Here is a 230686-nt window from a genome sequence, read left to right on the forward strand (position 1 = left end):
GTCTCCACCAAACCGGTGCCAAACAGGGCCTGCCAGACGCGGTTCACATAAGCGCGCGCAGTGGTGGGCGATTTTTTGTCCGCCAGCCATTTGGCGAAGGTGAGTCGTGAGCCGTCGGCGTCCTTCGGCAGCGGATTGTTCAGGAAGGCGGGTACACCGGCGGTCACCTGGTTGTCCGGCTTGAGGAAATCGCCGCGCTTGAGCACGGAGGTCATGCGCGGCTCCGCGCGGCGGTCCAGCACGAGGGTGGTGGTGCCTTCAGGGTGCTGCTTCCAGACGGATTCGATCTCGTCATTGACGGGCTTCCAATCAGCCACGGTGGTACGGAAGGCGGAGAACTCGGATTTTTTGCCATAGAGCGGATCCGCCTCCGCATTGGGCGCATCGGTGACGCTGATGCGGTAGCGGCCGAGGTTCATGGTCTGCAGGTCGTCGCTGTTCCAGCCGCCGTGTTTCATGCTGAGGGTCACGGTGAGTGCGCTGTCGGCCTTGAGTTCGACGGGTTTTTCCAAAACAAAGACGGCATTGCGCGGCACATTGCGGCGTCCGGGTCCGGCATTGATGCCCCAGGCGGTGGAGGCCTTGCCATCGATTGCGTAAGCGATGGGGCCGGTGACGCGCTTGTCCTTGTCCACTTCCTTGTCGCGTGCGAAGGGGGCGAGCGGGGTGTCCTCCGCTTCGCCGAAATCGGCGGTGGCTTTGACGAATTTGAGCTTGGTGGGCTTGCCGTCGATGTTCATTTCGGCGCTGAATTCCGTGAGCGCCGCCGTGCCTTTCTGCGAACGACCGGGGCCGTAGGCGGGCAGGTTGGGGTCGTTCATGAGTTCGAGACGGAAGGCGGCAATGGTGCGGGGTGCAACGGCTGCGGCATCGTGAAAACCTTTCACCTCGAATTTCACATCGCTCTTGGTCGGGGCGTAGCCTTGGGCGAGGATGCTGCCATCGGGCTGGCGCAGGGCTTTTTCGCCGCCGGAGGGATCGTCTTCAAACTGCAGGGTATGCCACTGCGGCTGCGCGGCTTTGACGGAAGCCACCCATGCCTGCATGCGCTGCTGCCAGTCGGGGGTGTCGTGCTTGAGCTTGGCTTCGAGTTCGGCAGTGCGGGCAAGGATTTGCGTCCGCTGCATCTGCTCGGGAGCCGTGTAAACGACGCGCCAGGGTTCGTTGTCGTTGTTCAGGAAGGCAAACATGCGGTAGTACTCCTCCTGGGAAATGGGGTCGTACTTGTGATTGTGGCACTGCGTGCAGCCGATCGTGAGGCCGAGGATGCTTTTGCCGATGGTCTCCATGTGGTCAAACATGGCCTCCATGCGGAACTGCTCGGGATCCACGCCGCCTTCTTCGTTGATCATGGTGTTGCGCAGAAATCCGGTGGCGACGATTTGGTCCTGCGTGGCCTTGGGCAGCTGGTCTCCGGCGAGCTGCTGAATGATGAACTGATCGTAAGGCAGGTCGCGGTTGTAAGCGCTAATGACCCAGTCGCGGTAGAACCAGATGAAGCGCATGGGGTCTTTCTCGTAGCCGTTGCTGTCGGCGTAATGTGCGGCATCGAGCCAGTGGCGCGCCCAGCGCTCGCCGTAGTGCTGGCTGGCGAGGAGGTTGGAGACGAGATGCTGGATGCTCGCCGCGGGATCGTGTTTGTATGCCGTGGTGAAAGCGGCGATCTCCTCAGGCCGAGGCGGCAGACCGGTGAGGTCGAGGTGGAGACGGCGCAGCAGGGTTTCAGGAGACGCGGCTGCCGAGGGCTGCAGGCCTTCTTTTGCCAGGCGCTCGCGGATGAAGGCATCGATGGGATGCTTGGCTGTCGTGGGGACAGGGGGACGCACGGGTGGCTTGAAGGCCCAGTGGTCGGTTTTCTTCTCGATGTTTGCACTGGCGCTGTCCGGCCAGACGGCACCGGCATTGATCCATTCCTTGAGGCTGGCGATTTCTTCGGTGCTGAGGGGATCGCCTTTGCGCGGCATGCGCATTTTGGGATTGGTGCCGAGCACGGCGTGCATGAGGCGGCTGTCATCGGCTTTGCCGGGGAGAATGGCGATGCCGAAGTCGCCGCCTTTGAGGGCGCTGGGTTTGTGGTCCAGGCGGAAGGCGGCCTCCTGCTTGTGCGGGCCGTGGCACTTGTAGCAGTGCTGGCTGAAGATGGGCTGGATGTCGTGAACGAAATCGACCGCTGCCAGGGCAGGCGGGGAGAGCAGAAGCAGGAGAAGGGCGGGGTAGCGTTTCACTAGGTCAAAGAATACGCCGGCGGCGCATGCGAAATCAGCGCCCGGTGCATGGAGAATGCTGTCAGCCGCAAGTCGATACGGCCGCTACTGGCTGCTGCCAGCGGTCGCGGTCACCGGAGCAGCAGAGGGGGCCGCAGGGGCTGTCGCGGCGGGAGTCGGCTCTGCCGTGGCGATGGGTTTGGCAGGGCTGGCCGTTTTGGCGGCGCCCGCCGTAGCAGCGGCAGCGGGTTGCTCAGAGACAGGGGGCCTGAGGGAATACCAGGCGAAAAATCCGATGACGATGACTGCGACCAGATTGAGCGCGACGGCCACGACCACACGGCTGTTGAAAGGTTTCTTTGGAGCCTGAGCAGGTGCGGATGCGTGAACGGCTTTGGCCACGGGGACGGCTGCAGATGAGACGGCCACGGCTACGGCGACTGGGACCGCCGCCACTGCAGGTCTGCCCAAACGGGCGGTGGACTGCGGAGCGGCCGGCCGCGGAGGAGTCTGCGGGCCTGGGACCACGGCGGCCACGAAAGGGGCTGTGTGCACGCCTGGAGGAGGGGCAGCCACGACTGGTGTGGCCTGCACGGTGGGAGGAACCACTGCAGCCACCAGCGGGGTGGTCTGTGCTCCGGGTGCCATCACTGGCGCCTGCTGGGGCATGTAGGCGTAGCCGGTGTGCATGCTGAGCATCAGCATGTCCAGCGCCTGGGCGACGACCTGCGGTCGCATGTGGGGCACGGGATTGAGCAGCCAGGCCAGCCAGTCGCGCAGGGGTGGATCGATGTCCGGCCGCATGTGGTGGAGCATCATACCGGCACTGAAGGAGTGCCAGTCGCGCATGATTTCCTCCACCTCAGTGGCCTGGGTGGGGGTGCTGTTGGTGGCGAGGCAGAACAAGCTGCCGCCGGCGGTGAAGAGATCGCTCTGCGTGGTGGGCAGGCCGCCTGCGTGTAGTTCCGGTGCGCGGAACCAGAGGGTCTCGTCCGGGTGGCTCTGGCGCGCCAGCGAGAGGCCCCAGTCCTGCACCTGAAGAAACAGGCCGCCGCCGGGTTGATCGGCGATGATGAGATTGCTCGGCTTGGGATCGCCATGGGGCTGGCGCAGGTGCTCGCCCACCAGCAGGGCATGCATCAGCTGCATGGCCAGGGCGCGGAGATCCGCAGGCGTGAGGCTGCGCTGCGCTGCGAGGGTGCGGGCGTTTGTGCCCGGCATGAATTCAGACACGATGGCAAACTCCTCCTCCGTGGGAAGCAGGGTGATGAGTCCCGCGATCTGAGGATGCCGCATCTGCATGAGCGCGGGGGCCAGCTGCTGGAGACGCTGCCGATCCAGCGGATGGGCGGTCTCGTGATCTGGAAGCAGGGCTTTGATGAGCACCTTGCGGCCGGTCATCGTTTCCACTCCGCGATACACTTTGGCAGAGGGCCCGGCGGCGATGATCTTTTCGGGCTGAAAGTGGTCGGGGTTCATTTTTAGCGACGATTTGTACGAGCATGGCAAAGATGGGGGGTGTAACGCAAGACAAGATTGGCGTACTTGCACGGAGCCGCATCTGCCCCACAGTCGCGCCATGATGAAACTCGGACTGATCGGCTGTGGAAAAATGGGCGGCGCGCTGCTGCGTGGGGTGGAGCAGGCACTGGGCAAGGCAAGCCTGAACGTGGCGCTGAGCGACGTGATGCCCGAGGCGGTGAACTCGCTGCGCAAATGCCTGAGCTGCAAATCCACCACCGGGACTCCGGCGGAGGTGGCGGCGGCATCCGACGTGATCATCCTCGCGGTGAAGCCGGCGGACATGAAGGCGCTGTGCGAGGCGCTGGCGCAGGTGAAAGGCTCGCGGCTTTACCTGAGCATCGCTGCGGGCATTTCGCTGGCGAATTTGGAAAACTGGCTGGGCGGGAAGCAGCGGGTGATCCGCAGCATGCCGAACACCCCCGCGCTGGTGGGCAAGGGGGCCGCGGCTTTTTCTCGCGGCCGCACTGCGACTGCCAAGGACGCCGCGCTGGCTGCGAAGATTCTCGGGGCCGTGGGCACGGGGGATGAAGTGGCGGAAAAACTTCTGGATGCCGTCACCGGACTCTCCGGCAGCGGACCGGCGTATGTCTATACGGTGATCGAGGCGCTGGCCGATGGCGGCGTGCTCATGGGCCTGCCCCGCGCTGCGGCGCTGCGTCTGGCTGCGCAAACGGTGGCGGGAGCGGCGGAGATGGTGCTGAGCACGGGCAAACACCCTGCGCCTCTACGCGATGAAGTCACAAGCCCCGGCGGCACGACCATCGCCGGATTGGAAAAGCTGGAGCAGCATGGGCTGCGCAACGCGATGATCCAGGCCGTGCGCGCCGCGACAGAGAAAAGCAAGGCACTGGGGGCGTGAGAAAAGTACGATGGGCGCTAAGGCCCGGCGATCAGCGGCACGGTAAGCTCCAACGTTTGCTCCAATCCCTGGCGGCGGCGCTGGGGGTGGGTGCGCCAGACAAGAGTAGCTATTGCAGCTCAAACTTCCTACGTCTGGTCGTCCGGGCGGAAGAGTGGCTGCCTGATTAGTTGCTCGTTGATTTAGGGTTTCAGCCACTCGTTGCCGGACTGCTCCACCTGTGCGCCATCGCGTATGACGATGTCCTGGGTTTGGTGGTGGATGCGGCAGCGGGTGACTCGGTGGGATTTTCCTTCGAGGAAGAAACCGGCCGCTGTGTTGTGATGCACCTCACAATTCGTGTAGGTGGTGACGCTGTCATTGACATCGGCCACACCACCGGCGGAGGAGCCGTTCCAGGCGATCTCGGAATCGAAGACGTCCATCTGCACGGTTTCGTGGGCGCTGATGCCTTCATCGCCATTGGAGAAGGCTTTCACGTTTTCGAGACGGATGCCGATGCGAGGGCCGTGGATGTTGAAGCCGTCATTGGCGGCGTGCAGGGCAGTGATGTTTTTGATGGTGATGTAGGAGCAGGCGATGTTGACACAGCTGGCGAGGCCTGCAGGTGGCAGAAAGATTTTGGCGGAGCCGGGGGACTTGCCCTCAGGCCAGCGGAAGTAGAAGGAGCCGTCGGCTTTGAAACCCATCTGGCCGGGTTTGAGTGAATCAGGGGCGGTGTAGAGGACTTTGCCTTTCTCGCTACTTTTTTGCTCGGCGGCGCGGTCGCGAGTGATGCGGATGGGGACTTCCTCGATGAAAAGGGCGGCGCGCTGCACGTCTTCCACGGGCGGATGTTTTTCAAAAGGGCCGCGGGAGATCCAGACATCGCCCTGCTTTTCCCAATCGTGGGAGGTGATGTCGATGCCGAGATCGATGATCATGCCTTTGCCGTCGAAGACGGCGGGCTTGTCAGGAGTGCCGCCGTCTTTGAGGGTGAGGGGTGTGTGGCGGATTTCCTGGGAGTAGGCAGTGAAAACGAGAGAGAGGAAGAGGGCGAGCCGATGCATGGGCGGGTGATGTTTAGGCTTTCCAGAGGTCTTCGCCGTAGCTCCAGCCTTCACGCACGGGTTCTTTGATCCAGGAATCGAATTCGGGCGCGCCTTTGACCTTCATGTTGGCGGCATCCCACTCGATGGTTTTGCCGGAGCGGATAGCCATGACGCCGGTGCTGACGAGTTCGGTGAGCGGGCAGGCGTAGTCGAAGTGGGAACCTGCATGCGGGATCGTGCCGCGGATGGCGGCGAAGAGCTCGCCGATGGGCTCGCCGGCGACGGAGCGAGGCAGAGGCTTGCGGCGGAGGATGTCGATGATGGGTGTCATGCGCTCGCGGGGCCAGAGCTGCGGGCTCTGCACGCGCATGCCTTCGGAGAATAGGGTCTCCTTGCTGCCCTTCATGATCATGCCGTTGTCGGGCAGGCCTTTTTCCATGCCGGGAAGTTTCTCGGGGAGAAGGCCGCCTTCATACCAATGGATCTGCACTGGCGGCATTTCGCCACGAGCGGCGAAGTGGAAGATGATGTGGGACTTGGGCGCGGTGTAGCCTTTGAAGTCGCCGGGCTGCTGCTCGACGACTTCGACTTTCTCTGGCATGCCGAGTTGAAGGGTCCAGAAGGGGGCATCGAGGCAGTGGCAGCCGATATCGCCGAGCCCGCCGCAGCCGTAGTTCCACCAGCCGCGCCAGAACTGCGGCATGTATTGGGAGTTGTATTCAGCATCAGCCACAGGCCCCTGCCAGAGCTTCCAGTCCACGTCTTTGGGCACAGGCTCGCCTGCGGGGACTTGGGTGGGGAATTTCGAGAGGAAACCGACTTTGCTGATGGGGCGGTCGGTCCAGCAGTGGACTTCGCGCACCTCGCCGAGGACACCGGCTTCGAACCATTCCTTCACAAGGCGGATGCCTTCCCAGCAGTGGCCCTGATTTCCCATGACGGTTTGCACGCCGTATTTTTTGGCGGCTTTTTGCAGAGTGCGCACCTGCCAGATGTTATGCGCGAGAGGCTTCTGAACGAAGACGTGTTTCTTCGCCTCCATGGCAGCCATGGCCGCGGCGAAGTGGGTGTGATCCGGAGTGGAGATGAGGACGGCGTCGATCTCGCCGCCTTTTTTGTCCAGCATTTCGCGGAAGTCGGTGAACTTGGGGACAGAAGGGTGTTTTTTGGCCTGCTCAAAGGCGCTGCGGCCGCCGAGGTCGCGCCAGTCCACATCGCAGAAGGCGACGATTTCCTCATCGCGGGAGGCCTGCACCGCGCCACCGCCCATATTGCCGATGCCGACGCAAGCGACGCGGATTTTTTGCTTGGCGTCAGCCGCGCGGAGGATGTTGGGTCCGGCGAGGGCGCTGAGGGCGGCGGTCTTGAGAAAGTGGCGGCGGGGGAGGCTTGTCATGACGGAAGACAGGAACGGTGAAAGAGAGGCTGCCTTGCCACGATCCTGGGGATTTTCCGCAAGCTCACAGGCTCGGCCTCGTTGTATGCGCCTCTTTGCATGAAAACCAGTCTTTTGGCCCTTGTCCTCACTCTCTCCAGCGCCACAGCGGCCGATCTGAAACCGCTAATGGCGCAGCCTGATCAGGTGGTGCTGCAGGATGATTTTTCCAAAGCGGGGCCGCTGGAGAAAACGCGCTGGGGGCCGCGGCAGGGAACGCAGTGGGTCATCGCGGACGGGGTGCTGCTGGGCAAGCCATCCTCGGCGGAATACCGGGCGAAAAGGAAGGACCATTTTGGCTATGAGCCGCGAATTTCCTCGCCAGCCACCCCGGCGCAGTGCATCGCGCAGTTTTCAGTGCGGTTCAGCGGTGGGAGCGAGACGCCCATCGCGCCGTTCATCGAGCTGGGGCACCACATCTGCCGGCTGCACCTGACGAAAAACGGCGTGGAGATGCTGGCGGATCATGAATCCGTGAAGGTGGCGGAGGCCAGAGAATTTAAGTTTGAACCCGGCAAGTGGTACCACGTGATGGCGGAACTGAAGGGCGAGGAAGCAGTGGTGCAGTTTGCCGACGGGCCGACGCTGTATGCAAAACATGCGATCTTCGCGAAGCCGGTGGAAAGCGGTGGCAACGGGCTGGGCATCGCCGGGCCGAAGGATGGCAGCGTGGAGCTGGACAATGTGACACTGTGGAGTGTCAAAGCCGAGGAACAGGTGTCGTGGGCGGCAAAACGTGTTACTTTGCCGAAGCTGGAGCCGGTGCCGTTTGCGAAGACCAAGGGCAAGGCGAAGGCGGAATGATCTCTCTCATGAAGTGTCCATTGATATGCCTTGCCGCCATCTCCACGATTCTGGGCGGGCGGTGCTTTGCCGAACTGCCACAGGGGGCTTCTGCGTTTCTCGACCAGCACTGCGCGGAGTGCCATGACGCGGACGTGAAGAAGGGCGGGCTGGATCTGGGGGCGCTGAAGTTTGACCTGGCGAATGCGGATGCGTTTCAGGGGTGGCAGAAGGTGTTTGAACGGGTGCGGGATGGCGAGATGCCGCCGAAGAAAAAGCCGCAGCCTGCGAAGGCGGAGGCTGAGAAGTTTCTGAGTGCGCTGAAGCCGGAGCTGCTGAAGGCGGACGCGGCGGACATAGCTGCGAACGGGCGGGTGCGCAGCCGCAGGCTGACGCGGACGGAGTATGAAAACACTTTGCACGATCTGCTGGGGATCGACATGCCGCTGCAGGTGCTGCTGCCGGAGGACCGGGCGTCGTATGGATTTGAAACGGTTGCGGCGGGGCAGCAGCTTTCGCAGCATCTGCTGGCGCGTTATTTGGATGCAGCAGACATCGCGCTGACGGATGCGTTTCAAAGGGTGCTGAAAGGGGACGAAACCTTTCAAAAGCACTACACGCCGGAGATGCTGGCGAAGGAGCGCAGGGGGAATTATCGGGGACCGGACCTGCGGGATGGCAAGAGCATTTCGTGGCCGATGACGCTGCAGTTTTTTGGCCGGACGCCGACGTACGTGCCGGATGACGGGTGGTATCGCATCACGCTGCATGGGGTGCAGGCCATCAATCCCGGTGAGGATGGCACGGTGTGGGGCACGCTGCGCTCGGGCGAGTGTGAGTCGAACGCGCCGATGCTGTACATGATCGGGCTGGTGGAGGCCACAAGTGCGCCGCGTGATCTGGTGTATGAGGCGTGGATCCAAAAGGGCCACCGGCTGGAGCTGAAGCCGAATGATGCCACGCTCAAACATCCGCCCACGGGTGCGAAGGGAGGCAATGTATCCTTCAAAGGGCGCGATCTGGCGAAGGAGGGCTACGAGGGCATCGCACACACGGGCATCGACATGGAGCGCATTTATCCGAATGCGGACCATGCGACGGTGCAGAAGGATTTGTTTGGTGATGAGGATGTAAAGAAGCTGAACGCGGCCACAGTGGACAAGCTGATCACCCGCTTTGCTAGGCGTGCCTTCCGACGGCCGGTGACGGAGGAGCAGACGGCGGCGTATCGGGAGATCGCGCACAAGGCTTTGGCAGATGGAGATGCGCCGACAGAAGCGCTGCGCATCGCGTATCGCGCCATTTTGTGCTCGCCGCGATTTTTGACGTTTGTGGAGACGCCGGGGAAGCTGGATGATTTTGCCATCGCCTCGCGGCTGAGCTACGCGCTTTATGCCTCGATGCCCGACTACAAGCTCATGGAAGCTGCCAAAGAAGGGAAGCTGCATGACCCGCAGGTGCTGGGGCAGCAGGTGGACCGTATGCTGGCGAATGCGAAGGCGCGGCGCTTTGTTGAAAGTTTTACGGACCAGTGGCTGAAGCTGAAGGAGATCGACTTCACCACGCCGGACACGCGGCAGTTTCCCACGTTTGATTCGGTGGTGCAGGAGTCGATGCTGCAGGAGACGCGGACATATTTTGCGGACCTGATCAAGCGGGATCTGAGCGTGACGAATCTGGTGGAGTCAGACTTCGCGTTTCTCAATGGGAGGCTGGCGCGGCACTACCGCACGGAGGCATCTGTTAAAGTGGGTGAAGGATTGCAAAAGGTGAAGCTGGGCGCGAAGGACATTCGCGGCGGGCTCGTCACGCAGGGGGCGATTCTCAAAGTGACGGCGGATGGCACGAGCACCTCGCCGGTGGTGCGGGGGCTGTTCATCAATGAGCGCATTCTGGGCAACCGCATTCCACCGCCGCCGCCGGGAGTGCCCGCCATCGAGCCGGACATTCGCGGAGCGACTTCGATACGTGATCAGCTGGCCAAACACCGCAGCAACGAGAGCTGCGCGAGCTGCCATCAAACAATTGATCCGCCAGGGTTTGCGCTGGAGAATTTCGATCCCGTGGGCGTGTGGCGCACGGGCTACGGCAAGAACAACAAGGGCGCCCAGGTGGATGCGTCCGGCACGACGCCTGAAGGCGGGACGTTCATGGACATTCATTCCTGGCAACGACTTTACGCTGGGAACCCTGATCAGCTCGCGCGTGGATTTGCCACGCATTTTCTGACTTACGCCACCGGTGCGCCGCTGCGCTTCAGCAACGATGAGGCGCTGGAGAAGGTGGTTTCAACGACAACGCAAAACGGGCATGGAATGCGCTCCTTGATTCGCGCTGCTGTCTTGAGTGATATTTTCCTGAGCAAGTAACTGATTCCCTCTTTCGAATATGAAAAACGTCCATTTCAATTTTGGTGCCCATGTTTCACGCCGTGCCGTTCTGCGTGGCGCGGGCGTGGCACTGGGACTTCCCATGCTGGAGGCGATGACGCCGGCGTTTGCGGCGGTGAAGGAAACGAAGCAGGCGAAACGCTTTGTGGGGGTGAGCATGGCCCTGGGGCTGCACAATCCGAATCTGGTGCCGGAGGGCGCGGGGCGTGGGTACAAGGCTTCGCGGTATTTGCAGAGCATCCAGGATCTGCGGGAGGACTTCACGGTAGTGTCGGGTTCGTCACATCCGGGTGTTACGGGCGGGCACACGGCGGAGGGGAGCATTTATTCGGCGTGTCCGAATGCGCGCGGGGCGACCTCGCGCAACACGATCTCGCTGGATCAGCTGATGGCCAAGCAGCTGGGGCATGAGACGCGGTTTCCCTCGCTGGTGCTGAACACGAACAGCCAGACGAGCCCGTCCTACACGGAGAACGGCTCGATGATTCCGGCGGAGAACAGTGCGATGCGGCTGTTCACGCGGTTGTTTGTGAATGATTCGCCGGCTGAGCAGGAGAGGCAGGCGGAGCTGATCCGCAGCGGGCGCAGTGTGATGGATGTGGTGGGCGCAGAGGCGAAGACTTTGCAGCGTGAGCTGGGCGCGGGAGACCGCGAAAAGCTGGATGCGTGGTTTACCAGCGTGCGCGATCTGGAGAAGCGGCTGGCCGCTAATGAAGCGTGGACGCACAAGCCGAAACCAAAGGTGAAACTGCTGCCGCCAACGAAGATCCCGCGGGACAACGAGGTAGCGGTGGATGGCATCTTCTTGGACATCATCCACATGGCGCTGGCCACAGACAGCACGCGGTTTGTCACGCTGCACATCACGGGCAACAACGTGCAAGGAATTGAAGGCGTGGATGAGAGCTATCACAATCTCAGCCACCACGGCATGGACGAGGAAAAGCTGGCGCAGCTGGCCATTGTGGAGCAAGGCGTGATCAATCAATGGGGAGGCTTTCTGCGGAAGCTGAAGGCGGACAAGCTGCTGAATGACACGATGGTGCTGCTCACTTCGAACCTCGGAAACGCCTCCGCGCATGACAACAAGAACATGCCTGTGCTGTTTGCGGGCGGTGGATTTAAGCACGGGCAGCACCTGGCGTTTGACCAGAAGAACAATTATCCGCTGCCGAACCTGTACTTGAGCGCGCTGCATCGCCTAGGGCTGCAGGATGAACGATTTGCCACGGGCGAGGCGGAGATGGATGGGCTGGCAACGGTTTGAACAGCATGAAGAAAATTGCACTCTTTGCTTTCATTGCGTCTGTGGGGCTGCAGGCGGGGGAGGTCATGCCGGGGCCGTTTGGGATCGGGAGCTGCCATGTGAACAATCGTTCTGCGCGTGACAATGAGCGGTGGATGCCGCAGATGGAAAAGATCGGACTGAAGTACAACCGCTCGGCGCATACGGGCTGGGGTGAGGTGGAGCCTGAGGAAGGGAAGTGGCACTGGCAGACGCTGGATGAGCAGCTTGCGTATTTTTCAGCGCATCATTTTGAAACGGGAGGAATGCTGATTGGCAACCCGAAGTGGAACTCGCTGGATGCGCGGGGGAATCTGCCAGTGAACCATCTGGCCGGGTGGTCTTCTTATGTGAAGGCGGTGGTGGGGCATGCGAAAGACAGGATCAAGCTCTGGGAGGTGTGGAATGAGCCGCCGAACTTCACGGGGCGTGAACAAACGCCGGCGGATTACGCGAAGATCGTGATGGCGGCGTATGATGCGGCGAAGGCGGCCGATCCGGAATGCCGGGTGGGATTGGCTGCGAAGTCGGCGCACATCAACTACCTGGAGCAGGTGATCAAGGCGGGGGCGAAGGATCATTTCGACTACATCACGCTGCATCCGTATGAAGTGCTGGATGGCATCGTGGACAACGCGGGCACGGAGGCGGTGTACATGAACATCGTGCCCGCTTTGCGTAAAATGCTGACGGTGCAGAATCCCGCAAAGGCGCTGGTGCCGGTGATCTTTACGGAGCTGGGGTGCGATGTAAAAAAGGGTGCGGACGCGCAGGCGCATGCGCTGATCAAGGCCTACACGATGGGCATCGCGCAGGGTGTTTCTTGCATTCACTGGTTTGAAGGACGAGATGGCGACAGCGGGCCGCTGGGGCTGCTGGATGGCAAAGGAGAGGCGCGGCCGGCTTATACAGCGATGGCGCAGATGATTGAGCACCTGGGGCAGCGACCGGATTATCTGGGATGGGTGCTCTTAAATGGGAAGCACTACGGATTTGTGTTTCAGGGGCCGAAGGGCGCGGTGCTTGTCACGTGGGCGTATCGTGGGATGGCGGAGAAGGTGAGCTTGGGGGAGAAGGTCGCGATGGTGGATGCGGTGTCCGGGGCGAGGACCGAGGGGGAGAGTTGCGTGCTATCGTCGGCGCCTGTTTTTGTTCTCAATGTTCCGCCGGTGATGCTCGAGCAGGCGAAACGCAATCAAGGCAAGGCATTGCCGTGGGGCGGGGATTTCAGCCACGCGAAAACGGTTTCGATCACGATGGGGGACCATGCGGAGGAGAAGGGACTGCACTCGCGCTCTGGCGATGCGGTGGCGGCGGCTGTGCTGGGATATGGCGGCTCCGCACGCGCGGGCAATGTGCCGGGGGGAAATCTGTTTCTGGTGGATCCGGGCTTCCTTTCGTATGAAGCGGTGCCCATTGAGATCAGCGTGGTGGTGCGGCGCAATCCGGCGAATGACAATGCGGGGTTCAAACTGGTGTATGAATCCACAAATGGCTTCAAGACGGCGGGCGGTTGGTACACGGTGCCGGACAACAAGGAGTGGCACACGGTGCGCTGGAAGATCAAGGATCCGCAGTTTGTGAACTACTGGGGCTACAATTTTTCGCTCGTGTCTGACGGGAATGTTTTCAACAAGTATTACATCCAGAGCGTGACGGTGACGAAGCTCGACGAGTGAAGAGCGCCGGGAGCGGCGTTTAATGGAGGCAGTACCAATCCGCACATGAAGCACTTCGGGTTCCTCGTTCTTTCTCTCTTCTCCTCAGCCGCCGTTGCCGCGGCGCCTGAATTCCAGCCTTTTCTGGAGCAGCACTGCATGGATTGTCATGATGGTGAGGTGAAAAAGGGAGGGCTCGATCTGTCCAGCCTGCCGACTGATGGCAAGGACGCCGCTGCGCTGAAAAAATGGGTGCGGGTGTTTGATCGCGTGGCGGCAGGCGAGATGCCGCCGCCGAAGAAAAAGCAGCAGCCTTCTGCCGATGCGGTGCAGGATTTCATGGCGTCGCTGGGGGCGGATCTGAGCACCAAATACAATGCGCGGAAAGGCACGGTGCTGCGCCGGCTGAACCGCAACGAGTACCAGAACACGATCAATGATCTGCTGGGGGTGAGTGTGAATGTGACCGATGCCCTGCCGGAGGACGGACGCGCGCAGGGTTTTGACAACATCGGCGAAGCGCTCTCGATTTCCGGCATTCAGATGCTGCGATACATGGAGGCGGCGGAGCTGGCGCTGAATGCAGCCTTCTCGCTGGAAACGCGGCCGGAGAAAAAGACGCAAAGCGCGACGCTGGAGAGCGACCGGAACAAGGAGAACCTGGGCAAGCAGTGGCTGAAGCGGGATGACGGAGCGATCGTGGTCTTCAATGACGGTGGATACCCCAGCACGGTGATCCCGAATCTACGGTCGAAAGCCGCAGGGATGTACAAGGTGCGTGTGACCGGCTATGGCTACCAGATCGAGGAGCCGGTGGTGTTTGCGCTGCTTACGGGCAGTTTCAATTTCCGCAATGCGGACACGCGAACGCGCAGTTTTCATGAACTTCCTGTGGGCAAAGCAGGGACGGTCGAGATCACGCTGCACATGCCGCAGAACCATGGCATTTGGATCAGTGCCCAGGGACTGAACGGGCCCGATGGGCATTCGGCGGTCAAGGATGGTCCGGACAAATACCCGGGTGAGGGAATGGCGCTGCAATCCGTGGAGCTCGAAGGTCCCTTCATCACGGAGTGGCCGCCGCGTGCGCAGACCCTGCTGCTGGGAGATGCGAAGCTGAAGGAACTGCCGCCCGAAAAACCCTGGATGAAGGGCAAGTACAACTACAAGCCGACCTACACTGCCGAATGCGCGGATCCCGTGGCGACTTCGCGGAAAACGCTGCCTTCATTTTTGGCCGCCGCATTCCGGCGTCCGGTGAGCGCTGCTGAAGCGGAACCGTATTTCAAACTGTTCGATGCGGAATGGAGCGAAAGCCACGATTACCTCATCGCCATCCGCACCGCGGCCATCGGTGCACTGTGCTCGCCTGATTTTTTGTATCTGAAGGAGCCGGACGGCAAGCTCAATGACGCGCAGCTGGCCACGCGCCTGGGCTACTTTCTCACGCGCAGCGCACCAGATGCGGAACTGCTGGCTGCGCATGTGAGCCAGCCCGAAGTGATGCGCGCACAGACGGAGCGCCTGCTGAAAAGTGACAGGCTGGAGCGCTTCATTGCGGACTTCACGGATGGCTGGCTGAACCTGCGTGAAATCGAGTTTACCACGCCGGACAAGCAGCTTTATCCGGAATACGACAGCCTGCTGCTGGACTCCATGCTGCGTGAAACGCGCGGCTTCATCGCGGAGCTGGTGAGGAGCAATCTGAGTGTGTCCAATCTGATCCAGAGTGATTTTGCGATGCTGAACTCCCGTCTTGCCCGGCATTATGGCATCGCCGGTGTAAGCGGACTTGAGATGAGGAAGGTCAAGATTCCTGATGGCAGCCATCGCGGCGGTGTTTTGACGCAGGCGAGTGTGCTGAAAGTCTCGGCGAACGGAACGAACACATCGCCGGTGGTGCGGGGGATTTTTGTGATGGACCGCCTGCTGGGCATGGAGCCGCCCCCGCCGCCACCGGGGGTGCCTGGAGTGGAGCCCGACATCCGTGGAGCAACGACGCTGCGCGAGCTGCTCGACAAGCATCGCAACATGGAGAGCTGCAACGGCTGCCATCGGGTGATCGATCCGCCGGGCTTCGCGCTGGAGAGCTATGACGTGATCGGCGGCTGGCGTGACCGCTTCCGCAGCATCGACAAAGGAGAGCAGGTGAATCTGAAGGTGGATGGCCGCCGTGTGCGCTATCGCCTGGGACCGCCGGTGGACGCTGCAGGAGAACTCAGCACCGGGGCAAAATTTGCCGGCATGGAGGAGTTCCAAAAAATACTGCTTTCCGACCAGGACCGAGTGGCGCGCTGCATCGCGGAGAAAATTCTGACCTTTGCCACCGGCCGTGCCATGGGGTTCGCCGACCGCGGCGAGATCGACAAGATCGTCACACAATCGAAGGCACGCGGGCACGGAATGCGGGATCTGATTTTAGCCGTGGTGCAGAGCGGGATTTTCAGGAGCAAGTAATGGTGCTTCTATGGCGCCATAAGTCATGTCACAGTCGAACACACCTCAAGGCGAACAGGGAAAACGCAGGCCGTTCCTAGTCGAAAATGTCTATGAAAAGGAGACGACAGAGTCTTTCATCGAAAGGCATTTCCGTGACCGCACCCTGCACCGCTGCCGATGCGTGGCCGAGTTCGACGTGGATGTCATCGCGGAACAGTACGGTGCTGACCTCGCACGAAGCGGGCAGGAGCTGGAGCCGGATCCGGTGGGCAAAGAAATTCGAGCCTACTGGACCATGATGCTGTTCCGAAGGTCGGAAAGGTCGTTCTGGCTTTTCATGATCAAGTCCAACAGCTCCTATGGCGCTAAAGAGCGCGAAAAGGAGTACACACTGACGGTCACAGCCGACTCGCCCAGGAGCGCCGCAGAGGATGCCATGATGCTGCGGAAGCACTTCACTGCGAGTGATGACGCCCCCGGATTTTTCCTGGTGACAGATGTGAGAAGGCCGAAACGCATTCCGCTGAAGCCGGAGTATGCGCTTTCAGATGAAATGCTGAATCTGCACTACGGTGCGGACTTTGCGGAGTGGTGTGCCCGTTTCGGCCGCGGCCTGGGGCAGAGCGGTCTTTCCATTCTGCGGGGCAAGCCCGGTACGGGCAAAACTTCGTTTCTGCGCCATCTGATCTATTCTCTGACAGAGACGCACCGGTTCTACTACCTGCCGGTGGACTCCTTTGGGCTGCTGCGGACGAACATCTCCGACTTCCTCGCGAACGAAAGGAGACGGTTCAAAGACGCGGTGCTGGTTCTGGTGCTCGAAGATGCGGAACAGCTGCTGCTGGACCGGCATGACCTGCGTGACGGGCTGGCCTCCAGTCTTTTGAATTTCACCGATGGATTTATCGGAGACATCGTGCAGGCGCACCTCATCTGCACCATCAACAGCGAGGTGAAGGATCTGGATGCAGCAGTGCTCCGGCCCGGCAGGCAGAGATTTTTCCGTGAATTTGATCTGCTGGACTGGGAGCGGGCGGCCATGCTGGCGGAGAAACTCGGAGTGCGGCTCTCCGAGGAGCGTCCGTACTCGCTGGCGGAACTGTACCATTTCAAGGATGTGCAAAATACTGAACGGATGATGCGCCACGAGCGCACAATCGGCTTTTCGGTGGAATGAAGCCTTAGTGTTTGACCGGTGAAGGATTGCGCGTCAAAAGTCGGGCTCTCCCTGGCGTTTTAGAAGCGCCGCAACCCCCTACAACTTCGCACATTCATGGAAACAACTCTCGTCTCTGTCGGCTCCAACGTTCCCGATTTCGAAATGGAAACTTATGAGCCGTCGCATGGTGACTTCGGCAAGGTTTCACTGGCCGACATCAAGAAGGCCGGCAAATGGACCGTCCTGGTGTTTTACCCGGCCGACTTCACCTTCGTCTGCCCGACCGAACTGGCGGATCTGGCGGATCAGCAGGAAAAGCTGGCCAGCCTCGGTGCGCATGTGGTGGCGGTGTCCACGGACACGAAGTTTGCCCACATGGTGTGGCGCAACACCGAAGGCCTGATGAAGAACGTGAAGTACACGCTCGCTGCGGACACCACTGGCGCTGTGAGCCGCCTCTTCGGCGTGTATGACAGCGGCACCGGCCTGGCGCTGCGCGGCACCTTCATCATCAATCCTGAAGGAAAGCTGGTGACTTCTGAAGTGAACTTCTACAACGTGGGCCGTGACGCGGGCGAACTCGTCCGCAAAATGGAAGCGAACGTCCACCTGATGGCGAACCCGAGCGAGGCCTGCCCGGCCAAGTGGACACCCGGCGCGAAGACGCTGAAGCCCGGCAAGGACATCGTGGGCAATGTGGAGTCGGCGCTGAAGTAATCTTCGGTCGAAGCGATGATTTGAGCAGCCTTGCAGATGAGAGTCTGCAGGGCTGTTTTCATTTCAATTCCACATTTCCCAGTCTCGCTTTCCTTCGAGATACATCAGCCACATGGAGGCGGCGGTGATGAGGTGGGCGTAGCCTCCGCTGTCTGAGAACACGTCTTTGGCCACTCCGGGAAGGGCGCTCTGGCAGCCGATGCCGGTGGGAATGTAGCCGTGTTCTTTGAAGATGTTCTGCCAGGTCCGCAGACCGCAGCCGAGCTCGCGCTCCAGCCAGGCCTTCACATCGGCATGGGGGCAGGGTTTGCCGGTGATCTTTTCGACTTCGGCTTTCACTTGATCCAAGGTGGTGGCGAAGTCACCTCCCTGGCTCAGCGACTGCAGCGCCCAGCCGCAGAGGGCCATGTTTTGCGGCCCCATGCGTGACCCGATGGGCAGCGGTTTGCCATGCGGGCCTTTGCCCTGGGAGGCGTAGTGCTCGGGCTTGCCGTCGATGAAATTGAGCGTGGTGAGATCGAAGCGATTGATGCCGGGAGGCACGGGGGCGTCATCGCGGTACATCTGCCAGAGGATGGGATTTGAGAAGGCATCGAAGGCAAGCTTCAGCGCGAGGGGACGGGTGAGCTTGCCGTGCTTTGCAATGCCGGCGTAGTAGAGGTACATGTCATCATCCGCGAATGCAGGCGTGCTGTTTTTCTGACCGGGTTTGAAATCGCGCACCGCCCGGGTGAAGTGGTTTTCGGTGCAGAGTTTGGATTCCTTTTCCCATGAGGGAACGCGCTTCATCAGTTCGGCGTCGGCATTCGTGATGGCACAGGCTGCGACGACATCGGGGATGCTGCCGGCGCCATGGCGCACGCGGCATTCCTGAAGATTCTTTGCGGCGAGCGCACATTCAGCGGCGAGCTTTTGTTCGGCGGGATCTTTGGAGGTGTGCAGCATCACCCATGACTGCTGGAGGAGGATGGCGAGATCCTGGGCGAGGTGGTTTGAACTGCCGTGCGACCAGCCGCTGAGGCGAAACTCCGGATTGGGCTTTCCTGAGAGCGTGTTCGTGCAGGGGTACCATGGGCGCTCGGATTTGGCGCGCAGCATGTCCAGACTGACTGAGGAGCCGTCGTCCCACCAGTAGGGGACGAAGCCGTTTTCGCGGCCTTGCAGCAGCCATTCCTTGCTGGTCTTCCAGACGTCTTTCATGTCCTCTTTGACATCGACTATGTCGGAGGAAAAAAGCTCAGCGCTGTGGTTGAGCATTTTCAAATAGAAGGGCAGCAGCCACTGAAGCAGCACTTCCTTGTAATGTGCGTCTCCCGTGGCGCGGTGGGCGTTCACCATCGCGTTCCCAAACCACGCGCCGTCGTGCATGGTGTCCAGGGCCTCGCCCTCGACGAACTGGTCCGGCTGGCCGCGCTTGGCCCACCAGAGGTATTCATACATCATGCCGCGCTGAGGCGAGTCATCGCGCTTCATGTGGTGCTGAACGGCGAAATCGCAGAGTTCGCGGGCAAAGGCGCGCGTTTCCTCGGCTGTGAAGGGTTTCATGTCATCCGCGAGTGAAACGGCGGGAATGAACAGCAGGAAAAGCAGGGCGCGGAGGAGCATAGTGAAGCACATACGTGAGCCGGACGGATGCTTTGCATACAGAAGTCCTCACTTGGGCGCGTTGAGTGAGGCATGAAATACGCCGTCTTTCTCGCCGCCCTCTTTTCTGCCGCCGTCTGGATTCACGCGGACATCATCAGCGGCGGCTTCGACATGGCAGCCATTCGCGACACCAGCACGCTGGAAACGAAGGTCATCATGGAGTGGCAGACCCACCCCAAGGATGCTGCGATCCGGCAGAAGCTGGTGGAGATCACGGTGTGCGAGTGGTGGCCGGGAATGAAGGTGCGGCTGCCGGTGACCATGCTGGCGCCCGCGAGCGGAGTCTGCACGAATGTGATCATTGAGAACGCGGGGCTGCAACTGAAGCCGGCGGCCGCCTCCGGTGCGAAGCTGCGCCTGCTCAAGGAAAACGGCGTGGGTCTGGTGTTCATCGGAATGGTGCCGATCGATGCCATGGAGCCGGTGGGGCAACTGCATCTGATGATGGAGGAGCATTTCATCCAGACGAAGAGCACGCGCTACACGCCCGCGTGGATCTGGGGCATCAGCGACATGCGGGCACTGACGGCGGCGATGGCCGAGAAGGATGTGTTTCAGCCGAAGAAGGTGCTGGCCACGGGCGGCTCGAAGCGCGGCGTGGCCACGGCGGCGGCAGGCATCGCGGATGACCGCATCACGGCCATCATGCCCGTTGTTGCGCCAGTGATTGAGAGTCCGGGTGGAACGTATGTGGAAGGGATGCTGCCCGCGGAGATCACGAAGATGAACGAGGAGTTTATTGCGGCCATGACCGATCCAATCGGCAGGGAGAAGCTGCTGGTGCGGCAGAAGGCACGCTCGGACGAACGCATCACGGTGAAGATGGCGCGTGATGGTGGTTGGAGTGAGGCTGAGATGAAAACCGCGTGCAATGCGGCCTGGGAAGCCTGCTGCACGACAAACCATCTGGATGTGCTGAAGAAGCGCGGCACGGAGATCTTTTACAACCAAGGCTCCAATGACAACGTCAGTCCGGGGCTCGTTGAACTCGGACGGCGCTTCCCGCAGCTTCCTGTGTACATTGTGCCTGGCGGGCAGCATGGGGGAGCGAAGGAGGCGGGCTTTGTGAAGTCCGTGGGCGGATTGCCAGAGGTGGATGAAAACCTCCGGGCTTTTGCGCTGCATCACTTCTTTGGTGCACGCCACATGGTGGCACCGCCGCAGGTGAACGCGCAGTGGGACAAGGCAGCGCGCAAGCTCAGGGTGAAAGTTGTTTTCCCAGACCATAGCGAGCCGCAGGAAAACAGCGTGTGGTGGTCGGTGAACCGGCATCCGGATTACTCGATCGCCATGGAGTTTGATGCGTGGACCTCAGCACCTTTGGTCAAGAGCGGGGGCCATACATTCAGTGGTGAAGTCTCACTTGAGGGAGAGGTGAAGACGTTGGATGTGATCACCGTCCATGCGCAGGAGGAGAATGGCTCCACTCTTACTGTCTCGAGTCCGGAGATTCGTCTGGAGTAGGCTCAGCGAATGCGTCCCTGCGCCGGCTTGGGGCCGGAGACGCCGCCGAGCTGGTTGCGGAATTCATAGACGTCGCTGCGGTAGAGAGTCTCTTCATACCACAGTGGAGTGCCGCCTTCGAGAAAGCCGGTGGCGATGACGAGCAGGCAGGCGGTGTTTGGGGCGATGCCAAGGGCGGTCGCCTGAGGCTTTGACGCATTCACGGCACGGATGGACTCGTCAGCTCCGGAGATGGTGAGGCGGCATTTCGTGGTCCAGCAGGCATAAAGAGAGCCTTTGGCATCTGTCTTGGTCATGCCAGTGCAGAACCGTGCCACCACATGGCGGCGCTCATAGATGACGGGCTGTCCGTCCGCGAGGCGCACGCGCTCCAGGTAAAGCAAAGGTTCGCCAAGAGGCACCTTCAGAGATTGGGCAACAGCAGCGGGTGCGGGCATCTTTTGAAAGGTGAGGACCTGGGTGGCCGGTGTCTTGCCGGCGGCCTTCGCTTTTTCCGTGAAGCTCACGAGGTGTTGCAGATCGTAGTCCAGCACGCTTTCGCGTACGAAGGTGCCTGAGCCCTGGCGAAACTCGAGGAGGCCGGTGGAAACGAGGCTGCTGAGTGCTTTGTTGGCGGTGGGGCGGCTGGTTTCGAATCGTTCTGCAACCTCGCGCTCGGTCAGGAATTTGGCCCCGGGCGCGAACTGGCGACCGCGGAGGAGCTTCCGCAGCTTTTCGATCAGTTGTTCGTGAATGGAGGCCACGGAGGCGACATTGGGGCGAAATCGGGCTTTGACAAGTGGCTAAGCCAATTTAGAAATTGGCTTAGCCAATTCTGCCCAACTATGAAATACAGCTATTCCGACCTTGCCAAGATGATCGACCACAGCCTTCTGCATCCCACGATGACGGACGCGGACCTGGAGGCGGGATGCAAACTGGCGGCGAAGTACGAGGTGGCTTCCGTATGCATCAAACCCTATGCGGTGAAGCAGGCGGTGGAGTGGCTGAAGGGTTCCGGTGTGCTGGTAGGCTGCGTGATCGGTTTTCCCCACGGGAACAGCACCACGGAGTCGAAGCGCTATGAGACGGAGCTGGCCTGCAAGGACGGCGCGAACGAGATCGACATGGTGGTCAATCTTGGCAAGGCTCTGAGCGCCGACTGGAGCTATGTGGAAGCCGATGTGAAGGCGGTCTGTGACGAGGCGCACAGGCACGGCGCGAAGGTTAAGGTGATCTTTGAAAACGACTATCTGACCGGCGGCGGCGCGGGCCTGAGCAGCGATGATTTCAAGCGCAAGCTCTGCGAGATCTGCGAGCGCGCAGGCGCCGACTGGGTGAAGACGAGCACCGGCTACGGCTTTGTGAAGCAGGCCGATGGCAGCTACAATTATAAAGGGGCCACTGAGCACGATCTGGCGCTGATGCGTGCAAGCTGCAGCCCGAAGGTGCAGGTGAAAGCGGCGGGTGGTGTGCGTGATCTGGACGGACTCATCAAGGTGCGCGACCTCGGCGGAAGCCGTTGCGGCGCCACGGCCACCGCGGCGATGATGGACGACTACCGCAAGCGCGAGGCTGCGGGAACGCTGGACGCGGCGGGCGGGAAGATCGGTGCGGGCGGATATTGAATCGGACGAAAAATAATTGTTTACAGGTGTAAGCGTTTTTGCTTACACTTGTAAACATGAACAAAAAACGAGTTCAAAATGCCGCGCCTCCGGCACCCGAGGCTGTCGCCATCACCGAAGCGGAATGGGACATCATGGAGCTGCTGTGGGAGAAGTCCCCGCGGACCTCCCAGGAAATCGTCGCCTTGCTGGAGGAAGGCAGGGGATGGAAGCGGGCCACGGTGGTGACGCTGCTGGCCAGGTTGACCGCCAAGGGTGCTCTGGCAACCGAGCCGCAGGGGAACCGCTTCCTTTACACGCCCGCCGTGGAGCGGTCAGCGTGTGTCGCGGAGGAGACGCGCAGTTTCCTGGACCGGATATTTGGCGGCGCATTGCAGCCGCTGGTCGCGCATGTGGCGGAGCATCATTCGCTGACGAAGAAGGACATCGCCGAACTCAAGGCGCTGCTGGATCAGATCAAACCCAACGAATAAAACTTTATGAACTCGTTGACCCAACCCATCGAGCCCTGGCTGCAATCATTGATGCTGTTAACCTGGAAGGGCACGCTTCTGACGCTGGTCGTCGGGCTTGTTCTGCTGCTGATTCGCCGCCACCTCTCAGCCGCATGGCGGCATGGTCTTTGGCTGCTGGTGCTGCTGAGATTCACTGTGCCGGACCTTGGTCATTTTTCCTTTTCTTTAAATGGGCCGGCGGATGTTCCTGCCGTGATTGAACCAGCAGCCGCGACGGCTCCGGTGGAAATGGCGATGGTGGAGGTGCCTGCTGAGGTGCCCGCAGTCAGCCAGGCGGAGACGCCGGTGGAAATGACCAGCGCCACCCGTCCTACGGTGCAGCAGCAGGCGCCGGTGGCAGCCGCTCCCGCGTGGTCGCTGCGGCAAATGCTGGGTCTGCTATGGCTGGGTGGTGCAGCCGCTGTTTTCGGAGTCATGGCCGGGTTGCATGTGCGGCTGCAGCGGGGGATTCGCAAAGATGCCAGCGAGGCATTCAGCGAAGTCAGCGGTCTGCTGGATGAGGCCTGTCGTCTGGCGGGTGTGCGTCATGCGCCGAGGCTGATGGTCACGGATGCGGTACGAGCGCCTTCACTTTTTGGAGTGCTGCGTCCGGTGATTTTGCTGCCGAGGCAAGTAGCGGCGGGAAGAGATGCGGCCGCCCTCAAGCTGATCCTGCTGCATGAGCTTGCGCATCTTAAAAGGCACGACCTGTGGGCGCAGATTCTGGCGTCGATCGTGATCGCACTGCATTGGTTCAACCCTATGGTGTGGATCGCGGCACGGCGGCTGCGCGCCGAGGCGGAGATGGCGGCGGATGCGCATGCGCTGAGCTGCACGAATGCCACGGAGGCGCATCGATTTGGAGAGGTGCTGCTGGGCTTTACGCGCTATGCGACCACGGGATGGATGACGTGGCTGACCTCCGCCACGCTGCTGGGCATCTCTGAAAACAAGCGCGACCTGCGCCTGCGGATCGAGGGGCTGATGGACATCGCACGAGGCCGGCGCACGCGCTGGGTGATGGGCCTCGGCGCATTCGTGGTGCTGGCGGTCATCGGCCTGACCAGTTCGCCTGCGGAAGAGGCGAAGAAGGTGGTGGCGAAAGCTGCGGATGAATCGGCGACGACGGTCGTGACGGGCATCGTGGTGGATGAAGAAGGCAAGGCGGTGAAGGATGCGAAAGTGCGGCTGTCCATCAACATGGTCAGCAGAGGGGACAGCAAGGAACAGACCACGGGTGAGGATGGGAAGTTCCGCTTTGAAGAGGTGTCCAAATCGGCTTCGCTGAATCTACGCGCTGAGCATGCAGCCTTTGGTGAATCGAGCCGTGAAGTCTTTCAGGGGGTCAGTGAAGGCCGGGAGAGACGCCTTGTGCTGCCAAAAATATTGTGGATCGTGGGCAAAATAACGGACAAGCGTGATGGCAGGCCCATCAAGGATGCGCGTGTGTTTGCCGGTGTGGAAAACAAGTTCAACATCGTCAGCAGGTTTGAGTGGAAGCAGCCTTTTGCACACACCAATGAAGCGGGGGAGTACCGTTTGGCGGTGAAGGTGCGCGATCAGAAGGGTCTCATCGTGCGTGCGTGGGCGCCTGACATGGCCTCCCAGTCCAAGGTCATCGATCTCACGGCACGTGAGACGAGCTTTGACGCAGCGTTGGAGCCCGTGGTGCGCATTCCTGGCAAGGTGGTGAATTTTGAAGGCGAGGCTGTCAAAGAGGCCATGGTATGGGTGGTGGAGGATGCAGTGTGGATGAACGAGAGCACCAGGCCGATCACGCCAGAGCTGATGCGATCAAGCGATCGGGTGAAGATGACGGCCGGCAATTTTTTCATCAGCCTGGCCTATTCCGAAGGCGACGGCGCCATCAGCCTTCCTGATGTGGATCCTCTTCTTAAAGACAAGCTGTGGGTGGTGGCCATGCATCCCAAGGCGGGTTTTGCACGGATGCAGGCACGAGATCTGAAACCCGGGGTGGTTTTTAAACTCGAGCGCTGGGCAACTCTCAGCGGGCGCATCATCCGCAATGACGGCAGCCCACTGGCGGAAGCGACCGTGCGCATCCACGCCCAGGGAAGTCCGGATCTGGTGTCCAGCCCTGACGTGCTCAAAGTCAGGCACAGTGTCAAGATCACCACGGACAAGAATGGCGGATACAAGATCGACCGCCTGCTGCCGGGAGGGAACTTCAGCGGTGTCACGGTCAGCGGAGCCGGGATCAAGACTGAATATCTTCCGACTACATTGGTAACCTTGGGATCTGGTCCGCAGGCCAGCCAGCAACTGACTCTGGGCACCAGCATGATCGCAAGAATGGAGGGCGGGGTGCGCGCTGTCCAAGGGCGGATCGTGCTGCCGGAGGGCCAAGCCTACCGCAGTGACGACCACTACATTCATCTTTCGATTTCACGCGATGGGGCCACCATTCCCAGCATTCCACGTCCGGACCAGGAAGGGCGCTTCATCACTGAGATGCTGCCGACTGGGGATTATGAACTCAGTGTTACCATCAGCCCCAAGGACGCCCGCATGGGCCTGCCGAGAGATGCTGGAAGGTGGATGCGCTTTCAAGTGGCGGCCGGGGATCCATCCACTACTTTGCGGCTGAAAGACATCGTTCTGGACAATGAAGATCTCACGCCCAAACCGCGGGCGGAGATCGCACCGCGCTCTTCGCAGCCCGCCGTCTTCATTGAAGGTCCCAATGGCCTGGCTGAGGTCACCACGACGGATGGAGACAAGAAACCGTTGCCGGGAGTGAAGATCGAAGTGCTGGATTTTGTGGATCACGCCCACCTCGCCATGGGCATGGACAAGGCAATCGTCACAACCGTGACGGCAACCAGTGATGAAAATGGCAAAGCCAAGCTGACCTTTCCCCGCGTGCCTGTGCCTGGGCGCAGGGCAGCCGGGGTGCAGATCATCTGCACTGCGAAGGATGGAGCGAAGTCCCGCATGACCGAGCTGATGGATGGCAGAAAAACCGAGATCCGAATCTTTCCTGAGACGGCGGTCGACATCACGATCGCGGATCCGATTGTCAGGTGGTCAGCGAGCAGCAGCATTGGAATGATCGCGGAGAACCAGCCTCTGCAGAGTGGCAGGGTGAAGACGCGGCTCGCCTTGGATTATGCCCCGCGCTTTCTCCTGCAAGGCAAGACTGCCGAGGGCAAGGTGCTCTTCTCCAAAGCCATCGGTGTGGAGAATGAGCGGCACCAGGAGATCCAAACGGCGGTGACACTCACACCGGGAGTCGAGATCGAAGGGAGGATCGAAGGACTGCCGGGCGATTACGATGGCAGCGGCGGTGTGATCGCGAGAGTCTATGTGAGATCCGAGGGCGAGATGAACAAAATCGAGAAGGGTTATCCGCCGAGCGTCCCGTGGACGGTGTGGTCTCCGGTGGGGCGTGACGGCCGCTTTCACTTCACGTCCATGCCGCGTGGCATGGTGAACCTGACCGGTCTAGGCAAAGGCTGGACCACCCGCGGCCCGCTGAGCGTGGAAAGTTCGACACTCGTGAATCTCTCAGGGGCAAACAGCAAAGAGGTCGTTACCATGCAGACCAAGCCATGTGCGCCGAGAACGGCGCACATCCTTCTTCCCGATGGCAGTCCGGCTGCCGGAGCCGCGGTGCAGTATGAATGGCCCGGGATCAACCTGATGGCCTATGGCCGGATGACCATGCCCGCGGAAGATGCCGAGAAGTATGCGCAGTTTAAAAAGCAGCCGTGGACGGCCACGCAGATCGTGGCCGATGATCAAGGCGTGGTCACCCTGGAGAACCGGGTGACAGGCAAGACCTTCTGCCGGGTGTATTGGACCGATCCGAAAACTCAGCAGGCCCACTCTGGCACCGGTTATTACACTCTTGAAGACCTGACGGCGAAAACGCCGGTGGAGATCAAGGTGGAGGAAAAGTAGAGAACTGGCTTTTTGTTGGCTGATTCTGCTCGTGGCGTGTCTAATGGTCAGAAAATGCCTCCTGCGGGCGTTTTCAATCCACCGCAATGACACGCCACGCCATCCTTCTTCTCCTTGGTCTGCCTGCAGCCGGATTCGCCGTCGATTTCAATCGCGACGTGCGTCCGGTGCTGGCGCAGCACTGCTTCAAATGCCACGGGATGGACGAGCAGGGGCGCAAAGGCAAGCTGCGGCTGGATCTGCGTGACTCGGCCATTGGCAAAGGGAAGTCTGGAGAACTGGCGATCGTGCCAGGGAAGCCGGATGCGAGCGAGGTGATCAAGCGTGTGTTTTCGGCGGATGAGGATGAGGTGATGCCGCCACCGCATACCAAGGCCGTGTTGACGGAGAGTGCGAAAAACATTTTGAAGCAGTGGATTGCAGAAGGTGCGCCCTATGAAGCGCACTGGGCCTATGTGCCGCCGAAACAGGAGGCGCTGCCGGTGGCAGGTGTGCACCCCATTGATGCTTTCATTCGGGACAGGCTGAAGAAGGAAGGACTGAAGCCTTCGGCGGAGGCGGGCCGCCACACGCTGGTGCGGCGCGTTTATCTGGATCTCACGGGGCTGCCACCGACACCGGCAGAGGCAGATGCGTTTGTGAATGACAAGGCTGCGGATGCTTACGAAAAGCTCGTGGACTCCCTGCTCGCGTCCAAAACATACGGAGAGCGCTGGGCGCGGCGCTGGCTGGACCTGGCGCGTTATGCGGACACGAACGGATTTGAAAAAGACCGGCCGCGCTCGATCTGGCCCTATCGTGACTGGGTGGTGAAGGCGCTGAATGAGGACATGCCGTTTGATCAGTTCAGCATCAAACAGATTGCAGGAGACATGCTGCCGCATGCCACACCGGATGATCTCATCGCCACAGGATTTCATCGCAATACGATGCTGAATGAGGAGGGCGGCATTGATCCAAATGAGTACCGCTTTTATGCCATGGTGGATCGCGTCGGCGTGACGGGTACGACTTGGATGGGGCTGACCATGAACTGCTGCCAGTGCCACACGCACAAGTATGACCCCATTCTGCACACGGACTATTACCGAACCATGGCGCTGCTGAACAACGCCAGCGAGCCGACCTACTTCATCCCAACGGCGGAGATCGAGGCACAGCAAAAAGCCCATGCCGAGAAGATAGCCAAACTGGAAGCGGAACTGCCTGCGAAGTTTCCCGGCGGGACGGCCGCCATGGAGAGCCGCTTTGCAGGATGGATGGAAGGGGAGGCGCACCGGGCCTCTAAATGGCAGGTCATTCGCCCGGTGAAGATGGAGACGACCATGCCGCACCTGGAGCAGCAACCGGATGGGTTCATACTCGGCAGCGGCGATATCTCGAAGAGCGATGTGTATGATCTGAGTTTCAAGGCGCCGATTCAAGGCGTGCGCGCCCTGCGCATTGAAGTCACCTCGCACCCCAGCCTGCCGAACAACGGCCCCGGACTCACAAACTACGAAGGTCCGCTCGGCGGCTTTTTCCTGAGCGAACTGCAGGCCTTTCAAAACGGGCAGCGCATGAAAATCGCCGGGGCGGAGGACACCAATGAGGATGAGGACGACCGCATCAATGATGCGGCTGCCGCCAAGCCGAATCCCAAGGCCAAGGCGAAAGCTGCCGCGAAAAAGAAAAACAATGCGGGCGCCACGCTCGATGGCGAAATGTCCAGCGGCTGGCAGGTGCTGGGTGGCTATGGTGTGCAGCACGCTGCAGTGTTTCATTTTGAACAGCCGGTGGATTTGACGAACGGGTTTGACCTGAAGCTGCTGTTTGAAAAGCACTTTGCCTGTCCGCTCGGCCACTTCCGGGTGTCCGTGACGACCAGCGATCACGCTGAGGCCACGGGACTGCCGCCCGAAATTGAGGAGGCGCTGGCCAGTGGAGACAAATCGAAGCGCGATGCCATGCTGCTCTGCTTCCTCGAAACGGCTGACGAGATGGAGAAGGCCGCCAAGCCGCTGCTCATCGCTCGCAAGACTCCGCCGCGCGGCCAGCCCACGCTTGTGATGGAGGAGCGGCCCGCGAACAATCCACGCGTGACGCATCGCTACCACCGTGGCGAGTTCCTGCAGCCGAAGGAGGAGGTCACACCCGGTGTACCGGCTTTTCTGCCGGCGCTGCCAAAGGATGCACCTGCGAACCGCTATACTTTTGCGAAATGGCTGTTTGCGCCGGAGAATCCGCTCACCGCACGTGTGACGGTGAACCGCCAGTGGCAGGCGTTCTTTGGGCGTGGCATCGTGAAGTCGCTGGAGGATTTTGGCTATCAGAGCGACCCGCCGTCCCATCCTGAACTGCTGGACTGGCTGGCGGTGGAGTTTGTGAAGCAGGGATGGTCGATGAAGAAGCTGCACCGGCTGATCGTAACTAGCGCCACTTACAAGCAGAGCAGCCGCATCACGCCTGAGCATGCGCAGAAGGATCCTGAGAATGTGCTGCTGGCACGCGGCGCGCGTTTTCGTCTGGATGCCGAGGTCATCCGGGATTCCGCGCTGAAGGCTGCGGGTGTGCTGTCGCTCAAGATGGGTGGTCCGGGCGTGTATCCGCCGCAGCCTGCCAGCGTCACCTCCGAAGGCACGTATGGCAAAGTGGAGTGGACGGTGAGCACGGGGGAGGATCACTTCCGCCGAAGCCTTTACACCTTCACCAAACGCACCGCGCCGTTTGCCATGGCGACGACGTTTGACGCGCCCACGGGGGAATCGTGCCTCGCGAAACGCGAAGTTTCAAACAGCCCGCTGCAGGCACTGACGCTGCTGAATGACCAGATGTTCATCGAAGCGGCGCAGGCCATGGCAAAACAGGTCATTGCGGAAAATCAGGGCGATGACGAGCGGCTGCAAAACATCTTCCGCCGTGTGGCCACGCGGCCGGCCGCGCCGGACGAACTGGCCATGCTGAAAGCTTTTCTGCAAAAGCAGCGCGAAAGGAAAGTCACGGATGAAGCTCTCTGGGCTGACGTGAGCCGTGCTGCACTGAACCTCGACGAAGCCATCACGCATCCATGAACACCTCCCACATCACCCGCCGTCACTTCTTTCAGGACTGTGCTGTCGGCACGGGCAAGATTGCGCTGGCATCTCTGCTGGCGGAGTCAGCCTATGGTGCGACGCAGAGTCCGAATGTAGCGGCTCCGACGCATTTTGCACCGAAGGCCAAGGCGGTCATTCATATGTTCATGGCGGGCGCTCCTTCGCAGCTGGAGATGTTCGACAACAAACCCATGCTGACGAAGTACGAAGGCAAGCCGCTGCCGCCTTCGATCATCGGCGGGCAGCGTTATGCCTTCATCCGGCCGGATGCCGCCGTGCTGGGGCCGCGCTTCAAGTTTGCGAAGCATGGGCAGTGCGGTGCGGAGCTTTCCGAGGTGCTGCCGCATCTGGCCACGGTGGTGGACGACATCGCCATTGTGAAGTCCTGCCGCACGACGCAGTTCAACCATGCGCCGGCGCAGATTTACATGAACACCGGTTTCTCCCAGCCCGGGCGGCCGAGCATGGGCTCGTGGATCACTTATGGCCTGGGGGCGGATACGCGCGATCTGCCGAGCTTTGTGGTGATGAGCACGGGCAGCGGCATCAGCGGCGGTGCGGCCTGCTGGAGCAGCGGCTTCCTGCCGAGCGTGTATTCCGGCACTCGCTTTCGCAACACGGGCGATCCCATCCTGAATGTGAGCACGCCGCAGGGCATAGAGGCGGGGACGCAGCGCGACACGATCGAGCTCATCAACGCGATGAATCAGCGCCGCCTCAAGCTGGATGGCGACGGCGAGACGGCCACACGCATCGCCAATTATGAAATGGCGTATCGCCTGCAAAGTTCCGCGCCGGAACTGATGGACCTCAGCAAGGAGGATGAAGCCACGCTGAAAATGTACGGCTGCGATCCCAAGGTGCCGTCTTTTGCCCGTGCCTGCCTGCTGGCGCGGCGCATGGTGGAGCGCGGCGTGCGCTTCATCAATGTCTATAACGAGGGCTGGGACGCGCACAGCAATGTGGAGGGCAACGTGCGCAACAACTGCAAGGCCACGGACCAGGCCAGCGCCGCGCTGGTGAAAGACCTGAAGCAGCGTGGTCTGCTGGATGACACGCTCGTCGTGTGGGGTGGTGAGTTTGGTCGCACGCCAATGGTGGAGGCCAGCGTGTCGCTCGGCCGCAGCCTGGGGCGGGATCATCATCCGCAGGCGTTTACCATGTGGATGGCTGGCGGCGGCATCAAGGGCGGTGTCACTCTCGGGGCGACGGATGAGATGGGCTTCAACATTGTCGAAGACGAAGTGCACGTGGCCGATTTGCAGGCGACGATTCTGCACTGCCTGGGCATCGACCATGAGCGGCTGACTTTCAGCAAAGCAGGGCTCGATTTCAAACTGACTGGCGTGGAGCCTTGCCATGTGATCAAGCAGATACTGGCATGATCCCCGCCACCATTGTTCAAGGCCATCGCGTGGCTTCTGGGTTGAATGGCAATCCGAAGTTTCCAGGTGGCACTTTGAGAATGCAGCTGCCGTTCTTTAAAGAACTGGGGCTGGATTTGAGCGCGTTTTATCCGGGCACGCTGAATGTGAGCATCGCGCCGCTGAGTTACCGGGTGGTCCAGCCGCGGCATACGTATCGGGCATTGAAGTGGCATCCGGTGGATCCGGCGGAGGATTTTTCGTTCTTCGATGTCACGGTGCATCGGGAGAGTGCCGAACCGGTCAGTGGATGGATCTACTTTCCGCATCCCGACACGAAGCCGGTGCACTTTCAAAAGCCAGATGTGCTGGAACTGCTGCTGCCATGGACGACGGGGCTGGAGTACGGTACGAAAATCAGGCTGGAAGTCCCGGCAGAGCAGATGAGGTTCGAGCCATGAAGGTCCTGTTTTTCTCCCTGATATTTCTCACTGCCACAGCATTCGCTGACACCCAGGCGGACATCGAATATGCCAAAGTGGGCGAGCTTTCGCTCAAGCTGGATCTGCACCGGCCACCGGGGGATAACCCGCCTTTGCTCGTGTATGTGCACGGTGGCGGGTGGCGGGCAGGATCGAAGGAGGATGTGCCCATTGTGGATCTCTATGAGAAGGGTTACGCCATCGCGAGCGTGAACTACCGGCTGTCCACGCAGGCGCCGTTTCCGGCTCAGGGGCATGACATCAAAGCGGCGATTCGTTTTTTGCGGGCCAATGCAGGCCGGCTTCATGTCAATGCAGGCAAACTTGGCATTCTGGGTTCATCCGCCGGCGGGCATCTGGCGGCGCTGGTGGGAGTGAGCAATGGCAACACGCAGCTCGAGGGCAAGGTGGGCGAGCATCCTGATCAAAGCAGCGATGTACAGGTGATTGTGAGTTATTACGGGGCTTCGAACCTGGAGACGATTCTCGCCCAGAGTACGCCGAAGGGCCTGGAGTTTCGCATTCCGGCGCTAAAGCTGCTGCTGGGAGATACTCCGGACAAGAAGGTGGAACTGGCGCGGCTGGCGAGTCCGGTCGCCCATCTGGACAAGAAAGACCCGCCACTGCTGCTTATTCATGGCGATGCGGATCCGCAGATGCCGCCGCAGCAATCCCAGGAACTTGCCAAGGCCTATGAGACGCTGGGACTGCCAGTGACGCTGATCATCATGCCCGGAAGCAGGCACGGTGGCGCGGAGTTTTATGATGAGGAACGCACGGCCATCGTTGCCAAGTTTCTCGACAAGGTGCTGCGTTGAGCCAGAATGAAGGTTCATGCCTAAACCACTCATCGCCATCACCATGGGCGACCCCGCGGGGGTCGGTCCCGAAATCTGTCTGCAACTGCTCGCCAATGAGGAAGTGCGGGAGGTCGCCACGCCGGTGGTGTTTGGCGATGCGCGGCTGCTTGCACGCTGTGCGCGGCAGACCGGACTTCCTGCGCCAAACCGTATCATCAGTGAGATTGGCTGGGCTGAGAAGTGTGGGGGCATCGAAGAGCCTGCTGTGCTGGATGTTTACGGATTTGATGCGGAGGATTTCACGCCGGGCACCGTGAGTGCCAAAACCGGGGCGGCCGGTTATCGCTACGTGGAAAAGAGCATCGAAGCAGCGCTGGCGGGGCAGGTGGCCGCAGTGGCCACGGCTCCGCTGAACAAGGAGGCGCTGCATGCCGCAGGCATTACTTATCCCGGCCACACGGAGATGTTTGCGGAGAAGATGCAGGCGGAGCGCAGCTGCATGACTTTCTTTTCTGAGGAAATGATCTGCAGCCTGGTGACCGTGCACATTGGCTACCAGGATGTGGTGCCCGCTTTGACGACGCAGCGCATCCTGGACGTCATCGAGCTGACCGCGGAGTCGGTGCAGCTGGTGCGAGGGAAAAAGCCTCGCATCGCGGTTTGCGGGCTCAATCCACACGCAGGGGAGCACGGGTTGTTTGGCCGGGGCGAGGAGGAAACGATCATTGTGCCTGCCATCCAGGCGGCGCGTGCGAAAGGGCACACCGTCGAGGGACCGCTGCCGCCGGATACCGCCTTCATCGCCCCGAAACGCCGTGCGGTGGACGCGTATATCTGTCTGTATCATGACCAGGCGCTCATCCCGCTCAAGGCTCTGGCCTTTGACACGGCGGTGAACACCACGCTCGGGCTGCCAGTGCCGCGCACCAGCGTCGATCACGGCACGGCGTGCGACATTGCCTGGCAGGGCAAGGCCAATGGGCGCAGCCTCGTGGAGGCGGTGCTGCTGGCGGCGAAGATGGCAAAGTAGCCGTGTTCCCGTGGACCACGGCTGGGCTTTAAAGGGGCGCAGGGCAGGTCGCGAAAGCGGTTACTTTTTGCGATCTGCCACCCAGCGGGGTACGCAGCCTTGATGGGCCTGAGTGACCGTGGCTGCGAAATCCGCAAGGTAGCCAAAAGGATGGCTGACGGGAAAGATCGTGCGCGGGCGGGCATCGAGATCGGCATTCACGTGGATGGTCCCGGCCAGGAGGTCGAACTCGATCTCATCCCCATCTTCCACGACGGAAATCGGGCCGCCCACGGCGGCCTCGGGGCTGCAATGCACACCCACGGCTCCGCCCGAGACACCGGACACACGGGTGTCTGAAAGCAGCGCGACCTTGCCATAAAGCTCCGGTACCGCGAGCGCTGCGCTGGCCACGTGCATCTCCGGCATGCCCAGCGCTACGGGGCCACAGCCGCGAATAACAACAATGTGGCCGGGGCGGATTCGGCCTGCCGCAGCGGCATCAGAGACGCCTTTGGAATCGTGGAAGCAGATCGCTGTGCCACGGAATTTAGGCTCGTCCAGCGAGGATACTTTGAAGACCACACCGTCGGGTGCGAGGTTACCAAAGCAGATCTGGATATCGGCGAACTCTTTGAACGGAGCAGTGATGGGCGCGATGAGCTCGTTTGGGAAGGGGACTTCCGCGGCGTTGGAGAGGTTTTCCGCCAGTGTCTGGCCGGTGACGGTGATGCAGGAGCCATCCAGCAGGCCGGTTTTCATGATGTGCTTCAGCAGCATGGTGGTGCCACCGAGGCGATGCAGATCCACCATGGTGCCACGACCACGCGGAGCAAAATTGCACAGCACTGGCGTGCGCCGTGCGATGGCCTGCACGTCACGGAGGTCGAAATCGACACCGGCCTCGCGTGCGACGGCAAGAATATGCAGCACGCCATTGGTAGAGCCGCCGATGGCGCAGATGGCGGTCATGGCATTGGTGATGGATGCCTTGGTGATGATGTCACGCGGGCGCAGGTTCATCTCCAGCAGGCGGCGCACGGCCTTGCCCACGCGCAGGCATTCCTCGCGCTTGCCCGCTTCGATGGCGGGCATGGAGGAAGTGTCCGGCAGGCTGAGACCCATGGCTTCGAGGGCGATGCCCCAGGTATTGAAGGAAGCGGCGATGCCGCAGCCACCCGCGCCGGGACATGCGGTACGGATGATCTGCTCGGACTCCTCATAGCTCATCGTCCCCTGCTTTTCTTTGGCTGCAGCGTCGTACACATCGAGGATGGAAGTGGAGTGCCCCTTATGGCACCCAGGCATGATGCTGCCACCGTTGACGATGAGGCCGGGGTAGTTCGTGCGTGCCAGCGCCATGGCAAAGGCGGGGCCGTTTTTGTCGCAATGATGCAGGCCGATCAGCGCATCGTAACTATGCGATGTGCAGATCATTTCCGCGCCATTGGCCATGAGGTTGCGCGAGCAAAGAGAGGCCGCTCCGCCAATGTTGCCCTGCGTGATGTTGTCGCTCACAGGCGAGACTCCGAAGGGAAAGCCGATGAGACCCGCGTCCTTGCAGCCCTGGGCGATGAGCTGGGCCAGCTCGTGCGCGTGGACGTTGCAGATGTTGCCATCGAGCAGGGGGGTGCCGATGCCGATTTGCGCCTTGTCGAAATCTTCCTCCTTAAAACCCAAGCCCCAAAAAAAGGCGGTGACGCCGCGCTGCCAGCCGTGGGTGAGGTTGTTCGAGTTCCAGTTGAGCGGGTGTTCAGTCATGCGGCGCAGATGCTATGCAGGAAGACGCTCCGCGCCAAAACAAAAGCTCCCGGCCAGTTGAACGGTCTGGCCGGGAGCTAGGACTAATCAGATGTGTTTTTGTGAGGCTTGAAGCCCCGCAAATTAGAAGGCGAAGCTCAGCTTCGTTCCCCAGTAGAACTCGTTCTGAGTCGTGTTGAGGGCGGCACGCAGCTTGTCGCTGTGGTTCAGGGCGACGTAGCTCGTCCAGGTGACGGACTTGGTCAGCTTGACTGGCACGGCGATGGTGTAGAGCTGGTGGGTGAAACCAGACTTCGGAGCGTTCTGCAGGCTTTGGCCGTAGTTGCCCACCAGGCCGGTGCCGGCGGAGCCGTTACCGGTGTAGTAGTCAATGCCATAGCCGGTGGCGACGGAAGGAACGATGCTCAGCCAATCATTGACGGCGAAGGTATAATCAGCACCGAGGGAGATGTACTGACCATTGATTCGGAAGTCATAGTAGTAGCCTGCATAGATGTTGAAGGACTTGATCGGCACGGTAATGGTCCAGCCAAGCTCACCCGCGCCTTTCAGCGCGAATTCCGGGTCGAAACCCGCGTTGGGAAGGCCGTTCATGCTGCCACCGTAGTTATCTGGATAGAAGTAGTATTGGTACTGCATTCCCAGTTTGGCCCAACCAGCGTTGTAGGTCAGGTTGGTGATGGCATCCACTTCAGAATATTGGAAGCCAGAGGCGCTTTTGGTGCCAGGACCACCGGCCGGATTCGGATAGGGAGTGCCGGCGGTGTTGATGTAGGCGCCGCCGATGCCCCAGGTCAGGGCTCCGACACCGTCTTCACCCGAGCCACCGATGATCGGCACGGCAAGGTTGAAAGCGGACCACATGATGTTGTCAGCGAACCAAAGACCGCGGAAATAGTAGCGGCTGTCAAAACCAGCGTCGAAGGTGGCTCCGATCGAGTCGAAGAGAGCGCCCGGTTCGGCGGGAGGCGGGACGGGGTTTTTGGCGGCCGGGCCTTTGGCGGCCGGCGTGTCAGCGGAGGCGTTCAGCGCTGCACAGGCAGCAAGAACGGTCACCGACTTGGCAATGAATGATGTCATGCTTTTGGGCTTCATGTGTTGGGTCGAGTTTAGTTATTGTTGGTGTTGAGGCGCTGTACTGGCCGGGATGGCAGTGCAGCTGGCGACACTCGAATAAGCAAGAGGCGTGCCAAGTTAAGCGCTTGGCAAAAATCGTTAAAATTCCATCAAAAACACTGATGCTTAGAATGGCGGCGCCTAGGGTCGGCATCTTCAGGTAGGCCCTCAAGCTAACATGACTCGGCATTTTGCCGAGATGCCGACCTGGAGACCAAAGTTCTCCAAGCCGATGAAGGGGGCGAAAAATTCGGTCGCATGGAACGTGCCTTTTAAACACGAAATGCCGGAACCCGTGAGAGTTCTGAATTGATATGCGAAATCCCAAGGCGGCGAGATACTCACCAGCAAAAGCTGGGGGACTTCTCTGCAGAGTGCGCGCAGGTCCCGTGGGTTGATCCAGACCGCTGCTCCTTGGGGCAACTGGGTTCGCTGGCGGCCAGTGACCAATTGTACATAGCTATGAGTGCCTGCACCTCTTGGGGCAGCGATAACCGCTGGCCCTCATGGGTGGTTCAGTACCATGATCTGAAACTTGGTTTAACGAAGTGCATCCTCGATGAAACGGTGTCGCCGGTGCGAGCGCCAGAGCTTTTGCAGGGCGGCCGGATCGGCGTGGCGCTACCGGTAAAATAAAAAACCTCCCGGTTTGCACCGGGAGGTTTTGAAAACCTTGGAGGGTTGAATCAATCGTTCAGAGAACGATCAGATTAGAAGCGGACGCTGAGGGTCACGCCGTAGTAGGCCACGCTGTGGAAAGCGGTGGCTGGGCCGCCACCGACGCCAGGAGCGTAAGGCAGCGTGGAGGAGCGGGCCAGGTTCTGGAAGGGACCCATGGGCAGGTTGAAGGCCACGTAGGGGGTAAGGGTCGCACGGCTGTTAAGCTTGATGGGGAAATCAAGACCAACGTTCAGTGCGGTCCAACCCGTGACACCACCACGAGCTGCGCTGTTGCTACCGAAGAGGCCAGCGCCACCGATGAGGTTGCGGGAACCTTGGGTGAAGCCAGCATTGTAGTGCAGGCCATAGCCAAGACCAGCATGTGGGACGATGCTGATGGCATCGGTCACAGCGATGGTGGACTTCGCATTGAGGTCGAAGTACCAGCCGCCATTGAACAAGTCATAGTTGGCGCTGGAGGACACGTTGATGGGGCCCAGGTTGGTGTTGACGCCCAGAGTGAGTTGCTGGATGTCATTCATTCCGTAACCGCCTGTTCCAGGGATGACGAGCTGATTGAGGCCAGCACCATTGGCGAGGGAGCCCATGTTGTGGATGAAGCTGTAGCCGAAGCTGACGCTGGCAGGACCGAAGTCATGCGAGACGGCGGCACCGAGCTGGAGGCGCTGGAAGGAACTGGTGGTCTTGACGGCACCACCGGTGGGTCCGAGGATGGAAGGGGAGAAGCTGTCCTGGTCGCCTGCAAGGGAACCGTAGTCCACGTTCCAGAGAAGGGAGGTGCTGCCTGCACCGTCTTCACCGGCACCGCCGACGAGGAGGAGAGCGCCATTGAGGCCGGCACGGACCCAATGCTGGCCGTAGTTGATGCCACGCCACACGTAGTTGGAATCATAGCCCAGGGAGGCGGTGATGCCAAGGTCATCGTTCGCCGGAGGGGGAGCGATCGGGTTCTTAACAGGGGCGGATGGACCGGCCACAACGGGAGTGGCGGCCAGAGCCAAGAACCCCAGAGTCTTCAGCAATGCGTTCAATTTCATAGTCTGATTAGTTTGGTATTAGGTTGGTTGGTTTGAGGTCGGACACTCGCATGAGTTGGCACAAAACTTGCGTTATGCACCAAAGTACGTGAGCCGTTCAGAACGGAAGCTAGCAGGTGCTGTAACTACTGGAAAGTATTTTCTTTATCTGCGAAGCTTTTTTCGCGCTTTTTTCGTGCATTTTTGACCCTTTTTTGAACGAAACCCCGAGTTCCCTCAAAAAGAGGTCTGAAAATCGATAATACTTGCTGGTTGAAGGGGGGTATAAGCACGGCTATTTAGCCTGATGATTCGCTTGCTGACATTATTGGCGCTGGTTGTCGGATCATGCTCGGCGGGAGCCGCAGATGCGGTTTCCAGAATCACTTTGAAAGTGCGCGCACACCTGGTTAAGTCAGAAAGGAACCCCAGGTTGCAAACAACGCTTACGGAAAAGGAAGTGCGGGCGCTTTTTGTGGAGGTAAACGCAATCTGGGCTCAGGCAGGGATTTATTTTGAAGTGGAAGGTGTGGACACGCTGCAAGCGAATGAAATACCTGCAAAGAGGTGGTATATCAAAGACCGCAACTGGATCAGGACAGCCATTCCGACCCATCAATTCAGCCCCACGGCCATCGATGTGTGCTTCGTGAACGACATGGGGCCCAATGGCTTCTTTTACGGCGAACCCGTCGTTGTCTGTGAGAATCCGGAGTATCAAAAAGTCACGGGTGGCACGATGAATATTGTGGCCCGGGTCACGGCCCATGAGCTGGGGCATGTCTTGTTTCTGCAGCATCGCCAGGAACGGACGAATCTGATGGCCTCGGGAAAAAACGGCTTCACCTTGAACCGTCAGGAGGTCCAGGATGCGCGAAAACGCGCGCTGGAGATTTTAGGGCAGGCACCCAGCCCCTGACGCTAAAGGAGATCCCGCAGCGCAACTCCCAAGGCCTCGATCTGGGCGGCAGAGTGCCATGCGCTGAGGGTGATGCGCAGTCTGGCGCTGCCCCGCGCCACCGTGGGGTAACGAATGCATGGAATGAGGAACCCTGATTCCCGCAGGCAGGCGCTGACCTCCATGGCCCGTGAGGCCTCTCCCAAAATCACGGGCAGAATGGCGGCGGGGACAGGTGTGGAGGCTATGCCGGATTCAGACAACAGCTGCTGCATTTGCTGCGCACGTAGGTGTACCTGCCGTCGCAGCGCCGTCCCGTGCTCACTGCGAATCACCTCCAAAATGATCCCAAGCGCGTGCGCCAGATGCGCGGGCGGAGCAGTGGTATAAATAAAACTGCGTGCGCGCTGAATGAGAAGATCCACGACCTTTCGTGACGCCGCGAGATAGCCACCGCTCAGGCCGAATGCCTTGCTCAGCGTGCCCATGTGCAGATCCACCTGCTGGGAAACGCCCATTTCAGCGGCGAGTCCGCGGCCCTGCGGTCCCAGCACACCCACGGCATGGGCTTCGTCCACCATCAGCCATGCGCCATGGCGGGCTTTCAGCTCCACAATTTCGCGCAGCGGTGCTGCGTCTCCATCCATGCTGAAAATCGACTCGGTCACCACCAGCACGCGTCCCTGGGCCGTTTGCAGCAGGCGTTCGAGCTTTTCGAGATGATTGTGGGGAAAGACACGGAGGGTGGCCCCGCTCAGCCGCGCGGCATCCACCAGGCTGGCATGGCAGAGTTTGTCGAGGATGATGGTATCTCCTGCACCCACGAGCGCGGGGATGGTGCCCAGCGCCACGGCAAAGCCGCTGCTGAAGGTCAGCGCCGCTTCCGTGCCCTTAAATTCTGCCAGGGCCTCTTCAAGCGTGGCGTGAGCGCGATGCGTGCCGCAGACCAGCCGTGAAGCGCCCGAACCACCGCCGTATTTGGCGATCCCTTCGGCAAGCGCGCGCTGCAATTCGGGGGAATGGGCCAGTCCGAGGTAGTCGTTGGAGGAAAAATTGATCCATTCACGGCCGCCGGTACGCACCGTGACTCCAGCCACTTCGTCCAGCGGGCGCAGCTCCCGCCACAAGCCCTGGGCGCGCAGGTCTTCGAGCTGCGGCGTGAGGTTCCATGGATCGGCGGTTTTCTGCATGCGCTACTCCTTGAGGCGGCGTTCCACCACTTCATCCTTGGCCACGCCGAGCGCCATCGCCTTCTCGTAGTGCCTTCGCGCCAGTTCGATGGAGGGCGGCCGGCGTTCCAGCATCATCAGCGCGAGATTGAAATGGGCGATGCCGTAATCCGGCTTCAGCTCGATGGCGCGATGCAGCTCCGACTCTGCGGCGTCCGCCCAGCCGAGGCCCTTGGCGGCGATGGCCAGGTAATTGTGCGCACGTGCATCCTCCGGGTCTTCATGGATCGCTCGAGCAAAGCAGGAAACCGCCCTGTAGGAGTCGCCCTGTTTTTGCAGCAGCAGGCCCAGGGCGGTCCACGTCTGCGCCAGCTGGGGGTTGATCTGGGTGGACTTTTCAAAACATTCGATGGCGCGCTTCACATCTCCCGCCTGCTGCTCCACGGCACCCAGATTGGCCCAGATGAGCGCATTGCCGTCGTCGAAATCCAGCATCTCTTCGTAGGCTTTACGGGCGGCGGGCCAGTCTTGTTTGCCGAAGGCTGCAGCGGCGCGCTCTCCCAGCACCTTGGTATAGGGCGGCAGCATGCCGGTCTTGTCCATTTTGGCAGGATTCAGAGGCGCAAGCTCCTGCGCATGACCCACCGCGGTCAGCAGCAGGAGCAGCACAGAGATTTTTAGGGGGGCCAGAGACATCATGCTGGGACTATGCGCTGAAACTGCCTCAGGAAAACATCTTGCGTATCTGTCATGAAGGGGAATGTTCGCCCGAACAGCCATTTCTTCTCATGTTCACCGACACCGATTCCCGGCTCACGGCCCGCCAGCAGGAACTCCTGGAGTACCTGCGCAGCTACCAGCGCACCAACGGCGTCATGCCTTCCACGCGTGACATCCAGCGTCATTTTGGTTTCTCCAGCCAGACGGCTGCCATGAGCCACCTGCGTGCGCTGGAAAAAAAGGGCGTGATCCAGCGCCATGCGCACAAGGCGCGTGCGGTGGTGTTTCCAGCAGATCTCGACCGTGCGGAGATCGTGGACATTCCGGTCTTTGGCCAGATCCCCGCAGGCATGGCCGCTGCGGACATGGTGCAGCATGCGGACCGCTGCATTTCGGTGGACGTGAACACACTGGGCATCCCGCGCACGGCCAAAAGCTTTGCGCTGAAGGTTCGCGGTGAATCCATGATCGGTGCGCTCATTGGTGATGGCGACATCGTCATTCTCGAAATCCGGGAGCCGCGCCCGCGGGACATCGTGGCCGCGCTCATCGATGGCGAGAGCACCTTGAAGCGTTACCTCATCAAAGATTCCCAGCCCTTTCTGCAGGCTGAGAATCCTGAGTTTCCAGATCTGCTGCCGGCGCGTGAGCTGCTTATCCAGGGCGTGATGATCGGGCTGATCCGCCACGTGCGTCAGGGCTGAGGTGCTCAGGCCAGGTAGCGGTCGCGCAGGTGCTTGATGTGCCATTTGGCATCCGTGGGTTTGCCGGTGGCCTGAGTGATGATTTCCTGTGGCAGCAGCGAGGCGCCCTTGCTGTGAACGTTGGTGCGCAGCCACTGCAGAAGCGGTGCGTAGTCGCATCTCTCCAAGGCGGTGGCGATCTTGCGCTGCTTTTTCGCTGCGGCGAAGAGCTGGGCGGCGTTCAGATTCCCGAGCGTGTAAGTGGCGAAGTACCCCAGGCCGCCCATGCTCCAATGGATGTCCTGCAGGCAGCCGCGGCGATCGTCCGGCGGCGTCATGCCAAAGAGTTCGCGGTATTCCTCATTCCACACTTTGGGGACATCGTGCACGGTGAGCTCGCCCTTCACGAGGCGGCGCTCAATGCCGAAGCGCAGGAGGATGTGCAGATCGTAGGTGGCCTCGTCCGCCTCCACACGGATGAAGCTGAATTCGCTGCGCAGCATTTCCTTCATGAAGGCATCCAGCTTCACCTTGCGCAGGTGCGGGAAGAGCTCCTGCGCACGCGGGAACCACCGCTCCCAGAAGATGCGGCTGCGGCCCACGTGGTTTTCCCACAGGCGGCTTTGGGACTCATGGATGCCCAGTGAAGCCGCGCTGCCGCTCGGCAGGCCGAAGTCCAGGCCGGGCAGGCCCTGCTCATACAAGCCGTGGCCTGCCTCGTGCATCACCCCGAAGAGGGAGGACAGAAAATCGGATTCGTCATAGCGCGTCGTCAGCCGCACATCGCCCGGGCCGAGCGTGGTGCAAAACGGATGCGCCGTGGTGTCGATGCGGCCTGCTTCGAAATCAAAGCCCAGGCTTTCCGCGATCTCGCGGTTCAGGATCTGCTGCTTCTCGATGGGGTAGCGGCCTTTGAGCGCGCCGGGTTTCACCTTGGCCGATCTGGCGGTTGCCTCGCGGGCGATCTCGGCGAGCTGCGGCCGCAGCTTTTCAAACAGCGCCGCCACTTCACGGGTCTTTGCGCCCCGTTCATAGAGGTCCAGCAGCGCATCATAGGGTTCGTCTTCGTAGCCAAACAGATCCGCCTTTTTGCGGGCGATGCCGACCACCTTTTCCAGATGAGGAGCAAACATCACGAAGTCTGATTTTTCCCGCGCCTCCACCCAGGCCCCTTTGGCGAGCGTGCAGACGGCGCTCTCCTCCTCCACAAGTTTCTGCGGCAGCTTGGTGGCGCGGTTGATGTCGCGGCGCAGACCTCGCACGTTCGCGGCCAGCGTAGGGTTTTCCGGCATTTCGCTCTCGGCCTGCTCCAGCAGCTTCAGCGTTTTCTTGGAGGTCAGCAGCGCATGCGCCTTGCCCGTGAGATAGGAGAGCTGCCGTGCACGATGCTCCAGCGCATGCGTGGGCATGTATGTCTCCTGGTCCCAGCCCAGCACGGCTTCGGTAGAAGTGAGCAGGGCGATTTCAGAAACAACTTCGCAGAGAGAGGGATAGGCGGTGGGCATGCGGGAAGCCGTGGCGAGCACCAATCAAGGCGCAAGCCTGAGATTCGGCTAAGGGGCGACTTCCAAGCCTTCCGCCTTTGCCAGTTCGCGCTGATGCCGGTCAAACGTCAGGAAGCCGGAAGACTTCAAAATGACTGCTGCGGCCACGTGCAGAACGTCCAGCGCCCGGCAGACACATCCTGTGGAGGCATGCATGCTGATTCGATGGCTCTGAGGAAACCATTGGTGATGTGGAACGTCTTTGCGCTGAAGATAGCCTTCAAGGACAGCCCGATGAATGCCAGAAAGTGCTGTCTGCATCTTGTCATTCGTCAGCCTCCCATCAGCGGTCGCCGCCCTCAATGCGGTTTCAGCTTCCAGCAGTGTCAGCCGCGAAATCAAAATGGGGAATGCAGCGCATTGTCTTAGCCATCGCTTTGCCTTTGAGCTGTTCGCATCTTCGCCAAAGGCTGAAACGATAAAGCTCGCATCTGAATACCAGGTCACAAGCGACGGAGAACCAGAACAGGGTTTTCGGGCAATTGATTTTGCGGCGGCAGCTTACGGTCAAGCAGCCACGACAGTCCGCTGGCGTCGAGCTTGCGCTTGGCCGCGGCTTTTTTGCGCGGCTCGCGAACCGAAGCGGTTTTTTTGGCCGATGTTTTCATCTGGTTCATTTTAGATCAGAATGTCCAAACTTCAAGCCCCCACCGGATGCCATGTCGTCTTGAACTCGATCAGCGCACGGATTGGCTCCACGCCCTGCATCGTGTCCGGAAACCAGTCGATGGGTTCCTCGGCCTTGAGCAAATGCACACGCTTCACGCTTTCCGCCGCACCGAGTTTCAGGGTCTTGCGTTCTTCGGCGTTCACCGCGCCGCTCAGCCCGCGGACGTGTTCGTGGGTGGCAAAGGTGGGGAGCATCTCGCTGCGCTGGCCGGTGAGGAGATTGACCACGCCGCCGGGGAGATCGCAGGTGGCCAGCATCTCGCCGAGAAGGATGCTGGGATACGGCTGCGTGTTGCTGGCCAGTGCGATGACGCAGTTTCCGCTGGTGATGGCGGGCAGGATCAGGGAGATCAGCGCGAGCAGCGGTGAATCATCAGGCGCGATGATGCCGATGATGCCCATGGGTTCAGTCAAAGTGAAATTGAAATGCGCTGAAGCCACCGGGTTCACACTGCCGAGCACTTGCTCATACTTGTCCGTCCAGCCTGCATAATGCACCACACGCTCGATGCTGGCGGCGACTTCGCGGGTGGCCTGGGCTTTTGAAGCGCCGCCCAGCATCACGGCTTCGGCCAGTTCGGCATTGCGTGCCTCCATCATCTCCGCGAGGCGGTACAAAATCTGCCCGCGATTGAAAGCGGAGCGCTTGGCCCAGCCGGGTCCGGCTTTGGCGGCAGCTTCCACGGCATTGCGCAGGTCTTTGCGCGTGCATTGGGGGACGTTGGCAAAGAAAGCGCCGGAGGCATCGTGCAGTGCTGTCACGCGTCCGCTCTCGCCGCGGATGAAAGCACCGCCGACGTAGCACTTGGGAGTCTTGGTGATGTGAATTCTCATTGGACGTTGCAGTAATCCAGCAGCCCCTGCTTCCCGCCTTCACGGCCAAAGCCGCTCTCCTTGTAACCGCCAAAGGGGCTGGTGGGGTCAAACTTGTTGTAGGTGTTGGCCCACACGACGCCCGCTTTGAGCTGGGTGCTGAGCTTGAGGATGCGGCTGCCTTTGTCGGTCCACACGCCGGCGCTGAGGCCGTAGGGCGTATTGTTGGCTTTTTCGACGGCTTCCTCGGGCGTGCGGAAAGTGAGGATGCTCAGCACGGGGCCGAAGATTTCTTCGCGCGCGATTCGCTGGCTCATACTCACGTTCGTGAAGATGGTGGGACGAAAGTAGAAGCCTTTCGTGGGGAGCTTGCAGCCGTTGTCGTGCATCTCAGCACCTTCGGTCACACCGCTTTGCACGAGGTCGGTGATCTTCATGAGCTGCTCGCGGCTGTTGATCGCACCGAGGTCGGTGTTCTTGTCCATGGGATCTCCCACACGCAGCACGGCGATGCGGCGCTTGAGTTTGGCGAGCACCGTGTCAGCGATGCTTTCCTGCACCAGCAGGCGCGATCCTGCGCAGCACACGTGCCCTTGATTGAAAAAGATCCCGTTCACGATGCCTTCCACGGCCTGATCCAGTGGCGCGTCGTCGAAGACGATGTTCGCGGCCTTGCCGCCGAGTTCGAGCGTGAGCTTTTTGTCCGTGCCTGCAAGGCTGCGCAGGATGCTCTTGCCCACCTCGGTGCTGCCGGTGAAGGCCACCTTCGTGGTCAGCGGATGATTGATCACCGCCGCACCCGTTTCTGCCGCGCCACTGACGATGTTCACCACCCCGTTCGGGAGTCCGGCCTCCTGGCAGATCTCGCCAAATTTGAGCGCGGTGATGCTGGTGGTCTCGGCCGGTTTCAGCACCACGCAATTTCCTGCTGCGAGCGCCGGGGCGATTTTCCACGCGAGCATGAGCAGAGGGAAATTCCACGGAATAACCTGCCCCGCCACGCCATGCGGCGCGATCTGCCTGCCGGGCGCGAGATGCTCCAGCTTGTCCGCCCAACCCGCATGATAAAAGAAATGCGCCGCCGCCATCGGCACATCGAAATCGCGCGATTCCTTGATCGGCTTGCCACCGTCGAGCGTCTCTGCGATAGCAAACTCCCGCGCGTGATCCTGCAGCAGTCGTGCGATGCGATACAGGTATTTGCCGCGTTCCTTGCCCGGCATCTTGCTCCAGACATTCGTGAACGCCTTTTGCGCAGCTATGCACGCCGAGTTCACATCCGCAGCATCCGCCAACGCGATGTCGGCGATCTTGGTTTCATGCGCCGGATTGATCGTGGCGAAATACTTCCCGGCACGAGGCGCAACGAATTTCCCATTGATGAACAAGTCGTAGCGCTTCTTCAGCTTCGGGTCCGCAGTTTCGGGCGCGGGATCATATTCCCACAGATCGCCAAAGACGAGTTCACGCGCGGGGTTGGTTGTGGAAGATGTCTTGGGCATGAAGATTTAATATCCTTCCGTGGCTTCGCTGAAATTCCATGGTGCTTGGTAAACGCCGGTGCGTTCTTTTTCGAGCTGGCGCACCAGATCGTTCAGCAACGCGGAGGCACCAAAGCGGTAGCGGCGGTTGGTGAGCCATTCGTCGCCTAGGGTTTCTTTAACGGCGATGAGGAAATGAAGGGCCTGCTTGGCGGTGCGAATGCCGCCGGCGGGCTTCATGGCGATGGGGATTCCGGTGGCGAGAAAGTGATCGCGGATAGCCTCCAGCATCACTTGGTTGTTCCCCAGCGTGGCATTGGAGGAAGTCTTGCCGGTGCTGGTCTTGATGAAGTCGCCGGGGCGGATCACGCGCATGGCCAGGAAGCTGGCGGCGCGGATGTTGTCATAGGTTTCGAGTTCGCTGACTTCGAGGATGACCTTGAGCGTGGCCTGGCCGCAAGCCTCCACCACGGCTGCGATCTCGTCCTGCATGCGTCCAAATTCTCCGCTGAGAAAAGCACCACGGTTGATCACCATGTCGATCTCATCGGCACCGTCGTTCACAGCGCTGCGGGCTTCGGCAAGGCGTGTTTTCAGCGGTGCCTGTCCGCTCGGGAAGGCGGTGGCCACGGAGGCGATTTTCACCGCTGTGCCGCCGACGTGCTTCTTCGCGTGCTTCACCATGGAGGGGTAAACGCACACCGCGGCAGTCGGCGGAATGTCGCCCACGTCATGCGGGCGCAGCGCTTTCTGGCAGAGTGATGCAACTTTCCCAGGTGTGTCTTTGCCTTCCAGCGTGGTGAGGTCCACCATCGAAACGGCGAGACGGAGGCCGAAGACCTTTGATTTTTTCTTGAGGCTGCGGGTGGTGAACTTGGCCACGCGCTCCTCGATCCCGACGGAATCGACAGTGCCGATCTCATCGAAGAGACGGCGGAGGCTGGTGGGCATTTGGACAGCGGGCATGCAGGCGATTTAGTTCGGAGACGGCCCGCACTGTCAAGACACCAATATTGTGCGTGGCAAAAAAGGACCGCAGCGCGTAATGATAAGCACCATGAGCAACATGATTCCGCAAGTTTATGACACGCCGATTTTTCGCATGGCCTGCCAGCAGTTCGATCTGGTGGCTGACTTCTTGGAAATACCCGAAAGCTCCCGTGACCGCCTGAAGATGCCCAAACGTGCTGTGACTGTGGCCATGCCCGTGCGACGGGACGATGGCAGCACCACGGTATTCATGGGCTACCGCGTGCAGCACCATCTCACGCTCGGGCCCACCAAGGGCGGCGTGCGCTTTCACCCGGATGTGACGCTCGGAGAAGTGGGTGCGCTGGCCATGTGGATGAGCTGGAAGTGCGCCCTGACCGGCCTGCCCTACGGCGGCGCCAAAGGCGGCGTCACCTGCGATCCGCGCTCGCTTTCCACCAATGAACTGGAGCGCGTGACGCGCCGCTACACGCAGGAGCTCATCCCCTTCATCGGCCCGCAGATCGACATTCCCGCGCCGGACATGGGCACCAATGAGCAGACCATGGCCTGGATGATGGACACCTATTCGCTGCAGACCGGTCACTGCGTCCCCGCAGTGGTGACGGGCAAGCCGGTGAGCCTGGGCGGCTCTCTCGGGCGCAAGGAATCCACCGGCCGCGGAGTCGCCTATCTGATTTCCCGCGCCATGGACACCCAGGGCATCAATGCCCAGGGCGCCACGGCCGTGGTGCAGGGCTACGGCAATGTGGGTGGTGTGGCTGCGGCCTCGCTCTCCCGCATGGGGCTGAAGGTTATAGCGGTTAGCGATGCGTTCGGCGGCTTGTACAATGCGAACGGCATTGATCTGGCGAAGCTCGACGAGCACGTGGCCAAAACGCGCAGCATTGTCGGCTTCGACGGTGCGGATGCCATCACCAATGAGCAACTGCTGACGACTCCCTGCGATGTGCTGGTTCCAGCCGCCATGGAACGCCAAATCACCGGGGACAATGCCGCGAAAATACAGTGCCGCATTCTCGCGGAGGGTGCCAACGGCCCGACCACGCCCGAGGCAGATGCCATCATCGCCCAACGTCCCGAAATCTTCGTGATCCCGGACATCCTCTGCAACGCCGGCGGCGTGATCGTCTCCTACTTCGAGTGGGTGCAGGATCTGCAAAGCTTCTTCTGGGATGAAGGCGAAGTGATGAGCAAGCTCTACCGCATTCTCGAGACGGCATTCGTCCAGGCGCTGAACTTCAGCAAGAAACGCGGTGTCAGCATGCGCTTCGCCGCGCTCAGCCTCGGCATCCAGCGCGTGCATGAAGCGAAGCAGATGCGGGGGCTGTTTCCGTGATGAGGGCTCGCTTCTTTTTCTTCCGGAATTAAATTCATCGGAAAGGGGAGGAAGAGCATGAGGAGGGCGAGAGCGGTTTTTCGGATTCTACCATGCAGACCGGGCGAATAGTCATGTCCGGAGGCGGAAGTGGATCTCGTCGGAGAGGCGGATGGCGGGTTCGGGCTCGGAACTGAAGAGGGGCCACTCCTCAATAGACAGCACGTCCAGAAAAGCGGAAACGGTGTGGCTCTCTAGTGCGGGCAGGCAGAAGTCATGCCCGTCAAATGCGGACGGATCGGAAAACAACCGCTTCAAATGTACGAGGTCAGCTGCAGAGTCGTGTCCGTTGGTGCATAAAATCAGCTCCCAGCGTGCGAGAGTGGGCGAGAGGCAGTCGGGCAGGAATGCGCGCGGGGCCTGGAAGTGATAGAGGCGCAGCAGCTCGGCGGTGGATGCGGGAGCAATGTCGTCCAGATAGGGCGCTCCGTCGCAGGCCGTGCGAAATGTCTTCCAGTCCGCTTGAGAAAAGGAAAGCGCGCCCTGACTGGCCATCCAGCCCGGGGGCGCATGCTCTATGAGAGCCCAGTCGCTTTGACTCATGGCAGTAAAGTCGGGCAGGATGAGGACGTGGGAGTCTGTGCGTCGCAGCGCCACGCGTCCACCAGGGACGCAGCCGGGGCAGAGGCAGGCTTCACACAGCTCCCATTGCACCGGCAGGTCCGCCCAGTCGATGGCATCCACGGCATTGCAGACCACGACGCCATCACACAGCACTTGCCGCACTTTGCGCAGTCCCTGGTCCGAGGCGCTCAGATCGAGCGTCGTGCTTCGTGATTCAATCCTGGCTGGGGTCCACATGATAGCGGGCATTTTCCGGTGTGGAGTGACGCGATCAATGGCAAACATCCGTTAGGTTTGTGTTTGCAGTATCGAGGGTGGGGTGTGGTCTTGCGCGTGCTCTTTCTCCATAGTCGGAAAGGGAGGAAACGCGGGGCGTTTGATCGAGAACGAGGCGAATTCAAACTCACTGCATGATCTCTGTCGGGCACTCCGGCAGGGAGGCGAGAAAGGCGCGGCCGTAGGGCTTGGTGAGGATGCGGTTGTCAAGAATGGCGCAGATGCCTTTGTCCGTCGCGGTGCGGATGAGGCGGCCCACGCCCTGGCGCAGTTTGAGAATGGCCTCGGGCACGCTGTATTCGGTGAAGGGATTGAGACCCTGTGCTTCGAGGTGCTCGATGCGCGACGCCGTCAGCGGATGATCGGGCACCGCAAACGGCAGGCGGGTGATGATGACATTGCTCAGCGCTTCGCCGGGCACATCCACACCGGTCCAGAAGCTGTCCGTTCCGCAGAGGACGCTGTGGGTGTCGTTTTTGAATTCTCACAGTGCTCTTCGAGCTTGTCCGCCAGCGAGGTCATCTGGCTGTAGCTGGTGAAGAGGATGAAGGCGCGGCCGATGCTCAGATCGATGAAATGGGTGATCCAGTGCTCCAGCTTGTCAAGGTAGCCCGGCTCGCTCGGCTGCGGCATCTTCTTCAGCAGATAGAGCTTCATCTGCCTTTTGAAATCAAAGGGACTTTCGATGCACGCGGCACGCGCGTCTTCCGCACCCACGCGGTTGCGGAAGTAGTTCAGCTGTTCGTCGGCGCCGATGCCCAGCGTGGCGCTGGTGAAAACGCAGGCCTTGTGACTGGCGAAAAAGATCTGCCTTAAACGCGGCGCCACATCCACAGGCGCGGTGTGAAAAGAGACGATGCGGTTGTCCGTGTTGGTGCGCTCCACCCAGTGCACGTGATCTTCGTTCTCCTGGTCGAGGAAAGCCTTGATGCCAACGCGGATGTTGGTGAGCCGTTTGGAGAGATCCAGCAGTTCCAGCTTGGTGCCCTCCCGGTCCACGGCATCTCCCGCTTTCTGCGCGCGCAGAGCGAGTCGTTGCAGCGGCAGGCTCAGCGTGTCTTCGATCAGCCCCGCTTCACGCACGCGGAATTCGCGCCCCAGCGCGTTGAATTTGCACGCGGCTTCCGCATCGCGGAAGAAGTTCTCCACGTGGTCCAAAGTCTGCAGAACTTCACGCACGCCATCCTTGTCACCCACGAGCTGGAAAAAGCCTTTGCGGCTCCTCGGATTGTGCAGGCGGCCCAGTTCAAACTTGATGTTCGATTCGCTGATATGCAGCCCAAAGGCTTTCGCGGCCACATTTTCAATGGTGTGCGCCTCGTCGAGAATGACGAAGTCGCGTGGAAAGAGGAAGTTGCAGTCCTCGGCGGTGGTTTCATCCGCGGAGGCCAGCAGCGTGAAGAAGAGAGTGTGGTTCAGCACCACCACATCCGCCTGTTCCATGCGGCGGCGCACGTCCTGGTACCAGCAGCGGCTGCCGGGCGGGCAGCGGCGCGGTGTGCAGGCATGCGGCTCGCTGCACACCAGAGACCACACGCGCGCGCTGGGCGTGAAGTCCAGATCGCTCAAAGTGCCGTCTTCCGTTTCAGCCACCCAGTCGAGCAGCATTTTCAGTTCACCCGCTTCAGACGAAGAGAACAGATCGGCCGATTCATTGAGCGCACGCTTGAGGCGGGTGGGGCAGATGTAGTTGCTCCGGCCTTTGAGAATCTCGGCATGAAAGTCGCCCACCAGTTGTTTGACGATGGGGATGTCTTTTGAGATCAGCTGCTCCTGCAGGTTGATCGTGTGCGTGCAAATGATGGCCTTGCGCTTCTGCTCCAGAGCAAACGTGACGGCGGGAACGAGGTAGGCAAGCGACTTGCCGACTCCCGTCGCGGCCTCGCACACAAAGGCGTGGTTGCCGTCCAGCGCCGCACCCACCAGCTCCGCCATGCGCTGCTGCTGCGGGCGGTATTCAAACTGTGGAGACGACGCCATCTTTCCCTCATGCGAGAAGGCATGGTGCATGCGCGGCGCCAGCGGCGGCCGCGAAATGCGGCCTGTCATTCCTTCTTCGTGATCTTCAGCAAAGTGAAACATGCGGGAGGAGAGGATAGCAGAGAGCGCAACCCATAGGGCAACGGGGTTTTTCAAAAACCGTTCATTTTCCCCGCTCAAACCACACGACGCGCAGGCCGTGCTTTTCGGCAAGTCTGCGCCCTTCTCCCGGACCCAGCACCAGCAGCGCCGTGGCAATGCCGTCCGCCTGAGCGGCGCTGGAGTGCACCACGCTGACGGAAGCTAGGCGATGCTCGATGGGATGCCCTGTGCGCGGATCCAGGATGTGGGCATATTCCCTTCCAGCTGCGGTGAAGCTCTGGCGATACACCCCACTGGTGGCGATGGCCTGGTCTTTGAGCAGCAGCGTCTGAGCTGCCTCCCCCGGCGGCGCGGAGGGTGTCTGCACTCCCACACGCCACTCACCCCGCGCCAGCACCTCGCCGCCGATCTCCAGCAGAAAGCGGTTCACGCCCTGGGCTTCCAGATGTTTCGCCAGCCGGTCCAAAGCCCAGCCTTCCGTGACCGCGCTGACGTTGATCCGCAGTGCAGGAATGTCTTTGCGCAGGGCAGGGGGATCATGGCGCGTGTGCAGGTGCTGCCAGCCGCACTGCGCCCGGGCCTGCGCGATCTCGGCATCGTTTGGAGGCGTGTCGCGTCGGCCTGCGGCGCCGAAGCCCCACAGGTCGATCAGCGGAGCGAGCGTGATGTCGAGCGCATGATCGGTGTCTGCACCGATGCGTTGCGCCAAATCCACGACCTCCACGACTTCAGCAGGCACATCAAACCAGTCCGTGCTGCCGGAGGCATTGAAGCGTGAAATGGCGGAATCTGCCCGCCAGTGGCTCAGCATGGCCTCCCAGGTGTCGAGGCGCTGCTGCAGTTCGTCCGGTCGAATCATAGGCACTTCCGCATCTGCCCGCAGACTCCAGGTCGTGCCCATGGTGCGCCCCCCGAGCGTGGCGGGCTCATCGTCACGAGAGCAGCTGCTCAGTAGCAGAAGCAAAAGGGCAAAACGCATGGGTGAGAGAAAGTGCAGAGGCCTGGCGTTTCAGCCAGCACGATGAATCCCTCCCTGCTCTCCCGCCGCCGCGCCATCCAGACCCTGTTTTGCTCCTCTGCAGCTCTCGCTTTGAACCTGCGACCGGACCACGCAGCGGCCGAAGTCGCCAAAGAGGCGCTGCACCTGCTCATGATCGGTGACTTTGGCACCGGCGGCGCGGACCAGGCCAGGGTCGCGGCAGCCATGCAGAAGTTCGTCAAAGACAACGGCATGAAACCGGAGTGTCTGCTGCTGCTCGGAGATAATTTCTACGGCGGCGTCAAAGAAGGATTCAAGGTGGACTCCCCGCGTTGGCAGAAGGACATCGAGTCGATGTATCCGGCGAGTGTTTTCCCCGGACCCATGTGGTCGGTGCTGGGAAATCATGACTACCATGACAACGCCGGCGGCGAGAAAGTGCAGCTGGCCTACGCGGCCCAGCCCGGGGTGCGCTGGAAGATGCCCTCCAAGTGGTACCGCTTTGATCTTGGACCCGTGGGCACACCCATGGCGACGTTCATCTGCCTGGACACGAATTTCCCCGCCATCTCCGGCGGCGTGGACAAGAAAACCAAGAAGCCGCGGAGCTCCCTGACGGAAGCGGAAGAAAAAGAACAGCTGGCATGGCTGGAGGCGGAGCTGGCAAAGCCACGTGCTCCTTTCACCATCGTGGTCGGTCATCACCCGCTGTATTCGAACGGCGATCATGGCGATACCAGGCAGCTCATCGCGCAGTGGGAGCCGCTGTTTCAGAAGCACCAGGTTCACGCCTATCTCTGCGGTCATGATCACGATCTGCAGCATCTGGAAATGAAGGGCCTCTTCACCTCCCACCTGCTGTCAGGCGGAGGTGGCGCGAAAACGCGCAAGCTGGACGGCAAGCATGAAGTTCCGTTTGGCAAAGACGTCCACGGCTTCACCCATCTGCAGATCACCGCGGACGCTCTCACCTTCACCCATCACTCGGCGGAGGGCGGGGCATTGCACACTTTTAAAAAGCTGCCGGACGGCAGTTTCAAAGTCGGCTGATCATTTGTAGCCGGTCGCCATCGAGACGGGCACTTCCTTGCGCTTGCCCTGGTCCGTCTGATGGATGGCGATCATGTACATCCCCGTTTTCTTCGGTTTGTAGAAGAGCACAAAGCCCCAGCCGTCCAGCACCGGAAGGATTTCTCCCGCCGGCTTGCCTTCGAGGTCCAGCACCGCGCCGGTGATGTGCACGCCGGATCCCTTCGGCACCGCCACGCAGAAGCAGTATTCGTTGCCTTTGTATAGCTGCATGCGCGTGGCCTTGCCGAGCTTAGCTTCGAGGGTTTTCGTCACCACCTCCGCCCGGATGTTGTAGCCTTCCGCCTCCTGGTCATAGGCCAGGGCGCTGGCGGCTTTTTCAGCATCCTCCTGCTCGCCGGCATGCAGCCGGACCAAGGGGTTCAGCAGCAGCAGCAGGGTGCAGAGGGCGGTGCAAACGTAAGGGATGGGGAGGACGGGTTTGCGCATGACACGGTAGGCGGATAAATTCACTCTCACACGCGAACATAGCCGTTGCATCAGGAAAATCCCAAGTTTCTGTTCGGCTGTTCGTGCCTGATCAAGGTTTTACGAACATTCACCCCCTTTTATCCACAGCATTCATGGCCTCTGTAGTTTTTTACATGGAGGACGGCACTACGCTCGTTCACAAAATCGAAAGTGACGTCACCACCATCGGGAGACATCCTGATAGCAATGTAGTGCTCACGTGTCCTTCCTCCTCCGGCAGACACGCCATCATCAAAGAAACGGAAAAAGGCGTCTTCGTCCAGGACCTCGGCTCCAGCAATGGCACCCGCGTCAATGGCGCGGAAATCGAGGAGGCGCTGCTCAAAGACGGCGACCGCGTCGGTTTCGGGGATGTGCAGGCGGTCTTTTATGCCGGAGATGCCCCCGCCGTGCTAGAGGAGAAGCCCATGGCCGGCCCCCGTTTCGCCAAGCCTCTTCCTGCCCCCGCGCCCAACGTCAATGACGAGCCACCTTTGCCAGGTGTCAAAGCCAGGAGCGGACTGAGCCCGGTGCGCCGTGCCTACGGCAAGCCCGCCGCCGGCAGCTATCCGGACACCACGGAGAGCGGCTGCATGACCGGCATCATCGTCACGGGCCTGTTCGTTTTCGCCTTCGTCGCCGGCCTGGCCCTGCGCCACTCGAAGGAAATGGACGGAAACATCTTCTCTGACACGATCGACAAGCTTTTTGGCAGCATGCCGAAGATCAAGATCGAGCGGAAGGAAGACCAGTAAACTTTCTCCGCTCTGGCCGCCGTCACAGCGCTCTCTTGTAGCCATCGCAGCGGTTGTGCCAGCCGGCCAGCCAGCGCTGCTCCTTGCGCTCCGGCGGGGCATTGGCCACCCGGCGGCTCAGCACACGCTTCGCAGCTTCGGCAAAGGCTCCCGGCATCTGCCACACGGTTTTTTCCCTCGGCATGTCTTCCAGCACTTGGAGAAGTCCCCAGCCCTGGCCTTGGTGGCGTTCCTTTGAACTGGTGCCTTCCCCTTTGAAGTTCACGTAGTCGATCAGGCAGAAACAGCCTTCGGGCGTCTGTTTCAGCCCCTCAAAGGACCATTGCACATTGGTAGGATTCCGCGACTGCGCCAGCATCTTCGGCAGCGCCGCCTCCATCCGCGCTATGATGAACTCCGTCTGCTGCCGCACCGTGCGGCCCAGCAGGGCCCGCAGCTCCTGCTGCCGCTCGCCATTTTTGTCCGCCTCAAAGGCGGCCTTCGTTGGCCAGGGGCAGGCCCCCCGAGCCCATGCGGGAGTGGCGATTCCACGCGCATTCAGGAAGGCCAGCAGCGGTGGGAAGCTTTCCGCAAACGGACCGCTGCGTCCCTGTGGATACCAAATGAAGTGTCCGATGCCTAAGGAAGCAAAATCCTCGCCGCTGTTCCAGCTCGTCAGTCCGGCCACGGTGCCACCGCACTCATTTTGCCAGATCCGCCTGCCCACCCGGTCCATTTGGGCGGGGGAAAGCTGGGTTTGGGCTCCACTTACGGGCACCGGACCAGCCGCACAGCCGTTCAAACCGCTCAAAATCAGCGCTTGGAAACCGAAAAATTTGATGAATCGCAAGATCTTCATATTTTAGAAATCTTAAATGATGCTGTCCTATCGCAGTGGTTTTTGTAACAATAGGTTCTTTTCCCATCTTCCCCATCGACGGATTTCATTAAGTTTGATTCACTGATTTTCCACCCTTATTCTCCCGACCCTTCAGTCCTTTTTGCGCGTCCGGCATGCCATATCTGGCCTTCAACCTTAATGATGGAAATGAGTTCGTCTTCGACATCCTCGAAGAGCGTCTGTCCATCGGGCGTGAGGCCAGCAATGATATTGTCATCGACAATACCTTTATCTCCAGCTTCCACGCAGAGTTCCTCCGCCAGTCGGACGGCGGCTATGAGATCGTCGATCTGAAGTCGTCCAACGGCACCTTCGTCAATGGCAAGCGCGTCGAGCGCGCCCGGGTCAAAGGCGGGGACCGCATCATGTTCGGCCAGCTGGAAAGCCGCTTCCGCGAGCGTGCGCCCAAGGGACTCGCGGCAGACGGCGGGTCCAAGTCCGTGTCCGCTCCCAAGGGGCAGCCCAGCCGTGAGGATGGCAAAAAAGGCGACACCGAGAGCATTCCTGCCCGCGACAAGGCGGAACTGCAGAAGTCCAGTCCTGAAACCGGCAAGATCGAAGTGACCAAGCCTGTCGTGCAGCGCTCTTCTGGCGATGTGCCGCGGCAGCCGGGCGGAACCACCCCGCCTGTTTCACTCATTCCAAAGCCAACCGCTGTTCCGACAACCGCGCCTCCTTCTTCCGCCAAACCACCGGCGGAGCAGCGGAACGACACCGCAAAGCTTCGCCAGCAGCAGGAGGAGATCCGCTCTTTGGACGGCACCCTCGAGGCCCGCCGCAAGGAACTCAGCCAGACCCAGTCCGAGATCACCGGATTCAAAAGCGAACTCGAAAAACTCCGCGGCCAGGTGCAAAACGCCCGTGCCGAAGTGGAGAACGCAAGGGCGGATGCTGCCAAGCTCGAGGCCAAACGCCGCGATCTGAGCAATCTCGAGAGCAGGCTCGAAACCACCCGCACCCTTGCCGCCAAGGCCGAGGCAGACCTGGCAACAGCGCAGAAGGGGCTGACGACCCTCCACTCAGAGGCCGAGCAGCAGCGCAAAACGCGCGAGGCGGCGATCGCCAAACTCACGGCTGAAGAGTCCGCAGCGCGGGAGAAAGTGGCGGCGATCAATCAGCTCCTGGCCACGGCTCAAAAATCAGAAGAGGAGCTGAAAGCGCAGCGCAGCGCCGAATTGCAGAGCCTGGAGGGCGATATCACCGCCAGGCGCACCACGCTGGATCTCATCGGCGCCTCCCTTGCAAATTCGCATGCGGAGGTCGCGGCAAAGGAGACCGCCGCAGCCAAAGCGGCGGCGGAACTCGCAGCCGCACACGAGAAACTCGGCCCGCTGCAGAGCCAGCTCGCCACCGCTGAGGCAAGGCTCAAGGAAATCACGAAGCAGCTGGGTGAGGCCGAGAAATCCGAATCCGATCTCAAATCCAAGCGCGGCGGGGAACTCAAGGCGCTTGATGCCCAGCTTGCTTCCAAAACGGCCGAGCTGTCCCAATCCCAGGCGGCGCTGGCCCAGGTGCAGGCGGATCTCGCCGCCCGCCAGGCCTCTTTGACCCAGACCTCGGAGCAGACCAAGGCACACGAGGCGGCTCTGGCCAGACTGATGGCCGACGAGGCGGCAGCGGCCCAAAAGCTTGCCTCCCTGCAGCAGCAGTCCGCCACTGCGGATGCCGAGGTGAAACGCCTCACGGCATTGCACGCCGACGCGCAAAAATCCGAGGCCGACCAGCGCGCCAAACGCAGCGCCGATCTGCAAGATCTTGATGGCCAGCTCGAAGCCCGCCGCAGCGATCTGGGCAAGGCACAGAGTGCGCTGACGCAGACTCAGGCTGAGCTGAGCAAGGTTCAGGGGGATCTGGCCAGCAGTGGCGATACCCTGCAAAAGACTCTCGCACAGGTGTCCACGCGCGAAGCCGCCATGGCAAAGCTCAGCGCGGACGAAACCGCCACCACCCAAAAACTGGCCGACCTCCAGCAGCAGGTCACCAGTGCCGAAGCCGTGGTCCAGCGCCTCGTCACCCTGCAGGAGGACGCACATAAGTCCGAAGCCGAACAGCGCACCAAGCGCAGTGCGGAATTGCAGAAACTCGACCTGCAATTCCAGGCGCAGAGCGCAGAGCTCACCCAAACTCAGGCAGAGCTGTCCAAGGTCCAGGCGGAGCTCGCCAAAGCGCGCACGGATTTTTCCGCCCAGCAGGAGGCGCTCAAGCAGACTGCGGAGAACGCCAGGGAACGCGAAGCCGCTGTCGCCAAACTCACCGCCGACGAATCCGCCACCTCGCAGAAACTGGCCGGATTGCAAAAGCAGATCGCCGATGCCGATGCGGAGGTGAAGCGCCTCTCCGCTTTGCAGGCGGACGCACAAAGGTCCGAGGCCGAGCAGCGTGCGAAACGCGGCACGGAGCTGCAGGATCTCGACAAGCAGCTCGACGCCCGCCGCGCCGATCTGGGCAAAGTTCAGGGAGACCTGGCCAAAGCGCAGACCGATTTCGCGGCGCAGGACGAATCCCTCAAAAAGACCATCGAGGAAGTCAAGGCACGCACCGCTTCCCTTGCCAAGCTCAGCACGGACGAGGCAGCCACCGCGCAGAAACTGGCCGGTTTGCAAAAGCAGGTCAGCGATGCCGATGCGGAAGTGAAACGCCTCGCCGCAGCACAGGCGGATGCGCAGAAAGCAGAGGCCGAGCAGCGCGCCAAACGCAGCACGGAAGTTCAGGAGCTCGACAAACAGCTCGATGCACGCCGCGCGGATCTGGCAAAGCTCGACTCCCAGCGCGAGACGAAGCAGAACGAGATCGAGGCCGCCAACGCCTCTCTGGCAAAAGCCCAGGAGCAGGTGCAGCACGCGCAGTCGCAGATCGCTCAGCTAAGCGGTGAGGAAAAGGCCATGATGGCGCGCGTGGAGGAACTGCGCGGCAATGAGGAACGCCTCAATGCGGTGACCCTGAAGCTGGGGCAGATGGAAGATCAGCGCGGCATGCTTGACGCTGCCATTGCAGCCCTGCTCGGACGGCAGCAGTCGCACGAAACAGATGCCGGAGCCGCCGAACAGCGCATGAAAGCGGTGCGTGCCCAGCTAGCCGAACTGGAGCAGCAGCATCTCACTGCCGAGGAAAAAATCGCCGCGCTGAACACCCTGAAGTCGGATGCGGAGGCGGCCTTTGCCCAGCAGGAGAAGGAGGCGCTGGCCCGGCTGGCGGACATTGACCGCCAGGCTCAGGCTACACGGAAGCTCGATGAAGAGGAGCGGCTGGATGCCGAGAAGCGTCACGCTCTTCTGGAAGCGCAGATCGCAGCCAGCGGCACTCGTCTGGCCGAAGTGCAGGCGCAGGTCAAGGAGCTGGATGACAAGGCGGCGGATCTCACCAACAAGCTGGATGATCTGGCCTCCACGGACTCCAGGCTCAATGATGCCACGGAGGCGCTCAAAGCCGTCGAATCTCACAAGGCCGAAGTGGCCGCCGCCGTTGCCGCTTTGGTAAAAGACCGTGACGAGCGCACCCGCGAGCTGCTCGCCGCCACCGAACATGGCCGTGCGCAAACCCTGCTCACCCAGACTCTGACTCAGCGCCGCGAGACTCTGGAAAAAGAGGTGCAGCTCATCGAGGAGCAGAAAACCAGTCTCTCGCTGGAGATGGGCAGGCTGCGCGAGCAGGTGCGCACCACCGAGGCCGAGCTCAAGGATCGCGAGTCCAAAGTCACCGCTGCAGAGCAACGCACCAAAAACCTCGAAGACCTCGCCGGCACCGCGGATCAGCAGTTCAAGACGCTGCAGGCGGAGCACAAAAAAGTCGCCGAGCAGCTCGCGCAGGCCAAGACTGACCTGGAGCAGGCAGTTGCCTCGGCCACCGAAAAGAAAAAGGAGGCCGCCTCCGCTGCCGCCAGCGCCGAGAAGAGCACCCAGCAGCAGCTCACGCTGGTGGAAAAAATCAGCGGGCTGGAGGCCGTCATCGCCACTCTTACCGCCACCCACGCCAGCACCCAGCAGAAGCTCTCTGCCGCGGAGTCGGATCATCAAAATCTGCAGGACCGCCTGGCTGGCAGGCAGAAGGAAATCGCCGCTGCCGAAGCCCGAGTGGCAGAGCTTACGCAGCAGACGGCTGGTCTCGACGACCGGGTGAAGGAACTGGCTGCGGTGAACAAGCAGAGCGCGGAGCTCAACGGCTCCATCGCCCTGGCCACCCAGGAGCGTGACAAGCTGCTGGCCGAAACACAGCGCCTGACCAGGGAACGCGCCGAGCTGGAAGCCGTGCTGCCGGACCTTCGCGGCAATGTCACCCAGACCCGCGCTGAAGCGGACAATTTGAAGGCGGAGCTCGCGGCCCTCACCAAGGAGCGTGACGCCGCAGCCGCTGTGCTGAAAGATTCCATCTCACAGCGCAAGGAGGCCGACTCCGCCGTCGAGGCCCTCCGTCTTGAATCGGTCAATCTCGACAAGATTCTGAACGACAAGCGCGCCACTCTCGAGGCCGAGACGAAGGCGAAACTCGCGGAGGCAAACGCCGCCGAGACGCGTCTCAAAGGGGTGCAGGACCGCATCGCCGCCGCAGAAAAGCGCCTCGCCGAGCTGGCGGATGTGGAGGCACGCATCGCCGCCGCCACCAAGACCCTCAGAGAGACCGAAACGCAGCGCCAGGCTGAAGACAAAGCGCTGGCGGAACTGCTGCGCAATCAGGACAGGCTGAAGAAGGAGGTGGCCGCTCTCGAAGCTTCGCTGAAGAATGAGAATGCCAAGCTCGCGGAGCTGACCAAGACCGTGAAGGCAGCCGAAGCACGGGCGGCCGAGGCTGAAAAACGCACGGACAAAGCCGTGGCCGCTCAGCAGCTCGCGGAGCAGAAACGGATCGAAGCCGATGCCGCCGCCGAAAAGTCGAGAACCGAGGACAAGAACCTGCGCAAACAGATTCCCGTGCTCACCACCGAGCTTGCTGGTATCCAGGCCATGCTGGTCAGTGTGACGAAGGAGCGCGAGGAGGCTTCCCAGTTCGTCACGCGCCTCAACGTCACCACGGACGGCCAGAACAAGAAGCTGGCGGAACTGCAGCAGCAGATCACCCAGCTGGAAGAGGCGCACAAAGTGCGCGAAGAGCGCGTGATGAGAGCGCAGGCGGATGTGGACAAAGAGACCCTGCGTCTGAAAGCGGCGCAGGATCAGGCGCGTGCAGCGGAGGCGCAGCTTCTCGAACTAGAGAAAAGCGTCAAAGAATCCAAGGCGAAATCGGACGCCGCCAGAAAAGACTCCGCCGCGATCGAAGGCGAATTGCGGGAGCGTCTTGACCGCGTGCAAAACCTCAAGGCCGACGAGGAGCGCCTGCTCAAGGTGGTCGAGGCCCAGAAGCAGGCGCTGGCAGACGTGGAAATGTCCCACAAGGAGCTCCACACCAAAATTGAGGCGAAAAAGACTGAGCTGGGGGATTACATCAATGTCGGCGGCAAGATTCTCGGCCTCGGCCAGGCGCTGGCCGGACTGGAATCACGCCAGACGGAGATCAACAAATCTCTGCGCAAAGCCTCCGAGGAGGATCTCGCCATCCAGGTCAAGCTCAATGCCGCCCAGGAATCCCTGAACCGCGAGTCCGCGCGTGCCGAGCAGGCGCGCAAAGATCGCGAAGCCGCGGACGCCGAGTTCAAAAAATTCAGCGCCGATGTCCAGAAGCAGGCCGCCGCCCTGCAAAACTACGAGCTGGAGCAGAAGAAGCGTATCGCAGAGCTGGAAAAACGCATCGCCGACCTCGGCACCACGCAGCAGCGCGCCCTGGGCCAGATTGATGAGACCAAGGCCGAGCTGGTCCGTCTCGAAGGCATGAAGCGGGAGTTCGCCCAGGCTGAGGCGCAGATCAAGCAGTGGCAGGACATTGAAAAACGCCTGCGCGGCCAGCTCGTCGAACTGGAGGAAAAACACGAGGTCATGCGCCGCGGCCTCACCACGGAAGAGAGCACGGTCGTCATGTTTGCGAACGACATCGTCAAGCGCATCGACCTCATCGACGCCCTCGTCGCCCGCTACACCGGGTCCAATGGCGGGGACGTACCCCAGCAGCTCGCCACGCTGCGTGCTTCATTTGAGGACATCTTGCTTCAGCACGGTGTCAGCGAATTTGACGTCGCTCCCGGCACCGAGGTCGATATCGACCTGCGCAAACGCATCACTGTCGTGGATTCGCTTCCCGGCAAGGCAAAGCCCCGCGTCACGGAAAGCTGCCGCTCTGGTTTTATCTTCTCGCGTGGCGAGGGACACGAGATTATCCTGCGCAAAGTGGAGGTCCGGACCTCCAGCCAGTAACATTGCTTCCGGAATCCTTTTTATACACATCGTTATGGCTGAATACGTTGGAATCGACCTTGGCACCACCCTCTCCGGGCTGGCCTACCTGAAACCTGATGGCAATCCTGAAATCGTGCCCAATGCCGATGGCGAGCGCCTGACCCATTCCGTCGTGTTCTTCGATTCCCATGAAGATGTGAAGCTCGTGGGCAGCGCCGCACGTGATGGTGGGGAGCCAGACCGCACCATCTTCCAGATCAAGCGCTACATGGACGATCCGGAGCATCTCGTCGAGATCGACGGCAAGAAATGGACCCCGGCGGAAATCTCCGCGCTCATCCTCTCCAAGCTCAAGCGCGACTGCTCCAAAATCTGCGGAGACATCAACGAAGTCGTCATCACCGTCCCTGCCAACTTCAATGAACTGGCGCGCAAGAGCACCATCGCCGCCGCTGAAATGGCTGGCATGAAGGTGAAGCGTCTGGTGAACGAGCCCACCGCCGCTGCTGTTTACTATGCCCACTCGCAGGGGGTGAAGGGCCGCATCCTCGTCTTTGACCTCGGTGGTGGCACATTGGACACCACCATCCTCGAGGTGGAGGGAGACAACATCAAAATCCTCACCTCCGAAGGCGCCCGCCACCTCGGCGGCAGCAACTTTGACGACATCCTGCTCGAGGCCTACGCCGAGCAGTACACCAAGCAGACCGGCGCGGCGCTCTACAGTGATGAGCGCCACCGCCGCCGCGTGCTGCAGGCCACGGAGGATGCCAAGAAGATGCTCTCCAAGCTCCAGCGTGTGAACGACACGGTGGCAAACGACCAGAACAGCGGCATCGCCCGCATCGACCTGAGCCGCGACCATTTCGAAAAGATGATCCGCGGCATGCTCACCCGCACGGTCTTCCTGGTGGAGCAGGCGCTGGATTCCGCCAAGCTTAAAACCTCGGACATCGACCACGTCGTGCTCGTGGGCGGCTCCACCCGCATCCCCAAGGTGAAGTCCATGCTGGAAAAAATGTTCGGCAAGGTGCCCAAGTCCTGCGGCAACGTGGACGAGTGTGTGGCCCTTGGCGCCGCCCTGTTTGCCAAAAAATCTTCCCGCATCCAGGAAGTCTGCAATGCCAGCTACGGCACCCTGGCCATGGTGTACAATGCGAAGACGAAGGAGGAAAAGCTGATGAACTCCATCGTCATTCCCAAGAACACCCCCATCCCCTGCTCGCGCACCCAGGTCTATCAGACTTCCGAGGACAACGAGCGCGTCATCGAAGTGGATATCACCCAGGGCGAGGACGAGGACGCCAAGTTCGTGGACGTCATCGGCCGCCTCACTCTGGACGTGCCGCCAAACCGTCCCAAAGGCTGCGAAGTCGCCGTGACCTTCAGCTACGACGAGAATCAGCGCGTGCGCGCGCTCGTGGTGGACAAGCAGTCCGGTCGCAGCAAGGAAGTCGCCGTGACCTACAAGGGCGCCGGCGTGCTTTCCGACGAGGAGCTCAAGCGCCGCAGTGCCCACCTCCGTGCCATGCGCATCGAATAATCAGCCATTCATTGAAGGAGCCAGCCTATGTTCAAGATCCTCAAATCTCTCTCCAAGTCGCTCAGCGGTGCCAAGGCCGCCGAAGCCCCCAAACCCGCGGCCAAATCGGCCAAAGAAGGAACGCTGCTGGAAAAGGTCCAGAAGAGCGCTCCTGCTGCAGCCAGGGCCGAGGCGCCCAAGAGCCCTGAAGAGCTCTGCGGCATCACCCCCAAGATGCCCAAAGAAGAGATCAAGGCTCAGCTTAAACTTCTCTTCCGCCGCTACAATCGCAGCGCCTCCAGCCTGGACGCCAAACTGCGCGGCGAAGCTGAGCAGATGCTCGATGCCATCGTACAGATGCGCGAAAAGCACTTCGGCGAAATTTGAGCGACCATCGCGTGGTAAGGCTTTGGCCGGAATCCGGTTCCTAAGCTCTGCGCAGCCTGCGCACGCACAATGCGCAGCCCCCGAGCAGCAAAAACATCGCCCGCCCGGGCTCCGGTGCCGCTGCCACAGGGATGCTGATGGCCGCACCCGAATCATCATAGGACCAGTCTTCGATCACACCGCCGGCTGTGTCGTTCGTGAAGATCACCCGCATCCAGCCATAGTAAGGGCCGCTGCTTGCATCCGTGCTGAAGCGAAAGCCCAGATACCCTTCCTGTCCCACGGCGAACTGACCCACGCCCGCTCCAAGATGCGAGTTCGGATCTCCCGAGCCGCCAAAGCCGGAGGAATAAAACAACCCGCCGCTGATGAGATCCCCCGCGCTAAAGTTCACCACAGGATCGGTGTTTCCCGTCCCGGTTCGCGCTGGTTGAAATGAGGCGCTGTTGGCGATGCCCGCTCCGCCAAAGAAGGGGTTGATGTCCCAGCCTGTGATGGTGGAGGTGCTCGTGGCGGCGTTGTCGATGTTGATATACACGCCGTCAAACGTCGTGGGAATGGCGATGTTTTGCAGGCCGCTGTAGATCACAGCAGCGTGCGCGGAGTGACCCAGAACGAACGAGAAAAAGACCAGGGAGAGGAGACGTTTCATATGGCAGGAGATCAGTTCGCGGTAACCGCGACTCGGAAGAAGCGGGCCTTCTGGCCGTTGACGAAGAATGGATATTTCACCGTGACGACCTGGTAGGTCCCGTCATCCGCGGTGATTGTGGGTGTCACAGTGCTGGACTGCCAGGTGGTCAGATCAGAGCTGAACTGCACCGTGTAGGTCAGTCCCGCGGTGGACTGGTCCTTTAACCGGCAGAAAGCCGCGCGGAAATCCACCCCATTGGCCGTGTTGGTGATCGAGACATCCGGCTGCCCGCGCTTCGCGATCACGCCATTGACCACTTCGAGCTTGCCATTGTCGCTCGCACCCGGATTCGTGCCAAAGGCAAATTCCACGAGGTTGCTTACACCATCGCCATCACTGTCGGTTGTGGCATCACCAGCGCTGTTGCGGTTAAGCCCGTGGGCGATCTCAAACTCATCCGTCAAACCATCGCCGTCACTGTCTGCGGCGCCCTGTTTAATGAGGGTGAAGGTGTCATTGGCCACACCCGTTTCGCGCAGAAAGGTCGCGTTCAGCGTGTTGCCGTTCACATCCAGCACCAGGGAGCCGAGATTGTTCAGGCTGATGAAGTGCGCGGGATGGTTCAGCGATCCTCCGCTGGTCTGGCCCGCTGATCCTGTCACGCTGTACACCGCGCCAAAGTGGTCGCGCGGACCTGTCAGCGGCTTCACGTAGGCGCCGTTGCCCGTGGTGCGGCCATCACCTGAATTCTTCTTCATCGCGGGCGTCAGCGTGGTGGAAAGTCCGTAGTGACCATCGAGCAAATACGAGCGCTCATAGCAGTGACTGTGACCGCTAAGCACCAGATCCACGCCGCCTGCTTCGAGGATCGGCAGGATGTTTGAGCGCATTTGCACCAGCTCCGTCTCAGTGTCGGAATTGTGCGAGCCCTTGGTGTAGGGCGGATGGTGGAAGAAGCAGATGATCCAGGTGCGCGTGGTGCTGGCCAGATCGTTGGTCAGCCATGTGGCCATCGCTCCCGTGGCGGAGCGGCTGGCCGTCATCGAGTCCAGATTGATGAAGTGGATGTTGCCGTAGTCGAAGGAGTTGTAGTGCTCCGTGCCCGAAGACACGCCGCCGCATTCGCCATTCTTCGGCAGCGTGTACACTGAGAAGTAGGGATAGGTGTCCACGAAAGAGGTCGCCTGATTCGTCTCGTGATTGCCCAGGCAGGACCAGAACGGCACGCGCTTCATGAGGCTGCCGTAGATGTCGAAGACCTTGGACTGGAACTCGCTGTCCAGCCCCGAGTTGTACGCGTTGTCGCCGAGTTCGAGCACCAAGTTCGGATCTCGTGCACCAGTCCACGTGTAGAAGGCGTCCCTCACACTCGTCTGGCTGGCGGTGCCGGTGCCCGCGTCACCCAGCACCCAGATGCGCGTGTTCGGTGTGCTGCCCGCCACCGGTGGCGTGGTAAAAGTGTGCGCCGCATCTCCGCCGGCCAGTGTGTCAAACGCGGACCCTACGCTGTAGAAGTACGTCGTGTTGGGAGTGAGGCCGGTGAGCGTGACTTCATGATCCGTCACAGAGGCCGCTTCATCCGCCGTGCTGGTCAGCGCAGCGGCCGTCGCTCCATATTTCACCCGCCCCGCGATGCTCTGGCTGCTGCGCCAGCGAATGGTCATCGTCGTCGGTCCCGCCTGCTGCAGATACGCCGCACGCGTAAGCGTGCCTGAGCCGGGCGCGGCGTTCACAACGATGCTCACAGCGCTCGAGATCGTGATGTTTCCATCGTTGTCCGTGGCGCGTGCGGTGAGGCTGTAGCTTCCGGAAACCACGCTGCTCCACGCATAGGTGAAGGGGGAAGATGTGGATTCTCCCAGCTTGGTCGCGCCGTTGTAAAACTCCACCTTCGTGATCGTGCCGTCGCTGTCACTCGCATTCGCGGCGATGTTGACCGTGGCCGGTGCCGTGAAGCTGTCAGTCGCGAGCGGCGTTGTGAGTGCTACCGTTGGTGCATTGCCAATCTGTGCTCCGACCGCTGACAGCGTCACGTTGTCCAGGCCGATGATCTGGTCCGGAGAGGTGGCCACCGCATTGTCATCCACCCAGCGCAGCAGCAGTGCCGCGCCCGGCGCCCAGCCGCTGCTCAAAGTGAAATCCGTTGGCGCTACGGTCGTGACGCCCACAGAGTTTGGCACCTGCACACCGGTCCCGCTCAGAGTGGGATTCAATGCTGAAATGTTGCTCCACGTGGTGCCGCCGTCGAGGCTGTAGAAAAGCCAGTAGCCCGGCAGTTCGTTCGCCGTGGATGCAGCAGTGTAGCGCCGCATGTCATAGCCGATGCGCAGTGCCGTCACGGTCGTGGCCCCCGTATTCGTCACCTGCCACTGGATGGCCACTCCGGCCACGGACGTGGGCGAGGTGCATAGCACGCGGTCCGTGCTGCTCGCGCCCTGGGCGTTGTAGCCGTTGTTGTTGGCGGCGCTGGGGGCGTTGTTTGCTGTGAGCGCCCCGGATGCGGCCACCATGGCGGCAACACTGTTGGTCCCGTTGCCCGGGATCGGAATGGAGTCCGTCCAGGTGGCGTTCGTGGTGCCGCTGTTGGCATTTTTCATCGACCATCCGCTGGGCGCTGTCGTTCCGCTGGTGCCCATGGAGTCAAAGTTTTCCGAAAATGTCAGCGGCGCATTCTGCACGGTGATGTTCACCGCCGCGGAAGTCGTCACCGCATTGTCATTGTCCGTGGCCTTTGCAGTGAGCGTGTACGCTCCCTCTGTCACGCTGCTCCACACAAAGCTGAAAGGCGCGGTCGTGTCTTCGCCGAGTTTCGTCGCTCCATTGAAAAACTCCACCTTGCTCACGGTTCCGTCCGTGTCCGTGCTGTCCGCCGTAATGGTGATGTTGCCCGCGTAGGCCACGCCACCCGCCGGCGAGGTGATGCTCACGGAAGGGGCCACATTGTCGAGGTTTGTCACGCTCACATTGAGCGCGGCTGAAAGGGTGAACGCACCGCCGTCGTCAATCGCCTTGGCCGTCAGTGTGTAGCTGCCCGTGGAGACGCCGTTCCACTGAAACGCGTAGGGAAAGGTGCTGGCTTCGCCCACCTTTGTGCCGTTGGCGTAATATTCCACCTTGGCCACCGTGCCGTCACTGTCGCTGGCGTCCGCCGTCATGTAGATCGACGCCGGTGCATCAAAGATCTCGCCGGGATCGGGCTCGGTTAGAGCCACGGTTGGCGGATTATTGTTCACAGAAATTGCGATCAGCGCGGAGAGCGTGCTGCTGCCTGCATCGTCTGTCGCCACCGCGCTCAGCGTATGGTTCCCGGATGTGGCTCCCGTCCACGCAAAGGTGAAAGGCGCGCTCGTGTCTGTGCCGATCTTCGTGCTGCCGTCAAAAAACTCCACCTTCGTCACCGTGCCGTCTGCATCCGCGGCATTGGCGGCAATGTTGATCGTCGTGTTCAAACCCACGCCCGAACCATCGCTCGGCGATGTGATGGCCACGGTGGGCGCCGCGTTCGCCGCCGTGCTGAATCGACCCGTCGCGCTGCTCACGGTGTTGATGGTGTCCGTAACACTGGCATACCACTCGTAGCTCCCGCCCGCTTCCAGTCCCGTCCAGTTCAGCGCGGCGCTCGTGCCGCCCGCCGCCACATTCGCAGAGCCCAGCGGGATCCAGTCCGTCACGGCGCTCTGCATGTTGTAGGGCAGCGTGTAGGCCGCCGTCCAGGAGGGCACGCTGTCGCTGGCATTCACCGCCCGGTCCAGCACCGGCGAGTAGCTTTCTACAGTGATCTGGTTGTTTGCAGGCGAGAACGTGTAGATGCGCAGGAATCCACGTCCGCCGTCCACGATGTCCTGGTAATCCTGCAGGATGCTGTAAACAGTGCGCCCTTGATACACGTCGCTGCGCCGGCCCTCCCCATTCACATGGCCGCACAGCATCAGGAACAGGTTGGGATTGTCCTTCAGATTGTCATAGATCGCCTGGCCCTGCGTGCTGAAGGTCGCCGGATTGCCCGTGTTGACAATCCAGTGGCTCATCACGATCGCCCGGCGGTTGGGGTAGGCTTTCAGCAGTGCATCCGCCCAGTCCAGCATGGCCTGGTAGCCGCTCACCGCGCCCGCGTTGTACTCCAGATGCAGAATGATGAAATCAAGTCCGCTCGCGCTGAAAAGTTCATAGTTGCTGTTGTTGTTCGTGCCAAAGTTGCCGCCGTAATAGTTCCGGCCCGCCCACCGGCTGGTGCCAAAGTACTGGTTGAAGAAGGTCGTCGTTCCCGTGCCGCCGCCCGTGCCAAAATCGTGGTTCCCCGGCGCGCCTCCCCAGGGGATGCCATAGGGCCGCAGTGTCGTGGTCAGGTTCTCGATCTTCTTCATCGCTCCGTCGGCGTTGACCCACTCCTGTTCCTTCGTGTCTCCATTCTGCACGATGTCTCCCATGTGGCTGACGAAGGCGATGTTGCGCGTGGCTCGATTGTCCACCATCCACTGCGTCTGCGCATTGTACAGGCCGATCACCGCACCCGAGCTGCCGCCGGAGGCATTGTGCCCCGCGTTCTCCGAATAAAACTGCGTGTCCGGAACGGCGATCAGGCTGAAATCCGCGCCAGCAGTCGCAGGCGTCGTTTTGCGGCCATAGAAAGTCACCGCCATCGCATCGCCCTCTGGGTCGCTCAGAGAGACATTCAGCGTCGTGCTGCTGCCTATTCCCGTCGCATTGTTGGCCGGCGAAGCGAGTGTAATCGTCGGTGCCTGATTGGAATTCGGTGAAACAGTGATCACCACCGTCGCTGAAGCAGTCGTTCCACCTTGGTTGTCGATCACCTTGGCTCCCACGGTGTAGCTGCCAGCAGCCACTCCAGTCCAGTCAAACGCATACGGCGCCGTGGTCGCCTCTCCGACCTTCGTCGTCCCATTGTAGTACTCCACCTTCGCCACCGTGCCGTCGGAGTCAGCAGCCGTCGCGGCAAAGTGCACCGTCGCCGGTGCCATGCCCGAGTATGCAGCCGTCGGTGCATCAAGCGTGATCGTCGGCAGCGTGTTCGGCGTAAAGGAGGCGCCATCCACCCAGATCGGACCGTTCGTCATTGTCCCGGCCGGACTGCCTGTGCCCACACTGTTCGCCACAGTCGTTCCCGTTCCCTCGTTCAAACCGTAGCGGCCGATCAATCCCGTCGCGCTGGCGATTTCAGAATCCTTCGCACCCGCGATCTCGCTCGCGCTGCGCGCATAATTCCACACTCGCACTTCATCGATGCGTCCTGCAAACGCGCCCTCCGCCACTCCTGTCGAAGTAAACGCGGCCCCGATGCCGAAATGCTGGATGGAATCATAGCGCGGCAGTGCGCCTGCCGCCGCAGCGGCGGTGCCGCAGGCCACGCCGTCCAGATACATTGTCCACGTGGCTGTGTTGCCATCATACGTCACCGCCGCATGGTGCCAGACATTGTTGGCGATCGGTGTGTTCGTCCCCGTGATGGGATAGTTTTGTCCGCTGGTGATTCCCGTGGCAGGATACGCTTCAAAGTCCGCCACCAGCAGCCCGCTGGTGCTGATGCCAAAGAAGTAATTGCAGTCCACATTGCTGTTCTCCGCCTCCCCGCGTCCCTTGCCAAACAGTGGCACACCCGACACGCCTCCGTTTCCCGAGCTTGAGGTGATGCCGGTGCCTTCCTTGCGGAACCAGCACTCCAGCGTGAATCCGTTCGATGGCGGCCCGCCCGCATTCAGCTCCGGCGCCACGCCCATTGTCACGTAGTCGTTCACCCCGTCAAACAGCAGCCCGGTGCGGGTCGCATCGGTCAGCACGCTCACAGAGACCGTGCTGCTGGTCGTCACGGCGTTGCCATCATCTGTGGCGCGCGCCGCATAGCTGTGCACCCCGGCGGTCACCGAGGAATCCGTAAAGGTGTAAGGAGACGTCGCATCCGTACCCACCACGCTGCCATCGCGCAGAAACTCCACCTGCGTCACGTTCCCGTCACTGTCACTCGCCGTTGCCGCCAGAGAGACACCCGCGCTCACCGTAGCCGCAGTGCCATTGGCCGGTGCCGTGAGCGCCACGGTCGGGGCTGCGTTTGCATTGAAGGGGGCGCCATCCACCCACATCGGACTGTTGGTCAGCGCTCCCAGAGGAGCGCCCGCGGTGCCCACGCTGTTATTGGCCGAAGTGCCGCTGCCTTCGTTCAGTCCGTAGCGTGCCAGCAGTCCCGTGGTGGCGGTGGTGATCTCGGCGCTTTTGCTGGCGGAGATCTGCGCCCCGGTGCGTGCCACATTCCACACCCGCACTTCGTCGATGACGCCCTGGAATGCACCGGACGACACGCCGCTGGAGTTCAGCGCCGTGCCGATGGCAAAATGCTGAATGCTGTCATTCCGTGGCGCTGCGCCCGTGGCGTTGGTGAAGGACGCGTCGAGCACGCCGTTGAGGTAGATCTTCCAGGTCCATGTGCTCGTGTCATACGTCACCGCCGCGTGGTACCACGTGTTGTTTTGGATGACCGTGGTGCCGGTGATCGGGTAGTTCTGACCCGCGGTGATTCCGCTTACGCCCGCCTGCGCCTCAAAATCCGCGCACAGTTTGTTCGTAGCGGAGTCGATGCCAAAGAAGTAGTTGCAGTCCACATTGCTGCCGTCTGCTTCCGAGCGCCCTTTGGTGATGAGCGGGATCGCTGCGGTCACGCCACCGGTGCCCGTGGAAGTCGTGGTGCCCGTGCCGGTGCGTTTGAACCAGCACTCCAGCGTCAGGTTGCTCGCACCCAGCGTTGCTGTTGCGGCGCCCATGGTCACGTAACGGGTGTCGTTGAATGCCAGGGCCTGGTTTCCTGCGGTCGTCACCGGCAGCGAGATCGTCACGTTGTCCAATCCCATCACCTGGTCCGGCGAGGTCTGCTGCGAATTGTCATCCACCCAGCGCAGGAGCAGGGTGCCGTTGGTGGCCCAGGCCGTGCCGAGCGTGACGGTGGACGGCGCCATCACGCTGACACCGGTCGTGTTCGGAACCGTAGTGATCGTGGGATTCGTCGCGGAGACGTTGGCCCACGTCGTTCCATTGTCCAGACTGTAGAAGAGCCAGTAGCCCGGCAGTTCATTGGCCGTGGCGGGCGCGGTGAATCTCCGCGTGTCATAGCTGATCTGAAAGGCGCTGATGGCAGCCCCGCTCGTATTCGTCAGCGAAAGCTGCAGCGCCACGCCCTGACCCGTTGTGGGAGACGTGCCCAGGCATCGGTCGCTGGTCGCGGTGGTGGTCGCGTAGTTGAAGCCGTTCGTATTGCTCGTGCCGGTGTATGCCGTGGCGGCTGTCAGAGCGGTGGTCTGTGTGCCACCCGCCACACCACTGGCCGGGATGCTGCTCGTCCAGGTGGTGCTGGCGCCGCCAAACGCACCATACACCGACCATCCGGATGGCGGCGCAGTGCCAGCGGTGCCCATGGTGTCAAAATTCTCCTGGAAGACGCCGTTGAAATTCGCCGCCCTCACGCTGGTCACGCAGGCGAGGGTGGTCAGAAAGAGGGCAAACAGTTGCGGGGATTTCATGGGATAGTGGTCACGGTCTGAGGATCGGAGGGGGCGGGCGCAGCCAGCGCCTTTTGCGCCTCTTCGAGAATGAGGCTCATCGAGTGGGAGCCGCGCTCCAGATTGGGCAGCGCGAGGATGCGGTCGCGCAGTGCGGCCCAGGCTTCGCGTGCCTCCCCCTTGCGCCCTGCCTGCGTCAGCAGCGCGGCACGCCTCGCCATCCACGGTTCGGGTCGCGGTGCCTGCTGCTGCATGGCATCGATCCTTTTCAGAGCTTCATCAAAACGCCCCGTCGCAATTTCCATCTCCATCGCCTTCAGCACCAGTGCGGGCACATTCCCCCGTCTTGCGATGCCCAGCTGCAGCACCTCCACCGCCTCGGCGTGCAGCTTCTGCGTGGCCAGTGCTTGCGCCACCTCCTGGTACAAGTCCGGCTCCGGATCGGCCGTGCGCCTCAGCGCAGCGCGGTAGGCTTTCAGCGACTCCTCGGCTCTCTCCATTTTCGCCAGCACTCGCGCATGCGCCGTCAATGCCACGCCATGCTCCGCATGTGTCTGCAGGTAGTCTGCCAGCAGCGCCTCCGCCTGGGTGTGCATGCCTCCTTGCGTCAGGGCTTGCGCACGCAGCAGATCCAGCTCGCTCGTGTCACTTCCCAGCCGCTCCGCATGCTCGATGTCGATCAGCGCCGCCTTCCAGTCCTCATGCTCCAGGTACATGCGCGTGCGCCGCACATAGAGCGTGGAATCTTCCGGCCGATCCTTCAGCTCGATCGCCAGTTCTTCCATCATTTCATGGAACGAACCATGACCTGATGCAAACTGCGTTGCGCCCAGCAGCACCGTCGCGAGGGCGGCTCTTATTCGTGTAAACATGGGCGCCACTCATGGCCATCTCGGCGGGCTTTGCCGCTGCTTGCTGGTCACAAAATTGGCAGTGAGTTTTTCGTCACAAACGCATGTGGCCGAATCGTCACATGGCGTCTACTTGTCTCCTCTCATGAAGCACGTCGCATGAAATTGGACCGACTCATTGCCAGTTATCAGTCTCAGGGCAGGCAGTCCGCACACCTTGCCATCGCGGCCAGGCGTGTGCGCGTGAATGGCGCGATCGTGACCGATGGCCACCATCCTGTGGATCGTTTCACTCGCGTGGAGATTGATGATGCAGTGGTCCAGCGTCCGGAGCGTTCTCTCTACATCATGCTGCACAAGCCCGTCGGCATCCTCAGCGCCACCAAGGACGACACCCATCCCACCGTGATCGATTTGATTGACGACCCCGAGAAGCACACCCTGCACATCGCCGGCCGTCTCGATCGCAGCACCTCCGGCCTCGTCCTGCTCACCAATGATGGCCGCTGGTCCAAAAGCCTCATGACTGCGGAGGAAAAGGTGCCCAAGGTTTATCTCGTCGAAACCCAGGACCCCATCGCTCCGGATGCCGTCGAGGCCTTCGCCCGTGGCTTTTATTTCCACACTGAGGACATCACCACACTTCCCGCTGAACTTGTCCTTCTCGGCGAACGCCGTGCCCGTCTCACGCTGCACGAAGGCCGCTATCATCAGGTGAAGCGCATGTTTCACCGCGTGGGAAATCGAGTGGTCAGCCTTCACCGCGAGAGCATCGGCGGCTTCACCCTCCCGGATGACCTGCCACCAGGCGCATGGCGTGAACTTCGAATATGATGGACGCTGCCAAAAAAATTCAAGAACCTCCCCGGTTTTCACAAAATCCAGCTTTCGCGTCCGTCCTTCACCCCTTACTCTCCATACCTTGTGATCACCCCACGCATGTACTTTAGCATTTGGTTTGGCATCATGTTGACGGCCCAGTCCGGCTGCTCAACACCCAAGGCTGCAAAGCCGGACAAGATCGACGTCTCCGAAGCGCGCAAGGCGACTCCCTTCGTCGAAAAGGAGAACCCGCTGGTCAAGCGCCTCAACAATCCCTCCTCCATGCCCGTCGTGCCGCCTGCAGGTGCGCGCATCTCCTACTCCTCCGCCAAGATCAGCCAGAAGACCCTGGCCATGACCTTTGACGACGGCCCGCACCCCAGCCTGACTCCCAAGCTGCTGGACATCCTCAAGGAGCGGAACATCAAGTGCACCTTCTTCCTCATCGGCCAGCAGGTGAAGATGTACCCGAACATCGTCCGCCGCATCATTGAGGAAGGCCACGAAATCGGCAATCACACCTGGACCCATTGCAGCCTCACCAGCCGTTCCGATGATCAGATCCGCAGCGAGCTGAAAAAATCCGAAGACGCTGTCTTCGAAGTCGCCGGTGTGCGCCCGCATCTCGTCCGCCCTCCCTATGGTGCCATCAATTCCCGCATCAAAGACCTCATGTTCTCCGAGTTCGGCTACTCCACCATCATGTGGTCGGTCGATCCCCAGGACTGGCGCCGCCCCGGTGTCGCTGCTGTGACCAGCCGACTCGTCAATGGTGCTCATCCCGGTGCCATCATGCTCTCGCATGACATCCATCCCCCTACCATCACCGCCATGCCCGGGATGTTCGATCAGCTCCTGGCCAAGGGGTATCAGTTCGTCACCGTCAGCCAGCTCCTCAACATGGAAAAAGCCTCCATGCCCGTCGGCGTCATCGTCCGCCCCGCCGAAAAAATCGGCGACACCGACCCCAAGCCTCTGCCGGAGAAAAAGCCGAAAGCTTGAGCACGTGATACGGGCTGCCAGCCCGTAAATTGGAAAGTGTTTTCCAGCGGCGGCGCACAGCCAGCCATCACGTCTTGAAAAAAAGAAAGCGCCCCGGGCGGAGCCGGGACGCTTTCAAACCCACATGTGCCGTCCGAATACAAAGGGCTCACGTATCCCATGAGACCAGGTGGGAACCCGCATGATGAAGCTCTGTCTTCCAGTAAAGGCATGACATGTCACTTCAGTGCGCAGCCCCCGCAGTTGATGAATCGGGCCGGGCCACAAAGCTCGAAAACGAACACCGCAGGAAATTTTTCAAAGAGCAGGCCTTGATCTCAAAGATCACAGCCAAGTAAATGAAAGTATCCCTTAATGGCCTGCGGATCAAGGACCGTGTAGCCCCATCAAAAGTAGTCCTGAGCTTTAGCTCGTTCTGGAAAGCGGCCGTTCCTTCCGCTGGCCTGGCGCCCTCCAGCTCACACTCCATCGGCATCGTGCATCAGCTTCTGCTCGTCGTTGAGTGTTCAATGTTCGCGATTCTCTCCGTTATCTAGCCCATGCTCCGCCCTGTCCTCTTCTTTGTCCTGCTCTGCACCTCCGCCCATGCCGCCGCCATCCAGCGCATCTGGCTGACCTTTCAGCGTGAAAAACCGACGCACATCACCGTGAACTGGGAAACCGAGCGTCCCTCGAAGTCCACCATTGCGTTCGGCACCAGCCCTCGTTTTAAAACCAGCATCGATGAAGACGAAGCGGTCACGCTTCATCACATGGAAATCCCGCTTCCGCAAAGCGAAGACCTGTTTCTTTACTATCAGGTGGGCTCTGGAACGGAGACGTCTGAAGTTCACCATCTGAAAGCCATGCCCACCAAAGAACTTCGCGTCGCCGTCGTCGGCGACTGGGGCTTCGCTCAGCCCGACCTCTCCGCCCTGATCAAAGACGACCCGCATGTCCTCATGACCGCAGGCGACAACGTCGCCAGCCTCCACCAGCAGGGCAGGGAAGGCACCAAAGCCTTCAGCGCCCTGATCGACTCCCAGCCAGAACTCTTCAGCAGCACCCCTTTCATGCCGGTGCTTGGCAATCATGATCGCGAAATCCGTTCGCGTGGTCCCAAGCCACCTCCGGAGGCCGTTTACGACGTGGACGCCACCGCCTACCGCGAATTCTTCGCGCTGCCTGGCACTGAATGGAACTGGGCTCTTTCCTTTCCCGACTTCAACGCCCGTTTCATCGCCCTCGATCTCGAACACATTCAGGACATGGGCACCACCTGGCAGACCGGTCATCCCTTCGATGCGGCCTCCGCCCAGCTCGCCTGGTACCGCCAGCAAATGGAGGCGCCGTACTCCGGTCACACCATCACCATTCAAAACGAACGCAACGCCACCATGCGCAGCCAGCTGAAAGGCGAGTGGGGCCGCCTGTTTCAGCAAGGCTCCGCCGTCATCACCGGATTCGGCTATTTCGCCGAGCGCGCCATGGTGGACGGCTTCCCCTATTACAACACCGCCCTCAAGGGCAACGGCGACAAGTACCCCGACCCCAATTCCTCTTTCTTCGCCAGCGAGCACAGCTACATCCTCCTCACCTTCAAACCGAAGTCGCCCATGAAGATCGAAATCAAGAGCCTCGCAGGCCAGGTCCTCGACACGCAGAACGTACAGTACTCATCTCGCTCCGCGAGATGAGTCCAGCGCCCACGCAAACCCCAACACGAACGAGCCGCCAAAATTTTCCTCCTCCTCTTCCTCATACTCCTCCTCCCTGAATTCAGTGCTCCCGCGCAACATCCTCCTTGGCCTCACGTTTCCCAGCGCCACCACCACCATGAAACTCCTCGCCTTCCTCTCCCTTGCGGCTCTCTGCACCGCCGCAGACATCCCCGCCGAACCCATCGCACAAAAAGGCGAACTCATCCTGGACGACAACTTCGAGCGCAAAGGCCTCGGCGAGTGGAAGTCCCTCATCCCCACCTTCGCCATCGAAGGCGGCGAGCTCAAAGGCTGGCAGACCCGCGCCGATCACGGTGCCGTCGGTCGTGTCTATAAACCCATGAAGGACGTTGTCGTAGAGTTCCGCTTCCAACTCGTCGGCTCCACCGGCTTCAACGCCGTTTTCGACGATCAAAAGTTCAAAGGCTCCCATGCCGGCCACATCTGCCGCGTCGCCTTTGCCCCCACGCAAATCCGCATCGGCGATGACAAAGAAGGCGTCATGCGCAACGACATCTACGAAATGCGCAAAGACCCCGCGCACAAAAAGGACGCCGACAAACTCCTCGAAGGCCGCGGCTCCTCCGCCACCGTCCCCAAGCTCGAGCAGCAAAAATGGTATCAGGTCACCATCGAACTCAAAGGCGACGCGCTCCGCGTCAGCATGGACGGCAAACCCATCACCTACCTCAAATCCCCCGGCATCGCCCACGAAACCAAGAGCAGCTTCCACTTCACCGTCAATGGCCCCGGGGCCCTCTTCGACGACGTCAAAATCTGGCACGCGAAGTAAGGGGAAAGTACGATGGACACTCCTGTCCGTCGATCAGCGCTCACGGCAGAGCCCCTCATTATCGAGAACCCCAAGATGCCGCCACAACAAGGGCATGGCTCTCCCAACGCTCCCGCCTGCGTTGAATCGTGAGAAAGAGTGCCCGCCGCACTCAGTCGTGGTAACATAACACCCTCAATTCCCCCTTCAGCCCCATGAACGCCTCCTCCACCGGCGTTCTCCTCCCACACCCAACCATGAAACACGCCGCACTCCTGCTCCTTTCCCTGCTCGCTCTGCAAGCCGCCGCCCAGGACAAAGCCCTGCTCGATCTCGCGCTCGAACCGCCTGTCATCAACACCGAGCCCGGCCCGGAATACGACGCCGAGAAGCGCCCCGGCAACATGATCATCGGCATCGACCGCACCCCCAAAGGCCGCCTCTGGGCCGCATGGGTCGGCAATGGCGACTCGCCCAACGGCTTCTTCATGCTCGCCACCAGCGACGACGACGGTAAATCATGGTCAAAGCCCCGCCTCGTCATCGATCCCCTGGACGGCGAACTCAATGGCGTGAAGTACGAACGCCGCGCCCTCGTCGGCAATCTCTGGACCGATCCCCTCGGCCGCCTCTGGTGCTTCTTCGATCAAAGCCTCGGTTACTTCGACGGCCGCTGCGGCGACTGGTTCATCCGCTGCGATGATCCCGATGCAGCCGAGCCCCAATGGACCGCCCCCACACGCTTCGCCGACGGCTGCACCCTCAACAAACCCACCGTCCTCAGCAATGGCGACTGGCTTCTCCCCGTCTCCCTCTGGACCCGCGACCGCATGCACGGTCCCGGCGTGGACAAAGAAGCGCACAAAGACCTCGACGTCATCCGCATGGCCAACGTCTTCGCCTCCACCGATCAGGGCAAAACCTGGACCCGCCGCGGCGGCGTCGCCTTCCCCCGCACCGACTTCGACGAGCACATGATCGTCGAGCGCAAAGACGGCACCCTCTGGATGCTCGCCCGCACCAAGGACGGCATCAGCGAAAGCACCTCCGCCGACAAAGGCGCCACCTGGACTGAGCCACAGCCTTCCGCCATCCAAAACCCCAGCGCCCGCTTCTTCATCCGGCGCCTCGCCTCCGGCAAACTCCTCCTCGTCAAAAACGGCCCCATCAACGTGCGCCTCCCACGCCGCTCCAACCTGAAAGCCTTCCTCTCCGACGACGACGGCAAGACCTGGGGCAAAGGCTACCTCATCGACGACCGCGCCGAAGTCTCCTACCCCGATGGCTTTCAGGCCCCGAACGGCGACATTCACATTCTTTATGACTGGAACCGCCACACCGACGCCGAAATCCTCCACGTCAAATTCACCGAGGAAGACATGCAGAAGCAGGCCGAAATCGGCAAGCTCACCATGGACCCCGAAGAGATCAAACGCCGCTCCAAAGTCGGCAAAACGGTGGTCAACAAAGCCCTCGCCCCCAAGCTTCCCAAGTCCATCACCCCAGACCCCAAATGGACCGCGCAGGCCATCGAAGACGCCAAACAAGATTTCAAAAGCATCCCCTACGATGGTGTGACCCCCAATAAAATGGTATGTGATACCACCCTGCGCGAGCTGCCCGACGGCTCCTGGATCCTCTTCATCCTCGCCGGCGGCGATACCGAACCCAGCCCCCTCAACTACACCGGCGTCACCCGCAGCCACGACATGGGCAAGACCTGGACTCCTCTGGAGCGCTTCGACGTGGGCTTCCCCCGCGAAGGCAAAACCATCGGCCAGGGCCCCACAGAGCTCATGATCCTCGGCCAGCGCAGCACCCTCTTCTTTTCCACCCACTCCAAGCACTGGGCCAACGACTGGCGCTCCTGGTTCCTCACCAGTGATGACTCCTTCAAGACCTGGAGCAAGCCGGAAGAAATCCCCGGCCGCCTCAAAGAGCGCACCTTCATCCGCAAGCACATCGTCTGCAAAGACGGCCGCATCATGATCCCCTTCCAGCACTACATCGGCCCCGACGATCAGCAGGATCGCGCCCCCCTTGACCGCGATTTCACCAACCCACGCAACGGCGTCCTCATCAGCAGCGACGGCGGCAAAACCTGGACTGAGCACGGCAACATCCGCCTCACCCCCAACAGCCGCTACTTCGGCTGGGCCGAAAACGATCTCTTCGAGCACCCGGACGGCCGCATCACCATGGTCATCCGTGGCGATGGCCTCGGCGGCATGCTCTACAAAGCCGAAAGCAAAGACGGCGGCCTCACCTGGCCCGAATTCGCCAGCACCACGCCGATCCCCAATCCCGGCAGCAAAACCACCCTCTACAATCTCGGCGGAGATCGCGTCGCCATCCTGCACAATCCCAACAGCAAACACCGCAGCCCCATGGCCCTGTGGATCAGCTTTGACGGCATGAAGACCTGGCCCTACCAGCGCGTCCTCCAGCAGGAGTCCGTCGATGGCCCCAAAGGCCGCATGAACTACCCCGACGGCTTCGTCAGCAAAGACGGCCAGTGGCTCCATTTCGCCTTCGACGACAACCGCCACCGCGCCGTGCATTACAGCGCCAAGCTGCCGCCAAAGTAGCCCTGTTACTGCGGAACAGGGTAGTTTGATTGCGAAAATGCGATGCGCTGCGAGTTGAGTCTCGGGCCAAACGTTCTATCGCATTATCCATGAAAATCCTCCCATGCGTCGCCGTCCTTGTCGTTTGGGCACTGGGCTTCCCCTTGGAGGCAAAGGGGGCTGAAATCCGAATCAAACCCGGTGCATCAGACCAGCCCATCTCAAACGCCATCGCAGCCTCGAATGCAGGTGACACACTCGTGCTTGCGCCAGGTGTTTATCACGAGCGCCTTCGCCTCGAAAAGCAGCTCACTCTGCGCGGCGAACCCGGCGCCATCATCGACGGCACCATACCGCTCAAAGCCGAATGGTCACCCGCCGAAGGCATGGAAAAGGTCTTCACCACCCCATCCAAAAGCCGCCCCGAAGGCCTCCTCATCGACGGCAAATTCATCGCCGAAATCCGCTTTGATCGCGCACAAAAAAGCGGCGAATGGAACTGGCAGACCCTCCTCGCCAAAGGTCCGCCCCTAGGCGGCTTCAAACACATCCGCGCTCTCTGGATGTATCACTCCAAAGAAAAGAAGATCTATCTCCGCCTCGAAGACGGCGCAGCCCCGGACAAAGCCACACTCAGCGCAGTCATGTCCGGAGAACCTCTCATCGAAATCACTGCCACTGGCGCTGTGGTGGACGGCCTGACCCTCCGCGGCGGGATCGAAGCCATCACGCTCGCGGAAGGCGCAAAAGACTGCATCATCCGCTACTGCAAAATCACCTCCTATGAAGGCTCCGGCGTTCTGCTCCGAGGCGGCGCTTCATCCTGCACCGTGGAAGACTGCGACATCACCCGCGGTGCCTTCGAAGACTGGCGCGCCACCACCGAAAACCGCCGTGAAAACTACGAGATCTGGCGCATCCACAAAGACGTCGGCAAATACGATCGCGTCGGCATTGAGCTCATCCGCGCAGGCACCAGCAACCGCATCCTCCGCAATCACCTCGACCGCACCTTCGACGGCATCTGCCTCGGCGACTCCAGCACCGAATCCCTCGACAAGCCCCTCATCGATCCCAATCACGGCCGCGGCACCGAGATCGCCGGAAACATCATCGAAAACACCCGCGACTCCGGCATCGAACTCGGCGTCGGCTGCATCGATGTCAACGTCCACCACAACACCCTCTGCCACACCCACGGCGGCCTCCGCTTCAAGCTCCCCCGCATCGGTCCCGTCTTCATTCATCACAATCACCTCATCGACGGCACCCCGTTCAACATCTGGTTCAGCATGGACTCCTCTCCTGCAGAAGGCTACATCTACCACAACACCATCACCGGCGGCTCGGACGCAGCATTCGTGTACTCCTCCTTCAATGCCACACGCGACTTCGCCACCCCCAAGTGGCACCTCCTCAACAACCTCATCCTGCAGGTAAAAGACGGCTTCTTCGACCAGCGCAAAGGCACCCCGCCCCGCGACTTCACCGAATCCCACAACATCACCTCCGACGACCCCCACGCCGCCATCGGTGCCGGCCTCGATCTCTCCACCTACCTCAAAGGCAACCCCCTCCCCGGCTGCGAACCCGGCTACTTCAAAGCCAAAGCCCCCGATGCCGGAGCCGGCTCCGTAAAGTAGCCATCTCGCTCCGTCGAGATGAGCTACAACGCTCCGCGAGCCATATCAGCTACTTGCGCCACAGCACTCTCGCAATGCCAGCAGTGATGCGGGCACTCCTGCCCGCAACCGAATCACCCAGTGCCCCCACCTTCGTCCTCGTCCTCCTACTCGAACTCGTCCTCGATTTTACCACTCCGCCTCTCGAAAAAACGCCGCGACTCTATAGCACCACCATCTTCCTCCTCCCTCATTCTGAACGACCAGGAAAAAGAGGAGAATGTAGCGCGGTATTCCGATACCGCGACAGCACCGAATCGGCATACGAACTCCGATTTACATCCAGCCACGTTCCCCCTTCGAGCAAAGCGCCCCCCTCACTTCATCACCATCGGCTGCCCCGTGCACTCCAGCACGCTGTGCCACAGCTCCTGCGTCGGATCCACCTTGCGCCGCCCATGAATCACAAGCTCCAGCGGCAGATGCACAAAAGACCCATGCCACCGTCCCACCAGCATGTTCGTCTTCCCCGCCATCGCCGCATGCACCGCATTCTGCGCCAGGCGCGAGCAGTACACATTGTCCTGCGCATTCGCCGGCACACTCCGCACGATGTAGCTCGGATCAATGTACTTCAGGTTCACCTCCGTCTTCCGCCCCTTGAAAAACGCATTGATGCGATCCTTCAAAAACGGGCCAATGTCCCCATACCTCTTGTTCCCGCTCGCATCCGTTTCATCGCCGGTTTGCATCAGGTGCTGTCCCGCGCCCTCCGCCACCACGATCACCGCGCTGCCACGTTTCATCAGCCGCTGCCGCAAAAACTCCAGCAGTCCCGCCTCGCCATCCAGTTCAAAGTGCACCTCCGGAATCAGTACAAAATCCACGTTGCTGCCCGCCAGCGCCGCGTAGCACGCGATGAAGCCCGAATCACGCCCCATCAGCTTCACCAGCCCCACGCCGTTCACCGCGCCCGTGGCCTCCACATACGCGCACTTCACGGCCTGTACCGCCGCATCAAACGCCGTCTCAAATCCAAAGCTCTTGTCCAGATAGCGGATGTCATTGTCGATCGTCTTCGGAATACCCACCACCGCCTTCTTCAATCCCCGCCGCTCGATCTCCTTCGTGATCTCCGCCGCGCCCCGCAGCGTCCCATCCCCGCCGATCACAAAGAGAATGTCCACCTTCATGTCCTCCAGCGTGTCCACCATTTCACCAATGTCCTGCTTCCCGCGCGAGCTTCCCAGCATCGTCCCGCCAAAGTGATGCCCCTGGTCCACGGAGGAAGGTTTTAGCAGAAGCGGCGTATGCCCAAAGCGCTGTACCAGCCCCTCATATCCATATCGAAATCCATACACCCGCGCCACGCCATACTGGTGATGGCAGCGATGCACGATGCCACGAATAATGTCATTCAGCCCCGGGCACAGTCCCCCACAAGTCACAATCCCCACCGTCGTCTTGGGAGGGTCAAAATAAATCATCTCGCGCGGCCCCGCCTCCTCATAGCTCGGTGTCGAGACATCGCGTCCGTCTTCCAGCAGATGGCTGTGGTAGAGAATGCGGTCCGCCGCATCCGTTTTAAAAGGAGCCTCCACTCCGCCAATACGATGCAGCGGCGAGTGGATCAGGCAGGGGCCGAGCGTCGGAATGCTCGTGTCAAAAGGGGCAGGGGTCATGGCTGGGTGGATGTCCTGTAGAGCAGGACAAGTGCCATTCTCCCGCTCCTCACGGCAACAAACGCCCCTCCGCCACGTTCCTCATGGCTCCCAATAATGAGAATCCTCCCCGCCCTGCTCCTTCTGGCGTTTGCCGTTCCGCCGTCGCTGCCCGCTGCCGATCAGCGTCCAAACATCGTCGTCCTCTTCGTCGATGACCTCGGCTACGCCGATATCGGCCCCTTTGGCGCCACCAAGCAGAAGACACCCAATCTCGACCGCATGGCCCGCGAAGGCATGAAGCTCACCAGCTTCTACGCCGCCCCGGTCTGCAGCGTCTCACGCGCTCAGCTTATGACCGGCTGCTACGGCGCGCGCGTCTCCGTGCCCGGCGTCTATGGACCTGGAAACAAAAACGGCCTGCACCCCCAGGAGCGCACCATCGCCGAATATCTCAAAGACCAGGGCTACGCCACGCAGATCATCGGCAAATGGCACCTCGGCGACCAGCCCGAGTTTCTTCCCACCAAGCAGGGCTTCGACCACTACCTCGGCATCCCCTATTCCAACGACATGCAAAAGATCGCCAAAGAGAGCGGTAAACAAGTCGTGCCCCTCGTGCGCGATGACAAAGTCCTCGAACTCCTCACCGAAGAAGATCAGTCCCGCATCGAAGAGCGCTACACCGAGGAAGCCCTCAGCTTCATCCGCGCCAACAAAGAAAAGCCCTTCTTCCTCTACTTCCCCCACACCGCCGTTCACACCCCCATCCATCCTGGAAAAGCCTTTGCCGGCAAATCCCAAAACGGCCGCTTCGGCGACTGGGTCGAAGAAGTCGATTGGAGCGTCGGCCGCGTCCTCGATACCCTGCGTGAACTCAAGCTCGATCAAAACACCCTCGTCGTCTTCACCAGCGACAACGGCCCCTGGCTCGTCAAAGGCGCAGACGGCGGCAGCGCCCTCCCTCTGCGTGGTGGAAAAGGCAGCACCTGGGAGGGCGGCATGCGCGAGCCCTCCCTCGCCTGGTGGCCCGGCAAAATCGTCCCCGGCACCGTGTGCGATGCCGTCGCTGGCACCATCGATCTCCTGCCCACCTGCGTAAAACTCGCCGGCGGCACCGTGCCCTCCGAACCCACCATCGACGGTCGCGACATCTCCCCGCTCCTCTTCGGCAAAACCAAGGAGTCCCAGCGCGAAGCCCACTACTACTTCAGCAGCTACAACCTCCAGGCCGTCCGCCAGGGCCCATGGAAGCTCGCCCTCACTCCCCAGTCCGAATCTCTAGGCAAAGGGGTGGCCACGGACACCAAATCAGGACCCCGCCTCTACAATCTCGACGACGAGATCGGCGAGCAAACCAATCTTGCCGACAAGCATCCCGACATCGTCGCCAAGCTTCAGGCCCTCGCCGCAAAAATGAGCACCGAAATCGGCGGCAGCACACCCACCTCCCGTCGCCCGCCCGGTGAAGTCGAAAATCCGCAACTCCTCTATCCCTCCAACGAAGCCCCCCGCGACAAAAAGAAAACTGCGCCCAAGGAGCGGCACTTGCCAAGTGCCGACCTTTCCACACTCAAACCCGGCGACACCCTCACCTCAGACGCGGCCCCTCAGATCGCCAATCGCTCCTTCACCATTACCTGTACCGTCGAAACCACCCAGCCCGATGCCGTCCTCATCGCCCATGGCGGCGCTTCCGCCGGTTACGCCCTGCATCTCCGCAGCGGCCACGTCGTTTTCACCATCCGCTACGGCGGCGGCGAATCCTTCACCGAGGTCCAGTCTCCCGCTCCCATCACCGGCAGCACCCGCATCGTCGCCAGCCTCTCGCAAGACCGCACCCTGACCCTCACCATCAACGATCAGCCCGCCACTACCGCCAAAGCCCCCGGCCTCATCAGCCGTCAGCCACAAGAAGACTTCTGCATCGGTCACGACAACGCAAGGCCGGTGGCCACCTACAAATCCAAAGCAAAATTCGAAGGAACCATTACCGGCCTTAAAATCGCCACGCCATGAGTAGCACGGCACTCCGGCCGTAGGTTGGACGTGTTTGGCGTCGAGCGCCCCCTGACGCTCCACAGCATCCCCGCCAAACCGTCCGACTGCGAGCGCGTTCATACGCCTCAACGTTTGCCATCCCCATCTGCGTCCCTTCAGTCTTTTTGGTCACGTCCCCACTTCGCTCACAACCCATTTGCAAAACCCCGTGTCCCTCGCCTGCTTCCAGCCATGACCACCGCCTTTCCCGACCCCCTGCGTCTGCAACTTCAGCAAACGGGCGTCATTGCCGTTTTGATGATCGACCGCGTCGAGGATGCCGCTCCTCTCGCCCGCGCTCTTCTCGCAGGCGGTGTGAACACCATCGAGCTCACCCTCCGCACCTTCGCCGCTCTCCAATGTCTCCGCCGCATCCGCGATGAGGTCCCGGAGATGACCATCGGCGTCGGCACCATCCTCACCCCGCAGCAGGTAAACGACGCCAAGGACAATGGCGCCAGCTTCGGCGTCGCTCCCGGCATGAACCCCCGCGTCGTCGCCGAGGCCATGCGCATCGGCCTCCCGTTCGCCCCCGGTGTTTGTACCCCCACGGACATCGAGCTCGCCGTCGAGGCCGGCTGCCGTGTGCTCAAATTCTTCCCCTCGGAGCACTCCGGCGGCCTCGCTTACCTGCGTGCTATCTCCGCTCCGTTTGCGCATCTGGGCGTCGAGTTCATCCCGCTCGGCGGAGTCGGTGCAGGCAATGCCGCCCACTACCTGCGCGAGCCCTCCGTCCTCGCCCTCGGCGGCTCATGGCTTGCGCCAAAGGAGATCATTGCCAAGGGTGGCTGGGACCTTATCACTGCACTCGCGCGCGAGGCCACGGACATCGTCAAACAGGTCCGCCCATGAGCCGCGTCGTTACCTTCGGCGAGATCATGCTGCGCCTCGCCACGCCCGGCTTCGCACGTTTTCAGCAGGCCATCCCCGGCAGCCTCCAGGCCACCTTCGCCGGAGCCGAGGCCAGCATCGCCGCATCGCTCGCCTATCTCGGTATCGATGCCGCCTTCCTCACCTCCCTACCAGATCATACCATCGCCGATGCCTGCATCGCCGATCTCCGCAGCCTCGGCGTTGAGACAAAGCACATCCTCCGCACTCAGTCAGGCCGCCTCGGTACCTACTTCCTCGAGCACGGCGCCAACCAGCGCGGCGGCAATGTCATCTACGATCGCGAAGGCTCATCCATCGCCATCACCCCTGCGTCCGCTTACGACTGGGACGCCACCTTCACCGGCTGCGAATATTTCGTCATCTCCGGCATCACCCCCGCCATCTCCCGCAATGCCGCCGAGGTCGCCCTCGCCGCAGTAGAGGAAGCTGCGATGCGTAAGATCCCCGTCGTGTGCGATATGAACTACCGCACCAAGCTCTGGCACTGGGACCCGCCTCTCCCCGCCCGCGATCTCGCCACCCGCACCATGAGATCGCTCCTGCCTTTCGTCACCATCTTCGTCGGCGGCATCAGCGACGCCACCGCCATGCTCGGCATCGATTACAACGGCGACCTCCACGCGCTTGCGAAACAAATCACCGCCCAGTTCCCCAATCTCACCCACGCCGCCTTCACCCTCCGCGATGGCAGCACCTCCGCCGCTCAATCCTTCAGCGGCGCCCTCTTCGAAGCCGCCACCGACACCCTCCACACCGCCCCGCGCTACACCATCACCCAGCTCATCGACCGCCTCGGCGCAGGCGATGCCTTCACCGCAGGCCTGGTCTTCTCCTTCCTCCAAAACTCCCCGCCACCCACCGCCATCTCCTTCGCCACCGCCGCCGGCTGCCTCGCCCATTCCATCGAAGGCGACTACAACTACAGCACCCGCGCCGAAATCGAATCCCTCATGCAAGGCGACGCCGCCGGTCGCGTCAGCCGCTAATTTTTCATTTCATCCTTTTATGTCCAATCCCGTCACCATCACCACCCCCGACCGCTGGTCCCTCACCTCCTGGTTCTCCGCATTCGGCGCCCCTGACTACACCGACTTCAAAGCCGCTCTGGTCACAGACGTCGAAGCCCTCAAAACCCAGGCCGCCGCCCTCACCATCAGCACAGTCGAAATCGCCAAGGTCATCAATTCCCTTGAATCCCTTAGCGACCGCCTCGGCCACCTCTCTGCCTACCTCGGCTGCCTTTCCGCAGACGATGCCAATGACGAAGCCGTCAAAGCCGACGAAGCCTGGATCTCCACCCTCGATGCCGAAAGCACCAAGCTCATGGCCTCGCTGCGTTCCGCTCTCGCCGCCTTGACCGAAGACTCCTTCGATGTCCTCCTCGCCGACCCCTCTTTGAAAAACGCCGAGCATGCCGTCAAGCGCATGCGCCACGAAGGCCAGCACCAGATGAAGTCCGAGATGGAAGCACTGGCTGCTGATCTCAACGTCAACGGCCTCCACGCCTGGGGCCGCCTCTACGACACCCTCACCGGCAAGATGGAGTTCGAAATGACCTTCCCCGATGGGCACAAAGAAATCGTCCCCATGTCCCGCCGCCGCGCCCTCATGTCAGAGCCCGACCGCAAGCTGCGCGAAGCCTCCTTCATCGACGGCCAGAAACCCTTCAACGACCACGCCGTCACCCTCGCCGCCGGCCTGAACGGCATCGCCGGCACCCGCCTCAGCCTCTACGGCCGCCGCGGCCTCCCCCACTTCCTCGACTCACCGCTCTTCGATGGCGCCATGAGCCGCCAGTCCCTCGACGCGATGCTGGAAGCCATCCACACCCACATCGATCTCCCTCGTCGCGCCCTGCGCAAAGCCGCCAATCTCCAGGGTACCTCCGCCCTTCACTACTTCGACCTCGAAGCCCCGCAGATCGCCGCTCCCGATGAAAAAGAACTCACCTGGGACGAAGCCTGCGCCACCGTCGATCAAGCCTTCAGCTCCGCTTACCCAAAACTCGGTGACTACTTCCGCGAGATGCTTGCGCAACGGTGGATCGAAGCCCAGCCCCGCGCCGGCAAACGCCCCGGCGCCTTCTGCACCGGCTCCCAGCTCAAGCACGAAGAGCGCGTTTACATGACCTTCCACCGCACCGTGCACGACATGGTCACCCTCGCGCATGAAGTCGGCCACGCCTGGCACTCCTGCGTCCTGCGCCCCGCGCGCTCCTTCGCCGCCAGCTACCCCATGACCCTCGCCGAGACCGCCTCAAACTTCGGCGAAATGATCCTCCTCAACGGCCTCATGAGCGACCCTGCCATCACCGAAGCCACCAAGGCCTACCTCCTCGATCAGGAGATGCTGCGCGCCCACGCCTACCTCATCAATATCCCCATGCGCTACGAGTTCGAAAAAGCCTTCTACACCGAGCGCGCCAACGGCGAAGTCAGCGTCAGCCGCCTCAGCGAGCTCATGTGCGAAGCCCAGCGCAAGCTCTACGGCGATACCCTCCTCGAAGACGGCTTCGATCCCATGTTCTGGGCCTCTAAGATGCACTTCTTCATCAGCGGCATCTCCTTCTACAACTTCCCCTACGTCTTCGGCTATCTCCTCAGCCAGGCCCTCTTCGCCCGCTTCAAAGCCGAAGGCCCCTCCTTCCTCCCACGTTACGAAGCCTTCCTCTCCATGACCGGCAGCGCCACCTGCGAAGAAGTCGTCAAACAAACCCTCGGCGAAGACATCACCCAGCCCGAATTCTGGGCCACCGCCCTCAAAGCCATCGAGCCCACCCTCAAGGCCTACGAGGCAGTAGCCGTGAAGTAATACCACGATTGATTAGAGTATAACAAATCGCTTCGTTTCCGAGCAATCCAAGGCAGTGAATGCGGCTCTCCCTCTCCCCGCCCCTGAAAAACGATAACAACAAATTTTCTCTTCGGGGAACCGGAACGAAACGGAGATAGACTGCCGCAGGCAGCCCTAAGGGCGAACGCAGTGAGTCAAAGGGTTGGGGTGAGGGCCGCCCATCCGCTCCGCTGTATCTCCTCAGCGGTCCAATTACCCCAGGCCATTAGTGTTTCATTAGTGTGCGATTAGTGGTTAAAAATCTCAGTTCGCCTCTCGCAAATTCTGAAGTTTTTCTACCCCTAATCTTTCTACCTTTCCCCTCCGCACGATATCCCCGCAAGACCCGCGCCCCGCCCACGTTTCCGCCGCCACCATGCGCTCCCTCTTCGCCCTCCTGCTGCTCCTCGCCGCTACGGCCTCCGCCTCCGCCGCGGACAAGCCGAACGTCCTCTTCATCGCCATCGACGACCTCAACCACTGGGTCGGCTACCTCGGCCGCAACAAGCAGTCCATCACTCCCAACATCGACAAGCTCGCCGCACGCGGCGTGCGCTTCACGCACAGCTACTGCGCCGCCCCAGTCTGCAATCCCTCCCGCGCCGCCCTCATGAGCGGCATGCGCCCCGGCAACACCGGCGTCTATGACAACAATGAGGACTGGCGCCCCGTCATCCCCGAGGAAAAAACCCTCACGCACGCCTTCCGTCAGGGCGGCTACTTCGTCTGCGGCGCAGGCAAAATTTATCACGAAAGCTACAAGCGCCGCGAAGACTGGGACGACTACCTGGAAAACGAAGGCGGCATGCCCAAAGTTCCCGCAGGCCAGAGCGACGGCGTCGGCGGCATCAAGTTCGCACCCCTCGACTGCAAAGATGAAGACCTCAACGACTGGCGCATCGTCAACTACTGCATCGATCAGCTTGGCAAGCCCCAGGACAAACCCTTCTTCCTCGCCTGCGGCATCCACAAGCCCCACATGCCTTGGAACGTCCCCAAGAAGTACTACGACATGCATCCCCTCGACAAAATCGAGCTGCCTCCATACAAAAAAGACGACCTCGCCGACGTGCCACCTGCCGGCATCAAAATGGCCAAGCCCGACGGCGACCACGCCGAAATGATCAAGACCGGCCGTTGGAAAGAAGCCATCCAGGGCTACCTCGCCGCCGCCAGTTACACAGACATGCTCATCGGCCGCTTGATGGAGGCCTATGACAAAAGCCCGCACAAGGCCAACACCGCCATCGTCTTCTGGGGCGATCACGGCTGGCACCTCGGCGAAAAAGACCACTGGCGCAAATTCGCCCTCTGGGAAGAAGCCACCCGCGCGCCCCTCATCTGGGTCGTCCCCGGCCTCACCAAGTCCGACAGCATCTGCGAGCGCACCGTCGACTTCACCTCCGTCTTCCCCACCCTCACCGACATCTGCGGCCTGCCCGCCCCCGCACATCTCGAAGGCAAAAGCATCAAGCCTCTCCTCGCCGACGCCACCTCCGCCTGGGACACCCCCGCCATCACCACCTTCGGCCGCAACAACCACGCCGTCCGCACCGAAGGCTGGCGCTACATCCACTACGCCAATGGCGATGAAGAACTCTACAACGAGTCCACCGACCCCTACGAATGGACCAACCTCGCCAAAGATCCCCAATACGCCGCCACCAAAGCCGACCTCGCCAGACACCTCCCCACCATCAACAACCCGGAAGCCGGCAAAGAAACAACCGCTGCCAAAAAAGAGAAAAAGCAGCTCAAAAAAGCCAGGGGCAAAGATAAGGAGTAATACCACGATCCATTGAAAAAGGACATGCGGGCGCAGCCCAGGTGGGGCGGGCTGTACCCCGCCCGTCTGTGTGAGAGTTCAGCGAAAGTTCACAGGCATCCGAGTGACCTCAAAGTTTGGTTCCGATACAAATCTGGTTTCCGCATGCATATCGACGACGCGCTAGGCGGAGGTACGAGAGAGGACTCTCGTTCCTGTATCGCATAGGCGAGCACCCCCAGCAAAAGGTAGGGCGGGCTGTCCCCAGCCCGCCGCCGCCGAAGGCCACACCAGTCGAACAAAAAAGCAGCCTCTGACCGGCAATCAGTTTCTCCAGTCGCGACAGCGTCTTGGAACCGAAGCGAAGCGGAGATAGACAGCCGGAGGCTGCCCGAAGGGTGAGCGAAGCGAATCAATGCGGTCGCGCAGATGCAAGGCGCAAGCCTTGCATCGCAGCTAACGCTTTCGTGGGGAATTGATCCTCATCGTCCCATCCTGCCCTTCGGCTCCTGGCCTGAGAAGCTTACGACTGTCCAACGCCACCGCCTCACAGCGCATCCATATCACCCAGCGCGGAGTGCGCCGCAGAGCTGGTAGGGAACCGCTGCGTCGGGTCCGTGTTTATGGGTCTATAATTCCGCAGGCACTCAAAAAGGTGCGCCGTCCTCAAAGCATGGAACAACGGGAGCTGTGTGCTGCTGCCACAAAGGTTTCGTTTCAAATACGAATGCTCTCACCATCCCGCCACCACCCGCCGCTCTCGTCTCCTCTGGGACTTGCCATAAAACCGCAAGCCTCTGCGCGTCCCCATCTTATTCCATAGCTGATACCAGCTACTGGTATTCCTTTCCCTCCACCGCTTAAAAATTCAACACTCCCCAAACACTTTCCCCACACTTCCGCTGGAAATCCGCCAAGCCACCGCTACTCTCCCCTTATGATTCTGTCTCCCTTCGCTTGATCCTCGTGATCGTTTGAAGCCCCGGCCACGACGCTTGGGAAAACAAACCGTCGCATCCGCACTCGTCGCGTTCCCCGCCATCTAGGGGCGTGCCTGCGCGGGTCGATCAAGCCAGACCCCATCCCTTTTCAGAATCATGAACTTGCATCATGGGCGCGCCGCCGCGCGCCCGCAGGCCCCGGTCATGCCGGCGGTCCTTTCTGGCCGCGCCTGGACCGCGCGCCTTCTTCGTAACAACTGCTTCCGCCAGCACTGCCATGCCGCCGCCCGCAGCCGGCGTGTCATCGGCGTGCCGCACTGGCACGCTCTCGGCACACGCCTGCTCGCCGTGCTGGAGACCCGCAGCCGTGTCTTGTTTGACCTGCATCCCAAGGAACTCGGCGTCGTGCCCGCCATTGTCCGCCTCGCCGCCTATGCCCCGTCCTGGGTTCGTCATCCGGAAGACTGGCAGCCAGATCCTTCACAGCACGCTCGCGCTCAGTGGGCTTCCTTCCTGCGTCACCTGCTGGCCCTGTATCCGGTGCCGGAGTTTCTCGACTCCGCGTGGCACGTCTTCGGCCAGCCCGAGCATTTTGACCGCGACTGCTGGATCGCAGTGGCCCAGGGCCGTTCCTTGAAGGACGTGCATGGCTTTCCCAGTAGCATGAAAAGCCGTGTGCTCCATGCCGCACTCAATGGCGGCGACGGTGAGGCAGCCAGCCTGGCCTCCGCCGTCTGGCGCGCCGAACTGGATTCCGCACGCGCCCAGCCCGCGCTGCGGCACGTCGTGCTCACGCACCGCCTGTTTCAAACCCTCGCCTGGCATGCTTTGGGTTCGCGGCTCGTGGAAAAATTCGCCGCCGCTCCGGCCGATGCCCCGGTGGCCGCTCATTTCCCCTTGGTGGTGGACGCTTTGCACACCATCGACGCACATCAGGGACGTGCGCACGCCGAGCAACTGCTGCGCCTGCCGATCTTCGCGCTCATGCGCCACGCGGTGAAGTTTGTCACCGGACTCATGCGGGTAGGAGGGCATGACCTCACCGAGGAGCAGGTGCGCGCTGCCGCCGGTAGCGCGGAGCTTCTCCGTCTCGCAGCCAGGCGCTGGCGGCCCATGCTGGGTGGCATTCCCTTTGAAAGCCGCAGCGGATGGGTGGACGGCCATCCCACCTGGCGTGTGGAGGAGCTGTGTACCACCGAGGCCCTCAAAGCCGAGGCCCGGGCCATGCGCCACTGCGTGTCCGGCTACACCGGCCGCTGCCACAGCGGCAAGTCCGCCATCTTCAGCGTCCGTTTCCTGAAGCGGGAAAAAGCCATGGTGAATGCGCTCTCATTGGCCACCATCGAGGTGGCGCAGGCCACGCGCTCAATCATTCAGATCAAGGCCCCACGCAATACCTCACCGGGACACCACGTCATGCGAATCATCAACGAATGGGCCTCCTCCAATCACCTGGAGCCTTTGAAATGATTTCATTGCTAGGGTGGCGATGAATAAATCAACAGCGCAGCTCTGAAGCAAAGCAGAAGCTGGCCAAATCAAAATGAAAAATCGCGAGCCTTCATTCGGAAGGATTTCTCTGCGGTCTTCTAATCTCTCGCGTTGTTATGTCAGTGTTCCCTGGGACCCCATCGCCTGCAAACGAGCCTCTCTCCCCACCCCCGTCCCAGAATCCCAATAGAACACCCGCCCTCTGCTCGTTGGTGTCGCATTCTCATGAAATCTCCGGCCCGCACACTCCTGTGTCTCACCCTGTTTGCCGTCGCTGCCTCCCTGCATGCAGCCACGCCCTCCCAGCAGATCGACACCCTCCTCGCCAAAGACTGGCAGCAGCACAAGCTCACCGCCAATCCTCCCGCCACCGACGAAACCCTCGTACGCCGCCTCTACCTCGACATCATCGGCCGCATTCCCACGCTTCAAGAAACCCAGTCCTTCCTAACCCGCACCGACAAAGACAAGCGCGCCAGGCTCATCGACCAGCTCCTCGCCAGCGAAGGCTACAATCAGCGCATGTTCCACTTCTGGGCCGACCTCCTCCGCGTGCAGACCCGCTCAAACGGTGGGCAAGGGGACATGACCTCCAAGCCCTACCTCGAGCACATCAAGCAGCGCATCCGCGAAAACATGCCCTATGACGCCTTCGTCAAGGAGCTCCTCACCGCCCAGGGCAAAGTCTGGAACAACCCCGCCATCGGCTACTACATGCGCGATATCGGCATGCCACTGGACAATCTCGCCAACACCACCCGCGTCTTCCTCGGCACCCGCATCGAATGCGCCCAATGCCACAATCACCCCTTCGACAAATGGACGCAAATGCAGTTCTACCAGATGGCCGCCTTCACGTATCCGCTGGAGACCAACTTCACCGGCATCTCCCAGCAAAAGGGCGCCATTGACCTCATGGTGCAGGCCAGAAAAAAGCCGGAGATGGAAGCAGCCACGCGCAACATGGGCCGCGTCTTTGAAAACCTCGGCGACTTCGTCCGCTACAGCAAAGTCCAGGCCCTCCCCACCCGCCTCCTCAAGCTCCCGCACGATTACCAATACAACGACGCCAAGCCCAAGGACGTCATCTCTCCGGTCACCATGCTCGGCAAATCCGTGAAGTGCGAACCCGCTGGCGAGACCACCAAAGCCTTCGCCGAATGGATGACCTCTCCCGAAAACCCACGCTTCACCCTCGTCATTGCCAACCGACTCTGGAAAAAAGTCTTCGGCGCCGGCCTTATCGAACCCGTCGATGAAATCCTCGACAGCACCGTCCCCTCCAATCCCGCGCTCATGAAGCACCTCGAGCAGCTCATGCGCGACTGCCACTACGACGTGAAAGCCTTCCAGCGCGCTCTCTTCAACACCCAGGCCTACCAAAATGAAGCCACCCGCACCGAACTCTATGCCGGCGAAGTCTGCCACTTCACCGGACCGCTCCTCCGCCGCATGAGCGCCGAGCAGATCTACGACTCTTTCGTCACCCTCATCCAGCCCACACCCGATCTCCCACGCCGCCAGGGCATCGACAGCGAGATGGCGCAGAAGATCGTCTATCGCGGCAAGCTCAGCGATGCCCTCGATCTCCTCACCTCCCAGGAAATCTTCGACGGTGCCGCCAAAGCCTCCGAAGGCTACGAGCGCATCGCCGCCCGCTCCAAAGTTCTGCGCGATCAATACACCGCCGCCCAAAAGGCCAAGGACAAGCCCCTCATCGAAAAGCTCAATCTCGAAATCCGCTCCCTCGAGTTCGTCGCCCGCACCGGCATCCACGACTACGTCGTCGTCCCCGCCGTCGCCCGCCTCTACACGCAGAAGACCGGCAAGCCCGCCCCTCCACCCATTCCCGTCAAACAGCCCACCCTCGAAGAACTCAAAAAAGCCGGCCAAAACCGTGCCTACATCGACGTCCCCGGCTACGACATCGACCAGGCCATTCCCCACGAAGAAAAAGCCGCCGAACAAGCCCGCGAATCCCTCTACCGCACCGAGATCAAACGCCTCCACATCACCGACGCAGACGCATACCTCACATCCCGCCGTGCACAGGCCAGAGACTGGCCCCGCGCCGCCGATCTTGAATCTCCGGCTCCTCGCGGCCACTACCTCCGCGAATTCGGCCAGAGCGACCGCGACCTCATCGACAACGCCAACTCAGACGCCAGCATGCCCCAGGCTCTCGTCCTCATGAACAGCGAGCTGTTTGAAAGCATCCTCAAACCTCACACCCAGCTCCGCCTCAATCTCGCCGCCGCCAAATACCCCGACGACCAGCTCACCACCGTTTACCAGACCCTCCTCTCCCGCGCCCCCACCCCCGCCGAAAAAGCCGCCTGGACCCAGGCCTCCCAATCCGGCCTCAACATCGAAGACCTCATCTTCGCCCTCATCAACACCCAGCAGTTCATCTTCGTAAAGTAGTCCTCTCGCTCCGCGAGAGGTACACACCGCTCACGCAGCACGCCCACCTTCCGCTCGCTCCCATCGCAAAGGTAGGGAGGCTTGTCCCAAGCCTCCGCCGAACGTCCCAGCGCCCACTTCCAGTCCAGGCCCTGCCCTTTGAGCCACCAACTCCACAGTTCTAACTCATCCACTAATTTCGGTCGAGCACGCGTCTCCGAACCCGCAGCTCTTCTGTTCTGAGTACGTAGTTCGGGCTTTAGCCCGCTCCGGAAGCCCGCGCATCACCCCAAATTTAAAGCCCATCCAGCGCAAGTATTGTAGTCCCGGCTTCAGCCGGAATCTGGAAGCATCCTTCACGCAAGCAGCTCCAACACAAACTCTCTCTCAGGTGCTCGGCCGTGCCAATCTCCGGCCATTCCCTTGCTCCTTCGTTCCCCTGCCAAAAACCAGCGCACCAAATCACACCAGCCTCCTCTCTGATCCCGTTTCCGTTTATTCCGTGTGTTCCGTAGGCAATCAAATCTGGAATCTCAACGACCTCCAACTCTCCGGCTCATTCCCTCGCCAAAAACCAGCCTTCCTCATGCACCTCCGCCCCTTTCTCCTATCCATCCTCCTCTCCCTCACCACTACCCTCCTCCACGCCGCCCTCCCCCCAGACGCCACCACCTTCCTCGACGAAGCCGGCAACGCCAACGACGACTACGTCCGCCAGTCCGCCCTCGAAAAACTCGCCGCGCTCCCATCGCTAGACGACACCCAGCGCAAAGAAGCCACCTCCCTCGCCGACTTCGCCAAACGCTGGAACGGCTCCTCCCTCAAATTCTACGGCGCAGCCATGCGCGGAAAGCCCTACCGCGCCCTCGGCGCCTACGACTTCGGCGTCGCCACCGACTCCCCGCTCAAACCCCTCTGTGACTTTTATCGCGGCCGCATGCTCGCATGGAACCTCATCGAAAACAGCAACGTCCGCACCAACCCCAAGGACGCCAAATGGTTCAAAGACGAAGCCGTCGCCTCCTTCCAGCGCACCGCTGCCGCCTTCCCCAAAAACGAAGCCGCCCGCATGTATCTCGGCGAAGCCCTCCCCTGGGGCACCATCCCCGAAAAAATCCCCACCGCCCCCGAGTGGGCCACTCTTCAACGCGAGCAACTCGAACGCATGGCCGCCATTATCCGCTGGTGGATCACCAATCGTCAGCGTGAAGACGGCCAGTTCGGCGGCGGCTGGGGCGACGACTGCGAAATGTGGCGCTGGTGGGCCTCCGTCCTCCTCGGCTTTGATGATCCCCAGATCACCGCCGCTCAGCTCAAATTCTCCCGCTCCGCCGTCACCCGCCCTCATCTCAAAGGCGGCTTCAACACCGAGATTCTCGATGTCGAACACGCCGCCGAAGACACCACCGACAATCTCGTCCCCCTCATGGTCCTTCAACCCGACAACGAAAAATGGACCCAGTGGGGTCTACGTCTCGGCACCTTCATGCAGGACATCTGGACCGGAAAAAACGAACGCGGCCACACCCAGTTCAAGAGCTTCTACTTCAGCGCCACAGCCGCCGCATCCCAGCCGCAGCGCGCTCTCGATGTCATCGCCAACGTCGGCGCTCTCCATCCCGCTCTGCTCGCATGGCAGAAAACCGGCGATGAAAAACTCGGCACCCAAATCTGCACCTGGCTCGACACCTGGGTGGACGCCACCGCCCGCGCCGAAAACGGCAAGCCCGCCGGCATCCTCCCCGCCTCCATCCTCTGGCCCGAGGGCGCTGCCGCAGGCGCTGAGAAAAACTGGTGGGAACCCGTCAAACCAGGCGGCTACATGCACAGCTACTACGTCTGGCCCAGCGTCATCACCGAAATGACAGACGCCCTCATGCTCGCTCACGTCATGACCGGCAAAAACTCCTACCTCGCCCCTCTGCGCTCCATGGCTTCGATCCGCCTCAAGTATCTAAAAAGCCCTCCCCAGTCCGATCCAAAACCCGGCACCGAATCGTGGTGTGGCGCACAGCTCGCCCCACGCCACAACGCCAACAGCAACACCGGCGGATTGGTAAAGACCCTCGCCCGCTTCAAAGCCCTCACCGGCACCACCGAGTTCGATGAACTTCTCTCCCTCGAAGGTTCCGAATTCGTCATCCGCACCGATGAATCGGGCCGCCATGAACTCGAAGCCGCCCTGCGCGAAAGCCTCGGCGCTCTCCGCGTCAATTTCCCCGGCTTCACCAGCGAAGTCCGCTCCACCGACCGCGTCATGCGCTTCGTCCAGTTCCTCGCCCAGGACTACGCCTTCGATGAATACAAAGGCGTCATGCAGCCCAAGCACGAACTCCTCTACCGCATGGTCACCGGCGACAAAAACGCCCCGCGCTTCCCTCAGATGGCAGTCCGCTGGCTCACCCCGCCCAAAGACATCGCCGCCCTCGTCACCGACGCCAGCACCACCACCTTCACCGCCGAGCTCTTCCACTTCGGCAAAGACTCCCGCGACATGACCGCCGAACTCCGCCAGCTCAAACCCGGCTCCTACCAAGCCTCCCTCACCATTGATGGCAATGCCGCGAACCTTCCAGGCAACAGGTTGAACATCAAGCGCGGCCATTTCCCACATCTCCCCTTCACCTTGCCTGCACAAAAACTCAGCGTGCTAAAGATAGCGCTGATCGAATAGCCCGGGAACCATCTTCTGATAGCTCCGCCTTCATTCATCCGTGATACTCGCCCCCATGAAGCCCGCTCCCGTTTCCCGCCGCCACTTCCTCCACGCCGCACTCGCCGGCGGCGCTGCCAGTCAGACCCCTCTCATCGCCGCTGACACCCCCGTCACCAAAGCTGGCCTCTTCTCCGAACCCGCCCACGACATCCCTCTCGCCAACGACGCCGACGTCATCGTCTGCGGCGCAGGCCCCGCCGGCGTCACCGCAGCCATCACCGCCGCACGCGCCGGTGCCAAAGTCCGCCTCTTCGAATGGCGTGGCTGCCTCGGCGGCATCTGGACCGCAGGCCTCCTCGGCTACTTCCTCGACTTCAACAAACCCGGCTTCGCCAAAGAACTTCGCGACAAGCTCGATGCCCGCGGCGCACGCGCCAACTCCACCAGCACCAGCCGCTTCTGCTACGACCCCGAAGCCCTCAAACTCCTCCTCGAAGAACTCTGCGTCGAAGCAGGCGTAAAGTTCCAATACCACACCAAAGTCTGCGCCGCCTTCCGCGAAGGCAAACGCCTCACCACCATCGTCACCGAATCCAAATCCGGCCGCCAGGCATGGAAAGCCCCAGTCTTCATCGACACCACGGGCGATGGCGATCTCGGTTTCCAATCCGGCTGCGCCTTCGAAATCGGCGAAGCCGCCGACTGCCCCTGCCAGCCTCTTTCCCTCAATGCCCTCCTCGTCGTCAAAGACGTCGAGCAACTCCGCGAATTCGTCCGCTTCGGCCAGCCCAAGCCCGGCGAAAACACCGACGGCGAAAAGAAAAAACGCATCAAAGACGCCATCGTCAAAACCGGGCACTTCCCCTCCTACGCCGGCGCCACCCTCTGGCACGTCAGCGGCAATCTCGTCTTCGCTATGATGAACCAGGAGTTTGGCATCAAGCCTTGGGACGCCGCCGAGATCACCGCCGCCACCGTGCGCGCCCGCGCCGAGATGAACCTCATGGTCAATGGCCTCCGCAGCCTCGGCGGTCCCTGGGAAGGCATCCAGATCGTCGCCACCGCAGAGCAGATCGGCATTCGCGATGGCCGCCGCATCCTCGGCCGCTACGCCGTCAACAAGGACGACGTCATCAAAGGCGCGCGCCATGATGACGCCGTCGTCCGCGCCACCTTCGGCGTGGACATCCACGCCACCACCGCCGAGCACAATCAAAACGGCGGCGCCACCCACGCCACCGGCATCAAGGTCAAACCTTACGACATCCCCCTCCGCGCCCTTATCGCCAAAGACGTCGATGGCCTCATGATGGCCGGCCGTTGCATCAGCGGCGACTTCATCGCTCACGCCAGCTACCGCGTCACCGGCAACGCCGTCGGCATGGGCGAAGGCGCTGGCGTCATCGCCGCCCTCGCCGCCACCACCCACCGCCTCCCCCACGAAGTCCCCTGGTCCGAAGGCGAAGCCAAACTCAAGTCCATCGGCCACCGCGTGTAGGGAAGTACGATGGACACTCTTGTCCGTCGATCAGCGCTCACGCACTTCCCCCCGGGCTCCCGAGCAACCCACGCCTCCACCACCGCGTGAAAGCACATCCCCCTGGGAGCGCGGCACTCCGATGCCGCTCTGGGAAGCGCCGCGACCATCCGTCACGTCGAATTCCTCTCACACTACCTCCCGAGCCGCCGCTCTTCCGTGGACTCATGATCCGCCGCGCGACCGCAGCAAAGTAGCTTTGTTCCTGTGGAACAAGGATCGCTCCGCCTCGCCCCACGCTCTTATGCATGGAGCACCAGTCCTACTTTCATCGCCCCACCGCCCTCACACTCGGCCCGTCCACCCACTTCGGCGGAATCATGATCTGCCTCGGCACCACCGGCACCCCATGCTCATGCTGGGAAAGCTGCGTCACGATCAAATCCACCGCCGCCGCCGCCAGGTGATCCCGCTGCTGATAAATCCCCGCATACTCCGCCATCCTTGGCGTCCAGTCATGCACCACAAAGCCGATATCCTGCGGCACCCTTAGCCCCAGCCTCCGCAGCCATCCCGGCACATGCGTGTCAAAGGTGATCAGCGCATCCGGCTCATGCTCGCGCATCCATTTCGCAAAGGCCTCAAACCCCTTGCTGATGTCGTTGCTCGGAAACAGCAGCAGCGGCACACGATCCCCCTCCGGCAGACTCTGCTGCCAGTGAAACAGCCCCCCGCTGTATCCAAACTGTGACCGGTTCACGATCCACTTCGTCACCGCCACCCCGATCCTTTTATAACCCCGCGCGCTAAGCTCATCCGCCGCCATGTGAATCCCCAGCGTCATGTTCCCCGCGCACATGTGCAGCGCCGGGCTGCTCATCGCATTCCCAAACGTCACCGCCGCAAACGGCGAGAAATCCATCCGGCTGCACGGCAGCTGCATGCTCTGCGGCGACACGATCACGCCCTCAATCCCCCGCGCATGCAGGATCTTCTGCAGCCTCTTCGGCGTCAGCCCGTCCTTCCCCAGCCAGAACTCCTCCACAGCATACCCGTGCCCATGCGCACGACTCCGGATGTCATCAATTGGCACATACTGGTAGGAAGGCCCCAGCAGCCCGTCCTGCGGCACATGCTCACGTATCACCGCGATCACCGCCCTTACCCTCTGCTGCTTCTTCCCCCTCACCACCTGCATCATCCGCGCCAGATGCGGATCCGGCTGATAGTTCAGCCTCTTCGCCTCCTTCAGCACCAGCTCCCTCTTCTCCGCCGAAACCTTCGGCACCCCCCTCAGCACCCGCGACACCGTCATCAGCGAAACCCCCGTCGCACGGGCGATGTCCTTCAAAGTTGGCGCACTGGTCATGGGCATGATGTTAACATAACCCACGACCTGCCGCGCCTGCACGCATTTCTTAGCATGAATGGCTGCGCCTACATCTCCTCCAGCGTCCTCGTCAGCAGCCTCCAAAACTTCTGCACCGACGTCACACTCGCGCACTCCTTCTCGGAATGCGCCTCATGAATGTTCGGCCCAAACGAGATCATATCCAGTCCCGGATACGCCATCGAGATCACCCCGCACTCCAGCCCCGCATGGCACGCCCCCACCTGCACCTCATGCCCAAACAGCTCACTGTAGATCCCCTTCATCTTCTCCAAGATCGGTGACTCCGCGCTCGGACTCCACCCCGGATAGGGATCCCCCGACCTCAGCTCCGCACCGATAAGTTCAAACGGCGCACGAAACGCCCGCGCCACATCCATCTTGCTCGATTCCACTGAGCTCCGCTGCAGACTTCCCCACTCCGCCTTGCCTCCACCCAGCGCAATAGTGGAAAAATTCGAAGACGCCTCCACCAGCCCCGGCACCACCGGGCTCATGCGATACACCCCGTTCACCGCCGCCTGCATCGCCAGCACCAGCGCCCTCTGCTGCTCCTTACCCATGATCCCCACCTCACCCGCATCCACCTCCACACGCGTGGACACAAGGCCCATCCCCGGCTCGATCAGCCGAAACTCCTCACGAATCCCCGCCGCTTCCCGCTCAAAGCATTCCGCAAACCTGACGTCATCCAGCACCACCACCTGCGCTACACAATGCGCCGGTATCGCATTCCGCGCGCTCCCTCCCCGCATTGTCGAAAGCGCCACCACCTCTTCTCCACACGCGTTCAGCAGCCGCGCCATCAGCTTGATCGCATTCGCCCGCCCCTCATGAATCTGCAGCCCTGAGTGCCCGCCACGCAGCCCTGAAATTTGAATCGCCACCACCGCCGTCGCCGCTTCATACGCCACTTCGGTATAGTCAAAAGTTCCCACCGTATCGATGCCACCCGCGCAGCCAATCGTAAACGTGTCATCCTCTTCCGAGTCCAGGTTCAGCATCGTCTTCCCCGTCAGCAGTCCCGGTTGCAGCCCCAGCGCCCCACCCATGCCCTGCTCCTCATCCAGCGTGAAGAGCGCCTCGATCGGCGGGTGCGAAAGATCCTTCGCAGCCAGCACTGCCAAAATCGCGGCCACCCCCAGCCCGTTGTCCGCACCCAGCGTCGTCCCCCGCGCCCGCACCCAGTCCCCATCCACCCACATCTCAATGCCCTGCTTGTCGAAATCAAACTTCAGCCCGTCCGCCGCCTTGTGCACCATGTCCAGATGCGCCTGCATGATCACTGGCTGACGCCGCTGCCTGTCCGCCGATGCCGCCTTGCGCACGATCACATTCCCCGCGCTGTCCAGCTGCGCTTCCAGCCCATGACGTGCCGCAAATCCCAGTACAAACCCCACCACCCTCTCCTCCCTCTTCGACGGTCGCGGCACCGCATTCAGATCAGCAAAGCAGTTCCAGAGAGCACTAGGTTCGAGGGCGCGAATGGCGGATGAAGACATAAAGGTAGAGTGAGGCTTGGGCGGTTGCCGACAAATGCAAGCGAGTATGACAGCATAGCATTGTCCCAAACGCATTTCTTACTTCTTCAGGCCCGGTTAATCGGCCCTTGCAGCCGCGATGCTCCAAGGCTGGTAGAGAACCGCTGCTCCGGGTCCCTGATTTCGGGTCTATATCGTCGCAGGCACCCAAAAAGGTGCGCCGTCCATGGGGCCTCAGCCAGCATCCAGCGCCGGAATGGGGAAACTGCAGACACCTTAAACTCGGCGCCATGTTAACATAACACCCCACCACCTCATTCCGCCCTAAAATCCACCACGCCCTACGCGTTGCTCTCCCCGATGACTCCCCGCCAGCTCTGCCTTCTCATCCCACTCACCCTCACCTTCGCGTGCACCATTAGCGCCCCCGCCGCAGAGCCCCTCGGCCAGCGCCACCAGACCTGGCAGGGCATCCCCGGTCTTGAACGCACCGCTAAAGGCCGCGTCTTTTCATCCTGGTTCACCGGCGGACCCAAGGAGCCCTCCCCGGAAAACACCGTCCTACTCTGCTACAGCGACGATCAGGCCAAAACCTTCACGCCTCCCCAAATCATGGCGGAGCCCAAAAGTGGCACCCGCTGCTTTGACCCCACTCTGTGGATCGATCCCAAAGGCCGCCTCTGGTACCTCTTCAATCGCGGCAACAAAGACACCGCCGTGCATGACGTCCACGCTCGCATCTGCGAGGCCCCCGATGCCACCCCGCCCGTCTTCGGCCCCGAGTTCCGCGTCGGTTATTCAGGCCCCTACGCCTTCCGCATGAACAAGCCCACCGTGCTTTCCACCGGCGAATGTATCATGCCCGTCACCCACGCCACCGAGCCCATCCACTCCTGGTTCGCCGGCCCCAAACAACTTCAAGGCGTCGGCATCTCCACAGATGAAGGAAAATCCTGGAAACTCCACGGCGCACTCAAAGCCCCCGAATGGGCGCTCGAGTGCATGATCACCGAGCTCAAAGACGGCCGCCTCTGGCTCCTCACCCGCACCGGCGGCGGCTTCCTCTGGGAAAGCCATTCATCGGACAAAGGCCGCACTTGGACCGAGGCGAAAGCCAGCACCATTCCCAATCCCGGCTCCCGCTTCTTCATCCGCCGCCTCTCCTCCGGCCATCTCCTCCTCGTCAATCATCACGGCTTCACCGGCAAAACCCGCAGCCACCTCACCGCGCAAATTTCCACCGATGACGGCCACACCTGGAACGAAGGACTCCTTCTCGATGAACGCAGCGGCGTCTCCTACCCAGATGGCGTTCAGGATCGCGACGGCCTCATCTGGATCACCTACGATCACGATCGCCAGGGCGCCGGCGAAATCCTCCTCGCCAAGTTCCGTGAAGAAGACGTCATCGCAGGAAAAAACACCTCCGGCGCGGTCAGCATGCAGCAGACCATCAGCAAGCTCGACGCACCTCAAATCGTGCCCGCCAAATGGGACCCCGCCCTCGCCGGAGACATCGTCATGCAGCGCCTCATCAACACTTCCGCGCCTCGCGTCAAAGGCACGCACGATGCGGAGTTCCTCTGTGTCGGAGACCGCGCCTATGTCGTGACCGAATCGAACGATCTCCGCGCCGGAGAAAGCTCCGCATGGCCTTTCATCTACGTCTCCATGTCCATCGTAAATCTGAAGACACTGGAAGTGGAAAAGATCCTCGACTTCGCCCGCAGCGAGCAGGTCTTTGAAAATGAAACGTTGCCCTTCGGCCAGTGCTTCGTGCCCCGCATCATTCAAAAAGACGCCAAAACCCTGCGCTGTTATTTCACCAGCCAGGACCCCGGAAAGCGCCAGGCGCAGATGTGGTACATCGACTTCGATCTGCCACGCGCTGAATTCCAGAACCGCATCTTCCGCGCCAAGCTCAAAACCGCCGCCGGCACCTTCGACATGCAGCCTCAGTACTTTCATGCCGATGCCGCAGCCCAGGGCTTCCGTCGTCCCGCGCATGACGCGGGTCTCTTTATCTTCGATTCCTTCAAACAGTTCGATGGCAAAACCTACGTCGCCCTGAACAATTTCCAGGTCGGCCAGAACGCCCTCGCACTCCTCCACGATGACCTCGTCACCTTTGAAGTGCTCGGTCATTACAATGAGCCGCAATCCCAGCAGCTCAGCGAATCCGCCGTGAACCGCCTGCCCGACGGCACCTGGATGGCCATCTGCCGCAATGACAAAGGCAACTACCACTTCACCACCAGCCAGGACGGCCGCACTTGGACCGTGGGCAGGGAACTGCCCTTCGTGTCCAACGGCTCCAACTCCAAGCCGACCTTCGACAAGTTCGGCAGCGTCTATTACCTCGGCTGGCAGGACGCGACCCAGATCGACGGCAAGCGCCGCACCATGTTCAATCTCGATGTCTCTCGCGATGGCCAAACCTGGGAGCGCAAATACCGCTTTGAGACTCCCCACTCGTTTCAATACCCTACCTTCCATGAACACCAGGGCGCGATCTGGCTCTCTGTGACGCAGGGCCCGTTGAAAGATCGCATCATGTTCGGCAAGCTCGAAGACCTCGACCAGTTCGAATCGCAGGCGGGCAAAAAGCGCATCGTCTGGCCCGCACCACCACCGGACGAGGGCGCCGTGATGAAGCCAGGAGTGAAGCTCTTCACCGACCGCACCTACATCATCGAAGAAGTTCCCGCCCCAGTGCGCGATCTCCCCTTCCTCCGCACCAGCATCGAGAACATCGATGTCGAAGCCACCAAACCCGGCACCCTCTACGCCCTCACCCCGACCACGCGCCCCAAAGCTGCCAGCCAGGAGGAAGCACTCAAAGCCGCCGGATTCATCAAAGTCGATCTCCCCGAAACACAGCTCTTCCCCGGCGAGATCAACCGCATGAGCCTCTACCGCAAAGACGCCACCGCAGGCGAGCAGTTCCACTTCAAAAAGCTCGTCCTTCTCATCAGCGGCACCTGTGCCCTGCGCGCCCTCCATCCATGACCCTCTTCACCTGAATCACTCCACGACCCATTGACAACAGGCTTCCATCTCCCGCTTCTCCCACATCGCGCCGCCCCAGCCTCGAAGTCCAACGGCCTTCCGTATCATAGCGAAGGGTTGCCGAGCCTTGGCGAGGCTACCCTGGTACACATCAGGCCCCTCCTCCGGGGAGCAAACCCAAAGCCTTCTTAACACGCCGCCCTCACCAGCAGCGTTCTTCCCTTCACTCCGCCCGTCTCGGTCTTGGCCCCGTCGCTTCAGCGCACCCTGATACTCCTTCAAAGAATCCCGTTTCCGCTCCATCCCGCATGACCCGCTTCTTCAACTGGTTCAATAATCTCTACCCCGTCTGGCTCGTCACCCTCGCCACCATCGCCTTCTTTTGGCCTCAGACCATGCTGTGGTTCGGCAAAAATTGGATCTTCTGGTCCCTCGCCGCCTCCATGCTCGGCATGGGGCTCACGCTCAGCCTGGAGGATTTCAAGGCCATTGGCCGCATGCCCGGCAGTGTGGCGCTGGGCTTCGTCGCGCAATACACTATCATGCCTTTGTCAGGCTGGTTGGTCGCCGAAGCACTGCAGCTCGATCCCGGCCTCGCCGTCGGCATCATCCTCGTGGCCAGCTGCCCCGGCGGAATGGCCTCAAACATGATCAGCTACCTAGCCCGGGCCAATGTGGCGCTCTCCGTCCTCCTCACTCTCGCCTCCACCCTGCTGGCCTTCTTCTTCACCCCTATGTGGACCAGCACCCTCGCGGGAAAATACGTGCCCGTTGACGCCTGGGGCCTCTGCCTCTCCGCTCTGCAGCTCACCGTCGCGCCCGTGGTGCTCGGCGTGCTCATCCGCTGGAAGCTCCCCCGCACTGCCGATCAAATAGGCGCCTGCGGCCCTACCATCGCGGTTCTCGCTTTCACCTGTGTTAGCGGCGGCATCGTTGCTGCCAGCGCGGATGCCATCGCCACCCATTTTGGTCGTCTGGCACTCGCTGCCTTCGCCCTTCACGTGCTTGGCTTTGGCGTTGGCTACGCCTTGTCAAAGCTGCTGCGTTATTCGGAATCCATTGCCCGCACGGTGAGCATCGAGGTTGGCATGCAAAATGGCGGCATGGCAGCTTCTCTGGCTCGTGAACACTTTTCCGCCATGCCGCTCGCCGCTGCCGCGGGTGTCTTCAGCGGCGTCATGCAAAACATCATCGGCGGCCTCCTTGCCTCATGGTGGAAACGCCGCACGCCCCAGTCCTGATCATGAGCCGCCAAGACATCTACTACTGGAAGTGCGACCGCCCCGCGGCCTTCCACGGCACACAGACCCGCGGCGCGGCCGATGCACAAATCGAGCAGCAGCTCCGCGAAGTTCTCCAGCGCCACTTCGTCACCCAGGTCGTTGAACTGAGCACTGGCATAGGGCAGGGAAATCACCTCACCTGGAATGCCCGCGTGGCAGGTCACCCCATGTTTATCCGCGTCGAAAACGGCCCTGAAAAAGACGGCCACCTCGCCATTGAATCAGCCCTGCTCTCCCGTGTTCGCGAGTCCGGCGTCGTCACCCCCCGCGTCTATGCCTGCGATGCCACCCGCACCCGCGTCCCCTTCGCCTGGCAGGCCATGGAGCGCATCTCCTCTCCAGATCTCAACCACTGGTTCAAACAAGGCCGTCTCGACATCCCCCGTATCGCTTTCTCCATCGGCGCAGCCGTCGCCCAGTGGCAGCACATCACCTTGCCAGGCTTCGGGGTCTTGGGCGAATCCATGCGCGGCTACCACCCCGCCTACGCCGACTACTTCCACCTCCGCCTTGACCAGCACCTCTCCTTCCTAGTCTCCCACCACTTCCTCACTCCATCCCAAAGCGCCGAAATCCTCGTCGAAATCGAAAACCACCGCGCCCTTCTCGATCTCGACACCGGCTGCTTCGTCCACAAAGACCTCGCCCTCTGGAACATCCTCGGCAGCGAAAACGAAATCGCCGCCTTCATCGACTTCGACGACGCCATCTCCGGCGATCCCATGGACGACCTCTCCCTCCTCGCCTGCTTCCATGACGATGCCTTCCTTCGCCGCGCCTTCGAAGGCTATCAAAGCCTCCGCCCCCTTCCAGCAAATCACCTCCGCCGCTTCTGGCTCCACCTCCTGCGCAACATGATCGTCAAGTCCGTCATCCGCGTCGGTGCCGGTTACTTCGACCGCGACGACGGCTTCTTCCTCATCTCCTCCGGCACCTCCGGAAAATCTCTCCGCGACTTCACCCTCAAAAAGCTCTTCCACGCTCTCCACTGCCTCAGAGCCGAAGCCCCCCTGTAGCGCGGTATTCCGATACCGCGACCGCTCCGCCTCGAAACAAACTCCGAATTACAAAAGAGCATCAATCCACTCCGCTCGGTGCAGATGAAACTCTCCCATACGCAGCCCCCTCGGATTCTTCTCAATATACTCGCGCGTCCGTCTGAGTTCATCCAAATCACGAATCACCCGGTCAAACGACTCTGGCTGCCAGACACGCCCGGCCCGTGTCATCAGTCTCTCACGCAGATCCTCCCTCTGCATCAAACGGGCCGCAGTAAATCGTTTCACCGAATACAACCATTCTTCCAAAGGCACCTCTTCAAAAGGCTGCGCAATGACATGGACATGATTGGGCATGACGACAAAATCACCCACCCACAGCCGCTGGCCGTGAAAAAAACGCAGCGCCTCCGCCACCAGCGCATGAGCATCCGGCTCCCTTAGCGCGCAGCAGCCATGGCATTCATCCAGCTCCACAAAAAACTGTCGTGCCATCTCACGCTGGAAAGTGGCCCGCTCTCCACAATCAAGCCCCGCAATCGCCTGCCGAAAACGCTCCGGCTCGTCGCGCTGCCAGCGAATGTTGACGCCTCTCTCAAACAGCCACTGCGCCTCGTCCTGCTTCCATCGCAAGATGACTTCAGCCGGAAGCGAATCAGCCAGACGAAAGGTCACAAAATAAGAAGCTCCCGCCAGCCGCCAGTGCGGCAGATTGCGCTCATATCCAGGCACCATCCAAAAATCCTCCTTCTCCTCAAAAGCAGTAAACACCGGCCTTTCCGGAATCTTCAAAGGCTGCGATAGCGGCTTCTTCGGCATGCCGCCAATGTAGCGCGGTATTCCAATACCGCGATACCCTCTTCCCGTCAGCACCTCTCGAACCACGGTGCCCTCTCCCAACACCCCATCGCTCTCTGGTCTCATCCGCTCTCACGCTCAAAATCCCAATTCCGCGACCGCCTTTTCTCGCTATATCCATCACGAGCTATCCCCACCTCACCCCATGAAAAAACACATCGGCGCCTTCATCTCCATCGGCTCCCCCGCCGTCACCGAACTCGCCGCTGAATGCGGCTTCGACTGGGTCCTCATCGACCTCGAGCACGGCTGCGAATCCGAAGCCGCCCTGCCCAATCAACTGCGCGCCCTACGGGGCAGTCCCACCCTCGCCATCGTCCGTGTCAGTGCGCCCCACCCGGATCTCATCGCCCGCGTGCTCGACTGGGGCGCCCACGGCATCATGGTGCCGCACGTCAATACCGCCGCTGAGGCCCGCCACTGCGTCGATGCCGCCACCTATCCACCGCACGGTCATCGCGGCGTCTCCCGCACCGTCCGCGCCTACGGCTATGGCATGCGCCTCCCTGAAGGCGAGATGCCCAAGCCCATCATCCTTGCCCAGATCGAAACCGCCGAAGCCGTTGAAAACGCTGCCGATATCGCCGCGGTCGAAGGCATCACCGCCCTCTTCATCGGCCCCGCCGATCTTTCCTTCGATCTCAAAGCCCGGAACTCCCCTCGCCCATACGACGACTGCGTGAACAGCATCGTAGCAGCCGCCAGAGACCACAACAAAGGCTGCGGCATCCTCGTCCGCCACGCCGACGACAAAGAAAAACTCAAAGCCCTCGGCTTCACCTGGCTCGCCATGGACTCCGATCTCTCGCTCGTCCGCGAAGGCTTCAAACGAAATCTCGAAGCTGCCCGCGCCTGGTGATCATCTCCAGCCACGATTCCTTGAAAATGGACCTGCGTCTTCACTAGAGAAGAACTCTCCGCGCGGCAGCTCCGGCAGGAGTGGGATCATCCTGATCCCACACACTCTCGCCTGTCCCACCGTTCCCAAACTGGAAAATGCACTCCCCCTCAAACACTGGGCAACTCGTGAAAAATGAAGAATCAAAAATCCTGACTCAGAGCTCTGGGAAATTTTTCCACCCCTAATCTTTCTACCTTTTCTCTGGAGCGCTAAAACGAAAAGCCCCGCTTAGCCAAGTGCCCTTCATAATCCTCACAGACTCCTCGTCCTTTCGGTCCTTTGTGTCTTTTCCGTCTTTTTGATCGGCCTTCTTTCCTATCATCCCCGTCTCCCCCCTTCGCACAAAACTTCGCGGATTGACAATCCTTCCCAAATCCTGCCATCCTGCCGTCACGATATCATGATCATCTACGGCACCGCTCTTCTCGCCACCTGCCATCTGCTCGGCATCATCCTTGGCGATCTCCTCGGTCGCGCGCTCGGCATGACCACCAATGTCGGTGGCGTCGGCATTGCCATGCTCCTCCTCATTGGCATGCGCATGTATCTGCACAAGCGCGGCATGCTCTGTCCCACCTCCGAGAGCGGCGTGCATTACTGGGGCGCGATTTACATCCCAGTCGTCGTGGCCATGGCGATGAACCAAAACGTTGTCGCCGCCCTGCGCGGCGGACCCGTGGCGCTGATCGCCGCCGTGGGCAGTGTCGTCATCTGTGGGTTGTTCGTCTCATTCATCAATCGCATGGAACCCGAAGAACCCTCACCGGAACCGGAGGCGTCAGCCGAATAGTCTCCTATGTGGCCGATCCTTGAAAAAGCCGCCAAAGAAAACGGGCTTGTGCTGGCATTCGCCGTCGTGGGCCTCGTCATGCTCGTCTCAGGTGTCATCTCGCGAAAACTCACCTTTGGCCGCGTGCAGGGCTCGGCCATCGCCATTCTCATCGGCCTCGCGCTCGCCTATGTCGGCGGAAAAATGTCTGGTGGCACCAAAGGTCTCGCAGACATCGCCTTCTTCAGCGGCATCGGCTTGATGGGCGGCAACATGCTGCGGGACTTCGCCATCGTCGCCACCGCCTTCGAAGTCCACGCCGAGGAGGCCCGCCGCGCAGGCTGGATCGGTGCCATCGCGCTGCTGCTCGGCACCGTGCTGCCCTTCATCGTCGGTGTCTGCGTGGCGCGTGCCTTCGGCTATTCAGATGCCGTCAGCATGACCACCATTGGCGCTGGCGCGGTCACCTACATCGTCGGTCCCGTCACGGGTGGTGCCATCGGTGCCAGCTCTGATGTCATGGCGCTCAGCATTGCCACTGGAGTCATCAAAGCCATCCTCGTCATGATCTCCACGCCCGTAGCCGCAAAGTTTCTGCGCCTCAAGACTCCTCGGTCCGCCATGGTCTTCGGCGGCCTCGCGGGCACCGTCAGCGGCGTCTCCGCCGGACTCGCCGCCACGGATCGCAGACTCGTCCCTTACGGCGCATTGGTCGCCACCTTCCACACCGGCCTTGGCTGTCTAATGGGACCCTCCGTGTTGTTCTTCGCGGTGAAGATGTTCGCCGATCACTGACCCTTTCCAATTCATGCCCGACCTCCCTCTAATCGCTCGCGCCCGCTCCCACAGCGCTTCCATCGCATACCGCACAGCGTCACAGTCCTTCACGTATCAGGATCTCATCAACCGCTCGGCATCCCTTGCCACGGCATTGCTCGCAGACACCGATGACTTGAACGAAGCCCGCGTCGCGCTGCTCGTGCCTGCAGGCTTCGAATACTCCGCCTCCCAGTGGGCGATCTGGCGCGCCGGTGGCATCAAGGTGCCAATCTGCCTTTCCGCCACGGAGCCGGAGTGGGAATACGCTCTCACAGACTCAGGCGCCAGCATCGTGCTCGCAGATAAGTCCATGGCTGCCAAGATCGCGCCGCTTTGCTCCAGACTCGGCGTCCGCTTGCTCGACATCGATTCCATCACCTCCGCACCATCGAAGACCCTGCCCGACATCTCTCCAGACCGTCGTGCCATGATCCTCTACACCAGCGGCACCACCAGCAAGCCAAAGGGCGTGGTCACCACGCACGCAAACATTCAGGCCCAAATTGAGAGCCTCATAGAAGCCTGGGAGTGGAGCGCATCAGATCGCATCCCCCTCTTTCTGCCGATGCATCACATCCACGGCATCATCAATGTCACCTCCTGCGCCTTGTGGATCGGTGCGCTCATCGAGCCCTTCCCACGCTTTGATTTGAGCGCCATCCTCGACCGCGTCCTCAGCGATGCCTTCACACTCTTCATGGCCGTTCCCACGATCTACGTGAAGCTCATCCAGGCACTCGAATCCGCCGATGAAAAAGATCGCGCCGCCATCGTCGCAGGTTTCGCGCGGCTGCGCTTGATGGTCTCCGGCAGCGCCGCACTCCCCGCCAGCGTGCATGAGCAGTGGACCGCGCTCACTGGCCAGAAACTTCTTGAACGCTACGGCATGACCGAGATCGGCATGGCCATCTCAAATCCCTATCACGGCGAGCGCCGCCCCGGCGCTGTGGGCAAAGCGCTGCCCGGCGTCGAAATACGCCTCAAGGCCGAATCTGGTGCCATCATCACCGGCGAAGACGAACCCGGCGAGATCCAGGTGCGCGGCCCCGGTGTCTTTCGCGTGTACTGGAACCGCCCCGAGGCCAGCGCTGAGTCCTTTGATGAAAGCTGGTTCCGCACCGGAGACATGGCCGTGCTGGAGCGCGGCTACTACCGCATCATGGGCCGCCTCAGCGTGGACATCATCAAGAGCGGCGGTTACAAGCTCAGCGCCCTCGAGATCGAAGCCGCGCTCTTGGAGCATCCCCTCATCGCCGAGTGCGCCGTCATCGGCCTTCCCGATGACGTTTGGGGAGAGGCCGTCACCGCCGTGCTCGTCCTCAAAGAAACCGCCACCCTCGACCTCCCCACCTTGCGCGACTGGTGCAAAGGCCGCCTCTCAGTCTATAAAGTCCCGCAGCGCCTGCTCGTCGTCAGCGAACTGCCCCGCAATGCCATGGGCAAGGTCACCAAGCCAGCCGTGCGCGCCTTGTTTTAAATCAGGGCGAAATTTCCCCTGTAAACCCGCTTTTTCCGCCTACTCTCACGGCCCCCATGAACGCATCCCCCCAAATCAAATCCAAGATCGTCGAACTCTGCGAAACCCTCGTGGCCGACGCTGAAGTACAAGGTGCCCGCGAAAAGGCCGAGTCCTTCCTCGCCAACGAATCCGCCGTCTCCCTCTACCGTGAAATGGCCACACTCGGCCGCGCCCTTCACCAGAAGCAGCACCACGGCGAAGAACCCACCGCCGATGAAGTCAGCCGCTTCACCGACCTCCAGGACAAGTGCGACGAGAACACCTCCATCGCCAGCTTCCTCGAAGCCCAGGACATTCTCCGCGGCATCGCTGAGGTGGTCACCAGCTTCGTCGGTAAAAGCCTCGAAAGCGGCAAAGTTCCCTCCGAAGCCGAAGTCTTCTCCAAAGGCTGTGGCGAAGGCTGCGGCTGCCACTGAGGAAACGTTGAATAAATCAACACCGCAGAAAAATGAAAAATCACAGAACCTCGATTCAGAAGGTATTCTCTGCGGTCTTCTAATCTCTTGCGTTGTTAAATCAGTGCCTCCCCAATCCTTATGAAAGCGTTTGCCCTGATCGCCTCGCTCCTGTTTTGCGTCTCGTCCTTCGCGGGCGAGGCCAAAACGGTCAAGCTCCTCACCATCGGCAACAGCTTCTCCGCCAATGCCACCCACTACCTTGGCGATCTCGCCAAAGCCGGCGGCCACACGCTCATCCATCAGCCCCTCGTCATCGGCGGCGCTTCATTCCAGGTCCACGCCGAAAAAGCCCAGAAGCACGAAGCTGACCCCAAAGACAAAGCTGGCCTCTATACCAGCGGCCGCGGCCTGAAGGAAAATCTCGAACTGCAAAAGTGGGACTACGTCACCATCCAGCAGGCCAGCATCAAAAGCCACGACTTCGCCACCTACCAGCCCTACGCCGCCTGGCTCCGTGACTACGTCACCAAACACGCCCCTCAGGCCAAACTACTCATCCACGAAACCTGGGAGTACCGCAAAGACGACCCCCGCTTCACCAAGCCCGGCGATCTCAAATCTCAGGACGAAATGTACAACGGCCTCCGCGCCGCCTACGACAAACTCGCCGCCGAATTCAGCGCCCGCATCATTCCGACCGGCGATGCCTTCCATATCGCCGACACCGACCCCAATTGGGCCTACCGAACCGACACAACTTTCAACCCAAAAATTGCAAAGCAGCCAGAATTGCCGAATCAGACACACAGTTTGCATGTCGGCTGGCGCTGGAACAAGCCCAAAACCGGCACCGGCCCCCTCACTCTCGGCATGGACGGCCACCATGCGAACATGCTCGGCGAATACCTCGGCGCCTGCGTCTGGTATGAAGTGCTCTTCGGCGACAGCCCCGTCGGCAACACCTTCATCCCCAAAGGCCTCGATCCCAAAGACGCCGCCTTCCTGCAGGAGACCGCCCATCGCGCAGTGATCGAACGGACAAAATAGTGTCCAAAACATGGCGTCAGTTTCCTTGTGATTGCCATGTCACGCCTCGTCCTGCTTCTCTTTGCGCTTAGTTTCTCCGTTCATGCCGCCACGGAGGCGGACGTCATTGTCTATGGTGCCACCCCCGGCGGATTCTGCGCCGCCATCGCCGCGGCACGTGAAGGCGCCTCAGTGATCCTCTTGGAACCCACCGCCCACGTCGGCGGCGTCAACACCGGCGGCCTCTGCTTCAGCGATTCCAATCAAACCGTCCGCAGCACCGTTCTCGGCCTCTTCGAAGAATGGCACGCCCGAGTCGAAAAAGACTACCAGATGCGCTCCGTTGCGCTTCCTTACCACGTCAGCGAGAAAGACCACAAGCCCTGGACCTACGAGCCCCACGTGGCCGCCAAGATCACCCAGCAGATGCTGGACGAAGCCGGAGTGAAAGTGCTGACCAAGCGCGTGTTGCAAACAGTGGCAAAACAAGGCACGCAGATCACTCAAGTAACCACAAGCGACGGCGATTTCTCAGCCAGGGTCTTCGTGGACGGCACCTACGAGGGAGATCTCATGGCCGCCGCCGGAGTCAGCTGGACCATCGGCCGCGAAGCACGCAAGGAATTCAGCGAGCCACTCGCCGGAAAGCAGTACCCGAAAGCCAAGCTGCCCATCTCCGGCCTTGATGCCTCCGGCAAACCCCTCCCCCTCATCACCACCACGGATGCCGGCGCAGATGAGGCAGGCGACAAAAACGTCATGGTGTACAGCTTCCGCCTCTGCGTGACAAAAGATGCAGCAAATCGCGTCCCGTTTCCACTGCCTGCAAACTACGACCCCGCGCGCTTTGAGGTCCTTCGACGCTACTATGAGCAGGAGAAGAACCCCCATCTGCTGTGGGATCTCTATCCGCTTCCAGGCAACAAGTTCGACGCCAACAACGGCATCGGCAAACAGTTCTCCATGGGCCTCGTCGGCGCCTGCAATGGCTGGAGTGAGGCAGGTGAGAGCACGCGAGCGCAAATCTGGGAAGCTCACAAACAATACACCCTGGAACTGCACCACTTCCTCAGCACCGATCCCGCCGTGCCGGAGGATTTGCGCAAACAGATGGCAGAACTCGGCCTCTGCCGCGACGAATTTGCCGACTACGGCCACTGGTCCCCACAGCTCTACGTCCGCGAAGGCCGCCGCATGATCGGCGAGTACGTCATTTCACAAAAGGACATCATGGATTCGCCGGCCAAGGAAGATCCCATCATTGTATCCTCATTCCCAATTGATTCCCACGACTGCCAGCGCGTAGGGACACAGGAAATGGTCGTCGATGAGGGAACCATCATGCCCGTTCGCATGGCGGGAAGGCGCCACGGGTATCCTTATCACATCCCTTACCGCGCCATTCTTCCAAAAGCTGCAGAATGCAGCAATCTTCTGGTACCCGTTGCACTTTCCTGCACGCATGTGGGCATCTCTTCCATTCGCGTGGAGCCCACCTGGATGATCCTCGGCCAGAGCGCGGGCATTGCCGCCTCTTTGAGTGCAAAGAAAAGCATTTCCGTGCAAAAGCTGCCCTATTCTGCGCTTAGAGAGCGCCTGCTGGCACAGAAGCAGGTGCTCGATCTTCCAGTTCTTCCTCCCGAACCCAAGGGCGTGATGAACGTAGATCCGAAAACTCTGCCCGGCATCGTGCTTGATGACACCCAGGCCGAACTCAAAGGACACTGGAGCCACTCCTCCGGCTTCAAGCCGCACATAGGCACCGGCTATCTTCATGACGACAAACGCGCCGACGGTCTGTCCGTCGCCATCTTCCGCTGCAAGGTGCCGAAAACAGGCCGCTATGAGCTGCGCATGGCCTATTCACCGCATGCCACACGAGCAACAAAGGTGCCGGTGACGGTGGAATGCGCAGGCCGCACAACGGACGTCACTGTTGATCAAACACAGCCCCTGCCTGCGGGTGAGGCGTTCCGCAAGATCGGCACCACCCAGCTCGATGCCGGGGCTGAGATTATCCTTACCATCCGCAATTCTGGCACCGACGGATTTGTGATTCTGGATGCGCTGCAGCTCATCGAAGCCCATTGATCCGACCATGATGAAGTCTTTTTTCCTCGCGTTGCTCATTTTTACCACCCACCTCAAAGCCGCGGATGTCGTGGTCTATGGCGGTGTGCCTTGTGGCATCGCTGCCTCCATCTCCGCGGCTCGCGAAGGCGCGAAGGTGGTTCTCATCGAGCCGACCAAGCATGTGGGCGGCCTGAGCACTAGTGGCATCAACACCGCCGAGAGCGAGCACATGCTGAAATGGACCATCGGCGGTTTTGCCGATGAGTTTTACCGACGTCTAGGCTCACACTATCAGATCAAAGGACCTGAGTACTTCTTTGAGTCCAGTGTCGCTGAAAAGATCTACCTCGAAATGCTGCGCGAAGCAGGAGTGGAAGTGCATTTCGGAGCATCGGTGGACAAAGTGGCAAAAACCGGCGCACGCATCACCGGCATCACACTCACTGATGGCACCCAACTTACGGCCAGGGTATTCATCGATGCCGGCTACGAAGGGGACCTCATGGCACGCGCAGGCATCAAATACGCCGTGGGCCGGGAGTCGAAGGCCGAATTTGGCGAGGAAGCCGCCGGCATTCGCTTTGACAAGACACCCCGCAAAGCCCGCACCGTGGATGAAAACGGCAGACTGCTGCCCGGCATCAGCGCATGGGCCAGGGACTTGCGTGAGGGAGATGCCCACCGAGCACCGATGAACTACAACTTCCGCCTCACCGTGGCGAAAGATCCAGCGCTTCAAGTGCCCATCCCAGCGCCCAAGCACTACGATGAGAAACGCTATACACTTCTGGCCGGCTGGCTGCGAGATCAGACGCAGCAGGGAAAGCCGGTGAAACTCAAGGACATCGTTGACCCGTATCGGCGTCGGAATGGCAAATTTGAGCTGAACAACAAACAGTCCGCCATCTACTCGCTCGGGCATTTCGGCGGCCAGTTTGACTGGCCGGATGCCAGCTATGCAGAACGCGCCCGCATCTACCAGGACCACATGGAATACACGCTGGGCCTGCTGCACTTCCTGGCCACCGATGAGTCAGTGCCCGCCACGGTGCAAAACGAGATGAAGTCGATGGGGCTGCACAAGGACGAGTTCGCCGACAACGGCCATCTTCCCTACCAGCTTTATGTGCGCGAGGCCCGGCGTATGCGCGGCGAATACGTCGTGAAGCAGCAGGACGTGCAGGAGGACCGCCGCAAGACGGACAGCATCGGCATGAGCAGCCATTTCATTGACAGCCACCATGTGCAGCGCGTGGCCTTGAATGAGGACGAATTTGTCAACGAAGGACGCATCTGGCGAATGGGATATGCGTATCAGATCCCTTATCGCGCACTCACGCCGAAGGCTGCCGAGTGCGAAAATCTCCTCGTCCCCGGTGCTGCCAGCTTCACGCACGTAGCCTTCTGCACCCTTCGGTTGGAGAGCGTGTGGATGATCACCGGCCACGCTGCTGGCGTCGCTGCCGCCATGGCCGTGAAGGAAGATGTGACGGTGCAGAAAGTGCCAGTGTCGCCGTTGCAGGAAAAACTGCGCACGCAGAAGCAGGTGGTCGATTTCATCCCAGGCCTTCCGGAGAAGTGCGAACACCTCAATGGTCCTCCCGAATTTTAATATCCATGCATACCCGCCGTCATTTCATCGCCTCCATCACCGCCGCGTTGGGCGGTTCCGTTTTTGCCGCCGATGGCAAACCGAAGACCCTTTTGCTGCAATCCGGCTGGGACACGGTGAACATTGGCGACATCGGGCACACTCCGGGCACCTTGAGGGTCATCGAGGAGCATCTGCCGGAGGTGAAGGTGGTGCTGTGGGCCATGAAGCTGGATGAACGCGTCACTGCGATGATCAAAACGCGCTTCCCCAAGGTGGATATCCTGCAGGGCAGCCTCACCGGCAAAAGCGAAAAGGACCTGGCATTGCAACAGGCGATTACGAACTGCGATCTGTTCATCCGCAACTCAGGCATGGGTCAGGACATCAGCTTCATGCAGTTTTGTCAGAAAGCGGGCAAGCCATACGGACTCTTTGGCCAGTCGTACTTTCCCAGCATGATTGAAGGCAAAGGTGCGGAAGAGCGCATTGCGCTGCTGAATGCTGCTTCGTTCATCTACACACGTGAGACAAAGACGCTCAGCATTCTTAAAAACGGTGGAATAAAGCCGCCGGTGCTCGAATTCGGACCCGACGGCTGCTTCGGAATTGATGTACGCGATGATGCACGCGGACTGGCGACCATGAAGAAACTCGGACTGGAGGAGCGAAAGTTCATCACCATCCAATTGCGCACCAATACCGCCAAACTCCCCGGTGTTGATGACACTCGTACGCCGAAGCTCAATCCGCTGCATCCCACTCCGGAGCAGATCGCGGATGACGAACGTCGTGCGGCCAAGTATCGCGAACTCGTGACGATGTGGGTGAAAATGACAGGCCACAAAGTGCTGATAGCGCCAGAGACGATCAAGGAGATGGGCCACAACAAGCGTCTCATCCATGATCCGCTGCCGCCGGACATTCAGAAGCATGTGGTGAATCTGGAATACTTTTGGAACTCTGATGAAGCTGCCTCCGTCTTTGCGCGGGCGCATACCATCGTCTGTCACGAGCCGCATTCACCCATCATCGCCCTGGCCAATGGCACGCCGATCATCCACACATACTCCGAGTTTCACTCGCCGAAGTGCTGGATGTTCAAGGACATCGGCCTCGGTGAGTGGCTGCTGGAGATGGACGAGACACCGGTGGAGAAAATGGCGGAGACCTTGTTCGCCATTGATGCCGACTACCCTGCGGCGCAGGCCAAGGTGAAGAAGGCCATGGCGTATGTGCATGAATGCTTTGGCAAATCGATGCAGCATGTGAAAGGCGTCCTCGGCAAAGCCTGATGAATTGGCGGCAAAAAAGGAGGATGGTCCCCGTTTCTACACGCCATGTCTTCCATTTCCCGCCGTCAACTTCTCCGCACTGCTGCTGCCATGCCAGCGGCGGCGCTGGCGTCTCGCGGACAAGCTGCTGAATCCAAGGCCGCCAAACCAGCGGCACCGAAAAAGCCCTCTCCACCGCTGATGCTGCCACCGGTTCAGCCAGGGCCTGCCTACCTGATGGCTGGGCCGATGCTTGGACACGTGGGTCCGGACCGTGCCCACATTTGGGTTCGGGGCACGGCCGCGGTTCCTTGGAAGATTCTTCTCACGGCATCCGGAGCGCAGACGCGGGAAATCGACGGCGGTTCCTTGAAAGTGGAGGCAGGTTTGAGCAGCATCGCGGTCGTCGAAGGGTTGAAGCCAGGGACGCACTACACCTATCAAATCGTGCTGGATGGACGCGAGCAACTGCCGCTGCCATTGCCCTCCTTCACCACGGCACCGGAGATCGGGAGTGCGTGCAGGCAGCGCATTGTTTTTGGCTCCTGTGTGGGCAGGACCACCGCCGCAGCCGCACCTACCTGGGCGGAACTGGCAGAGCGCCGCGCCGGTAGCATTGACGAGGGTGCCTTCGATGTCCTGCTGATGCTGGGGGACAACCACTACGGCGACACCACTGAAATCGAAAAGCTGCGCGTGTGCTACACCGCGCACCGACTCGGCGCCGGGTGGCGAGCGCTCTCCTCCCACACTCCCATTTATGCCATCTGGGATGACCACGACTACGGCCCAAACAATTCCGACGGCACCGAGCCGGGCAAGGCGGACTCCTTAAAGACGTTTCAAGAGTTTTGGGCCAATCCGGCTTGCGGCGAGGCGGACAATCCCGGCTGCTACTTCACCTTCACCCGGGGGGACGTGCAGTTTTTCATGATTGACGGTCGTTACCACCGCAGTCCTAACAAGTCAGAGGATACGCCTCAGAAAACCATGCTGGGAGCGAAACAGCTCGCGTGGCTGAAGCGCGAGCTGCTGGCCAGCAAGGCAAAGGTCAAGCTGCTGGCCAATGGGAGCGAGTGGGAATCGTATGGCAGTGAAGATTCCTGGACTCAGTTCAAGCAGGAGCGCGATCCGTTTCTGCGCTGGATCGACGAGCAGAAGATCGAGGGCGTGATCTTTCTCAGCGGCGACCGACATTTTTCCTCCGGATACCACATCAACGGCCGCTTTCTGGAACTGAGCGCCGGTCCGCTGGGCAGCGTCAATTCGAAGCTGAAGGCGAACAAAGAGCGCTTCACAGGCTTTGATGACGGCCGCCTCTGGGGTGTCCTGGACATCGACACCACGGAGTCTCCACCACGCGTGGCATATGAGTTCTGGCAGGTTGGCCACTCCATGCGCGAACGCCGGGAAATCTCCTGGGCGCAGCTGCATGGCCGTGAAACAATCGAACGCACACCAGGTTATGAAATTTGAAGCCGTGCATGCATGCTGTCTTTTACTGGCGCTTCTCCCGAATGTTGCCTGTGCGGACATGACGCTGGTGAGCGAAGGCGCGCCACGGGCCATCATCGTTATCGCGGACAAGCCCACACGCGTGGCGCGTTATGCGGCGGAGGAACTTGTGCGCCACGTGGAAAAGGCCAGCGGTGCAAAGCTGGAGATTCAAGCCGAAAGCACGGTGAATGCCGGGACCAGGCCGCGCATTTTTATCGGCGACAGCGCAGCGGTGCGCAAAGAGGGGATCAATGTGGAAAAACTTGGCCCGGAAACATTTGTGCTGCGCGTGACGGATGAGGCGGTGTTCATTGCCGGCCAGGATGGCGGTGGCGAGCCTCTGGAGGCAGCCACCATGGGGGGCACGCTGTGGGGCGTGTATGAATGGCTGGACCGCGACCTGGGAGTGCGCTGGCTGTGGCCGGGAGAACTCGGCACCCATGTGCCGAAAACGAAGACCGTGGCTGCCAAAACGTGCGATGAAACCACCGCGCCACGTCTGTTTCAGCGCAGGCTGCGCGCTGGTCTCGGCTTTGAGAGCGAGCATCCGGCGCTGGGCTTCACCAAGGAGGCGGCGAAGCAGTTCAGCGAAGAGCAGAGCATTTACCTGCGGCGGCACCGCATGGGAAGAAGCTTTCCCGTGAGCTACGGTCATGCCTTCACCGACTGGTGGGAAAAGGATGGCGCAGAACATCCTGAATGGTTCCAGCTTTTGGAGAGCGGAAAACGCGGGCCGAACAAGAAAGGCGGCCGTTTCTCCATGTGCGTTTCCAATCCAGACCTGCAGCGAGAGATTGTTGCGCGCTGGACAGCGAAGCGTCCTGCTGATGCCACGACTCCCGGATTCATCAATGCCTGTGAGAATGACATCCTGGGTCTTTGCACCTGTGAGAAATGCCGCGCACTGGATGGCACCGCGCCGGCGGATTATCTGAAGTTTTACCCGCCCACTTCCAAGATGACCGGCTCAAGGTTTGTTTCGGACCGTTATGCGCGCTTCTGGCTTGGCATCCAGCAGCAGGCACCGGCAGGAGTCTCGGTCATTGGGTATGCGTACTTCAATTACTTCCAGGCGCCGACCACTGGCATCAAGCTCAATGAAAATATCCTCATTGGCTATTGCCCGTCCGCAGGCTGGTTTCCGCGTTCCGCTGAGGAGCATGCGTGGATGAAGCAGCAGTGGGCGGACTGGCGTGCCACAAGTGCACGGCTTTTCATGCGCACCAATCATCTGCTGGATGGCTACTGCATGCCTTTCATCTTCGCGCATCAGTTTGCCGATGAGTTCCATCATGCCGTGGAGAAGGGCATGGTGGCCACGGACTACGATTCCCTCACTGGCCACTGGGCCACACAGGGACCCAATCTTTACACGGCGGCCCGCTTGCATGTGCGTCCTGAAGCCTCTGCCGAGGCGGTGCTTGCCGAATATTACGCAGCTTTTGGCGGCGCAGCGAAGGCAGTGGAAAACTACTTCGCCTATTGGGAGAATTACACCATGGGCAGCCGCGAGAAGATCGGCCAGACAATGGAGTCGTTGCAGGCCTCGCGCTGGCGGAGCTGGGCCAAGGCGGCGCATGTGCTGTATCCGCCGGAGTGCTTCGCACCTGCGGCAAAGATTTTGGATGAAGCGGCACGAACTGCAGGGAACGATGCCGAAGCAGCTGCGCGCGTGAAATTTCTCCAGCTCGGGATGGAACACGCCAGGCTCTGCGCTCGCGTCTCCTCTCAGCTCTCGCTTGCCACTTCCACCGCGACTAAAGATGAAATCAAAAAAGCCGTGGATGAACTGATCACATTTCGTCGTGCCCATGAACGCTCTGGTATCGGCAACTTCAATCATCTCGCGTGGGTGGAGGATCTCAGCTGGAAACTGTCCGAAGAAACCAAGCAGACACCCGATCTATACCCATGAGTCCTTTTGCAACGCGCCGCGCCTTTTTGCAGCATCATGCCCTAGTCCTCGCTGGATTCGGCGCTGGAAAGCTGCTGGCGGCAGACACGGATGCCAAACCGCTGCTGCGTGCGGGCTTGATGACAGACCTGCATTATGCGGACAAGGTACCCACGAAAACGCGCTTCTACCGTGAAGCCCTGGCAAAGCTGGATGAGGCGGTGGAAGTCATGAACCGCGAGAAGCCGGCGCTGGTAGTCGAGCTGGGAGATTTCATCGATCAGGCGGATTCCGTGGATCGCGAGATCGAGTGGCTGAAAACCATGGAGTCTCATTTTGCCAAGCTCACCATGCCAAGGCATTACGTGCTGGGAAATCACTGCGTCGGCACGCTGACGAAGCAGGAGTTTGCTGCTCACACAAAGGCGCCCGGAGGCCATGCCTCGTTCGAAGAGAATGGCGTCACGTTTTTGATCCTCGACGCCTGCTTTCGTGAGGATGGCACGCCCTATGAGCGAAAGAATTTTAACTGGCAGGACGCCAATCTGCCCAAGGGGGAGCTGGCGTGGCTGGAAACAGCGCTAAGCAAAGCAGGCGGACCGGTGATTGTCTTCGCGCATCAGCGGCTGGACATGGACAAGGCACATGCCGTGCGCAACGCCGCCGAGGTACGCGCGCTGCTGGAGAAGTCCGGCAAGGTGCTCGCCGTTTTCCAGGGGCACTCCCACAAAAATGACTATCAGCAGATTTCCGGCATTCATTACACCACTCTCGTCGCCATGGTGGAAGGCACGGGATTGGAAAACAATGGCTATTCCTTGTTGGATGTGATGTCTGACGGCTCGCTGCGCCTGAACGGTTTTCGCAGGCAGACCAACCGCACTTTGAACCACGCATGAAACTTCTTCTTATTTCTCTGGCACTTGGAAGCTACACACTGGCGGTGGAGCCCGGCTTTGAATCTCTGTTTGATGGCAAAACGCTCGATGGCTGGAAGCACGGCGGCAACTGGGAGGTCGTGAATGGAGAGATCGCCCGTGTGAAAAAGGGCGGCCCGCTGACCTATGAGAAAGCGAAAGTGCCGGATGATTTCGAGCTGCGGTTCGACTGGAAAGTCGCCAAAGGCTGCAACAGCGGTGTGTACTACCGACCGGGCCAGTATGAGTACCAGCTGCTGGACAATGCCAACAGCTCCTATGGAGAGAATCCGCGTTCAAGCGCGGCGGCGCTGTACTTCTGCATGGCTCCGACCAAGGACGTGGTGAAGCCCTTTGAGCAGTGGAACGAGGCGCGCGTTGTCTGCAAAGGCAGTGTCATTCAGCACTGGCTGAACGGCGAAAAAGTGGTGGATTTTGACTACGCAGACCCGCGTTGGAAAGATGCCGTGAAACTCGTGAGCTACCGCGGCACCGACCTGACCAAACGCGGCGCAAACCTCTGGCTGCAGGATCATGGAGCGGCCGTATGGTTCAAAAACTTGCGCTGGCGTGCCATCCCCGCGGATGAGCCGCTGGTGAGTGAAAACCTCACGCCCATGCCTGTCTCTGAGGCTGCTCTCATCAAGGAGCAGGCGCGCATCCAGGAACTGCTGAACGCCAAACCCAAGGCAGTGAAGAAAGCGGTCTGGAAGCATGAAGAAATGAAGCGTTTCAAGGTCGCAGAAGCGCATCAGGGCGTTGCGGTGGATGACGCGCATTTTTATGCCATCACCAACGCGGCCCTTGGCAAATACCGCAAGGACACTGGAGAGCGCACCGGCGGCTGGAAGGAGGCCAAGGGCGGACGGCTCAAGCATCTGAACGCGGGAGTCGTGCTCGATGGGAAGCTTTACTGCGCCCATTCCAATTTTCCCGAGATTCCCGAAAGGAGTTCGGTGGAGGTATGGGATCCGCAATCGATGCAGCATCTGGAGTCCATCGATGTGACGACCGACGCTGGATCATTGACGTGGGTGGACCGACGAGAGGGAGTGTGGTACGCCTGCTTTGCCCAGTATGCGAAGACGGGCGATCCAGCGATGACGCGGGTGGTGACGTTTGACGCACAGTGGAAGAAGATCGCGGCGCTGAAATTTCCAGCCGAGGCAGTGGCAAAGTTTGGCAAGAACAGCAGCTCCGGTGGCAGCTTTGGGCCTGACGGGCATCTGTTTATCACCGGGCATGACGCGCAGGAATTGTATGTGCTGGATCTGCCAGCCAAAGGCACCGTGCTTGGCTGGCAGACAGCGATCCCGATCAGCGCTCATGGCCAGGCTTTTGCGTGGGACCGTGGTGAGCCGGGCGTGCTGTATTCCATCGACCGCAAAACTTCCGAGGTGATTGTGTCGCGGGTGAAGTGAGGCCAGCGCCTTCAGTCCTGTGGCTTAGCCCCCGGGAACCACTCTGTGTGCTGATCTCCCTGGCGGCCCAGGTAGGTGACCCTCTGGCCCCGCAGGAAAGCGAAGTAACCCTGCACTCCGGCCTGCATGGCGCGAATGGTGAAATCCCGGTAGTGCTGGTTCTTTTGCTGGCTGTCGAGGATGTTTGCCCGGAGCGCTGCCGCGTCAAAGTCTGCCGCAACTGGAGGAAGGTTTTCATAGGGAATCGCAGTGCAGACGACGGCCCCGGCGCTGCCGTAGAACGACTTCCGCAGTGCGATGTAGTCGACGTGATAGAACTCGACACCTGCTTCAATGAGCATGCCGACGATTTGCGGAAACGGCGTGCCTCCGGTGAGTGTGGCGCTGGCTGCGGTGGCGATGAGTTCGGCATTCATCAGAGCCATCTAGGACGCTCTCAGCTCTGCTGCAACAAAACCTTTGTGCCCGGCTCCCACGTGAGACCCCAGTCGCGCATTGACTTTAAAATGGGACGCAATGCCTCGCCTTTCTGGGTGAGTTCGTAGGCCATGCGTTTGCCGCCATCGGCGGCGGGAATCTGCCTTACGATGCCGGATTCGAGCAGGCGCTCCAGGCGGTCGCTGAGGATGTTGGTGGGGATGCCCTCTGGGGATGCGGAGAAATCTTTGAAGCGGCTTCGGCCGAGCATGAGATCGCGGATGACAAGCAACGTCCAGCGATCGCCAAACAAGTCGAGTGCACAAGCGACGGGGCAGGGGGAGCGGCGTGCAGGAGAAGTGCTGCGCGTGTGTTTGGAAGCTTGGGCTTTAGGCATGAAGAACCATCGTTTGCAATACTTGCATTTCAAAAGTAAAATACTTGCAAAGAGCAAGTGATTGGCGAAGCATGTGCCGCATGAGCACTCCTGCTGAACCTCAACTCGCTCCGCCTGGTGCCGGGCTTCCCCTTTTTGAACTCTGGGCTGCACGGATGTTGTTTGCGCTGAAACGACGGCGTGGCTCCCGTGAAACCTTTGTGCGCAAATTTGTGCAGGAACGCGCGCAAATCCAAACCTTGGTGAATGCCTGTCCAGAGGAGCTACGTGGAGAGCGTGTGCTCATCCGGCGCCTGCGCGGACTGGAGGACAGCAGCCGCCACTGGTCTGTGTGGATGACGCTGGACCATCTGCGCATCACCAACACCGCCGTCGTCCGGGTGATTCATGCACTCACGCACGGCCGCGTGCCACCTGGCGTGGCGAGCACAGCGGCGGTCAAACCGGACCCCAGCGTGACGGCGGCCGTGGAGGCGGATTACGAGCAATCATGCGATGCGGTGCTAAATACGATCACCGAAGCGTCTGAATTGAAAACGAGTATGCGGTTTGCACATCCGTGGTTTGGGCCTCTGGATGCAATGGGCTGGGCGGCGATGGCAGGCACGCACCTGGGGCTGCATCGTGCGCAGATTCAAAGCATCGTGGGGGGAATGAGCAGCACCTGATTGACAAATCCCTGCCACCGGCGAGGCATTCCGCATGCCTGCCAAACCCGACCCCGCCACACTGCCCTGCAGTCCTCTCGATGAAACCGCTGGTCTGAAATACTTCCCGCGCATGCTTGGCAAGATCCGCCTGCATGCCGCAGGAAAGCTGTGGGAGGAACTGCATGCGAACCTGGGCAAGGGCAGCGACGGCGCCTGCACCGGATTTCTGCACGTGAACTATGATGACCTGAAGGCCCGAGTGCTGGAAGGCGGCACGGACGAGGATATCCTGCACTGGTGCCAGGTGCATGGCCGTCCTCTCAATGACACCGACAAACTCGTCTGGAACTATTACACGATGAAGCTGGGCATCAATGACCACATCACGGCCATCCTGGCAAAACGGAAGGCTGAAAGCGGACTCGGTGATCGAGACGACATCCAGACCATCACGCATTACATCGATGTGGATGAAGGAAGGCTGCCTTGAATGAGTGAAGAGACTTCACCGCCGACGCATTCATTCTGGCAAAGCGTGCGGCAGTCCCTGCGTGGCGAGGAGCATGACTTCACGGCCCTGCCGCTGAACCGTGCTGTGATCCTGCTCGCGGTGCCGATGGTGCTGGAGATGGTCATGGAGTCTCTGTTTGCCGTGGCGGACGTGTACTGGGTGTCACGGCTGGGCAAGGATGCCGTGGCTGTTGTAGGACTCACGGAATCCGTCATGACGCTCATCTACGCGGTGGCCATGGGGATCTCGATCGCTGCGACGGCGATCGTCTCGCGGCGCATCGGGGAGAAGGAGCCGGAGCTCGCGGCGCAGGCTGCGGGGCAGATCGTGCTTCTTGGGGTGCTGGTCTCGGCGGGCATCGGGGTGGTGCTGGGCTGGTTTGCGCCGGACATTCTGAGGCTGATGGGAGCGGACGAGACCATCGTGACGCTCGGCACCGGTTTCACCCGCACGATGCTGGGCGGGAATGCCACGGTTTTCCTCATCTTTCTCATCAATGCCATCTTTCGTGGTGCCGGAGATGCGGTCATCGCCATGCGGACGCTGTGGCTGGCGAATGCACTGAACATTGTACTGGGACCCTGCTTCATCTTTGGCTGGTGGGTTTTTCCGGAGATGGGCGTGACAGGTGCGGCGGTGGCGACGAACATCGGCCGCGGTGTCGGCGTGCTGTATCAGCTCTGGCATCTCGCGGGGCATCACAGCCGCGTGAAAGTCCGCTGGGGGCATTTCAAGCCGGTGCGGGAAGTGCTCGGCGCGGTGCTGGGGAAGTCTGGCAGCGGCATTGTGCAGCTTCTCATCAGCACCACGAGCTGGGTGGGGCTCTTCAAGATCCTGGCACACTTTGGCAGCGCTGCGCTGGCGGGCTACACGATTGCCATCCGCATTGTGATCTTTGCGCTGATGCCCGCATGGGGGCTGGCTAGCGCGGGTGCCACGCTTGTGGGGCAGAATCTCGGGGCGCAGAAGCCGGAGCGGGCGGAGCAGGCGGTCAAAATTGCCGTGAAGTTCGATGTCATTGCCCTTTGCCTGATCGGCCTTGTCTTCGTGCTGCTGGCGCATCCCCTGATCTGCCTCTTCACGCAGGAGCCTGAGGTAGTGGCTTTTGGCACGCAGGCCTTGTGGATTCTGAGTCTGGCTTTTCCACTTTATGCGGCGGGCATGTGCTTTGAGTCTGCCTTCAACGGTTCTGGAGACACCTGGACACCTGTATGGCTGAATTTTTTCTGCCTGTGGCTGGGGCAGATTCCCATCGCGTGGGTGCTGGCGAAATCGCTGGGCTTTGGCCCGGTGGGGATTTTCATTGCCGTGCCGGCAGCGAATTCACTGCTGGCCATCGCGAGCTGGCTGCTCTTCAAACGGGGCCGGTGGAAAACCCAGAAGGTTTGAGAGCGGGATCAGGGCTGCTGTGCTTCAGCGTTGGAGAGACTGAAGAGGCGGCTTTGCTTCAACGAGACCACGATTTTGACGGGACGATCTGTCACCGCGGAGGCGTGCTCTTTCCAACGGGCAGGCCAGCGCGTCGCGTCCGTCTTCAGAGCTTCGCTGTCTTCCAAAGTGTAACCCGCAATGGGACTGCCGTCGGCTTCCAGCAGTGCCACACGGACTTCGCCGCCAGTGGCGTTGGCGTTGATCAGCAGGCTGCCTGAACCGAGGCGCAGAGGCTTCGTCTCCACGTGTCCGCGCTCTCCGGAATCCAGTGAAGCAAAGCCGTGCAGCCGCCATTCGGCGCGGCCGATGGAGATGCGCTTGGGCGGAACTGGGGCGCCGTGGCTGGTGGTGAGCGCAGTGTAATAGACCCAGGTCTCATCTCCGGCATGAACGCAGGTGCTTGAGACTCCGAGAATGGTTCCCGCATCAAAACCACCCGGCTGACCACGGCTGATGACGCTGAGTCTCGGATGGGTGCGCTGCCAGGTGCTGCCATCGGCGCTGGTGATGAGCTGCACTTCAACGATGCCATCCGTTGCGCTCTGGCCCGGTGTCACTTCCGAGGGTTTGCGATTCTTGCCGAGCACATGAAACATGGTGGGCAGGCCGATGAAGCCGGCTGCGTGCGGGAAGACGGACATGTTGTTGACCTCGGTGTGTTCATCGGGGTTCGTGGTCCATGAATTGTCCTCCGCATCGGGCAGAAAGACCAGCTTTGGCTCGCTCCATGTTTTGAAATCAGGACTGCGTGAGAGGCTGACCGTGCGGCCGAGCTTCTCGTGAGGCTGGCGGTTGAAGGCGAGGTAGTCTCCCGAGATCGGGTCGCGGGAGAGGCTGATGTTGTCCGAGGACTTCAGAATCGCCTGCTTGGGATAGCTCTGCCACTTCAGGCCGTCGGCGGAGATGGCGGCATAGTATTTGCCCATCAGCGAGCCAAGCATCTTGTAGCGGCGCGCGGGATCGGGATCGCGCGCATCGACGTAAACGCTTGGGCTGTGGAGGTCGTAGACGATGTTGTTGGCGGTGGAGCCTTGGAAGCTGTGCAGGCCGAGCTCGGGCTTGTCCCAGTGAAGGCCGTCCTGAGACGTTGCGTAGAGCACCATGTCTCCCTTGCCTTTGCGAAAGCCGGGCACCGAGGGCTTCACACCGGAGGCGTCCACGTCCGGGTGGCCCAGGTACCACATGCAGAAGCGCTTTGCGGCCGGGTCAAAATGAACCGAGCCATAGACATACACGCGGCTGCCTTCCCATGGGCGCTCCGCCACCAATACGGGTGCGCTGCGAGTGCGCGCAGGATGAATGGTGCGCAACACTCCGGAGCTTGCGGAGACGCCGCTGTCATCCGCAAAAAGCAGCGGTAGCTCGCGCAATTCCAAGTTTTGTTCCGCAGCAGGCGCATGACCGAAGGACATCGCGAAAATCGTCGCGATGACTTTGCTCAAAAGATGACAGGCCATGGCTGCATTCGATTTCATCAGCAGCAGCTTAGGAGATGCGCGGCTCTTCTCCAGGATTGTTTGCTTCCTGGTGGAAAACGACCGGGAGGCGGCTAAAAGTCCGGGCCCTATGAAATGTGCCTTGTTCCTTCTGTGCGGTTTGATCACTGCCTCCGCAGCCGATTTGAAAACGACCGGAGCCGGCATCGAAATCTCCGCCGGCAGCCTTGGGAGTTTCGTGCTGAGCTATCCTGAACTGGCGCCGGCGCATAAGCAGATCGAGGTGAAGGCTGCGGGTGCCAATGCCACGGTGCGTTATGAAGGCGGGGCGGAATGCGGGATTTCCATCAGCAAGGATGAGATCGATCTTACCTTCAAGGGCATGCCCACGGATGTGAAATCGTGGAAGATGTCCGTGCTTGTTGACATCGGATTCGCCAAAGGAGGAACCTGGAAGATCGCGGAAAAGGAGGGGGCGTTCCCGGCAGAGAAGTCGAATCCTCCGCAGTTCGCCAGCCTCAACAGCACCAGCTTTTTGATCAAAAACGCCCAGGGGCAGAGCCTGAGTTTCACCACTCCAGACCACGCCTTTCAGCAGCTCACCGACAACCGCGAGTGGAACTGGGCCATCTACAACTGGTTCTTCATGGTGCCGTTCAACCCGGACAACCCGAGCGCGAAAATCCGCGTCACATCGGATCTGGCTTCTGTCGCCAAATTGATCGACGCTTTTGGCCAGAGCATCAAAGACACATTTCCGAACAAGCTCAAGAGCCTGGAAGACCTGAAGGCTGACGTGGAGGCGGACAAGAGCTACTACGCCAGCATTGAGGAGCCGAAGCTCGACCGTTTCGGAGGATCTCCGGGAAGTGGTGAGGCGCTGGGATTGAAGAAAACCGGGTTCTTCCACGTGGAGCAGAAGCAGGACAAATCGTGGCTGGTGGATCCTGATGGCAACGCCTTCTTCCACCTTGGCATCTGCGGTTTCGCGCCGAGCGATGACTACACCTACGTCACGGGACGCGAGGGCATCTTTGAGTGGCTGCCGAAGGCGGAGGGAGAATATGCCAGCGCGTTCCGGCCCGGAGATGGGAATGCGAATTTCTCCTTCTATCTCGCGAATGTGATCCGCAAATTCGGTGCACCCTACAACTATGAAACGCATGCCACGCGCATGATTGAGCGCACGCGCAAGTGGGGGTTCAACTCCATCGGTGCCTTCAGCCCCACGCCGGAGAAGGCGCATGTGAAGGCTGATTTCCCGTATGTGACGAGCCTGCCGATCAACGCCTGGGAAGGTGTGCCGCGCATCCCAGGCGCGCATGAAGTGTGGGATCCGTATGATGCAGCCACCTCGCAGAAAATCGCCGAAAACCTCGCGCGTGAACTGCCGGCGCGGGCGAACGACCCGCTTCTCATCGGGTACTTCATCGTGAACGAGCCGCGCTACGACGAACTGCCGCGTGTCATTCCCTCCCTCACAGGCGGCCAGGCGTGCAAGCTGCGCCTGGTGGCCGCACTGAAGGAAAAGTATCAAACCATCGATGCGTACAACACGGCGTGGCAGGCAAAGGCGGCTGGCTTTGATGAACTGGCCAGTGCCGGGCTCGCGGTGACCACGGAGGCTGCAAAGGCAGATGTGAAAGCGTTCGTGGGGGATTTCATGGAAACTTATTTCGCGCAGATCGAAAAGCTCTTCCGTCAGCACGACGCCAACCACATGCTGATCGGCAGCCGCCTGCAGCCGGTGACGATCAACGACGAGCAGCTCTGCAGCATCATGGGCAGGCATCTGGACGTGGTGTCCTACAACTACTACACCTTCGGTGTGGACACGGCGGCGCTGAAACGCTTCCATGAATGGACGGGGAACAAGCCGATGATGCTGAGCGAATTTTTCTGGGCTTCACCGAAGGACAGCGGACTCATTGGAGGACGTGAGGTGAGCAGCCAGCAGGAGCGTGGTCTGGCGTATCGCAATTACGTCGAGCAGAGCGCCGCTCTTGGATTTGTCGTTGGCATTGAGTGGTTCACCCTCATTGATCAGGCAACGACAGGCCGCTGGTTCAGCAAGTACAACGGGGAGAGCTACAACACGGGCCTCGTCAGCGTGGCGGACCGGCCGTGGAAGGACATGCTGGCGGAGATGATGAAGACGAACCATTCCATCTACGACCTGCTGATGGGCAAACGGGCGCCTTTTGCGTGGGGAGATCCGCGTTTCAAGGTGGAAGCGAAGTAGCGAGGCAGGTCAAGAATGGTCAACCGGGTGCCAAGGATGCTCATTTGCGTCCGGTTGTCAGTTGTGCTGGTGCTCGGCAAGTCTTCTGGCTAGGATGTTTTTTATGCCTGCCAAATCTAAAATCGTCCAGCTCGTGGCCAGTGGTGACCTGCGCCTTTCCGCCAATCAAACCTGCTGGCCAGCCCAGGCAGCGATGGAAAAAGCGCTGGAGGCCGCCTTGAAGGCCGAGGGCTGGGAAGTCAAACGTGCGCATGCGGCGGACACCGCTAAGAAGCACGGCTTCATCGACTCGCAGAAGATGGGGATCGAGGTGTTCCGTGGGATCGACCCCGAGGCGCCATTGATCGTGGCGGAGGCGGTGTGGCAGTATTCGCACCATGTGCTGGCGGGTCTGACCACGCATCGCGGTCCGATTTTGACGGTGGCCAACTGGAGCGGCCAGTGGCCGGGGCTGGTGGGCATGCTCAATCTGAACGGCTCCCTGACCAAGGCAGGTGTGAAATACTCGACACTCTGGAGCGAAGATTTTACCGATTCGTTTTTCAAAACCAAGCTGAAGCAGTGGCTCAAGACCGGGAGCATCGTCCATGATCTCAGCCATGTGCAAAAGTTGGAGAAGGTGAAGGTGCCGGCCAAAGCCGCGGCTCTGGGCAAGGAACTCGCCAACACGCTGCGCACGGACAAGGCGATCATGGGCATCTTTGATGAAGGCTGCATGGGCATGTTCAATGCGATCATCCCTGATCACGCGCTGCACGCCTGCGGCGTGTTCAAGGAGCGGCTGAGCCAGTCCGCACTCTACCATGAAGCCATGCAGGTGAGCGACAGCGACGCCCTGGCCATCCACACCTGGCTGGTGAAGCACGGCATGAGTTTTCATCTGGGCGACGACCACGCCGCCCAGCTCACGCGGGATCAGGTGAGGCTTCAGTGCAAGATGTACACGGCGGCTCTGCGGATCGCGGATGATTTTGGGTGTGATGCCATTGGCATCCAATATCAGCAGGGCTTGAAGGATTTGCTGCCCGCGAGCGATCTCGTCGAAGGGATGCTGAACAATTCGGACCGGCCGCCGGTGAGGTCACGTGACCGTAAACGCACCCTTTACGAAGGCCAGCCGCTGCTGCACTTCAATGAAGTGGATGAGTGCGCCGGACTCGACGGCATGCTCACACAACGCGTACACCGCGCCCTGCAGCAACCGGTTGAAACGACGCTGCATGATGTGCGCTGGGGCGAGAAATTTGGCGAGGATTACGTCTGGGTGTTTCTGATCAGTGGCGCGGCGCCGCCGGCTCATTTTGCCGAAGGCTGGAAGAGCGCGGAAGGCTTCCGCCAGCCAGCGATGTACTTTCCCAACGGCGGATCCACCCTGCGTGGCATTTCCAAACCTGGCGAGATTGTGTGGTCGCGCATTTATGTGCAGGACGAAGCGCTGCACATGGACATCGGCCGCGGCTGTGTGGTCGATCTCCCACGTGAAGAAACAGAACGCCGCTGGCAGCTGACCACCCCGCAGTGGCCGATCATGAGCGCGGTGACGTATGGCGTCAGCCGTGATCAGCTCATGGCCAAGCACCAGGCCAATCACGTGCAGGTGGCCTATGCCAATGATGCCAAGGCCGCGGATGACTGCCTCCATGCCAAGGCGGCCATGGCCCGCGCCCTGGGCATGCAGGTGAATGTTTGCGGTACTCTGACGCGCTGATTTTTTCTCCCAACCATGAAGCTCCTCCAACCCCTCCTGCTCGCCTGCCTTTGTGCGAAGGCCCTTGCCGCTGACGGTCTCGCGCCGCTCAAATACAACAACCCGGGCCTCGTGGTCGATCTTGGTGTGGGTTTATGGGCCTGGCCGCTGCCGATGGACTTCGATGGTGATGGCGATCTCGACCTGGTGGTGAACTGTCCGGACAAGCCTTACAACGGTGTGTACTTCTTTGAGAATGCAGGTGGCGACACGGCGAAAAACAAGATGCCGGTGTTCAAGCCCGCCAAGCGCATCAGCGCAGGAAAATCAAACGTACAAGTCAGCTACGTGGATGGCAGTCCTGTTGTGCTGTCTCCAGGCCGTGAATACCCAGACTTCCTCAAGACCGGCTTGGACAGTGAGAAGAAGCTGCCGGTGGATGCCAAGGTGCATCCCAATAAAATTCGCGCCGACATGTGGCGCATGGTGGACTATGACGGCGACGGCAATCAGGATCTCATTGTCGGCGTGGGCGACTGGACCGAGTATGGCTGGGACAATGCCTACAATGAGAACGGCCGCTGGATGAACGGCCCCATCCGCGGCTATGTGTATGTGCTGCGAAACACCGGCACGAAAGACAAGGCCGCCTATGACAAACCAAAGAAGCTCATGGCAACCGACCGGCCGGTGGAAACCTTCGGCTGGCCTTCGCCCAATATGGCCGACTTTGATGGCGATGGAGATCTGGACCTGCTCTGCGGCGAGTTTCTCGATGGCTTCACCTATTTCCAAAACACCGGCACCCGCACGCAGCCCAAGTATGCACTGGGAGTCCGCCTGAAGGCGGACTCAGGCCGCTATCTCACCATGGATCTGGAAATGATCACTCCCACGGCCATCGACTGGGACAAGGACGGCGATCTCGATCTCATCTGCGGCGATGAAGACGGCCGTGTGGCCTTCATTGAAAACACCGGCAAGTTTGAAAACAAGGTGCCGGTATTTGCCGAGCCGCGCTACTTCCAGCAGGAGGCGGATCAGGTGAAGTTCGGCGCGCTGGCGACGCCCGTCGGCTTCGACTGGGATGGCGATGGCGACATGGACATCATCTGCGGCAACACCGCAGGATACATCGGTTTCATTGAAAACCTCAGCGGCAAGGGAGTGGAGCAGCCCAAGTGGGCGGCTCCAGTGCGCCTCGAAGCAGACGGCAAGGTCATCCGCCCTATGGCCGGACCAAACGGTTCCATCCAGGGACCTTGCGAGGCTAAGTGGGGCTACACTACGCAGACTGTGGCTGACTGGGATGGCGATGGGCTGCCAGACCTCATGCTGAACTCCATTTTGGGCAGGGTGGTCTGGTACAAAAACATCGGCACGCGCTCGAAGCCGAAGCTGGCCGCCGCACAACCCGTCGAGGTGGAGTGGGACGGCGCACAGCCTGTGCTTGCCTACGGCTGGCTGCGCCCGGAAGGCAAGGGACTGCTCACCCAGTGGCGCACCACGCCTGTGGCCGTGGACTGGAACAAGGATGGTCTGACCGATCTCGTCATGCTCGATCAGGAAGGCTATCTGGCCTATTTTGAGCGGGCAAAACAAAAAGGGAAACTGGTGCTCAATCACCCGAGGCGTGTGCTTTGCGCTGCACAGGATGCCAAGGCACCGGGCCTGATCGACAAGGCGTTGGAACACATCAAGGTCAAGACCCCCGTGGCAATGAAACCAGGCGAGCCGTTGCGCCTCAATGCCGGCATCGCGGGTAAAAGCGGACGCCGCAAGATCTGCATCATGGACTGGGACCAGGATGGAAAGCTCGACATCCTCCTCAATTCCGCCAACGCCAACTTCCTCCGTCAGACCTCCAGCGGCGATGGCAAGTGGTTCTTCGCCGACATGGGCCTTCTGATCGACACCAACATCGAAGGCCATGACGTCAGCCCTACCACGGTGGACTTTAATGGCGATGGCCTGCCAGACTTCGTCGGCGGCGCTGAGGACGGGCATCTCTATTATCTGAAGAATCCAAAGACAAAATAAGGGGTCATTTTCTTCATGCACGGCACCCTGCGCTGAGTAGTGACGGAAAATGACATTTCTCGAATTTCTCGCCTTGAGCGCCGCTGGCTGCACCGCCGGGGCTATCAATGCGATTGCGGGAGGCGGGACGCTGCTGACGTTTCCCGTGCTGCTCATGTGCGGCACGCCGCCCGTGCTGGCCAATGCCACGAGCACTGTGGGGCTGGTCATCGGCACCGCGGGGAGCATTGTGGGTTTTCGGGGGCATTTGAAGGCAATCCGTTCGAAGCTGGTTCAGTTCGTCCCGATCTGCCTCGTTGGAGCGGCGATCGGGAGCTGGCTGCTCACGCGGACGAGCGATGACCAGTTTTCCAAGCTCATTCCCTTCCTAGTTCTGTTCGCCACGGTTCTGTTTTTCCTGCAGGGCTTCCTGCGTAAATCTGCCACCACGGGAAGGTCGCAGGCGCTGTGGTTTTCTCTAGCCCTTCAGCTTCCGGTGGCGATCTACGGGGCGTTTTTCGGCGCGGGCATCGGCATCCTCATGCTCGCCTCATTTGGCTTCATGGGCATGACGAACATCCATGAAATGAATGCGCTTAAAAATGTGCTTGGATCGCTGATCAACATCATTGCGGCCGTATGGTTTATCGTTGTCGGCATGGTGAACTGGCCGCAGGCCCTGGCGCTGACGGCGGGGGCGCTGATCGGCTATTACTTCGGTGCGCATTATTCTCAGCGAATTTCGCCTCAGAGAGTGAGGCACGTCATCACAGCCATCGGTTTCATCATTTCCGCGGTGATGTTCTGGAAGCAGTTCGGGTGACAAGCGCGAGACGGATGCCGGATGCGTATTACTTGGTATGAAAACCAGCATTCTACCGATTTATCTTCTGTGCCTCATGGCGCCTTCCTGCTCGCTTGTCACGGTTCCGGTCAAAACGGCAGGCAAAATCGTTACGACCACTGTCTCCACCACCGGCCATGTGGTCGCGGCTCCTTTCGATGCCGTCGGTGGCCACAAGGACAGGAAAGAAGCAAGGCGGGATAAGGAGGAGGAACTGTAGCCGAATGTGAGGCTTCCGGGAGCATCCAACACCCGTGCGAATGCGCCTTTCCAGAGGCCGGCTTACCTGGATGAACTCCCAAACCCTGGTCTACCTTGTCACGGGAGCTTTTTGGAGAACGCGAGAAGCCGGGACCGGCGCGGCATTTTTGCCGTGGGAGGCTTTGCTAAAATACCACACCAAACTCGGGATCAGCAGCAGCAAAAACAGTGCGAGAAGAATGATGAGCGCAACGGCGCAGCCGATGCGCTGATGTCGGAATAGAATGCGGATCAACCAGATCAGTCCACCCACGATCAATGCCAGCACAATGAACTGCATGACAAAGACCGTGGCGCTGATTCCGAACTGCCTCTGAGGCGTGATCACAGGTGAATGCGGGCTGGCACGAAGCGGAAGCTCAAGCGTCACCGGCTGGCCCAGCAGCTGGCAAATGACAATGCTGATGCCTGCGTGTGTATTCGCAGAGTCCATGGCGGTCGTGAGCATTTCGTCACGCACTTGAGTGAAACTGCCCGCCACCTCGCTGGATTTTGCAGAGTTTCCGATTTGGGTGTGAATGCGGAGCATTCCGTCTGCAATCCGGGCGACTTCGATCTGCACCTGCAACTCATGCACATGTCTGGTCTGATCCCATTGCAGGTGGTCGGTCTGGATGCCGTTCACATGATCGATGCGTGCCTCGAGGGGGGCATGTGCGCTCACTTTCCATCGGATTTTCAGGCTGGATGCGCTCTGATTATGAGCACTGGTGATGTCCACGAGATCCGGAACTCCAGCAGAGGCGACGTGCGTCGTCCCCAGGCGAAGAATGAATAGTACGGCCAGAACAACTCCGCAAACGGCAGCAGCGATGACCACGTATCTCCCGCGCCCGCGCATGACCTGCCCAAAGGGAAAGACGGCGATGAAACCTCCCGCGATCAATCCGCTCGCGATCAAATAGAAAAGAGCGATCCGCTGCTGCTCACCGGCCTCCTTCACATGAGCGACCTGGTTTAGGGCCGCCTCCGCCTGTTGAGTCTTGGTTTGCAGCGCCTGCCTCACAGCGGTCAGGCGCTCGACTTCGGCCTGGTTGTTTTGACTTCGAGCGGCTTCGAGATCGTGAAATTTGGCCGCCTCCTCGGCTTTCAAGATTTTGAGCTGCTCCTCGGCTGCATGATGAACCTGGATGTGTTTGCGGGCATTGGGCGTGACGCCGAAGTCATCGATGGCCTCATTCAATACGGTGGCTCCCATCAGCAAAGCAGCGCCGAGAACCATTGCGAGCACTCCCAGCCACCGCCTTGGCTTTGTGGCTGGCATGTCCGGTTTCGCAGGCGGCGGCGCCACCGCTCCGGCGAGCCGCGTGCGAAATTCAGCTGCCGTGGCGAAGCGCATCTCCGGCCGCGTTTCCAAAGCCCGCAGCACCACCTCATCGAGCCGCACATCAATCTGCACACATTTGGACGGCGCTTTGATCTTGTCCTTCGGCAGTTCCCCGGTCAGGAGTTCGTAGAGCACCACGCCGAGCGAGTAGATGTCCGCGCGGTGATCCACCTGATGGGTGTCATCCTTTTGCTCCGGCGCCGCATAGGCGGGCGTGCCAAGAGGCTGAGACAAGGACTCTCCGATATTTTCGCCCGCTGCCCCGATCATTTTCGCAATGCCAAAGTCGGCGATCTTCAGGCGGCCCTCTTTGTCGAGCAGCAAGTTCTCCGGCTTGATGTCCCGATGCACAATGCCGTGCTCGTGCGCATATTGCAGGGCATCGCAGATGGGGGGAACAATGGCCAGCGCCTGCTCTGGCGTGAAACGTCCCGCGGTCATTGCCTGGCGCAAGTTCACGCCGTCCACAAACTCCATGAGCAGGTAAAAGAACCCGCCGGCCTGGCCGAAGTCATGGATCGTGACGATGTGCGGGTGGCTGAGAGCCGCGAGCGCCTGGGCCTCCTTTTCAAAGCGAGCCGCAAATTTGGCGTCCTCTGAGCGCTCCGGTGCCAGGAGCTTGAGCGCGACGATGCGGTTCAGCGTCTTCTGGCGAGCCTTGTAAACGACACCCATGCCGCCGCGGCCCAGGCATTCGATGATTTCGAGCTGCGGGAAATGCGGTGCCAGTTCCTCAGGAGTCAGAGACGGCCTGGGTGCAACAGGCAGTGCGTCCGGAGGCAGCGTTTCAGTGGCAAAATTCAATGCAGCGAGGCAGCGCGGGCACAGGCCCTGAGGAGCATCAGGCGGCAGTTCAGCGCCACATTTGGGGCAGGGGAGCGGTTTGGAATTCATCGGTTCCATGAGTAGTTCAGGAGTTTGGGCGGCCTGTTACAAGCAAATTTCCCTCAAGCTCCTCCCAGCACGGCGACCACGTGCTGCATCTCTGTTTCCACGTCCTCTCCCTCCGCCAGCGTGCTGGCGATGCTCTCGCGAAACAGTTCGCGGAAGCGCTTGCGAAGCCGGTGCACGGCCACGCGGGCGGCTCCTTCGCTGCAGGCCATGGCTGCAGCCAGCTCTGTGTAGGAGATGCTGCCGCGGTCCAGTGTGAGGCAGCGCTTCATGGCATGAAAATGGTCCGCCTTTCCAGGGATGGCAAATTCAGCCTCCAGTGCTCTGAGCGTCTGATCCAGCAACGTCATGGCCCATCGTCTCTCATAGATCGCATCTGGAGCGAGGTCGGGTTCAGCCGCGAAACGGCGCTCCGCGTCCTCGGCATCCAGCGGCACATGGGTGATGTGGCCGCCACGCTTCAGCGCAGAGCTTTTGTGCCATTCATTGATGAGAAAGCGCTTCATTGCCACGAGGAGAAACGTGCGGAAGCGGCCCTGCTCGGGGCCGGCGGAGCGCAGCCAGTCTTTCTCCACCAGTCGGGCGAAAAACTCCTGCGTCAGATCCTGCGCGTCATGCGGTGTGCGGCCGTCCCGCCGCACATAGGCATAAAGCGGGTACCAGTAGGAGCGGCACAGCGTCTCCATGGCCTGGCGGGAGTCCGCGTGCCGGGCAGCCAGTACGACGGACCAGCGGGTGGTGGCAAACAGCGGGGATGGAAGGGGTGTGGCTGGCATCTGGACGCTTCTTCAGGAAACCCAGGCACCTGTTACATGCAAATCACACCAGCTGCCACGGACCGCGCATGGGGCGCGTCAGCATGGCAGAGGCTTCTGCATCTTCCAGGATCTGCTCCTTCGCCGGGTCCCAGCGCAGCTTGGTGCGGTTCAGCCGCAGCGCGATGTTTGCCAGATGGGCGATGGTGATGCTGCGGTGGGCGTACTCGATGGGCGCAGCGGTTTTGGCACCGTCGCGGATGCCATCGATGAAGTTGCGGAAATGGTCCTTGCTTTCGTAGAGGCGCACATCGTTTCCGGCCAGCGGTTTGCGCAGGGAGTCGGGCTTGATGTCCAGCTTGCCGCGCATGCTGAGAATGCTGCCATCTTCCCCTTCATACATGATGCCGGAGCCGAAGTCCTGCTTGTCCGCTACACGCACGGTGGTGCCGTCCGCATAGCGGTAGGCAAAGGAGAAGTTCGGTGCGGTGGAGTAAAGGCTGCCCGGTGAGGGCCAGGTGGCCTTGAGGTCAAAGAACTCTACGGGTCCGCTCTCGTCCTGATTCAGCGCCCACTGCACGATGTCGAAGTGGTGCGCGCCAAAGTCGGTGATGTTGCCGCCGGAGTAGTCGAAGAACCAGCGCCAGTTGGAGTGCAGCCGTGCCGGGCAGAAAGGCGCCTCCGGTGCGGGGCCGAGCCAGAAGTCATAGTTCAGGCCTTCGGGAACGGGTGTGGGTGCGGTCTGGGCTGCGCAGCCGTTGTTGTCCCGGTTGTCGCTCGCGAGGCCCACACGGATTTGCTTCAGCTTTCCGATCCTGCCACTGCGCACGTACTCGCAGGCCATGCGGAAGTGGACGTCGCTGCGCTGCTGGCTGCCGGTCTGCCAGACGACTTTGCTCTGGCGCACCACATCGCTCATGAACCGCCCCTGCGCGACGGTGAGGCTGAGAGGCTTTTCGCAGTAGATATGCTTTCCAGCACGCGCAGAGGCCACGGCGATGAGCGCATGCCAGTGGTCCGGCGTGGCAATCTGCACGGCATCCACATCTTTGCGCGCCAGCACATCGCGGAAGTCCTCGTGCGTGGCGCAGCCCTTGGTGCCGTAGGTTTTGTCCACCAGCCGCCGGGCGGGCTCGCGGCCCAGAGTTCCGGCTTTTTTGATGATGCCCTTGTTATAGCGATCGGATTCGCGCTCGACATCGCAGACCGCCATGACTTGCACGCGCTCGTCCTGGAGGAAATTCTTCACCACATCCGTGCCGCGTCCGCCGCAGCCGATGAGCGCGAGCGTGGTGCGATTTGAGGGAGCTACGGCGCCATCTTTTCCCAGGGCCGAGGATGGGATGATGGTGGGGAAGCCCAGTGCGGCGCCGGCGGTGGCGCATTGCTGCAGAAACTGGCGACGGTTGGTGGTGATCATGCTCCGTTCATAACGTCGACCACGGCCCCGATTCTTCATCCTCCTTACCTCTTGCCTATTCGAGTCGTATAGGCTCTTTGAGATGACCACTTTGGAACCCGTCAAACGCGCCCCCAAACCTCGCGGCGTGAAGAAAGCTGCGAGCCGAAAACCACCACCCCCTTCCAGGCGTGCGCGGGGGGATGCGCTCGGCCTGGTGGATCTGACGCTCAAATCAGACGCGTTTCAGCAGAAGCTGAAGAAGGAGCCACTCGTGCTCGATCACGTCACGACACAGGCCTTCGGGTTTGCTGCGGCGCTGATGGTCCGGCATGCGGAGCTGGCTGCACCGGGGCGCAGGGTGTGGATTCTTTGCGCGGATGTGAAAACGCAGGATCATGTGCACGCCGAACTCGGTGTATGGCAGTGCCCGGCCTTGTATCTTCCTCGCCTCGGCCAGGTGGTGAACGATGCGCTGGTTGATCCGGAACTGCTGGCAGAACGCGCGGGTGTGCTGGGCACCATGATGGAAACGGATGCGCCAGTCGTGGTCCTGTGTGCGGACAGCCTGGACGAGCCCGCGCCAGCCCTGGCTGAAATCTCCAGCCAGCGCCGTACGCTCAGCATCGGTGCCAAGCTGGATGTGGAGGATCTGCTTCAAGACCTGGGCGAGGCGGGTTATGAGCGTGTGCCAGTCGTCACCGAGCGTGGGCAGTTTGCGCGCCGTGGGGGCATCGTGGACTTTTTTTCCTGGCAGGCGGAGGAGCCGCTGCGGCTGGAGTTTTTCGATGACGAGATCGAATCGATCCGCGCCTTTGACCTGCACAATCAGTCATCCATCAAACGGCTGGAGAGTGTGGGTGTAATCCTGCAGATGAATGACAATGCGGAAGATGCCTCGCGGGTGCGCGAGCATCTGCGCAAAGATGACTTCATCATTGCCATCGACTGCGAAGGAGAGGCACAGGCCCGTATTCTCAGCGGCGCTGCGAATGTGGAAGGAATGGAAGACTACACGGCGGCCATCCATGAGAATCCGCTCGGCGTCTTCGATGCGTCTGACTTCGTGCTGCATGAGGCCAGGCGCGAGCATTTTGCCAAACAGATTCGCGAATGGCATGAGGACGGCTGGCGCTCGGTCATTTTTTTCCACAATGAGGCGGAGCGGGAACGCTTTGCGGAATTGCAGAGCGGTCTGCCTGCGTCGCTCGAGACAAAGCTGGGTCTGCTGTATCGTGGCTTCACGGTGCCAGCGGCCAAGCTGGCGGTGCTGACGGGCGCGGAGATCTTTGGAAGGCATCAGCAGATCCGCCGGGTGCGTGGGTCCAAGCTCGATGAGGCCGAGGTGCTGCGCAAAGCACGCGATGTGATGCGCGACCTGCGCGAGGGCGACATCGTGGTGCATGCCGAGCATGGCGTGGCCCGTTTTGGCGGTGTGGAGGTGCGTGACACCGGCAAGCGCGAGGAAGTGCTGGTGCTGCATTACGCGGAGGGTGCGAAGCTCTTTGTGCCGGTGGCGCATACGCACCTTGTCACACGTTACGTGGGAGTTGGCGGCAAGGCGCCGGCGCTGAGCAAGCTCAGCGAAGCGCGCTGGCAGAAGACGCGCAAGCAGGCTGAGAAGAGCGTGGAGGACTTTGCTGCGCGCATGCTCAGCGTGGCGGCGGAGCGCCAGACGTTGAAGGCGTACTCGCACCAGCCGGACACCAAGTGGCAGGTGGAGTTTGAAGAGTCGTTTTTATACCACGAGACACCAGACCAACTGCGCAGCGTGGAGGAGATCAAACGGGACATGGAGGCTGAGAAGCCCATGGACCGGCTGCTGTGCGCGGACGTCGGCTTTGGCAAAACGGAGGTGGCCATCCGTGCCGCGTTCAAGGCGGTCATGGGCGGGCGGCAGGTGGCCGTTCTGGTGCCCACCACGGTGCTGGCACGGCAGCACTGGGAAAACATCCGGCAGCGCATGAGCGAGTTTCCTGTGTCCGTGGAAATGCTCTGCCGCCTCACGCCGCCAAATCGTGAGCGCGAGATTTTGAAAGGCATCACCGAAGGAACGGTGGACATCGTCATCGGCACGCACCGTGTCATTTCAAAAGACGTGCGTTTTAAAAACCTCGGCCTTGCCGTGATCGATGAGGAGCAGCGTTTCGGTGTGAAGCACAAGGAGAAGTTCAAGGACCTGTTTCGCCTCGTTGATGTGCTCACGCTAAGCGCCACGCCGATCCCGCGCACGCTCTACCTCGCCCTCATGGGCATGCGCGACATGAGCACCATCGAGACGCCGCCGCCCAACAAGCAGGCGGTGCAGACGATGATCTGCCCCTACGATGAACGCACGATTAAGCAGGCAGTCGAGGCGGAGATCGAGCGGGGCGGGCAGGTTTTCTTCCTGCACAACCGGGTGATGACGATTGAAAAGATCGCGCAGCGCATTCGCGATCTCTGCCCGAAGGCTCGCGTCATCATCGGCCATGGGCAGATGGACAGTGAACTGCTGGAGGACGTGATGCACACCTTTGTGGATGGCGGCGCGGACGTGCTCGTCTGTACCACCATCATCGAAAGCGGCGTGGATATTCCGAATGCGAACACCATCATTATCGATCGCGCGGACCGCTTCGGGCTGGCGGACTTGTATCAGCTGCGTGGTCGCGTTGGCCGTGGAGGCGTGCAGGCCTACGCCTATTTGCTGCTGCCGCAGGATGCGGTAACCGCAGGCGATGCCCGCAAACGGGTCAACGCCATCAAGCAGTACGCCGGTCTGGGCAGCGGGTTTAAAATCGCCCTGCGCGATCTGGAGATCCGTGGCGCGGGCAATCTGCTCGGCACGGAGCAGAGCGGGCACATTGCGGCGGTGGGCTTTGATTTGTACTGCCAGATGCTGAAGCAAAGCGTCGCCCGTATGCAGGGAAGGCGCGTGGCGCGTCCGGTTGAGGTGGGCTTGCGTACGGACTTCCTGGTGATGAACGAAGCCATGATGGTGCAGGCATCCCCGGGGGCAACGCCCGCCTTCCTGCCCTCCACCTTCATCGAAGACTTGAAGCTGCGCATCACAGCTTACCGCCAGGTGGGTGAAATCATGACGCGCAAGGAGCTCGAAGAGCTGGAGGCGCAGTGGCGCGATCAATACGGCGAAAAGCTTCCTCATGCCGTGCAGAACCTCCTCACCTGCGCCGCCATCCGCCTCTCTGCCGCGCACGCTGGCATCAGCGATGTGGAGATCAAGGAGCGCAAGCTCATGCTCAGCCGCAATGGCAAGTTCGTCATGATCCAGGGCAAGTTCCCGCGCCTCAGCTCGCGTGAAGGGCACAAGCAGCTCGCTGAGGCGCTGGAGATGCTGCGGACGCTCTAGCCCGCTGCACCCTGCTCCTGGGTTTCCATGACAGGCATGCAGGCCCTGAAGTACTCCAGCAGTCCTTCCTCGAGGATGTGTTCATCGATAAAGCGGCGCAGACATTCCACGGGTTCCAGGGAGCTTTGCATGTCCAGAACAAGCTTGTCGAAAAGCTCGTAGCGGTCCTCATCGCCGGAATAGACCCAGCTTTGGAGATACAGGGCTATCTTGACCGCATTGCTGTATGTGAGGCCCTCCTCGATCAGCACCTCGCGCAACTCATCAGAGCCTTCGTCCACCGGCGCTTCCGGGCATGGTGCACATTCAAACTCCACCGCGTCCATCATGTCTGCCGCGCACGGCTGGTAGAGCTGTGTTGTGGCGACCTTCACTTGTTCCGCCTCGTCCCATGCCACAAAGGCGGTGCCCCGGCAGATGAGATTGTGTTCGATCGCCAGGGCCACGGCCTCCTCCTCGTGCCTCAAGCCGAGCAAGTGCTGAATCCTCCTGCGCGCCCAGATCAGGCGGGGAGCGGACACCGCATGGCTTTGCGCGCCCTCTTGCAGCGTGAAACGGTGAGACCATGGTGAACCATCCGGCAGCGAGCCTGTGATAACCGCTTCCGTCGTGCCTGGCTCGCAGCGGATGGCCAGCAGGCTCACCTCTCCTGCGTGCAAGTCTGGCAGACGTGAACTTCCATGGGCTGGCAAATGCCCTCCTTGCAGCTCCAGATTGACAAGCGCAGGCCGCCGCATCGTCTCCGAGAGGAGGCCCACTGCCGCGGCGATGTCATCCTCCGGTGTCAGCAGTACGCAGCGTCCGCCTGTCTGATGGGCCAGTGCTTGCAGCAGCGCATCATTCACCATGTGATCAATGCCGAAGCAATGCACAGGCAGAGTCGCGGCATTCTTTTGTTTCATGCACTCGCAGAGCGCGTCTTCATTCGCCACCTGGCCGTCTGTGATCAAAACGAGACGCGCACGGCGTTCGTCGCTGTGCTTTGCACGCATCTCCAGCACATGCGTGAGGGCTGGCAGAAGCTCCGTACCGCCTCCCGTGCCTATCTCGGCCAGTTTCTGAAAGGCGGCCTTGCCCAGAAGTTCATCGCGTCCCAGCGGCTTTGTGTCGAAGTCCCTATAGTTGCTTTCAAAACAGGTGAGCCACACCCGGTCGTTTTTTCCCAGGGCGCGTACAAAGACGTGCAGCGCCTGCGCGGCCTTCTCCCATTTCGTGCCGTCCATGCTGCCGGAGCGGTCGAGCAGGAAGTAAACGTCCTGCGCAAAATCATCCTCAGCCGCAGGCTCGATGTTCTGTGGCGCGCGGATTTGCAGCAGCGCATGCCGTACGTCAGCGGTTTTGGCCACCCAGGCATGGGGTGAAACCGCCGCCACAGCGCTCTCCTCCCACCGGAGTACGAAGTCCCTGCCGGGCACCTCCACATCCGCGGCAAGCGTCACCTCAATCCCCGACTCCACCCGGCGCAGGCTTGTGGCATGGGTGGGCGAGTTCAGCGTCCGTATGTCCACCGAGTCCGCATCCAGCATTCCTTCGAGGTGCATGGTCGCTGCTTCGGGGTGCCCCGCGCTCAGGCGAGGCGGCGAGATGCGGCTGGCATCCGGCACTTCGTCAGTGTCCTTCATCACGCCCGGGCCGCTGTTTTCCCGCAGCAGTGGCCTGCCCGGAACGTACCGCACTCCCGGGCTGAAAGGAATTCGAATGCTCATCTGCGCGGCCTGCCGCTCCATGCTTTCAAGGTAGGCAAAACGGATCACGATCCGGTCTCCCGGCGCTGCATTTCCAAGCTCCAGCGTGAAGAGGTTGTCCCGGATCATCTCCATCAGCGTGGTGCGGTGCCCGGCGGCCTGGTGCTCCGCCACCACTTGTCGTGCCTTTTCCTCTGCCATCACCACGGCGCGGATCACACGCCCGTTCACGATCATCTCACAGCGATGCACCGCCGCGCCCGCGGGCACTGGAAAGGTGTAGAGCACATCCAGAGCCACATCGGCAGTTTGCTCAAACACCTGGTCGATCTCCATCAGCACCACTTCTCCCATGGTTTGGAAACGAGCCTCCACATGCCGCAGCGGCAGTGTGATCGGGAGATCATTCTTCCAGGCGGTGAGACCAAACGGAGACTCGGTGGTCTTGATTTCGGCGGCGGCATTCGTGGTAGTATGTGGTATGGACATGGTATTTGAGTGGATCTTGTTGCTCTGCCCGGTCTTGCGCGTCAGCTGGGCGGCATCCCGCCCCATTCCCGGGGCACGACAAGGCATCGCTGGCTCGCTCAGAGGTCCTGGCCCGCCTCCGCAAAGTGAATGAACTTTGTTCGGGGCCTTGCCAGCAGGGCGCTGGCTGCAAGGACATCGTCTAACGATGGCGATCTAAGCGCAGGCAGAGGCCGATGTCAATACCCCCCCGGGGCACCGGACCATCGTCGCGATTCAAGGCTGCCCGGCCAGATGCTCAGAATCGAAAAACTTCTGCGCCGTGTCCTCTCCCATCGCGTAGAGCTCCTTCAGCTTTCCTGGAAACAGGGGCGAAGGGCGTGCGTGGTCCGTGGTGATGACGGTCAGCTTTTTCCCGTGCAGACGAGCGAGCTCGATGCGGTCGAGGAGGATCTGGCGGTTCAGGGAGGCATGCGTGGCGGCGACGGTGGCCATCAGGCGGCTCAAGGGCATCAGCGGTGGTTTGCTCTGGGGCTGGACGATGCGGTGAATGATGATGTGGTCGATGCTATCATCAGTGAACCACGGATCCACGGGCGACTCATGCGCCACGCCTCCATCCGTGCAATGGCGGCCCTCGAACTCCAGGGGCGTAAACATCAGGGGCACGCACGCGCTGGCGGCCATCGCCGCAGCGAGCGGTCCGCTGCGCACGAAGAGTGTTTCGTGCTTCGAGAGATCGCTCAGAGCGATGAGCAACTGAGGGTCCGACAGCGACTCGATAGTGCGATCACCAACGAGCGATTCAAAATGCGGCACGGCCCCCCTCGGATCGAAAAAGCCGGGATGACGGTGGAAGAAGCTGTTGATGAACTGGTGCCAGAGCCATTTCGTGCGGCTGGCGAAGGACAAATAGAGGCGCGGGCTGAGCACCGCCTGCCGGATGGCCTCCTGCCCCAGACCTGCCGCGAACAATCCCGCGGTGATGGCACCCGCGGATGAGCCGCCGATCGCGACGGGGCGCACTCCCAATGACTGCAGGCGTGCCAGAAATCCGGCATGTGTGGCGTAGCCCATGAACGAGGCCCCCAGAGAGATGGCGATGCGCGGGGAGGAGCTCATGCACACTGAGCCTCCGGTGCGATGTGGGCCGCATGTTTGGCGCGCAGGAACAAGATTCCCCCCACCACTCCCCAGAACAGGCTGAAGATCCAGCCGGCCAGAGAAGCGGAGACGCCCACTGCTTCCGGCACCTGGGCCAGTCCGGCCAGCAAGGCTTCGAAAGTGCGCTCCCGCACACCCAGGCCCGAAATCGAAACGGGCAGGGAGGCCGCAGCATCCACGATCGGCATGGAGGTGAGGACATCGAGCACCGGTGCCGCGCCGCCGACCGCGCGCAGTCCGCAGTAGAAGCTGACGAAAAAGGCCGCGTGCATGGCAGTAGATACCGCCATGGCGGAGATCGTGCGCCGCCAGAGCAGGGCAAACACCGCATGCACCTGCGTCAGGCGTGCGATGAGGCCCGTCAGTTTGGGATTTCCCATGGTGCGCGGGAAAGTGCGGCGTCCCCATGCCAGCAGGCTGGGGGTGAAGGAGAACCAGCTGATGACGAGGCCTACCAGCGCCCCTCCCACATACATGGCGTAGCCGGTGATCAGCATGCGCATGTCATAGCCAATTTCGTTCCACTGGGATGACCGGGCCAGCATGCACGCCGTGAAGAGGATGGCCACGGAAATCAGGCCGGTCAGATGATCCAGCACCAGCGACACGCTCACCGGCATGGTCTGCCCGGGCAGACGTCGGGAGAGCGCCATGATCTTGTAGGTGTCCCCCCCCACCACTCCGACGGAGCTGATGTTGAAAAACGCGCTGATGAGCTCCGCCTGCAGTACCATGGGGAACGGCAGGCTCGGCACCAGGCCGCGCAGGATGATGTGCCAGCGCACGGAGGCGAGAAAAAGCGAGAGAAAGGCAAAGCCCATCCCGGCGAGCGTCCAGTGCCAGTTGGTCAGCAGGGAATGGAAGCGAGGGGCGATGTCTGCGAAAAGATCGTGCTCCCGAAACAGCAGCACAAGCAGCACGCCGCTGATGAGCAGACGCAGGGTGATGGAGGCAAAGCGTTTCAAAACGCAGGGCTGGGGCAGTGGGATTACGCCGCCGCTTTCTGGTCCACGGCTTCGGCGATGGAGTTCACACTGTGCAGGATGCGCTTCGCCTGGTCTTGGTCGGCCATTTTAAAGCCGAAGTGCTTTTCGATCATCACCACCAGCTGCAGGGCGTCCACGGAGTCGAGACCGACGCCTGCGGGACCAAAGAGGGGGGTGTCATCGCCGATTTCATCTGCGGTCATGTCGAGCATGAGTTCGCTGATCATAAGTTCTTTGAGGCGCTGGCGGGTCGGCATGCAGGGGATACGTGTCGTAGGGTGCAGAGGGGAGGCCTAAAGCAGCCCCCCGTCAATTTTTAGGGTCGAGCCAGTGATATAGCTCGCTTCGGGGCTGGCAAGGAAGAAAACCGCCGCCGCTATCTCCTCCGGCCTGGCAAAACGGCGCATCGGGAGCTGCATTTTAAGGGCTTTGAGGTGCTCCGGCGTCCATTCGGCGGGCAGCCCACCCTCAATGTAGCCAGGGCAGACGGCATTCACGGTGACGCCCATGCGGGCGGATTCCTTGGCCAGACTCTGCGTCAGGCCGATCACCCCCGCCTTGGCAGCAGAATAGTTTGTCTGCCCGGCTGGGGAAGAAATGGCGCTCAGGGAGGCGATGTTGACGATGCGACCGCGGCGCTCCCTCATCATGGGGGAAAGGGCGGCCTGGCAGCCATGGAAGACGGCGTTCAGGTTGGCATCCAGGACGCGACTCCATTGATCCTGAGACATGTTCGCCAGCAGGGAGTCTTCATGGAAGCCTGCGTTGTTGATCAGGACTTCAAGAGGGGAGGCTTTGGATGCGATTTCGGCCACTGCAGCTTTCCATTCGTCTGGCGAGGTGACTTCGAGCGTGATCAATTCCGCCCGGTCCGAATATTTTGCGACCAGAGCCTCCGCGCGCTCCCGCCGCTCCCGAACCCCCAAAAATACCCGGCAGTCCGTCTCCCGGGTCAGAAAATACTCGGCGATGGACAGGCCCAGCGCTCCATTGGCACCAGTGATCAAAATGCTGCGACTCATCGTGCAGCTTTGGAGTTCACCGGGGGGAGTTTCAAGTCACTTCATTGCCCCGCGCCACACTTGGGGAGATCTCACCCCGGGGCGTGCCTCGCCTCCGGGGATCACGATCTGGCCGTTCCAGGGCACGGCATTGGTCGTCACCAGGGAGAAAGGCACCTCGCCAGCCTGGCTCCAAGCCTGTGTCTTCACATCAAATACCAAAATAGAGCGCGGGAAGCCAGGATGCTTCTCCTTGGGCATGAAGTTGACGTTGGCGCCGTCGTCCCCGCCGAGGACGCAGATCTTGGAACCGACCACCGGGGCGGGGCTGGGAGCAGCCACGGCCACGCGGGGCATGTCCGGGAGCTTTTTCCACCCTGTGGTCTTTTCATAAGCCCAGGCATCGCTCAGCCATTCCCGCTCCGGCTTGCCGTCCTTGTCCGCATGCAGGGCCGCGCCGCTGAAAAGGTGAACCACTCCGTCCAAGGCGGCCATGCAGCCCAGAATGCGCGGTTTGCCGGGGCAGGGGGGAAGATCCTGCCAGGCCGCCCCGGGCTGTTTCAGGTCGAGGGACCAAAAGGTGTTCATCGCACTGGTGGCTGCCGGAGATTCGATCCCTCCGGCAATGTAGATGACTCCGCGACTTTCGCAGCCGCACATGAAGGCGCAGGGTTTCGGCAGCGGCGGCAGCGGGGCATCCTTTTTGACCCAGAACACCTCACGGAAATGCTCAGTGGCATTTCCCCCGCCCAAGATGACCCAACCCTGGGAAGTCGTGATGCTGACGCCATAGCCGTTCGGTTTCGGCAGTTTTCCCACCACCCGCCAGGCACCGTCCGGCTTTTCCAGCGCAAAGAGCGTGTCATACCAGAGCTTGGTGCCTCCCTCCCAGGGCATTTTATCGATGAAATGCGTACCGCCTGCGACCATGAGCGTGCCATCCACCACCCCGGCGAAGGAGCCTGCAAACCCGCGCGCATCAGGAATGGCGGGGAGTTGTGACCATTGAAAATCAGCGGCGAAGGCGGAAAAGGTGAGGGACATGAGGCAGAGCAACGGGCGAAGCATGGCCCGCACATAACGTGGTTTTGGTGATAGTTCCGGCATATTGGGTGCTTATTTTGGTTCCTCTTTCATGCTCACCCTTTCTGGCAAATCCCACGGCAAGCTCTGCGACGGCGTCTCGCGTCGCGACTTCCTGCGCATCGGCGGTCTCGCCATGGGCGGGCTTTCCCTGCCTGAGCTGCTGAAGGCCGAAGCGGAGGCACGCACGGGCCGCAGCTTCAAGTCTGTGATCATGATCTACCTGTGCGGCGCCCCGCCGCACCAGGACATGTATGATTTGAAGATGGACGCGCCGCTGGAGGTCCGTGGCCCCTACAAGCCCATCAAGACCGCCGTCCCCGGCATCCACATCTCCGAGCACGCGCCGCGTCTGGCCCGGATCATGGACAAGCTCGTGCCCATTCGCAGCATGTACGGCTCGCCCAACGGCGCGCACGACAGCTTCATCTGCTACACCGGCAAGCCGCCGCCTCCCAATGGTGGAGCGGCACCTGTTGGCCGTCTTTCTGATCCTCCCTCCTTCGGCTCCGTCATTTCGCGTCTCAAAGGCCAGGCCGATCCCGCGATGCCTGCCTTCGTTGGCCTCGCTCCCAAGGCCGGACACCCGCCCTACGGCTCTCCCGGCCATCCCGGCTACTGTGGGAATACGCACGCCGCCTTCCGGCCCAATGGCGCCGGCATGGATGACCTCCAGCTCAACGGCATCACGCTCGACCGCCTTGAAGACCGCCGGTCTTTGCTCACCGGCTTTGACAAATTCCGCCGCGAACTGGATGCCAGCGGCCTCGTCGGCAGCATGGACGCTTTCAATCAACAGGCGCTCAATGTGCTCACCTCCAGCAAGCTGCTCACGGCCTTGGATCTGGGCAAGGAAAGCACCAAAACCCGCGAACGCTACGGCAAGGGAGATTCCAAAAACTACGGTGACGGCGCTCCGCTCAATCTCGAGCACTTCCTGCTGGCCCGCCGTCTCGTCGAAGCCGGAGCCCGCGTGGTGACGCTGAATTTTGGCCGCTGGGACTTTCACGACAATAACTACCCCCAGCTCCTTCGCCATCTGCCGCTTTTCGATCAGGGCATGAGCGCCCTGGTGGAAGATCTGCATGAGCGCGGACTCGACAAAGACGTCGCAGTCGTGGCCTGGGGTGAATTTGGCCGTACTCCCATCGTGAACAAAGAAGGTGGTCGTGACCACTGGCCGCGCGTAGGCGGTGCCTTGCTCGCCGGCGGCGGTCTGCGCACCGGGCAGGTCATCGGTGCCACCGACAAGCTCGGCGGCGAACCCACCGAACGTCCCGTGCATTTCGGCGAGGTCTTTGCCACGCTCTACAAGCACATGGGCATCGACACCGTGAAGACCACGCTCAACGATCTCACCGGCCGGCCGCAGTATCTGGTGGATGGCTGGTCGCCGATGCCGGAGCTGATTTAAAATTGCTTGCGAGGGTTCCGGGAGGTATAAGGCCTCATGTATCCTGTCAAAACGACCATTTCAGATGGGCTGGTGCTCAAAGAGGGCGATGAAGCCGATCTGCGTGTGGTGATCGTGGACGGAGCCATTGTGGTGACCCAGATCCTGCGGAAAAAATCTGCTGCCGAAGCTGCCAGTCCGGAGCACACGATCAAGCTGGGTGTCTGGAACCGGAAGTAGGTCTTTTGGAAAGGCCGTGCAACAGCCGCCGTATTTGAAGGCGCATGTCATTTCCGCATCCAGCGCATCCTGTCTCCCGCCGTGAAGTGATTCAGGCGGGCGCGGTGGGCTTGCTGGGGCTGGGCATGAACCACCTCAGCGCCCTGCAGGCTATGACGGCCGCCACGCAGCCGGCGCGTGCGAAGTCGGTGATTTACATCTTCCTCTCCGGCGGTCTGGCCCAGCACGAGAGCTTTGACATGAAGCCGGACGCGCCCATGGAGATCCGCGGCGAGTTTAAGCCCATCCGCACGCGCACCCCCGGCCTGCACATCTGCGAGCACCTGCCCAATCTCGCGCGCATTTCGGAAAAATGGTCGCTCGTGCGGTCGCTCACCCATGGCAGCAGCGACCACTCCCTGGGCCACCACATCATGCTCACGGGGCGCAGCGATGCACCTCTGGGGTTCGATCCGTCGAAGCCCAAGAAGTCCGATCATCCCAGCATGGCTGCACTGGCCACTGCACTGCTGCCAAAGCGAAAGGACAACCTGCCACCCGCCATCGTCCTGCCGGACAAACTTGTGCACCGGGAGGGGCGCACGTTGGCGGGACAGTTCGCAGGCACTCTCGGAGCGCAGCACGATCCCTGGTTTTTGGAGATGTCTCCCTACCATCCCAAGCACTATGGCGCGTACCCGAAATACCTCTTCCACCATGAGCGCGGTTTGGAAACGGACACCGCGCTGAAGTTTCAGGCACCGCACCTTTCTCTGCCGCAGGGGCTCACGCTCGATCGCGTGATGGACCGCGTGTCTTTGCGCAACGCTCTCGAATCCCAGACGGACGATCTCACCGCGCTGGCTGGCGATGAAGCTTTCGATTCCACACGCCAGGCCGCCATTGGACTGCTGGGAAACCGCAAGGTGCATGACGCCTTCAGTTTGGAAAAGGTCGATCCCAAAATGCTCGACCGCTATGGCCGCCATAGCTTCGGCTGGTCCCTCCTCATGGCCCGCAGGCTGGTGCAAAGCGGGGTGCGCATGGTGCAGGTGAACCTGGGCAACAACGAAACCTGGGACACGCATCAGGCCGCCTGGGGCAATTTGAAAAATTACCTGCTGCCGCCCATGGATCAGGCCGTGAGCGCCTTGCTCGAAGATCTCGATGCGAGTGGTCAGCTTGATGAAACGCTCATCGTCATGGGTGGCGAGTTTGGCCGCACGCCCAAAATCAAGAGCATCTCCGCCAAGGCCCTGCCCGGACGCGACCACTGGGGGCATGCACAGAGCATTCTGCTCGCTGGCGGCGGAATCAAGGGTGGCCGGGTGATCGGAGAAACGGACAAGATCGGTGGCTATCCCGTCAGCGATGCTCAGACTCCCGAAAATTTCGCCGCGACCATTTACGAAGCGCTCGGCCTGCCGCGCGAAACGATATGGAAGGACTTCACCGGCCGCCCGCACACGCTGTACATGGGCTCGCCGATTGGAGGGCTCACCTAGCGCTGCCGGTTTTACGCAAAGCCGAGCAGCTTCTTCAGGCCGTCGATCACCTTCTGCTCTTCCTTGCTGATTTTGGAGCCGAGGCCGAGGAAGCCGCCGCCTTCTGCCTCGGCGGTTTTGATCGCGATCGCCAGGGCCACCTTGCGGTAAAGGTTGAAGTCCTCTTCTCCAAACTTGGCCGCGGCCAGCACCACGGCCTCGGCAACCATCATGGGCGGATGAGCGCCACGAGCGGTGACGGCAGGCCAGAGAATGTGCATCTGATCTGGAATCCGGGCCGCGGACTTGAGGATGAGACTGGTTGGCACGCCTTCGGAAACCACCTGGATGATTTCGGCGAAAGTCTGGCATTCCTTGTCACCCACATGGCCGTCAGCGGCAGCCACCAGCAGAAAGCTGGCGACGAGCCCCATGCTCAGAATGTCCCACTCGCCTTCGGGCAGCCCGCCGCTGGAAATCTCCACGTCCTGGCCCTGCATTAATGCAAGGATGCTGGCCAGCGTGTCACGGGCCATCGGCGGTGAATCCGCTGTCACCAGCGCGGCGGCCAGGCTGTGCAGGTGCTGTGTGAAGGCAGCCTGCTCGGCGGTGTTAAATTTCTGTGCCACCAGGGCGTGGCCTTTGACAAACACTGGCTTGGGAAGTTCCTCAAACTGGATTTCCGCAAACGAGAGCCAGAAAAGCTGGTCGAAGTAACGCAGCAGTGCATGTGCGGCGCATGCTTCCATGCCTGGCGTGTAGCCTGCCATGAGCCAGTGCTTGAGGGCGTTTTTGCGCTCTTCCCCCAGCTCCCCGCCGTGGCAGCCGTTCATCGCGGCGTACAGGCAGGCATAGACGGAGGAAAGCTGGCGCAGTTCGGCTTCGGCAAAGCGTTGCAGCGCGGGATCGACGCCGGGCCAGTAAGATGTGACCTGAAGCCCGTCTGTGAAGCGTTCGTTGTTTTTGCCGTAGGGCATGAACTTGAACATTTCCTCCAGCTGCCCGGCCATCTCAACACGCTCGGGCACAGGATTGCCGCTCTCATCCCGAACAGCGGCTGCCGCCACACGTCCTAGGTGAAGGACAAACTGCATCTTGTCCTTTGGAGCCAGTTGCTGCATCTCGGCCTGGATCGCCTCGATCACCGGTGCTGTGTCAGTCGCGGCGGTCAGCTCTGAATAAAGACGTTGGAAGTGCGTGGCCAGATGCTGCAGCCCTTCGGTGTAAACACAAACACGCGCGTTCGGGTCGCCCGACGCTTCGACGTGCTCATTGAAACGGGCGGAATCCACCCGGGTTGGCCCGGAGGTGACGCCGGTGATGGCCAGATGTACAAACAGAGGCGCTTTTGCGAGGATGTCGAAGTTCGGGGAGCTCATGAGCAATAAATAAGAAAAACGGAATCCTTGGTATCATTTCTCAGTCTTCGCTGTCACATCTTTTCCGTCGGAAATGATTTCAATGTTTCCATTCCATGCAGTCACAAACACCTGCGTCCCCAGCGGCTCAAACTGCTTCTTGAGCTTCTCTCCCGGAGAAGGCACCTCGCTGCCGGCGTAAAAATCCAGGCATGAAGCGATCGCGAACTTCGGACGGGTCGCGGCGGCGAATTCGGGATGGGTGTTGAATCCGTGATGCGGCGCCGTGACCACTGCCGCTTTAAGTTTCTCCGCCGGCGTCTTCTCCAGGACGTAGCGCTGGCCTGTGCCATAGGCGTCTCCGGGAAAGAAGAGCACGTTCTGTCCGTGCTGCATGCGCAGGAAAAGGGAGTTCGTGTTTAACAGGCCGTGCTCGGTGATCTTGGCAGGGTCCGTGTCCAGATTGTGCATGGCCTTTGGCGGAGAGAGCACCTCGACTGTCAATGCAGGATCAAAGTCGAGTTTGTCACCCTCCGTTGCTGCGATGTACTTTGCCCCACGTTCCTGCGCATGCTGGCGGAGGCGGTTGTAAGCCAGCGTGAAGCCGCGCGCCGTGTAGCCGGTGTCCACAAAGGTTTTTACGGGCAAGTGGTCGAGCAGCCACATGGCGCCGCCGTAGTGGTCCCCATGCGGGTGGCTGATGGCAATGCCGTCGAGCTGCGTGATGCCCCGCGCTTTGAGGAAGGGCTCAATGGTGTCGCGTCCTGCATCATACGGTTCAGACTGCGGCCCGGTGTCGATCATCCACGTCCGGCCTCCCGGTGTCTGCACCACCACGGCCAGACCGTGCTTCGGCATGTTCAAGTAAGTGATGATAAGCTTGCCGTCTGCCGCGTGGAGAGCCGTCACCAGCACCAGGCAAAAAATGAGGAGGGATTTCATGGGTGTTTCAGCTTGTTCCAGCCTTTCGCAGGCTGTCGAGGCAAATCCCGCCACTGCGGTACTTGCGCGATGGTTTGCTCCATCAGGTCGGCACACTGCTCGGCGATCACCACCAGCGTGTCCCGCATGCCTGCGCTCTCGGCCATCTCGATCATCTTATCAAATTCCAGGCCGCCGCTGACGCGTTTCGCTTCTTCGCTGTTTCTCGCCACCACGCGCAGCACATCTTCTGTATGGTGTGGCAGCCAGCGCCGGTTTTCTGCCAGCACAGCGCTTAGCAGCGCCTGCAGCTCAGGCTTCCACCCCTCATCAAACAATTGCGCGAGACTGCCGCGCTTTTCGCCGATGCGCATGTAGTGCGGCTGGATCGCCTCCACTGGAGTGGCCGCCATGTCACGGAAAGTTTTAACCCAATCGATACCCAGTTCGCCGCCAATCGTGTGAAAGGTGAACTGATCCTGCACGATGCGGTTTCGCGGGGTGTAAACGCCATCCAGCAAATGCATGCGGATGCCCGGCTGCACTGACTTGATCAAGGAGTCGCCGACCATGTGCACCATCCATCCCAGTGCATAGGCCAGGCCGCGCTCGGAGCTCATGTCATCGCGGATCGCTCGCGCACAGTAGTCTGCCAGATGGTCCCACGGCACACGCAGGTTCACCTCTGGTGGCGCCCAGCCGAACACCAGATGCGCGCGGCCATAAAACAGCTCATGGATTTCTTTTGGCCTGTATTTTCGTCCTTCATGCTCCAGCGTCCAGGGCTTCACCGCTCCGCCGGTGAGCGGGCTCATTTCCAGCGGCACGGTGCCAAAGCCCACCTCGCGCCCGGTGTCCACGCAGATAGCCTCCGGCATCACCTGGATGTCGCAGCCCAGATACGCGCCACAAAGGAAACTTGGGAGGTGGCGCTCGATGACGGGCGTGACGGGCAGGCCCCGTCCTTTCGCCGCCTTTGCCGCGAGGATGCCATACATTGTGTGTCCGATCAGTCCGCTCATGTCCTGAAGCAAACGTCCCTGGTTTCGCGTGTCTGGCAAGAGTCCCGATCCTCGGGCCGTAGGTTTGCGCGGCCTTCCTACCAGCCATGCTCAATCTCTATTCACAACCCAGCGGCGGCTTTTGCGATGGTGTGTCGCGTCGAAACTTCCTGAAGATCGGCGGACTCGCCATGGGCGGGCTGTCATTGAATGATGTGCTGCGTGCCGAGGCCGTGCAAAAGACAGGCAGGTCGCACAAAGCGGTGATCATGATTTTCCTGCCGGGCGGTTTTTCGCATCAGGACACGTTTGACATGAAGCCGGATGCGCCGGGCGAGATTCGCGGCGAATTCAAACCGATCTCCACGAACGTTCCCGGCATCCAGATTTGTGAGCACCTGCCGCGCCTGGCAAAGATGATGGACAAGTGCACGATCATCCGGTCGATGGCTGACTGCGACTCGCGTCACGATGCCTTTCAGTGCCTCACCGGACGCAACTCCAAGCAGCAGCCTCCCGGCGGCTGGCCATCGTTTGGCGCCGCCGTCTCACGATTGCAGGGCAGCACCAATCCCGCCATGCCTCCCTTCGTCGGGCTCGCGCCCAAGATGGGCCACATGGAATGGGCACGCACCGGCGAGCCAGGATTCCTCGGCGTGGCGCATGCACCCTTCCAGCCCAATCGCGGCGGCGGCACGGAGGACATGTCGCTCCACGGCATCACGCTTGATCGTTTGCGCGATCGCAAGTCCCTGCTCTCCAGCTTTGACATTCTTCGTCGTGACCTTGATGCCACCGGCCTCATGGGCGGAGTGGACGTTTTTAATGAGCAGGCGCTCAATGTGCTCACCAGTCCGAAGCTCCTGCACGCTCTCGATTTGGGCCGCGAAGATCCGCGCATCGTCGAGCGCTACGGCAAAGGCGAGAACCGTAACCGCGATGACGGCGGCCCGCGACTCCCGGAACATTTCCTCGCTGCGCGCCGTCTCGTCGAAGCAGGTGCGCGTGTGGTCACGCTCGCCTTCAGCCGCTGGGACTACCATTCCAACAACTTCGGCCAGCTTCGCGAAGACCTGCCCCTGCTGGACAGCGGCCTCACCGCACTCATCAGCGATCTGCACGAGCGCGGCCTGGACAAGGATGTGTCCGTCGTGGTGTGGGGCGAGTTTGGCCGCACGCCCAAGATCAATGACAAAGGCGGCCGCGACCACTGGCCGCGAGTGGCCTCCGCGCTTCTCGCCTGCGGCGGCATGCGCCATGGCCAGGTCATCGGCGCCACCGACAAACTTGCCGGCGAGCCCACCGAGCGCCCCGTCGCCTTCGGCGAAGTCTTTGCCACGCTGTACAAGCAGATGGGCATAGACGTGACGAAAGCCACCCTCACCGACCTCACGGGCAGGCCCCAGTATCTGGTGGATGGTCATCTGCCGATGCCGGAGCTGGTGTGAAAAAGTGCTGCTGAAAGGCGCAGACTTAGTTTGGTACGACAAAATGTGTGTTTGGCTCGCGTAGGTTTTCGCTGTCATGAATCTGCCCCGCTTCACCCTCATCGCCGCTTTGGCCTCTGCCGCACCTGGTTTCGCGGAGGATGCACCGCGCCCGCTGAACTTCGCCAACGACATCGTGCCCATCCTTACCAAGGGCAGTTGCAACTCGGGCGGCTGCCACGGAAAGTCGGGCGGACAGAACGGCTTCAAGCTCTCGCTGCTCGGATTTGAGCCGCAGGAAGACTATGAGCACATCGTTAAAGAGGCCCGTGGCAGGCGTGTGTTCCCAGCGTCGGCAGAGCAAAGCCTGCTGCTCACCAAAGGCACCGCGCAGCTTCCGCACGGCGGCGGCAAGAAGCTTGACCCCAACTCCGAAGACTACGCCGATCTCGTGCGCTGGATCCGCGAAGGCATGCCCTACGGCAAGGACACTGATCCAAAGATGGCCAGCATCAGCGTCGAGCCAGCCAAGCTGACCATGCCCCTCAAAGGCGCGCAGCAGCTCAAGGTCACCGCGCACTACACAGACGGCAGCACCCGCGACGTCACCAAGCGCGCCCTCTATGAGGCCAACGAAAAGGCCATGGCCGAAACGAGCGAGACCGGCCGTGTGCAGCTCTTTGATCTTCCTGGCGATGTCGCCGTGATGGTGCGCTATCAGGGCAAGGTCTCCACCTTTCGCGCCACCGTGCCTCTTGGCGCTCCGGTGGAAAAGCTGCCCGCATCGCGCGGCTTCGTGGATGATCTTGTCTTCGCGAAATTGAAGACCATCGGCATGCCGCCCTCAGACATTGCGGACGACGGCACCTTTATCCGCCGTGTCACGCTCGACATCACCGGCCGTCTGCCCACGGCGGTGGAAATGAAGGAGTTCATGGCCTCCAAGGAAGCGAATAAGCGCAGCATCCTCATCGACCGTCTCCTCGACAGCCCGGAATACGCCGAGTACTTCGCCAACAAGTGGAGCGCCCTGCTGCGCAACCAGCGCACGCAGCCCATTTACGCGCGCGGCAGCTACCTCTTCTGGCAGTGGATTCGCGACAGCATCGCCGACAACAAGCCCTACGATAAGTTTGTTCGTGAAGTCGTCGCCGCCTCCGGTGATCTCGACCAGAATCCTCCCGTGGCCTGGTATCGCCAGGTCAAGGAAATGAAGCAGCAGATGGAGGACGTGGCGCAGCTCTTCCTCGGTACCCGCATGCAGTGCGCACAGTGCCATCATCACCCCTTTGAAAAGTGGAGCCAGCAGGACTACTACGGCTTCGCCGCCTTCTTCAGCAACGTCAGCCGCAAGCCTTCGTCTTTTGCGGGTGAGGAGATGATCTTCAGCAAACGTGGAGTCGCCCAGACCACCAACATCCGCACCAAGGAGGCCGTCATGCCCACCAGCCTGGGGGCCGCCGCCTTGAAGCTGAAGCCCGAGCAGGACCCGCGCCTCGCGCTGGCAGACTGGATGAGCCAGAAGGAGAACCCCTTCTTTGCCCACACGCTGGTGAACCGGTACTGGAAGCACTTTTTCAATCGCGGCCTCGTCGAACCCGAGGACGACATGCGCGAGACCAATCCGCCTGTGAATCCCGAGCTGCTCAGTGCGCTCGCCGCCGACTTCGTGAAGAACCGCTATGATCTGAAGCAGCTCATCCGCACCATCACCAACTCCACCACCTACCAGCTCAGCGCCATCCCGAATGCGCACAATGCAAAGGATCGCCAGAACTTCAGCCGGTACTATCCGAAGCGCCTCAATGCCGAAGTCCTCTATGACTCCGTTAATACGCTGCTCGATGTGCAGACCGCTTTTGCCGGTCAGGCTCCCGGCACCCGCGCCGTCGCACTGCCGGACAACAGCTACAATCAAAGCACCTATTTCCTCAGTGTCTTCGGCCGCCCCGACTCCTCCAGCGCCTGCGAATGCGAACGCACCCAGGAGGCCAGCCTCGCTCAGAGCCTGCACCTGCTGAATGCAGCGGAAATCCAGACCCAGCTCTCTCGTGGCAATGGCCGCGCCGATACTCTCACCAAAGACACACGGCCTGACGACGACAAGATCGCCGATCTCTACCACATCGCCCTCAGCCGCGACCCCAATCCCTCTGAAATCAAATTTGCCCACACGCACATCGACAAAAAGACCGCAGGCAAAGCGGGCGATGAAGCCTTCAAAGGCAAGAAGGAGGCCTATGAGGACATCCTCTGGGCATTGCTGAACACGAAGGAGTTTTTGTTCAATCACTAAGCGCCCGCCCGCATGCCTCGTCTCTCCTTTCACACCGCCATCTTCCTGGCCTGCGCTGCTTCAGCCTTCTCCCAGGCCACCTTTCCCACTCCGGCGCTTACCTCGATCTTCCCTCTCGGAGGCAAGCCCGGCGAAGCCCTGGAAATCACCCTGCGCGGCTCTGACCTGGACGGCCCTCAGTCCGTTCTTCTCAACGAACGCTCTGTCCCCATCAAGAGTCTCAAGCCGAATCTTTTCAGCATCGCACTTCCTGCCGACCTGAAGCCTGCGCTTTATGATCTCCGTTTCGTCGGCCGTTACGGCGTCTCCAATCCGCGCGTCTTTGAAGTCAGCACGCTCGAGTCCGTCACTTCCTCGGGAGCGAATGCCAAACCTGACAAGGCTCAAAAAGTCCCGCTCGAATCCGCCATCCAGGGCTCTTTCAAATCCAATTCACCCCACTGGTTCACCTTCGATGCCAAAAAAGGCCAGTCCATCACCGCACGGTTCGACGGCCGCCGCTTTGACACCCGCACCGAGATTCTCGGCGTCATCACCAGCACCAGTGGCAAAGAACTCGCCCGCATGCGCAATGGCGCCATGTCCTTTGCACCTCCCGGAGATGGCACCTACCTCCTGCGGCTCAATGATCTGATGTATCGCACCGGTGATGATTATGCTTTTCGTGTAACGTTGGGATCAACGAAGCCCGCTCCCGTCTCCGCATCCCCTTACGGCCCGCAACCCGGGCCGCCCGTCAGCGTCAAGATTGGCGATGTTATCCGCGATCAGTTTCCTGAGCAGGGGCAGCCGCGTGTTTTTGATCTCGCTTTCAAGGCCGGTGAACAATTCATCCTCGAAGTGCATTCCCATCAACTCGGCCATGCCACCGATCCGCATCTCGTCATCGAGAATCTCCTGCCCGACGGAAAACTCACACCGCAGGCCGAAGTCGCCGATGCTCCCGCCATCACCCCGCTGCCTGACATCGCCTTCGTGAACCGAGACCCTTCCTATGCTTACACGGCCAAGGCCGATGGCACCTTCCGTATTTCCATCAGCGACAGCTTCGCCACCACCCAGCCCTACGAATTGCGCGTCCTCAAAGAAGCGCCAAAGCCCGCACCGCTCATTGCCATCAATCCCATCCTGCCCGGAGCGAAGACCAAGGGCGCGGAGCTTGGCAGCGCCAACGTCCCTCGTGGCGGCATTGCAGCTCTTGAGATCATCGTCCCCAATCGCAACTCTCTCAGCGAGCCTGTCGAACTGAAAGCTGACAAGCTTCCTCCGGGTGTTACCTGCCTCGGTGGTTTCATCGGCAAAGGCCAGTCGCTGGGTTACATCGCCTTTCAGGCCAGTGCCGACGCACCTCCGGGCGCCAGCATTATTGGTGGCATTCCACAAAGCCGCTACGTGAGTTTTGGCGTGGCGGACGCCACCAAGGACAACATCCTTTACCGCAGCGCCGGCGCGCCTTCGCTCGGCGTCAGCGTGCAGCCCGGCCCGGCATCCGTGCAGACCGAGAAGACGGACATCCTCGAAGTCGCGGCGGACGGCAAGCTGGACATCGCTCTCAAAGTCACCCGCCAACCTGACTTCACCGAGGCCCTCAAGCTCAAAGCTCTCGGTCTCATCGACGCCGCCAAGGCTCCCGAAGCCGACATCGCAGCGAAAGCAGCAGCAGGCAAATTCACGCTCGATGTCAAAGCTCTCAAACTCGCCCCGGGCGACTACGGCTTCATCCTGCAAGGCCCCGCGAAGACAAAAGTGCGGCGCGGTGTCGAGGAACTCAATGCGGCCGAGGCCGAGGCCAAAAAGGCCGACGATGCCCAGGCCGCCGCCAAAAAGCAGCTCGAAACTGCCAACGCCGACACCACACCCAGCAAGGCTGAGCTTGTAAAAACCGCCACGGCAGCGCTCAAAACCGCGGATGCCGCCAAAACCGCTGCCGCGGCGCTCGTTAAAGATCTCACGGCCAAGGCCGCAGCCAAAGAAGCCACTTTCATCGTTTATTCCAATCCCATCCGCATCCGCGTGAAGGAGGTCGCAAAGAAATGAGATTCATCCTCCCCTTCGTCATTTTGCCTTCGTCATTCATCATGGCCGCGAATCCCGAGCCCATCGATTATGACAAACAAGTCCGCCCGTTCCTGAAGGACAACTGCATCGCCTGCCATAACAAGACCACCACCAAGGGCGGTCTCAACATGGAGACACCCGAACTCATGGCCAAAGGTGGCGAGAGCGACAAGGGCATCATCCCTGGCAAAGGCGCGGAGAGCGTCATGTATCAGGCCGCGGCCCACACCTGGGATTCTGAAATGCCGCCGAAAGGCAACAAGGTCGGTGCCGTGAATCTCACCCCTGAACAGCTCGCGCTCTTCAAAGCATGGATCGACCAGGGCGCAAAGGCCTCCGCTAAACAGGAGGTCGTCATCTCATGGCAGCCTCTGCCCGCCGGCCTGCAGACGATTTATTCTGTGGCCGTGGCACCCAGCGGTGACTATGCCGCCGCCGCTCGTGCCAATCAGATCAGCATCTATCATCTGCCCACTCACAGCCTGGTCACGAAACTGACGGATGAAACCTTGCTCAAATCCGGCCTCTACAAGCAGCCCGGTGTGGCCCATCGGGACTTGGTTCAGTCGATCGCCTTCAGCCCCGATGGCACCCATCTCGCCACGGGAAGTTTTCGTGAGGTGAAAATTTGGAAACGCGGTGCGCCCGCTGCTCCTGCATTCGCACCTTCGGCCAAATTCACCGCTGCGCAGGAGGCGGACAATTCAATCAAGCTGACCGAAACGGCCGGCGGCAAGTTGATCGCCCTCATCAAAACCGATATCGTTGCTGAGCAGGCGCTGACTCAGCGCAATCTCGCTGCGGTGCGAGCCGCGCTTGAAGTCACCTATCAAAATGAAGCCATCAAGAAGGCCGAGACCGACGCCACCGAGCAGGGCAACCGTTTGAAGAAAGCCAAGGAACTCGCCGATCTCGCCAAGAAGGCGCTCGAAGACAAGAAGAAGGACATCAAGCCCAAGGAGGACGCGAAAGCAGCCGCGGAGAAGGCCGCGAAGGAAATCGCTGATCAACTCGCCAAGGTTCCCCAGGACAAACCCGACGAGGCTTTGACCAAGAAGAACACCGAAGCGCAGGAGAAAGTCACGAAGGCCGCTTCCGACCTCAAACTCGCCCAGGAAGCGCTGACCCGCGCGGAATCCGCCATCACCGACACGACCAATGAAATCAAGCTCGTCACCGAGAACGAGGCCAAGGCCAAGCAGTCTGTCACCGACGCCAAAGCCCGCCTGGAAGTGGTGAAGAAGGAGGCGGAAAAAGCCAACGCGGAACGTGATCTTCTGGCCAAGACGCCCGCCACCAGTCTCAAGCACGCCAAGGCGCTTCAATTTTCCGCCAACGGCCTCGAACTGATCGCCGAACAAGACAGCGGCCCGCCCCTCGCCTGGAGCACAGTGAACGGCAAACCCATCCTTCCAGGTAGCACCGCCATCACCTGGACTCTCGAACGCGTCCTCGGTACCGGCGATGGCAAGTCCCAGATCAGCGACCGTGCGAACAGCCTCGCCTTTTCCCCCGATGGCAAAACGCTCGCCATCGGCAGTGGCGAGCCTTCCCGCAGCGGCGACATCACCCTGTGGGACGTGGCCTCGGGAAAGCTGACGAAGGAGTATGCCGAGCGTCATCTCGACAGCGTCTTTGCGCTCGATTTTTCGCCCGACGGCAAACTCCTCGCCTCGGGCGGCGCGGACAAAGCCGTGCGCATCACCGACCTGAGCACGGGCAAGGTTGTGAAGGTGTTTGAAGGCCACACGCACCACGTGCTCGGTGTGAGCTGGCGTGCCGATGGCCGCCTGCTCGCAAGCAGTGGCGCGGACAACGTCGTCAAAGTCTGGGACTGGGTCACGGGTGACCGCCGCAAAAGCGTCGATGGCTGGGACAAGGAAGTCACCGGTGTGCACTACCTCGGTGCGGCCGACCAGATCGCCACCAGCGCGGGAGACAGCAAGCTCCGCCTCATCACCAGCGACGGCGGTGAAGTGAAACAACTCGCGGGAGCTACCGCCTTCCTGCAATCTCTTGCCACCACGAAGTCCGGCGATGTCATTCTCGGCGGCGATCAGGACGGTAATCTGCGGGAGTGGGATGTCACCACGGCGAAGGAAATTGCGGTGTTCAAACCATGATCCGCAGCTTCATCGCCTCGGTCCTATGCTTCTTCACCATCCACGCGATGTCTGCGGAGTTGGTCTGTGCTGGCGGCAATGAAGTTTTCATCGTCGACACCGATGGCGCCACCGCCAAAAAGCTCTGGCGCTGGAGCGGCGAAGATGCCGCGGATCTTCCAGCAGAAGCACGCCGCGATTTCAATCACCTCGACGAATGCAAGCCGCTGGAAAACGGCGCGAAGCTCTTGGTGTGCGCTTCCAATGGCGGCTGCGCGTTGATCGATCGCGCCACGAATCGTCTGCTCTGGCGTGCACGGGCGCGCAATGCCCACTCCCTGTCCCTGCTGCCTCATGATCGCATCGTCGTCGCCAGCTCCCTTAGTGGCGATCATCTGGAAGTCTTCAGTCTGTCCGGCTCCACGGTTCCTGTTTTCAAAACGCCACTGCATTCAGCACATGGCCTCGTCTGGGACGAAAAGCGCCAGTGTCTCTGGGCGCTGGGCTTTGACGAACTTCGCGCCTACACCCTCGAAGCATGGGAGAGCGACCAGCCTTTGCTAAAACTCAAAAGCTCCTATCCTTTGCCTGACAAGGACGGCCACGACCTGCGTCCGGTGCCCGGAACGAATGAGCTCATCATCACCACGGAGAAAACCGTGCAGTTGTTTGATCGTGAAACAAACAGCTTCAAACCACACACGCTCCTGGGAAAAGAAGCCGGGATCAAATCGGTGGACGTGCACCCGTCAACTGGACGCATAGTGATCAGTTCCTGGGGAACGGCGATCCGCCTGCTGGAACCTTCTGGAACCATTCAGTTCAAAGACGCCCGTCCGTACAAAGTTCGCTGGCTGCAGTGACTGGAGGCCTGTTGCACGAAAGGATGTGCCCGGTGGTTCGTTTGCCTGACACGTTACGTCATTTTAACCAACCACCTGCCCGAATGAAACTCGCCGCCACCTTCCGACTTTGCACTCTTGCCACCGCTTTTGTCGCCCTCAGCTCAAGCCCTCTCTGCATGGCCGAAATCGCCGTGAAGAGCGGTGACAAGATTGCCTTCCTCGGCGATTCCATCACAGCAGGCGGCTGGGGCAATCCCGCCGGATATGTGCGCCTCGTCATCGCCGGTTTGGAAGCGAACGGCGTCAAAGCCGAAGCCGTTCCTGCAGGCATCAGCGGTCATAAATCGGATCAGATGCTCGCCCGTCTCGACAAGGATGTGCTGAGCAAAAAGCCCCAGTGGATGACGCTGAGCTGCGGTGTGAACGACGTGTGGCATGGCCCACGTGGTGTGCCATTGGACGATGCCATGGCCAAGAGCGGCACCTACGATGACAAGGTCGCCACCCGCGGCACCTACAAGAACAACATCACCGCCATCATCGATCAGGCCCAGGCCGCAGGAGTGAAGCCCGTCATGCTCACGGCCACCGTCATTCACGAAAATCTCGCCAGCAAAGAGAACGGACTGCTTGCTCCTTACAACGCCTTCCTCTGTGAACTCGCGAAGGAAAAGAAGATCCCGCTGGCTGATCTGAACGCTATGTTTCAGGACCGCATCAAGGCCGAGAACAAGCCGAATGAAAAAGTACTCACCAGCGATGGCGTCCACATGAATGTGGAGGGCAACAAGCTCATGGCCGTCGGGGTGCTGCAGGCTTTGGGTCTCAATGCTGCGGAACTCGACAAAGCCAAGGCCGCATGGGCACCGCTCGAAACAGCGGCTGCGGAGGCGGCAAAGAAGGCTGCAGAAGCAAAAGCCAAAGCCGCGGCTGATAAGGCCAAAAAGAAGTGACCGGACCTTTTTGACGGTCATGAAAATCATCCTCTTTTCCCTGGCCGCTGCGGCATGCAGCGGTCACCTCAGTGCTGCCGATGACGTCACCTGGCTCGTCCAGTATGACGGCAAATCGTTGCCCGCTTCACCTTGGAGTGCCGTCGGCAAGGTCAATGCACAGGTCGAGCCCGAAGGCCTTCGCCTCACGGATGACGGCAAGGAGTTCGGCCACTTCCGCGCCGCGTGGAAACCTAATCCCGGCGATGAGATCGTCGTCGAGGCCACCGTGAAAACCGGTGCGATCACAGGCTCGCAGGCGAAGAAGCCTGCCACCTCTCTCTGGCCTTGGCGCGATGGCGCTCCCGTCATGATTCAAGTCAGCGATGGCAAACATCAGGAAGGCCTGGTCCTCTTTCCTGCCCAAGCCACGAGCTTCACGGATCGCTTCATCCCGATGGATACAGCGGACAAGTTTCACACCTACCGTCTCGTCATTCGTGACACGGACATGAGCATGTGGGTGGACGGCGTGCAGAAAGTCACCGGTCAAAACGCCTTCTGGAAGCCCGCGGATTCACCGGAGCCATTCATCCAGTTCGGGTCCAGCGCGAAGACAGCAACAGGCGAATCCATCTGGTCGTCAGTCAAACTCGGTGTCCGCAAAGCCAGCGCATCTCTGCCGCCCGATCCGGTCAAACTCACCGTCAGCGAGTCATGGCTTATCCCTCGGGAAGAGGTGAAACAAACGCGGCCCTATCTCTATGACATGGGCAAAGGCCTGCTGCTCACCAGTGTCGCCCAGGGGCCGGATGCTTTCTACGAACCTTATGGCCTGCTCAAATCCACCGATGCCGGCAAAACTTGGACGCCCATTCCCGGTCTCGACAAGGTGGACACCACACCGCTCCCCTGCCTCCGCCGTCCCGATGGCAGCATCCTCGGCATCTCACGCTGGACCCGCACCCAGCCTGACGGCCGTGTCATGGGCAAAACGGTGCGGCTTAATGAAGATGCCACCAGCTTCACGATGATCGACAATGAGATCATCCTTCCCAAACAATATGCCAACGAATCCAAAAGCGACCAGACCATCTGCGAACGCCACATCTGGAACGACGACGATGGTGGCATCACCATGGTTGTGTGGAGCCGCAAATCGGTGAAGCTCCCTACCGGCCGCAACAGCACCGAGCGCTGGTCCCACCTCTTGCGCAGTATGGACGAAGGCAAAACCTGGAAGTACTTCTCCACCGTTGGTCCTGGTGGCGAGCCTGCCGTTGTGCGCCTCAGCGCCACTGAACAAACTGCCGTCATTCGCGGAGATCGAAATTCCCTCATGCGGCAGATGTTTTCCCACGATGGCGGCAAAACATGGAGCCAGCCTGTGGATCTCGAAGTGGGCAAAGTCCTTCCCGATCTCGTGCTCATGAGCAACGGCATTCTCGCCTGCAGCTATGGCCGCCCCGCAAGCTGCCTCATGTTCAGCCTGGACGGCGGCAAGACGTGGCCTTCACATCACGTCATTTCGGACAAGACTGGATTTAACTACACCAGCATCCGCGAGATCAGTCCCGGTCGCCTGCTCTACATGCACGATGCCCCCAAGCTCGGCGGTTTGATGATCGACGTTGCACCCGCCAAACCGTGATTGCGGGAGCATACCCATGCCAGACATGTATTCCCGATGAAGCTTCTGCTCTTTTTCACGCTCCTCGTATCGATCATCAACTCGCGCGCCGCGGACATTGTTACAGACATCGGCGACCGCCTGGAGATCTTCGTGGATCGCGCCCTCATCGACACCATGGATGGCACCACCCTTCAAATCGCCCAGCCACGGCCCGAGGAGATCAGCCTGACATTCACCAATCCTTGGGAAGGAAATTTCTCTGCCGCCTACATGACCGTGCTCAAAGACGGCGGCACCTACCGCCTCTACTACAGGGGCGGTACCAAATCTGAGACAGGCATCCCAAAGCCGGGCACCGAAGTGACCTGCTACGCCGAGAGCCAGGATGGCAAAACATGGGTGAAGCCAAAGCTGGGCCTCGTCTCATTTGAAGGCAGCACGGAAAACAACATCATCCTGGGTCCCACCCCACGCCGCACGTCTGTCAACTTCACTGCCATGCTCGATGACCGTCCCGGCATTCCAGCGGAAGAACGTTACAAGGCCGTAGGCTCTGGCACCGGACGGGAAGAAGGTCTCCTCCGCTTCATTTCGCCCGATGGCATCCATTGGAAAAGCTATTCGGAGGAAATCATCTTCGACGGCTACAAACTGGATTCTCTCAATGTCGTAAGCTGGCTACCTGCCGAGCAATGCTACGCCATCTACATGCGCGCCTGGAGTGTGGGGGGCACCCCTGGACAGCCCAAGCCCAGAGACGCGTATCGCACCATCGCCCGCTCCACTTCGAAGGATTTCAAAACCTGGTCAGAGCCCGTGCGCATGCAGTTCAGCGGCGATGAGAAAGTCCGCAATCTCTACTCCAATGCCACCATGCCCTATTTCCGCGCGCCTCACATCCTCATCGCGATGCCTCATCGCATGATCAGCGAAGAAGTCGTTCCACGTGCGGAATTGGAAGCCTACAAGACTGAGACGCGTGCCATCGCCAACTCCATCGGCGATGTCATGCTCATGTCCACGCGCGATGGCATCACCTACGACCGCACTTTCATGGAAGCCTTCGTGCGCCCCGGCACGGAACGCGGCGCCTGGCACGCCCGCAGCCTGTTTGCCTCCATGGGCATCGTTCCCACCAGCGGTGAGGAGATGTCATTTTACGTCTCGACCAACTACGGCATCCCCTCGCATCAGATTCGCCGCTACTCCCTGCGCACCGATGGCTTCGCCTCCATCCACGCCGGTTATCAAAGCGGCACGATGACGACCAAACCCATCCGCTTCAGCGGGGAGAAACTCGTCCTCAACTACTGGACCTCCGCCGCAGGCCGCATCCAGGTGGAGCTTCTAGATGCAGCCGGCAGGCCCCTCCCTGGCTTTGCAGCAGGTGATTGCGACAAAATCATCGGCAACGAAATTCGGCGAGCCGTGACCTGGAAAAACAGCGGCAGCCTTCATGACTTGATTGGCAAGCCGATACGCCTCCGCTTCCGCATCACCGATGCCGATCTCTATTCCTTTCGCTGTGAGAACTGAAAACAGCCAAGGCAGTCCTGTTGTCTTTCCGAATTAGTTCCCTCCACTTTTGCACCCCATGCGCTCTCCAGCTGCCTTCATCTCCATCGCTTTTGCCACCGCCTCGTTCATCCTCACGCTTGCGTGGTCTTCGGAGGTCGTGCCACCGCGCATCGTTGTCCTTACCTTCGATGATTCCGTGGCGAGTCACGCCACCTTCGTCGCGCCGTTGCTCAAGAAGCACGGATTCGGCGCCACCTTCTTCATCACCGAAGGCTTCGAGTTCCTCGTGGACAAAGAGCACTACATGACCTGGGAGCAGATCCAGCAGTTGAATGCAGACGGCTTTGAAATAGGCAACCACACCCGCAAGCACGCCGGCGTGTCCAAACAGAAGCCCGAGCAGCTCGCTGAAGACGTGGAGTTCATCGAACTCCAATGCGCCAAATACGGCATCCCAAAGCCGGTCAGCTTCTGCTATCCCGGATACCAGACCAGCGAACCCGCCGTGAAGCTCTTGCGCGAGCGCGGCTACCAGTTTGCCCGTGCAGGCGGGGCGAGAGCCTACGAACCCGCTACGGATGATCCCCTCACTCTGCCACAAGCCTTCGACGGCAAGCCCGACAGCACACTGGAGCAGTTCAAAGCCGCCGTCGCCCAGGCCAAAGACGGCAAGATCGCTGTCATGACCTTCCACGGCGTCCCCGACATCAAGCACCCCTGGGTGAACACAGACCCGGAAAAGTTTGAGAGCTACATGCAGCACCTGAAAGAGCAGGGCTGCAAAGTCATCGCCTTGCGCGATGTCGCGAAAGTTGCTCAGTTGCAGCGCAACTGACCTCTCAGCCGCTCATGATCCGAAAACTCGCCTTCAATTTCCTCGCCACGCCACTTCTTGCCTTCGCTGCCAGCGGAGGCCTGCTTCCCAATGGCGACTTTGAGGCCGGCAATGATGCGGGGTTTCCCGCGAGCTGGCCTGCCAATGAGCACATCACCTGGCAGCAGGAGGGCGGCAATCACTTTCTCCGCCTTCAAAGTCCGAAGCCCGGGGCAAACGTGACGGCTTTCCGCTTTGTGACGCTGTCGCCCGATGTGAAGGCGCTCGAACTCAGCTACAAGGTGCGCTACGACGGCATCAAGCGAGGCAGGAAAGCCTGGTTCGACGGCCGGATCATCCTGAACTTCAAGGGGCCGTCGAAGGAGGCGGTGAGTCCTTCGCCGAAGCCGCCCACCTTTACCGGAACAGCCAAAGACTGGAAAAGCAGAACGCAGCAGTTCCGTGTGCCTGATGGCGCGGCCACGCTTGAGCTGTTGTTCACCCTGTTTGAAGCGGAAAGCGGCCAGCTCGACTTTGATGACATCGCGCTCACGCCCATCCCCGTGAGCATCATTGATGCCGCCGATGCCGCCGCCGCGGAGAAAGAGGCCGCGCGCATCGCAGCACTGCCAAAGCCCAAGCCTCAGGTGCCCGTGGCGCTTCCCGAGCAGCTTCCTCCACCTCTGCATGTCGCGGGAAATCAGCTTCAGACACCTGCGGGCAAATCAGTCTGGCTGCAAGGTCTCGCGCTGCCCAGCATGGAATGGTCTGCCGGTGGTGAAAATATTCTAAAATCCATCGAGACCGGCCTCACCGAGTGGAAGGCCAGCTGCATCCGGCTCTGCCTGCGTGAGCATTTCTATGCGGGGAAGGGACCCTATCAAAATGACGGTGGCATGCGCTATCGCCAGCTCGTCGAAGATGCTGTCAATGCCTGTGCCGCCAAAGGCGCCTACATCGTGCTCGATCTTCATGACTACCGAGCACCCCGGGAGAAGCACGCGGAATTCTGGCAGGAAGTGGCCAAGAAATACAAAAACCATCCCGCCGTCATCTTTGAGCTCCTCAATGAACCGCACGACATCCCATGGAAGGTCTGGCGCGATGGCGGCCCTGTGACCGACCAGAAGAAAAGCGCTGATGTCGCCACGGAGAACAAGCAGGCGCTCGTCAGCTTTCAGTCCATCGGCATGCAAAGGCTGGTGGACGTCATTCGCGAGACCGGGGCGCAGAACCTCATCATCGCTGGAGGTCTTGACTGGGGCTATGACCTCGGCGGGATCTTGGACGGCTTCGCTCTCGATGACCATGGCGGCCATGGCATCATGTATTCCAGCCATGTCTATCCATGGAAGAGCGACTGGCAGGGAAAGTTTCTGGATGCCGCCGCCAAGTATCCCATCTTCATCGGCGAGGTGGGCGCGGACACTCAGCCCATGGACTTCCTGCCACCGGAGCGCCAGGAAAACCCCGCCACCTGGGTTCCCGACATGCTCGGCGTTATTCAGCAGCATCACCTTCACTGGACTGCCTGGTGCTTCCATCCGAAAGCGACCCCGCGTGTGCTGCTTGACTGGGACTACACACCCACTCCTTTCTGGGGCGTCTTCGTGAAGCAGGCGCTTGCAGGCACACACTTTGAGTCGAAGCGCATGCGCTGAGAAAAAAGCATGGAGTTTCATCTGCTACACGGGTGACGGTATAAAAGCGCCCGCAAGCCACGTTGAAGATCCCACCATGAAACTCGCCATCCTCTCCCTCCTTGCACTTGCTTCCACCGCGCTCGCGCAGGGAGTGAAGTCAGGCATCCCGTATGCTGATGACGGTCACGCACGCCACGTGCTCGACATCTACGCTCCCGCAAACGCCAAGAATCTTCCGGTCGTTTTCTGGATCCACGGCGGCGGCTGGCAGCAAGGTGACAAGACCGACGTCAAGCTCAAGCCCCAGTGGTTCATGGACAAAGGCTTCATCTTCGTCTCCACCAACTACCGCCTCCTCCCCGAGGTGGACATGGGAACGCTCACCCGCGACGTCGCGAAAGCCTTCGGCTGGATGGAAAAACACATCGCCGAATACGGCGGCGATCCGAAGCGCGTGCTTGTCGGCGGTCACTCCGCCGGTGCCGAGCTCGCAGCGCTCATCTGCACGGACGACCGCTATCTGAAGGCTGAAGGCGCAAGCTTCGACTGCCTCGTCGGCTGCGTCCCCGTGGATGGAGACACCTACGACGTCCCCGCCATCATCGAGACGGCAGAGACCCGCCTGCGCGTGCATCATCTGCCACCTCGCGTGAACGGCCATCGCGAAAAATTCGGAGGCACTCACGAGAAGCACGTCGACTTCTCCGCTGTCACCCACATCGCCAAAGGCAAGAGTATCCCGCGCTTCCTCATCCTTCATGTGGCCGCGCATCCAGACACCAGCGCCCAGGCGGCCCGCCTTGGCAATGCACTCAAGGAAGCCGGAGTGCCGACCACCGTCTTCGGCGCCAAAGACACCAGTCACGTAAAACTCAACGACGATCTCGGCCTCCCCGATGATCCCGCCACGAAGGCCCTCGACACCTTCGTGAACGGCCTTCTGAAAAAGTGACGTGCATGACCGATTCGACCAAAATCATGTCTGTATCTTGCTGAGTCCTGCGGCTGTATAAGCAGGGTCGCCAACCCTGCTCCAACCGCCATGAAACTTCTCTGCGCCCTCCTGCTCGCCGCGCCGCTGCTTCACGCTGACTCGATTTTCGACGGCAAGACACTCTCCCACTGGTCCGGCAAAGCCGAGCACTGGCGGGTGGAGGACGGAGCCATAACCGGCGAAATTCCTTCCGGCCAGCAGCTCAAAGGCAACGAGTGGATCTTCTGGGACGGCGAGGTTCATGACTTTGATCTCACCGTCGAGTTCCGCATCACCGGCGGCCCCAGTGCCAACTCCGGCATCCAGTACCGCTGCCAGCGAAGCCCGGACGGCCACGCGAGCGGCTACCAGGCTGATCTCGATCAAGGTGCCGTCTGGCTCGGCCGCATCTACGATGAGCATGGCCGAGCGCTGCTCGTCGAGCGCGGTTCACGCGTCAGCATCGCGCCCGATGGCCGCCGCTGGGCAGATGTGTTCGCCGAGCCAAAGAGTCTCGCAAGCGTCATCAAGGCGAACGATTGGAACAAATACCAGATCACCGCCACCGCTTCGCACGTGGAGGTTCGCGTTAATGACGTCCTCATGAGCGTGCTTGACGATCACGAAGCCAAGGCCGCCGAGTGGAGCGGCAAGATCGCCTTCCAGCTCCACAGCGGCCCCGGCCCGGCCAAAGTGCAGTTTCGCAACATCGAGCTCACCCACCTCGGCAAAACCGCCATGCCCCTGCGTAGTGATGCGGGCGTTCCCTTCGGGGCTGCGCAGCCTGCCCGCAATCTTCCCTCCGCAGACGTCCCCTCCATCCCCCCACCCGCGGATCTCAACCTCGGCTTCGAAACCGGCACTCTCTCCGGCTGGAAAGCCGAAGGAGATGCCTGGGACAAGCAGCCTGTCGAAGGCGACACCGTCGCCATCCGCAAACGCGGCAACTCCCAGCACGCCGGCAAATTCTGGCTCGGCGGCTACGAGCGCACTGGCGACAAAGGCACCGGCACCCTCACCTCCACCAGCTTCGTTGCCTCCCACCCTTGGGCCAGCTTCCTCATTGGCGCAGCCGCCGATGCAAAAACCGAGCGCGTCGAGATTGTCGAAGAAGCCACCGGCAAAATCATCCACAGCAGCAGTGCCGCGCAGCAGGAAGACATGAAGCGCGTCGCCGTGAATCTGGAGGCTGTCGCCGGCAAACGCATCTTCATCCGCATCATCGATCAATCCAAAGCCGGCTGGGGTCATGTCAATTTCGACGACTTCGTCTTCCACGATCAAAAGCCCACTTTTGCCATCGCAGCTCCGAGCATCAGCGCGGATCGCTCAAAGCGTGGAGATGAAAGCCCCGTCCTCTGGCACCTCCTGCCCAATTCCGCAAAACCCACCAGCATCAAAAATGATGCCGCGCAAAAACTCGTTGCTGGTATGAAATTGCAGGACGGCTTTCAGGTCGAGCTCATCGCCGCAGAGCCGGACATTCGCCAGCCCATCGCCTTCTGCTTCGATGAACGCGGCCGCATGTGGGTGGCCGAAGCCTTCAGCTATCCCAATCGCCAGCCCGAAGGGCAGGGGAAGGACCGCATCAGCATCTTCGAAGACGCCGATGGCGACGGCTCCTTCGAAACCAAAAAAGTCTTCTGCGAAGGACTCAACCTCGTCAGCGGCATCGAGGTCGGCTTCGGTGGCGTGTGGATCGGCGCGGCTCCTTATCTGCTCTTCATTCCCAAAGACGCGAACGACACCCCCGGCAAACAACAGGTCCTCCTCGACGGCTGGGGCTACCAGGACACCCACGAAACTCTCAACAGCTTCACCTGGGGTCCCGACGGCTGGCTCTATGGCAATCAAGGTGTCTTCACTCAGTCCCTCATCGGCAAACCCGGCACACCGGACGACCAGCGCACCACTCTCAATGCAGGCGTCTGGCGCTATCATCCCGTGCGCCACGTCTTCGAAATCTTCTGCAGCGGCGGCAGCAATCAGTGGGGCCTCGACTACAACAGCAACGGCCACTTCTTCATGACGCACTGCCGCAGCTTCTGGGGCAAAGGTGGCACCACGAATGCCATTCGCAACGGCCACTTCTGGAATCAGGGAAACAGCAAATACGCCCCCTTCATCTCCGCCACCGCACCGGACTTCGCGCCCGATCTGCAAAACTTCCTCCCCGCCTCCGCACGCTACGACAGCGGCGAAGGCGGCGCCGGCAAACCCGGCACCACCGCCGTCTATGGCGGCCACTCGCACGTCGGCACACTGATCTACAACGGCGACAACTGGCCCGCCATCTACCGCAACCACCTCTTCACTCACAATCTCCACGGCCATCAGATCAATCAGCAGCACATGGTCCGCACCGGCAGCGGATACGAGACTTTTCACGCCGGCTACGACCTCCTCTACAGCCCCGCCCCCGACTACATCCCCGTCGATCTTCAAACCGGCCCCGACGGTGCCGTCTATGTCATCGACTGGACCGACACCCAGCACTGCCACAACCCCGAAGACGAAAAATGGGACCGCTCCAACGGCCGCATCTACCGCATCTCGTGGAAGCCTACTTATCAGCGTGCAAAGACGGAATTGGATCAGTCGAGCGAGCTTTCTCTCCTGCTGGAATGTATGAAGCCGAACGCTTGGCACTGGAGAACCGCTATGCGGTTACTAGCTGAAAAATCCGCCGTTCAGCCCATTCGTCCTATCGACCCGGATAAGTCGATGGCGAAGTCCATTCGAGATCATGCCAGCGACGCCTATGTGCTGCGTCTCTTGTGGATCACGCATGGTATTGATCAGCTCACAGAGGAGATGTTGCAGGCGGCGCTCCAGCGCTCTGACGACATCGTCCGCTCCTGGGCCATCCAGCTCGCCACCGAAGAAACCGGCAAACCCAAGCTCACCTCCGCCACCCTCCTCAAACTCGCCCAAACCGACCCCTCATCCACCGTCCGCCTCGCCCTCGCCTCCGCACTGCCAAATCTCGACACCAAAACAGCGTGGGAAGTCGCCTCCGCACTCGCCATGCATGCCGAGGACAAAGACGACCGCTTCCTCCCCAAGATGATCTGGTTCGGCCTCGGCCGCGTCATCGCCGAAGACTGGCCTCGCGGCCTCGCCCTCGCCGCCAAAACCCCTCTGCCATCTTTGGCCGATTCCATCCGTTGGTTCGCCGCCACGACTCCCGCAGGCCGCGAGGCCTTGATCCCCACCATCCAAACCGAGCGCGATCTCAAAATCCTCGCCTTCGGCATGAAGGACGAAGCCAAAGCCGCCATGCCCAAAGCCTGGCCGCAACTGCAAGCCAAGTTCCCTGGAACCACCTCCGATCAGCTCTCCGCCCTCTTTGGAGACAAAACCGTTCTCGCCAAAATGCGCAGCATCCTCGCCGATGCATCCCAGCCGCTCCCTCAGCGCCGCAGCGCCTTCGATCTCCTCAAACGCGTCAACGACCCCGAAGCCACCCCCATCTTCGTCAAGCTCCTCGATCACCCCGACTTCACCAGCGCCGTCATCCCTCTCCTCTCTCGCTCCAGCGATCCCGCCACAGCTACCGCCCTCATAAACCGCTTCACAAAACTCAACGACACCGACCGCAGCGCTGCCCTTGGCACCCTCACCAGCCGCGCCGAACTTGCCCTGCCACTCCTCACCGCCGTGAAGGAGGGCACTTTTGAAAAGAAGCACCTCAGCTCCCTGCAAATCCGCCAGATGCGCAATTTGAACCACGCCGAGATCAACACCCTCCTCGATGCCACCTGGGGCAAAGTGAACGACTCCAGCGAAGCCTCCAAAGCCAGCATCGCCAAACTGAAGAAGGCCTACCAATCAGCACCCCTCTGGGCCTTCAATGGCAAAGCAGGCGAAGAAACCTTCAAACAAGTCTGCGCCGTCTGCCACGGGATGAACGGCGTCGGCGGCAAGCTCGGCCCCGATCTCGCAGGCTCCTGGCGCAACGGCCTCGACTACTTCCTCGAAAACATCATCGATCCCAACGCTGTCGTTGGCGACAACTTCCAGCTCCACATTCTCACCAAGAAAGACGGCAGCGTTATCTCCGGTGTCATCGAGCAGGAGACCGACACAGCCATCACCGCCCGCACCGTCACCGACTCCGTCATCATCTCCAAGGCCGACCTCAAAGACCGCCAGAAACTCCCCGCATCGATCATGCCGCCGGGATTGCTTGAATCCATGCCCGAGCGCAAGGCCCTGGAGCTGCTGAAATATCTGCTGAGCAAGCGCGAGTAAGCGCTCAAACAAGGATCGCCGGCTTCATCAAAAGCGAATCCTGTCCTTCCAAACATCGGCTTGGCATATCCGCTTTGCTCGATGCGTATGATTCCAGTCATGAAGCCTGCTTTCCCGATCCTTGCCCTCGTTTTCGCATCCTTTCTCCAGACTTCGGCACAGACGCCCGAATGGAAAGCGGCGGCCGCCAGCACGGTGATCACACCCACAGAGCCGATGTATCTCGCCGGTTTCGCAAACCGGGAGGTTCCTGCCGAGGGCACTGCCATGGAACTCCACGCAAAGGCGCTGGCGCTTCAGGATGCGCAGGGGCAGCGCTTCGTCATGGTCACGCTTGATCTCGTGGAGGTGACGGCTCAACTCCGGGATGCGGTGGCGGAGGCCGTGAAGACCCAGTTCGGTCTCCCTGAAAAGGCGCTGCTGCTGAACTGCTCGCACACGCATTGTGGCCCGGAACTGCGCTACACGGAGCTGGAATTCATGAACTTCACCGATCCTCTCCGCAAAGAGCGCTGCCTGCGCTACAACGCATGGCTGAAGGACAAGATCATCGGCATTATCGGCGAGGCCTTGCAGCAGGTGGAGCCGGCCACTGTCAGTTATGGCCATGCGCGTTGCGGATTTGCCATGAACCGCAGACTGAAGAACGAAAAACCAGCGGGCGATCCCTACTTAAACAGTCCGAATCCCGAGGGCGTGGTGGATCATGATGTTCCCGTGCTGACGGTTCAAACGGCTGCTGGCAGGCTGAGCGCCATCGTCTTTGGCTACGCCTGCCACAATACCTCGATGAGCATCAAGCAATGGCACGGTGACTATGCAGGACATGCGCAGCAGTTGATCGAGGAGGCCCATCCAGGCACCATCGCATTGTTCATGATGGGCTGCGGTGGCGATCAAAATGCCTATCCCCGTTTCAGTCCGATATTCAGCCTCCGCCACGGCCAAAGCCTCGCCACAGCGGTGGAGGCTGCGCTGGATGCAAAGCCGAAACCCATTCATGGCCCGCTGCGCATTGACTGGCAGACCACACAACTCGACTACCAGTCCACTCCTACGGCAGACCAGATCGAAAAACGGCTGAGCACGGGCGAAGGGTATGAAAAAAGCTACGAAGTCTATCAGCGCAAGTGGGATGAAAAGCGCTTGTATGCGATCAAGAACGGCGGCCTGCGCGACCACTACGACTACCCCATTCAGGTGGTGCATTTCGGCCATGATCTGACCTTCGTGGCGCTTAGCGGTGAGACGTGTGTGGATTATTCGCTGCGCCTGAAGAACGAATTCAAGGGGCCGGGAGCCTTGTGGGTTGCAGGCTACAGCAATGACATCCTCGCCTACATTCCGAGCAGACGCGTGCTGCTGGAAGGTGGCTATGAGGCCTATCGCTCGCTCATGTACTGGTCCAACCCCCTGCATCCTGACAAGTTTGCGGACACGCTTGAGGAGCGCATCATTTTTAAGACACAGAAAATGATGCGATAAAGCTTAGGCTGGTGGGCGATGAGCCGAAGCTTGATGCAATTACTTTCTTGCGTCGGAGGGGCATCCTTAGTCATGCTGTGCGGATGATCCGACTTCTCGCCTTTCTCAGCCTTCTCCTTGCCACCGCGCTCCACGCCGAAGAAAAACGCCCCAACATCCTCTGGCTTATCGCCGAGGACTTCGGCCCGCATCTCGGTTGTTACGGCACCAAGGAAGTTTCCTCTCCTGTGCTCGACGCCCTCGCCGCGAAAGGGATGCGCTTCACTCGCTACTACACCACCGCACCCGTCTGCTCCGCCAGCCGCTCTGCTTTCAACACCGGCATGTATCAGACCACCATCGGCGCGCACAATCACCGTTCCCATCGTGATGACGGTTACACCCTCCCCGAAGGCGTGAAAGTTATCAGCCAGCGCATGCGCGAGGCAGGTTACTTCACCGCCAACCTGAAAGACCTCCCCGCAGAGGCTGGATTCAAAGGAACCGGAAAGACCGACTGGAATTTTAAAGAGCCCGCCAAGCCCTTCGACTCTTCCAACTGGGACGACATTAAACAGCACCAGCCCTTCTACGCACAGCTCAATTTTCAGGAGACCCACCGCACTTTCCACGGCCCGCCTCACGCAGACCCCGCCAAGGTGGAGATCCCGCCCTACTATCCCGACCATGAAATCACACGCAAAGACTGGGCGCAGTACCTAGATGCTGCCACAGCACTCGATGCCAAGATCGGCAAAGTCTTGGAGCTTCTGAAGCGCGACGGCCTCATGGAAAACACCGTCATCTGCTTCATGGGCGACCACGGCGCCGCCCACGTCCGCGCCAAGCAGTTCTGCTACGAAGAAGGCCTCAACACACCGCTCATCATGGCCTGGCCCTCTGCTTTCCCCGCACCCTCCGGCTATGAAGCCGGCAAAGTCAGTGATCGCCTCCTCATGTCCATCGACCTCACTGCCACCACTCTTGCCTGGGCAGGCATCGCCAAACCCCAGGGCATGCAGGGTCAGGTCTTCATGGGCGTCAATGCGGAGCCACCACGCGAATACGTTTTCGGCGCTCGCGACCGCTGCGACATGACGGTGTTCCGCTTCCGCACCGTGCGTGATGCGCGCTACCGCTACATTCGCAACTTCACCCCCGACCGCCCCTTCCTCCAGCACAACGCCTACAAGGAGAAGCAGTATCCTGTGTGGAACCTCATCAAGGAACTCGCCGCACAAGACAAGCTCACTCCCGTCCAGGCTGTTCTCGCCGCGCCCACCATGCCCGAGGAGGAGCTCTACGATCTGCAGGAGGATCCGTATGAGATCCACAATCTCGCGAAATCAAACCAGCCCGAGCACCGTACCGCACGCGAGCGCCTCAGTTCCGTTTTGAATGCCTGGATCGAGCAGACCAACGATCAGGGCCGTATTCCCGAACCCGAAGAAGTGGCGCGGAATGAAGGCCGCACCAAAGCCGCGCCAGCGGAGAAGCAAGGCAAGTCGAAGAAGAAAAAGGCATAAACCACGAATTCAGAATGACGAACAGGCTGCCCCGGCCATTCTCACCTGCGTGAAGCTGCTTCCCAATCATCGTGCGCATGACGCACAGCACCTCATCCAGCGCTGGCGCGTGCTCGCTCGTGCCGCTGGCTGCCGCATCAAGACCTTGTGCAGGGCAGGGGACATGCCGGTGATCGTGCTCGAATCCGCAGCCGCTCAGGCCGGCGAGCCGGCAGTTTATCTTTCCACCGGCGTGCATGGAGATGAGGCTGGCTCCGCCTGGGGCCTGCTCATCTGGGCAGAAAAGCACATCGAAGACTTGAAGCGCGGTTCGTTCCTCATCGCCCCCTGTCTCAATCCCGTGGGCCTTCGGCTCAACACGCGGATCGATCAGCGCGGTTTCGACATCAACCGCCGCTTTCACGATTCGGCAGATGCGCTCAGCGGCCCCTGGCAGCAATGGGTCACTGGACGTGCCATGCGCTTCGGCCTCTGCCTGCACGAGGACTACGATGCCCAGGGCATCTACCTCTATGAGCTCAATCACTCGCCGCAGACGGTGGGGCATGACGTCATTGCACGTTGCTCGCGCATCATCGCTCCTGATCCTCGCCGAAACATCGACGGCCAGCGTGCAAACAAAGGCGTCATCCGCCGCCGCACTCTGCCCACCCATCTGCCCGGCATGCCGGAGGCCATCGAGCTCCACGTGCGCGGCTGTCCCGTCACGCTTACCTTTGAGTCGCCCTCGGAATTCGATTTCGACACCCGCGTGCGCGTGCAGGTGAAGTTCGTGGAGTCTGCGCTCGCTCTTCTTGTCTGAGCCATGCGCGTCAACATTCAGCCATTGCTCGTCTTCATGGTTCTGGCCATTTTGAGCAGTTGTGCCTCAGTGAAAAAATTTACCGCAGGCCGTGCCATGCTGAATGCCGATGACTGGGTGAGCCACGATGGCAAAATCATGCCGTACCAAACCTGGCCCGTGCCTGCCGGGGCGGCACCCCGTGCCGTGGTCATCGCCGTGCACGGCCTCAGCGGTGCCAAATCAGACTTCTGGTACCTCGGCGAGCAGTTGCCTCCGCACGGCTACACCGTCTATGCCTACGATCTGCGCGGGCAGGGGAATGATCCCGTCGTGGCCGAGCGCGGCGACATCAAGAAAGCCTCCGCCTGGCAGCATGATCTGGCCACCTTTCACGCATTGATCAAGCGTCGCCATCCCCGGACTCCCATCTTCTGGTATGGCGAGAGCCTCGGCAGCCTCATCACCCTCCACACCGCCGCGGACCTCCTCAGCAATCGTGCCGACCCCGATGGCATTATTCTCGCCACGCCCATAGCGGGACTGCGCAAAACCCTCAGCGGTTTCCAGCGCTTTCTGCTCGAGGCGGCCGCCAAGATTTCCCCGCGCACCCGCTATACCCTGGGAGAGCTGGCCGGAGTGGATGAGAAAAAAATACAGGTCACCTCAAACTCAACTCTTGGCGGCCAGATGGCCGTTACCCCTCACCACGTCAGCGCCTTCTCTCTGCGACTGCTCTCCACCATCGGCGGCATGCTCGATGCCAACACCAGCTCGGCGCGCCGTCTGAAGATGCCCGTGCTCTTCGTCGCCTCGCCGAATGATGTCCTCTCCTCCGCGGACCAAATCCAGGCCCTCTTTGCTGAGATCCGCAGCCGCGACAAAAAGCTGCTCTGGTACACCCGTTCCTACCACCTGCTGCTTCATGACGTCCAGCGCGAGGAGGTGGTGCATGACGTGACACGCTGGCTGGACCGTCACGTCCTTCCCACCCGCCGTTGAATTGAGATGACTCTTGAATACGCCATCCAGGATGCCCTCGGTCGCAGCACTCGCCCGCTGAAAGCCGCGGAGATCGCCAGGCTCATCAAGCCTTCCGCGGGACGTGCCGCCACACCGAAGGCGGTGCTTGCAGCGCTGGAGTCTCTGGCCTCGGCAGGAGTGCTGCACCAGATTTCCGCAGGCACCACCAGCAAGCCCCAGCCTCTTTTTTCCTCGTGCAGCCTCGAAGCATCAGCCATGGCATTGCTGAAATCATGGGTGCACGCATCCAAAAAGGAGCAGAAGGCGGCAAAGCTGCAGGCAAAACTGCCCTTTGGATTGCAGTCCAGTTTTGAATCCGCCCTGGCGCAGCTCCACGCAGAAGGCGCCTTGTTCGTCATGCCCGGCGGCAAACGTCTGGTCTATGCTCGCAAGCCCCGGCCTTCGGAGATGCTCGGTGCTGCACAGCGCCGCGCTTTGCAGAAAACCCTCGACGCAGTCAATGGCGCACGTTCGCAGCCCCTCTCCTGGGATGCTCTCATCCAGTGGCTGGACGAAGAGTCTCCTCCTCCTCCCGCCGCGTCATCAGCCATCATTCCGGGCGAGGCCGAACTGAGAGTCTGGTATGAGCTCGACCGCATCCGCTCCTCCACCATGATGATCCCCATTCCGCGGACTTTCGCCCGTTACCGAGACTGGGCGGCAGAACGTGGCGGGGTCGCTGATTGTCAAGTTTTACGAAATTTGCTTGAGGCGCTTTACAACAATGGCCTGCTCCTGCTAGAACCTTGTGAAAGGCCGCAAGACCTCCCGGATAACGAGCGTGCACTGCTTGTTCCCATGTCTCTAGGTCCTCCCGGTTACTCCTGGTGCTGGGTTTCCTGATGCAGCATTTCTTCCCGTCCGAACTCTGTTACTGACTCCCACGACCATGTCCTCTTTCGCCGACCTGAATCCCTTCATGTCCACAAGCGTGGGCGAGAATGATCTGTGGAACTCAGCCCCTTTCATCGATGTGCCGTACATCCATTCGGTACCCTTCGGCGCGCTGCGCATCGCGGTGGACCAGGTGCGTGCGCAGCATCGCAGCCAGGTGCGCTTTGTCCGCGGTGCGGGTGGTTCGGGCAAGTCGCATCTTTTCTCGCGCCTCCGGCGTGAATGCGCCGACAGCATCTTTTATGCGTATGCGCCCAATCCACCGCTGCAGCCCGAGGCATTGGAAAATTTTATTCTGACCAGGTTCGTCGGCAGTTTGCGCCATCCCGCACGGGGCAGGGAGGGAAAAGAAGCGCCCTACAGTCAGCTGCGCCTGCTCGCCTACGCCCTGCTCAAGCCTGTGGTGGAGCAGGACTACACCTACCTGCAGTTGCATGAGGCCTGGGCGCAGATCGACCTCGAAACTCGCAAGGACATGATCCATCAGGCGGTGCAGCTTTTGGAGGCGGACCATCCCATGGTGCCACGGAGCGTTTTGCGCTGCCTGCTCAACGTGCTGCGGGACGACAAGGAACATCTTGCTGCGCAGTGGCTTTCCGGCGCCGCCTATCTCACAGAGGGCGAACTGAAGTACCTCGGCGTTGCCGAGCCTCTGGCTCGTTCAGAGATGGGAGTGGTCATCCAGCTCTTTGGAAAGCTCGCCTCCCAGGCGGGTTGTCCGGTGGTGCTCGTGCTCGATCAGCTCGATCTCGTTGTTACCCAGCCTCAGTTGGACGAGATGCAGCGCCTGCTTTTCGCGCTCATCGACCAGAGCGAAAACTGGGTCGTGCTCATCGGCCTCGTGGTGGAGCGTTTCGCCGCATGGGACGCGTCGCTTACCCAGGCACTGCGGGGCCGCGTCGGTGTGCCAGATTCGAATGCTCCCATGGGATTCCGCCTCCCTGTCATCGACATGCTGCCCTTAGCCAATGAGCAGAAGCGCCTCCTGCTCAACTGCCGGCTTGGCACTCCTGCCTTGGTCGAACAGCGTACCAGAGAAGGCATCACTTCAGCCATCCACCCGCTGCTGGAGGAGGACGTGGAACGACTCACCTCAGGCGGCGCCATCTTCCCGCGTCATCTTCTCGCTGCCGCCGCCGAAGCATTCGCCCTGCGCACCATGCAGTCGGTGCTGCCGCCGGAAATTGTTGGCGCTGTCGCTGCACAGCCGCCGTTCCAGCAGGCCATGCCGCCAAGCATGCCTCGCCCCGCATCTCCTGTCGTTGCCCCGCCGGTCGTCGCATCGCCTGTCGCCGCATCGCCTGTCGCCGCATCGCCTGTCGCCGCATCGCCCGTCGCCGCATCGCCCGTCGCACCGGTGCCTGTGATTACGGCGCCCGGCACCGCTTCGCCTGCAACGCCACCTCAGATCGCTGCGCCTGCAGTCATCGCACCACCTGTTCCTGCCGCAGTCATCCCGGTGGCCATCCCTGTGGTGGAAGAACCCAAGGCCGTGCCCGTCGCGACGGCTCTGCCTGCTCCTGCATCCGTGCAGCCAGCACAGCTGCCACCTCCTGCGGCGCTCGCAGGCATCCGGACAAGCCTCGCCGACAAGATGGATGGCCTGCTCCAGAAAGCGGTGGATGCTGCCAAGGCCGAAACCGTGCCCCCTACCGCCCTCGATCTTGGCGAGCGGACACGCGATCTCATCGAACTCATGGTGGCCCCGCCCGTCACCATCAGCGAAGGCGACATTCGCAAAAGCTACGACAATTTCGACGGCGCTGACCGTTGGTTCGAATGGGGTGGCAGCAAAGTACGCATCGTCTCGAGCGATGCCATGCGCGGCAGTTTCATCGCCGTGCTCGAGCGCATCAAAGCTGCAGCCGGAGACACTCTTCTGCTGCGCAATGTCATCGCTCCCGTCTCCGGGCAGCTGACCATGGAATTGCTCAACGCCTTTAAATCAAAAAACATCTTCCATCATCTCGCGGCGGCTGAAGCGGCCGTTCTGTCTGCCCTCGGGCGGGTGCTCGCCGACCTCCGTGAGGGTTCTTACGATCAGTTCGCCACCGAGCCTCCAGCCACCAGGGACAATGTGCTCGCTGTCTTGCGAACTCATCCCCTCCTCCGCGGCCTTAAGTTGTGGGAAATGATTCAGCAGGCTCATGCGCCAAAACAAGCCCAGCCCGCGCCGCCGCAGAGCTCAGTTCTCTCATCCATCATCCGGCCTACGCCAGCAGCCATTCCGCCGGTCCTTCCCGCAGTCTCTCCCCCGGTCGCTTTCGGCGCCAGGCCCCCCGTTGTTCCTGGGGCCAAGCAACCGCCGCCGCCGCCAGCTGGCACAGTCCCCACCAAGCCGGTCGCAAAGCCGCCGTCGGCACCGGCCTTCAAGCCCGTTGCCAAACCGCCATCGCCTCCCATGATGAAGCCTCCGGCAGCGGTGCCACGTCCGCCCGTGAACAAACTTCCCCCGCCTTCCCAGGGGCAGGGGAACGCCGCCTGAGCAATTCGGAGAGCTTTGCAGCTACAATGCGGCATCGTGCCACGTTAATCGCGCACCATGAAAGCTCTCGTCTTCCTCCTGCTCAGCCTCTTCACGCTCCACCCCCTCGCAGCAGAGGCGAAGCGCCCGAACATTCTCTTCATCTACGCCGATGATCAGTCCACCAAGACCGTCGGCTGCTATCCCGGCTCATGGCCTTGGGTGAAGACCCCAAACATCGACGCCCTCGCCAAAAACGGCACACGTTTTCACGCCGCCTACCTTGGCTCCTGGTGCATGCCCTCTCGTGCCACCATGCTCACCGGTCGCTTTCCCCACGGCATCGAGTCCATGTCCATGGAGGGCAAATACCCCGGCAGCACCTACGATCCAAAACAGTGCCCCTTCATCCCGGCCGAGATGCGCAAGCAGGGCTACCACACCGCCCAGATCGGCAAATGGCACACCGGCACCGACACCGGCTGGGGCCGCGACTGGGATCATCAGATCGTCTGGAATCGCCCCCTGCATCCCGAAAACGCCGGCGCTTACTACGAGACCCAGATCATGAGCGTCGATGGCCAGGAGCAGACCATCGAAGGCTACCCCGCCGACAACTACACCCGGTGGTCCCTCGACTACATTCGCGGCAAAAATCGCGATGCCGCAAAGCCCTGGTATCTCTGGGTATGTTACGGCAGTGTCCACGGCCCCTCCACTCCCGCCAAACGCCACAAAGGCACCTACAAGGACGCCGAAGTCCCGGTGCCCGCAGACATCTTTCCACCTCGCGAAGGCAAACCCGATTACCTTAACAAAAAGCAGGCATGGACGAAAGGCCCCGACGGCCACCCCATGGCTGGCAAAGGAGGCGAAGCCTTTGGCGAGAGCAAGAAGGGCAAGCGATTCGACGACTGGGTGCGCCAGGTCAATGAATGCGTGCCCGCCATTGATGAAGGAGTCGGTCAGCTCATCGCCGCCCTCAAAGAGTCCGGCCAGTATGAAAACACCCTCATCATCTACACTGCCGATCAGGGCTTCTCCATGGGCGAGCACGGCTTCCGCACCAAGCTCGCGCCTTATGACGCGAACTACCGCTCGCCCCTCATCATCAGCATGCCCTCACGCTTCCCCACCGGTCAGGTCTGCGCAGCATCCGTCAATGCCCCCGACCTCGCCGCCACCTTCCTCTCCATCACCGGCGTCAAAGTCCCCTGGCAGACCCATGGCCGCGATCTCACCCCGCTTCTCGAAAAGCCCCAAACCGCCTGGCCGCACCCCTGCTACTACGAGCACATGGGCAACGAGTACGGCGCCAAAGTCAGCCAGACCATCCTCACCGGCGCCGAGCAGAAAAATGATCAGGGTGTGCCCCTCTACAGCGCCCTCGTGCAGGACCAGTTCAAACTCATCCACTACCTCGACGGCAAATCTGGCGAAGAACTCTACGATCTCAAAAACGATCCCGAGGAACTCAATAACCTTATCCATGATGCCTCCCAAACCGAGCGCATCAACACTCTCCGCATCGCCCTGCAAGCCGAACTCAAACGCACCGAATCAGGTTTCACCGATTTCGTCAAATAACGCGCCGAACCAAAGTTGCCCAGTTGCGCCGCAACTGGGTTCTGATCGCCCCCCCCGCACCGCAATCTACCAGCTATCCCAAGGCGGAGTGGTCCGCACATTCCACGTGCGGTTTCTGAGCATTCGCTCAGCGCACCGCCCTCTCAATACACCAGCCCCCGGAACCCCGTCACCCGGTGAAACGTGATCAAATTGCCATTGTGCGCCGAATGCGCCTTCTCATCCCCGCTCCGGCTCACAATGCATAAATCCTCCCCGTCAATACACATGCTCGCATAATGCCTCGACTCCTTCGGTGTCTCTCCTTTGCACACCAGCCCCGCAAAGCACCAGTCGATCATGTTCTTCGAAAAATGCAGCACCAGCCGCTGCCTCTCATTGTCCGGCAGTCCCCAGCGCTCCTTCGCCAGCCTGTCTGGCCGTGTCATTGAGTCCGTCGCCTGCGAACTCAGCAGCCAGTATAGCTTCGTCTTCGCATCCCACTCCACGTGAAATCTCATCTGCCCGCCAGGGCAGGGGACATACAGCATCGGGGTGCCTGCCGGTGTCTTCACCACTGAAGTCGTCATGCTCCCATCATCGTTCTCCTTCACCTGCGCGATCGCTGCATAATTCGTCATCCCAGTGTGCGCCCGCATCCACAGGTGAAAAGTCTTCCCCTCAGGATCGCACCACACATGATCAGGATCCGTAAACTGCACCACATTCGTCTCCAGCCAGCCCAGCGGCGCGATGCCCCGTCCCTTCGGCGGCACCAGGTACGTCATTTTCTTCCGGTCCACGGGATAAAACGGCAGCCCAAACGCATTCGGCAACTGTGTCTCCGGAACGTCCTCAAACACCAGCTCACTCGCAAACGCCCAGCTCTTCCTCTCCGTCAGATCAGCATCCGCGCGCGCTCGCATCAGCACCGGCGCCAAATCCGCCACCTGCCACCCCTGAATGCCTCGCTTCGGCGCATGCTTTTCCATTACCAGATACACGTTCCCCTTCGCAAACAGCACATTGCATGCGGACTGATGCCAGTTCCCCTCGTCGTTTAAAGACCTCCGTTCACTCCACGTCATCCCCTCATCATCCGAGCGCACAATCCCCACCTGCTTGCTCCGCCCAAGAATATAAAGCGACTTTCCTGCCACAAACGGCCGCCCAAAGCTCAGCTCAAAATTCGCACGGTGCGTCCACGTCCTGCCCCCGTCGTCACTGGTCAGGATGCGTGACTCGTGAAACGCCTTCTTCTCCGGCGTCACCGCCTTCCCCGCAGACGAAACCTCATGCGTCACCACCAGCCTCCCCGAAGGCAGCCTGCAAATCCCCGGAGTATAACCATACAACCGCGCGGGGTCCGGCGAACTCCAGATCACCACATGCTCCTGTGCCAAGGGCCTCACCTGTGCCGCAAGCGGCAGCACCAGGAAAAATAGAAAAATAAAAAGCCGGTTCATATCAATTCACTCCGGTCGCAGCACCGCCCCCTGTTTCACCAGCAGCTCCTGCATTTCCTTCACTGGCACCTTCCTCATCTCCACCCCGTGCTGCATCGCCAGATGCGCCGCGACACCCGCCGCCTGCCCCAGCGCCATCCACGTCGGCTCCAGCCGGATGCTTGAAAACGCCACATGCGTCGTGCTCGCAGGCACCGGCGCGATCAGCCCATTGACCTTCTTCGGCACCATGATCCGATACGGAATCTGATACGGCCGCGTGATCTTTTTCAGCATTCCCAGATACCCCTCCAGCACCACCGTGTCCCCCGGCTGCTTTTTCTGCATCGGAAAACTGTCGATCGGAAACTCCCCCACCGCGATCGCATCCTCATGCATCCTCTCAGACGGCAGCCCCGCCTGCTCCGTGATGTTCCGCTCGCTCAGCGTAAACTCACCCACCAGCCGTCTCCCCTCACGCACATAAAGCTGAAACGGAAAATGCCCGTATTCCGGAAACTCATCTTTGCACGGCTGATACCTCAGCGCTGTCTCATGCGCATTCTCCGGCACCTCGCTGTCATGCTGCAAAAACCACAGCAGCCCCAGCGAGAGATCCCGGATCTTCTTCGTGATCCGCTCCCTCTCCTCCCAGCCCGCTTCAATGTAGCCCGCATTCTCCTCCGCAAACACAAACCCCAGCGGCACCGGCTTCATGTTCAGCTCCACCTTCTCATTCGGCAGCTTCCGCACCGTAAAGGCAATCGTCGTCAGGTTGTTGCCAAACCTCCCACCCTTGAGATCTTCAAAATAACCCAGATACCGCGTGCGGTCATACCCCGCCGGTGGTGCAGTCAGCGGCACCTGATTTTCTGGATCCGAAGACAGCGGAATCCGAAACGTAAACGCCTGCATCCGCTTGTCTCCCGCACCCGTGCCACCGATGCGCTCACCACCGGGAACATTGTAAATATGCCCCGCATGCGGTTCACCAAAATCATCCCGGCCCTCGCGCCCCAGCCGAAACTCCGCCCCCGCCGCCGCGATCAAATCCCCCTCATAGGTCGCATCCACAAACACCCTCGCCTTCAGCTTCCGCTCCTCCTTCGTTCCGCGATTCAAAATCGTCACCGCGACTACCCGCCCCTCCTTCACCTCGGCACTCACGAGCTCATGCTGTTTCAGCACCGTGATCTTCGGCTGCTCTTTCACAAATCTCTCAAACACCTCCTCCGCCACCTTCGGTTCATACCAGTAGCCATCTTTGCACAGTTTCACCGCCTCTGACTTCTCCCCATACGCCGCCACATAGTGCGCCTTCACGCGGTCTACAAACTCGCGAAAAAATCCCTGAATCATCGCCCGGTTCTCAATGTCACTCGCCCCCAGTCCGCTCGCGCTCATCCCCCCAATCCGCTGGTGATACTCCACCAGCGTCACCGCATGTCCCAGCCTCGCCGCTGTCACCGCCGTGGCAATCCCGCCCGGCGTGCCACCAATCACCACCACCTCCTGCGCGCGCAGCACCGTCACAACCAGCACGGCTAAATAGCAAAAGTACTTCATGGCTTTGTTTGCAGTTTTTTTCCCGGCAGCAGAAACATCCTCCCGGCTTCATTGCATATCAGCAGATTCGGCCCATTGCCACCCAGCATCGTTCCCACCGCGCCCGTCTCATGCGCGCCACCTGGCTGAATGACCTTGCCCTCCGCGTCTTGAAACGTCAGCGGCCGCGCAAATTTCATCTTCGCATTCGTCCCCGTGTTCAGCATGACCAGCGGCGTGCCCAGCGTCTTCTTCAGCTTCGTCGGCAGCGCTGAATCTACCAGCTTCCCGATCAGTCCGCCCACCACCGGATTCTGTCCCAGCGCCGCCATCGGGTAGCCTGTCTCACGATCAGGAATCGAGCATACCCGCCCCGTGCCGATCACCAGATCCATCTTCCCATCCTGGTTCCAGTCAAAGAAGTCCAGCTTGCACCGCCCGCTCATGCCACCGACTCCACCACTCGCGCCGATCGTCTTGCCATCCTCCAGCAGCATCTTCCCACCATCCTCCACATTGTAATCATCAATGCGCCAGTACAGGTGAAACTGATCGTCTCCATCCACCATCGCCAGCGCCACCCGCTCCCCGATCTTCGCCAGCGCCGCACGGCAGCGCCACATCCCGTGAAGATCAATGCCATCGCAATAAATCGGATGCGCCGCCTCCAGCTTCGCCTCCGTCTTCGTGCCACGATTCATATAGATCATGTAGTTCCCCGTGATGTCACACGTGATGAGTTCCGGCACCCCATCCCCATTCCAATCGATCACATTCGGTGAGAGATACCCCCACCGCGCTTCCTGCAATCCCTGCAAACTTCCCGCATACCCCGCCTGCACCTGAATCTCGCGCCCTCCTGCCTGCACTCGCGTCGCTGGCAGAAACTTCGGCTCCTCATTGCTCCCCACGTTTTTAAAGAACAGCACAAACCCCTCCGAGTTCCCCGCGATGATGTCCAGCACCTCATCGCCATTCCAGTCCACCGTTGTCGGCGCAGGCAGCGTCCCCGCATACAGGTCTGCATGCTCCTGCAGCACCGAAACCGGCTCCGTAAAAATCGGCGCACCCGCCTGCGTAAACTTTCCCGTGAACCGGTAAAAATACAGCGACCCCTCACCACACGCGATCAGCCCACTACCATACGCACACACGCTGGGGTTGATGCTCGGATGCCGCAGCGCATTCCCATCCTCACCCGCAATCAGCCGCTTCGTTTCCAGCTCAAACCCACTCGCCGCCTTGTTCCGGTAATACACCAGATTCCCCTGTCGCGATCCCGTCACCAAATCACGCTCATGCCCCTCACCTAGATTCACAGCGGTGATTCCATGCATCGAAAAATACACCTCATTCTTCGTCTTCGTGATCTGCTTTGCCTCTCCCTTCGAGTTCACACCCATCAAATAGCGATACCTCAGCTCTCCCACCGCAATCCCCGATGAGTTAAACGGCCGCCACTCCTCCGTGTTCGGACTCCCCTCCGGCCCTTTGCCACCGTTCGACATCTCGAACGCCAGATCATAGCTGCCATCCTCATTCAGCAGCACCCCCACGCTCCCTGGCGATTTCACCGCCCCCGGCAGCTTCACCCGTTTCGTCTCCCGAAACTCCAGTTTCTCCCGGTCAAACTCCGTCGTCACCAGCGCCTCCTTGTCAATCCACAGCCCGATGATCGCCCCATCCTTCCGCTGAAACACACTGCCCTTCTCCTTGTACGCACACTTCACCTCCACTGGCTGCGCAAACACCGGCGCCCCCGTTTCCGCTGCATCCACCCACCGGAACAAATGCACCGCCTGCGGTCCCCCATACCCAGCCACAAACAAATCATCTTCCTTGCTCCCAAAGACCCGCGCATGCCCCAGCACATGATGATTCAAATTCACCAACGCCAGCGGCCCCCTCCCATTCATCGCCCCCGAAGCCAGCGCCTTCGTCCCCTCCGGAAGATGCGGCTCCGCCGCCTGACACGTCGCCGCAAAGAATAAGAACACAAAAAGCAGTTTCATAAGGAGGTCCAAAGCGCGTCGCATGAGAATATTCAGCGCATCCCCCTAACGCTCCATTCCCCACACTATTTATCCACCATTAACCCCTAGTTGATGCACAATCTTGAACCCCGCATGCGCATCTTTGACTCCAAGCCGCTCGCCCACTCTCCAGCCCTGAAAGGGCTGTGGAACTAAGCCCAGGGTCAGCCGAGCCTCAGCGAGGCGACCCTGGGTTGCCTTCAACAAAACAGGGAAGCAAACCCAGCCCTCCGCCACATCCAGAATCTACCAGCAGCGTTCCCCATCCGCCCCGCCGCACACCCTACGTGCCAAAACGCCCTGCCGCCCTTGAACTCTACTTCGCCGCCGCACCCGCCGGCGGCGTCAGCTTGCACGACTGCCACGCCAGAAACTTCCACTTCCCACCTTCCAGCCGCCATACCGCCAGAAACGCCAGCGTCGGCTCAATGACACCCGTCTCCGTCCCGATCTTCAATTTCGCACTCCCCGTCATCAGCGCGATCCCCGGTGCCGGAAATGTAAAATTCCGCTCCACATAATCCACAGCCTGATACTTCGTCGTCCCCTTCAGCAGCACCTCAATAAACGAGCTCTTCGTGTCCACCACCCCCGTCGAGTGCGAATAGCGCAGCTCATCCGAAAATATCGCGCTCAGCTTGTCACGGTCCGGTGTCTTCATCGCCGCCACCCGCGCGTCATCCGCCGCCTGCACCGCAGCCAGCGGCGCCTCCTCGGCAAAAGACACACAGGCGACAAGGCAGATCAGGGAGGTAATCAGTGTTTTCATGGGTTCGGTATTTTAGCAGTCAGTTGTTTCACAATAAAACTCCAAATGTCGTCATACCCCTCCGTGGGGTGCCCCGGATACTTCACATAGCAGGTGGCCCCGGCGGCGAGCGCCAGCTTCTGAAACCCCACCGCCCACGCTGGCGAGTGTACATCATAGTTCCCCTGCGTGATGTCATCCGGCTTCGTCATGCCCCATTCGTTTTCAAAATACATTGGCGTCGCATTCTTGTGCAGCAGCCAGTCCGGCGACCACTTCTTTATCACCGGCAGCAGTTCATCCCGCCTCTTCAGCGACTCCTCAAAACTGCACCCCAGCGCCGGCGCTCCCCACTTCACTCCGGGCACCCATTCCTGCATCCGCTTCGGGTCGATCGTCGGCTGGCAGCGATACGCTGCGACGCACGTCACCAGCTCCGGCGCCTTGCATCCCACATACAGCGCCGGCAGCGCTCCCTGCGACCCTCCTCCCAGCGCGATCCTCTTCGGGTCCAGCTTCCACTTCTCCGCATTCTCCACCACAAACTTCACCGCGCTCATCGCATCCTCCAGCACATACGAGATCGGCTCGGTCACCTTGTCCGCCGTCGCATCCTCCATCGTCCGCACCTCCACCGCCACCACCGCAATCCCGTGCGGAAAAAACCGGTTCACATCCACCGCATGCTTGGATGCCTTCCAGATCCCCCCGTACCACAGCAGGGCAGGGAAGGGGCCTTCCCCCTTCGGAGGCACATGAATGTCGATCAGCTGATGCGCATGCGCTCCATACGGCACATCCGCATGCGTTGGCTTCGGGGGCTCCGCAGCACGCGCATAAGCCAAAGCCAGAGCGACAAGCAGAAAGCAAAATCTCATGTTCAATTCGACTGGGTTTTCTTCAAATACTCCGAGGGCGTCATGAACACAACGTTCTTCGATTTCAGAAACTCAATGATGCCCGTGAACCCCGCCCAGCGCTTGTCATCCCACTGCTCTGGGTGTCCCTGCAGCACCAGCACATCCTTCTTCGCCGCCTTCGCTTCATAAAACGTTTTAAACTTCTCCAGGTCCGGCACAAACGTTGGATTCTCCAGCGCCATCACACGCGGAATGCTCAGCCGTTTGTAAAACTTTGGCTTCTCCGGCCCATACAGCCAGATCGTCACCTCTGGCACCATCTCCATCGCTTCATCCGTTGCCTCCGTCGTTCCGCTCCAGTGCGGCCCAAACGCCGGCAGCGTAAATCCCAGCTTCTCCTTCGCCAGCTTTTCACCTTTTGCCAAAATCGCCCGCTGCTCCTCCGCCGTGCCATGCTCAAACTCCCCCGGCTCGCTCGCGTTCTTCATGTGGTAGCCATGCATCCAGAACTCGATCTGCCCTGCCGCCTGCACATCCTTCAACCACTGAAAATACAGCGCATTGTCTTTCTCCAAAGACTCCGTGATGATGCCAAACGATCCCTTGATGCCGTTCTCCTTCAGATAGTCATGCACCTTCAGCCACCGGTCAGACACCGGCTTCGTCCCCACCCGCCTCGCGATCACATCATCCAGTTTCAGCAAAATAATCTGCTGCGCCTGTAGCTTGGTTGCAAAGGCTGCCAGCAGAACGGCGGAGATAAAAAAGAAGGAACGAAACATGGCGGAAGAAGTCAATGTTGGTGGAAAAGAAAGCTGCCCTGCTCACGCTTCTTTAGCCAGCCTTTTTCACCTTGGATTTTCATTCGTCTCGAGTTAGCTCCGCGCATGATCGATGTCCTGCAAACCATTCCCGTTCTGCGCATTTTCGACGAAGCGAAGGCCCGGGAGTTCTACTGCGGCTGGCTCGGCTGCACGGTGGAGTTCGAGCATCGCTTCGAGCCCACCGCGCCGCTCTACATGGGCGTCATCCTCCACGGCCTGTCCCTTCACCTTTCCGAGCACCATGGCGATGGCACCCCGGGCACACACGTCTTCATCCGCTGTAAAAACCTCCGCACCTGGAACGCCGAGCTTCTCGCCAAAAACTACAACTACAACCGTCCCGGCATCGAAGACGCCTTCTGGGGCGGCATCTGCATGACCCTTACCGATCCCTTCTGCAACAAGCTCATTTTCAGCGAGCAGGACGCCGCATAAGCAAGCACCGCGAACCGGTCCGTACTGGGAGCGCCGGCTTCTAGTCGGCTCTGGCGCCGCCCCCTGAGTCACGAGCCGCTCACTGCGCCCCATGCTTCAACACAAACTCCACCAATTCCCGACACTCAAAAAACGACGGCCCCACCTTGTGCCCCTCCCCGGGAATCACCTTCACGCTGATCTCCCCACCACCCGCCGCATACCGCTCTTTAAGCAGCCCCGTATTCAGCTCATACGGCACCACCACATCCGAGTCCCCGTGCACCACAAACATCGGCACCTTGTTTTCCAGCAGCCCCTTTAAATTGTCCACCGGGTTAAACTCGCTCAGCTTCGCAGTCAGCTCTTCTTCCGGCATGCCAAAATCCGCCAGCGTCTGCGCTTTCGAATTCTTCAGCGGCCAGCTCGCCAGATTGCACACCGGATAGATGCCCACCCACGCCCGCAGTTTCTCCGGATTTCGGAAAGCCCATGCCAGCGTCATCATCCCGCCCCGGCTCTGTCCCAGCAAAATCGGCTTCGGCGAATATCCACGTTTTACCATCTCATCATAGAAAAATGTGAATTTCGCCGTGCTCCCCGGCGCACCCCGCACCTCACCCAGATCATATCCCGCAATGCTGATGCCCGCCTTCATGAAGGCCTCGTAGTACATCTTCCGGCCAAACAGCGAAACGCCGTTCAAAGTCGGTGCATACCACAGCCACGCCTTGCCGGCGGCAGGTTTGGGTGCTGCATAAAGAAAGGCCTTGTGACCATCCACCTCAAAAACCTCCGCAGTCTTCGGCAGAACCTCTTGAGCAAAAACAGGCAGCGCCAGCAGCGACAGAACGAACGTCAATAATTTGGATGAGGACATGCCGGAGATGAGGGCCAGCCGCGTGACAATGTCAACAGATCAGCACCCACTGCTGCTTCCCTGAACAGATCACCGCACGCCGTTCGTTTGCAATCCAACCATGAAACCATTCTGTCTCATCACCGCCATCATCATCACATCGGCGTTCAGTGCCGAGCCGCTGCGGGTCGAGATCACTCGTGACACCTGGGTATCATCCTACCCCACGGAAGTAGAGGGCAACAACGGCGCATCGCCAAAGCTCAAGCTCAAAGGCATCCAGGAGTTTGCACTGGTCGATATTGACCCCGCCTCGCTGAAAGGCAGACGCGTGACAAAAGCCCAGCTTCATCTCCACGGAGAAGGCGCAGATCCCCTCGGACGAGTGACCGTATCGACCATCAGCGACGATTGGGTGGAGGGCACCGGCACCGGCTATGCAAAGACGCCCGGAGCCAGCTCATTCGCCTGGTCTCGCACTGCTGAAAAACGCTGGGGCATCGATCAGCCGGACATCACCAGCGTGATCAACAGCGTCGGCGGCTCCCTCTGGAGCTTCGCGGACGCCACGCCCCGAGACGCAGATCACTGGCAGATCATCGCCGTCGATCCCGCCGTCGTGCAGGCACGCATCGAAGGCCGCAGCTTCGGCTTCGCCATCATGGACGACGTCGGCAGCGAGTACATTCGCGATGGCAGCAAATTCATCTACCGTCCATTTCTCAACCGCTACGTCTCCAGCAAAGACGACAAAAAAAGCACGCGCCCCTTCTTCATGCTGTGGCTCGAAGACGCAGCAGCGCCTCAGGCTGCCTTTCCAGCGCAGACACGTGCCCCAGTCACAGTTGCCACTCTGCCGCCAGTCCCCGCAGCACCACCAGCGAGCACCCTCCCCGTCGTGTGTTATGACGAATTCGGCATCCCATTGTCCTCGCTCGAATTCTTCGCCGCCAAAGGCGAGACGCTCAGTTTCTCCATCGCAGGAAAAGCGGCCATCGAAATTACCGGAGTGCAGACAAAGATCTTCGCCATGCCCTTGATCGCAGGCCACACGGATCCCCTCGTGCCGGATGGCTACTCAGGCGCGCCTTCCGCGGAAGGTGGCAGCACCTGCATCGAACTTCATGTTCCCAAGACCGCCCCTGCCGGTCGCATCGTCGGCAAAGTCACCGTCGGCTCACAGACCGTCCCCTGCGCCCTCACCGTTTGGAATTTCACCCTGCCAGATCACTTGTCGTTCATCCCGCAGATGAATTGCTACAGTCTCCCCGGCCACGAGCGTGACTACTACCGCCTCGCCCACGAGCACCGCACCACGCTGAACTGCCTGCCTTATCATTGGAACGGCCGCATCGATGCCGGGCCCGAAATCAAAAACGACGACACCTGGGATTGGGCGAAGTGGGACGCAGCTTACGGCCCTCTGCTCGATGGCTCCGCCTTTGCAGACCTGCCACGCAGCGGTGTGCCCGTGGATGCTTTCTACCTCATGCTGAATGAAAGCTGGCCTATGAATCACGATCAGCACTTCAAAGGCGGCTACTGGATCGAGTCCGCCTACGACGACGCCTACTGGTCTCAGTTTCGCGGCGCCGCGTCACGCATCGCCCAGCATCTCCACGAGAAAGGCTGGTCGGAACCCATGTTCGAGTTCTATCTCAACAACAAAGTTTCCGGCAAATCCGCAGGCTGGGAAAAAAGCACCGCTGCATGGATTCTTGACGAGCCTTCCAACACCCAGGACTTCTGGGCCCTGCGTCGCTACGGCATCGAGTTCTGGAACGCTGTCTCTGCTTTCCCCGGTCCCCGTCTGACCTTTCGCGCCGACATCTCTCGTCCGCAGTGGCAGCGCGATCTCCTCGATGGCGTCACCAGCGTCGAAGTCGTCAGCGGCTCCCTTCGTACCTATTCAGATCGCGTCATCTCGCGTGCGCAAAAATTCCACAACCTCGTTTACATGTACGGCAGTTCCAATGCCATCGGCACACCGAACGTCGCCAACGCAGCGTGGTGCGTTGAAGCCTGGGCCCTCGGCGCAGACGGCGTGGTGCCTTGGCAGACCGTCGGCACCACCGCCTCGTGGCAGAAGCCCGATGAACTCTCGCTCTTCTACCCCACTTCTAACGGCCCCGTTCCCAGCCAACGGCTGAAAACATTTCGTGCCGGTCAGCAGCTCGTCGAATACCTCAACATCTTCACTGCCCTCTCCGGCCAGCCACGTCAAAGCATCGCCGCCGCCGTCTTGAACGAACCCGGCCTCCGCGCCACCACCGTGAAGAAAAACGACGCCGATGCCGGCAAGTCCGCATTTGGCAAAGACACCCACAGCTCACTCACCGCCTTACGCATGCGGCTCGGCCAATGGCTTGATGCAAAAGCCCCGCCACCACGCGATCGCTGGCACGACCCCAGACCAACATCGCGCGATGCGTCGCAAATTAAAAACATCCAGCCCGTCGCCACCGCACAGTAGCTTCGTTCACCAGTCGGATTACAGCGCCTTCAGAGCCTCCAGCGCCAGTCGGCAGTCACTGCCCAGATCATCTCCCGCATTCGCTTCCACCGACACACCACCTGTGTAACCTATCTCTCTCAGTTGCTGCAAAAACAAATCCAGCTTTGGCACCTCAACCCCCGGCTTCGGGAAGCATCGCCCCTGCGGATTTGCCAGCTGAACCGCGCAGATGAGATCTCCCGCTTCCTTCACGATGTCCGTCGCTTCATTCTCCATCGCGAAATGATAAAAGTCCGCTGCCAGCCCGATTTCTTTCCGGTTCACCTCCCGCACCAGATCCAGGGCCTGCGCAAAAGTGTTGATGAAATTCGTCTCCGTATGATTCACGTGCTCGACAGCAATCCTCAAATCAAAGCCGCCCGTCTGAATCACATCTGCAGCCAGCACACAAAAGTCCACGATCTGCTTCCTCGCCTCCGTGGCCGAAAAACCCTCCGGAATCGACCTCGATCCCGGACTGCCAAACACCACCGCCTTCGCAGCCAGCACGCTCGCTCTCATCAGCGCCGTCTGCAAAAACTCGCGCGACTTTGCCTGATCCACGTCCGGCCCGGTCACCTTCAGCGTTGGAGGCAGAAACCAGTTCGCCGACTGCACCCGCACCTTGCTGCCGCGCAGTTTCACCGCCAGCTCACTGAACTCCTCATCCGTCATCGCCGCCACCTTCGCCAGCCCCGGCTCAATGAAGTCCATGCCACTCTCGATGATCGTGGCAAAGTTGAGCAAAGGCTCCGTTGTTTTAAAATCCGAAACTCCAAAAATAAAATGGTCAGTCATGAGGGTAGGGGGTAGGTCTGCTCAAAGTGATGCGGTCATGCCTCCATTCAAGTCGCGTTATTGAATGCAAACAGCGGGCGGCCGCCCTGCCTCACTCTCAGCCATCCAGCGTGAAGTGGTTCGCACTCTCCGAGTGCGGCTCAGCGCTTTCTCAAAAATCCGGCAGCTCACTCACCCACGCCAGATTAAAAACATAGTGATTCTTGCTCGTGATGAGCTGCACCTTTCCATCCCGCGTCTGAATCGCGGAAAGATACCCGCACGGCTCCGCCATTGTGTCGCTCACCACACACATGCCTCGATCAATCATATTGATGCTCCTCTCCTTGCCTCCCGGCGTGATCAGCCTCCTCACCGGCCAAGTCTTCCCTTCATCATACGACACCGCCGCAAACATCCCATACCCCGTGAACTCCCCGCTCTTCGATTTAAAAGTCATCCCCTTCCTGTTTTTCCAGTCGCTCCACTGATCCGTAAAACTGCACAGTAAAATCCCGCCATCATTCAGGCGGATCATCACCGCTCGCTGCACACTGCTGATCGCCGGAAACTCGCTCGCCTCATACGTCCAAGTCTTGCCCAGATCACTGCTGTAACTGACCGGCGTCTTATACCCAAACTTCGCCTGATCCTCTGGCTTGTCATTCCGGCTTATCGCCATGATGCGCCCATCGCTGAGCTGTACGATTGGCGCATGAATCCCTGGATATCGGAATCCCTTGCCACCCGGCCGAAAATCACTCGGCCGCTGCTTCACGTCATTAAACTCCCACGTCTTCCCGTCATCATGGCTGAAGACCAGACTGCATTGCCGCGAGTCATTCGTGATCACAAGGGTGCCATCAGTGAGACGGATCGGTTGATTGCCAAACTCACCCCCAGGCTGCATGACAAGAGCTTTGCTCCAGGTCACGCCGTTATTGGTGGAAGTGCGCACGAGGTTTTCATCGCGGCCTTTGCAGAAGTGATACAGCGTCGATTTCTCATCCCACCAGATCTTCGGCCCATGATCATTCACATCCGCCCCATCCCAGAACGGCGATGCCGCCTCCCACTCGCTGCTCCCACGTCGTAAACGGCTCGCCACATTGCACAGCTCGCTTCCGCCCTCATCCACGCAGGAATACCACACGGCCAGCAGATCCCCGTTCGGGCATTCGGTGATTCCAGGGCTGTGATTGTGCGCGGAAAACAGCGGCCCAAACGAATCCTTCGCGATCTTAACAAACGGCTTCGGCTCCACAAACACCGGCACATCCCGCGATCCTTGTTCGATCTTGATGCTTTCCTGCTTCACCTCCTGCGCATTCAGCGCCGGCTGTGGAGTTGGCAGCGATTTGCCTGACGGCAGCTCGCCCAGAACGACGCGGAATCCCACCTTGTCAGTTTTTGTCTGCGGCAGCCAGGCGGTGCGGTTCGCCGAACGCAGAAGTCTTGCGAACATCGAGTGATGCCCGCCTCGGATCACGCGGAAGTCACCCGCGCTTCGGCCCAGCGGGTCCGTCTGCTCGCCCGACTCATAGGGTCCGTACCAGTCCTGGCACCACTCGGCGACGTTGCTGTGCATGTCGTAAAGACCCCATGGGTTCGGTGCGGACTGCGCGACCTGCAAATTGAGTTGCTTCTCATCTCGGTACTCCTTCGGCAGGGGGGCATCACCGAAGAAGCGCGCGCGGACCCCGGCCTTGTCGGGCCACGGTTGGAATCCCTCAGGCAGGACGTCTCCGACATAAAACAAAGTCGTCGTTCCGGCACGGCAGGCATATTCCCATTCTGCCTCGGTGGGCAGGCGGTAGGATTTGCTTTCCTTCTTTGACAGCCATTCACAAAACTGCTGCGCCTGGTCCCAGCTCACACCACTCAGCGCATCATCATCCTTGCCACTTCCCTGTCGAAACACCGGCTTGAATTGTCGGTACTGCCCCAATGTGACTTCGGTCGTGCCCAGATGAAACGTCTGCGTGATCGTCACCCGGTGCGCAGGCTTCTCATCCCAGTCTGCATCATCAAACTTCGCCGGATGCTTCGTCATCTTATAATCGGCCGCTGGTCCGTCCTGTCCCATCATGAACGAACCGGGCTCGATACGCACGAATTTCATGCCGATGGAATTGGTGAAAGGCTCCGCAGCGTGCAAAGAGGCCATCAAGGCAAAGCTAAAAACAAAACTCCGTGTCATAATCAAAATCATCATTCGTTTATCACACTCAGTTAAGCTCGGATTTCGCACGTTTTGCAACCACCAACGAATGCACGATCTTGAATCCCGCATGCGCATCTTTGACATGCGCGGCACTCGCAATTCGTTCAGCCCTGAAAGGGCGGCGTAATACAGTCCAGGGCAAGCGAGCCAAAACGAGCGCCGTCCTGGGTTGCCGTTAGCAAACAGGAAAGCAAACCCAGCGCCCCGCCTCACTCCCTCTCCACCACCACCCGAAACGGCCTCAGAGGCAGCCCAGCCCCGTTCTCCAGCGACACAATCGGATTCTCCGCCCACGCATACCGCACCTCCTGCGGCTTAGGCGCCTCCTTGCTCCACACCACCACCTCATTCCCCTCGATCTTCCCTTCCGCCCACACCCACTTCCCATCCGAATTCTTCAGTACAAAGCCCCGCACCTCCGCACCACGCGCTTTCAGCCCATCCGCATATTTCAGCCGCACACGCACCTTCTCCCCCTCGGCCTCATGCGACGCAAACTCCGGGCTGTGCACCTCTCCTAGCTCAAGGCCATACACCTCCGAGAGCGCCAGATTAGCCAGCCGGTCCCCCACCGGCTTCTTCACCGGAAAGTGCGCGTTCTCCGCGATGCCCAGATCGATCGAACACACCACACCCGTCTTCGGCAGCTTCAGCGCCGCATTTTGCGCCTCGCGGATCACTGGCAAAAACTTGTCCTCATCCGGCCTCGTCTGCAGCGGGTGCATGTTGTTCACCTCCACATAGTAAAACGGCAGCTCCGCATGCCAATGCGCACGCCACGTGCGGATCAGTGTCTGGATCAGCTCCGGATATTCCTCTGGGTGCTTGCCATTCCCGTCCCCCTGAAACCAGATGACACCTTTCACCGCATAAGGCTCCAGCCCTGCGATCTTCCCGTTGTACAGCCGCGTCGGCACCTTGCTCCCATCCGGCGCGTAAAAAGGCCGCGGCCTCTGCTTCGCATTCTTCACCATCAGCTCCTGCGTCGGGTTCGCCTTCCGCCACGCCGCCTCTTCTTCCTTGTACTTCGCCTCCGCCTCCTTCGAATATCCCTTCAGCGCCTCCTCATGGCGCTTCCAAATCGCCGCTCCCACCGAGGTCTTGTCCAGGTCCTCCTTCGGAATCCACATCTCCGCTCCCGTCCCACCCACGGATGAAACAATCAACCCCACCGGTGTGTGCAGCTTCTGCTGCAGCGCCAGCCCAAAGTACCACGCCACCGCCGAGCATTTGCCGATCGTCTCCGGCGCGGCAATGGCCCAGCTTCCTCCCACATCCTCCTGCGGCTCATCTGCTCCGCGGCTGGTCACCATGAAAAACCGAATCTTTGACTTCACCGTCAGCGTCTGCGCCTTCGCCTCCGCCAGCGTCTCCGGCGCCACATTCGGTGCCGCCACCTGAAACGCCATGTTGGATTGCCCGCCGCCCAGCCACACCTCGCCGATCAGCACATCCTTCACCGTCACTGTATTGACTCCCTTCACCGTCAGCGTCTGCGGCTCATGACTCGCCTTCATCGCGCCCAGCATCACCTTCCACTTCCCATCCGCACCCGCCTTGGCGCTCTTCGTTTCCGTCGCCAGCGTCACCTGCACCTCCTCACCCTCCTTCGCCCATCCCCAGACCGGCACCGGCGTCCGCGCCTGCGCCACCATGTGATCAGAAAACAGCGCCGGCAGCTTCACCTCCGCACGGCTCACTCCAACGCAGAGGCATAACAACAAAAGTACAAAGCAGGTCTTCATAAAAGGATGGGCTCTCAACGTCACTCCCGCTCACTTCTTCACCCCTTTGCTCTTCTCAAACGCCTCCTCCATCAGCTGCGGCTCACGGCTCTTGTGTACACCGCCCTCAGAATCAGCCAGCCGGTTGACCATCTGCTTCAGCCTGCTCCCCTCCGTCACAATCTTCCCCGCCTTGATGTCCGCCTCGCTGAACTTCGCAAACAAGATCTCCTGCTCATCCTTCTCATACCGCCCGCGGTCATACGTCACATAAATAAAACCGTTCGCGCCCTCCGTCCCGTCCGGATAGCTCACCCGCTGCCGCTCATCCAGCATCAGCTTGTGCGGCCACGTCTTGCCATCATCTTCAGAAAGCATCGCCGTCAGCCGGTCCCGCCCGCGCGGAACATCATTCACCACCAGCAGCAGCGCACCCGACTTCAGCTTGCGCAAAAAGAACCGCGTGTTCAGCCCGCGCTCCTTCGTAAACGGCCCCTCGTTCACCCACGTCGCCCCATGATCAAACGACTCCGCCTGCGCGATCCCATACGTCGTTCTCGCCATCATAAGCAGGCTGCCGTCCTTGCGCTCCACTGCCATGTGCTCCGCAAACGACACATCCTTGATGCTGAACTTCGAGAGAAACGAATAGCTCTTGCCCTGATCATGCGAGACATAAAACTGCGTCCGCGTCCCCTGCTTCGTTTCCTGATTATTATCAATCGGCCGCAGCCAGTCACCATTCGAGAGCACCGTCGGCTTGTTCAGCCCCAGCCCAAATCCCGCCAGCACCGGCGCATTCCACTTCGGCATCGCCTCATCCGGATTCTCGCAGCAGAAGCCCCACAGCGAACGAATGCCCTCAGGGTGCTTCACTTTCAGAATCCGAAACACAAACCACCACAGCCGCCCCTGCGGATCAATCCACACATTCGGATCTCCCGTGCTCCCTTCAAAAAATGTCGTCGGATCATACACCGCCACCGGATTGCTCCACGTCACGCCATCATCATCGCTCGTCACCAGCAGAGCATGATTTCCGCTGCTCCCCTCGCTCAGCGGCCCCGCGTACCACGTCGCCCACAGCCGTCCCTTCGCCGTGCGCTCAATGCTCGGAATCCCCTGCCACATCCGCATCCGCGGCCAGTACTTCGGCCCCGGGTCCACCTTGATCACCGGCGGCGTTCTCGTCGTCACGCCAAAATCATCCGGCACCAGCGTGGTCGCTGGATCATTCGGCGGAGCCGCCATCAGTGAAACCGCACGCAGCGAAATCAGCAGCAGTGCAAACAGGGAAAAATAAGATCTCTTCATTTGGTTTTCGTCATCGGTTCAATATTCAAAACACTCCCCGCCTCCAGCAGCACCCGCTGCACCAGCCCCGGATCCAGTGCGCGCGGCTGCACCTGGTTCTGAATCGACAGCGCCGCGATGGCTCCCACCGCCTGCCCCATCATCATCGTGTGCGGCTGCAGTCGCGTTGCTCCATTCACCATGCGCGATTGCGAAATGTTTTTCTCCGCCGGCAAAAAGCCGTCCACCTTCTCCGGAATAAAACTCTCAAACGGAATCGCAAACGGCCCCGAGCCATGCCCTCCAAACTTGTCTGGAATATCCTCCTCACGATCCAGGTCCAGCTCCAGCCAAGGCTTCGACATCGACCCATGCATGTCCACCGGGTAGTCCCCCAGCGCCACCGTATGAGGAAACTGCACCGGCCTGCCCTTCTTCCGCTCGATCTCCCTCGCCGTCATCGTATGCAGCCCGATGATCCTCCGGCTCTCCCGCACATACGGAATGATCGAAAACTGATAAAAAATCGCACGATACGGTCCCAGCTCCGGCCGCTCCTTCAGCCACTCATCGATCGCCTCCCGATTGCACGGCGTGTCATACCCCTCATCATTCGCCACCGCCCAGTCCGTCTTCCCCAGCGTATGCTGCATGAAGTAAATCAGATGCAGCGTCTTCAGCCGCATCGCTCGATCAGTCGCCTTGCGCAGCACCGGATCCTCAATCTCAGCCACACTCGCCACATAGTCGTTGTTATAGTTCAGATGCGTCCGCGTGATCGGCGGCGAATCCCCCGGCCTCGAACTGTCCGGCATCCCGCGATACCCGATAAACGTCGCCCACGTCCACGGCTTCCCTTGGCTGTCCACCTTCTCCCCATCCACCAGCGTCTTCACAAACGCTGCATGCACCTTCTCCGTATAGCCCGGCGGGGGTTCCTTGATGCGCAACTCCTCCGGCACCCCCTGCGGATACTGCTTCACCACCGCCGTCCACGTGTTGTCCTGCACCCGCCGCTTCACATCGATCGCATCACTCGTGCAATTCCCCACCCGATACCGCGCGCCCGTCAGCGGAATCACATCCCCCCACTCCGTCGCATCAATCAGCACCCGGCACTGAATCGCCCGCGTCTTCCCACCCTTCTCCATCAAATCCACCACCTCCACTCCCGTCACCGTATCCCCCTTCTTCGTCACCTTGCTCACCCGCGCACGCTCCACCAGATCCAGCACACCCTTGCCACGCGCATCCCCCAGCAGCACATGAAGCAGATGGCGGCCCACCCGCGGCTCCAGGCACGTGTGGCTGTTCCAATACGCCGTCATAAAGTTGATGCCCAGCGGCTGATATTGCGAAGCCACCAGCCCGCACCATTCGCGATAAAGCCCGCGCTTTCTCACCAGCGTCCCGCCCTCATCCATCGAGGTCACCGCCGCCGCATTCATCTGCCCGCCGATCCAGTCCGTCTCCTCCAGCAGCAGCACCGTGCAGCCCATCCGCGCCGCCTGCACCGCCGCACCACATCCGCCGGTTCCCGCGCCCGCGATTACCACATCATAGCTCTCCTTCAGCTCCGCAAACGCCATCGCCTCCAGCGGCTTCGCGCTCGCCGACTTCGGTGCCTCCATCGGCAGCCTTCCCGCGATGCGATCCAGCACAATCGCCACATTCGCCCCGCTGCACTGGCCGCCAGCCACCGCATTCTTCTTCCAGTAATCCGGCGAGCTGATCAGCGCGCGCTGCACCAGCACATCCAGCGCCTCCTCCTTGGTCGCCACGGGCTTCAGCACTTTCACCAGCTCCACCAGCAGCCCCGCCACCTTCGCCCCGTCGCACTTGCCGCCTTCCACGGCATGCTCCAGCCAGTATTCCGGTTCGCTGATTAGCTTCTTCTTCTGCAGCAGCGCGATGTTGTCTCGCGTCGTTTCTGGTTCGCGACCTGCACCCACCGCCAGCGGCGCCGTAAGAAGCAAAGTGATGAGAAAAATGTTCAATTTCATGCGCGTGTGAGGTTGCGTTACTTCCAGGTGGAAAGGGGATTCTCCGGCATCTCCAGCGGAAAGCTCACACGCTCACCCTGGCGCACATGCGAGGCCATCACCGCCGTGATCATCTCCACCGTCAGCCGCCCGTCCGACCCGCTGCACAGCGGCTGCCGCTCTTTGTCTTCCATGCACGCGATCAAATCCAGCGCACCCGTCGCATGGCTCATCACCTGCTTGCCGATGTCCGCAATCGGCTCCGGCTCGCCAACACCCGCCGCACTGATCGGCACCCACGTCCGCGCTTCCTTCATCGGCTGAAACGGACTCCCCGCGCACAGGTGCGCCAGCGGCGTCTGATCCACGCGAATGTCGATGATCCCCTTCGTCCCGATGAGTTGCAGCCCAAAGCCCACCTTCGGATCACCCGCCTCCTGGATCGAATCAAAGTAAAACGGCACGCCCGATTCCAGATCAAATCGCGCATGCACCTCGTTCCCCGCTATCGGCCCAAAGTCCGCCTTCGTTTTGATCACCTCCGCCTGCGTCACCGGCTTCGCGTCCTGCATGATCGCCCCCGTGCACGCCACCGGCTTCCCCGCCAGAAACACACCCAGGTTCAGCACGTGCGACCCCAAAGTCCACAGATCCTCCATCCCACCGCGCCGGTCTTCCTTCCCGCGCCCACGAATCTCCAGCAGCCTCCCAATAAGCCCCTCCTGCACCAATTTCTTCACCACCGGCAGCGTCGGGTGCCATCGGTTGCGATGCGCCAGTGCCAGCTTCACGCCGTTCTTCTCACACGCCGCGATGATCTCATCCGCCTCCGCCAGCGTGCGGCAAAACGGCTTCTCCAAATAAATCCCCCGCGCACCCGAAGCCGCCGCCACCAGTGCCATGTCCCTGTGCAGCCCCATCGCCGGTCCAATCGCCACCACATCCGGCTTCGCCTTCGCGATGTCATGATAATCCGTAAAACCCTGCATAATGTTCAGCTCCTTCAGCGTCGCCTCCAGCTTCTTCGCATCCGGATCCGCTGCCGCCACGATCTCCGTCCCCGGCACCTTCAGCCACATCGTGTCAAGACTATGCCCATAGCTCCCCTTGTTCCCCAGCACCACCACCCGCCACTTACGCATAGGTTCAGCACCACGGGAGGCAAGTGCAAAGGTTGAAGCAGCAGAGGTAATGAAATGTCGTCGGTTCATGGTTGGGTCGGAATGTGGTTCAAAGTGTAATGCGCAATTTCAGGCGTGAGCAATGCATCTTCCTGAGATCGCAGCCCCTTCACAGTCAGCTCATGCACATAGCCTTCACGCAGGCCGTCAATCTCCAGCTCCACGCTCAATCCATCTTTCGCGACATCGACCACGCGCACCACCGGCTCCTTCACATCCATGTCCGGCCCGCCATAATCCGCGTGATACTCATACGTGTAGCTCCGCATCTGCCACTTCGCGGTCATTACCGCCTCCTTGGTCACAGGCTGCGTAAACGTACACCGAAACCCCTTCGGCCTCGCCTCCATCGTCCTCATCGAAAACGGCCCCTTCCCATTCCACACCACTCGCTCCACCCCATACGGCTTGCTCCCCACCGAGCTCCACCCCCGGCTCGTCTCACCCACAAACAGCGATCCATCTTCGCCAAACTCCAGCCGCAACACCCCCGACTGAAAGCGCTCCATGAAGGGAAAGCACGCCCCCTGATACTCGCCGCCCACCTTCTCCAAAAACACGCGATTGATCGCCGCCTGCGTCAGCTCCCCCACAAAGAACTGCCCTGCAAACGGCCCAAACTTCCCGCCCGTCCCATCATACGCCATGTCCGTCGTGCTCATCCCCATCTTGCGATACGGCATCCACACCGCCGCAGGCTTGTAAATCGGCATCCGCTTCGCCGCCTCCGCTACCGGCACATTTTCCACCAGCTCCTTCGGCTCCGCAAACGGCGCCCCCGGCAGCTTCGCCGAAGCAAACGAAGCAATATGCCCATGAAACCGCCCCTGCGCGATATGATGAATCCCGCACGCCGAATTCCAGTGCCCCTGCTGATCCGTATAAAACACATCACCCTCAGCATTAATGCCAATCCCACACGGCGATCTCATCCCACCGGAGACCGGCTGCCACTTCCCATCCGGCGTCATTCGCAGACTGTAGCCACGCCAGTCCCGATTCGGCAACACCACATCTCCCATCGTGCAGTTCAGCGTGATCCACATGTTCCCTGCCGGATCAAACTTCGGCCCATATGTGTATTCATGGTAGGCCCCGGTCACACCCCACCCCTTTGCAATGCACCGATACTCATCAGCCACACCATCACCAATCGTATCACGCAGCCTCGTCACCTCGCTGCGCTGACTCACATACAAATCCCCATCGTGAAACGCCAGCCCCAGCGGTTCATGCAGCGCACTCGCAAACTTCTTCCACACCACCCCGCTGCCGTCCGTGGAGTACGCATTCTCCGCGATCCACACCTCCCCACGCCGCGTCGCCACCGCCAGCCTTCCACCCGGCATCGGCGCGATTCCCCCCGCCTCCAGCGTCAGCTCCTCCGGATGCTGCAGCGTGATCCGACGATACGCCTCCTCCGCAGCACCATTCACCGCGCAGAGCAAAGCAACGATCCACACACAAAACTTCACCATGAGATGTCCTCCACAAATTCCGAAACTCCCTCTTTAAACTCAAGCCGCGTCGCACCGCCCGGCACAGACACCTTCACCCGCGCCCCCGGCTTCGCCGTGATCTGCACCACCTCCTTCGTCTGCCTCGTGACCCGAATCATCCTCTTCAATCCACCCTTCCCATTCGCTTCCACCCGATCCTCCACACGCAGCGCCCCCAGATCATACTCAAACACCGGCACTCCCTCCGCCGTCACACGATACCCTCGAAACAACGGCGCCACCTTCTCCTCACCCACAATCCCAATCACACCCACCTCCTCCAGATGCACCAGCGCCTCTCCCAGCGGCTGCTCCATCTTTGTGTAGCGCTGGTTCCACGTCCCATCCGCATCAATAAACTTCCCCCGCCACGCCATCGACCACCGCACCGCCAGCGCATCAAACGTCACATTCATCCCGCCCGGAAAACCCACTGCAATCGCATGCGTTCCCGTGCCCTTCACAAACGTGCGGAAAACAATCGGCCTGTCCTTCGGCTCCAGCACCAGCGACGCACGACTCGCCAGCCCCTCCGGCGGCAGACTCTCATCCACCTCCGCCAGATAACGCAGCAGACTGTCGATCTGTCTCTCGGTCGTCCCGCCACCCAGCGTCGGGTTCATCGGCTGCCCTCCCGGCCAAAACGGCGGCATGCGCGACCCCGTCGGAAAGCCTACCGGATTCATCAAAAAGTCGCGCATCCACTCTGGCCTCAGCCGCTTCGGCATCTGCGCCAGATCATACGCCCCGATCCCCAGCGAAGGCTGCCCGTTGATGTCATGACAAATGATGCACGCATACCCCTTGATCCCCACCATCTCACGCCCCCACTCAGTCGTCCCCGCATGCTCCGCATCCTTCGGCCTCACATACGGCTTTACACTCGCATCCGCATCCGCCCTGCTCAGCATCTTCCCCAGCTCATTCGCGAGCTCATCGCCAAAGCCCGGCATCTTCACCCGCATGTAAGTCCGCACCGGATCACGCCCCCGCAGGATCGCTCCCAGCGCACTACCAATAAATTTCCGCCCCACCCCATCCAGCGGCGGCGGCAGTCGTCCTAGATCACCCAGATCATCCTTTGTCGAAGTAAAGTGAATGCCAATATCCGGCGTCGGCCCACCAAGCCCTCCACGCTGATGACACGCAAAACAATTCCTCTGCAGCATGATATGCCGCACCTCATCCCTCGGCTTCGTCACATCACCCGCCGCCAGCGTCGTTAGCAAAACCTCACGCTGCTCCTCACTCAGCGTATAGCGTGGCAGCCCTGCCTTAGGCTCTTTCTCCAGGCATCCGCCCTTCATCGCCACCAGCGGCACCGTCTTCGCCACCGGCTCCTTTCCATGGCAAGCGACGCAGCCCAGTGCTGCAAACGACTTTCGCCCACGCTTCGCCCGTTCCTCATCCACCACAAACACTTCCGCCTTCATCACCTCCGGCGCTAGATAGGCTGCCAGGTGCGCCGCATCCTTCTTCCCCACTCGCTGCTCCGGCATACGACCCGCAGGCCGCGCCGCCAGCGGCGACAAAAGAAACTTCGCCAGCTCCCCCGGCGCATATTTCCCCTCCAGCCCCTTCATCGGCTCTTTCCCATGGCAAGCCACGCACCCGAGGCTCAGAAACACCGTGCGCCCCGATTTCGCCGCACCCATCACCGGCTCCACCGTGCTCTTCCGCTTCGCCCGCAGACTCATGAGATGATGCGTCAGATCCTCAATCACATCCGCCTTCTTCCCCTCTTCCATTCCCGCCAGCATAGCAGGCATCGTTGTCCCCGGTTTCACCTTCGCCGGATCCGCCAAAAAAGCACGCACCCACTCCGCTCGCAGCCGATCCCCCGCAGCCGAAAGATCCGGCCCCGCCTTCCACATCAGCGTCGGCGTCTTCGGTGTCCCTTCATGATGACATGCCGCGCACGACAGCTCCGAAAAAAGAATCTTCCCCGCCTCCACCTTCCACTCCCCACCCTCAGCCCGCAGCCGCTCATACCCCGGTACAGCGCACGACACCTGAGCTCCACGCGTACTCGCCAAAGCGACAAAACATAAAATCAAAATCCGCGCCATGAATGGCACTTGGTTAAGGGCATGCATCGTGAGGTATGCACCTTCTTTCGCGTCGAATTTTGAACCAAAGAATTGACCTTTTCCAACACCGCTTCCGATCTCGCTCCAGCCCTGAAGGGGCTGCGGATTATAGCCCAGGGGTGCCGAGCCTTGGCGAGGCTCCCCTGGGTTATCGCAAGCAAACCGGGAAGCAAATTCAGCGCTTCGCCGCATCTGCAGCTTACCAGCAGCGTCTGGAAGAGGCTCCGCCACACGCCGGCGCACAGCGGCACCGACGCACCCTATGATCCGCCTTAACAGAGTGCCATTCATCCGCATCATCATATCAACGCACTCCCGAGGGAGTCATGAGTTCCAGCTTCACATCATCCACATAGTGGCTGCCAAATTGTACCGGCTCCGCCGACCGCGCCGGTTTCGCCCGCATCACCGCCACATGCACCAGCGCATACTTCGCCTGCGGCGGCATCGGCATCATCACATTGATCGCCTTCCACTGCCCATCCCCCTTCAGCGGCAGCTTTCGCGTGGCCATCGCCGCACTGTTCTCCCGATACCACGGCAGATTGTCCGGCAGCACCCCAGGCATCACCCCCTCCTCCACCGCACACAGCTCCACAAAGCACACATACTCCTCATCCTTGGCTGTCTCGGTGGAGACAAAATTCGCCACCAGCCTCAGCGATCCCATTTCATCAGCCGCCGCCACGCCCCTCAGATCCACGAGGCGATAAACATCACACCACGCGCTCTTCGACGCATTCTCACCCGCATGCGTCGCACTGTTAAAGCGCAGCATCTTGCGCCCCGTCTTCGCTTTCAAATCATCCGCCGCATCCACCACCGCCGCATCATCCCCGCTCCACGTCCCCAGCTCCTTCGGCAGCCCCGGCTCCGTGCGCGACACATCAGCCTCAAATCCCTCCTTCAGCAGAACCACACGCTGGGCCATCCGCGGAGCCACATACGCAAACACCATCGAAGTCCCAAACATCCCCAGCGCAATCCCCGCCGCCGCAGCAGCAATCGGCCGCCATTGCAGCCACACCGACCTCACCTTCGCCCGCGGCTTCACGGTCTCTTCCACCCGCTGCCCCTGCATTCCTTCATGCAGCAGCGCATGGCTCCCCGCCAGTTCCCAAAACCGCGCGCGATCCGTTGCCGAATGCAGCAGCCGCTCCTCCAGCTCTGCCCGCGCTTCATCACTCATCATCCCGTTCAGATGCTCATCAATTAAATGATCCAGTCGTTCGTCAGTCATGCCTTCACCTCCGCCAGTTGTTCCTCAATACACTTCCTCAAAAAGCCCCGCGCTCTAGACAGCGCCACGCTCACCGCCGCTGGTGTCCATGACAAAATCCGCGCGATCTCCTGCGGCTTGTGCTCATGCTCATAAAACAGATCCACCACCCGCCGTGCTTGCGGCGCCAGCTTCATCAGGCACCCCGGCAGCGCCGAAAGCTTCGAATCATCCCTCGCCTCCACCGGCGCACTCGCCGCCAGCGCCTCCAGCACCTCATCCGAAAACCGGTCCGCCGCCCGTCGCTGCTGCGCCTGCGCCTTCATCACCTGAAACCGCGCAATCTGAAACGCCCACGCAATGAAATTGCTCTCCGCCTCAAACTCTGCCGCCTTCCGCTGCACCACCAGAAACGTCTCCTGCACCACATCCTCCGCCCCCGCAAAGTCCGCCGCCATCAGCGACACAATGAACCCCTTGATCCGCCCCTGATGGCGAACAAAAAGCTGAAGCACCTGCTGCTGATGAGGATCGGTCATTCCCAAGAATATACCCCAGCCCCCACAAACCTTAGCAAGCCCCCTCATTCTTTTTTCATACCGCCGCATCATTCAGAAAAAAGTACTCGCGAGCATCAGCTCGCTCCGGGAGACGTGTCACAGAGTCACGGCGTCCCGGCAGCCCTCAACCAGAGCCCCATGGCTCATCCCCGATATCCTGCAAAACCCCCAGCGCCCGGGAGCGCGGAACTCCGAGTCTGCAGAACTCCGCCATCACCACACGCTTCGCTTTACCAAGTTGCCCGCTGCCACCAATCCAGCGCAATCTTTCGCCACTCTGCCCCACCTCACACCAGCTCCAAAGGAGCTGCGGATTACAGCCCAGGGTTAGCCGAGCCTAAGCGAGGCAACCCTGGGTTAACTTCCGGCAATCCGGGAAGCAAATCCACAACTCCGCAACACGCCGACGTCCACCAGCAGCGTCCCCACCGCGCTCCGCCACACGCATGCGCACGGAGCTCCGCATCACCCACCCCCTACAGCTTCGTCCCCGTCATTTTCGTCCACGGACTCCATGCCCCCATCGCATGCTGCAAAATCTTCCGCTTCCAGATCTTGTTCATGCAAAACGCATACAGAGTGTCCTTGTCCTTCCCTCCGATCGCCACCGCCGTCACCCGGCTCCGATCCGGCACCGGCAAAATGATCTGCGTCGGTCCGTCATCCGCGCTAATTTGAACCCCGCTCTTCGTCGCAATAAACTGCCGTCCCTCGATGGAGTAGCACAGGCACTCCGGCCCCGCGTCATCCTCCCAATCCGCCACATGCAGATGGAAAAACCGCTCCTTGTTCTTCAGCGTGCCATCCTCATCAATCTGATAGCTGTACGCCCACTTCGAGTGCCCTTCCGCCACGGTCAGCAGCCACTGATCCGGCCGATACGCCATCCCTGTCGCAAACTTAATGCCCTTGTCCACCTGCGTCTTCTTCCCGTCCTTGATCAGCCACACCGTGCCCTCCTCTTTCGGCTTGTCGCCATTCGTTGTCACATACAGCGCCCCCGTCGGCATCGCCAGGATCGAGTGCCCCAGGATGTCCTCCATCACCACACTGCCCGCACCCGTCGCATCAAACAACATCAGCTTCCCCGACTTCTCCGAGATCGTGTACACATTCCCATTCGCGCCCACGCTCACGCAGTGCGCATTCACATCCTTCACGAACTCACTCACCTTCCCATCCAGCTCAATCCGGTGAATCTTATTGTTGCTCGTATCCGCAAAGAACACCTCCCCCTTCTCATTGCATGAAGGTCCCCGCGTACTCTTAAATCCTTCCGCCAGCAGCTCCCACCCCTCGCCAGGCACGATCACCTCCTGCGCCCGCGGCGCGCTCGGTCCCGCCTTCACACGCTCCGGCCACCCCTTCCACAAAAACGCCATCGCCTCCAGGTAGTTCTCCCCATACCCCGCAACATGTCGCCCCTCGATTGTGCGGAACTGGTAGTCATAGCCTGAAAACTTCAGCGCCTTGTCCATCTCCTGGTCCGTCAGGTACCAGTCCCCCGCGCAGTTCTCCATGTCATGCGTCGCCGTCGTTAGATACGCACGGATCGGCTTCGCTTCAAACTTCCGCACCATCGTCGGAAACTCATGCCCGCCGCGAAAGGCCACCCAGCTACCGCTCGCCGCATACACCCGGCTGAAAGCCTCTGGCCGGTGCCACGCCGCAGTGAAGGCTGCAATACCCCCGCTGCTCCCGCCCGAAATGCACCGGTCATTCCCATCCGTGGACATCTTCAAATCAAACTCCTTCGCCACAAACGGCAGCAGCTCATCGTGCAGAAAGCGCACATTCTCATCGCCCACCCCATCATACTCCAGATCACGATTCCGCCGGTCCATCGTCCCCTTCATCGGCGCCGGCAGCGTCCCCGGCTTCACAAACACCCCGATCGTCACCGGCATCTCCTTCGTCGCAATGAGAGTCTCCATGAAAGTCTTCTCCCGCGCATTGTAGCCATCCGTCTTCACATACACACACGCCGGCTTGCTCCCATCATACTGCGCCGGGATGAACACTGTCACATCCCGCACCGTCCCCGGGAAAACCTTGCTCTGGTTAAACTGCGTCTGCTTGATCGTCCCCGCCAAAATCTCCTCCGGCTTGATCGCCACCGGCACATACATCGGCGCAGCAGGCGCCGCCTCCGCTCCCGCAATCGCGCTCCCCGCCAGCGGCTTGATCTGCCATTGCAGATGCTGATCGTTCGCATTGTGCTGCCACAGGTCGATCTTCGCTCCCGGCTCTTTCTTCCCGCCCAGATCATCAATCCCCTGCGTCGGCGCATGCCTCGGGATGATCGAGTACGAGCCCGACTCATTCTTCTGAATCTTCCACATCTGCCAGTCCTTCCCGCTGTCCGTCTCCAGCACGATCCCCGTTCCATTCTTCACCCCGCCCTTGTCCGCCGCAAGCGTCAGCGTGTTGCTGTAAGACGGCTTGATCGCAAAGAACCCATCCCCCTTCGGGACGATCACCCACTTCTGCTCCGCCTTCCCCGTCGGATTCCCGATCGACACCCGCGTGCCGTCAGCCGTCCCCGCATCCACCGCCTCCAGCACCATCCCCGGAGCACTCACCGGCACGATCACATACGCCCCCCAGTCCTCAGCCAAAGCAGGCGCGGTAAAACCAAAAGCAGCAGCCAGAAACGAACAATAAAAAAGAGCACGGGAGATCATGGAGAAGGGGAGAAAAAGAGGGAATGAAACGCACAGCACGTGCGCATTCATTCCCCCCAAATCCATCAAACTTCACGCTGCACACTCTTTCTTCTTGTACTGCGCCAGTCCCGTCGCCACACCCTGCGGATCCTGGATGATCGCAATGCGCCCGCCATCATTCGGAATCGCCATTGCCGGCATGATCACCTTGCCACCCAACCCCTCCACCTTCGCCAGCGTCGCATCCAGATCATCCACCGTGATGTACGGCATCCACTGCGGCGCTTTCTTTTCGCCTTCACCACAATGCGCGTCCGAGATCCCGCCCAGCATTTCGCCACCACGACCAAAGATATGGTAGCCCGGCATCGGCTCGCCCTTGGCTTCCCAGCCCACCAGGGATGAGTAAAATTTCAGCGCGCCCGCCGCGTCCTTCGTGTTCAGTTCCGACCATCCCAGGTCGCCTTGTGTGTTGCCTTGTTGTCCCATAATGTGAATGAAGTAAGAGGTTGGTTCTCCGGAATAATCAGCAGCCACCACCGGAGCCGGCGCAGCAGGGCCTCAGTTCTCAATGAGACGATGCATGTCCCACTCCGCAACCTGACTCTTGTGTCAGATTTCTTATCGCCGCACGTCACTGCAACGGCAAAAAAGATCCTACAAAAAGATTGCGACCACTCCGCCGTTCAAGAAAATAGGGCATGAAATTCACCATCATGCTGGCCCTCCTGTCAGCAGTCGGCTGTTGGGCCGCAGAGGGCGATCCTCCGGAAGAACAGCAGATTCAGGCAGAGGCGGAGCGGCGCTGCCTTGAAATGCTTGCAAATGTGGCTCCCGCTCGCACCAACACGCCTGGCACCGCGACCACCATGCTCTTTGCTGACGGCGAAGCTCGCTGGGGCACCTTTTTTTCAAAAGACGAAACCGTCGCCTTGGTCACCTTTCATCGTCCGCCTCAGGATGAATACGACTATCCCCCGCACTGGCTCTCGTTCCTTGTTTGGAAGGATGGCCGCTGGCGCTACCGCCAGCTTCTGGGCAGCGCGCAGATTTTTGACATTTACCGCCGCAAGGACATGGGCCTGCAGATCGTCCAGGGCTTCATCCGCACCGAGCGTCATGGCGGCGAGCAGTCTTCCTGGCGCTACGATGACAAATCAGCGCGCCTCGTTCCCACCGGGCTGGATGATTGGGGCCCGTATGCGCTCATCGGCGGCTACATCTGCTATCAGCGCGGCCACGAGCGTTTGGCGCACTGGGACACCCGTTGGATCTATCCCTTGAGGAATGGTGTTAAGAGTGGGCTGCTTGCCTGCTTCCACACGGTCGATACCGGCGGATTCACCATTACTTTTCGTGAACGGGACAGCGGTAAAAGTCTAAGCTGGGCTTTTGTCCCCGATGATGACGATGAATCACACATCACCGTTCGAGACTCTGCTCCCGATGATGAAACAGGTTCATCTTCGCTGGCCGAATTGCAGCTTCCCAAAGGCGAATTTCTCGATCCCTACGATTGCTTTGAGCTCCTCACCGGCCTGAGCCGGAAACTCCTCGAAGATGAATGGCTCCATGCCCTCCCCAAGCCGGACATCAAACGCATCAAAATCAAAGTCACTGGAGATCCCGCCGTGGTTCGCAAATTTCAATGGCCCCAACCAGCCAAAAAGACTCCGAAAAAATGAGCAGTGCATTTCCGCTCCCCATTCTGGCCGCGACGCTCCTCTGGAGCAGTCTCGCCATCGCTGCAGATCCTTCCCGGCAGGAGAAAGAGTTCATCCGCCGCGCTATCGCCACCATGCAGGATGTTGCCCCGCGTGGCCCTGTCCAGGCGCCTTTCATTCAGATTCACTCAGACGACTGCCATGGCTGGTGGGGAAATCTTTTTGGCGACAATCAGCCAGCCGCTCTCATCGCCGTCGAGCCCCGGGGCAACGGCAAAAACGCCTCAAGGGATGATGCCAGCTTGTTTCTGTTGCTCTGGAAAAACGGCTGGCAGGTTGCCCGGCAGATCGGATCGGTTGCGGCCTCGCATGATGATCGCTGGTGGAATGATGACGGCTTCGACATCTCGGGCCTCGAACAAAACTGGTGCTTGAAAGTCATTCCAGAATCTCGCGCCTGTTATCTTCTCATTGGTCCTTCCATGCATAGGCCCGTCGCAGATCATCAGTCCTGGCGGCTCGATCCGTCCGACCACGATTTGAAACCCACTGGCTGGCCGAAGGACGCCTCGGTTTCCATCTCGGCGAATAGCATCACGATGACAGGTCCGCCGAATAATCACAAGGTGATCGAAACCATTCATCACTTCGATGGCACCATCGGCGCGGAGATCATCACCATCCAGACCGAATCCGACTCTCCGAATATCACCACCGTGACATTCACTCTGCCAGAGCAAAAACACCGCCCTGCAACGGCGTGGCTCATCAGACACAAGAGTTACGACTCCACCAAAAAGGTGCATGTCTACTCGGTCTGCCACCGCTTGCCCTCGGCGGCTGCCACCGCCTTTGAGGAAAATGCAGTCCTCCAGGTTTACTGGGGCGATCAGTATGCTGAAGACCATAGCGCCGCCCGTTATCTGTTTCATCGGCTCACCGGCCTCGGCCGTGCCGCCTATGATGCGCAGTGGGATCAGGACGAGAAGCAGAAGCTTTTGCTGCCCAAAAGAGTCGGAGTTACCGGCGACCCCGATGCGGTGAAGCTCTTCTCTCTCGATCCAAAATGATTTTTCCGCATTAGGTGTCCCCGCTCCGCCCCATCACTTCTTCACCATCTTAAAGCTCGCCAGCATCTGCTTCACATCGGGATACAGCCGCTCCTCCATTTCGGGATAGATCGTGCTCACGATAAAGTAGCACGCGTTGTCCACCATGAAGACCCAGTGCCGCCACCGGATTTCCTTGCCTTCGCGGGAGGGAATCATCGCATCAAAATGCAGCGCTTCATAGCTGCCCACCTTCGCTTCTTTCAGATCCGCTGCTTTCACATCCTTCTTCACCCGGTTCGCCCACTCCAGCGCCACCTCCTTCCTCACCTTCTCAAACAGGGCCGCCTCATCCTCCTTCTTCGCTGCGGAATAGGTGCCCAGTTCATACACGTCCATCCCCACTGGAAACGTCGGTGGTATGCAGGCCACCCAGTGGCCTCGATCTTCTGACTTCCAGTCCTTGGCAAGCTCCAGCGTGTACGGCTTCTTGGGTTTCGCTTCGGCGAGCACCGACGTGAACGAGAAGATCACCACATGATCCTCTTCCTTCGTGTCAGCCACTTTGGAGCTCGCAAACTGATCCTCCTTCCGGTAGCCCCACGCAGACGAAGTCTGCAGCGCGATCGCATCCAGCAGCTCCTTCAAAGTCGGTTTGTAAAACTCAGGAAACACCGGCTGCAGCTCCGCCTCGGCGATCTCTCGGCTCATTCCCTTCAGTCCCACGCAGACCCTGAGATCCATCTGGCTCCGCACCATGAACATGTTCGCAAAGGATCCAAACGATTGGCCCAGGCTTCCCTCCAGCCTCTTCGCCAGCAGCTTTGCCTGCTCCTCATCCGACAGCACTTTCAGCGGTATCTTGCTCTTGAACTCATCCTTCTTCGCATCCTCGCCGGAGACGATGCCCAGACTCAAACCAAGGAAAACAAAGAGGCGCAGGAATTTCATCCCACCATTCAACCACGCCTCCCACCCGCCGTGCAAGACCTCACTTCAGCCCAGCCTTTGCCGGCTCCACCGTCACCTCCGCCTCCGGCACCAGCTCGATCTTCACGTCTTTACCCTGCAGATACTTGTCGAAAAAATTCGCCATAAGCTGAATCACCGCCGGCTTGCCAAAGCCCGGTCCGCCATGCCCTGAGCCCGGCAGCTTCTGCAGCCACACCTCCACGCCCCTCTCCTTCAGCACCGTCGCAAATTCCTCGCTCTGCGCATACGGCACCAGCGTGTCATGCGTCCCATGCAGAATGACAAACGGCGGATTGTCTTTGCTCACATAATGCACCGGGCTCACTGCCTCAGCCTTCGCCTTGTCATCCAGCTTCGTGCCGATCAACTCCGAATACGGATCCTTCGGCGTGTTAAACTCAAAGATGTTCTTCACATTCTTGTCGTCCGCCGCCTGCTGTACTACCGTGCTGAAATCCGTCGGCCCAAAGATGTCGCACACCGCCTGCACCCGGTCAGACTGCTCCTCATTCCCGCCGATCATTGGGAAGGCCTTCTTTCCACCCGCTGTCCCCACCAGCGCAGACAGATGCCCGCCCGCCGAGCCACCCACCACACCCACATGGTCGTTGTCAAAGTTGTATTGCTTCGCATGTGCGCGCAGCCAGCGGATCGCCGCCTGGCAGTCCTGGATCTGCGCTGGAAACTTCGCCTTCTGGCTGAAGCGATACTCCACGCTCGCCACCGCATAGCCTTTCGAAACCATGCCCGCCACCGCGCACGGATACTTGCTCCCGCCCATCCACCCGCCGCCATGAATGTGCACGATCAGAGGCAGCGGTTTCTCCGACTCCTTCTCCGGCAGATACAAATCCAGCTTCTGCGCCTCATCCCCGTCCGGAATGTAAGAGACGTCCTTTTCCATCCTGATCCCCGGCGGCAGCCCCGCTGCCTTCCCTTGCGCAAAGGCAGAGTCACACACCAGCAAAGCAGCACACGCTGCGACAATCACACGAACGGAAAGCAGGGAGAAAAAACGAAATTTCATGAGTGCTACCTCAAACGCTCTCCACCGCCCATCCTAGCTTAAAACCCACCAAATCTCCTCGCCGCTCCGCAAGCCCCCCTTCGCGAAGTGGTCCGCACTCGCCGAGTGCGGCTCAGCCCACGCACGACGCCTGCTGCGCCCTCCTCGCCTCACCCCCAGCCTCCGATAAACCATCGCAAACCACCGCCAACAATGGCAAACCACCGCCAACATCCCCTCTACGGCGCCCTCCAAAACGTCCCCTCAATCGCCCGGTCATCCTCCTTCGGTCCATTGTAATAATACACCGTCAGCACCTTCCCATCCGGCCTCACTACACTGCGCGGATATCCCAAATCTCCATCAAAACCATCTTCCCGCAGCACGATCTGCGGCCCCCACGTCACCCCACCATCCGCGCTGATCGCCGCTCGCATCCCCGAGGGCTTGTGCCGGTGGCCAAAGCTCACCGCCACCCGCCCATCCTGCAGTTGCACCATCGCTGGCGGATTCCCTCCGATGTGCGTCGCCACCATGCCCGCCTGCGTCCACGTCTTGCCCAGGTCCGTGCTGCGCCACGATTCAATAAACCCCGACACCTTCGGATCCGATCTCCGGATCGTCGTCAAAATCGTCCCATCCTTCAGACGCAAGGACGAAGGCATGATCGCATAGCCCCCCTCCATCGGCTCCGGCCCAATCCACGAAACAAACGACCAGTTCACCCCGCCATCCGTCGTGCGCGCACAAAAAACGCGCCCTTCCTTCCCATCATTCTTCTTCCCACAGCTCCCAAACATCAGGCAGTCCTGCTTCCCCAGCACAATCAAGTCCGTCCGCGTGCAGATGCCCTCGACTCCGGGCACGCTGAAGCTGTACGGCCCCTTCCACGTCTTGCACCGGTCCACGCTCGTGTAAAACCACGAGGGCCCCGCATGCAGCCCGCCAAAGCGAAACATCAGCGCAAAACCCGCCTCTGTGAAATCCAGCGGCTCCTTCAGCGCCACCGGCTTCGCCTCATTCTTCGGATCCTTAAAAGGCACATCCTCCTCCGTCTTCCACGTCTTCCCGCCATCCACACTCCGCGCTTGAATCTCATAGCTCGGCTTCGTGCGGTCGATCCGGTGATCCGTCGTCGTCTGCTTGTACCATGTCGAGGTAAAGCCCGCCACCAGTTCATCCCCCCACTGCCACAGCCCATGGTTCGCCGGCCACCCGCCATAGCGCCCCGCCTCTTTATACACGATCACATTCTGCTTCTGGTCTGCAGGCAGGGTAAGGGTGGATGTCGCCTCCTTTTTCTTCGAGGCATCGGTGATCTCTAGCTTGGCGTCATCGGCTGCAAAGGTGTTCAGCGGGAGAAGCGGCGCCACAAGCATTGCGCATATGAGGAGGTGAGGCTTGATCATAAAGGGTGGGTGGAAAATGGAATGCGCTGGAGGGTTGTGGCATCACGGCTTCGCAGGGTTCACAGCTGGCAGGCTCAGCTTGCCAAAGCGGATGGCACGGCGATGCCGCTTGTCATCGCCGCTGTCCCATACCGCACGAAACTCACCCGGGCCTGTTTCGATCAGCGTGGGGTACGAGTTGTGAATCCCCGCATCGAAGAAAGTCTGCTCCGCTCCCCATTCACCCGCTGCATTTGTTGTTTTGTAACGCAGCGCCATGCGGCTGAATGCCGGACCGTCATTGTACACATACAGAAAGCGTCCGTCCTGGCTGCGCCCGAACCACGCCTCCGAAACCGTGTTCCACAGCTCCGGCTCTTCTTGCGCCACGCTCCAGCTCACACCGCCATCCTCGCTCGTGCTGGACCATGCGCGTGGCGGATTCAGCGCACCGCCATCCAACAATTTCCCCTCAGGGGTTCCCGTGGAAGTTCGCATCACCATCTTCAGCTTCCCATGCTTCGCATCGAGTACGGCGATCTGCCCCTCATGCAGAAAAGTGCCGTTCCTTTCCGGCAGCGGTACATAGCCGCCCAGCTTCCAGTCCAGCAGGCTCGTGCTCCGCAGCACAAAATGCTCACGCGTCCCATGCGGATCCGCCCGCCGCGTGTTGCGGTGCGCCGGCATCACATACACAGGGTGGCCGTTTTCCTCGATGCGCTGGATCTCCCCCAGAATGACGAGCGGCCCTGTGTAGTGCATGGCCGGCTCCACCGGATTCCACGAGCGCCCCCCATCGCCGCTGTACGCCGCGGCAAGGTGGGAGTCCTCGCTGTCCGCATAGTTCAGCGGGCAGCGCATGGCAAAGCACCACAGTACATCCTGCCCCGGCGGCTTGTACAGCACCGCATTGCAGTAGCCAAACTGCATGGCGCCATGCCGCGCGGTGCTGTCGAAAATCGTGCTCGGAATACTCCAGTTCTGTCCGTCATCAGTGGAGACCACGGCATCAATGCTGCCCATGTCCATCTTCCCTGGAATGCCCAGTTGATAAGCCGCCACCAGGTGCTTCTCCTTCCACAAAGCCAGGCTCGGCTGCCCCAGCAGGGCGGCACGGGGTTCTTGCTCGGCGGTGCGGATTACGCGCACGTCACGCACATCACCCGTGTCCGCCATGCAAACACATGGCAGCACGGCTGGTAGCAACAGGCCGGTGGCAAAAAGACGGGTTATCATGGGAAGCGGAATCATATCAAGGAGCCAGCAGATGAATGCGGCGTGCCTTCCAGTAGGCCGCCAGATGGTAAATGATGCCACAGCTGGAATTATGCTCGTAGTCAAAGCCGCGGATCAGATCCGCCAGGGCCTTCTGCTGCGCCGCGGAATCTGAAGGCGGATCGACCATGCGCAAAATCAGCGCCGACTCCCCCGCCTCCCGCGTAAGATGCCAGATCTCTCGATACGGACCCCACTGCGGATTCGGATACCCCTTCTGATCCTTCCACACCGCCACCTTTCGCCAGTCCGGCCCCAGCATCCTCATCTCTTCCGCACTCTTTTTGGCGATCTGCGCCAGCACGCTGTTAAAACGCTTCGCCGCGAGATCACGCACATGCGTCATCCGCTCATGGATCGTGGCCTTCAGTGCTGCGTCAGGCTCCAGGTCGTGGAGCACCTCCAAAGAGCACTGCATCTGCAGCAGCGCGTAGGCAGGCTTGTTATCCCCGGGGTTGGCGGACTGTTCGATGGCCTCTGCCGCATAGCGTCTCCATTCTTTGCGATACCGCTCATCACGCGTCACGTCCCACGCCGCTGCATAAATCATTGGCAGTCGTGCGGCCTCATGCGCCTGCACATTCCACATCCGGCAGATGCCCAGCGGGCAGCGCTGACCGTCGGCGCGGCAGAAATCAAAATCGTTCTCCGGCGTCACAAACGCAATCATCCGCTCCGCCACATCCGCCAGCACCATACGGATCTCTTTCTTTGTCGCCTCATCCGCCAGCGGACTCCGATAATACTGCCACAGCCCATGCACAAAGTGCGTCACCTGATCCCGCGACGAATTGATGTACACACTCTTCCCATCTTCCGGACACACATTCCGCGCCACAAAGCCCCGCACCCCATGCACCGTCGCGCAGCGCTTCAGCCCCGCAAACACACTCGCCGCATTCTCCCGCAGCGCCTCCTCGCCTGTCACCGCAAACCGGTCACACAGCACGCTGAGCATCGCACCACCCAGGATCGCCCCGTCCTCCATCCCCGTGCTGTAACCACACGGATTCGGATACTGCCGCTTCACCTCCTCAGCCGTCGGCAGATGCGCCTGCTCCTTGCCCTTTTCATAACTGCTCAGGTAATCCCCAAAAGTCTGCACCTGCGGCAGATAAAAGCGCCCCCACGTCACCTCCCACGCCTTGGACATCTGCATGTGCAGCGCTGACTCTGCCTGTGTTTGTGCCAGCACTTGAACCGAAACAGTCGAAGCGAGAACGAACAGCAGAACGGATCGCTGCAACCTGCGTACCTTGAATCCCCTCATTCGTCATTCCTCATTCTGGTTTCGTCATTTTTCAGGGCCACACGCCACCCACCATCGGCTTCAGCACCAGCTTCGCCGGATCCACCACCACGTGCTTCACCTTCTGCCTCTTCCACGTGTAGGTGATGTGCACCAGGCCGTCGCTCGTCTGAATGATCGCCGGATAGCTGAACTCCTTCTTCGGCTCATCCTCCAGCACCAGCGCCGCCTCCCACACTTTGCCGTCCTTGCTCAGCGCCAGGTTCAGCGGACTGCGCCCCTTGGCCGTGTGGTTATAAATCAGCAGGTGCCTTCCATCCTTCAGCGTCACCGCATCCGTTCCCGAGTTCGGATTCGGCAGCTCCGTCAGCGAAATCTCACCCCACGTCCGCCCCGCATCAGCAGACTCGATCTGAAACACCTTCCCCTGTCGCGTGCGTCCCACCGCTTCCAGATTGTCACCACCCAGGAAAAGAATGCTCGGCTGAATCGCACTCACCTTCAATCCGTCATGCAGCAGCTCCGTGCGCTGCCATGTCTTGCCCAGATCACTTGTGCGCTCAAAATAGATCGCCCACGCGCTCGGCTTTGTCTCCGTCTCATTGCTCGTCGGGCACAGGATGTCGCCATTGGCCAGCTGCACCGGTTTGTTCTTGATCGGCCCAAAGATTCCCTTCGGCAGCTTCTGCGCCGCAGACCACGTCTTGCCACCATCCGTCGAAGTTTTCAGCTCACCCCACCACGTGCTCGGCGAAGGCCCCACTTTATAAAACAGCATCAGCGGCGCGTCCTTCGGCTGAAACAGCACCGGATTCCACGTCGGGTGCCGCTTCCCATCCGCCTGCACTCCATTGGCCACTTCCACACTCTCCGTCCACTTTCCATCTACCAGCCGCGACACCCAGATGCACACATCCGGATTCCTCTCCGCCGTTCCGCCAAACCACGCCGTCACCATCCCTGTCGGCGTCTCCACGATCGTCGTCGCATGGATAGAGGGATACGGCCCCGTGTCATAAATATACTCCGACTTCAAAATCCCCGCCTGCTGCTCCTTCGCCTTCAGCCACTCCCACGAAGTCAGCTCCTGGCTGCGGTCCAGCTTCTGCCACACCACCACCGCCGCCTTCTGCGCCGTCGCCCCCTCCGTCACATGCAGCACCATTTTATAGTTCATTCCCGCCACCACCTGCCGCTCCGCACTCTCAATGCTCTGCAGCACCAGCTTCGCATCCTTCGCCTTCACCGCAAACTCCGCCGCCCCCTTCACCTCCTTGTCACCAGGAGACACCGTACCAAACCCACCCACAATCTGCTGCGCAGAAGCACCGCAGACAGACATCAAAACAGCAACAAAACAAATCAGTGAAACAGATTTCATAAGTAAAAAAGTAAGATTTAAAAACGCCGCTCAATCATTCCGGCTTCCGTGTATTCCGCAGGTCATCATTCAGTTCTTGATCAACCCCAGCCCCACCAGCCTTTCCCGAATGATCGCCCGCTCCGCCTCACGAAACCGGTGAAACGGCTCCGCCATGTGATCCTCACAAATCCCCAGAAGCGACAGACCGCACTTGATCCCCTTGATGATCGCCGACTTGTGCCGCCCCACCGTATAAATGCTCCCCGCCAGCTGCATCACCTTCGCATGCAGCTCCCGCGTCCGCTGCAGATCCTGCGCCGCCGCTGCCTGATACATCTCCACATAAAGTTTGGGGTGCAGATTCGCCCCGCCATTGATCCCTCCATGCCCGCCTAGCAGCACCGCTTCCGCCGTCAGTTCCTCCGGTCCCACCAGCACGCTCCAGTCCGCCCGCTGCTTCGCCACTTCCAGCAGTCGGTGAAAGTAGATCATGTCGCACGAGCTGTCCTTCACCCCGCACACACCCGGCATTTCCAGCGCTCGCTTCACCAGATCGATCTCAAAGCTCACCTTCGTCAGCCCCGGCATGTTATACAGAAACATCGGCAGCGGCATCTCCGCCACGAGATCTTGAATATACTCCTGCATTTCTGGCGGTGCGGCAGGGAAGTAATACGGCGGTGCCGTCACCACATGCGTCGCCCCCGCCTCCGCGCTGTGCCTCGCCAGATTCACACTCTCCGTAAACGACGTATCCGTGATCCCCACCAGCACCGGCACACGCCCCGCCGTCTGCTTGCACGTCCGTTCGATCAGCTCCCGCCGAAGCCGGTAGCTCAGGCTCGGCCCCTCACCCGTCGTGCCAAGAATAAACAACCCGGACACCCCGCCGCTGATCAGATGCTCGATCAGCCGCTCCAGCCCCTCACAGTCGAGCAGGTCGCGATCACGTAGCGGCGTAACAAGAGGCGGAATGATTCCAGAGAGTGGTTGGGACATACCCACAAGTGACTTCGGTCCCCTTCAAATGGCAACCCGTCAGTGCGTCGAATGTTTGCCGCTCAATTGACGATTCTTGACCCTTCGCAGCAAGATTCCACTCCTTCGCATCCGTTGATCCTCTCACCCAGCCATGCCCGCCACCGACCAGGCGGACTACTTCTCCACCCAAGTCGTCCGCACCCGCCGCTTCTTCCTCCCCGAGTGGGAGGACCGCCAGCGCCATGCCTCCACCCTCTGCCTCGTCGGCGGCGGCTGTGAGTGGTGCGCTCCGGATTTCATCGTCGATCGCAAAGCCTTTCCCTTCCTCGCCTTCGAGTTCGTCTCCAAAGGAAACGGCAGCGTCACCCTCGCCGATCAAACCCACCCCATCGAGCCCGGCCACGCCTTCATCTTCGACTCCACCACACCTCAGGTCATCCGCAGCTCCGCCGAAGAGCCCATGGTAAAATACTTCTTCAATTTCACCGGCGCCCGCGCCGTGCAGTTGATGCGCGATCTTGACCTCTCTCCCGGCACCGTCCTCCGAGTCACCGATGCCTCCCGCGTCATCTCCTTGCTCGAAGAAGTCATCGACCACGCCCTCCGCGGCGGCCGCTTCGGCCTCCGCGCCGCCTGTTCAGCTCTCGAGCACGCCCTCGTCCTCTGTGCCGACTCCCGCCAGTCCGCTACCACCCCCATCGATCCCGCCTACGCCACCTACCTTCGCTGCCGCGGCCACCTCCTGCGGAACTACCCCGTCCTCAGCAGTATCGAGCAGGCCGCCAAAGCCTGCCACGTTTCCGCCGCCTACTTCACCCGCCTCTTCCAGCGCTATGATACCGAGACCCCTCTCGCCTGCCTCACCCGCTTGAAACTCTCCCAAGCCGCCATCAAACTTCGCCAGCCCGACGCCTTGGTAAAAGCCGTCGCCGCCGAACTCGGCTACAAATCCGCCGCCCACTTCTCCCGCGCCTTCAAAGCCTGGAGCGGCAGATCTCCGCGGTCGTGACCATAAGTCTGCTTGCCAGATCGTGCGAACCCGTCAGAATCGCGCACCATGATTTCAGAAAATCTCTCCTCCTGGCTTGGTTCTCCCGTTGACGACTACGCTCCTGGAAATCCTGTCAAAGACGGCGTTACCTACCGCTTCCGCATCGACTATGAGCCTGAGCACTCCATGGCGGAACTGTTCGCGGCCTTCACCGCCGATCCCGCCGCGGCCAAAACCACTGCCATCGTCATCGGCGCATGGTTCGGAGACGATTCGGGGAACGACAGCACCGAAATCGTTCAGCTCCTCGTCGGCGCGCGACACGCTTTGCCAAATCTCACCGCCATTTTCTTTGGCGACATCATCAGCGAGGAAAATGAAATGTCGTGGATCAATCAGACCGACGTCTCACCTCTCTTCTCCGCCTATCCCGCGTTGAAACACTTCAGCGTTCGTGGCGGCAGCGGCCTGAGCCTCGGCGGCAAAATGCAGCTCGCTTCTCTGGAATCGCTCACCATTGAGACCGGCGGCCTTCCCCGCACCGTCCTCGCAGAAGTCTTCAGCATGGATCTTCCGAAGCTCGAAAAACTCGAGCTCTGGCTCGGCACAGACGAATACGGCTGGGACGGCAGCATCGCGGACCTCAAGCCCCTGCTCGATGGCGCCTTGTTCCCCGGCTTGAAACACTTGGGCCTGCGTGACTCGATCATCGTCGATCAAATCGCCGAGGCTCTCGTGTCCGCGCCCATCATGAGCCGCATTCAGAGTCTCGATCTTTCTCTCGGCACCCTCACGGATGAAGGTGCGGCGCACTTGACCAAATGCCCGGATTTGATGCGCCTCAGATCCTTGGATTTGCACCATCATTACTGCACTGCCGAGGGCATGAGCCAGCTCAAGGCCGCTTTCCCTGGCGTGAATCTCTCAGAAAAGCAGGACTTGGGAGAGTACGGCCCCTTCGTAGCCGTGGGCGAGTAACACATGCCCTTCTTCTGCCTCTGGAATCCGGAGTCACCGCGCGCTGTTTCGTTCACAGGCGCGGTGTTGGAGCGCACGGGTCAGTTCCCAGACAGTCTGGCTTGGATCGATTTTTTAAACGGCAGTTCTCTCCCTCCATCCCAGGAGGGCTTGATCGTCCGCATCGACTCCCCAGGGAAAAACTGGCCGGTCGAAAAAGCATTGCTCGCCCGCGGTCTCACTCACGTCCGGCATGACTGGCTTGAAATTAACACGGAAGACCTCGCGGAAGACCCCGGTCGCATCATCGCCTCTCATCAGTACCATCAGGGCTTTTGCCACGCCCTCCGTCAGTTGGACGATCATTTTCAAAACGTGCGCTGGATGCAGCACCCTGCTGACATCACCGTCATGAATGACAAGGCCGCCTGTCACGCGCGCCTGTACGCTGCCGGCGTCCGTGTGCCACCCGCGCTCGGCGTTCCTCGCGATTTTGACGATCTGCTGGCCCGTATGGATGCCGCCGGAAAAAACCGCGTCTTTCTCAAGCTCTGCCACGGCTCCTCCGCCTCCGGCACCGTCGCTTTGGAGCGCTCCGCCGGTCGCATGCAGGCTTTTTCCACCGCGAAGATGAGTCCCGGCGGACCGCACGGCACCCTCCTTCACAACTGGCGCGCCATCACCCGCTATGAGAACCTCCGCGATATCCGCCGCCTCGTGGACGCCGTGTGCCGTCATCACTCCCACGCGGAAGTATGGGTGCCCAAGTCGGGCTGGCAGGGGCGGCGCTTTGACGTGCGCATTGTCGTCATTGCCGGCAGGGCGCGTCATGTTGTTGCTCGCTTGTCGGAGGGACCTTTCACCAATCTCCAGTTCGGCGCGCGCCGTGCCTCTGCTGAGGATCTCCGCGCGCATCTCGGCGCGGCCGCCTTCACCGCCATGTGCGCTCAGGCAGAGCACGCCATGGCCTGCTTCCCCCGCTCACTCTACGGCGGTGTCGATGTCCTCATCGATGCCCACAAACACCTCCCCCACGTCCTCGAAGTCAATGCCTTCGGCGATCTCCTCCCCGGCGTCCTCCATGAAGGCCGCGACACCTACGACTGGGAGGTCGCTCACGTCTCCACCACCGGCACATAGTCGTCCGGATTGTCAAAGCCCGCCGTCCACGCCACCGCTTGGTGGCACGTCCGCATCGTCGGCGGCACCCGGATCAGATAGTGCCGCCCCGTGGAAGGGCACCTCACAGACACGCACACCAGCGGCTCATCACTCGCCAGCTCCACCTGCAGCAGCTGGCGCGGTCCGCCCGGGTCCCTGTCTTCATGCAGCACTCGGGCGTTGCATTCCTGCAGGAAGCGCTCGAACCCGATGCGTTCGATCATCACCCGCCTCACCTCCGCGTTGCTTTCATTGAGAGCGTCCGCGGATTTCAGCGTCTCCGGGAAAAAGGCGATCTGCGGTGTCACGCTCACACCGCGCCATCTGAGCCCGGTGCCCGCCATGGACTTTGGCAGTCCTTCGATTTGGGTGCCGCCTATGTCCACCCACGCCCGCACCTGCATGCCCTCGGGCAGATGCTCCACGCGGGCGCAGTCTCGCAGATTCAGCGTCGTCAGCGGTCCCAACCCATCTGGCAGCCTGGCCAGTCCGGTGCAGCCTCGCGCGGAAAGTGTTCCGATGCTCACCTTCGCAGTCTCAGGCCAGTGCTTGAGCCCCACACACCCGTCCAGTGTCAGGAAATCCACCCTCAGGTTTTCTGGCAGCGCTTCCAGCCGGGTGCAGTTGTTCAAAGCCAGCACCGAGACACTCAGTCCGGCCGGCAGCTTCTCCAGCTGGCTGGATCCGCTCAGATCCAGCTTGTGGCGCACCTCCAGTCCTTCGGGCAGCTCGGTGATGGAGGAGTTTTTCCAGATCAGCGTGTGGCACCGGATTTCCGCTGGCAGCCGGGACGTGTCGCTGAAGCCCGTCAGATCCAGCAGCGAGGTTTCAAATTTCTCGGGCGCGCTCTTCCCGCTCTCCAGCAGGGCCAGCAGTTCATATTTTTTCTCCATCTTCATGCGCTTCAGTCGATCACGCGGCGGATTTCCTTTGGATGATATTCTCGCTGAATGCGCACCAGGTATTGTCCACGCGGCACCGTCACCGGGCCGTGCTCTTCGTGCAGAATGGTCGCCTCGGCGTCCTCCACATCGAGAAACAATCCTCCGCTGGCATCCGCCAGCACCTGGGCCCTTGTGCCCGCCTTGATTCGGTGCGCATGTCCCGTCACTTCTCCCTCGGCCAGCACAGGCGGGCGGGCCTTCAGTTCTTTCGGCAGTTCGTCAGTGGCGATGATAAACACATCCCCCTGCCTCCAGGTTTGCGGTGTGGACTTGCGGCTTAAATACTTGCCAGGCATGAGCGGATTTAAGCCTTCGAGGCCATCGAGGAAAAGCCAAAATTTAGCGGAATCCTCTCCAGGACGCCGTCTCCATACACGGTCTCAAGACGCAGA

General features: G+C 60.5%; 168 protein-coding genes and 1 other RNA gene (2 of these 169 only partly in view). 94 read left to right on the forward strand and 75 right to left on the reverse strand.

Features of this window, described 5'->3' with window-relative positions:
* Positions 1-2225, reverse strand: the 5' portion of a protein-coding gene (locus ACILSR_RS06925; protein WP_395749011.1) for a PSD1 and planctomycete cytochrome C domain-containing protein. Its footprint begins 763 nt before the window's first position; 2225 of the gene's 2988 nt are visible here — the first part of the coding sequence; its start codon is at positions 2223-2225; the stop codon falls past the left edge of the window.
* An 84-nt stretch (positions 2226-2309) separates the two neighbouring features.
* On the reverse strand, positions 2310-3683 hold the full coding sequence (locus ACILSR_RS06930) for a serine/threonine protein kinase (RefSeq protein WP_395749012.1): 1374 nt from the start codon (positions 3681-3683) through the stop codon (positions 2310-2312).
* A gap of 100 nt (positions 3684-3783) precedes the next feature.
* Between ACILSR_RS06930 and proC the strand changes: the two genes are divergently transcribed.
* Entirely contained in the window at positions 3784-4587 is an 804-nt protein-coding gene (gene proC / locus ACILSR_RS06935) for a pyrroline-5-carboxylate reductase (RefSeq protein ID WP_395749013.1), read from the forward strand.
* Between the two features lie 182 nt (positions 4588-4769).
* Here proC and ACILSR_RS06940 read toward each other — a convergent pair whose 3' ends face one another.
* Both ACILSR_RS06940 and ACILSR_RS06945 read right to left on the reverse strand, forming a co-directional pair.
* Positions 4770-5636, reverse strand: coding sequence for a right-handed parallel beta-helix repeat-containing protein (locus ACILSR_RS06940; protein ID WP_395749014.1), 867 nt, complete (start codon positions 5634-5636; stop codon positions 4770-4772).
* A gap of 13 nt (positions 5637-5649) precedes the next feature.
* Entirely contained in the window at positions 5650-7014 is a 1365-nt protein-coding gene (locus ACILSR_RS06945; protein ID WP_395749015.1) for a Gfo/Idh/MocA family oxidoreductase, read from the reverse strand.
* Positions 7015-7113: 99 nt separating this feature from the next.
* Between ACILSR_RS06945 and ACILSR_RS06950 the strand changes: the two genes are divergently transcribed.
* The 7 genes from ACILSR_RS06950 (at position 7114) to ACILSR_RS06980 (ending at position 17484) form a co-directional block, all read left to right on the forward strand.
* Complete coding sequence (locus tag ACILSR_RS06950; RefSeq protein ID WP_395749016.1) at positions 7114-7857, forward strand: hypothetical protein; 744 nt, start codon at positions 7114-7116, stop codon at positions 7855-7857.
* Positions 7858-7865: 8 nt separating this feature from the next.
* Positions 7866-10205: a DUF1592 domain-containing protein gene (locus ACILSR_RS06955; RefSeq protein WP_395749017.1), complete on the forward strand. Its 2340-nt coding sequence runs from the start codon at positions 7866-7868 to the stop codon at positions 10203-10205.
* Positions 10206-10224: 19 nt separating this feature from the next.
* Entirely contained in the window at positions 10225-11493 is a 1269-nt protein-coding gene (locus tag ACILSR_RS06960) for a DUF1552 domain-containing protein (RefSeq protein WP_395749018.1), read from the forward strand.
* A 5-nt stretch (positions 11494-11498) separates the two neighbouring features.
* Positions 11499-13190, forward strand: coding sequence for a hypothetical protein (locus ACILSR_RS06965; protein WP_395749019.1), 1692 nt, complete (start codon positions 11499-11501; stop codon positions 13188-13190).
* 45 nt (positions 13191-13235) lie between these two features.
* A complete protein-coding gene (locus tag ACILSR_RS06970) occupies positions 13236-15626 on the forward strand; it encodes a DUF1592 domain-containing protein (protein WP_395749020.1) in 2391 nt (796 codons plus the stop codon).
* Between the two features lie 25 nt (positions 15627-15651).
* Positions 15652-16785, forward strand: a complete 1134-nt coding sequence (locus tag ACILSR_RS06975; RefSeq protein WP_395749021.1) for an AAA family ATPase — start codon at positions 15652-15654, stop codon at positions 16783-16785.
* A gap of 96 nt (positions 16786-16881) precedes the next feature.
* Complete coding sequence (locus ACILSR_RS06980) at positions 16882-17484, forward strand: peroxiredoxin (RefSeq protein ID WP_395749022.1); 603 nt, start codon at positions 16882-16884, stop codon at positions 17482-17484.
* Positions 17485-17547: 63 nt separating this feature from the next.
* On the opposite strand, the gene ACILSR_RS06985 is transcribed toward ACILSR_RS06980, so the two are convergent.
* Positions 17548-19089 carry a hypothetical protein gene (locus ACILSR_RS06985; protein ID WP_395749023.1) on the reverse strand — a complete coding sequence of 514 codons (1542 nt, stop codon included), beginning with the start codon at positions 19087-19089 and terminating at the stop codon, positions 17548-17550.
* Between the two features lie 72 nt (positions 19090-19161).
* Between ACILSR_RS06985 and ACILSR_RS06990 the strand changes: the two genes are divergently transcribed.
* Entirely contained in the window at positions 19162-20595 is a 1434-nt protein-coding gene (locus tag ACILSR_RS06990) for a PhoPQ-activated protein PqaA family protein (protein WP_395749024.1), read from the forward strand.
* Between the two features lie 2 nt (positions 20596-20597).
* Here the strand turns inward: ACILSR_RS06990 and ACILSR_RS06995 are convergent, their stop codons facing one another.
* Positions 20598-21338 (reverse strand): GntR family transcriptional regulator, encoded by a 741-nt coding sequence (locus tag ACILSR_RS06995; protein WP_395749025.1) that lies wholly within the window; start codon positions 21336-21338, stop codon positions 20598-20600.
* A gap of 81 nt (positions 21339-21419) precedes the next feature.
* On the opposite strand from ACILSR_RS06995, the gene deoC (ACILSR_RS07000) reads away from it, so the two are divergent.
* From deoC (ACILSR_RS07000) to pdxA, 8 genes are all read left to right on the forward strand, one after another.
* Positions 21420-22202, forward strand: a complete 783-nt coding sequence (gene deoC / locus ACILSR_RS07000; protein ID WP_395749026.1) for a deoxyribose-phosphate aldolase — start codon at positions 21420-21422, stop codon at positions 22200-22202.
* A gap of 56 nt (positions 22203-22258) precedes the next feature.
* The gene (locus ACILSR_RS07005) at positions 22259-22675 is read left to right on the forward strand and encodes a BlaI/MecI/CopY family transcriptional regulator (protein WP_395749027.1); all 417 of its coding nucleotides are present in this window, start codon (positions 22259-22261) and stop codon (positions 22673-22675) included.
* A 6-nt stretch (positions 22676-22681) separates the two neighbouring features.
* A complete protein-coding gene (locus ACILSR_RS07010) occupies positions 22682-26620 on the forward strand; it encodes a M56 family metallopeptidase (protein ID WP_395749028.1) in 3939 nt (1312 codons plus the stop codon).
* Between the two features lie 86 nt (positions 26621-26706).
* Positions 26707-29670: a PSD1 and planctomycete cytochrome C domain-containing protein gene (locus ACILSR_RS07015; RefSeq protein WP_395749029.1), complete on the forward strand. Its 2964-nt coding sequence runs from the start codon at positions 26707-26709 to the stop codon at positions 29668-29670.
* Positions 29667-31079 carry a DUF1501 domain-containing protein gene (locus tag ACILSR_RS07020; RefSeq protein ID WP_395749030.1) on the forward strand — a complete coding sequence of 471 codons (1413 nt, stop codon included), beginning with the start codon at positions 29667-29669 and terminating at the stop codon, positions 31077-31079. The genes ACILSR_RS07015 and ACILSR_RS07020 overlap by 4 nt, the downstream gene beginning before the upstream one ends.
* Positions 31076-31519 carry a hypothetical protein gene (locus tag ACILSR_RS07025; protein WP_395749031.1) on the forward strand — a complete coding sequence of 148 codons (444 nt, stop codon included), beginning with the start codon at positions 31076-31078 and terminating at the stop codon, positions 31517-31519. Before ACILSR_RS07020 ends, ACILSR_RS07025 begins: the two co-directional genes overlap by 4 nt.
* The gene (locus ACILSR_RS07030) at positions 31516-32358 is read left to right on the forward strand and encodes an alpha/beta fold hydrolase (protein WP_395749032.1); all 843 of its coding nucleotides are present in this window, start codon (positions 31516-31518) and stop codon (positions 32356-32358) included. The genes ACILSR_RS07025 and ACILSR_RS07030 overlap by 4 nt, the downstream gene beginning before the upstream one ends.
* A gap of 16 nt (positions 32359-32374) precedes the next feature.
* Positions 32375-33370: a 4-hydroxythreonine-4-phosphate dehydrogenase PdxA gene (gene pdxA, locus ACILSR_RS07035; RefSeq protein ID WP_395749033.1), complete on the forward strand. Its 996-nt coding sequence runs from the start codon at positions 32375-32377 to the stop codon at positions 33368-33370.
* A gap of 60 nt (positions 33371-33430) precedes the next feature.
* Here pdxA and ACILSR_RS07040 read toward each other — a convergent pair whose 3' ends face one another.
* From ACILSR_RS07040 to ACILSR_RS07050, 3 genes are all read right to left on the reverse strand, one after another.
* A complete protein-coding gene (locus ACILSR_RS07040; protein ID WP_395749034.1) occupies positions 33431-35110 on the reverse strand; it encodes a dihydroxy-acid dehydratase in 1680 nt (559 codons plus the stop codon).
* 123 nt (positions 35111-35233) lie between these two features.
* On the reverse strand, positions 35234-36190 hold the full coding sequence (locus ACILSR_RS07045; RefSeq protein WP_395749035.1) for a hypothetical protein: 957 nt from the start codon (positions 36188-36190) through the stop codon (positions 35234-35236).
* Positions 36191-36936: 746 nt separating this feature from the next.
* Positions 36937-37944 (reverse strand): hypothetical protein, encoded by a 1008-nt coding sequence (locus ACILSR_RS07050; RefSeq protein WP_395749036.1) that lies wholly within the window; start codon positions 37942-37944, stop codon positions 36937-36939.
* Between the two features lie 286 nt (positions 37945-38230).
* Between ACILSR_RS07050 and ACILSR_RS07055 the strand changes: the two genes are divergently transcribed.
* Positions 38231-38842 (forward strand): hypothetical protein, encoded by a 612-nt coding sequence (locus ACILSR_RS07055; RefSeq protein ID WP_395749037.1) that lies wholly within the window; start codon positions 38231-38233, stop codon positions 38840-38842.
* 2 nt (positions 38843-38844) lie between these two features.
* Here the strand turns inward: ACILSR_RS07055 and bioF are convergent, their stop codons facing one another.
* Entirely contained in the window at positions 38845-40011 is a 1167-nt protein-coding gene (gene bioF / locus ACILSR_RS07060; RefSeq protein WP_395749038.1) for an 8-amino-7-oxononanoate synthase, read from the reverse strand.
* Positions 40012-40014: 3 nt separating this feature from the next.
* On the reverse strand, positions 40015-40689 hold the full coding sequence (locus ACILSR_RS07065) for a tetratricopeptide repeat protein (RefSeq protein ID WP_395749039.1): 675 nt from the start codon (positions 40687-40689) through the stop codon (positions 40015-40017).
* A gap of 89 nt (positions 40690-40778) precedes the next feature.
* Here ACILSR_RS07065 and lexA point away from each other — a divergent pair, with 89 nt between their 5' ends.
* Positions 40779-41414, forward strand: a complete 636-nt coding sequence (gene lexA / locus ACILSR_RS07070) for a transcriptional repressor LexA (RefSeq protein WP_395749040.1) — start codon at positions 40779-40781, stop codon at positions 41412-41414.
* A 5-nt stretch (positions 41415-41419) separates the two neighbouring features.
* Here lexA and ACILSR_RS07075 read toward each other — a convergent pair whose 3' ends face one another.
* From ACILSR_RS07075 to deoC (ACILSR_RS07100), 6 genes are read right to left on the reverse strand one after another with little or no spacing between them, the layout of a single operon-like run.
* On the reverse strand, positions 41420-42898 hold the full coding sequence (locus ACILSR_RS07075; protein ID WP_395749041.1) for a carboxypeptidase M32: 1479 nt from the start codon (positions 42896-42898) through the stop codon (positions 41420-41422).
* A 48-nt stretch (positions 42899-42946) separates the two neighbouring features.
* A complete protein-coding gene (locus ACILSR_RS07080) occupies positions 42947-43384 on the reverse strand; it encodes a PIN domain-containing protein (protein ID WP_395749042.1) in 438 nt (145 codons plus the stop codon).
* Positions 43381-43545 (reverse strand): hypothetical protein, encoded by a 165-nt coding sequence (locus tag ACILSR_RS07085; RefSeq protein ID WP_395749043.1) that lies wholly within the window; start codon positions 43543-43545, stop codon positions 43381-43383. The genes ACILSR_RS07080 and ACILSR_RS07085 overlap by 4 nt, the downstream gene beginning before the upstream one ends.
* 31 nt (positions 43546-43576) lie before the next feature.
* Positions 43577-44440: an aldehyde dehydrogenase family protein gene (locus ACILSR_RS07090; RefSeq protein ID WP_395749044.1), complete on the reverse strand. Its 864-nt coding sequence runs from the start codon at positions 44438-44440 to the stop codon at positions 43577-43579.
* A complete protein-coding gene (locus ACILSR_RS07095; RefSeq protein ID WP_395749345.1) occupies positions 44437-45867 on the reverse strand; it encodes an aldehyde dehydrogenase family protein in 1431 nt (476 codons plus the stop codon). Before ACILSR_RS07095 ends, ACILSR_RS07090 begins: the two co-directional genes overlap by 4 nt.
* 60 nt (positions 45868-45927) lie before the next feature.
* Entirely contained in the window at positions 45928-46866 is a 939-nt protein-coding gene (deoC, locus tag ACILSR_RS07100) for a deoxyribose-phosphate aldolase (RefSeq protein WP_395749045.1), read from the reverse strand.
* 100 nt (positions 46867-46966) lie between these two features.
* On the opposite strand from deoC (ACILSR_RS07100), the gene ACILSR_RS07105 reads away from it, so the two are divergent.
* Positions 46967-48229 carry a Glu/Leu/Phe/Val dehydrogenase gene (locus ACILSR_RS07105; RefSeq protein ID WP_395749346.1) on the forward strand — a complete coding sequence of 421 codons (1263 nt, stop codon included), beginning with the start codon at positions 46967-46969 and terminating at the stop codon, positions 48227-48229.
* Between the two features lie 111 nt (positions 48230-48340).
* Here the strand turns inward: ACILSR_RS07105 and ACILSR_RS07110 are convergent, their stop codons facing one another.
* The 4 genes from ACILSR_RS07110 to ACILSR_RS07125 all read right to left on the reverse strand — a co-directional run bounded on the left by ACILSR_RS07110 (position 48341) and on the right by ACILSR_RS07125 (position 52169).
* Positions 48341-49069, reverse strand: coding sequence for a hypothetical protein (locus ACILSR_RS07110; protein WP_395749046.1), 729 nt, complete (start codon positions 49067-49069; stop codon positions 48341-48343).
* Positions 49070-49235: 166 nt separating this feature from the next.
* Positions 49236-49535 carry a helicase C-terminal domain-containing protein gene (locus tag ACILSR_RS07115; RefSeq protein WP_395749047.1) on the reverse strand — a complete coding sequence of 100 codons (300 nt, stop codon included), beginning with the start codon at positions 49533-49535 and terminating at the stop codon, positions 49236-49238.
* Entirely contained in the window at positions 49511-51190 is a 1680-nt protein-coding gene (locus tag ACILSR_RS07120; RefSeq protein WP_395749048.1) for an ATP-dependent DNA helicase, read from the reverse strand. The genes ACILSR_RS07115 and ACILSR_RS07120 overlap by 25 nt, the downstream gene beginning before the upstream one ends.
* A gap of 61 nt (positions 51191-51251) precedes the next feature.
* Entirely contained in the window at positions 51252-52169 is a 918-nt protein-coding gene (locus ACILSR_RS07125) for an FAD:protein FMN transferase (protein ID WP_395749049.1), read from the reverse strand.
* A gap of 42 nt (positions 52170-52211) precedes the next feature.
* On the opposite strand from ACILSR_RS07125, the gene ACILSR_RS07130 reads away from it, so the two are divergent.
* Entirely contained in the window at positions 52212-53219 is a 1008-nt protein-coding gene (locus ACILSR_RS07130) for a metallophosphoesterase (protein WP_395749050.1), read from the forward strand.
* Here ACILSR_RS07130 and ACILSR_RS07135 read toward each other — a convergent pair whose 3' ends face one another.
* The gene (locus ACILSR_RS07135) at positions 53220-53687 is read right to left on the reverse strand and encodes a hypothetical protein (RefSeq protein WP_395749051.1); all 468 of its coding nucleotides are present in this window, start codon (positions 53685-53687) and stop codon (positions 53220-53222) included. It lies immediately after the preceding gene.
* A 134-nt stretch (positions 53688-53821) separates the two neighbouring features.
* Between ACILSR_RS07135 and ACILSR_RS07140 the strand changes: the two genes are divergently transcribed.
* Positions 53822-54463 (forward strand): FHA domain-containing protein, encoded by a 642-nt coding sequence (locus ACILSR_RS07140; RefSeq protein ID WP_395749052.1) that lies wholly within the window; start codon positions 53822-53824, stop codon positions 54461-54463.
* A 22-nt stretch (positions 54464-54485) separates the two neighbouring features.
* Here ACILSR_RS07140 and ACILSR_RS07145 read toward each other — a convergent pair whose 3' ends face one another.
* Positions 54486-55301: a hypothetical protein gene (locus ACILSR_RS07145; RefSeq protein ID WP_395749053.1), complete on the reverse strand. Its 816-nt coding sequence runs from the start codon at positions 55299-55301 to the stop codon at positions 54486-54488.
* A gap of 155 nt (positions 55302-55456) precedes the next feature.
* Between ACILSR_RS07145 and ACILSR_RS07150 the strand changes: the two genes are divergently transcribed.
* From ACILSR_RS07150 to ACILSR_RS07160, 3 genes are read left to right on the forward strand one after another with little or no spacing between them, the layout of a single operon-like run.
* Positions 55457-61621, forward strand: coding sequence for an FHA domain-containing protein (locus ACILSR_RS07150; protein ID WP_395749054.1), 6165 nt, complete (start codon positions 55457-55459; stop codon positions 61619-61621).
* 34 nt (positions 61622-61655) lie between these two features.
* Complete coding sequence (locus ACILSR_RS07155; protein WP_395749055.1) at positions 61656-63146, forward strand: Hsp70 family protein; 1491 nt, start codon at positions 61656-61658, stop codon at positions 63144-63146.
* Positions 63147-63173: 27 nt separating this feature from the next.
* On the forward strand, positions 63174-63512 hold the full coding sequence (locus tag ACILSR_RS07160; protein WP_395749056.1) for a hypothetical protein: 339 nt from the start codon (positions 63174-63176) through the stop codon (positions 63510-63512).
* Between the two features lie 40 nt (positions 63513-63552).
* On the opposite strand, the gene ACILSR_RS07165 is transcribed toward ACILSR_RS07160, so the two are convergent.
* From ACILSR_RS07165 to ACILSR_RS07175, 3 genes are read right to left on the reverse strand one after another with little or no spacing between them, the layout of a single operon-like run.
* Positions 63553-64164: a hypothetical protein gene (locus ACILSR_RS07165; protein ID WP_395749057.1), complete on the reverse strand. Its 612-nt coding sequence runs from the start codon at positions 64162-64164 to the stop codon at positions 63553-63555.
* A gap of 11 nt (positions 64165-64175) precedes the next feature.
* The gene (locus tag ACILSR_RS07170) at positions 64176-71669 is read right to left on the reverse strand and encodes an Ig-like domain-containing protein (protein ID WP_395749058.1); all 7494 of its coding nucleotides are present in this window, start codon (positions 71667-71669) and stop codon (positions 64176-64178) included.
* On the reverse strand, positions 71666-72520 hold the full coding sequence (locus ACILSR_RS07175; protein ID WP_395749059.1) for a hypothetical protein: 855 nt from the start codon (positions 72518-72520) through the stop codon (positions 71666-71668). Before ACILSR_RS07175 ends, ACILSR_RS07170 begins: the two co-directional genes overlap by 4 nt.
* 138 nt (positions 72521-72658) lie before the next feature.
* Between ACILSR_RS07175 and ACILSR_RS07180 the strand changes: the two genes are divergently transcribed.
* Positions 72659-73333, forward strand: a complete 675-nt coding sequence (locus ACILSR_RS07180; protein WP_395749060.1) for a pseudouridine synthase — start codon at positions 72659-72661, stop codon at positions 73331-73333.
* 105 nt (positions 73334-73438) lie between these two features.
* Positions 73439-74323 (forward strand): polysaccharide deacetylase family protein, encoded by an 885-nt coding sequence (locus ACILSR_RS07185; protein WP_395749061.1) that lies wholly within the window; start codon positions 73439-73441, stop codon positions 74321-74323.
* 113 nt (positions 74324-74436) lie between these two features.
* Here ACILSR_RS07185 and ssrS read toward each other — a convergent pair.
* A non-coding RNA gene (gene ssrS / locus ACILSR_RS07190) (6S RNA) lies at positions 74437-74618 on the reverse strand.
* A 244-nt stretch (positions 74619-74862) separates the two neighbouring features.
* Between ssrS and ACILSR_RS07195 the strand changes: the two genes are divergently transcribed.
* The 4 genes from ACILSR_RS07195 to ACILSR_RS07210 all read left to right on the forward strand — a co-directional run bounded on the left by ACILSR_RS07195 (position 74863) and on the right by ACILSR_RS07210 (position 81005).
* A complete protein-coding gene (locus tag ACILSR_RS07195) occupies positions 74863-75999 on the forward strand; it encodes a metallophosphoesterase family protein (protein WP_395749062.1) in 1137 nt (378 codons plus the stop codon).
* Positions 76000-76138: 139 nt separating this feature from the next.
* Positions 76139-76816 carry a hypothetical protein gene (locus ACILSR_RS07200; RefSeq protein WP_395749063.1) on the forward strand — a complete coding sequence of 226 codons (678 nt, stop codon included), beginning with the start codon at positions 76139-76141 and terminating at the stop codon, positions 76814-76816.
* A 236-nt stretch (positions 76817-77052) separates the two neighbouring features.
* Positions 77053-79383, forward strand: a complete 2331-nt coding sequence (locus ACILSR_RS07205) for a sialidase family protein (RefSeq protein WP_395749064.1) — start codon at positions 77053-77055, stop codon at positions 79381-79383.
* An 89-nt stretch (positions 79384-79472) separates the two neighbouring features.
* Entirely contained in the window at positions 79473-81005 is a 1533-nt protein-coding gene (locus ACILSR_RS07210) for a nitrous oxide reductase family maturation protein NosD (RefSeq protein WP_395749065.1), read from the forward strand.
* 356 nt (positions 81006-81361) lie between these two features.
* On the opposite strand, the gene ACILSR_RS07215 is transcribed toward ACILSR_RS07210, so the two are convergent.
* Positions 81362-82666: an ATP-dependent 6-phosphofructokinase gene (locus ACILSR_RS07215; RefSeq protein ID WP_395749066.1), complete on the reverse strand. Its 1305-nt coding sequence runs from the start codon at positions 82664-82666 to the stop codon at positions 81362-81364.
* Between the two features lie 96 nt (positions 82667-82762).
* Here ACILSR_RS07215 and ACILSR_RS07220 point away from each other — a divergent pair, with 96 nt between their 5' ends.
* The 9 genes from ACILSR_RS07220 (at position 82763) to ACILSR_RS07260 (ending at position 99165) form a co-directional block, all read left to right on the forward strand.
* A complete protein-coding gene (locus ACILSR_RS07220) occupies positions 82763-84664 on the forward strand; it encodes a sulfatase-like hydrolase/transferase (protein ID WP_395749067.1) in 1902 nt (633 codons plus the stop codon).
* A gap of 213 nt (positions 84665-84877) precedes the next feature.
* Positions 84878-85537 (forward strand): bifunctional 4-hydroxy-2-oxoglutarate aldolase/2-dehydro-3-deoxy-phosphogluconate aldolase, encoded by a 660-nt coding sequence (locus tag ACILSR_RS07225; RefSeq protein WP_395749068.1) that lies wholly within the window; start codon positions 84878-84880, stop codon positions 85535-85537.
* Positions 85534-86565 (forward strand): PfkB family carbohydrate kinase, encoded by a 1032-nt coding sequence (locus ACILSR_RS07230; RefSeq protein ID WP_395749069.1) that lies wholly within the window; start codon positions 85534-85536, stop codon positions 86563-86565. The genes ACILSR_RS07225 and ACILSR_RS07230 overlap by 4 nt, the downstream gene beginning before the upstream one ends.
* 19 nt (positions 86566-86584) lie before the next feature.
* On the forward strand, positions 86585-88390 hold the full coding sequence (locus ACILSR_RS07235; RefSeq protein ID WP_395749070.1) for a M3 family oligoendopeptidase: 1806 nt from the start codon (positions 86585-86587) through the stop codon (positions 88388-88390).
* 397 nt (positions 88391-88787) lie between these two features.
* Positions 88788-90197, forward strand: a complete 1410-nt coding sequence (locus ACILSR_RS07240; protein WP_395749071.1) for a sulfatase — start codon at positions 88788-88790, stop codon at positions 90195-90197.
* 1076 nt (positions 90198-91273) lie between these two features.
* A complete protein-coding gene (locus ACILSR_RS07245) occupies positions 91274-92587 on the forward strand; it encodes a PcfJ domain-containing protein (protein WP_395749072.1) in 1314 nt (437 codons plus the stop codon).
* A gap of 246 nt (positions 92588-92833) precedes the next feature.
* Positions 92834-95032, forward strand: coding sequence for a DUF1549 domain-containing protein (locus ACILSR_RS07250; protein WP_395749073.1), 2199 nt, complete (start codon positions 92834-92836; stop codon positions 95030-95032).
* A gap of 565 nt (positions 95033-95597) precedes the next feature.
* Positions 95598-97685, forward strand: coding sequence for a hypothetical protein (locus ACILSR_RS07255; RefSeq protein WP_395749074.1), 2088 nt, complete (start codon positions 95598-95600; stop codon positions 97683-97685).
* Between the two features lie 55 nt (positions 97686-97740).
* A complete protein-coding gene (locus tag ACILSR_RS07260; RefSeq protein ID WP_395749075.1) occupies positions 97741-99165 on the forward strand; it encodes an FAD-dependent oxidoreductase in 1425 nt (474 codons plus the stop codon).
* Between the two features lie 307 nt (positions 99166-99472).
* Here the strand turns inward: ACILSR_RS07260 and ACILSR_RS07265 are convergent, their stop codons facing one another.
* Entirely contained in the window at positions 99473-100519 is a 1047-nt protein-coding gene (locus tag ACILSR_RS07265; protein WP_395749076.1) for a LacI family DNA-binding transcriptional regulator, read from the reverse strand.
* A gap of 62 nt (positions 100520-100581) precedes the next feature.
* Positions 100582-102036 (reverse strand): aminoacyl-histidine dipeptidase, encoded by a 1455-nt coding sequence (locus ACILSR_RS07270; protein WP_395749077.1) that lies wholly within the window; start codon positions 102034-102036, stop codon positions 100582-100584.
* 339 nt (positions 102037-102375) lie between these two features.
* Here ACILSR_RS07270 and ACILSR_RS07275 point away from each other — a divergent pair, with 339 nt between their 5' ends.
* From ACILSR_RS07275 to ACILSR_RS07285, 3 genes are all read left to right on the forward strand, one after another.
* Entirely contained in the window at positions 102376-105024 is a 2649-nt protein-coding gene (locus tag ACILSR_RS07275; protein WP_395749078.1) for a sialidase family protein, read from the forward strand.
* Positions 105025-105332: 308 nt separating this feature from the next.
* Positions 105333-106265: a bile acid:sodium symporter family protein gene (locus tag ACILSR_RS07280; protein WP_395749079.1), complete on the forward strand. Its 933-nt coding sequence runs from the start codon at positions 105333-105335 to the stop codon at positions 106263-106265.
* A gap of 2 nt (positions 106266-106267) precedes the next feature.
* A complete protein-coding gene (locus ACILSR_RS07285) occupies positions 106268-107323 on the forward strand; it encodes a phosphotransferase family protein (protein WP_395749080.1) in 1056 nt (351 codons plus the stop codon).
* Positions 107324-107371: 48 nt separating this feature from the next.
* On the opposite strand, the gene ACILSR_RS07290 is transcribed toward ACILSR_RS07285, so the two are convergent.
* Positions 107372-108229 carry a transposase gene (locus tag ACILSR_RS07290; RefSeq protein WP_395749081.1) on the reverse strand — a complete coding sequence of 286 codons (858 nt, stop codon included), beginning with the start codon at positions 108227-108229 and terminating at the stop codon, positions 107372-107374.
* 79 nt (positions 108230-108308) lie between these two features.
* On the opposite strand from ACILSR_RS07290, the gene ACILSR_RS07295 reads away from it, so the two are divergent.
* The 13 genes from ACILSR_RS07295 to ACILSR_RS07355 all read left to right on the forward strand — a co-directional run bounded on the left by ACILSR_RS07295 (position 108309) and on the right by ACILSR_RS07355 (position 124262).
* Positions 108309-109022, forward strand: a complete 714-nt coding sequence (locus ACILSR_RS07295) for an HpcH/HpaI aldolase/citrate lyase family protein (protein ID WP_395749082.1) — start codon at positions 108309-108311, stop codon at positions 109020-109022.
* Between the two features lie 442 nt (positions 109023-109464).
* Entirely contained in the window at positions 109465-109854 is a 390-nt protein-coding gene (madL, locus tag ACILSR_RS07300; RefSeq protein WP_395749083.1) for a malonate transporter subunit MadL, read from the forward strand.
* Positions 109855-109860: 6 nt separating this feature from the next.
* Positions 109861-110628: a malonate transporter subunit MadM gene (gene madM, locus ACILSR_RS07305; RefSeq protein ID WP_395749084.1), complete on the forward strand. Its 768-nt coding sequence runs from the start codon at positions 109861-109863 to the stop codon at positions 110626-110628.
* 13 nt (positions 110629-110641) lie between these two features.
* Entirely contained in the window at positions 110642-112129 is a 1488-nt protein-coding gene (locus ACILSR_RS07310; RefSeq protein ID WP_395749085.1) for an acyl-CoA synthetase, read from the forward strand.
* A gap of 56 nt (positions 112130-112185) precedes the next feature.
* On the forward strand, positions 112186-112587 hold the full coding sequence (locus ACILSR_RS07315) for a YlbF family regulator (protein WP_395749086.1): 402 nt from the start codon (positions 112186-112188) through the stop codon (positions 112585-112587).
* Positions 112588-112707: 120 nt separating this feature from the next.
* Positions 112708-113616 carry a DUF4886 domain-containing protein gene (locus ACILSR_RS07320; RefSeq protein WP_395749087.1) on the forward strand — a complete coding sequence of 303 codons (909 nt, stop codon included), beginning with the start codon at positions 112708-112710 and terminating at the stop codon, positions 113614-113616.
* 36 nt (positions 113617-113652) lie between these two features.
* Positions 113653-115686 (forward strand): FAD-dependent oxidoreductase, encoded by a 2034-nt coding sequence (locus tag ACILSR_RS07325; protein ID WP_395749088.1) that lies wholly within the window; start codon positions 113653-113655, stop codon positions 115684-115686.
* Positions 115687-115693: 7 nt separating this feature from the next.
* Positions 115694-117280 carry an FAD-dependent oxidoreductase gene (locus ACILSR_RS07330; RefSeq protein WP_395749089.1) on the forward strand — a complete coding sequence of 529 codons (1587 nt, stop codon included), beginning with the start codon at positions 115694-115696 and terminating at the stop codon, positions 117278-117280.
* Between the two features lie 5 nt (positions 117281-117285).
* Complete coding sequence (locus tag ACILSR_RS07335; protein WP_395749090.1) at positions 117286-118554, forward strand: polysaccharide pyruvyl transferase family protein; 1269 nt, start codon at positions 117286-117288, stop codon at positions 118552-118554.
* A 45-nt stretch (positions 118555-118599) separates the two neighbouring features.
* Positions 118600-120009 (forward strand): alkaline phosphatase D family protein, encoded by a 1410-nt coding sequence (locus ACILSR_RS07340; RefSeq protein ID WP_395749091.1) that lies wholly within the window; start codon positions 118600-118602, stop codon positions 120007-120009.
* Positions 119999-121945 carry a DUF4838 domain-containing protein gene (locus tag ACILSR_RS07345; protein ID WP_395749092.1) on the forward strand — a complete coding sequence of 649 codons (1947 nt, stop codon included), beginning with the start codon at positions 119999-120001 and terminating at the stop codon, positions 121943-121945. Before ACILSR_RS07340 ends, ACILSR_RS07345 begins: the two co-directional genes overlap by 11 nt.
* A complete protein-coding gene (locus ACILSR_RS07350) occupies positions 121942-122823 on the forward strand; it encodes a metallophosphoesterase (RefSeq protein ID WP_395749093.1) in 882 nt (293 codons plus the stop codon). Before ACILSR_RS07345 ends, ACILSR_RS07350 begins: the two co-directional genes overlap by 4 nt.
* Positions 122820-124262, forward strand: coding sequence for a DUF1080 domain-containing protein (locus ACILSR_RS07355; protein WP_395749094.1), 1443 nt, complete (start codon positions 122820-122822; stop codon positions 124260-124262). Before ACILSR_RS07350 ends, ACILSR_RS07355 begins: the two co-directional genes overlap by 4 nt.
* Positions 124263-124273: 11 nt before the next feature.
* Here ACILSR_RS07355 and ACILSR_RS07360 read toward each other — a convergent pair whose 3' ends face one another.
* Positions 124274-124678 (reverse strand): DUF1398 domain-containing protein, encoded by a 405-nt coding sequence (locus ACILSR_RS07360; RefSeq protein ID WP_395749095.1) that lies wholly within the window; start codon positions 124676-124678, stop codon positions 124274-124276.
* Between the two features lie 20 nt (positions 124679-124698).
* Positions 124699-125076, reverse strand: a complete 378-nt coding sequence (locus ACILSR_RS07365; RefSeq protein WP_395749096.1) for a winged helix-turn-helix transcriptional regulator — start codon at positions 125074-125076, stop codon at positions 124699-124701.
* 80 nt (positions 125077-125156) lie between these two features.
* Here ACILSR_RS07365 and ACILSR_RS07370 point away from each other — a divergent pair, with 80 nt between their 5' ends.
* The 3 genes from ACILSR_RS07370 to ACILSR_RS07380 are packed head-to-tail and all read left to right on the forward strand — an operon-like array spanning position 125157 to position 127626.
* Positions 125157-125744, forward strand: a complete 588-nt coding sequence (locus ACILSR_RS07370; RefSeq protein WP_395749097.1) for a DinB family protein — start codon at positions 125157-125159, stop codon at positions 125742-125744.
* A 34-nt stretch (positions 125745-125778) separates the two neighbouring features.
* Positions 125779-126216, forward strand: coding sequence for a DUF5069 domain-containing protein (locus ACILSR_RS07375; protein WP_395749098.1), 438 nt, complete (start codon positions 125779-125781; stop codon positions 126214-126216).
* Positions 126217-127626 (forward strand): MATE family efflux transporter, encoded by a 1410-nt coding sequence (locus tag ACILSR_RS07380; RefSeq protein WP_395749099.1) that lies wholly within the window; start codon positions 126217-126219, stop codon positions 127624-127626.
* An 8-nt stretch (positions 127627-127634) separates the two neighbouring features.
* Here ACILSR_RS07380 and ACILSR_RS07385 read toward each other — a convergent pair whose 3' ends face one another.
* Positions 127635-129125, reverse strand: coding sequence for a hypothetical protein (locus ACILSR_RS07385; protein ID WP_395749100.1), 1491 nt, complete (start codon positions 129123-129125; stop codon positions 127635-127637).
* A 109-nt stretch (positions 129126-129234) separates the two neighbouring features.
* Between ACILSR_RS07385 and ACILSR_RS07390 the strand changes: the two genes are divergently transcribed.
* The 5 genes from ACILSR_RS07390 to ACILSR_RS07410 all read left to right on the forward strand — a co-directional run bounded on the left by ACILSR_RS07390 (position 129235) and on the right by ACILSR_RS07410 (position 136116).
* On the forward strand, positions 129235-131346 hold the full coding sequence (locus ACILSR_RS07390) for a hypothetical protein (protein WP_395749101.1): 2112 nt from the start codon (positions 129235-129237) through the stop codon (positions 131344-131346).
* A gap of 103 nt (positions 131347-131449) precedes the next feature.
* Positions 131450-133054: a fucose isomerase gene (locus ACILSR_RS07395; RefSeq protein WP_395749102.1), complete on the forward strand. Its 1605-nt coding sequence runs from the start codon at positions 131450-131452 to the stop codon at positions 133052-133054.
* 15 nt (positions 133055-133069) lie between these two features.
* Positions 133070-135073, forward strand: a complete 2004-nt coding sequence (locus ACILSR_RS07400) for an FG-GAP repeat domain-containing protein (protein ID WP_395749103.1) — start codon at positions 133070-133072, stop codon at positions 135071-135073.
* A gap of 49 nt (positions 135074-135122) precedes the next feature.
* The gene (locus ACILSR_RS07405; protein WP_395749104.1) at positions 135123-135875 is read left to right on the forward strand and encodes a sulfite exporter TauE/SafE family protein; all 753 of its coding nucleotides are present in this window, start codon (positions 135123-135125) and stop codon (positions 135873-135875) included.
* Between the two features lie 37 nt (positions 135876-135912).
* Entirely contained in the window at positions 135913-136116 is a 204-nt protein-coding gene (locus ACILSR_RS07410) for a hypothetical protein (RefSeq protein WP_395749105.1), read from the forward strand.
* A 90-nt stretch (positions 136117-136206) separates the two neighbouring features.
* Here ACILSR_RS07410 and ACILSR_RS07415 read toward each other — a convergent pair whose 3' ends face one another.
* Genes ACILSR_RS07415 through ACILSR_RS07425 form a run of 3 tightly spaced genes read right to left on the reverse strand, consistent with a single transcriptional unit; the run spans position 136207 to position 140550 of the window.
* Positions 136207-138378 (reverse strand): protein kinase domain-containing protein, encoded by a 2172-nt coding sequence (locus ACILSR_RS07415; RefSeq protein ID WP_395749106.1) that lies wholly within the window; start codon positions 138376-138378, stop codon positions 136207-136209.
* A 53-nt stretch (positions 138379-138431) separates the two neighbouring features.
* A complete protein-coding gene (locus ACILSR_RS07420) occupies positions 138432-139151 on the reverse strand; it encodes an RNA polymerase sigma factor (RefSeq protein ID WP_395749107.1) in 720 nt (239 codons plus the stop codon).
* 43 nt (positions 139152-139194) lie between these two features.
* Positions 139195-140550 (reverse strand): Gfo/Idh/MocA family protein, encoded by a 1356-nt coding sequence (locus ACILSR_RS07425; RefSeq protein WP_395749108.1) that lies wholly within the window; start codon positions 140548-140550, stop codon positions 139195-139197.
* 82 nt (positions 140551-140632) lie between these two features.
* Between ACILSR_RS07425 and mfd the strand changes: the two genes are divergently transcribed.
* On the forward strand, positions 140633-143881 hold the full coding sequence (mfd, locus tag ACILSR_RS07430) for a transcription-repair coupling factor (RefSeq protein WP_395749109.1): 3249 nt from the start codon (positions 140633-140635) through the stop codon (positions 143879-143881).
* On the opposite strand, the gene ACILSR_RS07435 is transcribed toward mfd, so the two are convergent.
* The 6 genes from ACILSR_RS07435 to ACILSR_RS07460 form a co-directional block, all read right to left on the reverse strand.
* Positions 143878-146055, reverse strand: coding sequence for a VIT domain-containing protein (locus ACILSR_RS07435; protein ID WP_395749110.1), 2178 nt, complete (start codon positions 146053-146055; stop codon positions 143878-143880). The two genes, mfd and ACILSR_RS07435, sit on opposite strands and share 4 nt — an antisense overlap.
* Positions 146056-146310: 255 nt before the next feature.
* Positions 146311-147156: a patatin-like phospholipase family protein gene (locus ACILSR_RS07440; protein ID WP_395749111.1), complete on the reverse strand. Its 846-nt coding sequence runs from the start codon at positions 147154-147156 to the stop codon at positions 146311-146313.
* Positions 147153-148163 carry a YbhN family protein gene (locus ACILSR_RS07445; protein WP_395749112.1) on the reverse strand — a complete coding sequence of 337 codons (1011 nt, stop codon included), beginning with the start codon at positions 148161-148163 and terminating at the stop codon, positions 147153-147155. Before ACILSR_RS07445 ends, ACILSR_RS07440 begins: the two co-directional genes overlap by 4 nt.
* Positions 148164-148186: 23 nt before the next feature.
* Entirely contained in the window at positions 148187-148441 is a 255-nt protein-coding gene (locus ACILSR_RS07450; RefSeq protein WP_395749113.1) for a phosphopantetheine-binding protein, read from the reverse strand.
* 36 nt (positions 148442-148477) lie between these two features.
* Positions 148478-149206 (reverse strand): 3-oxoacyl-ACP reductase FabG, encoded by a 729-nt coding sequence (fabG, locus tag ACILSR_RS07455; RefSeq protein ID WP_395749114.1) that lies wholly within the window; start codon positions 149204-149206, stop codon positions 148478-148480.
* A gap of 36 nt (positions 149207-149242) precedes the next feature.
* The gene (locus tag ACILSR_RS07460) at positions 149243-150229 is read right to left on the reverse strand and encodes a galactose oxidase (protein ID WP_395749115.1); all 987 of its coding nucleotides are present in this window, start codon (positions 150227-150229) and stop codon (positions 149243-149245) included.
* Between the two features lie 91 nt (positions 150230-150320).
* On the opposite strand from ACILSR_RS07460, the gene ACILSR_RS07465 reads away from it, so the two are divergent.
* From ACILSR_RS07465 to ACILSR_RS07475, 3 genes are read left to right on the forward strand one after another with little or no spacing between them, the layout of a single operon-like run.
* Entirely contained in the window at positions 150321-151682 is a 1362-nt protein-coding gene (locus ACILSR_RS07465; RefSeq protein ID WP_395749116.1) for a DUF1501 domain-containing protein, read from the forward strand.
* Between the two features lie 36 nt (positions 151683-151718).
* The gene (locus tag ACILSR_RS07470; protein ID WP_395749117.1) at positions 151719-151901 is read left to right on the forward strand and encodes a hypothetical protein; all 183 of its coding nucleotides are present in this window, start codon (positions 151719-151721) and stop codon (positions 151899-151901) included.
* Positions 151902-151945: 44 nt separating this feature from the next.
* Positions 151946-153385 (forward strand): DUF1501 domain-containing protein, encoded by a 1440-nt coding sequence (locus tag ACILSR_RS07475; RefSeq protein ID WP_395749118.1) that lies wholly within the window; start codon positions 151946-151948, stop codon positions 153383-153385.
* A gap of 11 nt (positions 153386-153396) precedes the next feature.
* Here the strand turns inward: ACILSR_RS07475 and ACILSR_RS07480 are convergent, their stop codons facing one another.
* The 3 genes from ACILSR_RS07480 to ACILSR_RS07490 are packed head-to-tail and all read right to left on the reverse strand — an operon-like array spanning position 153397 to position 156665.
* Positions 153397-154743 (reverse strand): hypothetical protein, encoded by a 1347-nt coding sequence (locus ACILSR_RS07480; RefSeq protein ID WP_395749119.1) that lies wholly within the window; start codon positions 154741-154743, stop codon positions 153397-153399.
* A gap of 33 nt (positions 154744-154776) precedes the next feature.
* Entirely contained in the window at positions 154777-155664 is an 888-nt protein-coding gene (locus ACILSR_RS07485; RefSeq protein WP_395749120.1) for a ComEC/Rec2 family competence protein, read from the reverse strand.
* Positions 155661-156665: a hypothetical protein gene (locus ACILSR_RS07490; RefSeq protein ID WP_395749121.1), complete on the reverse strand. Its 1005-nt coding sequence runs from the start codon at positions 156663-156665 to the stop codon at positions 155661-155663. Before ACILSR_RS07490 ends, ACILSR_RS07485 begins: the two co-directional genes overlap by 4 nt.
* A gap of 86 nt (positions 156666-156751) precedes the next feature.
* Between ACILSR_RS07490 and ACILSR_RS07495 the strand changes: the two genes are divergently transcribed.
* The 19 genes from ACILSR_RS07495 (at position 156752) to ACILSR_RS07585 (ending at position 186878) form a co-directional block, all read left to right on the forward strand.
* Positions 156752-158092 carry a DUF1501 domain-containing protein gene (locus ACILSR_RS07495; protein WP_395749122.1) on the forward strand — a complete coding sequence of 447 codons (1341 nt, stop codon included), beginning with the start codon at positions 156752-156754 and terminating at the stop codon, positions 158090-158092.
* 76 nt (positions 158093-158168) lie between these two features.
* Complete coding sequence (locus ACILSR_RS07500; protein WP_395749123.1) at positions 158169-160367, forward strand: DUF1549 domain-containing protein; 2199 nt, start codon at positions 158169-158171, stop codon at positions 160365-160367.
* A gap of 12 nt (positions 160368-160379) precedes the next feature.
* Entirely contained in the window at positions 160380-162404 is a 2025-nt protein-coding gene (locus ACILSR_RS07505) for a hypothetical protein (RefSeq protein ID WP_395749124.1), read from the forward strand.
* The gene (locus ACILSR_RS07510) at positions 162401-164548 is read left to right on the forward strand and encodes a c-type cytochrome domain-containing protein (protein WP_395749125.1); all 2148 of its coding nucleotides are present in this window, start codon (positions 162401-162403) and stop codon (positions 164546-164548) included. Before ACILSR_RS07505 ends, ACILSR_RS07510 begins: the two co-directional genes overlap by 4 nt.
* A complete protein-coding gene (locus tag ACILSR_RS07515; protein WP_395749126.1) occupies positions 164545-165390 on the forward strand; it encodes a DUF6528 family protein in 846 nt (281 codons plus the stop codon). The genes ACILSR_RS07510 and ACILSR_RS07515 overlap by 4 nt, the downstream gene beginning before the upstream one ends.
* Positions 165391-165473: 83 nt before the next feature.
* Positions 165474-166325, forward strand: coding sequence for an SGNH/GDSL hydrolase family protein (locus ACILSR_RS07520; RefSeq protein ID WP_395749127.1), 852 nt, complete (start codon positions 165474-165476; stop codon positions 166323-166325).
* Between the two features lie 19 nt (positions 166326-166344).
* Entirely contained in the window at positions 166345-167955 is a 1611-nt protein-coding gene (locus tag ACILSR_RS07525; RefSeq protein ID WP_395749128.1) for an exo-alpha-sialidase, read from the forward strand.
* Positions 167956-167991: 36 nt separating this feature from the next.
* Positions 167992-169473, forward strand: coding sequence for a hypothetical protein (locus ACILSR_RS07530; protein ID WP_395749129.1), 1482 nt, complete (start codon positions 167992-167994; stop codon positions 169471-169473).
* Between the two features lie 58 nt (positions 169474-169531).
* Positions 169532-170290 carry a polysaccharide deacetylase family protein gene (locus tag ACILSR_RS07535; protein ID WP_395749130.1) on the forward strand — a complete coding sequence of 253 codons (759 nt, stop codon included), beginning with the start codon at positions 169532-169534 and terminating at the stop codon, positions 170288-170290.
* 14 nt (positions 170291-170304) lie between these two features.
* The gene (locus ACILSR_RS07540) at positions 170305-171930 is read left to right on the forward strand and encodes a glycoside hydrolase family 5 protein (protein WP_395749131.1); all 1626 of its coding nucleotides are present in this window, start codon (positions 170305-170307) and stop codon (positions 171928-171930) included.
* A 76-nt stretch (positions 171931-172006) separates the two neighbouring features.
* The gene (locus ACILSR_RS07545; RefSeq protein ID WP_395749132.1) at positions 172007-172864 is read left to right on the forward strand and encodes an alpha/beta hydrolase; all 858 of its coding nucleotides are present in this window, start codon (positions 172007-172009) and stop codon (positions 172862-172864) included.
* Between the two features lie 90 nt (positions 172865-172954).
* Entirely contained in the window at positions 172955-177139 is a 4185-nt protein-coding gene (locus tag ACILSR_RS07550; RefSeq protein ID WP_395749133.1) for a PVC-type heme-binding CxxCH protein, read from the forward strand.
* Positions 177140-177238: 99 nt separating this feature from the next.
* The gene (locus tag ACILSR_RS07555; protein ID WP_395749134.1) at positions 177239-178624 is read left to right on the forward strand and encodes a neutral/alkaline non-lysosomal ceramidase N-terminal domain-containing protein; all 1386 of its coding nucleotides are present in this window, start codon (positions 177239-177241) and stop codon (positions 178622-178624) included.
* Positions 178625-178707: 83 nt separating this feature from the next.
* A complete protein-coding gene (locus ACILSR_RS07560; RefSeq protein WP_395749135.1) occupies positions 178708-180129 on the forward strand; it encodes a sulfatase in 1422 nt (473 codons plus the stop codon).
* Positions 180130-180178: 49 nt separating this feature from the next.
* Complete coding sequence (locus ACILSR_RS07565; RefSeq protein WP_395749136.1) at positions 180179-180931, forward strand: M14 family metallocarboxypeptidase; 753 nt, start codon at positions 180179-180181, stop codon at positions 180929-180931.
* Between the two features lie 3 nt (positions 180932-180934).
* Positions 180935-181912: an alpha/beta fold hydrolase gene (locus ACILSR_RS07570; protein WP_395749137.1), complete on the forward strand. Its 978-nt coding sequence runs from the start codon at positions 180935-180937 to the stop codon at positions 181910-181912.
* 6 nt (positions 181913-181918) lie between these two features.
* On the forward strand, positions 181919-182776 hold the full coding sequence (locus ACILSR_RS07575; protein WP_395749138.1) for a hypothetical protein: 858 nt from the start codon (positions 181919-181921) through the stop codon (positions 182774-182776).
* A 46-nt stretch (positions 182777-182822) separates the two neighbouring features.
* Positions 182823-185312, forward strand: a complete 2490-nt coding sequence (locus tag ACILSR_RS07580) for a hypothetical protein (protein ID WP_395749139.1) — start codon at positions 182823-182825, stop codon at positions 185310-185312.
* Between the two features lie 57 nt (positions 185313-185369).
* A complete protein-coding gene (locus ACILSR_RS07585; protein WP_395749140.1) occupies positions 185370-186878 on the forward strand; it encodes a sulfatase-like hydrolase/transferase in 1509 nt (502 codons plus the stop codon).
* Positions 186879-187021: 143 nt separating this feature from the next.
* Here the strand turns inward: ACILSR_RS07585 and ACILSR_RS07590 are convergent, their stop codons facing one another.
* The 6 genes from ACILSR_RS07590 to ACILSR_RS07615 form a co-directional block, all read right to left on the reverse strand.
* A complete protein-coding gene (locus tag ACILSR_RS07590; RefSeq protein WP_395749141.1) occupies positions 187022-188323 on the reverse strand; it encodes a sialidase family protein in 1302 nt (433 codons plus the stop codon).
* A gap of 6 nt (positions 188324-188329) precedes the next feature.
* A complete protein-coding gene (locus ACILSR_RS07595) occupies positions 188330-189868 on the reverse strand; it encodes an FAD-dependent oxidoreductase (protein WP_395749142.1) in 1539 nt (512 codons plus the stop codon).
* A complete protein-coding gene (locus ACILSR_RS07600; protein ID WP_395749143.1) occupies positions 189865-191859 on the reverse strand; it encodes an FG-GAP repeat domain-containing protein in 1995 nt (664 codons plus the stop codon). The genes ACILSR_RS07595 and ACILSR_RS07600 overlap by 4 nt, the downstream gene beginning before the upstream one ends.
* 337 nt (positions 191860-192196) lie before the next feature.
* The gene (locus tag ACILSR_RS07605) at positions 192197-192649 is read right to left on the reverse strand and encodes a nuclear transport factor 2 family protein (RefSeq protein WP_395749144.1); all 453 of its coding nucleotides are present in this window, start codon (positions 192647-192649) and stop codon (positions 192197-192199) included.
* Positions 192646-193506, reverse strand: coding sequence for a hypothetical protein (locus ACILSR_RS07610; RefSeq protein ID WP_395749145.1), 861 nt, complete (start codon positions 193504-193506; stop codon positions 192646-192648). Before ACILSR_RS07610 ends, ACILSR_RS07605 begins: the two co-directional genes overlap by 4 nt.
* Before the next feature lie 2 nt (positions 193507-193508).
* Complete coding sequence (locus ACILSR_RS07615) at positions 193509-194270, reverse strand: DUF2334 domain-containing protein (protein WP_395749146.1); 762 nt, start codon at positions 194268-194270, stop codon at positions 193509-193511.
* A gap of 105 nt (positions 194271-194375) precedes the next feature.
* Here ACILSR_RS07615 and ACILSR_RS07620 point away from each other — a divergent pair, with 105 nt between their 5' ends.
* On the forward strand, positions 194376-194747 hold the full coding sequence (locus ACILSR_RS07620; RefSeq protein WP_395749147.1) for a glyoxalase superfamily protein: 372 nt from the start codon (positions 194376-194378) through the stop codon (positions 194745-194747).
* 79 nt (positions 194748-194826) lie between these two features.
* Here the strand turns inward: ACILSR_RS07620 and ACILSR_RS07625 are convergent, their stop codons facing one another.
* Positions 194827-195606 carry an alpha/beta hydrolase family protein gene (locus ACILSR_RS07625; protein ID WP_395749148.1) on the reverse strand — a complete coding sequence of 260 codons (780 nt, stop codon included), beginning with the start codon at positions 195604-195606 and terminating at the stop codon, positions 194827-194829.
* A gap of 100 nt (positions 195607-195706) precedes the next feature.
* Here ACILSR_RS07625 and ACILSR_RS07630 point away from each other — a divergent pair, with 100 nt between their 5' ends.
* Positions 195707-198058, forward strand: a complete 2352-nt coding sequence (locus tag ACILSR_RS07630; protein WP_395749149.1) for a hypothetical protein — start codon at positions 195707-195709, stop codon at positions 198056-198058.
* 18 nt (positions 198059-198076) lie between these two features.
* On the opposite strand, the gene ACILSR_RS07635 is transcribed toward ACILSR_RS07630, so the two are convergent.
* From ACILSR_RS07635 to ACILSR_RS07690, 12 genes are all read right to left on the reverse strand, one after another.
* Positions 198077-198877 carry a sugar phosphate isomerase/epimerase family protein gene (locus ACILSR_RS07635; RefSeq protein WP_395749150.1) on the reverse strand — a complete coding sequence of 267 codons (801 nt, stop codon included), beginning with the start codon at positions 198875-198877 and terminating at the stop codon, positions 198077-198079.
* Between the two features lie 151 nt (positions 198878-199028).
* A complete protein-coding gene (locus ACILSR_RS07640; RefSeq protein ID WP_395749151.1) occupies positions 199029-200978 on the reverse strand; it encodes an SUMF1/EgtB/PvdO family nonheme iron enzyme in 1950 nt (649 codons plus the stop codon).
* 311 nt (positions 200979-201289) lie between these two features.
* Positions 201290-202825 carry a sialate O-acetylesterase gene (locus ACILSR_RS07645; RefSeq protein ID WP_395749152.1) on the reverse strand — a complete coding sequence of 512 codons (1536 nt, stop codon included), beginning with the start codon at positions 202823-202825 and terminating at the stop codon, positions 201290-201292.
* A gap of 30 nt (positions 202826-202855) precedes the next feature.
* On the reverse strand, positions 202856-204118 hold the full coding sequence (locus ACILSR_RS07650) for a sialidase family protein (RefSeq protein WP_395749153.1): 1263 nt from the start codon (positions 204116-204118) through the stop codon (positions 202856-202858).
* Positions 204115-206100: an FAD-dependent oxidoreductase gene (locus ACILSR_RS07655; protein WP_395749154.1), complete on the reverse strand. Its 1986-nt coding sequence runs from the start codon at positions 206098-206100 to the stop codon at positions 204115-204117. Before ACILSR_RS07655 ends, ACILSR_RS07650 begins: the two co-directional genes overlap by 4 nt.
* Before the next feature lie 17 nt (positions 206101-206117).
* A complete protein-coding gene (locus ACILSR_RS07660; RefSeq protein ID WP_395749155.1) occupies positions 206118-207290 on the reverse strand; it encodes a Gfo/Idh/MocA family protein in 1173 nt (390 codons plus the stop codon).
* Complete coding sequence (locus ACILSR_RS07665; protein ID WP_395749156.1) at positions 207287-208738, reverse strand: hypothetical protein; 1452 nt, start codon at positions 208736-208738, stop codon at positions 207287-207289. The genes ACILSR_RS07660 and ACILSR_RS07665 overlap by 4 nt, the downstream gene beginning before the upstream one ends.
* Entirely contained in the window at positions 208732-210771 is a 2040-nt protein-coding gene (locus tag ACILSR_RS07670; RefSeq protein ID WP_395749157.1) for a c-type cytochrome, read from the reverse strand. The genes ACILSR_RS07665 and ACILSR_RS07670 overlap by 7 nt, the downstream gene beginning before the upstream one ends.
* 382 nt (positions 210772-211153) lie before the next feature.
* Entirely contained in the window at positions 211154-212089 is a 936-nt protein-coding gene (locus ACILSR_RS07675) for a hypothetical protein (RefSeq protein WP_395749158.1), read from the reverse strand.
* Entirely contained in the window at positions 212086-212607 is a 522-nt protein-coding gene (locus ACILSR_RS07680; RefSeq protein ID WP_395749159.1) for a sigma-70 family RNA polymerase sigma factor, read from the reverse strand. Before ACILSR_RS07680 ends, ACILSR_RS07675 begins: the two co-directional genes overlap by 4 nt.
* 497 nt (positions 212608-213104) lie before the next feature.
* A complete protein-coding gene (locus tag ACILSR_RS07685; RefSeq protein ID WP_395749160.1) occupies positions 213105-215312 on the reverse strand; it encodes an RICIN domain-containing protein in 2208 nt (735 codons plus the stop codon).
* A 72-nt stretch (positions 215313-215384) separates the two neighbouring features.
* Positions 215385-215831, reverse strand: coding sequence for a VOC family protein (locus ACILSR_RS07690; RefSeq protein ID WP_395749161.1), 447 nt, complete (start codon positions 215829-215831; stop codon positions 215385-215387).
* A gap of 164 nt (positions 215832-215995) precedes the next feature.
* Here ACILSR_RS07690 and ACILSR_RS07695 point away from each other — a divergent pair, with 164 nt between their 5' ends.
* Positions 215996-216979, forward strand: coding sequence for a hypothetical protein (locus ACILSR_RS07695; RefSeq protein ID WP_395749162.1), 984 nt, complete (start codon positions 215996-215998; stop codon positions 216977-216979).
* Positions 216976-218028 carry a hypothetical protein gene (locus ACILSR_RS07700; protein WP_395749163.1) on the forward strand — a complete coding sequence of 351 codons (1053 nt, stop codon included), beginning with the start codon at positions 216976-216978 and terminating at the stop codon, positions 218026-218028. Before ACILSR_RS07695 ends, ACILSR_RS07700 begins: the two co-directional genes overlap by 4 nt.
* A 33-nt stretch (positions 218029-218061) precedes the next feature.
* On the opposite strand, the gene ACILSR_RS07705 is transcribed toward ACILSR_RS07700, so the two are convergent.
* From ACILSR_RS07705 to ACILSR_RS07735, 7 genes are all read right to left on the reverse strand, one after another.
* Positions 218062-218958, reverse strand: coding sequence for a hypothetical protein (locus ACILSR_RS07705; RefSeq protein ID WP_395749164.1), 897 nt, complete (start codon positions 218956-218958; stop codon positions 218062-218064).
* Between the two features lie 40 nt (positions 218959-218998).
* Positions 218999-220006, reverse strand: coding sequence for an alpha/beta hydrolase fold domain-containing protein (locus ACILSR_RS07710; protein ID WP_395749165.1), 1008 nt, complete (start codon positions 220004-220006; stop codon positions 218999-219001).
* A gap of 218 nt (positions 220007-220224) precedes the next feature.
* Positions 220225-221394: a sialidase family protein gene (locus tag ACILSR_RS07715; protein WP_395749166.1), complete on the reverse strand. Its 1170-nt coding sequence runs from the start codon at positions 221392-221394 to the stop codon at positions 220225-220227.
* Positions 221395-221436: 42 nt separating this feature from the next.
* Complete coding sequence (locus tag ACILSR_RS07720) at positions 221437-222609, reverse strand: sialidase family protein (RefSeq protein WP_395749167.1); 1173 nt, start codon at positions 222607-222609, stop codon at positions 221437-221439.
* 16 nt (positions 222610-222625) lie between these two features.
* Positions 222626-223801 carry a hypothetical protein gene (locus ACILSR_RS07725; RefSeq protein ID WP_395749347.1) on the reverse strand — a complete coding sequence of 392 codons (1176 nt, stop codon included), beginning with the start codon at positions 223799-223801 and terminating at the stop codon, positions 222626-222628.
* 148 nt (positions 223802-223949) lie between these two features.
* Entirely contained in the window at positions 223950-225278 is a 1329-nt protein-coding gene (locus ACILSR_RS07730) for an exo-alpha-sialidase (protein WP_395749168.1), read from the reverse strand.
* 69 nt (positions 225279-225347) lie between these two features.
* Positions 225348-226259: a dihydrodipicolinate synthase family protein gene (locus tag ACILSR_RS07735; RefSeq protein WP_395749169.1), complete on the reverse strand. Its 912-nt coding sequence runs from the start codon at positions 226257-226259 to the stop codon at positions 225348-225350.
* Between the two features lie 133 nt (positions 226260-226392).
* Here ACILSR_RS07735 and ACILSR_RS07740 point away from each other — a divergent pair, with 133 nt between their 5' ends.
* The 3 genes from ACILSR_RS07740 to ACILSR_RS07750 are packed head-to-tail and all read left to right on the forward strand — an operon-like array spanning position 226393 to position 229329.
* The gene (locus ACILSR_RS07740; protein WP_395749170.1) at positions 226393-227250 is read left to right on the forward strand and encodes an AraC family transcriptional regulator; all 858 of its coding nucleotides are present in this window, start codon (positions 226393-226395) and stop codon (positions 227248-227250) included.
* A gap of 48 nt (positions 227251-227298) precedes the next feature.
* Entirely contained in the window at positions 227299-228210 is a 912-nt protein-coding gene (locus tag ACILSR_RS07745) for an STM4015 family protein (protein WP_395749171.1), read from the forward strand.
* A 3-nt stretch (positions 228211-228213) separates the two neighbouring features.
* Entirely contained in the window at positions 228214-229329 is a 1116-nt protein-coding gene (locus tag ACILSR_RS07750) for an STM4014 family protein (protein ID WP_395749172.1), read from the forward strand.
* Here ACILSR_RS07750 and ACILSR_RS07755 read toward each other — a convergent pair.
* The 3 genes in view from ACILSR_RS07755 to ACILSR_RS07765 are tightly spaced (at most 11 nt apart) and all read right to left on the reverse strand, a layout consistent with a single transcriptional unit that may run on beyond the window.
* Entirely contained in the window at positions 229305-230243 is a 939-nt protein-coding gene (locus ACILSR_RS07755; RefSeq protein WP_395749173.1) for a DUF6745 domain-containing protein, read from the reverse strand. The genes ACILSR_RS07750 and ACILSR_RS07755 overlap by 25 nt on opposite strands.
* An 11-nt stretch (positions 230244-230254) precedes the next feature.
* Positions 230255-230590: a hypothetical protein gene (locus ACILSR_RS07760; protein ID WP_395749174.1), complete on the reverse strand. Its 336-nt coding sequence runs from the start codon at positions 230588-230590 to the stop codon at positions 230255-230257.
* Between the two features lie 8 nt (positions 230591-230598).
* Positions 230599-230686: the end of an STM4011 family radical SAM protein gene (locus ACILSR_RS07765; RefSeq protein ID WP_395749175.1), read on the reverse strand. 797 nt of this gene lie beyond the right edge of the window; 88 of the gene's 885 nt are visible here — the last part of the coding sequence; the start codon falls outside the window, past its right edge; it ends in the stop codon at positions 230599-230601.

The sequence above is a fragment of the Prosthecobacter sp. genome (genome assembly GCF_044222565.1).
Taxonomy (GTDB): domain Bacteria; phylum Verrucomicrobiota; class Verrucomicrobiia; order Verrucomicrobiales; family Verrucomicrobiaceae; genus Prosthecobacter.

Excerpts from the sequence above, each read along its gene's own strand:
- ACILSR_RS06930 (WP_395749012.1), bottom strand. The coding sequence starts at position 3,683 with ATGAACCCCGACCACTTTCAGCCCGAAAAGATCATCGCCGCCGGGCCC.
- proC (WP_395749013.1), top strand. The coding sequence starts at position 3,784 with ATGATGAAACTCGGACTGATCGGCTGTGGAAAAATGGGCGGCGCGCTG.
- ACILSR_RS06940 (WP_395749014.1), bottom strand. The coding sequence starts at position 5,636 with ATGCATCGGCTCGCCCTCTTCCTCTCTCTCGTTTTCACTGCCTACTCC.
- ACILSR_RS06945 (WP_395749015.1), bottom strand. The coding sequence starts at position 7,014 with ATGACAAGCCTCCCCCGCCGCCACTTTCTCAAGACCGCCGCCCTCAGC.
- ACILSR_RS06950 (WP_395749016.1), top strand. The coding sequence starts at position 7,114 with ATGAAAACCAGTCTTTTGGCCCTTGTCCTCACTCTCTCCAGCGCCACA.
- ACILSR_RS06955 (WP_395749017.1), top strand. The coding sequence starts at position 7,866 with ATGAAGTGTCCATTGATATGCCTTGCCGCCATCTCCACGATTCTGGGC.
- ACILSR_RS06960 (WP_395749018.1), top strand. The coding sequence starts at position 10,225 with ATGAAAAACGTCCATTTCAATTTTGGTGCCCATGTTTCACGCCGTGCC.
- ACILSR_RS06965 (WP_395749019.1), top strand. The coding sequence starts at position 11,499 with ATGAAGAAAATTGCACTCTTTGCTTTCATTGCGTCTGTGGGGCTGCAG.
- ACILSR_RS06970 (WP_395749020.1), top strand. The coding sequence starts at position 13,236 with ATGAAGCACTTCGGGTTCCTCGTTCTTTCTCTCTTCTCCTCAGCCGCC.
- ACILSR_RS06975 (WP_395749021.1), top strand. The coding sequence starts at position 15,652 with ATGTCACAGTCGAACACACCTCAAGGCGAACAGGGAAAACGCAGGCCG.
- ACILSR_RS06980 (WP_395749022.1), top strand. The coding sequence starts at position 16,882 with ATGGAAACAACTCTCGTCTCTGTCGGCTCCAACGTTCCCGATTTCGAA.
- ACILSR_RS06985 (WP_395749023.1), bottom strand. The coding sequence starts at position 19,089 with ATGCTCCTCCGCGCCCTGCTTTTCCTGCTGTTCATTCCCGCCGTTTCA.
- ACILSR_RS06990 (WP_395749024.1), top strand. The coding sequence starts at position 19,162 with ATGAAATACGCCGTCTTTCTCGCCGCCCTCTTTTCTGCCGCCGTCTGG.
- deoC (WP_395749026.1), top strand. The coding sequence starts at position 21,420 with ATGAAATACAGCTATTCCGACCTTGCCAAGATGATCGACCACAGCCTT.
- ACILSR_RS07005 (WP_395749027.1), top strand. The coding sequence starts at position 22,259 with ATGAACAAAAAACGAGTTCAAAATGCCGCGCCTCCGGCACCCGAGGCT.
- ACILSR_RS07010 (WP_395749028.1), top strand. The coding sequence starts at position 22,682 with ATGAACTCGTTGACCCAACCCATCGAGCCCTGGCTGCAATCATTGATG.
- ACILSR_RS07015 (WP_395749029.1), top strand. The coding sequence starts at position 26,707 with ATGACACGCCACGCCATCCTTCTTCTCCTTGGTCTGCCTGCAGCCGGA.
- ACILSR_RS07020 (WP_395749030.1), top strand. The coding sequence starts at position 29,667 with ATGAACACCTCCCACATCACCCGCCGTCACTTCTTTCAGGACTGTGCT.
- ACILSR_RS07025 (WP_395749031.1), top strand. The coding sequence starts at position 31,076 with ATGATCCCCGCCACCATTGTTCAAGGCCATCGCGTGGCTTCTGGGTTG.
- ACILSR_RS07030 (WP_395749032.1), top strand. The coding sequence starts at position 31,516 with ATGAAGGTCCTGTTTTTCTCCCTGATATTTCTCACTGCCACAGCATTC.
- pdxA (WP_395749033.1), top strand. The coding sequence starts at position 32,375 with ATGCCTAAACCACTCATCGCCATCACCATGGGCGACCCCGCGGGGGTC.
- ACILSR_RS07040 (WP_395749034.1), bottom strand. The coding sequence starts at position 35,110 with ATGACTGAACACCCGCTCAACTGGAACTCGAACAACCTCACCCACGGC.
- ACILSR_RS07045 (WP_395749035.1), bottom strand. The coding sequence starts at position 36,190 with ATGACATCATTCATTGCCAAGTCGGTGACCGTTCTTGCTGCCTGTGCA.
- ACILSR_RS07050 (WP_395749036.1), bottom strand. The coding sequence starts at position 37,944 with ATGAAATTGAACGCATTGCTGAAGACTCTGGGGTTCTTGGCTCTGGCC.
- ACILSR_RS07055 (WP_395749037.1), top strand. The coding sequence starts at position 38,231 with ATGATTCGCTTGCTGACATTATTGGCGCTGGTTGTCGGATCATGCTCG.
- bioF (WP_395749038.1), bottom strand. The coding sequence starts at position 40,011 with ATGCAGAAAACCGCCGATCCATGGAACCTCACGCCGCAGCTCGAAGAC.
- ACILSR_RS07065 (WP_395749039.1), bottom strand. The coding sequence starts at position 40,689 with ATGATGTCTCTGGCCCCCCTAAAAATCTCTGTGCTGCTCCTGCTGCTG.
- lexA (WP_395749040.1), top strand. The coding sequence starts at position 40,779 with ATGTTCACCGACACCGATTCCCGGCTCACGGCCCGCCAGCAGGAACTC.
- ACILSR_RS07075 (WP_395749041.1), bottom strand. The coding sequence starts at position 42,898 with ATGCCCACCGCCTATCCCTCTCTCTGCGAAGTTGTTTCTGAAATCGCC.
- ACILSR_RS07085 (WP_395749043.1), bottom strand. The coding sequence starts at position 43,545 with ATGAAAACATCGGCCAAAAAAACCGCTTCGGTTCGCGAGCCGCGCAAA.
- ACILSR_RS07090 (WP_395749044.1), bottom strand. The coding sequence starts at position 44,440 with ATGAGAATTCACATCACCAAGACTCCCAAGTGCTACGTCGGCGGTGCT.
- deoC (WP_395749045.1), bottom strand. The coding sequence starts at position 46,866 with ATGCCCGCTGTCCAAATGCCCACCAGCCTCCGCCGTCTCTTCGATGAG.
- ACILSR_RS07105 (WP_395749346.1), top strand. The coding sequence starts at position 46,967 with ATGATTCCGCAAGTTTATGACACGCCGATTTTTCGCATGGCCTGCCAG.
- ACILSR_RS07110 (WP_395749046.1), bottom strand. The coding sequence starts at position 49,069 with ATGTGGACCCCAGCCAGGATTGAATCACGAAGCACGACGCTCGATCTG.
- ACILSR_RS07120 (WP_395749048.1), bottom strand. The coding sequence starts at position 51,190 with ATGTTTCACTTTGCTGAAGATCACGAAGAAGGAATGACAGGCCGCATT.
- ACILSR_RS07125 (WP_395749049.1), bottom strand. The coding sequence starts at position 52,169 with ATGCGTTTTGCCCTTTTGCTTCTGCTACTGAGCAGCTGCTCTCGTGAC.
- ACILSR_RS07130 (WP_395749050.1), top strand. The coding sequence starts at position 52,212 with ATGAATCCCTCCCTGCTCTCCCGCCGCCGCGCCATCCAGACCCTGTTT.
- ACILSR_RS07135 (WP_395749051.1), bottom strand. The coding sequence starts at position 53,687 with ATGCGCAAACCCGTCCTCCCCATCCCTTACGTTTGCACCGCCCTCTGC.
- ACILSR_RS07140 (WP_395749052.1), top strand. The coding sequence starts at position 53,822 with ATGGCCTCTGTAGTTTTTTACATGGAGGACGGCACTACGCTCGTTCAC.
- ACILSR_RS07145 (WP_395749053.1), bottom strand. The coding sequence starts at position 55,301 with ATGAAGATCTTGCGATTCATCAAATTTTTCGGTTTCCAAGCGCTGATT.
- ACILSR_RS07150 (WP_395749054.1), top strand. The coding sequence starts at position 55,457 with ATGCCATATCTGGCCTTCAACCTTAATGATGGAAATGAGTTCGTCTTC.
- ACILSR_RS07155 (WP_395749055.1), top strand. The coding sequence starts at position 61,656 with ATGGCTGAATACGTTGGAATCGACCTTGGCACCACCCTCTCCGGGCTG.
- ACILSR_RS07160 (WP_395749056.1), top strand. The coding sequence starts at position 63,174 with ATGTTCAAGATCCTCAAATCTCTCTCCAAGTCGCTCAGCGGTGCCAAG.
- ACILSR_RS07165 (WP_395749057.1), bottom strand. The coding sequence starts at position 64,164 with ATGAAACGTCTCCTCTCCCTGGTCTTTTTCTCGTTCGTTCTGGGTCAC.
- ACILSR_RS07170 (WP_395749058.1), bottom strand. The coding sequence starts at position 71,669 with ATGAAATCCCCGCAACTGTTTGCCCTCTTTCTGACCACCCTCGCCTGC.
- ACILSR_RS07175 (WP_395749059.1), bottom strand. The coding sequence starts at position 72,520 with ATGTTTACACGAATAAGAGCCGCCCTCGCGACGGTGCTGCTGGGCGCA.
- ACILSR_RS07180 (WP_395749060.1), top strand. The coding sequence starts at position 72,659 with ATGAAATTGGACCGACTCATTGCCAGTTATCAGTCTCAGGGCAGGCAG.
- ACILSR_RS07185 (WP_395749061.1), top strand. The coding sequence starts at position 73,439 with ATGTACTTTAGCATTTGGTTTGGCATCATGTTGACGGCCCAGTCCGGC.
- ACILSR_RS07195 (WP_395749062.1), top strand. The coding sequence starts at position 74,863 with ATGCTCCGCCCTGTCCTCTTCTTTGTCCTGCTCTGCACCTCCGCCCAT.
- ACILSR_RS07200 (WP_395749063.1), top strand. The coding sequence starts at position 76,139 with ATGAAACTCCTCGCCTTCCTCTCCCTTGCGGCTCTCTGCACCGCCGCA.
- ACILSR_RS07205 (WP_395749064.1), top strand. The coding sequence starts at position 77,053 with ATGAAACACGCCGCACTCCTGCTCCTTTCCCTGCTCGCTCTGCAAGCC.
- ACILSR_RS07210 (WP_395749065.1), top strand. The coding sequence starts at position 79,473 with ATGAAAATCCTCCCATGCGTCGCCGTCCTTGTCGTTTGGGCACTGGGC.
- ACILSR_RS07215 (WP_395749066.1), bottom strand. The coding sequence starts at position 82,666 with ATGACCCCTGCCCCTTTTGACACGAGCATTCCGACGCTCGGCCCCTGC.
- ACILSR_RS07220 (WP_395749067.1), top strand. The coding sequence starts at position 82,763 with ATGAGAATCCTCCCCGCCCTGCTCCTTCTGGCGTTTGCCGTTCCGCCG.
- ACILSR_RS07225 (WP_395749068.1), top strand. The coding sequence starts at position 84,878 with ATGACCACCGCCTTTCCCGACCCCCTGCGTCTGCAACTTCAGCAAACG.
- ACILSR_RS07230 (WP_395749069.1), top strand. The coding sequence starts at position 85,534 with ATGAGCCGCGTCGTTACCTTCGGCGAGATCATGCTGCGCCTCGCCACG.
- ACILSR_RS07235 (WP_395749070.1), top strand. The coding sequence starts at position 86,585 with ATGTCCAATCCCGTCACCATCACCACCCCCGACCGCTGGTCCCTCACC.
- ACILSR_RS07240 (WP_395749071.1), top strand. The coding sequence starts at position 88,788 with ATGCGCTCCCTCTTCGCCCTCCTGCTGCTCCTCGCCGCTACGGCCTCC.
- ACILSR_RS07245 (WP_395749072.1), top strand. The coding sequence starts at position 91,274 with ATGAACTTGCATCATGGGCGCGCCGCCGCGCGCCCGCAGGCCCCGGTC.
- ACILSR_RS07250 (WP_395749073.1), top strand. The coding sequence starts at position 92,834 with ATGAAATCTCCGGCCCGCACACTCCTGTGTCTCACCCTGTTTGCCGTC.
- ACILSR_RS07255 (WP_395749074.1), top strand. The coding sequence starts at position 95,598 with ATGCACCTCCGCCCCTTTCTCCTATCCATCCTCCTCTCCCTCACCACT.
- ACILSR_RS07260 (WP_395749075.1), top strand. The coding sequence starts at position 97,741 with ATGAAGCCCGCTCCCGTTTCCCGCCGCCACTTCCTCCACGCCGCACTC.
- ACILSR_RS07265 (WP_395749076.1), bottom strand. The coding sequence starts at position 100,519 with ATGCCCATGACCAGTGCGCCAACTTTGAAGGACATCGCCCGTGCGACG.
- ACILSR_RS07270 (WP_395749077.1), bottom strand. The coding sequence starts at position 102,036 with ATGTCTTCATCCGCCATTCGCGCCCTCGAACCTAGTGCTCTCTGGAAC.
- ACILSR_RS07275 (WP_395749078.1), top strand. The coding sequence starts at position 102,376 with ATGACTCCCCGCCAGCTCTGCCTTCTCATCCCACTCACCCTCACCTTC.
- ACILSR_RS07280 (WP_395749079.1), top strand. The coding sequence starts at position 105,333 with ATGACCCGCTTCTTCAACTGGTTCAATAATCTCTACCCCGTCTGGCTC.
- ACILSR_RS07285 (WP_395749080.1), top strand. The coding sequence starts at position 106,268 with ATGAGCCGCCAAGACATCTACTACTGGAAGTGCGACCGCCCCGCGGCC.
- ACILSR_RS07290 (WP_395749081.1), bottom strand. The coding sequence starts at position 108,229 with ATGAGACCAGAGAGCGATGGGGTGTTGGGAGAGGGCACCGTGGTTCGA.
- ACILSR_RS07295 (WP_395749082.1), top strand. The coding sequence starts at position 108,309 with ATGAAAAAACACATCGGCGCCTTCATCTCCATCGGCTCCCCCGCCGTC.
- madL (WP_395749083.1), top strand. The coding sequence starts at position 109,465 with ATGATCATCTACGGCACCGCTCTTCTCGCCACCTGCCATCTGCTCGGC.
- madM (WP_395749084.1), top strand. The coding sequence starts at position 109,861 with ATGTGGCCGATCCTTGAAAAAGCCGCCAAAGAAAACGGGCTTGTGCTG.
- ACILSR_RS07310 (WP_395749085.1), top strand. The coding sequence starts at position 110,642 with ATGCCCGACCTCCCTCTAATCGCTCGCGCCCGCTCCCACAGCGCTTCC.
- ACILSR_RS07315 (WP_395749086.1), top strand. The coding sequence starts at position 112,186 with ATGAACGCATCCCCCCAAATCAAATCCAAGATCGTCGAACTCTGCGAA.
- ACILSR_RS07320 (WP_395749087.1), top strand. The coding sequence starts at position 112,708 with ATGAAAGCGTTTGCCCTGATCGCCTCGCTCCTGTTTTGCGTCTCGTCC.
- ACILSR_RS07325 (WP_395749088.1), top strand. The coding sequence starts at position 113,653 with ATGTCACGCCTCGTCCTGCTTCTCTTTGCGCTTAGTTTCTCCGTTCAT.
- ACILSR_RS07330 (WP_395749089.1), top strand. The coding sequence starts at position 115,694 with ATGATGAAGTCTTTTTTCCTCGCGTTGCTCATTTTTACCACCCACCTC.
- ACILSR_RS07335 (WP_395749090.1), top strand. The coding sequence starts at position 117,286 with ATGCATACCCGCCGTCATTTCATCGCCTCCATCACCGCCGCGTTGGGC.
- ACILSR_RS07340 (WP_395749091.1), top strand. The coding sequence starts at position 118,600 with ATGTCTTCCATTTCCCGCCGTCAACTTCTCCGCACTGCTGCTGCCATG.
- ACILSR_RS07345 (WP_395749092.1), top strand. The coding sequence starts at position 119,999 with ATGAAATTTGAAGCCGTGCATGCATGCTGTCTTTTACTGGCGCTTCTC.
- ACILSR_RS07350 (WP_395749093.1), top strand. The coding sequence starts at position 121,942 with ATGAGTCCTTTTGCAACGCGCCGCGCCTTTTTGCAGCATCATGCCCTA.
- ACILSR_RS07355 (WP_395749094.1), top strand. The coding sequence starts at position 122,820 with ATGAAACTTCTTCTTATTTCTCTGGCACTTGGAAGCTACACACTGGCG.
- ACILSR_RS07360 (WP_395749095.1), bottom strand. The coding sequence starts at position 124,678 with ATGAATGCCGAACTCATCGCCACCGCAGCCAGCGCCACACTCACCGGA.
- ACILSR_RS07365 (WP_395749096.1), bottom strand. The coding sequence starts at position 125,076 with ATGCCTAAAGCCCAAGCTTCCAAACACACGCGCAGCACTTCTCCTGCA.
- ACILSR_RS07370 (WP_395749097.1), top strand. The coding sequence starts at position 125,157 with ATGAGCACTCCTGCTGAACCTCAACTCGCTCCGCCTGGTGCCGGGCTT.
- ACILSR_RS07375 (WP_395749098.1), top strand. The coding sequence starts at position 125,779 with ATGCCTGCCAAACCCGACCCCGCCACACTGCCCTGCAGTCCTCTCGAT.
- ACILSR_RS07380 (WP_395749099.1), top strand. The coding sequence starts at position 126,217 with ATGAGTGAAGAGACTTCACCGCCGACGCATTCATTCTGGCAAAGCGTG.
- ACILSR_RS07385 (WP_395749100.1), bottom strand. The coding sequence starts at position 129,125 with ATGGCCTGTCATCTTTTGAGCAAAGTCATCGCGACGATTTTCGCGATG.
- ACILSR_RS07390 (WP_395749101.1), top strand. The coding sequence starts at position 129,235 with ATGAAATGTGCCTTGTTCCTTCTGTGCGGTTTGATCACTGCCTCCGCA.
- ACILSR_RS07395 (WP_395749102.1), top strand. The coding sequence starts at position 131,450 with ATGCCTGCCAAATCTAAAATCGTCCAGCTCGTGGCCAGTGGTGACCTG.
- ACILSR_RS07400 (WP_395749103.1), top strand. The coding sequence starts at position 133,070 with ATGAAGCTCCTCCAACCCCTCCTGCTCGCCTGCCTTTGTGCGAAGGCC.
- ACILSR_RS07405 (WP_395749104.1), top strand. The coding sequence starts at position 135,123 with ATGACATTTCTCGAATTTCTCGCCTTGAGCGCCGCTGGCTGCACCGCC.
- ACILSR_RS07410 (WP_395749105.1), top strand. The coding sequence starts at position 135,913 with ATGAAAACCAGCATTCTACCGATTTATCTTCTGTGCCTCATGGCGCCT.
- ACILSR_RS07415 (WP_395749106.1), bottom strand. The coding sequence starts at position 138,378 with ATGAATTCCAAACCGCTCCCCTGCCCCAAATGTGGCGCTGAACTGCCG.
- ACILSR_RS07420 (WP_395749107.1), bottom strand. The coding sequence starts at position 139,151 with ATGCCAGCCACACCCCTTCCATCCCCGCTGTTTGCCACCACCCGCTGG.
- ACILSR_RS07425 (WP_395749108.1), bottom strand. The coding sequence starts at position 140,550 with ATGATCACCACCAACCGTCGCCAGTTTCTGCAGCAATGCGCCACCGCC.
- mfd (WP_395749109.1), top strand. The coding sequence starts at position 140,633 with ATGACCACTTTGGAACCCGTCAAACGCGCCCCCAAACCTCGCGGCGTG.
- ACILSR_RS07435 (WP_395749110.1), bottom strand. The coding sequence starts at position 146,055 with ATGTCCATACCACATACTACCACGAATGCCGCCGCCGAAATCAAGACC.
- ACILSR_RS07440 (WP_395749111.1), bottom strand. The coding sequence starts at position 147,156 with ATGAGCTCCTCCCCGCGCATCGCCATCTCTCTGGGGGCCTCGTTCATG.
- ACILSR_RS07450 (WP_395749113.1), bottom strand. The coding sequence starts at position 148,441 with ATGCCGACCCGCCAGCGCCTCAAAGAACTTATGATCAGCGAACTCATG.
- fabG (WP_395749114.1), bottom strand. The coding sequence starts at position 149,206 with ATGAGTCGCAGCATTTTGATCACTGGTGCCAATGGAGCGCTGGGCCTG.
- ACILSR_RS07460 (WP_395749115.1), bottom strand. The coding sequence starts at position 150,229 with ATGTCCCTCACCTTTTCCGCCTTCGCCGCTGATTTTCAATGGTCACAA.
- ACILSR_RS07465 (WP_395749116.1), top strand. The coding sequence starts at position 150,321 with ATGCTCACCCTTTCTGGCAAATCCCACGGCAAGCTCTGCGACGGCGTC.
- ACILSR_RS07470 (WP_395749117.1), top strand. The coding sequence starts at position 151,719 with ATGTATCCTGTCAAAACGACCATTTCAGATGGGCTGGTGCTCAAAGAG.
- ACILSR_RS07475 (WP_395749118.1), top strand. The coding sequence starts at position 151,946 with ATGTCATTTCCGCATCCAGCGCATCCTGTCTCCCGCCGTGAAGTGATT.
- ACILSR_RS07480 (WP_395749119.1), bottom strand. The coding sequence starts at position 154,743 with ATGAGCTCCCCGAACTTCGACATCCTCGCAAAAGCGCCTCTGTTTGTA.
- ACILSR_RS07485 (WP_395749120.1), bottom strand. The coding sequence starts at position 155,664 with ATGAAATCCCTCCTCATTTTTTGCCTGGTGCTGGTGACGGCTCTCCAC.
- ACILSR_RS07490 (WP_395749121.1), bottom strand. The coding sequence starts at position 156,665 with ATGAGCGGACTGATCGGACACACAATGTATGGCATCCTCGCGGCAAAG.
- ACILSR_RS07495 (WP_395749122.1), top strand. The coding sequence starts at position 156,752 with ATGCTCAATCTCTATTCACAACCCAGCGGCGGCTTTTGCGATGGTGTG.
- ACILSR_RS07500 (WP_395749123.1), top strand. The coding sequence starts at position 158,169 with ATGAATCTGCCCCGCTTCACCCTCATCGCCGCTTTGGCCTCTGCCGCA.
- ACILSR_RS07505 (WP_395749124.1), top strand. The coding sequence starts at position 160,380 with ATGCCTCGTCTCTCCTTTCACACCGCCATCTTCCTGGCCTGCGCTGCT.
- ACILSR_RS07510 (WP_395749125.1), top strand. The coding sequence starts at position 162,401 with ATGAGATTCATCCTCCCCTTCGTCATTTTGCCTTCGTCATTCATCATG.
- ACILSR_RS07515 (WP_395749126.1), top strand. The coding sequence starts at position 164,545 with ATGATCCGCAGCTTCATCGCCTCGGTCCTATGCTTCTTCACCATCCAC.
- ACILSR_RS07520 (WP_395749127.1), top strand. The coding sequence starts at position 165,474 with ATGAAACTCGCCGCCACCTTCCGACTTTGCACTCTTGCCACCGCTTTT.
- ACILSR_RS07525 (WP_395749128.1), top strand. The coding sequence starts at position 166,345 with ATGAAAATCATCCTCTTTTCCCTGGCCGCTGCGGCATGCAGCGGTCAC.
- ACILSR_RS07530 (WP_395749129.1), top strand. The coding sequence starts at position 167,992 with ATGAAGCTTCTGCTCTTTTTCACGCTCCTCGTATCGATCATCAACTCG.
- ACILSR_RS07535 (WP_395749130.1), top strand. The coding sequence starts at position 169,532 with ATGCGCTCTCCAGCTGCCTTCATCTCCATCGCTTTTGCCACCGCCTCG.
- ACILSR_RS07540 (WP_395749131.1), top strand. The coding sequence starts at position 170,305 with ATGATCCGAAAACTCGCCTTCAATTTCCTCGCCACGCCACTTCTTGCC.
- ACILSR_RS07545 (WP_395749132.1), top strand. The coding sequence starts at position 172,007 with ATGAAACTCGCCATCCTCTCCCTCCTTGCACTTGCTTCCACCGCGCTC.
- ACILSR_RS07550 (WP_395749133.1), top strand. The coding sequence starts at position 172,955 with ATGAAACTTCTCTGCGCCCTCCTGCTCGCCGCGCCGCTGCTTCACGCT.
- ACILSR_RS07555 (WP_395749134.1), top strand. The coding sequence starts at position 177,239 with ATGAAGCCTGCTTTCCCGATCCTTGCCCTCGTTTTCGCATCCTTTCTC.
- ACILSR_RS07560 (WP_395749135.1), top strand. The coding sequence starts at position 178,708 with ATGATCCGACTTCTCGCCTTTCTCAGCCTTCTCCTTGCCACCGCGCTC.
- ACILSR_RS07570 (WP_395749137.1), top strand. The coding sequence starts at position 180,935 with ATGCGCGTCAACATTCAGCCATTGCTCGTCTTCATGGTTCTGGCCATT.
- ACILSR_RS07575 (WP_395749138.1), top strand. The coding sequence starts at position 181,919 with ATGACTCTTGAATACGCCATCCAGGATGCCCTCGGTCGCAGCACTCGC.
- ACILSR_RS07580 (WP_395749139.1), top strand. The coding sequence starts at position 182,823 with ATGTCCTCTTTCGCCGACCTGAATCCCTTCATGTCCACAAGCGTGGGC.
- ACILSR_RS07585 (WP_395749140.1), top strand. The coding sequence starts at position 185,370 with ATGAAAGCTCTCGTCTTCCTCCTGCTCAGCCTCTTCACGCTCCACCCC.
- ACILSR_RS07590 (WP_395749141.1), bottom strand. The coding sequence starts at position 188,323 with ATGAACCGGCTTTTTATTTTTCTATTTTTCCTGGTGCTGCCGCTTGCG.
- ACILSR_RS07595 (WP_395749142.1), bottom strand. The coding sequence starts at position 189,868 with ATGAAGTACTTTTGCTATTTAGCCGTGCTGGTTGTGACGGTGCTGCGC.
- ACILSR_RS07600 (WP_395749143.1), bottom strand. The coding sequence starts at position 191,859 with ATGAAACTGCTTTTTGTGTTCTTATTCTTTGCGGCGACGTGTCAGGCG.
- ACILSR_RS07605 (WP_395749144.1), bottom strand. The coding sequence starts at position 192,649 with ATGAAAACACTGATTACCTCCCTGATCTGCCTTGTCGCCTGTGTGTCT.
- ACILSR_RS07610 (WP_395749145.1), bottom strand. The coding sequence starts at position 193,506 with ATGAGATTTTGCTTTCTGCTTGTCGCTCTGGCTTTGGCTTATGCGCGT.
- ACILSR_RS07615 (WP_395749146.1), bottom strand. The coding sequence starts at position 194,270 with ATGTTTCGTTCCTTCTTTTTTATCTCCGCCGTTCTGCTGGCAGCCTTT.
- ACILSR_RS07620 (WP_395749147.1), top strand. The coding sequence starts at position 194,376 with ATGATCGATGTCCTGCAAACCATTCCCGTTCTGCGCATTTTCGACGAA.
- ACILSR_RS07625 (WP_395749148.1), bottom strand. The coding sequence starts at position 195,606 with ATGTCCTCATCCAAATTATTGACGTTCGTTCTGTCGCTGCTGGCGCTG.
- ACILSR_RS07630 (WP_395749149.1), top strand. The coding sequence starts at position 195,707 with ATGAAACCATTCTGTCTCATCACCGCCATCATCATCACATCGGCGTTC.
- ACILSR_RS07635 (WP_395749150.1), bottom strand. The coding sequence starts at position 198,877 with ATGACTGACCATTTTATTTTTGGAGTTTCGGATTTTAAAACAACGGAG.
- ACILSR_RS07640 (WP_395749151.1), bottom strand. The coding sequence starts at position 200,978 with ATGAAATTCGTGCGTATCGAGCCCGGTTCGTTCATGATGGGACAGGAC.
- ACILSR_RS07645 (WP_395749152.1), bottom strand. The coding sequence starts at position 202,825 with ATGAAGACCTGCTTTGTACTTTTGTTGTTATGCCTCTGCGTTGGAGTG.
- ACILSR_RS07650 (WP_395749153.1), bottom strand. The coding sequence starts at position 204,118 with ATGAAGAGATCTTATTTTTCCCTGTTTGCACTGCTGCTGATTTCGCTG.
- ACILSR_RS07655 (WP_395749154.1), bottom strand. The coding sequence starts at position 206,100 with ATGAAATTGAACATTTTTCTCATCACTTTGCTTCTTACGGCGCCGCTG.
- ACILSR_RS07660 (WP_395749155.1), bottom strand. The coding sequence starts at position 207,290 with ATGAACCGACGACATTTCATTACCTCTGCTGCTTCAACCTTTGCACTT.
- ACILSR_RS07665 (WP_395749156.1), bottom strand. The coding sequence starts at position 208,738 with ATGGTGAAGTTTTGTGTGTGGATCGTTGCTTTGCTCTGCGCGGTGAAT.
- ACILSR_RS07675 (WP_395749158.1), bottom strand. The coding sequence starts at position 212,089 with ATGACTGACGAACGACTGGATCATTTAATTGATGAGCATCTGAACGGG.
- ACILSR_RS07680 (WP_395749159.1), bottom strand. The coding sequence starts at position 212,607 with ATGACCGATCCTCATCAGCAGCAGGTGCTTCAGCTTTTTGTTCGCCAT.
- ACILSR_RS07685 (WP_395749160.1), bottom strand. The coding sequence starts at position 215,312 with ATGATCTCCCGTGCTCTTTTTTATTGTTCGTTTCTGGCTGCTGCTTTT.
- ACILSR_RS07695 (WP_395749162.1), top strand. The coding sequence starts at position 215,996 with ATGAAATTCACCATCATGCTGGCCCTCCTGTCAGCAGTCGGCTGTTGG.
- ACILSR_RS07700 (WP_395749163.1), top strand. The coding sequence starts at position 216,976 with ATGAGCAGTGCATTTCCGCTCCCCATTCTGGCCGCGACGCTCCTCTGG.
- ACILSR_RS07705 (WP_395749164.1), bottom strand. The coding sequence starts at position 218,958 with ATGAAATTCCTGCGCCTCTTTGTTTTCCTTGGTTTGAGTCTGGGCATC.
- ACILSR_RS07710 (WP_395749165.1), bottom strand. The coding sequence starts at position 220,006 with ATGAAATTTCGTTTTTTCTCCCTGCTTTCCGTTCGTGTGATTGTCGCA.
- ACILSR_RS07715 (WP_395749166.1), bottom strand. The coding sequence starts at position 221,394 with ATGATCAAGCCTCACCTCCTCATATGCGCAATGCTTGTGGCGCCGCTT.
- ACILSR_RS07720 (WP_395749167.1), bottom strand. The coding sequence starts at position 222,609 with ATGATAACCCGTCTTTTTGCCACCGGCCTGTTGCTACCAGCCGTGCTG.
- ACILSR_RS07725 (WP_395749347.1), bottom strand. The coding sequence starts at position 223,801 with ATGTCCAAGGCGTGGGAGGTGACGTGGGGGCGCTTTTATCTGCCGCAG.
- ACILSR_RS07730 (WP_395749168.1), bottom strand. The coding sequence starts at position 225,278 with ATGAAATCTGTTTCACTGATTTGTTTTGTTGCTGTTTTGATGTCTGTC.
- ACILSR_RS07735 (WP_395749169.1), bottom strand. The coding sequence starts at position 226,259 with ATGTCCCAACCACTCTCTGGAATCATTCCGCCTCTTGTTACGCCGCTA.
- ACILSR_RS07740 (WP_395749170.1), top strand. The coding sequence starts at position 226,393 with ATGCCCGCCACCGACCAGGCGGACTACTTCTCCACCCAAGTCGTCCGC.
- ACILSR_RS07745 (WP_395749171.1), top strand. The coding sequence starts at position 227,299 with ATGATTTCAGAAAATCTCTCCTCCTGGCTTGGTTCTCCCGTTGACGAC.
- ACILSR_RS07750 (WP_395749172.1), top strand. The coding sequence starts at position 228,214 with ATGCCCTTCTTCTGCCTCTGGAATCCGGAGTCACCGCGCGCTGTTTCG.
- ACILSR_RS07755 (WP_395749173.1), bottom strand. The coding sequence starts at position 230,243 with ATGGAGAAAAAATATGAACTGCTGGCCCTGCTGGAGAGCGGGAAGAGC.
- ACILSR_RS07760 (WP_395749174.1), bottom strand. The coding sequence starts at position 230,590 with ATGCCTGGCAAGTATTTAAGCCGCAAGTCCACACCGCAAACCTGGAGG.